The sequence below is a fragment of the Streptococcus salivarius genome, from assembly GCF_002094975.1.
GTDB classification, from domain to species: Bacteria; Bacillota; Bacilli; order Lactobacillales; family Streptococcaceae; genus Streptococcus; species Streptococcus salivarius_D.
Genome location: NZ_CP015283.1, coordinates 403,700 through 634,385 on the forward strand (window position 1 = coordinate 403,700; position 230,686 = coordinate 634,385).

General features: G+C 39.5%; 211 protein-coding genes, 37 tRNA genes, 6 rRNA genes, 1 other RNA gene, 4 pseudogenes and 1 other annotated feature (2 of these 260 cut by a window edge). Of the genes and pseudogenes, 141 read left to right on the plus strand and 118 right to left on the minus strand.

Going from position 1 to position 230,686, the window contains the following annotated elements; translation table 11 throughout:
* Together rpoB and pbp1b are read right to left on the minus strand one after the other, a co-directional pair.
* Positions 1-1,867 carry the 5' portion of a DNA-directed RNA polymerase subunit beta gene (gene rpoB, locus V471_RS02020; protein ID WP_084871059.1) on the minus strand. It extends 1,715 nt beyond the left edge of the window, so 1,867 of the gene's 3,582 nt are visible here — the first part of the coding sequence; it begins with the start codon at positions 1,865-1,867; its stop codon lies off the left edge, out of view.
* Between the two features lie 358 nt (positions 1,868-2,225).
* Positions 2,226-4,649: a penicillin-binding protein PBP1B gene (pbp1b, locus tag V471_RS02025; RefSeq protein ID WP_049527762.1), complete on the minus strand. Its 2,424-nt coding sequence runs from the start codon at positions 4,647-4,649 to the stop codon at positions 2,226-2,228.
* A 101-nt stretch (positions 4,650-4,750) separates the two neighbouring features.
* Here pbp1b and tyrS point away from each other — a divergent pair, with 101 nt between their 5' ends.
* Entirely contained in the window at positions 4,751-6,007 is a 1,257-nt protein-coding gene (tyrS, locus tag V471_RS02030; protein WP_049527761.1) for a tyrosine--tRNA ligase, read from the plus strand.
* 123 nt (positions 6,008-6,130) lie between these two features.
* Here tyrS and ilvC read toward each other — a convergent pair whose 3' ends face one another.
* The 14 genes from ilvC to treP form a co-directional block, all read right to left on the minus strand.
* On the minus strand, positions 6,131-7,153 hold the full coding sequence (gene ilvC, locus V471_RS02035; RefSeq protein WP_002887024.1) for a ketol-acid reductoisomerase: 1,023 nt from the start codon (positions 7,151-7,153) through the stop codon (positions 6,131-6,133).
* Positions 7,154-7,228: 75 nt separating this feature from the next.
* On the minus strand, positions 7,229-7,705 hold the full coding sequence (gene ilvN / locus V471_RS02040; RefSeq protein ID WP_002887025.1) for an acetolactate synthase small subunit: 477 nt from the start codon (positions 7,703-7,705) through the stop codon (positions 7,229-7,231).
* Positions 7,698-9,398, minus strand: a complete 1,701-nt coding sequence (locus V471_RS02045) for an acetolactate synthase large subunit (protein WP_049527758.1) — start codon at positions 9,396-9,398, stop codon at positions 7,698-7,700. The genes ilvN and V471_RS02045 overlap by 8 nt, the downstream gene beginning before the upstream one ends.
* Before the next feature lie 133 nt (positions 9,399-9,531).
* Positions 9,532-11,253 (minus strand): dihydroxy-acid dehydratase, encoded by a 1,722-nt coding sequence (gene ilvD, locus V471_RS02050; protein WP_002887027.1) that lies wholly within the window; start codon positions 11,251-11,253, stop codon positions 9,532-9,534.
* Positions 11,254-11,422: 169 nt separating this feature from the next.
* Entirely contained in the window at positions 11,423-13,090 is a 1,668-nt protein-coding gene (locus V471_RS02055; RefSeq protein ID WP_084871060.1) for a DAK2 domain-containing protein, read from the minus strand.
* Positions 13,090-13,455, minus strand: coding sequence for an Asp23/Gls24 family envelope stress response protein (locus tag V471_RS02060; protein WP_002885694.1), 366 nt, complete (start codon positions 13,453-13,455; stop codon positions 13,090-13,092). The genes V471_RS02055 and V471_RS02060 overlap by 1 nt, the downstream gene beginning before the upstream one ends.
* Before the next feature lie 111 nt (positions 13,456-13,566).
* Positions 13,567-14,853, minus strand: coding sequence for an MATE family efflux transporter (locus V471_RS02065; protein WP_014632535.1), 1,287 nt, complete (start codon positions 14,851-14,853; stop codon positions 13,567-13,569).
* Between the two features lie 60 nt (positions 14,854-14,913).
* Entirely contained in the window at positions 14,914-16,398 is a 1,485-nt protein-coding gene (thrC, locus tag V471_RS02070; protein ID WP_061652412.1) for a threonine synthase, read from the minus strand.
* 159 nt (positions 16,399-16,557) lie between these two features.
* Positions 16,558-17,535, minus strand: a complete 978-nt coding sequence (locus V471_RS02075; RefSeq protein ID WP_014632533.1) for a hypothetical protein — start codon at positions 17,533-17,535, stop codon at positions 16,558-16,560.
* Positions 17,536-17,560: 25 nt separating this feature from the next.
* Entirely contained in the window at positions 17,561-18,406 is an 846-nt protein-coding gene (locus V471_RS02080; RefSeq protein ID WP_061652414.1) for a hypothetical protein, read from the minus strand.
* 160 nt (positions 18,407-18,566) lie between these two features.
* On the minus strand, positions 18,567-21,164 hold the full coding sequence (gene adhE, locus V471_RS02085; protein ID WP_002887036.1) for a bifunctional acetaldehyde-CoA/alcohol dehydrogenase: 2,598 nt from the start codon (positions 21,162-21,164) through the stop codon (positions 18,567-18,569).
* Between the two features lie 140 nt (positions 21,165-21,304).
* The gene (locus V471_RS02090; protein ID WP_084871061.1) at positions 21,305-23,200 is read right to left on the minus strand and encodes a M13 family metallopeptidase; all 1,896 of its coding nucleotides are present in this window, start codon (positions 23,198-23,200) and stop codon (positions 21,305-21,307) included.
* Positions 23,201-23,281: 81 nt separating this feature from the next.
* The gene (gene treC, locus V471_RS02095) at positions 23,282-24,907 is read right to left on the minus strand and encodes an alpha,alpha-phosphotrehalase (RefSeq protein ID WP_084871062.1); all 1,626 of its coding nucleotides are present in this window, start codon (positions 24,905-24,907) and stop codon (positions 23,282-23,284) included.
* Between the two features lie 63 nt (positions 24,908-24,970).
* On the minus strand, positions 24,971-26,950 hold the full coding sequence (gene treP, locus V471_RS02100; protein WP_084871063.1) for a PTS system trehalose-specific EIIBC component: 1,980 nt from the start codon (positions 26,948-26,950) through the stop codon (positions 24,971-24,973).
* Between the two features lie 156 nt (positions 26,951-27,106).
* On the opposite strand from treP, the gene treR reads away from it, so the two are divergent.
* Entirely contained in the window at positions 27,107-27,817 is a 711-nt protein-coding gene (gene treR, locus V471_RS02105; RefSeq protein ID WP_084871064.1) for a trehalose operon repressor, read from the plus strand.
* A 53-nt stretch (positions 27,818-27,870) separates the two neighbouring features.
* Here the strand turns inward: treR and V471_RS02110 are convergent, their stop codons facing one another.
* The 37 genes from V471_RS02110 to ruvB form a co-directional block, all read right to left on the minus strand.
* A complete protein-coding gene (locus V471_RS02110; RefSeq protein WP_021144703.1) occupies positions 27,871-28,431 on the minus strand; it encodes a TIGR01440 family protein in 561 nt (186 codons plus the stop codon).
* Between the two features lie 15 nt (positions 28,432-28,446).
* Complete coding sequence (locus V471_RS02115) at positions 28,447-28,785, minus strand: hypothetical protein (RefSeq protein ID WP_073687829.1); 339 nt, start codon at positions 28,783-28,785, stop codon at positions 28,447-28,449.
* 32 nt (positions 28,786-28,817) lie between these two features.
* Positions 28,818-29,174, minus strand: a complete 357-nt coding sequence (locus tag V471_RS02120) for a hypothetical protein (RefSeq protein ID WP_002892073.1) — start codon at positions 29,172-29,174, stop codon at positions 28,818-28,820.
* 289 nt (positions 29,175-29,463) lie between these two features.
* A complete protein-coding gene (locus V471_RS02125) occupies positions 29,464-30,345 on the minus strand; it encodes a class II fructose-bisphosphate aldolase (protein WP_002887043.1) in 882 nt (293 codons plus the stop codon).
* Positions 30,346-30,470: 125 nt separating this feature from the next.
* Entirely contained in the window at positions 30,471-31,457 is a 987-nt protein-coding gene (locus V471_RS02130) for an IS30 family transposase (RefSeq protein WP_013990094.1), read from the minus strand.
* 120 nt (positions 31,458-31,577) lie between these two features.
* Positions 31,578-31,663 (minus strand) — tRNA-Leu (locus V471_RS02135).
* A gap of 191 nt (positions 31,664-31,854) precedes the next feature.
* The gene (locus tag V471_RS02140; protein WP_084871065.1) at positions 31,855-33,150 is read right to left on the minus strand and encodes a gamma-glutamylcysteine synthetase; all 1,296 of its coding nucleotides are present in this window, start codon (positions 33,148-33,150) and stop codon (positions 31,855-31,857) included.
* Positions 33,151-33,399: 249 nt separating this feature from the next.
* On the minus strand, positions 33,400-33,786 hold the full coding sequence (gene rplQ / locus V471_RS02145; protein ID WP_002885709.1) for a 50S ribosomal protein L17: 387 nt from the start codon (positions 33,784-33,786) through the stop codon (positions 33,400-33,402).
* Positions 33,787-33,803: 17 nt separating this feature from the next.
* Positions 33,804-34,742 carry a DNA-directed RNA polymerase subunit alpha gene (locus V471_RS02150; protein WP_002887046.1) on the minus strand — a complete coding sequence of 313 codons (939 nt, stop codon included), beginning with the start codon at positions 34,740-34,742 and terminating at the stop codon, positions 33,804-33,806.
* A gap of 48 nt (positions 34,743-34,790) precedes the next feature.
* Complete coding sequence (gene rpsK, locus V471_RS02155; RefSeq protein WP_002885718.1) at positions 34,791-35,174, minus strand: 30S ribosomal protein S11; 384 nt, start codon at positions 35,172-35,174, stop codon at positions 34,791-34,793.
* A 26-nt stretch (positions 35,175-35,200) separates the two neighbouring features.
* A complete protein-coding gene (gene rpsM, locus V471_RS02160) occupies positions 35,201-35,566 on the minus strand; it encodes a 30S ribosomal protein S13 (RefSeq protein ID WP_002885820.1) in 366 nt (121 codons plus the stop codon).
* A gap of 17 nt (positions 35,567-35,583) precedes the next feature.
* A complete protein-coding gene (gene rpmJ / locus V471_RS02165) occupies positions 35,584-35,700 on the minus strand; it encodes a 50S ribosomal protein L36 (RefSeq protein WP_000868345.1) in 117 nt (38 codons plus the stop codon).
* Positions 35,701-35,725: 25 nt separating this feature from the next.
* Positions 35,726-35,944 carry a translation initiation factor IF-1 gene (infA, locus tag V471_RS02170; protein ID WP_001040189.1) on the minus strand — a complete coding sequence of 73 codons (219 nt, stop codon included), beginning with the start codon at positions 35,942-35,944 and terminating at the stop codon, positions 35,726-35,728.
* A 117-nt stretch (positions 35,945-36,061) separates the two neighbouring features.
* The gene (locus tag V471_RS02175) at positions 36,062-36,718 is read right to left on the minus strand and encodes an adenylate kinase (RefSeq protein ID WP_084871066.1); all 657 of its coding nucleotides are present in this window, start codon (positions 36,716-36,718) and stop codon (positions 36,062-36,064) included.
* Between the two features lie 131 nt (positions 36,719-36,849).
* A complete protein-coding gene (gene secY, locus V471_RS02180) occupies positions 36,850-38,145 on the minus strand; it encodes a preprotein translocase subunit SecY (protein ID WP_064523557.1) in 1,296 nt (431 codons plus the stop codon).
* A gap of 16 nt (positions 38,146-38,161) precedes the next feature.
* A complete protein-coding gene (gene rplO, locus V471_RS02185; RefSeq protein WP_002885849.1) occupies positions 38,162-38,602 on the minus strand; it encodes a 50S ribosomal protein L15 in 441 nt (146 codons plus the stop codon).
* Between the two features lie 127 nt (positions 38,603-38,729).
* Positions 38,730-38,912 (minus strand): 50S ribosomal protein L30, encoded by a 183-nt coding sequence (gene rpmD / locus V471_RS02190; protein WP_002885773.1) that lies wholly within the window; start codon positions 38,910-38,912, stop codon positions 38,730-38,732.
* A gap of 14 nt (positions 38,913-38,926) precedes the next feature.
* On the minus strand, positions 38,927-39,421 hold the full coding sequence (gene rpsE, locus V471_RS02195) for a 30S ribosomal protein S5 (RefSeq protein ID WP_002885626.1): 495 nt from the start codon (positions 39,419-39,421) through the stop codon (positions 38,927-38,929).
* An 18-nt stretch (positions 39,422-39,439) separates the two neighbouring features.
* A complete protein-coding gene (rplR, locus tag V471_RS02200) occupies positions 39,440-39,796 on the minus strand; it encodes a 50S ribosomal protein L18 (protein ID WP_002885810.1) in 357 nt (118 codons plus the stop codon).
* An 89-nt stretch (positions 39,797-39,885) separates the two neighbouring features.
* Positions 39,886-40,422 carry a 50S ribosomal protein L6 gene (gene rplF, locus V471_RS02205; protein WP_084869117.1) on the minus strand — a complete coding sequence of 179 codons (537 nt, stop codon included), beginning with the start codon at positions 40,420-40,422 and terminating at the stop codon, positions 39,886-39,888.
* 126 nt (positions 40,423-40,548) lie between these two features.
* A complete protein-coding gene (gene rpsH / locus V471_RS02210; protein ID WP_002885642.1) occupies positions 40,549-40,947 on the minus strand; it encodes a 30S ribosomal protein S8 in 399 nt (132 codons plus the stop codon).
* A 121-nt stretch (positions 40,948-41,068) separates the two neighbouring features.
* Positions 41,069-41,254: a type Z 30S ribosomal protein S14 gene (locus V471_RS02215; RefSeq protein WP_001085699.1), complete on the minus strand. Its 186-nt coding sequence runs from the start codon at positions 41,252-41,254 to the stop codon at positions 41,069-41,071.
* Between the two features lie 17 nt (positions 41,255-41,271).
* On the minus strand, positions 41,272-41,814 hold the full coding sequence (gene rplE / locus V471_RS02220) for a 50S ribosomal protein L5 (RefSeq protein ID WP_002887058.1): 543 nt from the start codon (positions 41,812-41,814) through the stop codon (positions 41,272-41,274).
* A gap of 26 nt (positions 41,815-41,840) precedes the next feature.
* On the minus strand, positions 41,841-42,146 hold the full coding sequence (gene rplX / locus V471_RS02225; protein ID WP_002885874.1) for a 50S ribosomal protein L24: 306 nt from the start codon (positions 42,144-42,146) through the stop codon (positions 41,841-41,843).
* Positions 42,147-42,226: 80 nt separating this feature from the next.
* Positions 42,227-42,595, minus strand: a complete 369-nt coding sequence (gene rplN, locus V471_RS02230; RefSeq protein ID WP_002885711.1) for a 50S ribosomal protein L14 — start codon at positions 42,593-42,595, stop codon at positions 42,227-42,229.
* Positions 42,596-42,619: 24 nt separating this feature from the next.
* Entirely contained in the window at positions 42,620-42,880 is a 261-nt protein-coding gene (gene rpsQ, locus V471_RS02235; protein WP_002885836.1) for a 30S ribosomal protein S17, read from the minus strand.
* Between the two features lie 27 nt (positions 42,881-42,907).
* Positions 42,908-43,114 (minus strand): 50S ribosomal protein L29, encoded by a 207-nt coding sequence (gene rpmC, locus V471_RS02240; RefSeq protein WP_002885754.1) that lies wholly within the window; start codon positions 43,112-43,114, stop codon positions 42,908-42,910.
* A 9-nt stretch (positions 43,115-43,123) separates the two neighbouring features.
* On the minus strand, positions 43,124-43,537 hold the full coding sequence (rplP, locus tag V471_RS02245) for a 50S ribosomal protein L16 (protein ID WP_000960950.1): 414 nt from the start codon (positions 43,535-43,537) through the stop codon (positions 43,124-43,126).
* A 3-nt stretch (positions 43,538-43,540) separates the two neighbouring features.
* Positions 43,541-44,194, minus strand: a complete 654-nt coding sequence (gene rpsC / locus V471_RS02250; RefSeq protein ID WP_002885727.1) for a 30S ribosomal protein S3 — start codon at positions 44,192-44,194, stop codon at positions 43,541-43,543.
* 12 nt (positions 44,195-44,206) lie between these two features.
* The gene (gene rplV, locus V471_RS02255; RefSeq protein ID WP_002887063.1) at positions 44,207-44,551 is read right to left on the minus strand and encodes a 50S ribosomal protein L22; all 345 of its coding nucleotides are present in this window, start codon (positions 44,549-44,551) and stop codon (positions 44,207-44,209) included.
* Positions 44,552-44,566: 15 nt separating this feature from the next.
* Entirely contained in the window at positions 44,567-44,845 is a 279-nt protein-coding gene (gene rpsS / locus V471_RS02260) for a 30S ribosomal protein S19 (RefSeq protein ID WP_000533765.1), read from the minus strand.
* A gap of 93 nt (positions 44,846-44,938) precedes the next feature.
* Complete coding sequence (gene rplB / locus V471_RS02265; protein ID WP_002887065.1) at positions 44,939-45,772, minus strand: 50S ribosomal protein L2; 834 nt, start codon at positions 45,770-45,772, stop codon at positions 44,939-44,941.
* Between the two features lie 17 nt (positions 45,773-45,789).
* On the minus strand, positions 45,790-46,086 hold the full coding sequence (locus V471_RS02270; RefSeq protein WP_002887066.1) for a 50S ribosomal protein L23: 297 nt from the start codon (positions 46,084-46,086) through the stop codon (positions 45,790-45,792).
* A complete protein-coding gene (rplD, locus tag V471_RS02275) occupies positions 46,086-46,709 on the minus strand; it encodes a 50S ribosomal protein L4 (RefSeq protein ID WP_002885795.1) in 624 nt (207 codons plus the stop codon). The genes V471_RS02270 and rplD overlap by 1 nt, the downstream gene beginning before the upstream one ends.
* 24 nt (positions 46,710-46,733) lie before the next feature.
* Positions 46,734-47,360 carry a 50S ribosomal protein L3 gene (gene rplC / locus V471_RS02280; RefSeq protein ID WP_002885755.1) on the minus strand — a complete coding sequence of 209 codons (627 nt, stop codon included), beginning with the start codon at positions 47,358-47,360 and terminating at the stop codon, positions 46,734-46,736.
* 114 nt (positions 47,361-47,474) lie between these two features.
* Entirely contained in the window at positions 47,475-47,783 is a 309-nt protein-coding gene (gene rpsJ, locus V471_RS02285) for a 30S ribosomal protein S10 (RefSeq protein ID WP_002885653.1), read from the minus strand.
* A gap of 242 nt (positions 47,784-48,025) precedes the next feature.
* The gene (ruvB, locus tag V471_RS02290; protein WP_002887068.1) at positions 48,026-49,027 is read right to left on the minus strand and encodes a Holliday junction branch migration DNA helicase RuvB; all 1,002 of its coding nucleotides are present in this window, start codon (positions 49,025-49,027) and stop codon (positions 48,026-48,028) included.
* 134 nt (positions 49,028-49,161) lie between these two features.
* Here ruvB and V471_RS02295 point away from each other — a divergent pair, with 134 nt between their 5' ends.
* Positions 49,162-50,148 (plus strand): IS30 family transposase, encoded by a 987-nt coding sequence (locus tag V471_RS02295; RefSeq protein ID WP_084871067.1) that lies wholly within the window; start codon positions 49,162-49,164, stop codon positions 50,146-50,148.
* 46 nt (positions 50,149-50,194) lie between these two features.
* Here the strand turns inward: V471_RS02295 and V471_RS02300 are convergent, their stop codons facing one another.
* The 7 genes from V471_RS02300 to V471_RS02330 form a co-directional block, all read right to left on the minus strand.
* Positions 50,195-52,018 (minus strand): acyltransferase family protein, encoded by a 1,824-nt coding sequence (locus V471_RS02300; RefSeq protein WP_084871068.1) that lies wholly within the window; start codon positions 52,016-52,018, stop codon positions 50,195-50,197.
* Positions 52,015-52,425 (minus strand): MORN repeat-containing protein, encoded by a 411-nt coding sequence (locus V471_RS02305; RefSeq protein WP_002885750.1) that lies wholly within the window; start codon positions 52,423-52,425, stop codon positions 52,015-52,017. Before V471_RS02305 ends, V471_RS02300 begins: the two co-directional genes overlap by 4 nt.
* Positions 52,422-52,856, minus strand: a complete 435-nt coding sequence (locus V471_RS02310; protein ID WP_045769362.1) for a low molecular weight protein-tyrosine-phosphatase — start codon at positions 52,854-52,856, stop codon at positions 52,422-52,424. The genes V471_RS02305 and V471_RS02310 overlap by 4 nt, the downstream gene beginning before the upstream one ends.
* Positions 52,857-53,132: 276 nt before the next feature.
* The gene (locus V471_RS02315; protein WP_002887072.1) at positions 53,133-54,425 is read right to left on the minus strand and encodes an adenylosuccinate synthase; all 1,293 of its coding nucleotides are present in this window, start codon (positions 54,423-54,425) and stop codon (positions 53,133-53,135) included.
* A 264-nt stretch (positions 54,426-54,689) separates the two neighbouring features.
* Entirely contained in the window at positions 54,690-55,196 is a 507-nt protein-coding gene (locus V471_RS02320; RefSeq protein WP_045769360.1) for a DNA topology modulation protein, read from the minus strand.
* A 623-nt stretch (positions 55,197-55,819) separates the two neighbouring features.
* Positions 55,820-56,830, minus strand: a complete 1,011-nt coding sequence (locus V471_RS02325; protein WP_003009857.1) for a YeiH family protein — start codon at positions 56,828-56,830, stop codon at positions 55,820-55,822.
* A gap of 315 nt (positions 56,831-57,145) precedes the next feature.
* A complete protein-coding gene (locus V471_RS02330; protein WP_014712806.1) occupies positions 57,146-57,655 on the minus strand; it encodes a helix-turn-helix domain-containing protein in 510 nt (169 codons plus the stop codon).
* Positions 57,656-57,862: 207 nt separating this feature from the next.
* On the opposite strand from V471_RS02330, the gene V471_RS11360 reads away from it, so the two are divergent.
* From V471_RS11360 to V471_RS02350, 4 genes are read left to right on the plus strand one after another with little or no spacing between them, the layout of a single operon-like run.
* Complete coding sequence (locus V471_RS11360) at positions 57,863-58,057, plus strand: hypothetical protein (RefSeq protein WP_072903616.1); 195 nt, start codon at positions 57,863-57,865, stop codon at positions 58,055-58,057.
* 33 nt (positions 58,058-58,090) lie between these two features.
* Complete coding sequence (locus V471_RS02340) at positions 58,091-59,068, plus strand: replication initiation protein (RefSeq protein WP_070576067.1); 978 nt, start codon at positions 58,091-58,093, stop codon at positions 59,066-59,068.
* An 11-nt stretch (positions 59,069-59,079) separates the two neighbouring features.
* Positions 59,080-59,268 (plus strand): DUF3173 domain-containing protein, encoded by a 189-nt coding sequence (locus V471_RS02345; protein ID WP_000369785.1) that lies wholly within the window; start codon positions 59,080-59,082, stop codon positions 59,266-59,268.
* Between the two features lies 1 nt (position 59,269).
* Complete coding sequence (locus V471_RS02350) at positions 59,270-60,409, plus strand: site-specific integrase (RefSeq protein ID WP_084871069.1); 1,140 nt, start codon at positions 59,270-59,272, stop codon at positions 60,407-60,409.
* A gap of 85 nt (positions 60,410-60,494) precedes the next feature.
* Here the strand turns inward: V471_RS02350 and V471_RS02355 are convergent.
* From V471_RS02355 to V471_RS02365, 3 genes are all read right to left on the minus strand, one after another.
* A tRNA-Lys gene (locus V471_RS02355) sits at positions 60,495-60,567 on the minus strand.
* Positions 60,568-60,763, minus strand: a non-coding RNA gene (gene ssrS / locus V471_RS02360) — 6S RNA. It abuts the tRNA gene before it with no gap.
* A gap of 85 nt (positions 60,764-60,848) precedes the next feature.
* Entirely contained in the window at positions 60,849-62,117 is a 1,269-nt protein-coding gene (locus V471_RS02365; protein ID WP_002885641.1) for a replication-associated recombination protein A, read from the minus strand.
* A gap of 169 nt (positions 62,118-62,286) precedes the next feature.
* On the opposite strand from V471_RS02365, the gene rpmB reads away from it, so the two are divergent.
* The 9 genes from rpmB to nrdG all read left to right on the plus strand — a co-directional run bounded on the left by rpmB (position 62,287) and on the right by nrdG (position 69,193).
* A complete protein-coding gene (gene rpmB / locus V471_RS02370) occupies positions 62,287-62,475 on the plus strand; it encodes a 50S ribosomal protein L28 (protein WP_002885786.1) in 189 nt (62 codons plus the stop codon).
* 126 nt (positions 62,476-62,601) lie between these two features.
* The gene (locus V471_RS02375) at positions 62,602-62,868 is read left to right on the plus strand and encodes an IreB family regulatory phosphoprotein (protein WP_002885737.1); all 267 of its coding nucleotides are present in this window, start codon (positions 62,602-62,604) and stop codon (positions 62,866-62,868) included.
* A complete protein-coding gene (gene ruvX / locus V471_RS02380) occupies positions 62,868-63,287 on the plus strand; it encodes a Holliday junction resolvase RuvX (protein WP_002887078.1) in 420 nt (139 codons plus the stop codon). Before V471_RS02375 ends, ruvX begins: the two co-directional genes overlap by 1 nt.
* A gap of 106 nt (positions 63,288-63,393) precedes the next feature.
* The gene (locus V471_RS02385; RefSeq protein WP_002887079.1) at positions 63,394-63,699 is read left to right on the plus strand and encodes a DUF1292 domain-containing protein; all 306 of its coding nucleotides are present in this window, start codon (positions 63,394-63,396) and stop codon (positions 63,697-63,699) included.
* 211 nt (positions 63,700-63,910) lie between these two features.
* Complete coding sequence (locus V471_RS02390) at positions 63,911-65,557, plus strand: membrane protein (RefSeq protein WP_013991296.1); 1,647 nt, start codon at positions 63,911-63,913, stop codon at positions 65,555-65,557.
* Positions 65,558-65,655: 98 nt separating this feature from the next.
* Complete coding sequence (gene nrdD / locus V471_RS02395; protein WP_013991297.1) at positions 65,656-67,860, plus strand: anaerobic ribonucleoside-triphosphate reductase; 2,205 nt, start codon at positions 65,656-65,658, stop codon at positions 67,858-67,860.
* Positions 67,861-67,949: 89 nt separating this feature from the next.
* Positions 67,950-68,081, plus strand: a complete 132-nt coding sequence (locus tag V471_RS11290; RefSeq protein ID WP_002885877.1) for a hypothetical protein — start codon at positions 67,950-67,952, stop codon at positions 68,079-68,081.
* 1 nt (position 68,082) lies between these two features.
* Positions 68,083-68,583 (plus strand): GNAT family N-acetyltransferase, encoded by a 501-nt coding sequence (locus V471_RS02400; RefSeq protein ID WP_045769359.1) that lies wholly within the window; start codon positions 68,083-68,085, stop codon positions 68,581-68,583.
* 4 nt (positions 68,584-68,587) lie between these two features.
* A complete protein-coding gene (gene nrdG, locus V471_RS02405) occupies positions 68,588-69,193 on the plus strand; it encodes an anaerobic ribonucleoside-triphosphate reductase activating protein (RefSeq protein WP_013991299.1) in 606 nt (201 codons plus the stop codon).
* A 29-nt stretch (positions 69,194-69,222) separates the two neighbouring features.
* Here nrdG and yaaA (V471_RS02410) read toward each other — a convergent pair whose 3' ends face one another.
* The 9 genes and pseudogenes from yaaA (V471_RS02410) to V471_RS02455 all read right to left on the minus strand — a co-directional run.
* A complete protein-coding gene (gene yaaA / locus V471_RS02410) occupies positions 69,223-69,954 on the minus strand; it encodes a peroxide stress protein YaaA (RefSeq protein WP_045769358.1) in 732 nt (243 codons plus the stop codon).
* Positions 69,955-70,039: 85 nt separating this feature from the next.
* Positions 70,040-70,981 (minus strand): YitT family protein, encoded by a 942-nt coding sequence (locus tag V471_RS02415; RefSeq protein ID WP_045769357.1) that lies wholly within the window; start codon positions 70,979-70,981, stop codon positions 70,040-70,042.
* Entirely contained in the window at positions 70,974-72,725 is a 1,752-nt protein-coding gene (gene aspS, locus V471_RS02420; RefSeq protein WP_045769356.1) for an aspartate--tRNA ligase, read from the minus strand. Before aspS ends, V471_RS02415 begins: the two co-directional genes overlap by 8 nt.
* Before the next feature lie 108 nt (positions 72,726-72,833).
* The gene (locus V471_RS02430; protein WP_045769355.1) at positions 72,834-73,256 is read right to left on the minus strand and encodes a hypothetical protein; all 423 of its coding nucleotides are present in this window, start codon (positions 73,254-73,256) and stop codon (positions 72,834-72,836) included.
* Between the two features lie 7 nt (positions 73,257-73,263).
* Entirely contained in the window at positions 73,264-74,544 is a 1,281-nt protein-coding gene (gene hisS / locus V471_RS02435) for a histidine--tRNA ligase (RefSeq protein ID WP_045769354.1), read from the minus strand.
* A gap of 152 nt (positions 74,545-74,696) precedes the next feature.
* Complete coding sequence (locus V471_RS02440; RefSeq protein WP_084871070.1) at positions 74,697-76,058, minus strand: PTS transporter subunit EIIC; 1,362 nt, start codon at positions 76,056-76,058, stop codon at positions 74,697-74,699.
* A 65-nt stretch (positions 76,059-76,123) separates the two neighbouring features.
* A pseudogene (locus V471_RS02445) lies at positions 76,124-76,750 on the minus strand (uroporphyrinogen decarboxylase/cobalamine-independent methonine synthase family protein); the annotation flags it as partial.
* Between the two features lie 63 nt (positions 76,751-76,813).
* Positions 76,814-77,833, minus strand: a complete 1,020-nt coding sequence (locus V471_RS02450) for an IS30-like element IS1139 family transposase (protein WP_171021848.1) — start codon at positions 77,831-77,833, stop codon at positions 76,814-76,816.
* An 86-nt stretch (positions 77,834-77,919) separates the two neighbouring features.
* Positions 77,920-78,411, minus strand: a pseudogene (locus tag V471_RS02455) (uroporphyrinogen decarboxylase/cobalamine-independent methonine synthase family protein); the annotation flags it as partial.
* 230 nt (positions 78,412-78,641) lie between these two features.
* Between V471_RS02455 and rpmF the strand changes: the two are divergent.
* The 4 genes from rpmF to V471_RS02475 all read left to right on the plus strand — a co-directional run bounded on the left by rpmF (position 78,642) and on the right by V471_RS02475 (position 81,227).
* Positions 78,642-78,824, plus strand: a complete 183-nt coding sequence (rpmF, locus tag V471_RS02460) for a 50S ribosomal protein L32 (protein ID WP_002885630.1) — start codon at positions 78,642-78,644, stop codon at positions 78,822-78,824.
* Positions 78,825-78,839: 15 nt separating this feature from the next.
* Positions 78,840-78,989, plus strand: a complete 150-nt coding sequence (gene rpmG, locus V471_RS02465; protein ID WP_002262412.1) for a 50S ribosomal protein L33 — start codon at positions 78,840-78,842, stop codon at positions 78,987-78,989.
* Between the two features lie 186 nt (positions 78,990-79,175).
* Positions 79,176-79,916, plus strand: coding sequence for an ABC transporter ATP-binding protein (locus V471_RS02470; RefSeq protein ID WP_002887480.1), 741 nt, complete (start codon positions 79,176-79,178; stop codon positions 79,914-79,916).
* 3 nt (positions 79,917-79,919) lie between these two features.
* Positions 79,920-81,227, plus strand: a complete 1,308-nt coding sequence (locus V471_RS02475) for an FtsX-like permease family protein (RefSeq protein WP_021152667.1) — start codon at positions 79,920-79,922, stop codon at positions 81,225-81,227.
* A gap of 94 nt (positions 81,228-81,321) precedes the next feature.
* Here the strand turns inward: V471_RS02475 and V471_RS02480 are convergent, their stop codons facing one another.
* From V471_RS02480 to V471_RS02505, 5 genes are all read right to left on the minus strand, one after another.
* Positions 81,322-82,806: a tyrosine-type recombinase/integrase gene (locus V471_RS02480; RefSeq protein WP_002887476.1), complete on the minus strand. Its 1,485-nt coding sequence runs from the start codon at positions 82,804-82,806 to the stop codon at positions 81,322-81,324.
* Positions 82,807-82,815: 9 nt separating this feature from the next.
* Positions 82,816-83,064 carry a hypothetical protein gene (locus tag V471_RS02485; protein WP_014632502.1) on the minus strand — a complete coding sequence of 83 codons (249 nt, stop codon included), beginning with the start codon at positions 83,062-83,064 and terminating at the stop codon, positions 82,816-82,818.
* 65 nt (positions 83,065-83,129) lie between these two features.
* Complete coding sequence (locus V471_RS02490) at positions 83,130-84,158, minus strand: replication initiation factor domain-containing protein (RefSeq protein ID WP_084871071.1); 1,029 nt, start codon at positions 84,156-84,158, stop codon at positions 83,130-83,132.
* A gap of 2 nt (positions 84,159-84,160) precedes the next feature.
* Positions 84,161-84,592, minus strand: a complete 432-nt coding sequence (locus V471_RS02495) for a hypothetical protein (RefSeq protein ID WP_049553537.1) — start codon at positions 84,590-84,592, stop codon at positions 84,161-84,163.
* 274 nt (positions 84,593-84,866) lie between these two features.
* Complete coding sequence (locus tag V471_RS02505; protein WP_070849550.1) at positions 84,867-85,322, minus strand: hypothetical protein; 456 nt, start codon at positions 85,320-85,322, stop codon at positions 84,867-84,869.
* Between the two features lie 534 nt (positions 85,323-85,856).
* Here V471_RS02505 and V471_RS02515 point away from each other — a divergent pair.
* Positions 85,857-86,777: a helix-turn-helix domain-containing protein gene (locus V471_RS02515; protein WP_084871073.1), complete on the plus strand. Its 921-nt coding sequence runs from the start codon at positions 85,857-85,859 to the stop codon at positions 86,775-86,777.
* A gap of 104 nt (positions 86,778-86,881) precedes the next feature.
* Positions 86,882-88,339: an ATP-binding protein gene (locus V471_RS02520; protein ID WP_002887466.1), complete on the plus strand. Its 1,458-nt coding sequence runs from the start codon at positions 86,882-86,884 to the stop codon at positions 88,337-88,339.
* A 232-nt stretch (positions 88,340-88,571) separates the two neighbouring features.
* Here V471_RS02520 and V471_RS11160 read toward each other — a convergent pair.
* Positions 88,572-88,757, minus strand: a pseudogene (locus V471_RS11160) (FanG protein).
* A gap of 28 nt (positions 88,758-88,785) precedes the next feature.
* Between V471_RS11160 and V471_RS02530 the strand changes: the two are divergent.
* The 13 genes from V471_RS02530 (at position 88,786) to V471_RS02590 (ending at position 98,995) form a co-directional block, all read left to right on the plus strand.
* A complete protein-coding gene (locus tag V471_RS02530; protein WP_002911684.1) occupies positions 88,786-89,400 on the plus strand; it encodes a CadD family cadmium resistance transporter in 615 nt (204 codons plus the stop codon).
* 11 nt (positions 89,401-89,411) lie between these two features.
* Positions 89,412-89,750, plus strand: coding sequence for a Cd(II)/Zn(II)-sensing metalloregulatory transcriptional regulator CadX (cadX, locus tag V471_RS02535; protein ID WP_000711078.1), 339 nt, complete (start codon positions 89,412-89,414; stop codon positions 89,748-89,750).
* A 43-nt stretch (positions 89,751-89,793) separates the two neighbouring features.
* Positions 89,794-91,209 carry a helix-turn-helix domain-containing protein gene (locus V471_RS02540; protein WP_084871074.1) on the plus strand — a complete coding sequence of 472 codons (1,416 nt, stop codon included), beginning with the start codon at positions 89,794-89,796 and terminating at the stop codon, positions 91,207-91,209.
* A 322-nt stretch (positions 91,210-91,531) separates the two neighbouring features.
* Positions 91,532-91,981 carry an RNA polymerase sigma factor gene (locus V471_RS02545; RefSeq protein ID WP_084871075.1) on the plus strand — a complete coding sequence of 150 codons (450 nt, stop codon included), beginning with the start codon at positions 91,532-91,534 and terminating at the stop codon, positions 91,979-91,981.
* 200 nt (positions 91,982-92,181) lie between these two features.
* Complete coding sequence (locus V471_RS02550; protein WP_037608226.1) at positions 92,182-92,502, plus strand: hypothetical protein; 321 nt, start codon at positions 92,182-92,184, stop codon at positions 92,500-92,502.
* The gene (locus V471_RS02555; protein ID WP_084871076.1) at positions 92,502-93,602 is read left to right on the plus strand and encodes a type IV secretion system DNA-binding domain-containing protein; all 1,101 of its coding nucleotides are present in this window, start codon (positions 92,502-92,504) and stop codon (positions 93,600-93,602) included. Before V471_RS02550 ends, V471_RS02555 begins: the two co-directional genes overlap by 1 nt.
* Positions 93,599-94,204 (plus strand): hypothetical protein, encoded by a 606-nt coding sequence (locus tag V471_RS02560; RefSeq protein ID WP_084871077.1) that lies wholly within the window; start codon positions 93,599-93,601, stop codon positions 94,202-94,204. Before V471_RS02555 ends, V471_RS02560 begins: the two co-directional genes overlap by 4 nt.
* Before the next feature lie 205 nt (positions 94,205-94,409).
* Positions 94,410-95,015, plus strand: coding sequence for a replication protein (locus tag V471_RS02565; RefSeq protein ID WP_084871078.1), 606 nt, complete (start codon positions 94,410-94,412; stop codon positions 95,013-95,015).
* Positions 95,008-95,256: a MerR family transcriptional regulator gene (locus V471_RS02570; RefSeq protein WP_084871079.1), complete on the plus strand. Its 249-nt coding sequence runs from the start codon at positions 95,008-95,010 to the stop codon at positions 95,254-95,256. Before V471_RS02565 ends, V471_RS02570 begins: the two co-directional genes overlap by 8 nt.
* An 89-nt stretch (positions 95,257-95,345) precedes the next feature.
* On the plus strand, positions 95,346-96,611 hold the full coding sequence (locus V471_RS02575) for a tyrosine-type recombinase/integrase (protein WP_084871080.1): 1,266 nt from the start codon (positions 95,346-95,348) through the stop codon (positions 96,609-96,611).
* Between the two features lie 175 nt (positions 96,612-96,786).
* Complete coding sequence (locus V471_RS02580; RefSeq protein ID WP_084871081.1) at positions 96,787-97,719, plus strand: hypothetical protein; 933 nt, start codon at positions 96,787-96,789, stop codon at positions 97,717-97,719.
* A 1-nt stretch (position 97,720) separates the two neighbouring features.
* Positions 97,721-98,068 carry a hypothetical protein gene (locus V471_RS11165; protein ID WP_013991322.1) on the plus strand — a complete coding sequence of 116 codons (348 nt, stop codon included), beginning with the start codon at positions 97,721-97,723 and terminating at the stop codon, positions 98,066-98,068.
* A gap of 426 nt (positions 98,069-98,494) precedes the next feature.
* Complete coding sequence (locus tag V471_RS02590; protein ID WP_045769320.1) at positions 98,495-98,995, plus strand: hypothetical protein; 501 nt, start codon at positions 98,495-98,497, stop codon at positions 98,993-98,995.
* Between the two features lie 236 nt (positions 98,996-99,231).
* Here V471_RS02590 and V471_RS02595 read toward each other — a convergent pair whose 3' ends face one another.
* Positions 99,232-99,840 carry an NUDIX hydrolase gene (locus tag V471_RS02595; protein WP_014632495.1) on the minus strand — a complete coding sequence of 203 codons (609 nt, stop codon included), beginning with the start codon at positions 99,838-99,840 and terminating at the stop codon, positions 99,232-99,234.
* A gap of 162 nt (positions 99,841-100,002) precedes the next feature.
* On the opposite strand from V471_RS02595, the gene V471_RS02600 reads away from it, so the two are divergent.
* The 3 genes from V471_RS02600 to V471_RS02610 are packed head-to-tail and all read left to right on the plus strand — an operon-like array spanning position 100,003 to position 101,742.
* A complete protein-coding gene (locus V471_RS02600) occupies positions 100,003-100,329 on the plus strand; it encodes a PadR family transcriptional regulator (protein WP_014632494.1) in 327 nt (108 codons plus the stop codon).
* Entirely contained in the window at positions 100,316-100,900 is a 585-nt protein-coding gene (locus tag V471_RS02605) for a DUF1700 domain-containing protein (protein WP_045001322.1), read from the plus strand. Before V471_RS02600 ends, V471_RS02605 begins: the two co-directional genes overlap by 14 nt.
* A complete protein-coding gene (locus V471_RS02610; RefSeq protein ID WP_079119911.1) occupies positions 100,897-101,742 on the plus strand; it encodes a DUF4097 family beta strand repeat-containing protein in 846 nt (281 codons plus the stop codon). The genes V471_RS02605 and V471_RS02610 overlap by 4 nt, the downstream gene beginning before the upstream one ends.
* 37 nt (positions 101,743-101,779) lie before the next feature.
* Here V471_RS02610 and V471_RS02615 read toward each other — a convergent pair whose 3' ends face one another.
* Positions 101,780-104,149 carry a YhgE/Pip domain-containing protein gene (locus V471_RS02615; protein WP_045001319.1) on the minus strand — a complete coding sequence of 790 codons (2,370 nt, stop codon included), beginning with the start codon at positions 104,147-104,149 and terminating at the stop codon, positions 101,780-101,782.
* Positions 104,150-104,277: 128 nt separating this feature from the next.
* On the opposite strand from V471_RS02615, the gene V471_RS02620 reads away from it, so the two are divergent.
* A complete protein-coding gene (locus V471_RS02620) occupies positions 104,278-104,817 on the plus strand; it encodes a TetR/AcrR family transcriptional regulator (RefSeq protein WP_002885702.1) in 540 nt (179 codons plus the stop codon).
* Between the two features lie 76 nt (positions 104,818-104,893).
* Here the strand turns inward: V471_RS02620 and V471_RS02625 are convergent, their stop codons facing one another.
* Entirely contained in the window at positions 104,894-105,256 is a 363-nt protein-coding gene (locus tag V471_RS02625) for a DUF1304 domain-containing protein (RefSeq protein WP_013991329.1), read from the minus strand.
* 115 nt (positions 105,257-105,371) lie between these two features.
* Here V471_RS02625 and V471_RS02630 point away from each other — a divergent pair, with 115 nt between their 5' ends.
* Entirely contained in the window at positions 105,372-105,560 is a 189-nt protein-coding gene (locus V471_RS02630; protein WP_002885644.1) for a hypothetical protein, read from the plus strand.
* 184 nt (positions 105,561-105,744) lie between these two features.
* On the opposite strand, the gene rpsD is transcribed toward V471_RS02630, so the two are convergent.
* The 19 genes from rpsD to yfmF form a co-directional block, all read right to left on the minus strand.
* The gene (rpsD, locus tag V471_RS02635; protein ID WP_002885833.1) at positions 105,745-106,356 is read right to left on the minus strand and encodes a 30S ribosomal protein S4; all 612 of its coding nucleotides are present in this window, start codon (positions 106,354-106,356) and stop codon (positions 105,745-105,747) included.
* 197 nt (positions 106,357-106,553) lie between these two features.
* Positions 106,554-106,856, minus strand: coding sequence for a Veg family protein (locus V471_RS02640; protein WP_002885699.1), 303 nt, complete (start codon positions 106,854-106,856; stop codon positions 106,554-106,556).
* A gap of 29 nt (positions 106,857-106,885) precedes the next feature.
* Positions 106,886-108,247, minus strand: coding sequence for a replicative DNA helicase (dnaB, locus tag V471_RS02645; RefSeq protein ID WP_002885809.1), 1,362 nt, complete (start codon positions 108,245-108,247; stop codon positions 106,886-106,888).
* A 43-nt stretch (positions 108,248-108,290) separates the two neighbouring features.
* Positions 108,291-108,749 (minus strand): 50S ribosomal protein L9, encoded by a 459-nt coding sequence (rplI, locus tag V471_RS02650; protein ID WP_002885729.1) that lies wholly within the window; start codon positions 108,747-108,749, stop codon positions 108,291-108,293.
* A 1-nt stretch (position 108,750) separates the two neighbouring features.
* The gene (locus tag V471_RS02655) at positions 108,751-110,715 is read right to left on the minus strand and encodes a DHH family phosphoesterase (protein ID WP_013991330.1); all 1,965 of its coding nucleotides are present in this window, start codon (positions 110,713-110,715) and stop codon (positions 108,751-108,753) included.
* A 73-nt stretch (positions 110,716-110,788) separates the two neighbouring features.
* Positions 110,789-112,690: a tRNA uridine-5-carboxymethylaminomethyl(34) synthesis enzyme MnmG gene (gene mnmG, locus V471_RS02660; RefSeq protein ID WP_049528204.1), complete on the minus strand. Its 1,902-nt coding sequence runs from the start codon at positions 112,688-112,690 to the stop codon at positions 110,789-110,791.
* Positions 112,691-112,700: 10 nt separating this feature from the next.
* Positions 112,701-113,156 carry an NUDIX hydrolase gene (locus V471_RS02665; protein ID WP_049528201.1) on the minus strand — a complete coding sequence of 152 codons (456 nt, stop codon included), beginning with the start codon at positions 113,154-113,156 and terminating at the stop codon, positions 112,701-112,703.
* Between the two features lie 141 nt (positions 113,157-113,297).
* The gene (locus V471_RS02670) at positions 113,298-113,912 is read right to left on the minus strand and encodes a MarC family protein (RefSeq protein WP_045001316.1); all 615 of its coding nucleotides are present in this window, start codon (positions 113,910-113,912) and stop codon (positions 113,298-113,300) included.
* Positions 113,913-113,931: 19 nt separating this feature from the next.
* On the minus strand, positions 113,932-115,053 hold the full coding sequence (gene mnmA, locus V471_RS02675; RefSeq protein ID WP_014632486.1) for a tRNA 2-thiouridine(34) synthase MnmA: 1,122 nt from the start codon (positions 115,051-115,053) through the stop codon (positions 113,932-113,934).
* Between the two features lie 144 nt (positions 115,054-115,197).
* Positions 115,198-116,907 (minus strand): hypothetical protein, encoded by a 1,710-nt coding sequence (locus V471_RS02680; protein ID WP_014632485.1) that lies wholly within the window; start codon positions 116,905-116,907, stop codon positions 115,198-115,200.
* Positions 116,908-117,036: 129 nt separating this feature from the next.
* Positions 117,037-117,735 carry a transglycosylase SLT domain-containing protein gene (locus V471_RS02685; protein WP_014632484.1) on the minus strand — a complete coding sequence of 233 codons (699 nt, stop codon included), beginning with the start codon at positions 117,733-117,735 and terminating at the stop codon, positions 117,037-117,039.
* A gap of 183 nt (positions 117,736-117,918) precedes the next feature.
* Positions 117,919-118,500, minus strand: a complete 582-nt coding sequence (gene apf / locus V471_RS02690) for an aggregation-promoting factor (RefSeq protein WP_014632483.1) — start codon at positions 118,498-118,500, stop codon at positions 117,919-117,921.
* 300 nt (positions 118,501-118,800) lie between these two features.
* Positions 118,801-119,595, minus strand: a complete 795-nt coding sequence (locus tag V471_RS02695; protein WP_045001313.1) for an energy-coupling factor transporter transmembrane component T family protein — start codon at positions 119,593-119,595, stop codon at positions 118,801-118,803.
* Positions 119,588-120,430, minus strand: a complete 843-nt coding sequence (locus V471_RS02700; protein WP_045772057.1) for an energy-coupling factor transporter ATPase — start codon at positions 120,428-120,430, stop codon at positions 119,588-119,590. Before V471_RS02700 ends, V471_RS02695 begins: the two co-directional genes overlap by 8 nt.
* A complete protein-coding gene (locus V471_RS02705; protein WP_002885731.1) occupies positions 120,406-121,236 on the minus strand; it encodes an energy-coupling factor ABC transporter ATP-binding protein in 831 nt (276 codons plus the stop codon). Before V471_RS02705 ends, V471_RS02700 begins: the two co-directional genes overlap by 25 nt.
* Before the next feature lie 12 nt (positions 121,237-121,248).
* Positions 121,249-121,791 (minus strand): CDP-diacylglycerol--glycerol-3-phosphate 3-phosphatidyltransferase, encoded by a 543-nt coding sequence (pgsA, locus tag V471_RS02710; protein ID WP_002885640.1) that lies wholly within the window; start codon positions 121,789-121,791, stop codon positions 121,249-121,251.
* Positions 121,792-121,803: 12 nt separating this feature from the next.
* Positions 121,804-122,661, minus strand: a complete 858-nt coding sequence (locus V471_RS02715) for a helix-turn-helix domain-containing protein (RefSeq protein ID WP_013991336.1) — start codon at positions 122,659-122,661, stop codon at positions 121,804-121,806.
* 58 nt (positions 122,662-122,719) lie between these two features.
* A complete protein-coding gene (yfmH, locus tag V471_RS02720) occupies positions 122,720-123,997 on the minus strand; it encodes an EF-P 5-aminopentanol modification-associated protein YfmH (RefSeq protein ID WP_014632479.1) in 1,278 nt (425 codons plus the stop codon).
* 1 nt (position 123,998) lies between these two features.
* Positions 123,999-125,249, minus strand: a complete 1,251-nt coding sequence (gene yfmF / locus V471_RS02725; RefSeq protein ID WP_013991338.1) for an EF-P 5-aminopentanol modification-associated protein YfmF — start codon at positions 125,247-125,249, stop codon at positions 123,999-124,001.
* A 77-nt stretch (positions 125,250-125,326) separates the two neighbouring features.
* On the opposite strand from yfmF, the gene yaaA (V471_RS02730) reads away from it, so the two are divergent.
* Both yaaA (V471_RS02730) and recF read left to right on the plus strand, forming a co-directional pair.
* On the plus strand, positions 125,327-125,704 hold the full coding sequence (gene yaaA, locus V471_RS02730) for a S4 domain-containing protein YaaA (RefSeq protein ID WP_013991339.1): 378 nt from the start codon (positions 125,327-125,329) through the stop codon (positions 125,702-125,704).
* Between the two features lie 2 nt (positions 125,705-125,706).
* Complete coding sequence (recF, locus tag V471_RS02735) at positions 125,707-126,807, plus strand: DNA replication/repair protein RecF (protein ID WP_013991340.1); 1,101 nt, start codon at positions 125,707-125,709, stop codon at positions 126,805-126,807.
* 181 nt (positions 126,808-126,988) lie between these two features.
* Here the strand turns inward: recF and guaB are convergent, their stop codons facing one another.
* Together guaB and trpS are read right to left on the minus strand one after the other, a co-directional pair.
* Positions 126,989-128,470, minus strand: coding sequence for an IMP dehydrogenase (guaB, locus tag V471_RS02740; RefSeq protein WP_013991341.1), 1,482 nt, complete (start codon positions 128,468-128,470; stop codon positions 126,989-126,991).
* A 178-nt stretch (positions 128,471-128,648) separates the two neighbouring features.
* A complete protein-coding gene (gene trpS, locus V471_RS02745; RefSeq protein ID WP_084871082.1) occupies positions 128,649-129,671 on the minus strand; it encodes a tryptophan--tRNA ligase in 1,023 nt (340 codons plus the stop codon).
* Between the two features lie 44 nt (positions 129,672-129,715).
* Positions 129,716-129,955, minus strand: a binding site (T-box leader).
* Positions 129,956-130,099: 144 nt separating this feature from the next.
* Between trpS and V471_RS02750 the strand changes: the two genes are divergently transcribed.
* The 3 genes from V471_RS02750 to V471_RS02760 all read left to right on the plus strand — a co-directional run bounded on the left by V471_RS02750 (position 130,100) and on the right by V471_RS02760 (position 135,305).
* Entirely contained in the window at positions 130,100-130,972 is an 873-nt protein-coding gene (locus V471_RS02750) for a YitT family protein (RefSeq protein WP_014632477.1), read from the plus strand.
* A gap of 66 nt (positions 130,973-131,038) precedes the next feature.
* Positions 131,039-132,652, plus strand: a complete 1,614-nt coding sequence (locus V471_RS02755; protein WP_084871083.1) for an ABC-F family ATP-binding cassette domain-containing protein — start codon at positions 131,039-131,041, stop codon at positions 132,650-132,652.
* 58 nt (positions 132,653-132,710) lie between these two features.
* The gene (locus tag V471_RS02760; RefSeq protein ID WP_049528176.1) at positions 132,711-135,305 is read left to right on the plus strand and encodes a YfhO family protein; all 2,595 of its coding nucleotides are present in this window, start codon (positions 132,711-132,713) and stop codon (positions 135,303-135,305) included.
* A 101-nt stretch (positions 135,306-135,406) separates the two neighbouring features.
* Here V471_RS02760 and V471_RS02765 read toward each other — a convergent pair.
* Both V471_RS02765 and V471_RS02770 read right to left on the minus strand, forming a co-directional pair.
* A tRNA-Asn gene (locus V471_RS02765) sits at positions 135,407-135,480 on the minus strand.
* 22 nt (positions 135,481-135,502) lie between these two features.
* Positions 135,503-135,574: transfer RNA gene (locus tag V471_RS02770), tRNA-Glu, on the minus strand.
* Between the two features lie 186 nt (positions 135,575-135,760).
* Between V471_RS02770 and V471_RS02775 the strand changes: the two genes are divergently transcribed.
* Positions 135,761-135,834 (plus strand) — tRNA-Arg (locus V471_RS02775).
* Between the two features lie 25 nt (positions 135,835-135,859).
* On the opposite strand, the pseudogene V471_RS11365 reads toward V471_RS02775, so the two are convergent.
* Positions 135,860-136,542, minus strand: a pseudogene (locus tag V471_RS11365) (YoaK family protein).
* Between the two features lie 15 nt (positions 136,543-136,557).
* Positions 136,558-137,037: a 23S rRNA (pseudouridine(1915)-N(3))-methyltransferase RlmH gene (rlmH, locus tag V471_RS02790; protein WP_014632473.1), complete on the minus strand. Its 480-nt coding sequence runs from the start codon at positions 137,035-137,037 to the stop codon at positions 136,558-136,560.
* A gap of 205 nt (positions 137,038-137,242) precedes the next feature.
* Here rlmH and V471_RS02795 point away from each other — a divergent pair, with 205 nt between their 5' ends.
* From V471_RS02795 to V471_RS02990, 40 genes are all read left to right on the plus strand, one after another.
* On the plus strand, positions 137,243-138,478 hold the full coding sequence (locus V471_RS02795; RefSeq protein WP_013991347.1) for a S1C family serine protease: 1,236 nt from the start codon (positions 137,243-137,245) through the stop codon (positions 138,476-138,478).
* Between the two features lie 66 nt (positions 138,479-138,544).
* On the plus strand, positions 138,545-139,312 hold the full coding sequence (locus V471_RS02800; protein WP_014635206.1) for a ParB/RepB/Spo0J family partition protein: 768 nt from the start codon (positions 138,545-138,547) through the stop codon (positions 139,310-139,312).
* A 239-nt stretch (positions 139,313-139,551) separates the two neighbouring features.
* On the plus strand, positions 139,552-140,916 hold the full coding sequence (gene dnaA, locus V471_RS02805; protein ID WP_049553505.1) for a chromosomal replication initiator protein DnaA: 1,365 nt from the start codon (positions 139,552-139,554) through the stop codon (positions 140,914-140,916).
* A 154-nt stretch (positions 140,917-141,070) separates the two neighbouring features.
* Positions 141,071-142,207 carry a DNA polymerase III subunit beta gene (gene dnaN / locus V471_RS02810; RefSeq protein ID WP_002886270.1) on the plus strand — a complete coding sequence of 379 codons (1,137 nt, stop codon included), beginning with the start codon at positions 141,071-141,073 and terminating at the stop codon, positions 142,205-142,207.
* Positions 142,208-142,258: 51 nt separating this feature from the next.
* Positions 142,259-142,450, plus strand: coding sequence for a DUF951 domain-containing protein (locus tag V471_RS02815; protein ID WP_002886272.1), 192 nt, complete (start codon positions 142,259-142,261; stop codon positions 142,448-142,450).
* Positions 142,451-142,659: 209 nt separating this feature from the next.
* Positions 142,660-143,775 (plus strand): redox-regulated ATPase YchF, encoded by a 1,116-nt coding sequence (gene ychF / locus V471_RS02820; RefSeq protein WP_002883967.1) that lies wholly within the window; start codon positions 142,660-142,662, stop codon positions 143,773-143,775.
* 72 nt (positions 143,776-143,847) lie between these two features.
* Positions 143,848-144,417 (plus strand): aminoacyl-tRNA hydrolase, encoded by a 570-nt coding sequence (gene pth / locus V471_RS02825; RefSeq protein ID WP_084871085.1) that lies wholly within the window; start codon positions 143,848-143,850, stop codon positions 144,415-144,417.
* A complete protein-coding gene (mfd, locus tag V471_RS02830) occupies positions 144,410-147,916 on the plus strand; it encodes a transcription-repair coupling factor (RefSeq protein ID WP_084871086.1) in 3,507 nt (1,168 codons plus the stop codon). Before pth ends, mfd begins: the two co-directional genes overlap by 8 nt.
* Positions 147,917-148,101: 185 nt before the next feature.
* Positions 148,102-148,377, plus strand: a complete 276-nt coding sequence (locus V471_RS02835) for an RNA-binding S4 domain-containing protein (protein ID WP_002883975.1) — start codon at positions 148,102-148,104, stop codon at positions 148,375-148,377.
* Positions 148,361-148,732, plus strand: coding sequence for an FtsB family cell division protein (locus V471_RS02840; RefSeq protein ID WP_002886276.1), 372 nt, complete (start codon positions 148,361-148,363; stop codon positions 148,730-148,732). Before V471_RS02835 ends, V471_RS02840 begins: the two co-directional genes overlap by 17 nt.
* On the plus strand, positions 148,732-148,863 hold the full coding sequence (locus tag V471_RS02845) for an SP_0009 family protein (RefSeq protein WP_002883955.1): 132 nt from the start codon (positions 148,732-148,734) through the stop codon (positions 148,861-148,863). Before V471_RS02840 ends, V471_RS02845 begins: the two co-directional genes overlap by 1 nt.
* Positions 148,860-150,152, plus strand: a complete 1,293-nt coding sequence (locus V471_RS02850) for a serine hydrolase (RefSeq protein WP_084871087.1) — start codon at positions 148,860-148,862, stop codon at positions 150,150-150,152. The genes V471_RS02845 and V471_RS02850 overlap by 4 nt, the downstream gene beginning before the upstream one ends.
* Positions 150,152-151,417, plus strand: coding sequence for a tRNA lysidine(34) synthetase TilS (gene tilS, locus V471_RS02855; protein ID WP_084871088.1), 1,266 nt, complete (start codon positions 150,152-150,154; stop codon positions 151,415-151,417). Before V471_RS02850 ends, tilS begins: the two co-directional genes overlap by 1 nt.
* 81 nt (positions 151,418-151,498) lie before the next feature.
* A complete protein-coding gene (gene hpt / locus V471_RS02860) occupies positions 151,499-152,041 on the plus strand; it encodes a hypoxanthine phosphoribosyltransferase (RefSeq protein ID WP_084871089.1) in 543 nt (180 codons plus the stop codon).
* A gap of 19 nt (positions 152,042-152,060) precedes the next feature.
* On the plus strand, positions 152,061-154,040 hold the full coding sequence (gene ftsH, locus V471_RS02865; protein WP_049553502.1) for an ATP-dependent zinc metalloprotease FtsH: 1,980 nt from the start codon (positions 152,061-152,063) through the stop codon (positions 154,038-154,040).
* Positions 154,041-154,398: 358 nt separating this feature from the next.
* Positions 154,399-155,946: ribosomal RNA gene (locus V471_RS02870) — 16S ribosomal RNA — on the plus strand.
* 54 nt (positions 155,947-156,000) lie between these two features.
* Positions 156,001-156,073: transfer RNA gene (locus V471_RS02875), tRNA-Ala, on the plus strand.
* A 146-nt stretch (positions 156,074-156,219) separates the two neighbouring features.
* A 23S ribosomal RNA gene (locus V471_RS02880) occupies positions 156,220-159,119 on the plus strand.
* An 83-nt stretch (positions 159,120-159,202) separates the two neighbouring features.
* Positions 159,203-159,318: ribosomal RNA gene (gene rrf / locus V471_RS02885) — 5S ribosomal RNA — on the plus strand.
* The 16S, 23S and 5S rRNA genes sit together here with 18 tRNA genes alongside, the layout of an rRNA operon.
* Before the next feature lie 5 nt (positions 159,319-159,323).
* A tRNA-Val gene (locus V471_RS02890) sits at positions 159,324-159,396 on the plus strand.
* 2 nt (positions 159,397-159,398) lie between these two features.
* Positions 159,399-159,471 (plus strand) — tRNA-Asp (locus tag V471_RS02895).
* An 18-nt stretch (positions 159,472-159,489) separates the two neighbouring features.
* Positions 159,490-159,562 (plus strand) — tRNA-Lys (locus V471_RS02900).
* 5 nt (positions 159,563-159,567) lie between these two features.
* Positions 159,568-159,649: transfer RNA gene (locus V471_RS02905), tRNA-Leu, on the plus strand.
* A gap of 14 nt (positions 159,650-159,663) precedes the next feature.
* A tRNA-Thr gene (locus tag V471_RS02910) sits at positions 159,664-159,736 on the plus strand.
* A 6-nt stretch (positions 159,737-159,742) separates the two neighbouring features.
* Positions 159,743-159,814 (plus strand) — tRNA-Gly (locus V471_RS02915).
* Positions 159,815-159,820: 6 nt separating this feature from the next.
* Positions 159,821-159,906 (plus strand) — tRNA-Leu (locus V471_RS02920).
* A gap of 14 nt (positions 159,907-159,920) precedes the next feature.
* A tRNA-Arg gene (locus V471_RS02925) sits at positions 159,921-159,994 on the plus strand.
* Between the two features lie 6 nt (positions 159,995-160,000).
* A tRNA-Pro gene (locus V471_RS02930) sits at positions 160,001-160,074 on the plus strand.
* 5 nt (positions 160,075-160,079) lie between these two features.
* Positions 160,080-160,153, plus strand: a tRNA-Met gene (locus V471_RS02935).
* 16 nt (positions 160,154-160,169) lie between these two features.
* Positions 160,170-160,243, plus strand: a tRNA-Ile gene (locus V471_RS02940).
* A gap of 19 nt (positions 160,244-160,262) precedes the next feature.
* Positions 160,263-160,352 (plus strand) — tRNA-Ser (locus tag V471_RS02945).
* Positions 160,353-160,361: 9 nt separating this feature from the next.
* Positions 160,362-160,435 (plus strand) — tRNA-Met (locus tag V471_RS02950).
* Positions 160,436-160,438: 3 nt separating this feature from the next.
* Positions 160,439-160,511: transfer RNA gene (locus tag V471_RS02955), tRNA-Phe, on the plus strand.
* A gap of 9 nt (positions 160,512-160,520) precedes the next feature.
* Positions 160,521-160,591, plus strand: a tRNA-Gly gene (locus V471_RS02960).
* 31 nt (positions 160,592-160,622) lie between these two features.
* Positions 160,623-160,696, plus strand: a tRNA-Ile gene (locus V471_RS02965).
* 4 nt (positions 160,697-160,700) lie between these two features.
* Positions 160,701-160,788 (plus strand) — tRNA-Ser (locus tag V471_RS02970).
* A 57-nt stretch (positions 160,789-160,845) separates the two neighbouring features.
* The gene (gene mreC / locus V471_RS02975) at positions 160,846-161,676 is read left to right on the plus strand and encodes a rod shape-determining protein MreC (protein WP_013989878.1); all 831 of its coding nucleotides are present in this window, start codon (positions 160,846-160,848) and stop codon (positions 161,674-161,676) included.
* Between the two features lies 1 nt (position 161,677).
* A complete protein-coding gene (gene mreD, locus V471_RS02980) occupies positions 161,678-162,202 on the plus strand; it encodes a rod shape-determining protein MreD (RefSeq protein WP_049553843.1) in 525 nt (174 codons plus the stop codon).
* Positions 162,203-162,286: 84 nt separating this feature from the next.
* Positions 162,287-163,684, plus strand: a complete 1,398-nt coding sequence (locus V471_RS02985) for a PcsB-like coiled-coil domain-containing protein (RefSeq protein ID WP_084871090.1) — start codon at positions 162,287-162,289, stop codon at positions 163,682-163,684.
* Between the two features lie 211 nt (positions 163,685-163,895).
* Positions 163,896-164,861, plus strand: a complete 966-nt coding sequence (locus V471_RS02990; protein ID WP_002886286.1) for a ribose-phosphate diphosphokinase — start codon at positions 163,896-163,898, stop codon at positions 164,859-164,861.
* A gap of 107 nt (positions 164,862-164,968) precedes the next feature.
* Here the strand turns inward: V471_RS02990 and V471_RS02995 are convergent, their stop codons facing one another.
* A complete protein-coding gene (locus V471_RS02995) occupies positions 164,969-165,355 on the minus strand; it encodes a transposase (RefSeq protein ID WP_084871091.1) in 387 nt (128 codons plus the stop codon).
* Positions 165,356-165,374: 19 nt separating this feature from the next.
* Positions 165,375-166,136 carry an IS110 family RNA-guided transposase gene (locus tag V471_RS03000; RefSeq protein ID WP_049529073.1) on the minus strand — a complete coding sequence of 254 codons (762 nt, stop codon included), beginning with the start codon at positions 166,134-166,136 and terminating at the stop codon, positions 165,375-165,377.
* 292 nt (positions 166,137-166,428) lie between these two features.
* Between V471_RS03000 and V471_RS03005 the strand changes: the two genes are divergently transcribed.
* The 17 genes from V471_RS03005 to purB all read left to right on the plus strand — a co-directional run bounded on the left by V471_RS03005 (position 166,429) and on the right by purB (position 187,319).
* Positions 166,429-167,604, plus strand: coding sequence for a pyridoxal phosphate-dependent aminotransferase (locus V471_RS03005; protein WP_002886287.1), 1,176 nt, complete (start codon positions 166,429-166,431; stop codon positions 167,602-167,604).
* Positions 167,591-168,364, plus strand: coding sequence for a DNA repair protein RecO (gene recO, locus V471_RS03010; RefSeq protein ID WP_002886288.1), 774 nt, complete (start codon positions 167,591-167,593; stop codon positions 168,362-168,364). The genes V471_RS03005 and recO overlap by 14 nt, the downstream gene beginning before the upstream one ends.
* A gap of 211 nt (positions 168,365-168,575) precedes the next feature.
* Positions 168,576-169,580: a phosphate acyltransferase PlsX gene (gene plsX, locus V471_RS03015; RefSeq protein WP_002886289.1), complete on the plus strand. Its 1,005-nt coding sequence runs from the start codon at positions 168,576-168,578 to the stop codon at positions 169,578-169,580.
* Positions 169,580-169,825, plus strand: coding sequence for a phosphopantetheine-binding protein (locus tag V471_RS03020; protein ID WP_002886291.1), 246 nt, complete (start codon positions 169,580-169,582; stop codon positions 169,823-169,825). The genes plsX and V471_RS03020 overlap by 1 nt, the downstream gene beginning before the upstream one ends.
* A gap of 258 nt (positions 169,826-170,083) precedes the next feature.
* Positions 170,084-170,791 (plus strand): phosphoribosylaminoimidazolesuccinocarboxamide synthase, encoded by a 708-nt coding sequence (gene purC, locus V471_RS03025; RefSeq protein ID WP_084871092.1) that lies wholly within the window; start codon positions 170,084-170,086, stop codon positions 170,789-170,791.
* A gap of 66 nt (positions 170,792-170,857) precedes the next feature.
* Positions 170,858-174,583 carry a phosphoribosylformylglycinamidine synthase gene (locus V471_RS03030; protein ID WP_002886295.1) on the plus strand — a complete coding sequence of 1,242 codons (3,726 nt, stop codon included), beginning with the start codon at positions 170,858-170,860 and terminating at the stop codon, positions 174,581-174,583.
* Positions 174,584-174,738: 155 nt separating this feature from the next.
* Positions 174,739-176,178 (plus strand): amidophosphoribosyltransferase, encoded by a 1,440-nt coding sequence (purF, locus tag V471_RS03035; protein ID WP_004181972.1) that lies wholly within the window; start codon positions 174,739-174,741, stop codon positions 176,176-176,178.
* A gap of 211 nt (positions 176,179-176,389) precedes the next feature.
* Positions 176,390-177,412, plus strand: a complete 1,023-nt coding sequence (gene purM, locus V471_RS03040) for a phosphoribosylformylglycinamidine cyclo-ligase (RefSeq protein ID WP_002886298.1) — start codon at positions 176,390-176,392, stop codon at positions 177,410-177,412.
* A gap of 184 nt (positions 177,413-177,596) precedes the next feature.
* Positions 177,597-178,145 (plus strand): phosphoribosylglycinamide formyltransferase, encoded by a 549-nt coding sequence (gene purN, locus V471_RS03045; protein WP_002886299.1) that lies wholly within the window; start codon positions 177,597-177,599, stop codon positions 178,143-178,145.
* A gap of 75 nt (positions 178,146-178,220) precedes the next feature.
* A complete protein-coding gene (gene purH, locus V471_RS03050) occupies positions 178,221-179,768 on the plus strand; it encodes a bifunctional phosphoribosylaminoimidazolecarboxamide formyltransferase/IMP cyclohydrolase (protein WP_002886300.1) in 1,548 nt (515 codons plus the stop codon).
* 291 nt (positions 179,769-180,059) lie between these two features.
* Positions 180,060-181,322, plus strand: coding sequence for a phosphoribosylamine--glycine ligase (gene purD / locus V471_RS03055; RefSeq protein ID WP_002886301.1), 1,263 nt, complete (start codon positions 180,060-180,062; stop codon positions 181,320-181,322).
* A 298-nt stretch (positions 181,323-181,620) separates the two neighbouring features.
* Complete coding sequence (gene purE, locus V471_RS03060) at positions 181,621-182,109, plus strand: 5-(carboxyamino)imidazole ribonucleotide mutase (RefSeq protein ID WP_014633767.1); 489 nt, start codon at positions 181,621-181,623, stop codon at positions 182,107-182,109.
* A complete protein-coding gene (gene purK, locus V471_RS03065) occupies positions 182,096-183,187 on the plus strand; it encodes a 5-(carboxyamino)imidazole ribonucleotide synthase (RefSeq protein ID WP_084871093.1) in 1,092 nt (363 codons plus the stop codon). The genes purE and purK overlap by 14 nt, the downstream gene beginning before the upstream one ends.
* Positions 183,188-184,138 carry a ketopantoate reductase family protein gene (locus tag V471_RS03070; protein ID WP_002886305.1) on the plus strand — a complete coding sequence of 317 codons (951 nt, stop codon included), beginning with the start codon at positions 183,188-183,190 and terminating at the stop codon, positions 184,136-184,138.
* An 8-nt stretch (positions 184,139-184,146) separates the two neighbouring features.
* Complete coding sequence (locus V471_RS03075) at positions 184,147-184,374, plus strand: hypothetical protein (RefSeq protein ID WP_002886306.1); 228 nt, start codon at positions 184,147-184,149, stop codon at positions 184,372-184,374.
* A gap of 9 nt (positions 184,375-184,383) precedes the next feature.
* A complete protein-coding gene (locus tag V471_RS03080) occupies positions 184,384-185,640 on the plus strand; it encodes an SNIPE associated domain-containing protein (RefSeq protein ID WP_002886307.1) in 1,257 nt (418 codons plus the stop codon).
* A gap of 380 nt (positions 185,641-186,020) precedes the next feature.
* Positions 186,021-187,319, plus strand: a complete 1,299-nt coding sequence (gene purB / locus V471_RS03090) for an adenylosuccinate lyase (protein WP_002886310.1) — start codon at positions 186,021-186,023, stop codon at positions 187,317-187,319.
* 876 nt (positions 187,320-188,195) lie between these two features.
* On the opposite strand, the gene argS is transcribed toward purB, so the two are convergent.
* Positions 188,196-189,887, minus strand: coding sequence for an arginine--tRNA ligase (argS, locus tag V471_RS03095; RefSeq protein WP_002886311.1), 1,692 nt, complete (start codon positions 189,885-189,887; stop codon positions 188,196-188,198).
* Between the two features lie 154 nt (positions 189,888-190,041).
* Here argS and argR point away from each other — a divergent pair, with 154 nt between their 5' ends.
* The 3 genes from argR to mutS are packed head-to-tail and all read left to right on the plus strand — an operon-like array spanning position 190,042 to position 193,380.
* Positions 190,042-190,470, plus strand: coding sequence for an arginine repressor (gene argR, locus V471_RS03100; protein WP_172453860.1), 429 nt, complete (start codon positions 190,042-190,044; stop codon positions 190,468-190,470).
* On the plus strand, positions 190,470-190,829 hold the full coding sequence (locus V471_RS03105; RefSeq protein ID WP_084871095.1) for a YlbF family regulator: 360 nt from the start codon (positions 190,470-190,472) through the stop codon (positions 190,827-190,829). The genes argR and V471_RS03105 overlap by 1 nt, the downstream gene beginning before the upstream one ends.
* A complete protein-coding gene (gene mutS, locus V471_RS03110; protein ID WP_084871096.1) occupies positions 190,822-193,380 on the plus strand; it encodes a DNA mismatch repair protein MutS in 2,559 nt (852 codons plus the stop codon). The genes V471_RS03105 and mutS overlap by 8 nt, the downstream gene beginning before the upstream one ends.
* A 33-nt stretch (positions 193,381-193,413) precedes the next feature.
* Here mutS and V471_RS03115 read toward each other — a convergent pair whose 3' ends face one another.
* Positions 193,414-193,869: a DUF3021 domain-containing protein gene (locus V471_RS03115; RefSeq protein ID WP_084871097.1), complete on the minus strand. Its 456-nt coding sequence runs from the start codon at positions 193,867-193,869 to the stop codon at positions 193,414-193,416.
* Positions 193,866-194,303 (minus strand): LytTR family DNA-binding domain-containing protein, encoded by a 438-nt coding sequence (locus V471_RS03120; RefSeq protein WP_014633775.1) that lies wholly within the window; start codon positions 194,301-194,303, stop codon positions 193,866-193,868. Before V471_RS03120 ends, V471_RS03115 begins: the two co-directional genes overlap by 4 nt.
* 178 nt (positions 194,304-194,481) lie before the next feature.
* On the opposite strand from V471_RS03120, the gene V471_RS03125 reads away from it, so the two are divergent.
* The 30 genes from V471_RS03125 to V471_RS03270 all read left to right on the plus strand — a co-directional run bounded on the left by V471_RS03125 (position 194,482) and on the right by V471_RS03270 (position 216,298).
* Positions 194,482-194,787, plus strand: a complete 306-nt coding sequence (locus V471_RS03125; protein ID WP_002886319.1) for a hypothetical protein — start codon at positions 194,482-194,484, stop codon at positions 194,785-194,787.
* A gap of 49 nt (positions 194,788-194,836) precedes the next feature.
* Positions 194,837-196,780, plus strand: coding sequence for a DNA mismatch repair endonuclease MutL (gene mutL, locus V471_RS03130; protein ID WP_084869677.1), 1,944 nt, complete (start codon positions 194,837-194,839; stop codon positions 196,778-196,780).
* 130 nt (positions 196,781-196,910) lie between these two features.
* Positions 196,911-197,132 (plus strand): hypothetical protein, encoded by a 222-nt coding sequence (locus tag V471_RS03135; RefSeq protein ID WP_002886321.1) that lies wholly within the window; start codon positions 196,911-196,913, stop codon positions 197,130-197,132.
* Between the two features lie 157 nt (positions 197,133-197,289).
* Positions 197,290-197,880, plus strand: coding sequence for a Holliday junction branch migration protein RuvA (gene ruvA, locus V471_RS03140; protein WP_004181981.1), 591 nt, complete (start codon positions 197,290-197,292; stop codon positions 197,878-197,880).
* An 8-nt stretch (positions 197,881-197,888) separates the two neighbouring features.
* The gene (locus tag V471_RS03145) at positions 197,889-198,443 is read left to right on the plus strand and encodes a DNA-3-methyladenine glycosylase I (protein ID WP_084871098.1); all 555 of its coding nucleotides are present in this window, start codon (positions 197,889-197,891) and stop codon (positions 198,441-198,443) included.
* 96 nt (positions 198,444-198,539) lie between these two features.
* Positions 198,540-199,811 carry a competence/damage-inducible protein A gene (locus V471_RS03150; RefSeq protein ID WP_084871099.1) on the plus strand — a complete coding sequence of 424 codons (1,272 nt, stop codon included), beginning with the start codon at positions 198,540-198,542 and terminating at the stop codon, positions 199,809-199,811.
* Between the two features lie 35 nt (positions 199,812-199,846).
* Positions 199,847-200,986, plus strand: a complete 1,140-nt coding sequence (gene recA / locus V471_RS03155; protein ID WP_014633715.1) for a recombinase RecA — start codon at positions 199,847-199,849, stop codon at positions 200,984-200,986.
* Between the two features lie 130 nt (positions 200,987-201,116).
* The gene (locus V471_RS03160) at positions 201,117-202,103 is read left to right on the plus strand and encodes an IS30 family transposase (protein ID WP_084871100.1); all 987 of its coding nucleotides are present in this window, start codon (positions 201,117-201,119) and stop codon (positions 202,101-202,103) included.
* Between the two features lie 137 nt (positions 202,104-202,240).
* Positions 202,241-202,639, plus strand: a complete 399-nt coding sequence (gene spx, locus V471_RS03165; RefSeq protein ID WP_002886328.1) for a transcriptional regulator Spx — start codon at positions 202,241-202,243, stop codon at positions 202,637-202,639.
* 421 nt (positions 202,640-203,060) lie between these two features.
* Positions 203,061-204,608, plus strand: a 16S ribosomal RNA gene (locus V471_RS03170).
* 54 nt (positions 204,609-204,662) lie between these two features.
* A tRNA-Ala gene (locus V471_RS03175) sits at positions 204,663-204,735 on the plus strand.
* A gap of 146 nt (positions 204,736-204,881) precedes the next feature.
* Positions 204,882-207,781: ribosomal RNA gene (locus V471_RS03180) — 23S ribosomal RNA — on the plus strand.
* Positions 207,782-207,864: 83 nt separating this feature from the next.
* A 5S ribosomal RNA gene (rrf, locus tag V471_RS03185) occupies positions 207,865-207,980 on the plus strand.
* A 5-nt stretch (positions 207,981-207,985) separates the two neighbouring features.
* A tRNA-Val gene (locus V471_RS03190) sits at positions 207,986-208,058 on the plus strand.
* A gap of 4 nt (positions 208,059-208,062) precedes the next feature.
* Positions 208,063-208,133: transfer RNA gene (locus tag V471_RS03195), tRNA-Gly, on the plus strand.
* 33 nt (positions 208,134-208,166) lie between these two features.
* Positions 208,167-208,240: transfer RNA gene (locus tag V471_RS03200), tRNA-Ile, on the plus strand.
* 6 nt (positions 208,241-208,246) lie between these two features.
* Positions 208,247-208,318: transfer RNA gene (locus tag V471_RS03205), tRNA-Glu, on the plus strand.
* Positions 208,319-208,326: 8 nt separating this feature from the next.
* Positions 208,327-208,416, plus strand: a tRNA-Ser gene (locus V471_RS03210).
* 9 nt (positions 208,417-208,425) lie between these two features.
* A tRNA-Met gene (locus tag V471_RS03215) sits at positions 208,426-208,499 on the plus strand.
* A gap of 3 nt (positions 208,500-208,502) precedes the next feature.
* A tRNA-Phe gene (locus V471_RS03220) sits at positions 208,503-208,575 on the plus strand.
* Between the two features lie 14 nt (positions 208,576-208,589).
* A tRNA-Tyr gene (locus V471_RS03225) sits at positions 208,590-208,670 on the plus strand.
* A gap of 5 nt (positions 208,671-208,675) precedes the next feature.
* A tRNA-Trp gene (locus V471_RS03230) sits at positions 208,676-208,746 on the plus strand.
* Between the two features lie 11 nt (positions 208,747-208,757).
* Positions 208,758-208,830 (plus strand) — tRNA-His (locus tag V471_RS03235).
* An 8-nt stretch (positions 208,831-208,838) separates the two neighbouring features.
* Positions 208,839-208,910 (plus strand) — tRNA-Gln (locus tag V471_RS03240).
* A gap of 9 nt (positions 208,911-208,919) precedes the next feature.
* Positions 208,920-209,003: transfer RNA gene (locus tag V471_RS03245), tRNA-Leu, on the plus strand.
* 51 nt (positions 209,004-209,054) lie between these two features.
* Complete coding sequence (locus V471_RS03250) at positions 209,055-213,449, plus strand: PolC-type DNA polymerase III (protein ID WP_049529005.1); 4,395 nt, start codon at positions 209,055-209,057, stop codon at positions 213,447-213,449.
* Positions 213,450-213,612: 163 nt separating this feature from the next.
* The gene (locus V471_RS03255) at positions 213,613-214,854 is read left to right on the plus strand and encodes an aminopeptidase (protein ID WP_013989920.1); all 1,242 of its coding nucleotides are present in this window, start codon (positions 213,613-213,615) and stop codon (positions 214,852-214,854) included.
* Positions 214,855-214,873: 19 nt separating this feature from the next.
* Entirely contained in the window at positions 214,874-215,104 is a 231-nt protein-coding gene (locus V471_RS03260) for a GlsB/YeaQ/YmgE family stress response membrane protein (protein ID WP_002886331.1), read from the plus strand.
* 132 nt (positions 215,105-215,236) lie between these two features.
* The gene (locus V471_RS03265) at positions 215,237-215,665 is read left to right on the plus strand and encodes a MarR family winged helix-turn-helix transcriptional regulator (RefSeq protein ID WP_002886332.1); all 429 of its coding nucleotides are present in this window, start codon (positions 215,237-215,239) and stop codon (positions 215,663-215,665) included.
* An 87-nt stretch (positions 215,666-215,752) separates the two neighbouring features.
* Positions 215,753-216,298, plus strand: coding sequence for an NAD(P)H-dependent oxidoreductase (locus V471_RS03270; RefSeq protein WP_084871101.1), 546 nt, complete (start codon positions 215,753-215,755; stop codon positions 216,296-216,298).
* Positions 216,299-216,351: 53 nt separating this feature from the next.
* Here V471_RS03270 and V471_RS03275 read toward each other — a convergent pair whose 3' ends face one another.
* The 4 genes from V471_RS03275 to ahpC form a co-directional block, all read right to left on the minus strand.
* Positions 216,352-217,338, minus strand: a complete 987-nt coding sequence (locus V471_RS03275) for an IS30 family transposase (RefSeq protein ID WP_084871102.1) — start codon at positions 217,336-217,338, stop codon at positions 216,352-216,354.
* Between the two features lie 135 nt (positions 217,339-217,473).
* Positions 217,474-217,544, minus strand: a tRNA-Cys gene (locus V471_RS03280).
* 175 nt (positions 217,545-217,719) lie between these two features.
* Complete coding sequence (gene ahpF, locus V471_RS03285; protein WP_004182171.1) at positions 217,720-219,252, minus strand: alkyl hydroperoxide reductase subunit F; 1,533 nt, start codon at positions 219,250-219,252, stop codon at positions 217,720-217,722.
* Between the two features lie 16 nt (positions 219,253-219,268).
* Entirely contained in the window at positions 219,269-219,829 is a 561-nt protein-coding gene (gene ahpC, locus V471_RS03290; protein ID WP_084871103.1) for an alkyl hydroperoxide reductase subunit C, read from the minus strand.
* A gap of 272 nt (positions 219,830-220,101) precedes the next feature.
* Here ahpC and rpsB point away from each other — a divergent pair, with 272 nt between their 5' ends.
* The gene (rpsB, locus tag V471_RS03295; protein WP_002886342.1) at positions 220,102-220,869 is read left to right on the plus strand and encodes a 30S ribosomal protein S2; all 768 of its coding nucleotides are present in this window, start codon (positions 220,102-220,104) and stop codon (positions 220,867-220,869) included.
* A gap of 110 nt (positions 220,870-220,979) precedes the next feature.
* Positions 220,980-222,020 carry a translation elongation factor Ts gene (tsf, locus tag V471_RS03300; RefSeq protein ID WP_002886343.1) on the plus strand — a complete coding sequence of 347 codons (1,041 nt, stop codon included), beginning with the start codon at positions 220,980-220,982 and terminating at the stop codon, positions 222,018-222,020.
* 106 nt (positions 222,021-222,126) lie between these two features.
* Here tsf and V471_RS03305 read toward each other — a convergent pair whose 3' ends face one another.
* Positions 222,127-222,597 (minus strand): COG2426 family protein, encoded by a 471-nt coding sequence (locus V471_RS03305; protein WP_002886344.1) that lies wholly within the window; start codon positions 222,595-222,597, stop codon positions 222,127-222,129.
* A 317-nt stretch (positions 222,598-222,914) separates the two neighbouring features.
* Between V471_RS03305 and V471_RS03310 the strand changes: the two genes are divergently transcribed.
* Entirely contained in the window at positions 222,915-223,370 is a 456-nt protein-coding gene (locus tag V471_RS03310) for a CtsR family transcriptional regulator (RefSeq protein WP_014633783.1), read from the plus strand.
* Positions 223,371-225,821, plus strand: a complete 2,451-nt coding sequence (locus tag V471_RS03315; RefSeq protein WP_070849930.1) for an ATP-dependent Clp protease ATP-binding subunit — start codon at positions 223,371-223,373, stop codon at positions 225,819-225,821.
* Between the two features lie 128 nt (positions 225,822-225,949).
* Here the strand turns inward: V471_RS03315 and pbp3 (V471_RS03320) are convergent, their stop codons facing one another.
* Together pbp3 (V471_RS03320) and pbp3 (V471_RS03325) are read right to left on the minus strand one after the other, a co-directional pair.
* On the minus strand, positions 225,950-227,206 hold the full coding sequence (gene pbp3, locus V471_RS03320; RefSeq protein WP_045768740.1) for a D-alanyl-D-alanine carboxypeptidase PBP3: 1,257 nt from the start codon (positions 227,204-227,206) through the stop codon (positions 225,950-225,952).
* 144 nt (positions 227,207-227,350) lie between these two features.
* On the minus strand, positions 227,351-228,598 hold the full coding sequence (pbp3, locus tag V471_RS03325; protein WP_002886348.1) for a D-alanyl-D-alanine carboxypeptidase PBP3: 1,248 nt from the start codon (positions 228,596-228,598) through the stop codon (positions 227,351-227,353).
* 209 nt (positions 228,599-228,807) lie between these two features.
* Between pbp3 (V471_RS03325) and pnp the strand changes: the two genes are divergently transcribed.
* A protein-coding gene (gene pnp, locus V471_RS03330) for a polyribonucleotide nucleotidyltransferase (RefSeq protein WP_084871104.1) crosses the window boundary here: on the plus strand, positions 228,808-230,686 show its 5' portion. It continues 359 nt past the right edge of the window; the window shows 1,879 of its 2,238 coding nt (coding positions 1-1,879); it begins with the start codon at positions 228,808-228,810; its stop codon lies beyond the right edge, outside the window.

Sequence of the window (230,686 nt, forward strand, 5' to 3'; positions counted from 1 at the left end):
CTACCTGTTTAGGAGAAACATCCACGAAATCTACAAGGTGTGATGGGTACTCTTGGTTATTACCTTGATGACGACCCATAACGATTTCTTCTGCAAATGTTCCATCTTCGTTCAATTTAGAGTTAGCCTGAGCAACTGTGTACTCATCTTCTTCGTCGGCAGTCAACCAAACTACTTCGTTGGTTACTTTACCAGTTGCACGGTCAACCTTACGATATGGTGTTTGAATGAAACCATACTTGTTAAGGTGTCCGTACGAAGACAAGTTATTGATCAAACCGATGTTAGGTCCTTCAGGTGTTTCAATTGGACACATACGACCGTAGTGCGTATAGTGCACGTCACGAACTTCATATCCGGCACGGTCACGTGTCAAACCACCAGGTCCCAAGGCTGACAAACGACGTTTGTGTGACAACTCTGACAATGGGTTGTGTTGGTCCATGAACTGTGACAACTGTGAAGAACCAAAGAATTCTTTAACAGCTGCAGTTACAGGGCGAATATTGATGATTTGTTGTGGTGTCAAGACTTCGTTATCTTGAACTGACATACGCTCACGTACGTTACGTTCCATACGAGCCAAACCAATACGGAATTGGTTAGCAAGCAATTCACCAACGGCACGGATACGACGGTTACCAAGGTGGTCGATATCGTCTACTTTACCGATACCTTCAGCAAGGTTGAGGAAGTAGCTCATTTCAGCTAAGATATCCGCTGTTGTCAAAGCACGAACTTTGTCATCTGGGTTGGCATTACCAACAATTGTAACCACACGATCTGGATCATTTGGTGCAACAACCTTGAATTTTTGAAGAACAACAGGTTCTGTAACCACCGCATAATCGTTTGGTGTGTATACAAATTTGTTCAAATCACCATCCAAGTATTCTGCGATTGAATCAATCACATCACGTGTCATTTCAGTACCAGCTTCAACAAGGATTTCACCTGTTTCAGGATCTACCAAGTTTTCAGCAATTGTTTGTCCCAAAAGACGTGTCTTGATGTTAAGTTTTTTGTTGACTTTGTAACGACCAACAGCAGCCAAGTCATAACGACGTGGATCAAAGAAACGAGCTACAAGCAAGCTACGTGAGCTGTCGGCAGTTTTTGGTTCACCTGGACGAAGACGTTCATAAATTTCTTTAAGTGCTTCATCAGTACGTGAATCTGCTGGGTTTTTGTGGATATCTTTTTCAATGGTGTTACGAACCAACTCGCTATCACCAAAGATATCAACAATTTCGTCATCACCTGAGAATCCAAGCGCACGCACAAGCGTTGTGAATGGAATCTTACGTGTACGGTCGATACGAGTGTAGGCGATGTCTTTTGAATCTGTTTCGAGCTCAAGCCATGCCCCACGGTTAGGGATAACTGTTGATCCATAACCCACTTTGCCGTTTTTATCAACCTTATCGTTAAAGTAAACACCAGGTGAGCGCACCAACTGAGAAACAATAATACGTTCACCACCATTGATGATGAAAGTACCCATCTCAGTCATAATAGGGAAATCTCCGAAGAAGACTTCCTGAGTTTTGATTTCACCAGTTTCTTTGTTAATAAGACGGAAAGTCACAAAGATAGGTGCTGAGTATGATGCATCGTGGATACGAGCTTCTTCAAGTGTATACTTAGGCTCTTTCAATTCGTAACCAACGAATTCCAATTCCATAGTGTCTGTGAAGTTTGAGATAGGAAGTACATCCTCAAAAACCTCTTTAAGACCAGTATCCAAGAATTCTTTGAATGAATCCGTTTGGATTTCAATCAAGTTTGGTAAATCAAGAACTTCTTTGATTCTTGAAAAACTACGACGGGTACGATGTTTCCCGTATTGAACGTCATGTCCTGCCAAGTCTTCTACTCCTTTTCTACATTCGAGACCTGCTTTGCAAGTCGTGCACTTTAAATATTTGTCTTCTGCCTTTTTCAGTTGCTTGTCCCATTGACAAGTGATTAAACACTAAGATCCACTTAACTGATTAATGATAAGCGATAACTTAATCTGTGAATTTTTAGAACCTTTAAATATGCGTTACAACACTTGGAAATCCTAAAAATAAGCACAAAAATAGCAGCTAAATCTGACCGAAAAAACGTTGATTTAACTGCTGTATCTCTTGATTGGACAATATTTCAACCAAGTAAGACGACAAATAGTTGTCTACATTATACCTAATTTTTTACTTTTTTGCAAGTTTTCTTGGCAATTCCTAATGCCCTCCAAGAATGCTAGACCAGGCTTTTTGATAGTCACTGTCGGTTCCACCAATAGCAAACTTGTAAGTCGTATCTCCAGGTCCATTTTTAGCCCAGTAAGTATCAACCATTTCACCACTTACAGAAACATTACGACCATTGACAGACACTGTTGCTGGTTTAAGACCTGTTGATTTAAGCACACTTGCCTTAATGGCACTTGAATCGATATTAAACTTATCTCCCGTTTTAAAAATACCTGGATTAGCATTATAGATAGCGGAAGTCAAACGAGCCATATATTGGGAATTATATATGTAACCCGTTTTAGAATTGGTTGGTGTATTATTATCATATCCGGCCCAACCACCAAGAGTAATACCAGGCGTTGACACAATCAGCCAAGCATCCGCAAAGTTATCTGTCGTTCCTGTTTTACCCATCCAGTCCGCTGAGGCTGCTGCACCATTGACATTTTTCAATTCAGAATGAAATTGAGTTGTTGCTCCTTTAACTACCACTTCTTTGAGTAAGTTATCCATGATACTAGCCGTAGCCCTTGAAAAAACTTGAACTCCTTCAGATTTATGCTGATAGATAACTTCGCCAGTCCGGTCAGTAATACTATCAATCATATGGCCCTTCTCATAGACGCCACCATTGGAAAGCATTTGATAGGCATTTACTTGCTGGGCAACCGTAGTTTCAATTCCCCCGCCAAGAGGTAAACTTTCGATATTGTAGTTAGCAATCTTATAACCCATCTTGGTCATGTAACCCTCAACATCAACATCATGACGTTGAAGCATTTGATAAGTCCAAAAGGCTGGAATGTTCCATGAGGTATTGAGTGCCTCTTGTAGGTTCATCATAGCTGTACCCTTATCACCATCATGGAGAATAGGCGTTCCACCCGTAAAATTAGTTGGGTAGTTAGAAAGGATACTTGAGCTACCCATCAAACCTTGATCAATAGCAATTCCATAAGCGATAATAGGCTTAATAGAGGAACCTGGGGAGCGTGCCGTATCAAAGGCATGGTTATTTTGGTTATTTTCGTAACTACGACCACCAACAAATCCTAGAATTGCTCCGGTCGCATTATCCATGAGCACATTTCCGACTTCAACTCCACTATTACCTCCTTGGTCAAGGAGGCCACCATATTGACTCGCAGCATCTTGCATCGCATTATAAACTGCATTGTCAATAGTTGTCTTAACGCTGTAGCCACCGGTTTGGAGCTCTTGAAGAGCCCTCTCACGATAGCTTTCCTTTGTCTTATCATTTTTCAACTCTTGACTCGATACCTTGTCATGTTTAACGAGGTAATCATACATGACACCCTGAGCCTCAGACATGACAGAATAGTACAAATAGTCATGACTTACGGCATCAGACTTCTCACCAGCCTTGAAATCTTTAGTGATATCATAATTCTTATAGCTTTCGTACTGCGACTTATCTAGATAGCCACCGCGATAAAGATTGTAGAGTACATCTTGTTGACGTGCCAAGCCATAAGAAAGATCCTCTGCGTTTTTTAATTGTCCATCAGCTGTATAAGGGGAGTAGACAATCGGGCTCTGTGGCAAACCTGCCAGATAGGCTGCCTGAGGAACTGTCAAATCTGCCGCAGATACCCCAAAGATACCTTGAGCAGCCTCCTCAATACCAGCAATATTTTTCCCCTTGTTATTACGTCCAAAAGGAGAAACATTCAGATAATCGGTTAAAATTTCATTTTTAGAAACACGACGCTCCAATTGTAAGGCATAGATAATCTCTGCCGCCTTACGTTTAAAGGTTGGCGCATCCCCTGTTACCTGTTGCTTTATTAACTGCTGTGTTAGCGTCGAACCTCCACTTGAAGAGCCAACTCCCAAAACTGATGACACCAAAGCCCTAAATACTGCCTTTGGCACAACACCCTTATGCTTCTTAAAATTTTCATCCTCAGTCGCAATGATGGCATTCTTGACATTGTTAGAAATCGCATCACTCTCAATAGGTGTTCTCAGCAAGTCAGTGTCAATATCCGCAATCTTCTTGGAATCGGAATAGCTCATCGAAGATACCAAACTAACCTCACTAATCTGATTCAACAAGGTTTTGTCCTTAATCGACGGAACAGACTCAATTTGACTCCCCAAATAACCCAAACCAATTCCTGCACCGAACAAGGTAAGGACGATAATAACCACATAAAAGAAATCAGACAAAAGCTTTAAGGTTTTTAAGAAAACATCACCCATGTCTAAGAGTGTCATCCGGTCCTCAGGCGACTTTCTAACTTGCTTACGATTCCACTTAGAATCAGTTGTAGCTTTCCTTTCATTAAAAGATTTATCCCCTCTTTTAGACCTAGAACCAGCAAACTTTGTGCGAATAGCCTGCCCTAATCGTCTAAAATAATTTATTATTTTTTCAAAATTCATAGAAATACCTCAAAGCCTATTATAACAAACTTTGACAAAGCTTGCATAGGCCTACTTTCTTTTGGTATAATGGTGCAGAATATACTTTATTGGAGAATATCATGACAATTTTTGAAGAACTAAAAGCACGTGGCTTGATTTTTCAAACCACAGATGAAGAAGCCCTTGTAAAAGCCTTTGAAGAGGGACCAGTCTCATACTACACTGGTTATGACCCAACAGCAGACAGTCTCCACCTTGGACACCTTGTAGCTATCCTTACAAGTCGCCGACTTCAATTGGCTGGACACAAACCTTACGCCCTCGTTGGTGGTGCAACAGGTTTGATTGGTGACCCATCATTTAAAGATGCTGAACGTAGCCTCCAAACCAAAGAAACCGTTGAAGGTTGGGTTGAAAAAATCCAAGGTCAGCTCTCTCGTTTCCTTGATTTTGAAAATGGTGACAACAAAGCCGTTATGGTTAACAACTATGATTGGTTTGGTTCAGTCAGCTTCATCGATTTCTTGCGTGACGTGGGTAAATACTTCACAGTTAACTACATGATGAGTAAGGAATCTGTTAAGAAACGTATTGAAACAGGTATCTCTTACACTGAGTTTGCCTACCAAATCATGCAAGGTTACGATTTCTATGAACTCAACGATAAGTACGGCGTAACCCTCCAAATTGGTGGTTCTGACCAATGGGGTAATATGACAGCAGGTACTGAGCTCTTGCGTCGTAAAGCAGATAAATCTGGACACGTCATTACAGTGCCACTTATCACAGATTCAACTGGTAAAAAATTCGGTAAATCTGAAGGTAACGCTGTCTGGCTTGATGCTACTAAAACAACACCTTACGAAATGTACCAATTCTGGCTCAACGTTATGGATGATGATGCTGTTCGCTTCTTGAAGATTTTCACTTTCTTGTCACTTGAAGAAATCGAAGAAATCGGTAAAGAATTTGACCAAGCTCGTCACCAACGTTTAGCACAAAAGGTTTTGGCTCGCGAAGTTGTTACTTTGGTTCACGGTAAAGAAGCCTACGAACAAGCTGTTCACATCACTGAACAACTCTTCGCTGGTAACCTTAAAGCTCTCTCAGCACGTGACCTTAAAGTTGCCCTTAACGGTGTCCCAACTTATGAGATCTCAGCAGATGAAAATCTGAACATCGTTGAACTTCTCGTCAATGCTAAGATTTCACCTTCTAAACGCCAAGCACGTGAAGATGTCCAAAACGGTGCTATCTACATCAATGGTGAACGTGTACAAGACTTGAATTACACCCTCTCAGATGCAGATAAAATTGATAATGAAATTACTGTTATCCGTCGTGGTAAGAAGAAAAACTTTGTCTTGACTTACTAATTTATAGCTATTCTCACTCCTTAATGGAGTGAGTTTTTTTACCCAAAAAGAGCAGTCGGATTCCCAACTACTCTCTTCAGAACACAAAAAACCAGTACTAGACTGGTTTTTGAGACTATCACATTAGTTATAGATTTTGAATGCGTCATCGTCGTTTTGACCAACGAATGGCATTGCTTTACGCAATTCAGCACCAATCTTTTCAATTTCAAGCTCTTCAGCTTCTTTACGGTAAGCTTTCAAACGTGGGAAGCCAGCATCATGGTCTTCAACGAATTCACGTGCAAATTTACCTGATTGGATATCAGCAAGGGCAGCTTTCATGTTTTCTTTGACTTCTGGACCGATGACACGTGGACCAGTTACAAAGTCACCAAATTCTGCAGTATTTGAACATGATTGACGCATTTTCTTGAATCCACCTTCGTAGATCAAGTCAACAATCAATTTCATTTCGTGAAGCACTTCAAAGTAAGCTAATTGTGGTGCATAGCCTGCTTCAGTCAAGACTTCAAAACCAGCTTCAATAAGGTGTGTCAACCCACCCATAAGAACCGCTTGTTCACCAAACAAATCTTCTTCAGTTTCTTCTTTAAATGTTGTTACAAGTAATCCAACACGTGCAGAACCAATACCCTTAGCCCAGTCCATAGCGATATCTTTAGCATTACCTGTAGCATCTTGGTATACTGCGTAAAGTGCAGGAACACCAAAGCCTTCTGTATATGTACGGCGTACCAAGTGACCTGGTCCTTTAGGAGCAACCATAAAGACATCAACATCTTTAGGAACCTTGATGAATTCGAAGTGGATGTTAAATCCGTGTGCAAAACCAAGAGCTTTGCCTGCACTCAAGTTTGGCTCAATTTCATCTTTATAGATATCTTTTTGAATTTCATCTGGTGCCAAAACCATAATGATATCAGCCAATTTAGTTGCTTCTGCTACTGTGTAAGTATCAAAACCATCTTCTTTAGCTTTATCAAATGATTTACCTGGACGAACACCGATGATCACATCGTGACCTGAATCACGCAAGTTTTGTGCATGCGCATGACCTTGTGAACCATAACCGATAACGGCGATTTTTTTACCGTCAAGTGCTGCTACTTTTACGTCTTTTTCATATTCCATTTGAACTGCCATAGTAATATGTCTCTTTTCTAAAAAAATATTTTATTGCCTTTTTAAGGCTGGGTTAACAAATTTAGGTTGGATTTTTTAATCACGGGTAAATCCAGTAGCACCCGTACGAGCGATATTCTTTATTCCGTAAGGACGAATAACTCGTAGAAGCGCCTCGCTCTTTTCAGCATCACCAGTCATCTGGATAGTGATAGAGCTTGGTGCCACATCAACCACCGATGCACGGAAAGGTTGAATAATCGCCAAGATTTCAGCACGCTTAGAGGTTGGTGCTGACACCTTAACTAGGATAACTTCACGTTCCAAGTGTGGCTGATCCGTGATATCACGGATACGAATCACATCAATCTGACGATTAAGCTGTTTGATGATTTGTTCCACTTCATTTTGAGAATTCACATCAATAATAATCGTAATACGTGAAACGTTAGGATCCTCAGAAGCCCCTACAGAGATACTTTCAATATTAACTTGACGTCGTGAAAGAACACCTGTGAAGCGGTTAAGGACACCCGAACGGTTCTGAAGTTTAGCTGTTAACATTCTACGCATTGAACTTCACCCCCAACATTTCGTGATTACTCTTACCAGCCGGAACGATTGGCAAGACATGCTCTTTACGAGAGATATCCACCTCGATGAACATTGGTACGTCTTCCTTGATAACTTCCAAATCCTGATCAATTGTCTCTGGATTATCAAACTTGTAGGACTTAATGCCGTAAGCTTGAGCCATCAATTGGAAATCTGGGAGGGTATCAAAGACTGACTCTGATGTACGCCCTTCGTAGAAGGACTCTTGCCATTGACGTACCATACCAAGTGAGTGGTTGTTCAACATAACAACCTTGATTGGCACCTTGTAAATATTTAAGATAGCCAATTCTTGGTTCGTCATTTGGAAACCACCATCACCAACAAAGAGGATAACTTCTTTATCAGGATTAGCAATTTTGGCACCAATTGCTGCTGGGACACCAAATCCCATTGTTCCAAGACCACCTGAGGTCACCAGTTGACGCTCATTTTGGTATGGATAATACTGAGCTGTCCACATTTGATGTTGACCAACGTCAGTAACAACAACAGCATCACCCTTAGTCAATTCACCGATACGCTCGATAACTGCCTGAGGCTGTACCATACGTTCTTTCTTATCGTAAGAACGTACACGCTCTTTGTCTTTTGTGACTTTTTCAATCCATTTTTCAGTGTTATTCTGAACCACTGGTTCTGCTAAGAGCATTTCAAGAGCTTGCTTGGCATCACCAACAACTGGAAGGTCCACTGCAATAATTTTACCAATCTCAGCTGGATCTATATCAATATGGACAACCTTAGCATTCTTAGCAAATGTTTTAGGATTACCTGTCAAACGGTCATCAAAACGACAACCAATAGCAATCATAAAGTCAGCATCCGTCATAGCAATGTTAGCCGCATATGAACCGTGCATACCACCCATACCCAAGAAAAGGGGATGACTAGTAGCAATTGTCCCTTGTCCTAGAAGACTTGTGACAACTGGGATTTGGTAGCGTTCTGCAAAAGCAACTAGCTCCTTAGCAGATTCAGAATAAGACACCCCACCTCCAGCTACAATAACCGGTTTCTTAGCTTTCCCCAACTGCTTCAAGATTTTCTTGATTTGCATTTCGTTTGGTCTTAGCGTCGGTTGGTAACTTGGAAGATTAATTTCAGGATCGTTGATGAAGGCTGTTTCCTTAGCTACGACATCTTTAGGGAGGTCGATAACAACCGGACCAGGACGACCAGTTGTTGCAATATGAACCGCTTCCCTAATAATACGAGGAATATCAGCTGTATCGCGAATCTGATAATTGTATTTTGTAATCGGCATGGTAATTCCGACAATGTCAGCCTCTTGGAAGGCATCCTTACCAATACCTGATGTTGCTACCTGACCAGTAAAGACTAGGAGAGGTACGCTATCACTCATAGCATCTGCAATCCCTGTAATAGCATTAGTGGCACCAGGACCACTCGTTACAAGAGCAACACCGAGTTTACCAGTTGATTTGGCATAACCTTCAGCTTCGTGCAGACTTCCTTGCTCATGACGAGATAAGATATGATTAATCTTGTCATTTTTGTAAATAGCATCATACAAAGGAAGAACCGCTCCGCCAGGATATCCAAAGATAGTTGAAATCCCAAGTTCAAGAAGTGTATCAAGAATCAAATCAGCACCAGAGCGTGCTTCTTCAAGTTCAATTTTCTTCACATGGACCTCCTTTAGTAGTTGTTTTTTTCGAATTGTCTAAAAATTCAAAACCTTGTATACTATGATAACATTTTTAACCAAATTTGCAAGGGTTTCAGAGAAAAATATCACAAACTCTTCGGAAAGAATGTTCTTAGTTTTTTTCTTGTGCTTGACGTTCTGCTTTACGTTCTTCGAATTCTTCGTCACTCATCAAAGTTCCGCCGACATTGGCTGATTTAGCAAAGGCTGTATAGCGACGCAACCAACCACTTGAAATTTTTGATTTGAAAGGTTTCAAATGTTTGCGACGTTCTTCAAGGGTTACATCATCGACAAGCAGATCAAGAGTACGGTTTGGAAGATCAATCACGATTTCATCGCCATCTTCGATTAGGGCGATATTACCACCTTCTGCTGCTTCTGGAGAAACGTGACCAATAGCAATACCACGAGTAGCTCCTGAGAAACGGCCATCCGTAATCAGTGCCACATCCTTACCAAGACCGCGTCCGACAATCTTAGAAGTTGGTGCCAACATTTCTGGCATACCAGGACCACCCTGAGGACCTTCGTATCGAATGACAACGACATGTCCCTTCTTAACTGTTCCATTGTCAATCAACTCAAGGGCTTGATCTTGTGAATCACAACAAATAGCTTTACCGCGGAAAGTTTTAACAGATGGATCTACACCACCAACCTTGATAACAGCTCCATCCTGAGCAATATTTCCGTAAAGAATAGACAAACCACCAACTGGTGAAATAGGATGCTCAATCGGATGGATAATTTCTTCATTTTTGATTTCAGCACCAGCTACATTTTCTTTCAAGGTTTTACCAGTAACTGTAATACGATCACCCTTAATGGCTCCCTTTTTAATCAACTGATTGATAATGGCTGGAACACCACCAGCTTCATGCACATCATGCATGGTGTAAACACTTGAAGGGGCAATTTTAGAGAGATAAGGTGTCTTCTTGGCAATTTCATTAATGTCCTTAAGGTCATAATCAATACCAGCCTCACGCGCAATAGCAAGGGTATGGAGAACAGTATTGGTTGAACCACCCATAGCCATATCAAGAGCAAACGCATCATCGATAGCTTCTTTGGTCACAATATCACGTGGGCGAACATTATTTTTGATGTTATCCATCAATTTTGTGGCTGCTTGACGAACCAATTCACGACGTTCATCTGAGACAGCTAGGATAGTACCGTTACCTGGAAGGGCAAGACCCAAAACTTCCATCAAACAGTTCATTGAGTTAGCGGTAAACATTCCTGAACATGAACCACAAGTTGGACAAGCATTTTTCTCCAAATAATCGAGCTCTTCCTTGCTCATATCTCCAGCCTGATAGGTACCTACAGCTTCAAACAAACTTGATAGCGTCGCTTGATGACCAGTCATGTCAACGCCACCCTTCATAGGGCCACCAGAACAAAATACTGCTGGCACATTAGTACGCATGGCTGCCAAAATCATCCCTGGCGTAATCTTATCACAGTTAGGAATATAGAAAACCCCGTCAAACCAGTGGGCATTAATAACTGTTTCTGCAGAATCGGCAATCAATTCACGAGATGGAAGACTGTAACGCATCCCAATATGCCCCATGGCAATCCCATCATCCACACCAATGGTATTAAACTCAAAAGGAATACCGCCAGCCTCGCGGATAGCTTCCTTGGCAATATCTGCTAATTCACGCAAGTGAACATGCCCTGGAACAATATCAATATAAGAGTTACAAATAGCAATGAAAGGCTTTTGCATATCCTTGGCAGATTTAACTTGCCCAGTCGCATACAAAAGTCCGCGTGCTGGTGCCTTATCAACACCAACTTTAATCATATCACTTCTCATGATGTTACCTTCAATCTATAAAATTTCTTACAACATATGTTACCACTTTGGAAAGTAATGTCAAGGAATTTTCAGAATATTTCTGTAATTTCGAAAAGATGTCCCAGCCGTATCAAAACCGACAAAACAAAAAGGAAGCTCTAAGACTTCCTAAATGATTATTTCAATATTATTCAACACTAAAGAGGTATGGATAAACTGGTTGGTCTCCTTGGAAGATTTCAACTTCGATACCTTCGTGAGCCTCTTCCAATTTTTCCGCAAGTGCTTGAGCTTGTTCTTGATTACCTTCTTCGCCGACATAAATCATAACAATTTCACTGTCTTCGTCAATCATCTTGTCAAAAGTGTCAAGAAGGGCTTGATCCATATCTGGTGTAGACACAAGGATCTTACCATCAACCATACCAAGGATATCATTTTCATGAATCTCAAGTCCGTCAATAGTTGTGTCACGTACCGCCAAGGTCACGCTACCACTTGTTACATCTGAAAGACTAGCTGTCATAGCTTCAACATTCGCTTCGATACTTTGGCTAGGATCAAAAGCAAGCAAGCTTGTAAAGCCTTGTGGTACTGTACGCGTTTCAACAACTGCCGCATTGACATCTACTACCTCAGCAGCTGATTGTGCTGCCATAAAGATGTTTTTATTGTTTGGCAAGATGATAACATTCTTAGCATTAACCTGCTCAATAGCCTTAACAATATCTTCTGTTGATGGGTTCATTGTTTGACCACCTGAAATCACATAGTCAACACCTTGTGATTTGAAGATATCTGCAAGCCCATCTCCAGCAACAACTGCAATAAGAGCAAAGTCTTTAGGAACAGAAGGTGCAGCTTGGATAGCTTCTTCTTTTTGAACTTGTGCATCGTGTTGGTTACGCATGTTGTCAACCTTAACTTTGACAAGAGCCCCATATTTAAGACCTTCTTGCATGACAAGACCTGGATCCTCAGTGTGGACGTGAACTTTGACAATTTCATCGTCATTAACAACAAGGAGAGAATCCCCAAGGTTGCTCAAGTAATTTTGGAACTCTTCATAGTCAAAGTCCTTCACATAAGTTGGACCTTGTTTGAGACCAATCATGATTTCCGTACAGTAACCAAAAGTAATGTCTTCTGTTGCAACATGACCAGCAACTGACTTATGATGTTCTGCATTGATCATCTCTGTCATCGTAGCAGGTGTCGCTTGGAAGTCCTCTGAAGCGATATACTCACCTGTGAGGGCTGACAAGAAACCCTCATAAATGAAGACCAAACCTTGACCACCTGAGTCTACCACACCAACTTCTTTCAAAACTGGAAGCATCTCTGGTGTCTTAGCCAAAGCAGCTTTAGCTCCGTCAAGAGCTGCGCGCATAACCTCAACAGCATCATTTGTAGATTCAGCTTTCTTAATCGCTGCTGAAGCTGCACCACGTGATACTGTAAGGATTGTTCCTTCAACAGGTTTCATAACAGCTTTATAAGCAACTTCAACCCCTGCTTGGAAGGCATGAGCTAGATCTTGGCCGTCAAGTTCCGTTTTGTCCTTGATACTTTGACCAAATCCACGGAACAATTGTGACGTGATAACACCTGAGTTACCACGGGCACCCATCAAAAGACCCTTAGACAAAATCTGACCAACTTCACCAACTGTTGAAGCTGATTGATCTGCGACAGCTTTGGCTCCGTTATCCATAGTCATTCCCATGTTTGTTCCAGTATCTCCATCTGGTACTGGGAAGACATTGAGTGAATTCACATATTCTGCTTGCTTACCTAGACGTGTTGCTGCCGCTTGGACCATCTCCTGAAGCAAGCTTGTTGTAATTTTAGACACTAGTTTTCTCCTACGACTTTAATATTTTGAACGTAAACATTTACTGTTTCAGCCTTGATACCGAGTTGATTCTCAAGATTAAATTTCACACGTTCTTGAATATTTTTTGAAACCTCACTAATCTTAACACCGTAACTCATAACAGTGTAGACATCAACAGTGATACCTGCATCAGTAGATTTCACGACAACTCCTTTTGCGTAGTTTTCTTTTCCAAGAAGTGCTTGAAAATTATCTCGGATAGCACTCTTACTTGCCATACCGACAACGCCAAAAATTTCTGTTGCTGAACCGCCAACTACTGTTGCGATGACATCATCTGACAATTCGATTTGACCATCTTTTGTATTGATTTTTACAGTCATAATTACTACCTCAAAAAGTTTTTATCAGCTTATTTTACCATATTCGAGCCTACTTGTAAAAAATAAGAAGAAGATACCCTTTGAATAAGAGTATCTCCTCAGTATTTATCCTTAAAACTTTCTCTTTACGAGATAACGACGGTACATCACGTAGAGGAAGATCGCACGCCATACATTATCAACAACGGTTGCAATCCAGACTCCGGCAAGACCCAGTCCTAGACTCACCCCAAGGAAGTATCCTGAGAAAATTCGGATAATCCACATCCCAATAGTCGTCGCATAGAAAGGCATCTTAGCCTTACCCAGACCTTGCCAAACTGCTGTGTAGACTAGAGTCCCCGAAGTCACAGGATTCCCAAGGAAAGAATAAAGAATAACTACCTGACTAGCCGCAATAGCTGCTTTATTATCTGTAAAGAGACCCGATAATCCTTGGCCAAAGAGCAAGATACTCCCTGAAACCAGAACCATCAAGAAGGTGGAAATCCAATAAGACTCTCGTATAATACGCTTCATCTGCGTCTTATCCCCTCGACCCAGACTATTGGCAACCAAGATAACCGTAGCCGTTGCGACTCCCATACCAGGCATATAGTTAAACTGGGTGAGGTTTTCACCAATGGCGTTACCACCGACAACGGCTGTACCAAAGGTAACAATAATAGCCACGATGACCACATCTCCAGCACGCATCATCAGTCGTTCACCTGCTGCTGGCAGGGCAATCCCCAACAACTCTCTATTAAAAGGTTTGGTAATTTCAAGCTGCTTCACATCCAGTTTCATCGCTTGCCAGAGTATCACTGTCCCAACCAGACGAGAGAAAACCGTAGCTGTTGCGACCCCAATAATCCCCCAATGTCCCACAAAGATGGCTAAAGAAGATAAAATAGCATTAAGAACATTGGTCAAAAGACTGACAACCATGGAAATACGAGGTCGTCCCTTGGCTCGTAGGATGTTACCAAAAGTAGTCATCAAGGCTAAGAAGACCACTCCTCCACCGACAAGAGCAAGGTAAAGACTACCAGCCTGAGTCACAGATTGCTCAGTACCTAAAAGATTAAGAATAGCCCCACCACCAAAAATGGAAAGTAGACCAAGGATGAGACTAAGAGCAAGGGTAATAATAATAGCATCCCAAGTGTCTCGGTTAGTCGCTTTAACATCACCTTTTCCTAAACTTCTGGCAATGACACTGGCACTTGAGGCTCCTAGAGCAATAAAGATAGCTTGGTAAATCGTAATGATATTATTGGCTACGGAAACCCCCGATATAGCGACAATACCAACCTGGGCCACTAGGTAAGAATCGACAACCCCCATCAACATTTGTAGAAGGTTTTCGGCCATAGCAGGCAAGGCTATGTTTAGAATTTTCTTTGTTTCTGTCATAATATTCTTTTCTATATTGATAAAAATAGGGCTGATTTCTCAGCTCCTATTTTTTTATTCTTATACACCAAGATAGCTTTCAACTGCTTTTTGCATATCAGCTGCCGCAACAACTGTTTTATGGCGAACTTCTGCATGTTCAAGTCCATCTACAGCCGCTGGGATAGCTACACCTGAAAGTTGGTGCAAATCTTCTACTGCTTTGAAATCATCCCCACTGTCTTTACCAGTGACAGCTGAAACAGCCACACGTGGGAATTTGTATGGGCTAGCTGTTGAAGCGATAACTGTTGGTGTGTGGTCATCTGTCTTTTGAACATATGCTTCGTAAACAGCTGAGGCAACTGCTGTATGAGGATCTTCGATATACTTGTCTTCATCATAGACACGCTTGATTTCAGCAGCTGTTTCATCCTCAGTTGCAAAACCTGCTGCAAACAAATCAAGAATATCTTTATCTGCATCAGCCAAAGTATACTCACCCTTAGTCACAAGTGCATCCATAAGCTCTTTAGTCTTAGTAGAATCATTACCAAGAAGGTGGAAAATCAAGCGTTCCAAGTTAGAAGATACCAAGATATCCATAGAAGGGCTTGTTGTTACCTTGAAGTCACGTTTCTTGTCATAAGTACCCGTTGCGAAGAAGTCTGTAAGGACGTTATTTTCATTAGAAGCACAGATTAATTTGCCAACTGGAACACCAATCTGACGTGCATAATAAGCCGCCAAGATATTACCAAAGTTTCCTGTTGGTACTGTGAAGTTCACCTTATCTCCGTTTTGGATATGACCTGCCTTAACCAACTGTGCATAGGCATATACATAGTAAACCACTTGCGGTACCAAACGACCAACGTTCATTGAGTTAGCTGATGAGAATTGCGTATGATGAGCCAACAATTTCTCACGCAAATCAACATCATTAAACATACGTTTCACATCTGTTTGAGCATCATCAAAGTTACCATCAATGGCAATAACGTGCGTATTAGCTCCTGTTTGAGTGGTCATTTGCAATTCTTGGATTTTTGAAACACCGTCTTTTGGATAAAAGACAATGATTTCAGTTCCAGGAACATCTGCAAAACCAGCCATGGCAGCTTTACCAGTGTCACCTGATGTCGCTGTCAAGATGACAATCTTATTATCAACACCTTGCTTTTTAGCTGATGTTGTTAGCAAATAAGGCAAGATTGAAAGGGCCATGTCTTTGAAAGCAATAGTAGAACCATGGAAAAGCTCAAGATTGTAGTGGTTCTTAAGTTTAACTACTGGTGCAATGGCAGCTGTATCAAACTTGTCATCATAAGCATTTGTGATACAGTAATCCAATTCCTCTTCAGTAAAATCATCCAAGAAAGCTGACAAGACCAATTTAGCAACTTCTTGATAAGAAGCGTCTTTCAATTGATCAAAGTCCAAAGCAACCTCAGGCGTTGACAACGGTGTGAACAAGCCACCATCTGTTGCCAAACCTTGAAGAATAGCTTGACTAGCTGTTACTTTATTATTTTCGTCACGTGTTGATTGGTATACAAGTGTCATGGTAAATCCTCTTTTTAGATAGTCTGTGGCTCTATTGTAGCATAATTGTCAGAATATTTCTACACGTATTGTGACTTGTGAGAAAATCATTCGGATATCACCCTATTTTCTCCTCTCAAAGACATGAAAAAATCCGGAATAGCTATTCCGGATGTCATCTTAAAATTTATCTTTGGTGTCATTCTTAGTTGAGAAAGTAATATCTTTTGATTTGCCATCACCACTAAGCGTTACTTTCTTATCTTTTTTAGTCACTTTTAGCTCTTGGCCTTTTTTCACATTGAGACCATCAATATCAACGTCTTTGTTGACAGAAGTAACAGTCATCTTATGTCCCAAGCGACTAACCTTCCCTTTGAAAAGGGTTGTCGTTGTTTCGCCTGTCTTCGAATCATACTTTTGACCGCTGTCTTTTGCAGCTTTTTCAAGAGCTTCATCAAGTTCTTTTTCTATAGTTTCCTCACTATAATAGTTTTCAAAGGAATCTCCATAGAAGGCTTTAAATAAATCTCCAAAGGCTGAGAAGGACTTCTGAACCCTCTCACGATAATCCTTGATGTAAGTTTTCTTGTCAAAAGTATAGCCAGCAGTCACCTTCGCATTGCTACCTTTTACCTTCATGGTTACAGCAGTATCTGTAAAGTACTTTTCAAGCTCCTTACTATCCAAGTCTGTCAAACTTTCAGACATGCTTGAACTATACTCTCTACCTAGAGAACTACTGTACCATTTGCCATCAATATTACCTGTCACATAACGGTAAGTCATAAAGCCACCGATACATAAGAAGACGAGGACTACCGCTGACAAAACTGAGACTAGGATGCGTTTTTTCTTTTTGGGATCCATTGGTTTTTTAGGAGCCAAATTTGCCATAGCTGCTTGTCCTTCTGGAAAAGCAACCATAGAAGGTGCTGTTGTTGTTACCGCTGGTGCCGTTTCTGTTGGTAGAGGACTAGTGCTTGTCTCGACGATTTCTGCCTCAACCTTAATAGGTTCAGTAGTAGCTGTATCTTCAGCTTTAGCTGGTGCTTCATTAACAAACTCTCCAGCTTTCAAAGCATCCGCCATTTCCTGAACACTCGGCTTACGTCCGTTTACCGTCTCAAAATAGTCCAACCATTCTGCTCTTGTCATTTATATTCCCCTTTAATTTCCTTTTTTATTTATTTTTTGTAAAACTAATGTCACCGAATTCACTGTGTGCCTTGATAGTAAAGCCTTCATTGTTAGGCGTATAATCTAAGACATCACCTTTTTTAAAAGCATCTGAATCTCCAGCCTTATCCACAGTGATTGTTTGCTCCCAACGGTTAATATCTCCCGTAAAAGCAGTTGTTGTGACACGACCGGTTTTGGCATCGTAGGTATAGCTCTTTGGAAGTTCTTTCTTCACTGTCTCATCAAACTGTTTATAGTAGTCTTTTTCTGACAATGAATAACTATCAAAAACCTCCGAGAACTCCTCACCGTACTGACCTTTCAATTCAGTAACTCTACTCTGGTAAGCCTGATAAAGACCTTTACGATTGTAAACAAAGCTCACTTTTAAGTGAGCCTTATTGTCAGTAATACTCATTGCTGTATTGATATCGGTGATAAGATTTTGACCTTGTGGTAAAGCATTACTAACTTTATTCTTAGTAGTAGCAGTGTCTTTCAGAGTGGCTAACATTTTCTCACTAAAGGTTGGGCTTGTCCAATCGCCCTCAATGCTTGCAGCTCGATAACGGTATCCCATCACGAGACAAACAATCAAAAGTATGGTGAGTATCGCTGCAATCACACCTGATACCATCCCCACAATATTCTTTGAGGTTACTGGCTCCTTTGATTCTTTTACTTGTTGACTAGGATTGAATTGAACACTCACCATCCTATCAGCATTAAACTCTTTAAACTTATTAGTCGCTCTATTCCCTTCCATGAGAGCCCCCGATGGTCCCATTTTATGAAGCTTAAGAGGGTGTGCTGTTTCACCCAAGCTAAGCCCTTCTTCTTTTGTCATAGGAATCTCCTTATCTTGCTGTAAGGTTATTATAACAATTCTTAAAGCGTTTTTCTATCTTATTCAAGAAAGTCCTTTATTTTTAATTTGGATAAACACTCTAATATAGAAGATTCCTGGCAAAAAAAGTAGCCCTTATAGAGCTACTTTAGTCTATCACTTACCCTTTATAATCAAAGGCAATTTCGATAATTTCTTTCAATTCTGAAATAAGCGGTTCTTTCGGATTAGCTGTTGTACATTGGTCTTCATAAGCATGTTCGGCCAAAGTATAGGCAGTGTCTTGAAGAAGTTTCTTAGTGACACCTTGTCCCTTCCAGTTCATGTCAATACCAACGGCAATACCTAATTCGTATACTTTTTGTGCCAAAAGTTCAACCAATTCAGCATCTGATTGTTTGTCAGTACCCCATCCCATGAAACGAGCAATATCAGCATAATCCTTGTCTGCACGGAAGTAGTCATATTTAGGGAACATGGCGTGTTTTTGAGGATCACGACCATTGTAGCGGATAACGTGAGGTAGAAGAATTGCATTGGTACGTCCGTGTGGAATATTGTACATTGGACCAATCTTATGTGCTAATGAGTGACTAATACCAAGGAAGGCATTGGCAAAGGCCATACCAGCCATTGTTGACGCATTATGCATTTTTTCACGTGATTCTTCATCACCAAAACGGTAAGAATGTTCAAGATTTTCAAAAACAAGTTTAATCGCTTGAAGTGAAAGTCCGCGTGTATAGTCGCTAGCCATGACTGATACATAAGATTCAATAGCGTGAGTCAAAACGTCCATACCTGTATCTGCCGTAACGCTGGCAGGTACACTCATAACCAAAGCAGGGTCGACGATAGCAATATCCGGAGTCAAAGCGTAATCTGCCAATGGATACTTGATATGAGTTTCACTATCAGTGATAACCGCAAATGACGTTACTTCTGAACCCGTACCTGAAGTTGTAGGGATACAGATAAATGTGGTCTTTTCAGCATATGGAATCTTATAGGTACGTTTACGAATATCTAAGAATTTTTGTTTAGCACCGAAAAAGCTTACATCTGGGTGTTCAAAGAACATCCACATAGCCTTAGCCGCATCCATTGCAGAACCACCACCAAGGGCAATAATGACATCTGGTTGGAAGTCTACAAAGCGTTCCAAGCCTTTATAAACCGTATTCGTAGATGGGTTAGGCTCAACATCTGAGAAAACTTCAATCATTGGATCGTGACGGTTGAGTTCCAGTTGGCGTTTAACCAAGGCAGCGTAGCCAAACTGAACCATACCTGGATCACAGACCAACATTACACGTTTAGCTTTGATATGACGCAGATATGTTATTGAGTCTTTTTCAAAGAAGATTTTTGGTGGGACGCGAAACCATTGCATATTATTGCGACGCTTTGACAATGTTTTTACGTTAAGAAGGTCAAATGAACTAACATTGTGAGAGATTGAGTTGTGTCCGTATGAGCCACAACCAAGAGTCAATGATGGGATCATGTTATTGTAGATATTACCGATACCACCTTCAGCTGATGGGCTATTTACCAAGACACGGCAGGCTTTCATGCGAATACCATATTGGAGTTGGAGCTCTTCATTTTCAGTGTGGATAACAGCTGTGTGTCCGAGACCACCCAAATTGAGCATACCTTCTGCTTTTTTGAATCCATCTTCAACGCCATCAGATTTGATAAGGGCAAGTACTGGAGACAATTTTTCCAAGGCAAGTGGGTGTTCCATTGTTGCATCTGGAATTTCTGCCAAAAGCAATTTTGTACCTGCAGGAACTTTAAGACCAGCTTTTTCAGCGATTTCAATAGCTGAGTGACCTACAATGGCACCATTTACAGCTGTACGCGCTTCATTAAGAACGACTTTTTCCAATTTAGCAATGTCGGCTTTTTTAGAAATGATGACACATTGATGTGCTTCAAATTCAGCCTTAACTTCGTCATAAATAGCTGCATCAACGATAGCTGCTTGTTCAGAAGCACAAATCATACCATTGTCAAAACTCTTTGAAAGAATGATATCGTTGACAGCACGTTTAACTTTAGCATCTGCCGCAATATAGGCAGGTACATTCCCAGCTCCTACACCAAGTGCTGGTTTACCAGTTGAGTAAGCTGCTTTAACCATACCAGGTCCACCAGTCGCAAGTACTGTGGCAATCTTAGGATGGTTCATCAAGAGACCAGTCGCTTCGATAGATGGCTCTTCAATCCACTGAATACAGTTCTTAGGTGCACCAGCTTCAATAGCAGCATCACGAACAATGCGCGCAGCTTCTGCTGATGATTTTTGAGCTGATGGGTGGAAGGCAAATACAATTGAGTTACGTGTTTTCAACGCAATCAAAGCTTTGAAAATAGTAGTAGATGTTGGATTTGTTGTTGGAGTTACCCCACAGATAACACCTACCGGCTCAGCGATAGAGACCAAACCTTGCTCTTTATCTTCAGCAATAACACCGACTGTCTTGTCATTTTTGATGCTATTCCAAATGTATTCAGAAGCATACATATTTTTTATAGCTTTGTCTTCATAAATACCACGACCTGTTTCGTCAACAGCCAATTTTGCAAGATACATGTGTTTATCAAGCGCTGCGATTGCTGCATGGTGAACAATGTGGTCCACTTGCTCCTGTGTAAAGTCAGCCATTTCATTGAGGGCTTCAACCCCCTTTATTGCCAATTCATCAATTACTGTTTGAATATCTTTAGTTTGTTTAATTTCTTTAGTCATATAAAACTCCTTTTAAGCACTTGTTAAAAAAATCACAAGCTTTTGAACAATATTATTATAGCTCTTTATTCAATTTTTGTAAACCCTTACAACGACAAAAATAAAGAAATCCATCCATTTTAGGACAGATTTCATCATTATTACCAAATAATCACACGATCTTCTGGGGCACGCCACATGCCGTCGCCTTCTTTAACGTCAAATTCCTTGTGGAATTCGTCGAAGTTTGGTAGTTGAACATTAGTACGGAGTTTTCCTGGTGCGTGGACATCGACACTTGCAAGGAGTTGCATATATTCTGTCCGAGCTTTCATGCGCCAGATGCGAGCAAAGTTGGTGAAGAATTCTTCTGCTGAGAAATCCTCCTCTTTCTTAGCGGCCTCAAGGGCTGCAGCGATGCCTCCAAGATCCGCTACGTTTTCAGAGACGGTCAATTTCCCGTTAATCTTAGCACCGTAAGAGTCTTGGCCTTCAAACTGATCGATGACTTTTTGCGTGCGAGCGGTAAAGGCTTCGTAATCTTCTGGTTTCCACCAGTCCTTCAAGCTACCATTCTCATCAAAGGAAGCTCCATTGGTGTCAAAGGCGTGTGAAATTTCATGGGCAATGACTGCACCGATTCCGCCGTAGTTAGCTGATGACGATTGGTGAAGATCATAGAAAGGTGCCTGCAAAATTGCTGCTGGGAAGACGATTTGGTTTTGTTGCGGATCATAGTAGGCATTGACCATATTTGCTGGCATATGCCACTCACTTCGATCAACTGGTTGGTTCCACTTACTCCAGCTATGAGCAATTGAAATTTCGTAGAGAGCTTGAGCATTTTCAACCAAGGTTTTGCTCTCGTCGATAATCTTCTTGGCATAAGTTTCTGGTAACTTTTCAGGGTAACCGATATGAGGTGTGATGACATTGAGTTTGACAATGGCTTTTTCACGAGTCTCAGGGGCGAGCCAATCTGCTTTTTCTAGACGAGCCTTGTAAACCTCAATCATAGTTGCAACTTTATGCTCTACGTCTGCTTTTGCTTCTGGTGAGAATTTTTCTCCCGCATACCATAGTCCAAGCGCTTGGCTATATGGTACTTCTGCTAATGACAAGGCTGCTTTTTCTTTGGAACGAGGTTCTGGAACACCTGCAATCGTACGACTATATTCACCAGCCAAGACACGGATTTCTTCAGTCAAAAATAGAGTCCAAGAAAGAGCTGCGCCGAGTTTCAATGCAGCATGAAAGGTCTCCCAGTTGGCTGCTGAGTAGAATGTTGGTGCGAATTCCTTCCAGTAACGCTCTTCTGGCACGATGATTTTATCTGGAGTTTGTCCGATCACTTCTGTAAAGAAGGCATCGAGTGGCAATTCTGGGACCAAGGCCTTGAAATCCGCCCACTCATAGGGATGGTAGAGTTTGTTATACTCTGATTTTTCTTCGTTCGACAAGACATATTTGGCCAATTCTGCATCCCCTGCAATGACCTTATCCAGGATATCTTTGATTTCTTCCTCTGAGAAATCAAATTTTGCCAAGAGTTTTTCCATCATTTGGCGCCAGATAGCTAGTAATTCTGGACCTTTTTCGTTACCTTCTTCATAGTAGGTCGTATCTGGCAAGATGAGAGCCGGTGCTTCTCCCCACAAGACATTCATTTGAGCATTCATAAAGTCTGGTGACACGCTAAATGGCAAGAGATTTGGTTTGCCAGCTAGTTCATAGGTGCCTAACTTGCTGGTATAGTCTTCAAAAGAAGACAAGGCCTTGATTTCATTGATCAAGGGCATGACTGGCGCTACACCAGCTGCTTCTCTTGCATCAAAATCTGCCACCATCTTATGGTATTTGACAAAGTTTTGGAGAATACTGTCTTCGGGCAATTCTTCACCTCGTTGCCATTTTCCAGTGATATCCAACATCAAGTTTTCGATATCTTGGTCCAAATCCATAAAACCACCGGTTGAAGGCTTATCATCAGGAATTACAGCGGTCTCCGCCCATTTTCCATTGACGTAATCATAAAAATCATCTTGTAAGCGTGTCATTACACTTCCTCCATCAACATTAAAAGTGCTTTCATTATAACAAAATTCCCCAGTAAAAGCATTTACTGAGGAAAGTTTGGCTTATTTTACTAAGATTGCTAGGGTTTGATAAGGCTTAAGACTTACCTTTTCAGCAAGCTCTGCATCGTCATAGTTTGACAAGAGCACGCGCCCTGACTGGTATTCTGCTGGAATCGCCACTTCTGCTTCACTTCCATAAAAATTATTGAGTACCAAGAGTTTTTGACCATCTAAATGACGTTCAAAGGCGTAGACTTGTTGACTATCTTCAAGTGCCGGCTGATAGCTACCTTCTGAAATAATAGGCATTTCTTTGCGCAAGCGAATCAATTCTTTATAGAATTTAAAGATTGGTCCATCGATTTCATTTTCAACGTTGATGTCTTTGTAAGATTTACCGGCTTTCAACCATGGAGTGCCTGTTGAAAAACCTGCATTTTCAGAAGCATCCCATTGCATTGGCGTACGAGAATTATCTCGTGACTTAGCTTGGATAATCTTAAAGGCTTGCTCTGGAGAATGACCTTGATCCAAAAGCATCTGGTAGGCATTGATGGATTCGACATCCACATAATCTGCCATCGAATCATAGTCTGGATCAATCATTCCAATCTCTTCGCCCATGTAGATATAAGGCGTTCCACGTGACAAGTGAATGCTGGCTGCGAGCATGGTCGCTCCTTCATTGCGGAAGTTCTTGATATCCACAAAGCGATTAAGAGCACGAGGTTGGTCATGGTTATTCCAGAAGAGGGCACTCCAACCTCCTCGTTCACTCATTTCCTTGCCCCAGGTATGATAGAGACGTTTGAGCTCTTCAAAATCAAATGGAGTAATGGTCCATTTTTGACCATCTTCATAGTCGACTTTCAGATGATGGAAGTTAAAGGCCATAGACAACTCGTGGCGCTCCGGTGCTGAATACAAAACACAGTTGTCAATGGTTGTCGATGACATCTCTCCAACTGTCATAAAGCTATCATCAGAACCAAAGGTCGCTTCATTCATCATACGAAGATAGTCATGGACAATTGGTTTATCCGTATAAGCTGGCTTCCCTTCATTTTCAGGGCAATCCACCAAGACTTCGTCTTTTCCAATCAAATTGATCACATCAAAACGGAAGCCTTTGACACCCTTGTCCCGCCAGAAGTTGACCACCTTGAACAATTCCTTGCGGACATTGGGATTGCGCCAATTGAGGTCTGCCTGTGTCACGTCAAAGAGGTGAAGATAGTATTTTCCTGTATCTCCAAAAGGAGCCCAGGCAGAACCACCAAATTTAGACAACCAATCAGTTGGTTGGTCCTGAATGAAGAAGAAATCTTGGTAGTACTTATCTCCAGCAAGAGCCTTTTGGAACCACTCATGCTCCGTTGAGCAATGGTTAAGCACCATGTCTAGCATGAAGTCAATCTTGTGCTCTTTAGCTACACGGACCATTTCTTCAAAGTCAGCCATATCCCCAAAGACAGGATTAACGGCTGTATAGTCTGAAATATCGTAACCATTGTCACGTTGTGGGCTTGGATAGAAAGGATTGAGCCAAACCATATCCACGCCCAACTCTGCTAGATAAGGAATCTTTTCAATGATTCCTCTGAAATCACCAATTCCATTTCCTGTAGTGTCCTTATATGATTTTGGATAAATTTGGTATACAACCTTTGTTTTATCTAATGCCATGTGATTTTTCCTCTTTTGTTCTTTATATGAAGAGGTGGAACCGTAACGTCTCCACCCCTTAGCTTATTTTGTTCGATGAGCAATCATGAGAACATCACCACGTTTAATATCACGTGGAAGATCTCCTTCAACATCTGCTTGGAAATCATCTTGATTTGTAATGATAACTGGAGTCTCAGTGACCAAACCAGCCTTTTTGATAACATCCATATCAAAGCTAATCAATTGTTGACCAACAACAACTTTATCACCTTGTTCAACATGAGCCTCAAAACCTTTTCCGTCAAGGCTAACCGTATCCATACCAATGTGCATTAGCATTTCAACACCTTCTTCAGAAACGATACCTACTGCGTGCTTAGTTGGGAAGAGTACTGTCACTGTACCATTCACTGGTGAAACCAATTCCCCTTGACTTGGTTCGATGACGACACCTTGTCCCATTACACCTGATGAAAAGACAGGATCTGTGGCTTGGCTAAGTGGTTTAACTTGGCCAGCAAGTGGGCTAACAACCTCTGCTGATTCAGCAAGAGCCGTTGGAGTAGCAGTATGTGATGCAAATTCAGCTTCTTCTTGAGCTGCGAATTCTTCCTTAAGTTCTGTATCATCTTCTGTCTTAGTAAAGAGACCCACTTTGCGGAAGAAGAAAGTCAAGACCATAGGTACAATGATAGCAACAAGCATAATTCCTGCAAATGGAATCATATACTTAGGTTGAATTGATAGAATACCAGGCAACCCACCAATACCAATAGAGGCCGCTGTAACGTTAAAGGTTACTGATAGAAGACCTGCAATAGATGAACCAATCATACCCGCAACAAATGGGTAAATATATTTGACGTTAACCCCGAAGAGGGCTGGTTCTGTAACACCAAGATAAGCTGAAATAGTAGCTGGAAGTGAAATTTGAGCCTCACGTTCATCATGACGATGCATAATATAGTAAGCAAAGACTGCTGAACCTTGAGCAATGTTTGATAGAGCAATCATAGGCCAAAGAGCTGTTCCACCAGCATCTGCAATCAACTGAGTATCAATTGCATTGGTCATGTGGTGAAGACCAGTGATAACGAACGGCGCATAAAGGGCACCAAAAACAGCACCGAAAAGCCATTTTACAGGACCTGTCAAACCAGCAAGAACCACTGTTGAAAGAGCTTGGCCAATAGTCCAACCAATAGGACCTAAAACAGTATGAGCCAAAATAAGGGCTGGAATCAATGACAAGAACGGTACAAAAATCATTGATACTACTTCTGGTACATGTTTACGCCAGAAAATTTCAAGATAAGAAAGTGACAAACCAGCAAGAAGGGCAGGAATAACTTGCGCTTGATAACCTATACGATTAACAGTAAAGAATCCGAAATCCCAAACCCAATCCTTAGCAATTTCAGACGCTGGTGTCAATGCTACTGAATAAGCATTAAGCAATTGTGGTGACACCAGACAAATACCCAAAACAATTCCAAGAATTTGGCTAGTTCCCATTTTACGAGAAACAGACCAAGTAATACCTACAGGCAAGAATTGGAAGATAGCTTCACCAGGTAACCACAAGAAGTGATTCACTCCTGACCAGAACTGAGAAACCTCGGTAATTGTCTTGCCGTCAAGCATAGACCAATGCACACCTTCAAGAACATTACGGAAACCAAGGATTAATCCCCCAACGATAAGGGCTGGAATAATAGGTGTAAAGATCTCCGCCAAGGTTGTCATAACACGCTGAACTGGGTTTTGGTTGCTCTTGGCAGCTGATTTAGCAGCTTCTTTAGAAACACCTTCAATCCCTGATACAGCAGTGAAATCGTTATAAAAGATTGGTACATCATTACCAATGATAACTTGGAATTGACCTGCATTGGTGAAAGTCCCCTTAACAGCAGGAATGGCTTCGATTGTTTTCACATCTGCCTTCTTGTCATCACCAAGAACGAAACGCATACGCGTCGCACAGTGAGTAACAGCAGTCACATTTTCTTTACCGCCGATTGCAGCAAGCAGATCTTTGGCTTCTTGTTCAAATTTACCCATTTGAATCTCCTTTTCTTTTTTGACAATATCTGATTGACTTGATAAACTAATTGTAAGCGATTGCAAATTTGTCTGCAAGTGTTCCGGGATTTTTTTAACGTATTTTTGTAAAAAAACATCGGTTGTATGTTTTTTTACCTACAAATGAGGAGAAAGATGAAAAAATATCAGATTATTTATAAGGATTTAGAAAAAGCTATCCATGAGCAAAAGTATCAAGTGGGAGACTTTCTCCCCACCGAACAAGAACTGGTTCAATCTTACCAGGTTAGTCGAGACACTATACGAAAAGCATTAACCTTACTCGTTGAAGAAGGCTTGGTCAAAAAAATTCATGGCTCTGGCTCTCAGGTTATTAACCAGGAACAAATCAACTTTCCTGTGTCTGACCTTACTAGTTACCAAGAACTAATAGAACAACAAGGCCTTAATTCGCAAACCAATGTTATTTCTCTGGATAAAATCATCGTTGATTCCAAACTCTCAGAAAGAACTGGTTTTTCTAACAGCCGACAGGTTTGGCGTGTTGTTCGCCAAAGAGTCGTTGATAGCTGTGCCTCTGTTATAGATATTGATTACCTAGATGCAAGCCTTGTTCCTCAACTAAACCGTAGCATTGCTGAATACTCTATTTACGACTACATTGAGAATCAGATCAACCTTAGCATTTCCCACGCCTTTAAAGAAATCACTATCGATAATGCTACCGATCAGGATAAGATTCTTATCGACCTAGGTAAGGACCAGCACGTCGTCTGTGTCCGTTCAAAAGTTTATTTAAACAATGGAAAACAGTTTCAATTTACGGAAAGTCGCCATAAACTTGAAAAATTCAAATTTGTTGATTATGCCAAGCGCCATCATTAAAACGAAAAGCCTAGCTAATAGAAAAAGTATCGGACATTCTTGTCCGATACTTTTTAGTTTTTACGAATAGGATCTGCTAGATACTCCGCACGAGCACCACCAATTAACTTAGGACGACTAGCCAAAGCAGTCACATGGGCACCACCTAATTCTGGAATAATAGGGCGAAGAGGAACTTGGACCCTCTTCACATGCATACCAATAGAGGTATCCCCAATATCAATACCAGCCTGAGCGACAATTTCCTCCACCTCAACAGGATCCTTCATATAGTCGAAAGCAGCCAGCTGACCACTTCCCCCAGCGTGCAAGGTAGGAAGAACATTCACAATTTCCAAATCTTTAGCCATGGCAAGCTCACGCTCGACAACCAAAGCACGATTCAAATGTTCACAGCCCTGAACAGCCAAGTAAATCCCTTTAGGTTCCAAAACCTCAAGAATAGTTTTCACAATTCGTTGACCAATTTCGCGGCTAGAGGCTTTGCCGATAGTCCCACCAGCAACCTCACTGGAAGACAGGCCCAAGACAAAGATAGCTCCTCTCCCAATAGCTGAACGTTCAACAATATCTTCTACAAGCACACGTGTCTTCTCTTCTAAATCTAGCAACATCACAACAGCCCTCCTTTAGACAACAGCTGTATTCAGGATTCGCACAATAAGATAGTACAGAATCACAAAAAAGACAAGGAAAAATGCCCCTAATAATAATAACTGCCTACGACGTTTCTTACTTAGATCCCAGGAGAAACCAAATCCCATCAAAAAAGGACCAACACTATAACTTAGCATAAACCATAAATCTACGCGTGCTATATGCCAAAAAGAAGAAATAAAGGCCACCAAACCAATTAAGGATAAAATCCAAGAAAAATCCCAACGATCTGGTTTAGCAAAAGCCAAGCCTATTAAGAAGCAGCCCAAGGCAGGCATGATAATAAATGATAGGGTCATAAAATAAAACATGCCATTATTATAGCATGTTTTACAGATTCATGTTAGTGGCGGTTAATAACACCATAAGCAATAGTGAATGCAATAGCAGCAATACCTACAACGATTGCCATGACAGCCCAGAAAATAGTCATCGCACGGCGTCCCTTGCGATTGTTGAAAGGAAGTCCCCAACCAATCATGATAACACCTAGCAATCCAAGCCAAATTTTATAAGTGATAACAATCGCCGCATCAAAATAGGCAAAAGCAACCAAACCTAAACCTAGCAAAGAAATCAAATAAGACCACTTACCCTTCAAAAATGAAGGCAAGGCCCAACCAAATAACACTAAACCTAGTAGAGCAAGAGCTCCACCACCAAAAAATACAGGTACAATATAATTATCAAACATATTCATATTATAGCATATCTTAAAAAGTTAGGAAATAGAATCTATCAACCAAAGCCATATCCACTCTTTAAAATTTGTTCACTTCCAATCACAGATTAATTGGTAGATACTAACTATTTATTTGGGTACAAAAAAACAAGACCCAGAAAGGACCTTGTTTTAATAAGCTAATTAAGCTACATCTATAATCAAAACGGACTGAAATTTAGAAAGTGTGGCAAATCTGTGGCAAAACATAAGAAAAAGGCTTGTCCATATTGGACAAACCCTTTATTTTCAAGCTTATATAAGCTAATTAAGCTTTGTTTGCTGAACCGAATACGTCGATACGTTCTTCAACAGCTTCTGTAATAGCTTCGAAACCTGGTTTCAAGAATTTACGTGGGTCGAAGAGTTTCTTCTTGTCGTATTCTGCTTCATTTGCTTCGTATTCAGCAACAAATTTACGTGTTGCGTTAGCAAATGCGATTTGACATTCAGTGTTAACGTTAACTTTAGCAACACCAAGTTTGATAGCTGCTTGGATTTGATCGTCAGGAATACCTGATCCACCGTGCAATACGATTGGGAAGTTAGGAACAGCTTCTGTCAATTTTTGCAAGTGGTCAAGGTGAAGTCCGCTCCAGTTTTCTGGGTAAGGACCGTGGATGTTACCGATACCTGCTGCAAGGAAGTCGATACCAGTTGCAACCATAGCTTTAGCATCTTCGATTGGTGCCAATTCACCATCACCGATGATACCATCTTCTTCACCACCGATTGTACCAACTTCAGCTTCAACTGATACACCGTTAGCGTGTGCAAATTCAACAACTTTAGCTGCTTTTTCAAGGTTTTCTTCAACTGGAAGGTGTGAACCGTCAAACATAACTGAAGTGTAACCTACACGGATACATTCCAAAGCATCATTGTAGTGACCGTGGTCAAGGTGAATAGCAACTGGTACAGTGATACCCATTGATTCAACCAATTCTTCGATGAGAACTTTACACAATTTGTAACCACCCATGTACTTAGCTGCACCCATAGAAGTTTGGATAAGTACTGGAGCTTGTTTAGCTTCTGCTGCACGCAAGATAGCTTGAGTCCACTCAAGGTTGTTTGTGTTAAATCCACCAACTGCGTAACCATTATCACGAGCTGCTTGGACAAATTTTTCTGCTGAAACGATTGCCATTATAAAGGCCTCCTATATTTTTTTGGGTTTGAACCCGTTTACAAGTTTATTCTATCACAATTAGACTCAAAAAACTAGCTTTTCTACAATTTGTAAGCGTTTTGATTTTTTAATACCTTGAATTGTCAAATTAAGTGCATACTCTCCCCATAGAATACTTCATAAGGTGTTTTCCAGTTAAGACATTTTCGTGGCCTATTATTAAGTTTGTTCTCCCATAGCTGAATAGTCTGATCATCAACCAATGTTAGATCACTACCCTTTGGAAAATATTCTCTAAGTAATCCATTCGTGTTCTCATTGGTTCCTCGTTGCCATGGAGCATGAGGGTCAGGAAAATAGACTTCAATGTTCAATTGATCACTCAATTTCTGATGATAGGTGAATTCTTTCCCTCTATCAGGAGTTACTGTATACTTCGTCAAGGGTTCTAACAGTTTTACCATAGCTTCTATTACCAACTTGCTTTTCTTAACAGCTACCTTTTTGATTTTTAGAAAACGAGAATAACGGTCTGTTAGAGTAACTAAACAAGCTTTTCCAGTTTTACCTGCAACAGTATCGGCTTCCCAATCTCCTATTCTAGTTCGATTATTAGCCTCTTCTGGTCTTTCGTGAATTGTATGAGAAATGGATATTTTCCCTCTATTTTCAACATGACCTTTAGTATGACGTGTTTTCCCACGATGACGAAGTTTACGAATGACACCACGAGCACCATGAGATAATGAGTTATCCTCAAAATGTCCTCGGTAAATGGCTCTATAGATTGTTTGATAACTAATAACAGTTTTTCCGTACTCTAATTGCAACCGACCTTCTATTTCTTCAGGAGACCATTGGTAATCGAGAAATAGATGTTTGATGGTATTGCTTAAATTGTGATCTATTTCAAGCATACGCTTCCGCCCACAGTGTGATTTAGCCCTATGGTAAGACTCCTGTGCATGACTTGGAGAATAGCTTCCTTCTTTTAGATGCCGCTTCCACTCACGACTAATACTAGACGGATGACGATGAAGTAACTTAGCAATTTGAGAAAAATTTAGGCCTTGCGTACGGTAAATGAGAATACTTTCACGCTCGTCTATGGTAAAATGATGGTAGCTCATAAGATTTCCTTTCGTAACTAGTTCGTTCAATTCTATTTTACTAGAAAATCTTATGAGTTTTTATTGTGCACTTATATTGTATATTCAAGACAAAAAAACCAGTCATCTGACTGGTTACTCTGCGGAAAGAGGGACTTGAACCCTCACGACCTAAAGCGGTCACAGGATCCTTAGTCCTGCGCGTCTGCCAATTCCGCCATTTCCGCTAACAACATTAGTTATTATATCAAGATTGACAACTTGTGTCAATACCTTTTTGAAAGTTTTTTATAACTTTCTCTTGTCTCTTTCGAAACAACTACTATATAATACCATTTATTGTTTGCTGACGTCAATACTTTTTTGCCTTTTTTTAAATTTTTTAGCAAAAGTTATCTATTATATCTTATATCAAAGATTAAACCAAACTCTTATTCAGCCTATCTAATCTCTCTCTAAGGGGCACTAAGTAGACTTCTTCTCCAAAACCACGCGATTTTAAGCCATCCTCAGCACAAGACAATAGCGATTCTGTCAAAGGTAAAATCATTTTGAGGTCTGTATCAGAAATATCCTTTTTCGAATATAAACGACGAATTCTAGGATAATCATAGTCAAACGCTTCAAAAATAGGTGCGTCATTCAAAATATTTTCTAGATTTTCCAAATTGACTAAAAGACCAAGGTGAAAGGCTGCTGGTGCAAAGGTTGATGAGAAAGGTTGGGTACAAACACTGCGAAACTCAATCGTCCCTCGTGTCGTTAAATCTTGGAATTGATAAGAACGGTGAGTCTTAAAATCTTCCTCACTTGGCTCAATAGTGACTACTTCGCCATGAATAGAGTGTGCTTTGACAGATGACGTACTTAGATAGTCTTTAGCACGTATTGGTTCAAAATAGTAGGTTTCATCCCCACGCTTAGCAGTAAAAATGGCTGTCTCAGATAAGTAAGAAAAATAGTCATCTTCGCTCTTAAACACCTTGGGAAATACCCCTGCATTTTCCTCAAACACACCATGCATGGAATTCTCCCAGAAAACATCACGAGAAAGCGCTAAATCCCAATCAGAACCCCAAAATTCAGAGTTTGCCAATAATACTGCCTTGGGTCCCTCTATTTGATTAAAAGCATTTAAAACCCTTAAATAGGACGTTTTTGAAACATCTAACTGTACCTGACTCCCACAGATGAAAGAACCATATTCTGGATAATCATGAAAGAAAGGATCGTTCTTTGCTTTAGATAACTCGAGAAAATCCATAAGCATCTCATAACGAGGAGATTTAACAGGTCTGTTGTCATTTTTTACCCAGTTTGGATTCACTCCCCAACCTTGCAACTCATGATTATGATTCTGCAGATAAGGTTGGATTATACCAAGGTAAGTATCCAAACGTTCCTCAACCTCAGAGATTCTTTCAGCCTTTGCAAAAGCAAACTCAATCGTATTGTAGGAGACTTCAAAAAGAATCATATCTCCAGAAGCTTTATCGATAAGCTGAATGGGATTGTTATCAGAATCATACTTATCAGCTTGAAAATCAAAATTATCCAAGAGATAGACTAGTAACTGTTTTGTAAGAGAGACATCTGTAGCATTACCACTCAAATTAACAACTGGGTATTCCAACTCAATCCCCACAAATAATTCCGGTTGCTCCTTAATTGGCTCATAATACCTTTGCTTAAGCAGTTCCTTGGCTGTTGTCAAAATAATGTCCCCCTTTTTGAAATAAGCTTATTTCATTATATCAAAATATTCAGACGATTTATAGCCCAAAAAAACGCCTGCTTACGAAAAATAACAGTATTACCTTTCGTAAACAAGCGTTACATGCTTATTTATTCCCATTTTTATGATGAGTGTTCCCGCTAGGCGTTTGCCCAGCGGTAGACCAGAGCTAGACTAAGAAAAGCTAAGCTATTCCATCATCATAACACTCAACAAAATTGATAAAAATTAAACAAGTTCGATGATTGCCATTGGGGCAGCATCGCCACGACGTGGTTCTGTTTTAAGGATACGAGTGTATCCACCGTTACGTTCAGCATAACGAGGTGCGATTTCTGAGAAAAGTTTTTGAAGAGCAGTTGTTGATGTATATTTATCAGTTGCTTCATCATAGCTTTCAGATGCAATTTCGTTACGTACAAATGCAGCTGCTTGACGACGTGCGTGCAAATCACCACGTTTACCAAGAGTGATCATTTTTTCAACTGTTTTACGGATTTCTTTAGCACGTGCTTCAGTTGTAACGATTGCTTCGTTAATGATAAGATCTGTAGTCAAATCACGAAGAACCGCTTTACGTTGTGAGCTTGTGCGTCCAAGTTTACGGTAAGCCATGTTATCCTCCTATATTATTATTTATCGTTTTTGAGTCCAAGTCCAAGATCAGCCAACTTAACTTTGACTTCTTCAAGAGATTTACGACCTAGGTTACGGACTTTCATCATTTCAGGCTCAGTTTTTTCTGTCAAATCATGAACGGTATTAATACCGGCACGTTTCAAACAGTTATATGAGCGTACAGACAAATCAAGTTCTTCGATGGTACGGTCAAGCACCTTTTCATCGTTCACTTTTTCAGTTTCTTTCATTACATCAGTAGCTTTAGCAACGTCAGTAAGGTCAGTAAACAAGTTCAAGTGTTCAATCAAAACGCGAGCCGAGAGACCGAGGGCATCTTCAGGGATGATTGTTCCGTTTGTCATGATTTCGATTGTCAATTTATCAAAACCATCGTTGCTACCTACACGGGCAGGTTCAACTTGATAATTGACTTTTTTCACTGGTGTGTAGATTGAATCTACAGCCAATGTTCCCACTGGTGCATCATCCTTCTTGTTTTCATCTGCTGGAACATAACCACGGTTTGTAGCTACTGTCATAGTCGCTTTCAAAGAAGCTCCTTCAGCGATAGTGAAAAGATAATGATCAGGGTTAACAATTTCAATGTCGCTATCAGTCAAGATATCTCCAGCAGTAACTTCAGCTGGACCTTGAACATCAAGTTCAATTGTTTTTTCGTCTTCGACGTAAGATTTTACAGCAAGTCCTTTAATATTAAGGATGATTTGCATCACGTCTTCACGGACGCCTGGTACGGTATCAAATTCGTGGAGTACTCCATCAATCTTAATTGATGTTACGGCAGCACCTGGAAGTGATGACAAAAGTACACGACGAAGAGAGTTACCCAAAGTTGTACCATAACCACGTTCTAGTGGTTCGATAACAAATTTGCCGTAATCTTTATTTTCATCAATTTTTGTTATTATTGGTTTTTCAAACTCAATCATTTATTATACTCCCTCGAAACGAACCTTGTGTACTATTGTTATTAAAGATTACACACGACGACGTTTTGGAGGACGACAACCATTATGTGGTACAGGTGTTACATCACGGATTGCTGTTACTTCAAGACCTGCAGCAGCAAGAGCACGGATAGCAGACTCACGACCTGAACCAGGACCTTTAACAGTTACTTCAACTGTTTTAAGACCATGTTCTTGTGCAGATTTAGCAGCAGCTTCTGAAGCCATTTGTGCAGCAAATGGTGTAGATTTACGAGAACCTTTGAAACCAAGAGCACCAGCTGATGACCATGCTACAGCGTTACCATGCACATCTGTAATCATAACAATAGTGTTATTGAAAGTAGCGTGAATGTGAGCAATACCAGATTCGATATTCTTTTTCACACGACGTTTACGTGTTGGTTTAGCCAATGTTTTTACCTCCTATTTTATTTTAATTATTTTTTCTTACCTGCAATCGCAACAGCTTTACCTTTACGAGTGCGGGCATTGTTTTTAGTGTTTTGTCCACGGACAGGAAGTCCACGACGGTGACGGATACCACGGTATGAACCGATTTCCATCAAACGTTTGATGTTAAGGTTAACTTCACGACGAAGGTCACCTTCAACTTTGATTGCATCCACTTCGCGACGGATAGCGTCTTCTTGATCGTTTGTCAAATCTTTAACGCGGATGTCTTCAGAAACGCCTGCAGCAGCCAAGATTTTCTTAGATGTTGCAAGTCCGATACCGTATACGTAAGTAAGTGAAATTACTACACGTTTATCGTTTGGAATGTCAACTCCAGCAATACGAGCCATGATTTCTCCTTTCTATATTATCCTTGACGTTGTTTGTGTTTTGGATTTGTTGGACAAATTACCATAACACGACCGTTACGACGAATAACTTTACAGTATTCGCAAATTGGTTTAACCGATGGTCTTACCTTCATGTTTTAATCCCTCCAATTATTTCGATTATTTAAAGCGGTATGTGATGCGTCCACGTGTCAAATCATAAGGACTCATTTCAACAGTCACACGGTCACCGACCAAAATACGAATGTAGTTTTTACGGATTTTACCAGAAACTGTCGCCAAAATTTGGTGTCCATTTTCCAATTCAACAGTAAACATAGCATTAGGCATAGTTTCTACAACTTTACCTTCAATTTCAATCACGTCTTCTTTTGCCACGCAAAAGTACCCCCTAAAATTTCGATTTGATTTCCTCTGAGCACAGAGGTAACAATTATAAGTCAGACTAAAGTATTATAACATGCTTAAGTCTGATACGCAAGTAAGATTATATAATTATTTAATTTCTGCAATCGCTTTTTTAACATCAGCGAATACATCATCGATATCTTGGTTACCTTGAATATCTGATACAAGACCAAGCTCACGATAATGTGCAATAATTGGCTCACCTTGAGCAATGTTTACGTCAAGACGACGTTTAACAGTTTCAGGTTTGTCATCTTCACGTTGGAAGAATTCATGTTCGCCACAAACATCACATGTTCCTTCAACCTTAGTTGGATTGAATACTTTATGATATGTTGCACCACATGAGCGACAAATGAAACGACCTGAAAGACGTTCAACCAAACTCTCTGGATTAACTTCAATGTTGATTACACCGTCAAGTTTAATACCAAGTGCTTTCAATGTTTCATCCAATGCATGAGCTTGCTCAATAGTACGTGGATAACCATCTAGCAAGAAACCTTTTTCAGCAATATCAGATTCAGCCAAACGCTCTTTAACGATTCCGTTTGTCACTTCATCTGGTACCAATTCACCTTTATCGATGAATGATTTTGCCAAAGTTCCCATTTCTGTTTGGTTAGCCATAGCAGCACGGAACATATCACCAGTTGAGATGTGAGCTACACCAAATTCTTCAACAATTTTTGCAGCTTGAGTCCCTTTACCAGCACCTGGTAGACCCATAATTAAAAGATTCATCTTACGAACTCCTTATTTTTGTTTTCAAATAACTCTATCAAAATTTAAAAACATTGGTAGAGTTATCAAAAAACAAAAGAGAAGGGACAGAAAGTAACCTTTCTTTCCCTCTCAATTGTTCATGAGAAGACTTAGTCTTCAAGATTCATAAATCCAACGTACTGACGTTTCAATAGGTAACCTTCGAGTTGTTTCATACCTTCGATACCAGTTGAAATCAAGATCAAGAGAGATGTACCACCAAGCGCGATTGAGCTTGTAAGGTGCATAAACTGTTGAGCCGCAATTGGAGCCAATGAAATAAACGCGAGAAATACAGCCCCGATTGTTGCCAATCTCTTAAGCAATGAAGACATGTACTTTTCAGTCTCACGACCTGGACGAACGCTAGGAATGTAAGACCCATTCTTTTGAAGATTTTCAGCAGTTTTTTCAGGATTTACTTGGACAAATGTGTAGAAGAATGAGAATAAGATAATCAATATCGCGTAAGTAATCATTCCACTAGGTGTATTATACGAGAGTAGTCCTTGTAAGTGTGATAACCAAGTAACCTTCGAGAAGAATGGAAGAATAGTACTAGGAATTGTTGTAATCGAGCTAGCAAAGATAACGGGAATAACACCAGCTGGATTTACTTTCAATGGAAGATAAGAACTCGTTGGAGCCCCTTGAACCAATTTAGTATATTGAATTGGAATTTGATATTCTGCCTGTTGAACAAATGTCGTAAAGAAGACAATCGCCAAACCTACCACAATTAGCAAAGCAACTATGATATATGAACGAGTTAATTCGTCAGCACGAACATTGACAAAGAAATCCTCGTAAATTGTTGAGAACATTTTTGGAATAGAAGCAATGATCCCTGAAAAGATAATCATTGACACACCATTACCAAAACCTTTATCAGTGATTTGTTCACCAAGCCATGTCACAATTATGCTACCAGCAGTTAGAATTGTCCCAATCAATAGGTAGGTTGAAACATTTGGTGTTTTAACCAATGAAATTGATGAGAGAGTATTAAAACTTGCTGTAATACCAATCGATTGAACAAAGGCTAAAACAAGAGTAATATAGCGAGTCGCTTGGTTCAATTTACGACGACCAACTTCCCCTTGTTTGCCCCACTCCACAAATTTCGGATAGATATCCATCTGCAAAAGTTGGACAATGATTGATGCTGTAATGTAAGGACTAACCCCCATCGAGAAGATAGAGAAGTTATTCATGGCATTACCAGACACCAAGTTAAGCATGTTCAAGAAAGGTAAATCACTTAATTGTTTCAAACTTTCCGCATTGATACCAGGAACTGTTACATGAGTCCCTACACGAAAAACGAAAATAATGAAGATTGTAAATAAAATCTTATTACGAACGTTTTTGACTTTCAATGCGTCTTTTAATAGTTTAAAGAACATAATGAGTTACCCCTCATTAGATGACTTCGATTGAACCACCTTTAGCAGTGATAGCTGCTTCAGCAGATTTTGAGAATTTAGCTGCTTTAACAGTCAATTTCTTAGTCAATTCACCGTTACCAAGAACTTTAACGCCTGATTTTTCAGCACGAACGATTCCAGCTTCTTTAAGAACTGCTGGAGTTACTTCTGTACCATCTTCAAAGACGTTCAATTGATCAAGGTTTACAAGTGCGTATTCTTTAGCGTTGATGTTAGTGAATCCACGTTTTGGAAGACGACGGAACAATGGAGTTTGTCCACCTTCAAATCCCGGACGTACGCCACCACCGCTACGAGCTTTTTGACCTTTTTGACCACGGCCTGAAGTTTTACCGTTACCAGATGAAGTACCACGACCTACACGGTTACGGACTTTACGAGAACCTTCAGCAGGTTTCAATTCATGAAGTTTCATTATTATTTTCTCCTCTTTTTGTAAAATGCTAGCGCCTCTAACCAAGTAAGGTAGCTTAATTAGAAACTCGCCTATACATGAAATTCAGTTTAAGTCGCAAGGGAACCCTCACGACTTAAATCAATTTTTATTTAACGTCTTCTACAGTTACCAAGTGAGATACTGCGTTGACCATACCACGGATAGCAGCGTTGTCTTCTTTAACAACTGAGCTATTCAATTTACCAAGTCCAAGAGCAACAACTGTTTTACGTTGTTCTGGTTTGCGTCCGATTGGAGACTTAGTCAAAGTAATTTTAATTTGAGCCATTGTTATCTCCTTTCTTATGCCAAGTCAGATACTGAGATGCCACGAAGAGCCGCAACTTCTTCAGCACGTTTAAGTTGTTTCAATCCTTCAACAGTCGCACGAACGATGTTGATTGGAGTGTTTGAACCGAGTGATTTAGATGTTACATCAGCAACACCCGCCAATTCGATGACGGCACGAACTGCACCACCAGCGGCAACCCCAGCCCCTTCAACAGCTGGTTTCAACAATACTTTCGCTCCACCAAATTCTGAACGAACTTCGTGAGGAATAGTTGTACCAACCATAGGAACTTCGATAAGGTTTTTCTTAGCTGCTTCAACTGCTTTACGGATAGCTTCTGGAACCTCTTGAGATTTACCAGTACCAAATCCTACGCGACCATTACGGTCACCAACAACAACAAGAGCAGCAAAACGCATGTTGCGTCCACCTTTTACAACTTTAGTAACACGGTTGATAGCAACTACGCGTTCTTCAAGTTCTACTGCATTATCTTTAAATGCCATTATTAAGTGTCCTCCCTATTAGAATTTCAATCCGTTTTCACGAGCTGAGTCAGCCAAAGCTTTAACACGTCCGTGATAGAGATATCCACCGCGGTCAAACACCACTTCAGAAATACCTTTAGCTACTGCGCGTTCAGCAACAAGTTTACCGACAACAACGGCTTGTTCTGTTTTAGTTCCTTTAGAAACTTCTTTATCAAGAGTTGATGCACTTGCGAGCGTTACACCCGCTACGTCATCAATAACTTGAGCGTAGATGCCTGTATTAGAACGGAAAATGTTCAAACGTGGGCGATCAGCAGTTCCAGAGAGTTTTCCGCGAACGCGACGGTGACGTTTTTGGCGGAGTTTGTTTTTATCTGGTTTCGAAATCACAATTTTCACCTCTTAATTATAATGCTTGCTCATGAGAGCTTTTGGTAAAGAGACAATCCAAAAAGAATTGCCAAAAGGATAAAATCCTATTATTTACCAGTTTTACCTTCTTTACGACGTACGTATTCACCAACGTAACGGATACCTTTACCTTTGTAAGGTTCTGGTGAACGAAGGCTACGGATGTAAGCAGCTGTTTGACCAACAACTTCTTTATTAATACCACTTACAACGATTGAAGTTGCAGATGGTACTTCAAAAGTAATACCTTCTGGAGCTTCAACTTCGTCTTGGTGAGATTTACCAACTGAAAGAACAAGTTTTTTTCCTTGGAGTTGCGCACGGTATCCGACACCGCGCATTTCAAGTTCTTTTTTGAAACCTTCAGAAACACCAACAACCATGTTGTTCAAGTTTGCACGTGAAGTACCGTGGATTGTTTTGTTTTCTTTTGAGTCGTTTGGACGGTGAAGTGTAACTTCGTTGCCTTCAACTTTGATTTCAATGTTTTTGTTAAACTCACGAGTGAGTTCGCCTTTAGGTCCTTTAACAGTAACAACGTTATCGTTGTTTGTTACTTCAACACCAGCAGGCAAAGTAATAACTTTATTACCAATACGTGACATAGTATTTAATTCTCCTGTTAGATTATCAAGCCACAAAGTGACTAGTTTTCACGGGGATGAGTCTCATCGAATATAATCAATGAAACTCGCACAAATCATTTGAGATAGGTGCTTAGTATCAGCTTCTTACCAAACGTAAGCGATAACTTCTCCACCAACGTTCTTTTGACGAGCTTCTTTGTCAGTCAAAAGACCTTCTGAAGTAGAGATGATCGCGATTCCAAGTCCGTTAAGAACTTTAGGAACATCTTCACGTTTAGAGTAAACACGAAGACCTGGTTTTGAGATACGTTTCAAGTTAGTGATAACACGTTCACCGTTTTGTCCGTATTTCAAGAATACGCGGATGATACCTTGTTTGTCATCTTCGATAACTTCAACGTTTTTTACGAAACCTTCACGTTTAAGGATTTCAGCGATACCTTTTTTAATGTTTGATGCAGGTACTTCAAGTACTTCGTGTTTAGCTTGGTTAGCGTTACGAATACGTGTCAAGAAATCTGCAATTGGGTCAGTCATAACCATTTTATATTTTCTCCTCTTACTAGTAGTTTGAATAATTCACTTGCTAGTTAATGATTGAGCTAGGCTCAGATTGTGTTTAATACATTCAAATTAGATAAACCAACTTGATTGTATCATGTTTTTACCAAGAAGCTTTGGTAACACCTGGAATTTGACCTTTGTAAGCCAATTCACGGAAGCAAACACGGCAAAGTTTAAATTTGCGATAAACTGAGTGTGGACGTCCACAACGTTCGCAACGAGTGTAAGCTTGCGTAGAGAACTTCGCAGGGCGTTTGTTCTTAGCAATCATTGATTTTTTAGCCAATTTATTTACCTCCTAGATTATTTTGCAAAAGGCATTCCAAGGCCTTTAAGCAATTCACGACCTTCTTCGTCAGTGTTAGCAGTAGTTACGATAACGATATCCATACCACGTACTTTATCAACATCGTCGAAGTTGATTTCTGGGAAGATAAGTTGTTCTTTAACACCAAGTGTGTAGTTACCACGTCCATCAAATGATTTAGTTGGAACACCATGGAAGTCACGAACACGTGGAAGTGATACTGATACCAATTTATCCAAGAATTCGTACATACGTTCACCACGAAGGGTAACTTTAGCACCGATCGCTACACCTTCACGAAGACGGAAGCCAGCGATTGATTTCTTAGCTTTAGTAATCAATGGTTTTTGACCTGAAATAAGTGCCAACTCAGCAGCAGCTTTTTCAAGAGTTTTAGCGTTGTTTACAGCTTCACCAACACCCATGTTGATAACGATTTTATCAACTTTTGGCACAGCCATAACTGAAGAATAGTTAAATTTTTCAGTCAAAGCTGGAATTACTTCGTTAGTGTATTTTTCTTTAAGACGGTTAGCCATTTAATACTTTCTCCTTTCCTTCGTGATTAGTCAAGCACTTCGCCTGATTTTTTGTTGTAACGAACTTTTTTGCCGTCAACAACTTTGTAACCTACACGTCCAGCTACACCGTTCTTGTCAAGAACTTGAACGTTTGAAGCGTGGATTGGTGCTTCTTTTTCCACGATAGCACCTTGAGGGTTTTCAGCTGATGGTTTTTGGTGTTTTTTGATGATTGCAACACCTTCAACAACAACTTTGTTTACTTTTGGAAGAGCTTTAAGAACTACTGCTTCAGTTCCTTTGTCTTTACCAGCAATAACGCGAACTTTATCGCCTTTTTTTACAAACATTTGAGTATTTCTCCTATTATTTCTTACGCCCTAATGGGCACCCTGACTATATCAGGGGACTAAGTTTGTGTTAATTCAGATTAAAGTACTTCTGGCGCCAAAGATACGATACGCATGTATCCACCTTCACGCAATTCACGTGCAACAGGGCCAAAGATACGAGTTCCACGAGGAGTTTTGTCATCGCGGATGATTACTGCAGCGTTGTCATCAAACTTGATGTATGAACCGTCTGGACGGCGAGCACCAGTTTTTGTACGAACGATAACAGCTTTAACAACATCACCTTTTTTAACAGCTCCACCTGGTGTAGCTTGTTTAACAGTTGCAACGATAACGTCGCCGATGTTAGCGAATTTACGTCCTGAACCACCAAGAACTTTGATAGTCAAGATTTCACGAGCACCGCTATTATCAGCAACTTTTAAGCGACTTTCTTGTTGAATCATTTCAATTGTCTCCTTTTAGTTTTATTAGATAATAACAGCTTCTTCCACAACTTCTACAAGACGGAAGCGTTTTGTAGCTGAAAGTGGGCGAGTTTCCATGATACGAACGATATCGCCTTCTTTAGCAACGTTGTTTTCATCATGTGCTTTGTATTTTTTAGAATAGTTGATACGTTTACCATAGACTGGGTGGTTACGTTTAGTTTCAACTACAACTGTGATTGTTTTATCCATCTTGTCAGATACTACGCGTCCAACAAGGGTTTTACGTTGATTACGTTCCATTATTAGAATTGCTCCTTTCCCAATCTATTATTTGATTTCAGATTGCACAGTTTTAACACGTGCAATTTGTTTTTTCACTTCGTTCAAACGGGCAGTTTGATCAAGTTGACCTGCTGCAGCTTGGAAACGAAGGTCGAAAAGTTCTTTCTTAAGTTCGTTTTCTTTTTTAGCAAGCTCTTCTTGAGACAAGCCACGAAGCTCAGCAACAAACTTTTTGATTTCTTCAAGTTTCATGTCTTCTCCTTATTCTGCTTCACGTTTCACGAATTTACATTTAACTGGCAATTTGTGGCTAGCAAGACGAAGCGCTTCACGTGCAACTTCTTCAGAAACACCTGCGATTTCGAACATTACTTTACCACGTTTAACTGGTGCTACCCAACCTTCAGGTGCCCCTTTACCAGAACCCATACGTACACCGATAGCTTTAGCAGTGTATGATTTGTGTGGGAAGATCTTGATCCAAACCTTACCACCACGTTTCATGTAACGAGTCATGGCAATACGAGCGGCCTCGATTTGACGGTTTGTGATCCAGTGGCTAGTTGTAGCTTGAAGACCGTATTCACCGAATGATACTTCTTTACCACCTTTAGCCTCACCGCGCATTTTTCCACGGAATTCACGACGGTGTTTAACACGTTTAGGTACTAACATTTGTTATTTGCCTCCTTTAGTGTTTTTACGAGCTGGAAGAACTTCTCCACGGTAGATCCAAACTTTAACACCAAGTTTACCGTAAGTTGTGTCAGCTTCTTCCCAAGCGTAATCGATATCAGCGCGAAGTGTGTGAAGTGGAACTGTACCTTCAGAGTATCCTTCTGCACGGGCGATATCTGCACCGTTCAAACGACCTGATACTTGAGTTTTGATTCCTTTAGCTCCAGCACGCATTGCACGTTGGATAGCTTGTTTTTGTGCACGACGGAAAGCAACACGTTGCTCAAGTTGGCGAGCAATTGTTTCACCAACAAGGTGAGCGTCCAAATCAGGTTTCTTGATTTCAACGATGTTGATGTGTACTTGTTTTCCAGTCAATTTGTTAAGTTGAGCGCGAAGTGCGTCAACGTTTGATCCACCTTTACCGATAACCATACCTGGTTTAGCAGTGTGAAGTGAAACAATAACTTTGTTTACAGCACGTTCAATTTCAATAGTTGAAACTGAAGCGTCTGCAAGTTCTTTTTGAATGAATTTGCGGATTGCCAAATCTTCGTGAAGGTAATCTGCGTATTCTTTTTCAGCATACCATTTCGCATCCCAGTCACGGATGATCCCGACACGCATACCAATTGGATGTACTTTTTGACCCACGAGTTTACCTCCTTATTTTTCTGACACAACTACTGTTACGTGAGTTGTGCGTTTGTTGATTGGTGAAGCTGAACCTTTCGCACGTGGACGGAAACGTTTCATTGTTGGTCCTTCGTTTGCGAATGTTTCAGATACTACCAAGTTAGCTTTTTCCAAACCAAAGTTGTTTTCTGCGTTAGCGATAGCAGAGTTAAGAGTTTTCTCAACAATGCGTGCTGCTTTGTTTGGAGTGAATTTCAAGATTGCGATTGCATCAGCAACGTTCTTACCACGGATAAGATCAAGAACAAGACGTGTTTTACGAGGTGAAACACGCACTGTACGAGCCATTGCTTTAGCTGAAGTAATTTCTGCCATTGTGTCCTCCTCCTATTAACGACGTGTTTTCTTATCGTCAGCTGCGTGACCTTTGTAAGTACGAGTTGGTGCAAATTCACCAAGTTTGTGACCTACCATGTCTTCTTGGATGTAAACAGGAACGTGTTTACGTCCATCATAAACTGCGATAGTGTATCCGATGAAACTTGGGAAAATCGTTGAACGACGTGACCAAGTTTTAATTACTTTTTTCTTTTCGTCATTTGCTTGAGCTTCAACTTTTTTCATCAAATGCTCATCGACGAAAGGTCCTTTTTTAAGACTACGTCCCATTTTGTAGTTTTCTCCTTTAAATTGAATGTACCACAGCGGCTTGCACTAAGAAGTGCTACCGAGTTGGCGGATGCTATGTGCTAAGCGACTAAATTATTTTTCGTTACGACGACGAACGATAAGTTTGTCAGATTTAGCTTTCTTGTTACGAGTTTTAAGACCAAGCGCAGGTTTACCCCATGGAGTAGATGGCGCTTTACGTCCAACTGGTGCTTTACCTTCACCACCACCGTGTGGGTGATCGTTAGGGTTCATTACAGAACCACGAACTGTTGGGCGAATACCTTTCCAGCGATTACGGCCGGCTTTACCAAGGTTGATAAGTGATTGTTGTTCGTTACCTACAGTACCGATAGTTGCACGACATGTACCAAGAACCATACGAACTTCGCCTGATTGAAGACGAACAAGTACGTATTTACCTTCTTGACCCAAAACTTGAGCAGAAGCACCAGCGGCACGGATAAGTTCAGCACCTTTACCTGGTTGAAGCTCAATGTTGTGGATAACTGTACCAACTGGGATGTTTGCAAGTGGAAGAGCGTTACCAATCTTGATATCCGCATCTGGACCTGAAACGATACGTTGACCTACTTCAAGACCTTTAGGTGCGATGATGTAAGCTTTAACACCGTCAGTGTAGTGTACAAGAGCGATGTTTGCAGTACGGTTTGGATCATACTCAATTGTTTTAACAACTGCTTCAACGCCATCTTTGTTACGTTTGAAGTCAATCAAACGGTAGTGACGTTTGTGTCCGCCACCTTGGTGACGTACAGTGATACGACCGTTGTTGTTACGACCAGCTTTGTTCTTAAGAGAAACAAGCAATGATTTTTCAGGAGTGCTTGTAGTGATTTCTGCGAAATCCAAAGAAGTCATGTTACGACGGCCATTTGTCGTTGGTTTATAAACTTTAATACCCACGTTAATTTCTCCTTTGATTATTCAGCTTCAGCTGCAAACAACTCGATTGCTTTAGAATCAGCTGTAAGAGTGATGATAGCTTTTTTAGTTTTTGAAGTGAAACCAGTGTAACGTCCAACACGTTTTTGTTTTGGTTTAACAGTTACAGTGTTCACGCTAGCAACTTTAACACCTTCAAATGCAGCTTCAACTGCTTGTTTGATCAAGAGTTTGTGTGCACGTGTATCAACTTCGAAAGTGTATTTTCCTGCTTCAAGAGCAATCATAGATTTCTCAGTGATAACAGGTTTTTTGATTACGTCATACAAATTCATTATGCAAGAACCTCCTCGATTGATGAGATAGCTTCTTTAGTAACAAGAAGTTTATCTGCGTTTACGATGTCAAGTACACTTGCAGTTGCAGGAGTTGCAACAGTTACGTTTGCAAGGTTACGTGCTGAAAGTTCAGCGAATTTGTTTCCTTCTTCAACGATAACAAGTACTTTAGAATCGATGCTAAGAGCTGAAAGAACGTTTGCGAATTCAGCAGTTTTTGGAGCTGCAAATGAAAGAGCTTCAACTGCTACAAATTTATCTTCTGCAACTTTAGCTGAGTAAACAGATTTCAATGCAAGGCGACGAACTTTTTGTGGAAGTTTGTATCCGTAAGAACGTGGAGTTGGTCCGAAGACAACACCACCACCACGCCATTGTGGTGAGCGGATAGAACCTTGACGAGCACGTCCAGTTCCTTTTTGACGCCATGGTTTACGTCCACCACCTGATACTGCTGAACGGTTTTTAACCGCGTGAGTACCTTGGCGAAGGCTAGCACGTTGGCTGATTACGACATCAAATACTACTGATTCGTTTGGTTCGATACCGAAGATAGCGTCGTTAAGCTCAACTGTGCTAACTTCTTTACCAGTTTGGTCAAATAGTTTTACGTTTGCCATTTTTAACTGATTTCTCCTTTCTTATTATTTAGCAGCTTTAACTGCTGATTTGATAGTGATAAGAGATTTCTTAGCACCTGGTACGTTACCTTTGATAAGGATAACGTTTTTCTCTGGGATAACTTGTACAACTTCAAGGTTTTGAATTGTCACACGGTTGCCACCCATACGTCCTGCCAAGTGTTTATTTTTGAAAACACGGTTAGGCGCAACAGGTCCCATTGAACCTGGACGACGGTGGTAACGAGAACCGTGAGCCATAGGTCCGCGTGATTGACCGTGGCGTTTGATAACACCTTGGAAACCTTTACCTTTTGAAGTACCAGTTACGTCAACAACATCTCCAGCTTCGAATGTGTCAACAGTGATTTCTGATCCAACTTCCAAGCCTTCAATGTTTTTGAATTCACGAATGAAGCGCTTAGGAGCTGTGTTAGCTTTCGCTACGTGGCCTTTGGCAGGTTTGTTGCTCAATACTTCGCGTTTGTCGTCAAAACCAACTTGAACTGCTTCGTAACCGTCTGTTTCAACAGTTTTAACTTGAAGCACAACGTTTGGAGTAGCTTCGATGACAGTAACAGGGATAAATTCACCTGCTTCAGTGAAGATTTGAGTCATTCCCACTTTTTTCCCTAAGATTCCTTTTGTCATGAGAAAATATTTCCTTTACTTTATTGTTTTTTCAAAAAGTTTTTTATGAGCGTTTTTTATGCTCAAAAAAGTTTTTAACGAGCGTTTTTTATGCTCAATGAATCAAGCTTTTAATTAAAGTTTGATTTCTACGTTCACACCACTTGGAAGATCAAGTTTCATCAAAGCGTCAACTGTTTTTTGAGTTGGGTTGATGATGTCGATAAGACGTTTGTGTGTACGCATTTCAAATTGTTCGCGAGAATCTTTATATTTGTGAGTCGCACGAATAATTGTGTAGAGACTACGTTCAGTTGGAAGTGGAACTGGCCCAGCAACTGTCGCACCTGTGCGAGTTGCAGTTTCTACGATTTTTTCAGCCGCTGTATCAAGCGTACGGTGTTCGTAAGCTTTCAAACGGATACGAATTTTTTTGTTTGCCATTTTTTCTCCTCTTTCGTCTATTTAAGATAATAGGCTAGCTCCTCAAGAAAACCAACACGGATTGCGTGGCAGTGCAACCAGGCGTGTCGCAACCTCTTGTATCATAGCTAAGCGCTGTATTTACAGCACCATAATATAATAACAAAAGAACCTACTCATTGCAAGGGATTTTTAAAGTTTTTTTCTTTTTCTTTATTTTCTTTTTTGACTAAACAAAAAATCCACCTTAGATGGATTTTTTATCAACTTTCTTGAGTGTAGTCGTACCCCATGTGTTCATAGGCTTTAACCGTTGCAACACGACCTGTTCGTGTTCGCATAATAAATCCCTTTTGAATTAGATAGGGTTCATACATATCTTCTACCGTTTCTCGCTCTTCAGCAATATTAACTGACAAGGTACCTAGACCAACTGGTCCCCCACCATACATTTCAATCATGGTGCGGAGAATTTTTTGATCGACATAATCTAGTCCTTCATGGTCCACATCCAACATAGTCAACGCCTTGTCTGCAATCTTATCATCAATGATGCCATCACCCATGATTTGTGCATAGTCTCTCACGCGCTTAAGTAGGCGGTTAGCAATACGAGGCGTCCCACGGCTACGACGTGCTAGCTCTAGAGCAGCTTCAGGTGTTATAGTCATGTCAAAGATTTCTGAAGTACGTTCTATGATTTCCTTCAAATCTGGTAACTCATAATATTCCATATGACCATTAATTCCAAAACGAGCCCTCAATGGATTTGACAACATACCTGCTCGTGTAGTTGCACCTACTAATGTGAACGGTGGTAACTCTAGGTGGACACTACGACTTGTTTCGCCCGCACCAATCATGATATCGATGTAGTAATCTTCCATAGCACTATAAAGAACTTCTTCAACTGCCATAGGCATCCGGTGAATCTCATCAATAAATAAGATATCACCCGGCTCCAAGTCATTGAGTATGGCAACTAAATCACCAGCCTTTTCAATTGCTGGCCCAGACGTCTGCTTTAAATTGACGCCCATCTCATTAGCTATCACAAAAGCCATAGTTGTTTTCCCCAAACCTGGAGGACCAAACAAAAGAGTATGATCTAGGGCTTCATCACGAAGTTTAGCTGCCTCTATAAAAATCTTTAATTGGTCTTTAACCTTATCTTGACCAATATATTCCTTAAAGTACTGAGGACGAAGGGTACGCTCAACATACTCTTCATCTCCTAGTAAATCATTATCTAATATTCTTGCCATAGGCTTATTTTATCACAAAACAAAAAATGCAGTCAAAATTTGTCCCTTGAATATACAATACAAGTGCACAATAAAAACTCATAAGATTTTCTAGTAAAATAGAATTGAACGAACTAGTTACGAAAGGAAATCTTATGAGCTACCATCATTTTACCATAGACGAGAGTGAAAGTATTCTCATTTACCGTACGCAAGGCCTAAATTTTTCTCAAATTGCTAAGTTACTTCATCGTCATCCATCTAGTATTAGTCGTGAGTGGAAGCGGCATCTAAAAGAAGGAAGCTATTCTCCAAGTCATGCACAGGAATCTTACCATATGGCTAAATCACACTGTGGACGAAAACGTATGCTTGAAATAGATCACAATTTAAGCAATACCGTCAAACATCTATTTCTCAATTACCAATGGTCTCCTGAAGAAATAGAAGGTCGGTTGCAATTAGAGTACGGAAAAACTGTTATTAGTTATCAAACAATCTATAGAGCCATTTACCGAGGACATTTTGAGGATAACTCATTATCTCATGGTGCTCGTGGTGTCATTCGTAAACTTCGTCATCGTGGGAAAACACGTCATACTAAAGGTCATGTTGAAAATAGAGGGAAAATATCCATTTCTCATACAATTCACGAAAGACCAGAAGAAGCTAATAATCGAACTAGAATAGGAGATTGGGAAGCCGATACTGTTGCAGGTAAAACTGGAAAAGCTTGTTTAGTTACTCTAACAGACCGTTATTCTCGTTTTCTAAAAATCAAAAAGGTAGCTGTTAAGAAAAGCAAGTTGGTAATAGAAGCTATGGTAAAACTGTTAGAACCCTTGACGAAGTATACAGTAACTCCTGATAGAGGGAAAGAATTCACGTATCATCAGAAATTGAGTGATCAATTGAACATTGAAGTCTATTTTCCTGACCCTCATGCTCCATGGCAACGAGGAACCAATGAGAACACGAATGGATTACTTAGAGAATATTTTCCAAAGGGTAGTGATCTAACATTGGTTGATGATCAGACTATTCAGCTATGGGAGAACAAACTTAATAATAGGCCACGAAAATGTCTTAACTGGAAAACACCTTATGAAGTATTCTATGGGGAAAGTATGCACTTAATTTGACAATTCAAGGCATAAAAAAGAAGACAAGTCTTGCCTTCTTTTTTAATTATTTCTTACCACCCTTAACTGGTGCCTTATCAGCTTTCTCTATAGCTTCTTTAATTGTCTTAGTATAGAGTTTAGCACCACGATTAATTGAGTCGCTATCGGATCCAAAATGAACCCCATCTGTACCATTCCAGATAGAAATATTTTCTTTAGCCACTTGATACCAGTCAGCAACCGTCACAAAGTCGTATTTCTTAGCCATCTCTAACTCATACTTACGTAACTGAATCAAAGATTGGGCCTCATTACCAGATTTACTACCATTATATGGTGTCACAAAGATAATATGGTGACCCTTAGGTAAATTCTTGATAATTTTATTAATAACGCCTTTATAGTCGTCAATCTCATTAACACCACCAGCAATGACAACATCCTTAGCAAGAGCATTACTATCCGCGTAATCTTTAAGCAAATCATTGATTGTTGATAGGTTACGACTGACTACTGCATCTATAGAGACATTATCAATACTTGATTCCAGCTGATCTTTTGATCTAAGAGCTACGGAGTCCCCTAAAACTGTCACTCCCTTATTCACACCAAATGAAGTAGCCTGACTGTTCTCCGCATTTGTACGCGTTAATTTCATCTTAGTCTGAGCTTGCGACAAACCATTAGCTTCTAAATCTTTCTCGAAGTTCCCTACAGCCGGCGCAAAGAGAGAAATAAGCACTGTAATTAAGGTGAGACCACTAAATACATAAAGCACAATATGTCGGTACGGCGTCAAGTCTAGGTCTATTCCAAAGAGACTGGCCTTTCTTCCTGCAATAAATGGCTCTATTATATAGTAGGAAAGTGTCGCAAAAACAATTGACAGAATCGTTGTCAGAATGACCGCAATAATATTATTGGTCAATTGACTAAAGATAATATATAGCGGCCAGTGAAAAAGATAGACACTATAGCTGATTTCTGCCAGATAACTAATAAGAGCAGGCTCTGATTTTCCAGGCAATTTCTCATGGAGGACACGGGCAGAGTAAATCATAACAGCCGTGAACAAACTAGCCAAAACAAAACCAAATAGATAGGTGATGCGTTCCTCAAAATGAAGGACTAAGCCCAACAATACGAGCAAGGCAAAACTTCCTGCCATATAAAGGACTGTCTTTTTCAGAGTCCAAAGACGTATATTTTTCTTGAACCTAGCGGTCGTTTCATACACACCTGAAAGTGTCGCAAAGAGCGAGCCTAGGAAGAATGGATAGGCATGCGTAATTGATGAGAAATATAAGCGAGAAAAACTATCAACAAAGAAAGCACTAATAAACATTGATAGGAAGCTCACCATAAAGCAAGCAAGAGATACCATAAAGACTAGGCCTCTAAATTGATTTTGGTGTTTGACACGCTTAGCTAGGAACCAAAGCAAGGCACCCCAAAGAATATAATAGTGAACCTCAATAGCCAGACTCCATGTATGGAGGTAAATGTGCTGGTTAAACTGGTTCTCGTAATTTCCTCCAGTCAGAATCTCATAATAGTTAGTTACAAAACCGATAACAGAGGTAATTTGACGTCCAATACCTGCAATAAAATCATTTCGAACCAAGAGTGCTAAAGGGGTACAAATAAGAACCATCAACACAAGTGGCGGTACTATCCGATAGAAGCGTCGTCGCATAAAACCAAGGTAATCAATGCGATGCGTCCGAGATACCTCATCAATCAAAAGTGCTGTAATCAAATACCCTGAGAAGGTAAAGAAGACATCAACACCGATGAAGCCCCCAGGAAGAATACTTGGGAAGAAATGATAAATCAGAACCAAAAAAAGTCCTGTCACACGAATATAAGAAAACCAGTTAATTCTCATCCTTTAAAAATCCCCTGCTTAAATTTTCCTTTGTAGGTAACCTTATTTTCAGTAGTCAATTTTCCTTGGCCATCGGCTTGCCCAGACTTGAACTCACCTTGATAAATCCAACCCTCATGAGATTTGAAGGTTCCTTGACCATTAAAGGAACCATTCTTAAATTCTCCTGTGTAGGTATCACCATTGTCATAGGTCAAAGTTCCTTGACCATTCAAACGGTGGTTCTGCATCTGACCTTTATAGGTAATCTTAGTCCCATCAATCTTGATAGAATGTTGCGTTTTTATAGTCACCAAAAACAAGGACAGGGCACATAAAATAATTACCCCTACTGTGATACGCTCAAATTGATTTCGGTCAATATCAATATTTTTAAAATCAAAATCCTTTAGTTGTTTAAAATTCATTGTCTATCCTTAATCCACTGTAACCAGTCTCGACAACCTGCAGTTACCAATTTATATGTTTCTTCAAAGTCACCTGTGTACCATGGGTCCGGCACTCCACCAGGTCTGAAAAGCTTGATTTTATCGTCATAATGCCCTGCAGATATCTGTAGAAGATCCTCAACATTTGACTCATCCATTCCCACAACTAGATCAAAGAACTCAAAATCAGCCTGACTAATCTGCTGTGAGCCCTTGGAAGAGTCAAAAGAAATAGCATATTTCCTTAAAATCTTTTGGGTACCTTGATGAACTGGATTTCCATGCTCCCATGAAGATGTCGCGCGACTTTCGATACGCAAAGACTTTTCTTGGTCCAGCTCTTTCATCACAAATTCTGCCATTGGGCTACGACAAATATTCCCCAGACAAACAAATACAATCTTCTTCATTATTCACCTCTTGCCCAAAAACTATTAAGAGATATGCTCACTTATTTTCTTTGTCAAAATTACGAACACACTTTTAAATCATGAAAGTAGGTTCTCATTAATTTTCATTTAATCAATCCATATTATACCGAAAAACTAATCAAATAGAAAGGTTTCTCTCCTAATCATATCGAAAAATTAGTAACCTTTTTTAATAGTTACAACATTCATATTAATCCATAAGTTTAAGGCGTGAGAAAAGAGAACCTAGTTTCCTAGATTCTCCTTTTGTTGGCTTTAGATATTTGACCAAACACTTTCAAGAATGTTTGTTTGTTCACGTCCTGGTCCTACAGAGAAAGTAGAGATACGTACACCTACCAATTCACCAACACGACGAACATAATTACGAGCATTTTCAGGAAGCTCATCTAAACTACGGCAACCTGTGATGTCTTCTTCCCAACCTGGCAATTCTTCATAGATTGGTTTACAGCGTTTCAACTGCTCAAGACTAGCTGGGTAGTAATCAATACGCTCACCGTCAAGGTCGTAAGCTACACAAATTTTTACAGTGTCAAGACCTGAGAGAACATCGATACAGTTCAAGCTGAGGTTTGTGATACCTGATACACGACGGCTATGGCGCATCACCACTGAGTCAAACCATCCTACACGACGTGGACGTCCAGTTGTTGTTCCATATTCATGACCAACTTCACGGATACGTTCACCCACTTCATCAAATAGCTCAGTTGGGAAAGGACCATCACCAACACGACTCGTATAGGCCTTACATACACCAACGACCTTGTTGATTTTAGATGGACCAACCCCTGAACCGATTGTAACACCACCCGCAACTGGGTTTGATGACGTTACAAATGGGTAAGTACCTTGGTCAATATCAAGCATAACCCCTTGAGCTCCTTCAAAGAGGACACGTTTACCTGCATCAAGAGCGTCGTTCAAGATTACAGATGTATCTGTAACGTATTGCTTAATTTGTTGTCCGTAAGCGTAGTATTCTTCAAAAATCTCATCGAATGATAATTCTTCAGCCTCATACATCTTACTGAAAAGACGGTTTTTCTCAGCTAAGTTTGTTTTCAAACGATCAGCAAAGATTTCTTTGTCCAAAAGGTCTGCAATACGGATACCTACACGCGCAGCCTTATCCATATAGGCAGGCCCAATACCCTTGTTAGTTGTACCAATCTTATTATCACCTTTAGCAGCTTCTTGCAGTTGATCAAGTTTAATATGGTACGGCAAGATAACGTGCGCACGGTCAGAAATACGAAGGCTCTCTGTTGACACACCTTCGGCATGAAGATATTCCAACTCTTTGACAAGTGATTTAGGATTGACCACTACACCGTTCCCGATAACAGAGATTTTCTCTGGGAAGAAAATACCTGATGGAATCAAGTGCAATTTAAATTTCTTACCATCGATAACAATCGTGTGACCTGCATTGTCTCCACCTTGATAACGTGCGATCACTTCGGCATCTTGACTTAGGAAATCTGTAATTTTCCCTTTACCTTCATCACCCCACTGGGTACCCACAACAACTACTGATGTCATATTATTTTGATAACGGACAGCTCCACCTTTACGAGGCTGTCCCCACCTTTCTTGAAAAACTTCACGGTGGGAATTTCACCCACAAGTTTCGCGTTACAGTTTATTATAGCAGAAAAAAGGCTATTTGTTCAACGTTGAAAGCGTTTCTTACAAAATATTCTGACAGTTATAGCTAAGATTGCAACTCGTTATTTACAATCTCTTTTTTATCCTTACATCTTATATAGAACTACCAGCTATTTTATGACCAAATAATTCTACTAGCTATTTAACCTGCTTCATATAATGATTTAACTGCCTTTGATTCTTTAAAATAATTGTCTTGTCAGAATAATTTTTAACAACTGTATGATATTGCTCGACATATTTTTTGGAACGTCCGTCTAATAAAATCCATTTCACAAATGCAAAATCAAATTTTTCATTACAGTCTTCTGCCATGCTAGGACGTGTCTTTCCCCTATATGTTAAATAGCGCCTAAATGCCCGATAGAGACAATTAACTCTGTTAAAGTTGAAAAAGACAATACAGTCAGCTTCCCTCATCCGTTCTTCATAAAGACAGGCCGAGTAATTCCCTTCAATAATCCAATCACGTTGTAGCATAAATGTTGATATATCGTCAGTCATTTCATCAACTGTTCGCTCTTGCCAATTTGATGTAAAATGAATTTTATCTAAATGAAGAACCTCACAATTGTAGTGTTGACCTAAAAAGTTTGCCAAAGTAGACTTTCCAGAGCCGCTATAGCCAATGATTGCAATTTTCAACACAGGTCTCCTTTTTCAATTCTGTTTCCTGACTAATATCATAACACAAAGCATATATCTTAGAAGGAATTATCATTTGGAACAACTCTCGTTTGGACAAACAAGCACGTAAAGTTCTGTTTAAAGTGAGTTCTTTCTTAGAAAAATAAAAAAAAAGACCTACAATCAAGTCTCTTTTCGATATTAAACTGCCCCCTACATGGATTTGGAAAGGATTTTCATATTGAGAGTAATTAAAAATATTGAAATATAAGTGATTTTAGGGAAGTACTTTTAGGTATTTCCAATGTCATGATTTAAAAATGGGGCAAAAGTGGGGCAAAAACGAATGACTCTCATTTGGTTTGAAAACCTATAATATCTAATGATTATGCTATACTAGAAATATAGTGTTGTTATCAATAAATATCAGTGCGAGACTAATCGGAGGATAAAATGGAAAAACAAATTAATGAAAAAATTATCGAAATGGATAGGGAATATCCCTTTTTATTTTGCTTTAAATCAGATTTTTGGATGGAATAGTAGATGATAAGACAAAATATCTTTGAAGATACAAAAAGACAAACGCCAAAAATGACGTTTGTCTACGTTCTGAGGTAGCCTTTAGGCTCCCTTTTTTCTTAGAAAATACCGATGAGTAATTGCATGCCAAGACTAGTCAGGATGATAGCAATCCAGCAAAGGGCTCCAAGAAGAATGGATTTTCCACTGGATTTGATCATAGCAACGAGGTTAGTTTTGAGACCAATAGCACTCATAGCCATGATGATGAGGAATTTGGAGAGCTGTTTGAGAGGTGAAAAGAAGCTATTGCTAACACCAAAAGAAGTAAGGACGGTAGTTAGCAGAGAAGCTAGGATGAAGTAGAGAATGAAAACGGGGAAGATTTTTTTAAGCTTTACTCCTTGGTTGTTGTCTTGTTGACGGCTTTGCCAATAGGAGAGGAAGAGAGTAATAGGGATAATAGCTAAGGTACGAGTCAGTTTGACAATGGTTGCAGATTCTAGAGTATTGGTATGATACAGACTATCCCAGGCGCTAGCTGTGGCTGTTACAGAGGAAGTATCGTTGACCGCAGTACCCGCAAAGAGAGCAAAACCTTCGTTGGAGAGATGGAGCCAAGAACCTAGAGTTGGAAAGATAAGAGCTGCCAAGACATTGAAGAAAAAGATAACAGAAATGGCTTGGGCTACTTCTTTTTCCTTGGCGTGAATAACAGGAGCAGTCGCTGCAATGGCAGAACCGCCACAGATAGAAGAGCCTACCCCAATCAAGGTAGCTAGCTTTGTATCCATGTTAAAAAATCGTTGGAAAAAGAAAGCAATAATTAAAGCGATAGAAATAGTCGAAAGGATGACAGGAAGGGAAGATTTTCCAACTGCGAAAACTTGAGAGATATTGAGTCCAAAACCAAGTAAGATAACAGCATACTGAAGCAATTTTTTGGAGCTATAAGTCAAACCAGCATCCAGTTGTTTATAGGGAGTGAGAAAGGGGTAGAGAATCATTCCGATAAAAATGGCGAAAACAGGTGCTCCCACAACAGGCAGAAAGCCTCCTAAAACCCAAGAGATGATAGAAATGATCAGACAGACTAACAGTCCTGCCCAATTTTTTGATAGAAATGACATAAAAACCTCCGAAAATAAATACTTCTTATTATAATCTTATCTGTCAGAAAAGTAAAATAGAAAGTAGGAATAAGGTTGTAAATTAACGGAATTTTGCGGTCAGAGAGCTTTTGTAGTTTAATAGATATATGTTCTTTGATCAATAAGGATGCAAATGTGGCATATGTTATTGAAAAAAATGAATTTGATGAGCCTGGATATGTGAAGTAATTATGTGAGATAAGAAAATAAATAAGAGAGTTGAAAATGTACTGCACCCCAAAAGTTAGACAGAAAAAATCTAACTTTTGGGATCAGTACATATCCTCGCTTTTTTTAATCTAATAGGTCCTTATTTTCAATTAAGAGTTCTAGTGGGGATTTATCTCTTGCTACAATAAAACCAGGTTCATATTGGTTATGAAATGTTCTTTTCTGAGAAGTTGGATCAATATACAACTCATCTCCATCTTCTGTGTATAGCTGGTTGCCTCTTGTTAGGTAAAGTAAATCCTCTAAGTACTGTCCATCAGTTTGTAGAAAATGTTCGATGTATTTGACAGCCTTTAAGATCTCACTTACTTTATCAGAGTATTCATTCGATTCAAGAACACTCTTTTCTAATTCAATCTCCTTACTCGTTCCAAAAAGTTGAGTTGGAGTTGCATTAAAATATTCTGCTATCTTATCTAAATTTGCAAAGGTAGGATAGCTTTTTTGTTTTTCATAATCAGAGATGGACTGTTTACCAATTCCTAAGTCTTCAGCTAGTTGAGTTTGACTTACTCCTTTTTCTATGCGTAGTCGTGCCAAATTGGGTCCAAAATTTTGAATAATAAAGGTCATGGGAAACTCCTGTTTTTATTTTTAACTTATTTTATCACCTGTAAACTTACAAATCAAGTTTTTAGTTGACTACCCCAAATATTTTTTGTAAAATATATTTATAACTTATAAATAAGTTATAAATGATACAAAATAGCTCATATGTTTAGGAATAGTGAGTGAGGAGGAAGTTGAAGACGAGACTATGACTTATGACTATTCGAAGCCTTGGAGCTAGAAATTGTGTGGACAAGGACAAGGGACGAGCCTGACGGGAAGTCAGGCGAAGTCCTGCGGACTGCCGTCCAGACAATTTCTAGCCAAGCAAAAGCTGGCTATTCTAACAGCCAGCAAAAAGGGACACTTAGGACAACGTCCAAAGAACGACGGAACGAGCAAACGTTGATTTTACGGTGTTTCTGAGGCCTAAAAAATCTAAAAGAAGGGGGGACAATTTTGTTGGTTTCTATACAAGATTTAAGAAGCATTCAAGAACGATGTGATGTAGGAGAATTAGTACAGAGGTTAGATGTCAGTATCGATAGACTAACGGTTATCTGGGATACTGATACTGGTTCTCTAAGACGGATTTTCAAAAATCTGAAACAGGCAATAAGTACAAGAGTTGACTCATTTGAAATACATGATAACGTGCGAGATGATGTCTTTACTTTAGCTAAAGATTTTAATGAGTATGATTCAATCAATATTATATTTTTTCAATTATCCACTTATGGAGGTGAACAATTGATTCGGATTGATTTCAATCCTAACACTTTAAAAGAATTTGATGGAATGAAAGTATGGAGGCAATTAATGTACTTTGCCAGATTGAATTCATTGACGGTACGATTGTCTCGTTTTGATTTGGCATTTGACATTCTCAACAGGCCTGAGATCGTTAATTTGCAACATATTAAAGGTGGTGTTACCCATAAGGTCTTCTATGGTCGAGGGGGCGAATTAGAGACGAAATATTGGGGTTCTAGCGGTAGTAATGTACAAGTTAGGTTATATGATAAGAATAAAGAAATCATTGCTCACAAGCGTGAAGAGAAGCTAGATTTGGCTGTAAATCCGTTTTGGTGGAGACTAGAGTTCCAACTCAGAACCAAAGCGATTGGGGAGGAGATGGTCCAAGATATTATGAATCGACTTGATAATTTCGGATTTTATAAGCTAGATCATATTCGAGTGGAGCAAAGAGCATTTACAATTATCTTTCTCAACAATCCTGAACTGTTGTCATTGGCTTTTCCAAATTTAAAATCAGACAGCATCAAAAAGAAAAAAACAAGAGTCCGCAAACTATTGAGAGAAGAAACGAACCAATTTGCGGAAGAATTAAAAGAAGTATTAATACAGAATCTCCCTAAATTAAATACAGAATTACAACTACTTGTAGGTGAGTTTCTGACTTTAGAAAATCAATAAGGAGGATAACTATGGATAATAATTTAATTAGCAACAAAGAATTAATTGAAATGGGCTATCGCCCTCATACAGCGAATGATATCATTCATCAGGCAAGAGAATTACTTGTCTCACGAGGCTATACATTTTATAATCGCAAACGTTTGATGGTTGTTCCAAAAAGTGTTGTAAATGAGATTCTAGGAACAGAGGTGGCGTAATATGGCAAGTGTTCGTTACCGAAAGCGAGGAGATAGTAATTTATGGACCTATGAAATTCGTAGCGAAGGAAAAACTATTGCTCATAATAGCGGTTTTAAAACAAAAAAACTTGCAGAATCAGAAGCTGAACCGATTCTGCAAGAACTTCGTTTAGGGAAAAGAATTTCTAGAGATATTTCTCTTGTAGATCTGTATCAAGAATGGCTTGAACTAAAAATTCTACCGAGTAGTAGGTCGGAAGAGACAAAGAAAAAATATCTTCTCCGTAAAAACACAATTGAAAGATTATTTGGAAATAAAAAAGTCACTCAAATTCGTGCGAGTGAATACCAAAGAATTATGAATAAGTATGGGCAGACAGTTGGTAGAAATTTTCTTGGTAGATTGAATACTGGGATTCATCAGAGCATCCAAATGGCAATTGCAGACAAAGTTTTAATAGATGATTTTACACAACATGTCGAGTTATTTTCATCCAAAGAACAACAGATGACAGAAGAGAAATATTTACATACAGAAAAGGACTATCTGGATTTACTTTTAGCAGTAAAGAGAAAATTTGATTACCAACGTTCAATTGTTCCTTATATCGTCTATTTTCTACTAAAAACAGGCATGAGGTTTGGAGAGTTAATAGCGTTAACTTGGAATGAAGTTGACTTTGACAGAGGACTGCTAAAAACATATAGGAGGTTTAATACCCTTTCTCATAAATTTGTCCCTCCAAAAAATAAAACGTCTATTCGGATGGTACCGATAGACGAAGAATGTATTAAGATATTACAAGTCCTAAAAATTGAACAGGAGAAGGCTAATAAAGAGCTAGGAATCAAGAATAGGTATAAAATGATTTTTCAGCATTATGGATATATTCACTTGGTACCAGACATTGCAAGTGTCAATAAAGCTTTGAGTGTTCTTTTAAATGAATTAGATATTTATCCAATTATCACGACAAAAGGAGCACGTCATACCTATGGAAGCTACCTCTGGCACAAAGGATTTGACCTTGGAGTTATTGCAAAAATTCTAGGGCATAAAGATATTTCAATGTTAGTAGAAGTGTATGGACACACTTTAGAAGAGAAAATTTTTGAAGAATTTAATCAAATTAGAGATGTCTGGAAAGATTGCTCATAAAAAATGTGGGGCAAATGATGGGGCAAATCAATTATAGACAAGCAAAAAAGCCTTATAAATCAAGGCTTTTTCCTATTGATTTAGATGCCCCCTACAGGGCTCGAACCTGTGACCCATGGATTAAGAGTCCACTGCTCTACCAACTGAGCTAAGGAGGCTGGATGCTGTATTGGTACCGATGATCCACGGTTTGTATTGAACCCGCGACGTAAAAAAGCAGGTGGGCGACTCGCTACTAACTTCAGTTGCTTCTGGGTGAGCCAGCCTGCACACTGTTAATAGACCTCTGTCTCCCGATAATACAAAAATTAGTCGGTCAACACTTATATGTGGATTCGTATACCACAGCAATTTCTATGTTTTTATAATACCACTTTTGAAAATTATTGCAAGAGGAAAAATCAATTTTTTGCAATCGTTTTCGTTGATTCCTCTCGTATTACCTAGATAACTTATCGATCCGTTCTTTATTAGCTCCAAGAGCTCTTTCATATTTCCCGGTTTCATTGGGTTGGAAATAATTCACACCTCTTAATTTATCAGGAAGATATTGTTGTTTGACCCACTTTTCAGGATAAGCATGGGGATACTTGTAATCTTGTGCATTGCCCAGTTCCTTGCTTCCAGCATAGTGTCCATCTCTCAAATGACGAGGAATAGGTAAATTCCCTGATTTTCTAAGGTCTGCCAAGGCAGCATCCATAGCCATATAAGCCGAATTCGACTTAGGAGATAAAGCTAAGTCAACAACTACATTAGCAATCAAAATACGCGCCTCTGGGAAACCTACTTTCTGTGCAGCTTCCAAAGCTGTAACCGTGTGAACTTGCGCATCAGGATTAGCTAAACCAATATCCTCGTACGCAATCACAGTCAAGCGCCGTGCTAGACTAGGGAGATCTCCTGCTTCAACCAAACGTGCTGCATAGTGAAGACTGGCATTAACATCAGAGCCTCGAATAGATTTTTGCAAAGCAGAAAGCACATCATAGTGTCCATCACCGTCTTTATCCATGGTGATATAGCTACGTTGTAAACTATTTTCCACTGTATCTAAAGTAATATGGCGAAGCCCATCTTCTGAAGCTGGCGTCGACATGACAGCTAAATCTAAGGAATTATAAGCCGAACGTAAATCACCATTAGTAGCCGTAGCAATAAAATCTAGAGCATCCTCATCTAACTGGACATCAAAGTCAAAGCCACGCTCCTTGTCCTCTAGAACACCTAGGATAGCTTCCTTAATATCCTCGTTAGAGAGTGGTTCCAACTCAAATATTTGTACACGACTACGGATGGCTGGTGTGACAGAAAAAAACGGATTCTCCGTTGTAGCCCCAATCATGATAATATTGCCATTCTCTAAGAGTGGCAATAAAAAGTCTTGTTTAGCTTTATCCAAACGATGAATCTCATCTAGAAGCAGAACTAAGCCACCTGAAAATTTAGCCTCTTCCGCAATTTCCTGCAGGCGTTTCTTGCTATCAACAGTAGCATTAAAGGTTCTAAAAGCAAATTTTGTTGTTCCTGCAATAGCACTAGCTATTGAGGTCTTCCCGATTCCTGGTGGCCCGTAGAGAATCATTGACGACAGCATATTCGCTTCTACCATACGGCGAATAATTTTACCTTCACCAACCAAATGCTTCTGACCAATCACCTCTGAAATTGTACGTGGACGCATGCGTAGAGCAAGATTATCTGGCATCTTCTCTCCTTTTTTAACTGATTTTTTCTTATTATAATAAGCATATACTATTTTGTTATAAAAAGAAATTATAAATAGTTCTTGTCAAACCTAAATTCTTATGATAGAATGTTTTGGTATGTGGTGCTAGCACATCCGTAATAAATTCTACCTAGGAGGAAAACACGAAATGGCTAAAGTATGTTACTTTACAGGACGTAAAACTGTTTCTGGAAACAACCGTTCACACGCTATGAACAAAACTAAACGTGCCGTTAAACCTAACCTTCAAAAAGTTACTATCCTTGTTGATGGTAAACCTAAAAAAGTTTGGGCTTCAGCTCGTGCGCTTAAATCTGGTAAAGTTGAACGCGTTTAATCTTATTGGATATTAAGAGAGATGACTTCAGTCGTCTCTTTTTTTGTTCATCGACTTTCCCTTTTGGCTATACTTATGTTATAATAAAGAACTAACAGATAATTCTTATAGAAAGAAGGTGTCAGTATGGGATTTACAGATGAAACTGTTCGTTTCAACCTAGACGACGGTAGCAAAGATGAAATCAGTAATACTTTGACAAATGTTTACCGTTCGTTGGCTGAGAAAGGTTACAATCCTATCAACCAAATCGTCGGTTATGTTCTGAGCGGTGACCCTGCTTATGTTCCGCGTTATAATGACGCCCGTAACCAGATTCGTAAATACGAACGTGATGAAATCGTTGAAGAACTCGTTCGCTATTATCTTAAAGGAAATGGAATTGACCTCTAATGCGAGTAATGGGACTTGATGTTGGCTCAAAAACAGTAGGAGTTGCGATTAGTGATCCCCTCGGTTTTACAGCCCAAGGCGTTGAAATTATCAAAATTGACGAGGAGGCTGAAGAGTTTGGTTTCGACCGACTAGGCGAGCTCGTTAAAGAATATAAGGTAGAAAAATTTGTTGTTGGTCTTCCTAAAAATATGAATAACACTGAAGGACCACGTGTTGAGGCAAGCAAAGCCTATGGTGACAAAATCAAGGAAATCTTTGGAATTCCTGTAGATTACCAAGACGAACGCTTGACAACTGTTCAAGCCGAGCGTATGTTGGTTGAACAAGCAGATGTCAGCCGTGGTAAACGTAAAAAAGTTATTGATAAATTAGCTGCCCAACTTATTCTACAAAACTACCTCGATCGAATGTTTTAAGAAAGTGTAATAGAGACCTAATAGTCAAATGACAATCTAGTAAACTGCCAAGCAAATATACTAGATTTCCTCACTATTCAGTGCTCTCTACAAAAAGGAGAACAATATGTCACACAATCACGACCACAACCATGATCATGAAGTCATCACTTTAGTAGACGAACAAGGAAATGAAACACTTTTTGAAATCTTGTTGACTATTGATGGACGCGAAGAATTTGGTAAAAACTATGTTCTTTTGGTACCAGCTGGTGCTGAAGAAGATGCTAACGGGGAAATTGAAATCCAAGCATACTCATTCACTGAAAATGAAGACGGTACTGAAGGCGACCTTCAACCAATTCCTGAAGATTCAGATGCTGAATGGGATATGATTGAAGAAGTTTTCAATAGCTTCATCGACGAAAACTAAAAATATTCAATGCCATAGGCAAAGAAATGACTTGTTAAAAAGAGATTGGGATATTGTATCTCAGTCTCTTTTTTAGATATTTTTTTCTTAAATGTAAGAAATTAGAGGAAAATTGACTAAATGGTATTATCTGATATACTTTAAATAAGACAATTAGGGGATAAGACCCTTTTATTTATAACTTTCCAAATGTCAACAAAGGAGTTTAATTGTGAGTCCATACAACGAAGACAATACTTTAGATTCAAGTGGCTACCAAGGTTATCATCGAAGCCACCATCGCTCTCATACACAAGAGAATCAATCCGAAAAGATTGAAGTGACAATTCAGGGACATACAGAAGAATCAAATTCGTCTCAAATAGAGAAAAAAACTAAGATTTCACTTCCATGGAAGCATAAAGGCCATATCCTGATTCTCAGTTTGATTTTGAGTATTTTTAGTATATCAGTTCCCTGCTTTACAGACTTTGCCAATAATATACAGTCTCAAAACCTTTACATTGCAAAAATGTTTGCCAATGGTAGCTTACCCTACTCTGACTTTTTTGCGACAGGCGGCTTCTTTTATTACTTACTAGTTTCTCTGGCTTTCCGTTTAGGATCAACTCTTTGGCTGATTCCTATTCAATTCCTTACCTACTATCTTTCTGGAAGTTACCTCTACAAGACTGTCATGCACATGACAAACAAGAAGGAAATTGCCACTCTAATTAGTATTATTTTCTATGTCACTAATGGAACACTTGGTTTTGGTGGGCTCTACCCTATCCAATTTGCTATGCCTTTTGTCCTAGGTGCCATCTTCTTCTTAACTCGTTACTTTGCGGGTCACAGTCGTGATGAAGCCTTTATTCTTTACGGCTTCGCTGGCACTGCGGGAGCTCTTTTTGAAGCTCGAACTCTTATTTTCTGGATATTGTCACTTGTGACAATCTTCGTTTACAACCTTGTCAACAAGCACTTTGCTCGTGGTTTTTATCAAGTTCTTTGTATTATTTTTGGTAACATTCTAGTATTGTATCTATGTCTTTACTTTATCCTAAATTTACAAATTACATCGGACTATATTAACCAAGTTTTGGTTTACAACTTTACACAACTTGCTGTAGAAAAAAATGACTTTCTACTTACGTTAGCTTACCAAAGTTTTGCTGTCATCGGCTCTGGATTACTTATTGGTGCACTGACTACAAGCAACCACCTTCTTGGCGATGCTAAAGATAAGAGTATCAAGTGGGTACTACTCCTTAGTTTTATCTTTACAGTAGTTTACAGCTTGTTCTCTCAAAGTTTTGGACTTTACAGTATTCTCAACATCGTACCTTATGGTCTAGTCTTGACAGCGCTTTCTTTAGATGATGCTATTAAAAAGAGAGCAGAGCGAACTTCTCACCGACGTCGTAATGGTAACCAGATTCACACACTTAAAGTTTTTGGTATCTTCCTTAGTCGTAATTACTTCTTACCTATTGCAGTCTTTGCATTTGCTTTCGCAATGCCAATCATTATGTTCCTATTTAATTTAGGAAATAATACTGAACGTAGTACTGTTGCAAATTACCTCGCTAAAAATACCAAAAAAGATGAAACTATCTACGTTTACGATTCATCAGCAAAAATTTATTTGGAAAGCGGTCGTAAAGCAGCCTCACAATTTGTTCTTCCAGAACTTAACACAGCTAAATCTAGTCATCAGAAAGCTCTCTCAGATACTATTATCCAAGATTCAGCACAATATATAGTTGTTCAACAAGATACACAACTACCTTCTGATGTTAAATCTACACTTTCAAAAAACTATAAAAAAGCCCCTGTAAAAGGCGTTGAACGATACACTGTTTACGTCTTAAAATAGGTCGAAAAATCAATATATAGTGGTTGAGATAAAAATATACCACAATATATTGATTTTTTTTTGCCTAGTGCTATAATTAGTAACGAGGTGATTTTTAGATGATTACATTAGAAAAAGAAAAGGTTACAATCAACCCTGATATCAAAGTCATCAAACGTGATGGTCGTATGGTTGTCTTTGATTCAAGTAAAATATATGAGGCTATCCTCAAAGCAAGTGAGGCTATTACACCTATCACACCATTAATTGAAGCAAAGTTGGAGGGAATTGCCAACCGTATTGTTGCTGAAATTAATGACCGCTTCACTCAAAATATCAAAATATATGAAATCCAAAGCATAGTAGAGCACGAGTTGCTAGAAGCAAACGAGTATGCTATCGCTCAAGAATATATTAACTATCGTACCAAGCGTGATTTTGAGCGCTCTCAAGCCACTGACATTAATTTCACCATTAATAAACTTGTCAATAAAGACCAGGCTGTTGTTCACGAAAATGCTAATAAGGACAGTGACCTTTACAATACACAACGTGATTTAACCGCAGGAATTGTCGGAAAATCTATTGGACTTAAAATGCTTCCTTCACATGTGGCGAATGCTCATCAAAAGGGGGATATCCACTTCCACGATTTAGACTACAGTCCTTACACACCTATGACTAACTGTTGCTTGATTGACTTCAAAGGCATGTTGGCAAATGGTTTTAAGATTGGTAATGCTGAAGTTGAAAGTCCTAAATCCATTCAAACTGCAACAGCACAAATTTCACAAATCATCGCAAATGTTGCCTCTAGTCAATACGGTGGCTGTACTGCAGACCGTATCGATGAGTTTTTAGCTCCTTACGCAGAACTTAACTACAAAAAACACTTAGCTGATGCTAAAGAGTGGGTAGCTGAAGAAAAACGTGAAGACTATGCACGCGCCAAAACGCGTAAAGATATCTACGATGCTATGCAATCTCTTGAATACGAGATTAATACGCTTTTCACTTCGAATGGACAAACTCCCTTTACCTCTCTCGGTTTCGGTTTAGGGACAAACTGGTTTGAGCGTGAAATCCAAAAGGCTATCCTACAAGTTCGTATTTTAGGACTTGGCTCCGAACACCGTACTGCCATTTTCCCTAAACTCATTTTTACCTTAAAACGTGGACTTAACTTAGAGCCTAGCTCACCTAACTACGATATTAAGCAACTAGCTCTTGAATGTGCAACAAAGCGTATGTATCCAGATGTCCTATCATATGACAAAATCGTTGAATTGACGGGTTCCTTTAAAGCTCCTATGGGATGCCGTTCCTTCCTACAAGGGTGGAAGGATGAAAATGGTGTCGAAGTTAATTCTGGACGAATGAATCTGGGTGTTGTAACCCTTAATCTTCCTCGAATTGCCCTAGAATCTAAGGGAGACCAAGATAAATTTTGGGAAATTTTTGAAGAAAGAATGGGAATTGCCAAAGATGCACTCGTCTACCGAGTTGAACGTGTCAAAGAAGCGACACCTGCTAATGCCCCCATCCTTTATCAGTATGGTGCCTTTGGTCAACGTCTAGGTAAATTCGACAATGTAGATCAACTATTCAAACATCGTCGTGCAACTGTATCACTTGGTTATATTGGGCTTTATGAAGTAGCATCCGTTTTTTATGGTAGTGACTGGGAGACTAATCCAGAAGCCAAAGCGTTCACGTTAGATATCGTTAAAGCTATGAAAAATGCTTGTGAAAGTTGGTCTGACGAATATGATTATCATTTCTCTGTTTATTCAACACCATCAGAGAGTTTGACGGATCGTTTCTGTCGTTTGGATACTGAAAAGTTCGGTGTCGTGACTGATATCACAGATAAAGAGTATTACACCAACTCTTTCCACTACGATGTTCGTAAAAATCCAACACCATTTGAAAAATTAGAATTCGAAAAAGCTTACCCAGAAGCTGGTGCAACTGGTGGATTCATCCATTACTGCGAATATCCAGTCCTCCAGCAAAATCCAAAGGCACTCGAAGCTGTCTGGGACTTTGCTTATGACCGTGTCGGTTACCTCGGAACGAATACTCCAATCGATAAATGCTACAAGTGTGACTTTGAAGGGGACTTCACCCCAACAGAACGTGGATTCATGTGCCCTAACTGTGGCAACACAGATCCTAAAACAGTTGATGTTGTTAAACGTACTTGCGGCTATCTAGGAAATCCACAGGCACGCCCAATGGTTAAAGGACGCCACAAAGAAATCTCTGCTCGAGTCAAACACATGAACGGTTCAACCATAAAATATGAAGGTAAACACCTTTAATAAGACCTAGAATACATTATAATAAACTAGAAGCAGCTGGATGATATCTTCCAACTGCTTTGCTTATTTCATTTTTAGAAAGGAATATAATGGGAAAATATCAATTAGATTATAAAGGTATGCAACAAGTGGAACGTTACCACGAAAAAAATGCAACCGTCAAAAACGATAAAAAAGCACGTGTCCAAGCCCTTTTGAAAAAAGCTGGAAAGAAGAAATAATATGATCTTACGCCGACCGAGCCAAACAGATAAAGAAGCTATCTTAGAGATGATGGCTGAATTTGAAAGGGAGCAATCTGCTCATGATGGTGGATTTTGGAATCCCGACAATTTTGTTTATGAAGAGTGGCTAGAAGAAAATCTTCAAGCGGAAGCGGGACTCAATATTCCTGAAAATTGGGTTCCTGCTATCCAGCTAGTTAGTTTTGACGAAGCAGGTTATGCTCTTGGCTTTCTCAACCTTCGTCTCCGATTAAATGACTACTTACTAGAAAAAGGGGGCCATATTGGCTACTCAATCCGTCCCTCTGAAAGGGGCAAAGGCTATGCAAAAGAAGCTCTTCATCAAGGTCTGCAAGTGGCTAAAGAAAAGAATATTCATCGTGCTCTGGTCACTTGTAGTATCAAGAATCCTGCTAGTCGAGCTGTTATATTAGCCAACGGTGGCCAGTTGGAGGACATTCGCCATGAAACTGAGCGCTATTGGATAGATTTGGAGTAGAATCATGACATGGAATACACCAAAACCACAGGAATGGAAGTCTGAAGAACTTAGCCAAGGACGTATTATTGACTACAAAGCTTTTAATTTCGTTGATGGTGAAGGCGTGCGTAACTCCCTTTACGTCTCTGGTTGCATGTTTCATTGCGAGGGATGCTATAACGCTGCCACCTGGTCCTTTAAGGCAGGAATTCCCTATACTAAAGAACTTGAAGAACAAATCATGAGGGATCTAGCTCAACCTTACGTACAAGGTCTCACGCTACTTGGTGGTGAACCCTTCCTAAACACAGGAATTCTCATTCCCCTAGTCAAACGCATTCGTAAGGAACTCCCGGAAAAAGATATCTGGTCTTGGACTGGTTATACTTGGGAGGAGTTGATGCTTGAAACTCCTGATAAACTAGAACTTCTTCAACTCGTTGACATTCTCGTTGACGGCCGCTTTGACATCACTAAAAAGAACCTTATGCTCCAGTTTCGAGGATCATCTAATCAACGTATTATTGATGTCAAAAAATCTCTTAATCAAGGAGAAGTCGTTATTTGGGACAAGCTAAATGACGGTCAAACTAACTATGAACAAGTCGATCGTAAAGATATGCTATAAAAAAGTCTGAGCTTATAACTCAGACTTTTTTATGCAATTTTAACAAAAACTAGCTCATTATTAGAGGATAAATCCTCACGATAGTTAAACTCATCAAAAGACAATTTTCGTAAATTATTAATCGTTTGACAATTCTCCTCCATAACAGCTGTCAAAAAAGCCCCTCTTGCCTTTTTGGAAATCGTAGAGTGAGTCTTAAGAACCCCATTGCGGTCTTCCATAAAACTAACCGTGAATAACTGCTTACGAAGAGTTGGACTAAAAACATCCTCGAATTCACTCGAAAGCAAAGAAATAACCGGAACTTGATTCTCCTCCAGAAATTGATCATATTCGGCACGCCAATAGTTTTTTAAGGACTGACCATCAACCTTAATCTTCGTATGAAAGTCATGACGATGTTCCTGAATCGGGTAAAAAGCAGGAATGATTCCATAAAAAGAAGATGTGATAAATACTCGTTGGCCTAAGAAATCTTTTTCACATGTGGATAAGTCACTACGTTTGATGTGACGATACATCAGACCATTAAAAAGCTCGACGGCCGGATAGTTCTTCGCTTCTCCCGACAAAATCGCACCCCAGCGCTGCTTTTCTTTCTCAGCCTGTTCAGGCTTTATTTTATAAGCTATGGATAATTCATCTGTGGACAATTTTGCCATTTCAGTTAGGATAGCTGCACTCTTTTCGGATAGTTTTTGAGACGGAACTTCCTTACTGGCCTTCATTTCTTTTGCGGTTGGAATTAAAAATCTAATCATACTGATATTGTAAAGTCAAGCAAGCATTTCGTCAAGAATTCTCTCCAACAAAAAAGAAGCTAACGTTCGTCAACTTCCTTTTTTGTTAGTCATCTAAATCAACAAAACGACCTAGAATATGTACATTTTCTGCGATAGAGACAAAAGCTTTAGGATCTGCTTTTCTCATATAATGCTTGAAGTCAGCATACTCTTCACGCGTAATAATCGCCAGTAATACTGCTTTCTTTTCGTGATTATAAGTCCCTTCCGCATCATTAATCATCGTTACTCCACGATGGAGTTTCTTCTGAATCATCCTTACAACTGGGTCGGGATTACTTGTGACAATCATAGCCTGCATTTTCTTTTGTTTTGTGAAAATCGCATCTGTTACTCGACTAGAAACAAAAATAGTCACCATTGAATAAAGAGCATATTTCCAACCAAAAAGAATGCCCGCAAAAACCATGATAATCCCATTGACAATCAAGGAGATATTACCAACATCACGGCCTGTTTTCTTACGAATAGTGAGGCTAACGATATCCGTCCCTCCACTAGAGATACGTGATTTTAAACCAAAACCAATCCCCGTTCCCATGACCAAACCACCAAAGATAGCATTGATCAAAGGATCCTCTGTCAAGATTACATGTGGCATCACCTGAATAAAAAGGGAGCTCATCGTTACTGTAATGAAGGTAAAGATAGTGAATTTATGGCCAATCTTATACCAAGCCATAATCAAGAGAGGTATATTAATCGCATAGAAAGTCAATGATACTGGTATCTCAAAGCCCAAAGTTCTAACACTCAATGCCGATAAAACCTGTGCCAAACCTGTTGCTCCACTGGAGTAAACATGTCCAGGTTGAAAAAAGAAATTAACGGCGATTGACGATAAGAGCCCGTAAAGTAAAGAGGCTGAAACTTTTTCAGTATATTTTTCACGGGAAATACTACGTACAGCCTGCAAAACGCCCATTTTCTTCGCAGACTTTTTCGCTACAAATTTAACATGTTTATGAAGAGGTGCTTTATTCATTTTCTAAATCTACATGAAGGGCAAGTTCTTCCAACTGTTTATCAGCCACAAGACTTGGAGCCTGAGTCATAGGATCTGATGCCTTATTATTTTTAGGGAAGGCAATCACTTCACGGATATTATCTTTACCTGCAAGAAGCATAACAAAACGGTCAAGACCGATAGCCAAACCACCATGTGGTGGGAAACCATAGTCCATAGCTTCAAGAAGGAATCCAAATTGCTCATAGGCTGATTCTTCAGAGAAACCAAGGGCTTTCAACATACGTTCCTGTAGGTCTTTATGATTGATACGTAGACTACCTCCACCAAGCTCATAACCATTCAAGACAATATCATAAGCTACAGCACGTACCTTGGAAAGATCTCCTTCAAGCTCTGCTGCAGAATCTTCTGTTGGCAAAGTAAATGGGTGGTGAGCAGACATATAGCGTCCTTCCTCTTCAGACCACTCAAACATTGGCCAATCAACAACCCAAAGGAAGTTGAACTTAGTGTTGTCAATCATGTCAAGTTCTTTAGCAATTTGATTACGCAAAGCACCAAGTGTGTTATTAACAATTTCAAGTGTATCTGCTACAAAAAGAACTAGATCATTCTCTTCAAGGTGTAAAGCATCTGTCAACTTATCTTCAATACTTGTCAAGAATTTAGCAACTGGACCTGCTAGAGCTCCGTCAGTCATCTTAACCCAAGCAAGACCTTTAGCGCCAAATTGTTTGGCAAACTCTGTCAACTTGTCAATACTTTTACGTGAGTATTTGTCTGCATTTCCTTTGACAACAATTGCCTTAACAGCTGGTGCCTCAGCAAACACTTTGAAGTCTACACCCTTGACAACCTCTGTCAAGTCTTGTAAAAGCATGTCAAAGCGTGTATCTGGCTTGTCAGAACCATAGTTATTCATGGCATCATCATAAGACATGCGTGGGAATGGTAGTGTAACGTCAATCCCTTTAGTTTCTTTCATAACCTTAGCAATCAATCCCTCTGTAATATCTTGGATTTCTTGCTCATTAAGGAAAGAGGTTTCCAAGTCAACTTGTGTAAACTCAGGTTGACGGTCTCCACGCAAATCTTCATCACGGAAACACTTAACAATTTGATAATAACGGTCAAAACCAGCATTCATCAATAATTGTTTAGTGATTTGAGGACTTTGCGGAAGAGCATAAAAGTGACCTTGGCTAACACGGCTTGGAACCAAGTAATCACGAGCACCTTCTGGTGTAGATTTTGTCAACATTGGTGTTTCAACATCGATAAATTCCAAGTCATCAAGATAATTACGGATGGCATGAGTTACCTTTGCACGGAGCTTAAAGTTTTCCAACATCTCTGGACGACGAAGATCCAAGTAGCGGTAACGCATACGTGTATCATCACTAGCCTCAACACCATCTTTAATTTCAAATGGTGTTGTTTTGGCAGTATTAAGGACTTTAAGGTCTTCAACTTTAAGCTCGACAGCACCTGTAGGCAAGTTATCATTAGCTTGTTCACGCGCTTCAACAGTTCCTGTTACTTCAATAACAAATTCGCTACGCAAACTTTCAGCTGTTTCAACAACATTAGCGTCCGCATTTTCAGGGTTAACAACCAACTGCATCAAACCTTCACGGTCACGAAGATCGATGAAAATCAAACCTCCGAGGTTACGACGGCGAGATACCCAACCTTTCAAAGTAATAGTAGTTCCGATGTGTTCACTACGAACACGTCCGGCATACATAGAACGTTCCATAAATACACTTCTTTCGTTAATTTTTTAGTCTTAACTATTATAGCAAAAAGCCCATCAAAACCCCACCCATTTCAGGTTAGAATTTAATAGACTTTCTTTTTTATAAAACTATTTGCCAAATTGTTTCAACAAATCACTAGTATCCACGTAATCCTCAGCAAACTCTTCAAAATCTTCAAAACGATAATCGGCTATTTCTAAGTCAAGTAAACTATTCCAACGGAATCCATAAACATCCTCAATGATAACACTAAGTTCATCAGTTTCCTCGTCTACCTGCCATCCCAAATAACGTTCCTGTGTTTCAAAACTCAAGACCACATCTTGACAATCTTGACGCCAAACTTGACCAAGTAATTGCTGACACATCGCATGATCACTTGCAGGCTCATCATTAAACCAAGTAATGTCATGTTTATCAAGAAAGTCAATCAACTGCCAAAACTGTTGTTGGAAACGAATGGGCATACTGCGATCAAAAGCCAAACTGAACTTTTCACTCCGTTTGAGCATATCAACTATACTAACCATATGCCCCCTACTTTTCTAACTGTTCGAGGACTGCTGCAAAGTTTTTAGTTAGCTCTTCGAAACTTACAGTAACTTCCTCACGAGTAGCATTATTTTTGACATTGACCTGACCTGACTCCACTTCACTCTCACCTAATGTGATAACCGTCTTGGCCTTGAAGGTATCTGCTGACTTAAATTGCGCCTTAATCTTACGTCCAAGGTAATCACGTTCAGCCTTAAATCCTTGATAGCGGATAGCTTGAACTAACTCAAGAGCTTTGCCATTGGCACCTGAACCAAGTACTGCAATGTAAACATCCAGACTTTCTTCCACCGGAAGCTCAATACCTTGTTTATCAAGAACCAAAAGCAAGCGTTCTAAACCAAGTCCAAAACCAAAACCAGCTGTTTCTGGACCACCGAAGTATTCAACCAAACTATCATAACGACCACCTGCACAGATTGTCAATTCAGACTTATCAATAGTGGTAATAAATTCAAAAATCGTGTGATTATAGTAATCAAGACCACGTACCATATTAGTATCAATCACGTAAGGAATGTTAAGACTATCGAGCATGGTACGTACTTCGTCAAAGTGCACTTGACTTTCTTCATCTAAATAATCAAGGATAGAGGGAGCATTTTTAACTGCAACCTTATCTTCTTTTTCTTTTGAATCGAGTACTCGCAAAGGATTTTCATCCAAACGGCGTTGACTATCTTTTGACAAACTTTCACGCATTGGTGTCAAGTAGTCAATCAAGGCCTGACGATAAGCCAGACGACTCTCAGTATTTCCAAGGCTATTCAAATGAAGGGTAACATCCTTAATGCCAAGCGTATTAAAGAGCTGGTAGGCCATAGCAATGGTTTCAACATCTGTTGCAGGATTTTTTGATCCAAAGCACTCTACACCCAGTTGGTGGAACTCGCGCAAGCGTCCTGCTTGAGGACGTTCATAACGGAACATTGATCCAATATAATAAACTTTAACAGGTTTTTGGACCTCTGGCGCAAAGAGTTTATTTTCTACATAAGAGCGTACAACCGGTGCTGTTCCTTCTGGACGAAGTGTAATATGACGGTCTCCCTTATCATGAAAATCATACATTTCCTTAGTAACGATGTCAGTTGTATCTCCTACTGAACGAGAAATAACCTCGTAATGTTCAAACATAGGTGTACGAATTTCACCATAATTGTATTTCTTAAATGTTTCACGTGCAACATTTTCTACGTACTGCCATTTGGCACTATCCGCAGGTAAAATATCCTGCGTTCCCTTAGGTTTTTGAAGTTTCATAATGATGATACAGGCCTCAGATAGACCTGCCCTCCTTTTCCGTTATTACAGATATAATCACTCTATTCTATCATAATTTATATAGCTTTTGGGAAATGGTGGAGGATTTTTCAACGTAAGAAAGAAACAGACCTCTCGGCCTGCCACAATCATTAATCTTCCTTATAAAGAATGAAGGTCACAATGAAAGATACCACAACAGAAATTACAAGACCTGCAATAGCTGTGTAAAAATATTTAAGTGTATCTTCACCAATATACGCAGCAATCGTCAAGATACCCGGGGAACCACCCGCAAAATTTCTCGCACCTAAAATACCAAGGAAGAAGCCACCTACTCCCCCTGCAACAATAGATCCTATAAGGGCTGCTTTATTTTGCAAAGTTACCCCATAAAGAGCCGGTTCCGTAATCCCACAAATCGCAGTAATCCCAGCAGATGAAGCTAGAGCTTTTTTATTGGTATCCTTAGTTTTTAAAGCAATAGCAAGAGCTGCTCCACCCTGAGCCACATTTGAAGCCAAAGCACCTGGCTGTGCAATCGTATCATAACCAATAGTCATACGGTTATTGATTCCAATGGATACTAAGCCATAGTGAGTTCCTGTTGTAACCATTAACGGGAAGGTTGCCCCTACAATTGTTGGAACAACCCATGGGCCAAAGTTTTCCAACCACTTAAAGAAATCCCCCAACCAGTTACCTATGACAGCACCAATTGGACCTAAAATCAAAAGTGTTACGATTGCAGTAATTAATGTCGTAATCATAGGAACCAAGAAAAACTTTACAGCCTTTGGTGAAATTTTAATCGCAAAGCGCTCCACGTAACTCATAAACCAAACTGCCAAAATAACAGGGATAACCGTTGATGAGTAAGAAGTTAATGTAAGAGGAATACTAAAGAAAGAGACGCCATGACCTGATTCCTTGGCAGTTGTCACAATCTGAGTAAAAGTTGGGTGTAATAAAATAGCACCAATCAACATCCCCAATTGAGCATTCGTCTTAAACTGTCGAGCTGCTGAGGCACCTAAAAATACAGGTAAGAAATAAAATCCAGCATCGCCAATAAAATTAAGAACTTGATAGTTAACATCATCTACAGCTACTACCTTAAAGACAACCAAAAGGGACAAAACGGCCTTGATCATCCCTGCTGCTGTAATTACTGGTAAGATTGGGGTGAAAATCCCAGAAATAAGAGCTAAAAAGCTTTGAAGAGGAGTTCTATCTTGTTTTTCCGATGATTCCTTAGATACTTCATCTAGATCCAATAAACCTTCTAAAGCGCGGTATACATTTGGTACATCACTCCCAACAACAACTTGATACTGGCCACCACTCTTAGCCAAACTCACCACACCATCGATAGCTTGAACAGCCTCATCATCAGCTTTAGAATCATCTGCTAAGGTAAAACGTAAACGTGTCGCACAATGGGTTAGATTCTGAACGTTCTCCTTTCCTCCTACAGCTTCTAAAATTTTCTGCCCTATTTCTTTATAATTCATAACACTTCCTTTCTATATTCATAAAAAGAGAGAACAAGCTGAGCCTGTTCTCTGTATTTTTTCTATTATGACCAAACTTTGTCAGTAATTGTTTTAATCAATTGCAATTTATTCCACTCGTCTTGCTCAGTCAAGATATTACCTTCTTCAGTTGAGGCAAAACCACATTGAGTTGAGATACCAAGGTTCTTAAGTGGTACAAGTTCAGCCGCTTCATGGATACGAGCAATGACAGCATCTACATCTTCCAAAGCTGGATCCTTAGAAGTAATCACACCAAGTACCAATTCAACATGATCACGGTTATTCCAAATCGTTGGAAGTGGTGCGAAGCTACCTGAACGCGCATCATCGTATTCCAAGAAGAAGATATCATAGTTCAATTGACCAAGATATTTAGCGACTGAATCATAGCCACCTTCAAAAAGATAAGTTGACTTAAAGTTCCCACGACAAATGTGAGTAGCCAAAGTCAAATCTTCTGGAAGACCTTCCAAAGCTTTATTGATAGTGTATACATCATCCTCAGCAATTTTTGCCAACTCAGCTGTTTTCTCAGGATTATTTTTTTCATTCTCAAACTGTTGAATCAAATAACCCCAAGTCGTATCATCCAATTGTACATAACGTGCACCCAAATCGTAGAAATGTTGGATGGTATCATGGTAAGCTTTAGCCAAATCATCAAGGAAATCTGTCCCCTAATTGTCAAGTCAAGTGCAACAAAGATGTTCCTCTGATTAAGTGAGTATCTTTCAAGCTGTTTGAGTTAGCTCAAACAGCTTTTTTGCGGACTGATAGCCATGAATTCGTCTAGGTCTTTCATTGATAGCCTTTGTATAGTCCTCTAAAAGATTCTGATTTAGTTCTTTTAACGAACACCCCTTCGGAATGAACTCTCTTAGTAGTCCATTGAAATTCTCATTTGTACCTCGTTCATAAGATGAATAGGCATGTGCAAAATAAACATCTAATCCCTCTATCTTACTCAATGATGAAAATTCGTTTCCATTATCTGCAGTTATGGACTTAATGGGATAAAGTTTCATACACTCTAAGACTGCTTGATTGACATACTCTGCTTTCTTTTCCACGAGTTTCTTTGTGACAGCATAGCGTGTTTGTCGTTCTACCAAGGTTAGAATAGAAGGTTCTCCTATTGTCTTTCCACCCAGAACAGAATCGATTTCCCAATCTCCAAAACGGGAACGATTATTGATTTCTTCTGGCCTTTCTTCAATTGACTTTCCTAGATGTTTCTTGGTAGAGGGGCGCTTGGTAAATTTCTTACGGATCCGCACTGCTCTTGGCAAATCAATGACCTTAATCTCTAACAATCCTTGATGGATATAGTTATAGAGCGTCTTGGTTGAAGGAACAACTGCATCTACATGTTGGAGTCTATAGGTATGAACAAAGGTATCCACGCTATGCACCCTTGGTTTCTCTCTCATTGCTTCTGTAAATGCTCTCAGAAAGTCATCCGATACGGAATCCAGTTTCAAATAATAGCTGGCTTCTCTAGCATGACGATAACGGTTATGAGCAGCATCTGCATAATAGTGTTGGTAATAGACCTTTTGCCCATTTACTTTTTTCACTTGTGTTATGGAACCACGATTAATTTCACGAGTAATAGTAGAGCGATTTCTCCCTAGTCTACGAGCAATCTCAGCAGGTTTGAGTCCTACGCTTAAATAAGCTTCAATTTCCCCTCGCTCAGCTTCAGATAAGTGCTTGTATGATTGATTTGTGGTAGAATAATTAGTGGACATGTTCATCTTCCTTTATACTGTTTTTCGCAACTCTAGTATATCAGATGAACATGTCTTTTGTGTTGCACTTCATTTTACAATAGGGCAAGGAAATCTGTCCATGAATCATAGTAATCAGCATAAAGATCACTACGGTGGTCACGGTTAATGATGAGTGATGGACTTGGAATAGTTACTTTTGGAGTAATTCCTTCAGGAGTCACTGATTTAAGATATTCAAAGTCACGATAGAAAGGATGATTAGGATTTTCAGCAATTTTACCATTGATACGAACGTTAGTTGTACGTGTCTTAGCTCCATGGAATTTATATGAATCCTCTTGTTGGTAAGCTTCAAAACCAGTTAGGTTCCATAGGAAGTCAAGGTGCCACCAAGAACGACCAAATTCACCATCAGAAACGACTTGAAGACCATTTTCTACCTCATGATGAACCAATTCCTTAACCAATTCATCTTGTACTTTCAACAATTCATCTTGCGAAATCTCACCATTGGCAAATTTTTCACGTGCTTCTTTTAAAGCTTGTGGACGAAGGTAAGAACCAACATGATCAAAATGATAATGAACTTTACTCATAGTTATTTACTCCTTTTTATTCTTTCATTTAATGTAATAATAAGCCTATTCTAGCACTTGCTGTTATAGCTGTGAAATATGTATTTACTATCACATTATATAGTTTTTAACTATATATTTTCTTGAGAAGTTTTTTGTCAAGTAACTTTACTTTACAAAAAAGATATGTTATTCTGTTATAGTTGATTTAAAATCAAGAACATAAATATTAATTCGGAGGAAATAAAGAAATGGCAGTACCTGCACGTCACACTTCAAAAGCGAAGAAAAACAAACGTCGTACACACTACAAATTGACTGCTCCATCAGTACAATTTGACGAAACAACTGGAGATTACTCACGTTCACACCGTGTATCACTTAAAGGATACTACAAAGGACGTAAAATCGCTAAAGCTAACGCAGCTAAATAATAGAAGGGAGATACCATGCGCGTAAATATTACACTTGAACACAAAGAATCTGGTGAACGCTTGTACCTTACTTCAAAAAACAAACGTAACACTCCAGACCGTCTTCAATTGAAAAAATACTCACCAAAATTGCGTAAACACGTAATCTTTACTGAGGTAAAATAATTAAGATAAGAAAAGCCTATGAAACTCATGTTTCTAGGCTTTTTTCGTGCTTAAATTGCGGTTTTGTCTGATTTTTGTCTGATTGAATTATTTCTAACTTTTATTTACCAAACTATTATTTATTCACTTACAACAGCTTATTAAAAATGATACAATAGAAAAAAGTCAACTTATAGGAGAATGACTATGAAAACACAGGCAATCGAAGTAACAAACCTTGCTAAGTCGTTTGAATTAAGCAAGGGTAAGACTGTTCAGATTTTAAACGGTCTCAGTTTATCAGCTAACTATGGTGAATTTATATCTATATTAGGTGTCAGTGGTTCTGGAAAATCAACACTATTAAAATGTATGTCAGGTCTATTGCAACCAAGTCAAGGAAAGGTTGAGATTCAAGGTTTAGATCCCTATCAAACTAGTCCTAATAAACTTGCTAAACTAAGACGTGAGTCCTTAGCGTTTATCTTCCAATCCTATAATTTGGTACCTGCACTACCTATTATTGAAAATATCGCCTTACCTTTAAGATTATCAGGCAAAAAGGTCAACAACCAAGAGATACTTGAATTACTGGAAAAATTGCAATTCAAGGCAGATAGCAAAGCCTTCCCTTCAACCTTATCTGGTGGTGAACAACAAAAAATAGCTATTGCACGAGCTATTTTAGCAGATAGTCAGATTATTTTTGCAGATGAGCCTACTGGTGCGCTTGATAGTACCTCTCGTCAAATTGTTTTTGATATTTTAAGAACACTAGCTAATCAGGGGAAATGTATCCTCATGGTTACTCACGATATTGAGCTAGCTTCAAAAACTGACCGAGCACTCATCCTTAAGGATGGTTTGATTTCCCAAGAAATTATAAAACCTAAGTCTGAAGAATTAACTAAGGCTTTAGGTATAGAGACTGATGTAAGGGAGAGATAAATCATGTTAAAACTCATTTATTACCAATGGAGATATAGTTGGAAAGAATGGACCGCAACTGTACCTGTCTTTTTTATGGCAAGTCTCATTTCAGGGATATCCCTTTCAGGCGACTTTAATATTATAGCAAACAAGGACGTACTACTCAGTGTTCAAACAGACCCAAGCCCAGTATTCCTTATGCCCATTTTCTTTGGCGGGCTAACTCTTTTTCTTATTATTTCCAGTCTCATTGCTAGTCTTTTAAATTATTTCAAATCGGATTATCAACTTTGGGAAATTTTAGGTGCTAACCGCTGGCAGTTGTCAATTTTAGTTGCTGGACAAATTAGTTTAATGGCATTTATTTCCAGTATACCTGGTGCTCTCATTGCAACACCGATAAGCCGTTACTACTATTATTATTTACAGAAGTATTTTGGCAAAGGTATGATGCCAGATTTAAACTTTGGTTCTCAACCGTTGGCACTGCTTGCTACCGTAGCTTTAATTTCAAGTCTCGCTTTTGTTAGTGGGTACTTCTATACCAGTAAACTCCTTAAACAGAAAGTCGAACGAAAAACTTTTAAATTTTGGATAATTGTTAAGAAAGCAGTCCCATGGGCTATTTTAGTTGCCCTATATGCTTCCCTTTTATTTATGTTTTATCATTCAGAACCACTATTGGGTACTGGTTCCTTGCTTTATCTCATGCTAGTCAATGTTTTTGCTATCTATGCTCTATCTCCCTATCTTCAAATTGGTATTATCAAACTTTTATCACCCGTACTACTTAGCCACAGGTATGCCCCAATCCTTGCAAAATGGCAAATTCTAAGTCAAAAATCTTACCTTAAAGCCATTAATGCTTCGGTTGTTGCTGGAATTACATTGGTTGGGAGTTTTCAACTACTCTCGCAAAATATCTTTTCTTTCTTTCAAGAAGACGGTGAATTAGAATTATTAGTTTCCTTTATTGCCTTTTTCCTAGCTCCTGTACTATTAATATTAGCAAACGTAGTCTCCATGACATTATTGTCTGTCCGCCAGGAGGCCAAAGAGCAGGAACAGTTAGCCACATTAGGAGTTTCCCCTGCTCAACTGTTGCATACAAAACTTTGGGAAAGTCTTATTATAACGGGACTAGCGTTCTTTATTTCCCTAGTGATTAACCTTGCAATGATTGGTCTGATGAACCATTCACTCAGATTGTTGAAAATGGGAATGACTAATTGGACAGGTCTTTTCCTTCCAGCTATCATCCTATCTACACTACTCTTTCTTTTGACTTTCATCACTAAAGTAAGCCATATTAAGAAACAAACATTTTAAGAAAGAAGCCTATGAAACGCATGTTTCTAGGCTTTTTTCTAATGTTCAAAATTCTATTTCATCTAGTTTTTATCTGATTAAAGTTTAACTTTTGTTACTCAATCAACTTCTCTAGCTTTTCAACCGCTCCTCTCATGGTGTCTTTTTGTTTCTTAATCACGTGGAGATAGACACGTTCAATCTCCTTAGAATCCTCCGAGTGTCCGACAAATTCTCGAATGGTTGGGAGATCAATGCCTTCACTTGCCATAATGGAAATAAAGCTATGACGAAACATATGAGGAATGACATGAATCGGTCTCCCAAAGTCTAGGAAATTATCAATATCCTTATAGGACTTACCTGCCTTCTTATTATACTTTACTGACTGACTAGAACCACCTCTCAGGAATTGTGATAGCTCGTTGTGATAAAGCGGAGAACCTTGCCTATTACCTGCCCTGATATAGGTTCTAGTAAAGAGATAGCCCAAGTCTTGGTAAGTCGGATTGAATTGAGCTTGAAACTTATTTCTGTCAATGTAGTGTCGCAAGATTTTCTCTACCTCAGAACTCATTGGAATCGTACGGACACTTTCCTTAGTCTTAAGGTCTGCTCGGTAACGTTCCTTTTCATCAAGATTAAGAGCTTCCATAACCTCATCTGATTTATTTTTACTTGCCCTCTGCCAATGAACCTTTATCCACTTTCCCTCAAAATCAAGCATATCTTCATTCAAACCCAAAACCTCACTTGGTCTCATGCCTGTTAGGAAAATCATTCTCAACACGTCTGCAATAAGTTGATTATCAGACCTATCTGTCCAGCTTTCTATCAGGCGGAGAACATAGTTAACTTCGCTTGCTTCTAAGTATTTTTCCGCAATGTCTTCACGTTTCTTATTCTGCTCCTCACTCTTTGTCAGAACTCGCCTTTTAACCTTGTTATTAGTAATCGGGTCTTGTGTAAGAGTAATTTGTCCATTTTCCACTGACCAGTCAAAAATCATCTTAAGGTAGATATGCAGGTTTCTTGCCATGTGCATAGAAGAAACATTGATAAGATTTTGAATTTCATCTGTCATAGAGGCAAATTTTGTGATAGATATTCTTGTATCAAAGTTAGGCTCAATATAACGGTTGTAGATAGTAACTCTTGTTTTAAGGGTATTATTGGCTGGCTTGACCCTCTCATGCCATGCTCTAAAGGCTTTACCATAAAGATTTCCATCTTCATCAAAGGGCTTGGCGATTTCTTCTAGGGTTAAAATCCTCTTTGCTTTCTTGGGTGTTACGCCTGTTACCTCAGCAATATAGTCATCAACTAACTTATTTAGTTCTTGCGTGACCTGTGTAATCAGTTGCGAGTTTTTTATATCACTGACCAAGAGACGCTCTTTCCCAGATGATGTTTTCTTACTTGGTCTTGCCTTAGTAGTAAACCACCCTTTACTAGCACCTGTAGAAAGGTATTTCTTGTGAGATTTTTTAGTAATAGGGTGGGTAAATCGCATAGCGAATTTCACTAAGACGTTACCCGCCTTATTAGGGTCTGGTCGCCAAGAACTGATGATGAGTACTCTTGAACCATTATCTCTCATAGGTACCCCCTACACTATCTTTGCAACATACTGGTTAGTAATTTTGTAGTCAAACCATACTACAAAGACTTCCGAGTGGATAAAGACGTTGCCATGCGTTCCTTTGATGCCGAAGGCGTATGGACTGTCTTTCATCTGACGAATATAGCTATTAAGTGTTGCAACTGTCATGCCATGCCAGAGTTCATCTAAAAAGACGGATTTTCGGTACCAGTTACGGGTCAAGTCAAAATCATGTTCTGTTTTTAATATTGCCATTGAATTCTCCTTCTATTCTAGTTATAGTCAAGATAGGTATTTTTAGAAAGGCGGATTGTAGCGTTTCACAAGTCGTCTTTTCTTATGCCCCAATAGGCTGAGCTTAATTGCTCTTGTTTGTATTGCTGAATGTCTGTTTCGTCTACTTTCGTTAGCTTAGATATACCAAGCTCAAGTAGGTGCTGAATATAATTATCTGCCTTTTCTTGTCCATGTGATTCTGCTTTTGCCACATAGAGTTTCCCGAGTGTTCGTGAGACTTGTTTTTCTGTCCATAGCTCAGACTGTTTTAGAGTTGGCTTCGTTCGCTTAACACTCAAGACAGTCTTTTCTTTTGTCTCTAGGTAGTCATTCCACCACTTTACATTTTTTCTTCGCCAACGGTTAGAATCCTTGTCTCTCGGACTGACAAAACGATAATGTCCGTTAATTGCCTCAAAGTAAATCTCTTTGAGCGGTCGCCCATCTTTTATCTGTTTAGCTAATAAATTTGCCTTTTCTTGCCAACATCTAAGCTCTGCTCTTGTCCATGATGATGGCGTTTCTGGTAAATCTTTGTCTAGTTTTTTCTCTAACAGCTTGTTATAGATACACCATTGCTGAGTACCTCTAACACCAATCGTTACCATCTCACCAACCTTTTCACCATTTTCAAGAATACTCTTTTCATGGTAATCAAAGGTTTTAGCAGTTGATATGCAGAGTTGCCTTTTACAGTAACTGTAAATAAGTGGGACGGATAGGCTGTCGTCAAAGATATCATTGGCGATATCTAGCCTTGTGACGTTACTATGATATTCAAAAATACGCTTCATTAATGCTACCCAATTATTGACATTGCTTTCCAAGTATTCTTCATATTGACGGCACCCCTGCCCTCTCAGTTCGATAAAGACCCCCATTTTCGATTCCCAATCCTTATTGAAATAAACCTTTATCTCTGAGAAAGCATAATGCCGTTGGTACTTGTTTATACCCCATTCATTGAGGACAAACTTGTCTTTAGGAAGAATGAGGATTTTCTCAATGACATCATCTGGGGCTAAACCTTTAATCGTTACAGCTAAATAGTCTAACATCACTGAGTTATCCATGTTTAGGCTCCAATAAATTTAATATCGGTTGCCACTAGCTTTAAGCCACCCCAATTTCCACCACCATTACTGTTAGCTCGCCAACCAAGGTGGACTTCTGGATTTACAAGTTCTACTACGAGAGAGTTCAGCTCATCCTTTTCAACGGATTTAGCTAACTTGTCAAGATTATCTACAATCTCCAAACGAATGCTCTTAAGGTCATCAGGGGAATAACCCAAGTCTTTCAGGGCCTGAATTTTGTCTGTATCTTGTACAGAACAAGTAATTTTAGCCACTTCATCTGTCGCAATGCTTTCGCCATTGATATTTTTATAGACTGGAGCAACCCGTGAAGAAAGGATAGTCACTTTCTTTGGAATGTCAAATTGTGATTTATCCAATTTCAAATCGCCTACTTTTACAGTTTCGTCTGTTAAGTTAAATTTTGTCATGTATTTTTCTCCTGTTCATAAAAACTACGCCTACATGAAATCCTTCGTAAACCATTGATACCATGGGCTTTATAAAGGTTCTTTCGTGAATTTTGCTTCAAATCGCCGAATTCCTTGCGTATCAAAGGATTTGACCACATTTCATGTATGTGTGCACCCCCTAATAGGGGCTGGGGTGCAAATGTCAAATCGAGTTCAGCCGTTTGCCACCTTCCCCACCTGCTCTGGGCTACCGTGTTGACCACTCGCCCAGCGGTGGGGTGGCGAACCGTCTTCATCGATGAAAGAATCCAAGTCTCTTAGATGATTTCTCTTCAGTCTCTTTCTCCAAGGTCTGGATTCTAGCCAGAAGCACTTCTAACTCCTGTTTCAACTTTACTAGGTTCCTTCGATAATCTTCTTGGATTTCCTTAAAGGAGACCTCTAGCTCATCAACAAGTTCTCTAATAGGCTTTTGAGAATCATTTTCTTTAGAAAACCCATAAGCGCTTAGAATTGCACTTTCTAGCCCCAACGAAGACTTCTTATCAGCAATCGCTTGAAAATGGTTTAGGTCATCTTCTGTAAAAAGATAAACTTTAGAATATGAGTTTCGACCCGTTCTCACCCTACTTTCTTTAAATTGAGTATCGGTCAGGCTTTCAATTTTTAATCGCCACTTTTTCAGTGTTGAAACTGAGTTAAGACCGTCAACCCTGTCCACAACTTCTTGATAATCGTATTCATTCATTAGCTTACCTGTGTTTTCTGATTGAGAAAGTCAGTCACAATCTGCAAAGCTCTAGATTCAATTAATCGCTCAGATCCCATACCCTTGATAAGGTGATAGAGTTATCTGGCATCCAAATCATTACAATACTCTGGTTTGATTAAGACTATCTCTTTTGCCTCTTATAAGTAGACTACCCGCTCTATTATTTGTAGTCCCATACCTGTTAAATTCATAATTACCCTCTTTTCTGATTTTGGATAACTAGCATTTATCCGAAATAGATGGTATAATTACAACAATTAGATTTACTGTCCTTGAACGATGTACTAGGTTGTTCAAGGATTTTTTGTACCTTCCTTTCTTTTTTTGATTGTTAGGTTAGCTCCTTTCTATCGAATATATACGTTTTTATGCACGCATGGTGTAAAATTTTTTGAGCAATCCTAATGCTCACCAATAATTATATACGATATCATACACGCCGTCAAGTGTTATCTCCAAAAAATGTACGATTTTATAAACTCCTGTGTTATAATGGTCTAGAGGTAACTTATGTTTGAAATACTTAAACCTGATAAAAAGTCTGTGGGACGAAGACTTAGACAAGTCAAGGATGAATTGAATTTATCCTTTACAGATTTTGGAAATCGTCTAGGACTCAAAAAATCAACCATTAATGCATATGTTAGAGGAGATAACTTAGCTCCTCTTGAAGTTTTAGAGAAAGTGTCAAAAATCTATGGGAAACCTGTAGGTTGGTTTTACTATGGAGAATTAGAAGAATACATTGAACTTTATCTTAGAAAACTCGGTTATGGTAAATTTCTAGACGAATATCCTGAAACCCCATTAAAGATAAAAAATGAGCTTTTTAGGATTAAAACAGATCCAATACAATTAGTCACAACTAACGGAGGGGTAAGCATTGGAACATTTGAAAATCCTGACTGGGAAAATGATTTTGGTTACCCAAGTGAAGGCTACTTAGACGACATCTTCTTTGAAATGCTCTATGACACGCTAAAAAATTCAATTAGACAGGAAGCTCAGAACTATCTAAGTCAGCAAAGGGGACTTGATGATACTAAAGTCAAAGAACTTTCTGATTACTTTGCCAATCAAATCTATACTTCATATGATTTTATCGGAAATCTAGAAAATCTTACCAAAGATAAAATCAAACAAGAAGTTAAAAAAGGCTATGAACGCCTACTTAAAGATTCACCTCAAGTAGGCGTAGAAGTTAGCTATGATTCCAATTACTTACTTGGTTTTCTGATAAATACACTTGCGGATAGCCAAACAACAAGACAGCTACTTTCAGATATATCCCAAGCAACAGTTGGTATGCCTTTTTCACAATTTTATGAAGGTCATGAATTAGTCGATATTATCCAATCTATCAGACCTCGACTGATAGAACTTTACCATAATACAACCGTTGATGATTGGACTGACTGGGCGGAGAAATAGATAACATCAGCTATTGGATTTAATTTGGAAAATAAGCAAAGAGTTGATTTGACAGTGTTTAGAGAAGTCAAATCTTCTAAAAAGAAGAAAGACGGAAAATAAAGATGGACGAGTTAAAATTACAAGAATTAATGAGACTTGATGAATCTGAATTGCTAGAATTTAAAAGTAATAAGATTGAACCTGAAAAGTTAGGTAAATATATATCAGCTTTGGCTAATTCATCTGCAATGCTCAACAAACAATTTTCTTATCTTATTTGGGGTATTTCTGATGAAAAAAAAATAATAGGTACTAACTTTTTCCCATATGAAGAAAAAATAAATGGAGGTGAGCCTCTAATATCTTGGTTAGAGAGAAACTTAGACCCTAGAATTTCAATTCAATTTCAAGAATTTGAGGTCGAAAGTTTAAAAGTTGTTGCCTTGATTATTCATATGACTGTTGGAAGACCCGTTGCTTTTAAGGGGACTAGATATATTCGTAGTGGCTCATCATTAAAAAATCTGGCTGAATTTCCAGAGAAGGAACGATTATTGTGGAAATCTTTTGAAGCACGTACTTTTGAAAAAGAATTTGCACTAACCAACTGCTCTACCGATGATTTAATTTCACTTCTAGACTGCGAAACATACAGAAAAATGTTAAATTATCCTCCTGAATCTAGCTACGATGAATTATTGCAACACATGATTGACGATAACATTATTGAACAATCAGGTAGTGGCTTCAATATAACCAACATGGGAGCCTATACATTTGCTAAGAATCTCTCTAATTTTGAAAAACTAAAGTCACATGCCATAAGAGTTATCCGCTACGACGGAAATAATAAGTTCTATGCCAAAGAAGATATCACCGCAGGAAAAGGTGTTGCTGTCGGTTTTGAGGGATTACTTAATTATATTAGAATGAGACTCCCTTTAACTACTGAAATTTATGATAAAAATGGCCAAAGAATTGAGAGAACAGACTATCCTGATATCGTAATTAGAGAGATTGTTGCTAATCAAATAGTACACCAAGACTTTTCTATATCTGGGACGAATCCGATGATTGAAATTTACGATAATCGTATAGAGTTTACAAATCCTGGTGTTCCTATCAATGAACCCGATAGATTACTTGACCTCCCGCCTATTTCTCGTAATGAAGATTTAGCAAATCTTTTTCGAAAAATGCACCTTGTTGAATCTCGTGGCAGTGGAATTGATAAAATCATCATTACTCTAGAAAGTGAGAATCTTCCTGCACCCGACATTTCAGCCAAGGGGGATAATACTTCCGTTACTATTTTCAAGAGAAAAAATATTAGCGAGATGAACGATAAAGAAAGAGTTAATGCAATATTCTATCATGCATCTATTCTGTATGTAGAAAATGACTACATGACGAATAAAACAGTTCGTGACCGCTTTGGGTTGACTTCAAAGCAATCAGCATTAGCTACAAAAATTATCTCTTCAGCAGTCAAAAGCGGAAAAGTTAAACCATATGATGAAAATGCAGGGAACAAATTCATGCAGTATATTCCTTACTATGCTCAGGGATATAATGAGTAGGATTTTATCTGATTTTTATCTGATTAAAACTAAAGCAAGGTCAAAATCACCCAAGTTCATCAACAATTGAAAAGTTAAAAAGCCCATAAAATCAACGTTTCTGTCAATCATGAATATTACTAAACCATACATTACGCTCACTGAGGTTAAGTAAGGGTTTCAGTACACGTCAATAGACGTCAAAATATTGATTTTAAGCGATTTTTGATTTTTTGAAACTCATTATATCGCACTACAAATCAATAAAAACTCTACCTTTTACTCTACCTTTTTTAGATAAATATATCATCTGGATATTGAAGTTAAGCCCTGCTATCATTTCGATGGCAGGGCTTTTTAATATTTAGTACACTAACTTCTTATCTATATTTTGGTGGATTTTAAGTTGACATCTACAAAGTTTAATGTTAGAATACATTCAAAAATATATTTGAATGAGGTGTTTTATGATTCAAAATATTGTTACTTCAATAATCCTGTATTCTGGGACAGCCGTAGACTTACTTATTATCCTAATGTTATTTTTTGCCAAAAGAAAAAGCAGAAAGGACATCATTAACATCTATTTAGGACAATTTCTAGGCTCTGTTAGTCTAATATTCCTAAGTTTGCTTTTTGCATTTGTCTTAAATTATATTCCTAGTAAAGAGATTTTAGGTTTACTCGGTTTGATTCCAATTTTCCTAGGCCTCAAAGTTTTGCTTTTAGGAGATTCTGATGGAGAAGCTATTGCAAAAGATGGTTTGCGAAAAGACAACAAAAACCTGATTTTTCTAGTCGCTATGATTACTTTTGCAAGTTGTGGCGCTGACAATATTGGTGTCTTTGTCCCATATTTTACCACCTTAAATTTAGCGAATTTGATAGTGACTTTACTTACTTTTCTAGTCATGATTTATCTCTTGGTTTTTTCTGCCCAAAAATTGGCACAAGTCCCTTCTGTTGGAGAAACTTTGGAAAAATATAGCAGATGGTTTATTGCCGTTGTCTATTTAGGATTGGGGATGTATATCCTGATTGAAAACAACAGCTTTGACATGCTATGGGCTGTGTTAGGCTAGGAGAAAAAATTATGAAAAAAGATAGTATCTGTCAAGTGGATGTTATAAATCAACAAAATGTTACAACCGCAACGAACTACCTTGAAAAGGAAAAAGTCCAAAAATCACTTCGCATTTTATCAAAATTTACCGATAATAAACAGATAAATATCATCTTTTATCTCCTTGCCGTCGAAGAACTCTGTGTCTGCGATATAGCCTGTTTATTAAATCTCAGTATGGCATCTGCCTCCCACCATCTTCGTAAACTAGCCAATCAAAACATCTTGGACACTAGAAGAGAGGGGAAAATTATATATTATTTTATAAAAGATGAGGAAATCAGAGATTTTTTTAATCAACTAGGATAATAACTATTTTTATTACTTTTCCATGATTATAGGGAGATTATATATGAAATTTTTTGATGAAAATTACTCACAAGAAATACCTGCTCGTATCAAATGTTTAAGAAAAAAGTATAATTTAAAGCAAAGCGACCTAGGTAATGCAGGTCAAGTTAGCCAAGTTGAAAGTGGTAAGCGACCAATTACGAGTACGATGTTAGTTTATTTAAATACTCAAACCGCTTCGAGCTATACGTATATCGTTTTTGGAGAGTTAGATGAGTTTATTGAGAATCTGTTTCATTATTTTTTCGGTTCTATTTTATATAGAGATTTAGAGTCTGTAGATGAAAACCTATATTCTTTCATGAGTGATGATTTAATTTCAATCCAATCAAGTTGTCTAAGTATTGCCAAGACATTTGCAAATTTCAATATTCAGAGAAAAAGATTTATGATTTCTACTGAAACTGAAATGGATACTTTTCACAAGAAAGATGACATTGACATTACTGTTGGTGAAAAAAGTTATAACCTCGCTAGAAGTTTTAGAACCAGTACCATCAATGAATTGACTGTCATTGATTTTGAAGAAATGTTTGATATTCTTTGGTTGATGTTAGGGGATAATTTAATTAAATCATTTGAAGTTAATGTATGTGGTATCCTATTTGAATTAGACGGAAATGACATGCCCTCAACATTTAGGCAAGAAAACATTGATCCTCTCATCAATAAATGGTGGTATGATAATGTTTCGACAGAAATTATCCCTAATCTAATAAAAAAACTCAAAGAAAATCCACTATTCAATATCGGATTTCTGGTTGATGATATTCTAGAACGAATGTATAAAGAAAATATCCCAAAATCTTACCTTACGTCCGTTCCGTTAGTTAGTTCCAAAAAAGCAAGGTCAACTTTATCAATTAAGTCAAACGGAAGTCAAAAAATAGATAAATCAAAATTTGAACAGATAAATTATGACTTTATGAAGTTAGTAAGTCAAGGTAAAGATATCACAGACTTGTACCAAAAATATTCTGAAAAGGAGCTAACAAATATGGGTATTCGTATTCATAAATCCACTGATATAGAAAGGATTGAGGAAAAAACTTTTGATGAAATAATCAGCTGGGTTTCCAATCCTTATGCAACAAGACCAATTCAGGAAATATCCAGTATTCAAATAGAGCCCACAAGATTTTCACTAGAGGATAAGAAAAGAATTGAAGAAGCTGCAGCTCAAGGACTAAGCGAAATCGACCTTATTGATTTAGTTGACCTATATGATATTAATTTAGACAATACAAGCGTCAATCGCCATATTGTGGGGTTATTGACTAATAACACCCAAGTAACATACTATTTCCAAGAACAATTAAATAAGGAGTTGCTGTCAATGGCTCACGCTTTAGATAACGTACAACAGGCCTTTATTAAATTATTAAGTGAAGAGGAGATACGAAAATTTGCTCTTTAAAGACTAGGTGAATCGCCTAGTCTTTTTTTTTTGCGCTTCGTTTTACAAATTAGTCTATTGAAGTAAAAAAAGAAGTAAAAAATAAAAGAACATTACGCCTTATACTGAATATATCAAGAAAAACTCTTGATATAAATTTTAATAGTCCAAATTGATGGCCATCAAAGGACAGATTGAAACAAATATGATGACATGACGATAAAGGTCATGTCTTGCATAGAATTGTTTCGCTGTTTCTTTGTTGTGCCTTTTAGCATACTCAGCGTTCAATATTTGCTCATTTTGTTTCCTTCTGTCCAAGGACGGAAAGGAGCTCATCATTATGAGCAATAAAGTCAAAGAACGCCGTGAGCGTAAAATCGCAAAAGCTGTTGAAGCTAAAGACTGGAAAACCGTTGTTCATCTTCTACAACAAGAACAAAGTAACTCAGAACGGCGTGACCGATACCACCAAAAACGAAGTATGGAAGAAAGCATATCTCGTAATGATGGTAAACGACGTGAACGCTATGAAGTAGTTGCAAGCTCTGATTTGAATCCCGAAGAGGCTTTAATCCTAGAAGAGTTAAGACAAGCTATTCGTGAAGCTAAAGCATCCTTATCAGCAATTGACAGTAAAATTGTTGAAATGATAGCGGAACAAGGTTCAAGCTATAAAGAAACGGCTCGCTATATCACTGAACATTATAAGAAAATGAGTGATGTAACTGTTAAATCCCATTATTGTAAAGCGCTAAAAAAATTAGCTCCTTTATTAAAAGCTTACCGCTAATCCCTCAAATCCAGTGTCTCTGTCACTGGATTTTTTGTAAAAAAAATTAAAAATTCAATAAATAACTTTGCGTTTAGCTGTCTCATTCTCCTTAGTAATGAGGAGGTGGTCAGATAACCTAAAAAACAAAGTCCAGCTCATGACCCAAACCGAGCCTGTCGCATTCACACTATCTCTTATTCATAAGGAGGATTTGCCCTATGGCGTTTAAAATGAAAACCACAAAAGGTGGTTATACAACTACGTTGGCTGATAAAATTATCAGTCAAAAACAACCGATTTACTCACTTAGTACCGAACTTGAACCACAACAACGGTTTGAAGAAGGAAAACCAACCGGAGAAATCGTAGCCTATAAAGCATGGTTTGTACAGGAAGGGCAAGACCCTTTCCAAGTAAAATTTGAAGATACGATTGAGCTTCCAGCTTTTCAATCCATGATTCAATTTGACACTCTACAAGCCTGCGAAGTAAAATATAACATTTACTTCCGAGCAAATGGTATCAAGGAGGTTCGGTAATGAGTTCACAATCTCGTGATGTGCTGAACCAATCTTACCTGCAATCTTACCTGCTCCAGAGCCTAAACATGGCTCTGGGGGCTTTAATGCAGGGAGAAACCAGCTACACCAATTCTTTTAATATTGTTATTCAAGAAGACGGGTTTATCTTTGTCCCTCGTCTGCCATGTGCCTATATCCTTGATGATGACTTGTACAAAAAAATCTATCTGATTGCCAATGCTTCACTTTATCCACAATACACACTCCTAAAACAAAACGCTACCTATTTTGTCCCTCTAGAAACGGATGACTTACACATTAAACGTGGTTTATTCTTCCCTTGGAAAAGAGGAATTTCAGAACGTTTAGCCATTCCTGATTTGGATAAGTTTTCAGCCAGATTACCACATGGGAAAATTCCTATCATGAAGCACTTTGAACTCAATTTAGACAAGGTCAATCACTGGGCTATTGCTGGAAATTCAGGTTCTGGGAAATCGTACGCTCTCACTTACTTTTTGAGTGTACTGAAGCATATGTCTGACTTAATTATCATTGATCCTAAATTCGATACACCAAGTCGTTGGGCAAGAGAAAATCAAATTGCAGTTATCCACCCTGTCGAAAATCGTTCAAAATCTGATTTTGTTTCACAGGTCAATGAACAATTAAGTCAGTGCGCAAACCTCATTCAGAAACGACAAGCTATTTTGTATGATAACCCCAATCATCAATTTACCCATCTAACCATTGTCATTGATGAAGTCCTAGCTCTATCAGAGGGAGTCAATAAGAATATCAAAGAAGCCTTTTTCTCCTTACTCTCACAGATTGCCTTGTTAGGGCGTGCTACCAAAATCCATTTGTTCTTAGTAAGCCAGCGTTTTGACCACAATACTATCCCAATTTCAGTGAGGGAACAGCTAAACGTATTGTTACAAATTGGAAATATCAATCAGAAAACTACTCAATTTTTATTTCCAGACTTAGACCCAGAGGGTATTGTCATTCCAACAGGACATGGGACAGGTCTCATTCAAGTTATTGACAATGAACATCCCTACCAAGTTCTCCCCTTACTCTGCCCAACCTACTACACTAAACGAGGTATCCTATGACCAATAAAACCTACTTTATGAGAATTTTTAATCTCATACTATACTTATTTCTATTTGCTCCTATCTGTTCTGCATTTGGCTGGTTATTCAACTTTCTTTCAGTTCAATTAACCAACATCACATTTGTCAATCTAGATACGGTCAAAAGTACTACGGATATCATTGGTTCCGTTTGCCATAGAATTGCTCTTGTTTCTCTACTACTTGCTTTATTATTGGCTGGATCAGAGATAATACAACGGTTGAAAACAGATAGTTTTTGGAACTATATCCAATCTGTCTATCACACTTTCCTGTTGCGACACTTCCTGTTTCAGCGTGAACGAGTACAGAAGATAAGCAACCTTGAACACCAGACCGTTACCACTATCAATCCAATCCATAACGGATTTAACCGAGCTGTTCGCAAGTGTATTGTAGATATACGAAAAGATGCCATCACTATTTTTCTAAAAGTCCCTAGAGACCAACAGGGGCAAAAAATCCTAAAAGAGATGGAAGCACAATTAAAAGAAGAAATCGTCAGCCAACACGCAGACTATTATTTCTCCTCTCCTATTCGAGTTCGTAACCAATTGTGGTTCACTGGACAAAAACGTTAATACCTTGGGGCTGTGGCTTGCGTTAAGCAAAAGCCAGACAGCCCCTTTTTATATTCTTATCTATCATGACCTATTGGGGTTACTACGACCCCCAATAGGTCAATAATCAATAATCACAAAAAATTCAATTTTTTTCAAAAAACTTTGCATCTGACCTGCCATTTCTCCTTAGTAATAGAGCCCAAAAGAAATGAGGTAACTGCCTATGGCAAAAGAACAGCGCTCAACCAAATGGACGTTTCTCTTCTACGAGGAAAGCGCACCAGAGGACTACTTGACTATCTTAGAGGAACTTCATATCCCCTTTATTCTTAGTCCTTGGCATGATAAAGATGTTAATAAACAAACAGGAGAGTTCAAAAAGTCGCACAAACACGGTGCTTTCTTCTTTGATTCACTGAAAAGCTATTCTCAAGTATCAAATATCATCAGTGACAAACTGAACGGTCCAGCACATGTGGAGGTAGTTATGTCTCCCACTGGTTTATTTGACTACTTTACTCATGCGGAGAATCCAGATAAGACCCCCTATAACATTGAGGATATTGAAGTCGGTTGTGGCTTTAATTTGGAAAAATTCTTGATGGAGATGAACTCCTCGGATTTTATCCATGAAGTAGTCGATATTATCGAAGAGAACGACTTTAGCGAATTTGAAGAATTGGTCTGGTATGCCCGAGCAAACAATACCAATTTACTATCTCTAATCATTGAACGTACGTATTTCTTCGCCAAGTACCTAGATTCACGACGATATAATCCTAATCGACTCCATAATTCAAACACAGAGGAGAAAGAAAATAATGAATAACGAAAAATTAGAACAAATTGAACAATCATTGCAAACACTTATCAAACTCATTCAAATCAAAGAACAGAACATACCACCAAAGATAGTACAACAGCGAGAATTGCTAAAACAGCTAAATATCTCTCCAAACACACTAAAAACATGGGAACGAAAAGGATTAAAAAGATTAGAACCTCCAATTGAGGGAACACGAACTGTCTTCTATTTACTAGATGATGTTATTAACTTCTTACAATCCTAATATTGAAAATTTGTGCTAAAATAGTTTTATCTAAAAGAAAGAGTGGTAACTATTTTAGCCTACTTCAATATCCCTGAAGAAAGGCAAACATGGAAACTGAAACAATTATCCATAATGGCAAAAAGGTCATTAAAAAAATCAAAAAAGATAAATCCATTTCGTATACGCTCAAAGGAGCATTTCTCGGTAAAGATGTTAAAACTGGCAAACAAGTCACAACAACTATTACTGCAAAAACACTTAAGCAGCTTGATAGAGAAGTTATTCAAGCTCGCTTAGACTTTGAAAGAAATGGATTTACTCGAAAAGAGAATGTGTCTATTAATACGCTGGAATATTTAGCCGAAGCTTGGTTTCAAGCTTATCAAACTTGGGTTAGTTCACATAATACATTAAATAGGGTAAGGGGCTACCTAGATAATTATATTATCCCTAAATTCGGAGATTACAAACCAGATAAAATTGAATCTGCTGATATTCAGTTATGGTTAAATGACCTAGCAAAGAAATCAAAAAAATCAGTTGAATCAGGTGTAAAGCGTGCAAATAAAGGATGTGCAAAAGATTTCGGTGCTGTTATTCATAAGTTGAAAGATATTTTTGACTATGGCATTACTAACTATGGTCTGACTGCTAATCCTGTAAATGCTATCAAGATTCCACCAAAGCCAAAGTCTAGTGAGAAACGTATCATGGTTTTACATGATGATAGTCTTGCTAGGTGGCTTAACTATCTTGAAAGCTTAGATAACAGTAGAGCCAATCGACGGTTTAAGCTGATTTGTAATACACTCTTAGCTTCAGCCTTGCGCATAAATGAGTTATTAGCATTGACAATTGATGATTTGAACTTTGAAGAATACTCTATTAGTGTCAATAAAACATTACTTTGGAAAACAGCTAACAAAAAGACCGGAACAAAAGGGAAAGTTATCTGTAAAGCAACACCCAAAACTGATGCAGGCAATCGCTCTATTCCAGTTCCTTTGTCTATACTTGAGGCACTTCGAGATTTTCACAATGAAATGAACGAGTATCTCGAATTGCACAACAGACATAGAACAAAACTGATTTTCCCTACAATCTATGGGAACTATATGTGTGATAGAAACGAGAGAACAATTCTTAAGAAAAGGTTAGTAGGTCTTGGATTACCAAACTATGGTTTCCATTTATTCCGACATACTCATGCTTCAATGCTACTTAATGCTGGAACAAATTGGAAAGAACTCCAAGTCAGAATGGGACATAAATCCATTTCAACTACAATGGATACTTACGCTGAATTAGCACCACAACGAAAGTTAGAAGCTGTGGGGATTTATCTTGAAAAGATTGCTGAACTAACGCAATAACTACTCTACCATTCACTCTACCTTTTATTATGTAGCATTCTAAAAACATTGATGTACCAACGTTTCTAACAGCTAAAATAGAAATTATTTAACTCTTACTGAGGTAAAATAATAGAATTAAAAACCATGAAAATAAGATTTTCATGGTTTTTCTATTACTCAAAGAGGATTTCCTATGACAAAAATAGAAACATTTAGATGGCGTATGTGGCATGTTTATCTCCTTATTTTTATAACCATTCTACTTACAGGTACATTCGTTCGCTATGGTTATAGACTTCAAGCCGCTTATTCCTTAGACGATAGACTTTACGACTTTACTAACAAAAAAGTTACTGTAACATCCTTTCAAAACGTCAAAATTGGAAACTTTAACGTTTTAGGTGTTAAGTTTGGAAATGAAAAAGCACTGGAGAGAAGTCAATTAGCCGTCGGTCGCACCTATCTAGCCTTCCAAGAATCTAGGTATAAAGCATCTAAACACAAGAAGGACCCTAAAAATTATGATATTATCCACTATTATCAGCTTGGTAAAGATACTGGAAAAGGACACACTATTGATGTACTAGACCTTGCTAAAAAACTAGGATACGATGATCCCGGTTCCATGGATAATACCATGTACTCCGATGGTAGGGATGAGTTTGTGAAATTTTCATCCTATGACAACGAAAAAGTATTCTATGTCAATTTACGCACCCATAAGGCAACTAAAACCAAACCAGCAAAAGTCAGTCAATACTACGGATTTGATAAACCTTATCGCTATCTCCTTTCAAAGGATAATTTTTCTGTAGGTCATAAAGATGATCCCCTCACTATCAACTCCATGCCCCTTATCTGGACCAAAGAAAGAAATTTTGCTGATTACAAAGATCAAGACGATAACGAATACAGTGACCAATCGCTCAAAAAAAGATTTAGCCTAATTATCGTAACAACTGATTCACTTAATTTGGATGATGCCATTAAACTCCAAAAAGAGTTAACACCAGATAAGGAGGATATCTATTGGTATTTTACAAGTACTGATACAACGACTGGACACCTCGAGGAAGTTAAAAGTCAAAAAGATTACAACCTACTAGTTAAGGAGAGTCATAACTAATATGGTAAAAAATAGCTCCAAATACCTTAAAATTACTATGCCCTTGATTTTATTATTGACCATGATTGCTATCTTTTTCTATTACAATGCTCAAGAAAATATTAAAGGGTTTTATAAAACTCGTGGATTTCAAGGAAAGGTACAAATAACTGGTATCGGATGGGCAGATAAAATTACTTATCGTATGAATAAAGAAGATGAGGTTAAACATTACCTGATTTTCCATATTGATTATCAAGAGACCATTAATAACAAAAAAAGAACATGTAAAGACTCAACTTCCTCTCCATATTCAAGATTTACTCTATCCTTACATTGCCAGCCCAACAGAAAGCGACTCAGATTTTAATCGCCAAAATAGTGAATATAAGATTTTACCTGATGAAAGAGAATATGGGGACGACTTTGTTAAAAAGTCTATTAAAATCAACCCTAGAAATCAAAAATTTATCAATGATATCTCTAAAGCTTTAAGTACCGAGAAAGATTTAAAAAATATTATTGTTCAGATAGAACCTGTACCATACACCATACACGACGCTCTATACTTATGAGAGGGGACATTCTAAAGCGCTAGGTGGCTATTATGATTTTTCACTTAAAGATGCTCTACGAAACAATCAACTTACTGTTCAATTGAGTTTTCCTTCTGGTTCCACGACTAAAGAAATTGACTTACATTCTCAATTAGAACAGGTACTTAAAAACTCTGAACTACCAGATGGATGGTATATCTTAAATCAAAATAACGACTTTCCAAAAGAGGTACATATTGATGACAATCAAATTAGAATTAACTGAAGAAAGAACTCAGAGAGAATTATCTGAGGAAGAATGGGCTTTCCCTATTTGGAGATGGGCAGCTTTCTCACTATTTGACACCCTAATCCTAGTTAGTCCCTTGACAAGAGAATTTATTTATCCAGGGGGGAGTGATTCTCGTTTTTACCTAGGTAAATCATTGGGTAACTTGATGCTAGATGATACACAACGCTTCATCTTTATTATTATCATTCTAACTCTGTTGCTACCTGCTTTTGCCTTAATCATAGAAAGCCTATTATTTTCAAAAGGATATCCTCTACTTTCAATAATATGTAGCTGTCTAATTTTTGTTAGTGCAACAGTCCTATTTGTCTATAGTCTCAGTATTGTCCCAGATTTTTGGAGCTTTACAATTTATTGTTATATGCTTTACCTTCTCTTCAACATAGGTAACTCCCTCAGAAAAATCAATAGAATCATCAATCTTAGGCAGAATAACACCAAAGCATAACAGCCTCTATCTACATAATACTCCCCTTTTAGTATAGGAATGACACAAATGAAACAAAAAAATCTTGTCTACTCTAAAGTTGACCACCTAGCTAAAAGCTTAGATATTAATTTTAAAAATCATTTTAGGAATACTCTAGACTCCTGTCCCAGAAATAAATTTCACTCCTTTGGTAGCAAATAAACAATGTAATTCATAGTAAAAAAGATCAACAATAATATGTTGATCTTTTATTTTTACTCTAAATCTTTCAGAATGTCTGTAAACCTATGCGTAAACATAGCTGTCATTCCCCATATATTTTCTGTCAAGTTTCTGTAAAAAGGAATATGACGTTCACTATACCCAAAATTGTATTTTTCTCTGTTTTTTACCAGGAAAAATGGGAAATCTTTCGCATCACTCAAGGTAGAAGTCACTTTATAATAAATCGGATTCTCTGTCAACAACGTGTCAACATAAACTGTAAATAATCGTTTCACCTCTTCATTTGGATGAATATCCTCCCAATTTTCTATATTTATCTTTCCAACAAAGCAATGGATGGTTCTCCCCTGATGAATCAGATAATCAATCTCTCCCCAAATGTCAATTCGATCAGGAGTTAAGTTTAGTTCCTCACAAGTTTCTCGTATAGCAGCTTCTTGAAAAGTCTCACCGTCTTCAACACGACCACCAGGAAAAGAGACCTCACCTGGTTGAGAAATATGCTCACTTCGTACTTGGTAAAGGATTTGATACTTATCAGTTTTTACATCATATATCAAGGGTAAAAGCACTGCATAGCGTCCTTTCTCCCCTAGTGGCTTCGGCTCGTAATGAGCTAGTTTATCTTTAATAGTCATAAGAACTCCTTGACTTCATATTATCATAAAAAAGAAGTTATCCCTATTATATAAAATTTTTATATATAAAATATTGACATATCCTTCTAAAAGAGATACACTCAATGTGTAAAATAATTATATATAATTTTTATACATATCCTAAAAGCAAAGGAGCACACTATGTATTTTCCAACATCGTCAATCCTGATAGAGTTCCTAATACTAGCTATTATCGATAGAGAAGACTCTTATGGCTATGAAATTAGTCAAACCATTAAGCTTGTGGCTAATATCAAGGAGTCAACACTTTATCCTATTCTAAAAAAGCTTGAAAAAGCAGGTTATATGACCACCTATAGCCAAGCATATCAAGGGCGTAAACGTAAATATTACAGTATTACCCAAGAGGGAAAAAATCATCTTCAATTTCTTAATGAAGAATGGTTAACCTATAAAGAAACCCTCGATGGTATTGTAGAAGGGAGATTAAGACATGACAAGGACTGAATATATAGCCAAATTAACAAAATATCTACGAAAATTACCACAAAAGGACTATGAAGAGGCCCTCGAATATTTCATGGAATATTTTGAAGAGGCTGGACCTGAAAATGAAGCTCAGGTTATTGCAGAATTGGGTACACCTAAGGAAGCAGCACATGAAGTCATTAGTCGTCTTCTAGACGAAAAGATTATTGAGGATAAGAGTAGCTTACGTAATAAAACAACTATCCTCTGGATTGCGATTCTAGCTGTTTTAGCTAGCCCAGTCGCCTTACCAATTCTACTATTCTTTCTAGCTATGCTATTGACACTTCTTTTGATTATTTTTGCAGTTATAGTGACTGCCTTAGCTCTTACTTTTGCCTTACTCATTAGTGGTGTTTACACTTTCTTTACAAGCTTCTCTCTCTTAAATATTTCACTAGCTTCAACACTATTTGGAGGAGGCCTAGGTCTATTGATGTTTGGAGGAGCACTCTTACTGCTTTTGATTTCATTTGAAATCTGTAAACTTATTGTAAAGCTAATTACCCTATTGATTAAATGGCTCATCAAGAAAGGAAGAAAATCATGAAAACTTGGAAAAAGATTGTCCTCGGAGTGTCTCTTATCTCTCTATTTTTAGGAGGAGGATTAGTAGCTTGGGGTTATAGCCAAGGTGGCTTAACAGATTTACAAAATAAAACTATAAGTGAGCAAGATTATGTCAAGAAAGAAGTTGAGGACTTCAATAAAATTGATATTAAAAGTAGTAGCTACAATGTGCTTATAAAAAATGGTGACGTTGACAAAGCAACGCTTTCTTACTACCAAAAAACAAAAAATCCAATTGACACATCTGTAAAGGATGGTCAATTGACTATCAATGATAACAACTCTGAATTAGATTCAACTTCTAACAAACATATTAACTTTTTTGGATTAAAAGATTTAGTAAGGCTTTCTACTCTCAACGAGGAAGTCAGAAATAAAACCATTGTCATTACACTCCCTAAAAAACAAACGATTGATTTTTTAAAGGTTGATTTAGCAACTGGAAATCTAGATTTAAGTAATAGCACTATCAAACAAGCAGACATCAATCTAAATGTCGGGGACCTAACTTTTACTAAAATGATTGTCAGCAACCTAAAAGCTAATCTTGATGTTGGTAGTGTTGATAGTGATCATACACTTTTTACTAACTCAGATTTATCTATTGCAATGGGAGATTACTCTGGAGATAACCTGATTTTCAATGGTCACAATAAACTTGATGTTACATCCGGTGATATTGAAATAGCTCTTAAAGATTACACGCTCAATGTTCAAGCCGATAGTCATTCAGGAGAGGTGGACATCACAAATAACCTTAAGATCTCAAAGGATAACACACTAACCATTACCTCAGACCTCGGTGATATAACTGTTGAATAACATAAAAAGCCAGCTCACATTAGAGCTGGCCTTTAGTTTATTCATTTTCAGACTTTGGTCTATAAATAATAATACCTACAACTACAAAAATAAGTAAGAAAATGAATAACATACGTACTTGATTTGAGATTTGTCCTGTCATTGAAATAGTTTGACGAAGACCTGATACTGAGTAGGACATTGGTAAGAATGGTTGGACGACCTTAAAGAACTTAGGACTAAGTTCAATTGGATAAGTCCCTGCACTAGAACCTAGCTGCAAAAGGAGCATAATCATAGAAGCAAATGCACCATATCTATCATCCCAACCCACAAGGGCTGTAACGAGCGCCATTAAAGTCCATGCTGCAAGGAGAATCATACCAAATGTAGCTAATGGATGATTTGGTTCAACTCCCACAAATCGAATGGCAATATAAAGGGCAATTGCAGCCATAGTCGTAATGATACCATTGATAAAGAACTTATTCTTAGCCCAATCAAAACGGCTCGTAAAGTTTCTTCCTGTCAAGCTCTTAGCAAAGATAACATTAGTTGAAAGAGCGACAACCATAAGAGAAACAGAAATCATATATGGAGCCATCCCCACACCATTAGTGTCAACCTTATCCTTATCAGTTTTCTTCTCTTTAAGCGGAGCACTAACTATTTTGGCATTGTCTGAGTTTACAGAAACAAGAGATAATTGCTGATTAGCCTTGTTTAATGAATCAGATAATGTAGAAAGGTTGGTTGACAGACTTGTCAATCCACTTGTTAAGGTATTTCCGCCCGTTGCTAATTGTTGAGCTCCTGTATTGAGAGCACTTGTACCACTCTGAAGAGTAGCAAAACCAGTCATTAAACTACTACTGTTAGCATCTAGAGTTTGAGCACCACTGGCAATCGTTGACACTGCACCAGTATAAGTTGACAAACCAGTTGAAAGTGCACTTGCACCTGTTGCTAGAGTATTTTGAGCGGTTGATACACCTGAAGCCACTTGAGTTGCTCCTGGTGATAATTGATTGACAAGTACTGAATTGACATTAGCAATATTAGCTTGCATTGATGATACCGTTGATGAAGCTACAGGGAGAAGAGCATTCGCCGAACTTGCAATGCCTGAAATAGACGTTTGTAGAGAAGCCAAACTACTTGAATCTCCGCTACTAGTTGTTGTCGTACCTGTCAAGCTAGATAAAGCAGTTGACATACTTGACACATCAGATGCAATAGTTGAAGCATAACTACTAGCTGTAGAGCCTGCATTACTAATTGCCGATGTAATCTCTGCTTGTTGATCTGCGGTCAAGCTTTGATAAGCAGCTGTTCCTTGTACCGCAGCCAAATCATTTGCTTTATCAGTTGCACTAGCTGTAGCTATAGAGCTAGCTGCAGAAGAAATATTTGAAAGATAAGTCGCTATTGAACTTGTATCTACTGATGTTGTTGATGTTCCACTTGGTAATGATGTGTTACTTATCGCTGTATTAAGATTTTGAATTGCTGTATTTAAATCAGTTAAATTAGTTGATAGGGTTGACAACTGTGCTTGCTGTTCTTCAGATAAACTTGTTGCTGTAGCCATTTGACTGAGCGCTGTTGACAACGAATCTGCACCTGTAACTAAGGTATTCATGGCCTCTGCTCCTGATACAAATTGACCTGCAGCAGAATTAACAGCCTCAGAGTTCGCATTTAACTGTGACAAAGCGCCTGACAAAGTTGACACACCTGAAGTATAGGCAGACGCGCCTGAACTCAAGGTATCAACACCTGTAGCCAATGTTTGTGTAGATCCAGCAAGAGTTCCTAAGCCATTTGATAAGGTCTGACTCCCTGACTGAAGTGCGCCTGCACCTGCATATAATTGCCTAGCCCCATTCGCTGCAGTTCCCATACCACCCTGAAGTTGAGACATACTCCTAAAGACAGCTCCAACATAAGTTGATGTAATATTTTTAGAAACAGTATCCTTCAACTTAGACATGGCAGAATCGCTCATTTTTGAAGAAACGAAGCTATGTCCTGCTGTTGTTTGATAAGAAATTTCCAGTTTCTTAGGATCATTTGTCAAAAGACTTGCTGCATTACTTGAGAGGTTTTCTGGAAAAGTGATTACCATATAGTAATCACCATCCTCAATTCCTTTTTGGGCTTCATTTTCAGTCACAAAGTGATAGTCTAGATTTTTGTTTTTAGACATATTGTCTACCATATCATGACCAATATTCAGAATCTTATTCTGGAAACTAGCACTCTTATCTTTGTTCACTACTGCCACTGGTAAGTGTTTGACATTACCATAAGGATTCCACATAGAAGACAAAAAGATTAGATTATATAAAGCAGGTATCAATGAGACACCAATAATTGTTATCCAGAGCTTTGGACTTTTAAGAAGAGCCTTTAATTCTGCTAACATATTTCTCCTTTTTAGACATTGTGTTTATTTTTATGATATAATCAATTATAAACTCATTTACCTGAAAATCAATGTTAAACAATCGATTTTTGGACACATAGTCTAAAAGTGTATAAAAGGAGATTTGTATGTCAAAAGATCAAAGACGCGCGCAAACAAAAAAAGCTCTTTTAGATGCTTTAGTAATATGTCTTGAAGACCAAGATTTCAATGATATTACTACCATTCGTCTGGTTCAAACAGCTGGGATTAGCCGTTCGAGTTTTTATACCCACTACAAAGATAAGTATGAAATGATTGATAGTTATCAGAAAGAGCTTTTCCACAAGCTAGAGTATATCTTCGATAAATATGAAGGAAAGAAAGAGGGAGCCTTTCTCGAAATCTTTGAATTTCTCACTCGTGAAAAGCTCCTATCAGCTCTATTGTCTACCAATGGATCAAAAGAAATTCAAGATTTTCTGATACATAAACTTCAGCGTATGATAGCTGAGGACTTCATTGATCCCACTGCTGAAGAAAGAGCTCTTAAAGGATTCGAGAAAGACTATGCCAGTATTTATTTTGCACATGCTATTTTTGGTGCTTGTCAAGCCTGGATAAATAAAGGTAAAAAAGAATCACCTCAAGAAATGACAGACTTTCTTCTACGATTTATTCCACAATAAAATCACTTCAAAAGCATAAAAAAGCTGCAAACCATTTCAATAGTTAAAGCAGCTTTTTTCTTTTACAATAAAATCCTTAAAATAAGGAAATGATAAGTGAAAGCAAGGTCAAAATTGCGGGTCCGCCTTGCGTTAAAATAATTTTCTTATTGGCAGTTATAGCACCATAAATAGCAGCAAAGAAAACATTGAGTACAAAAACAGTTACAAGTAACTGACTATTTGTAAAAATCCCATATAAGAGGAATATAGCAATCAAACCATTGTAAATCCCTTGATTTTTAAATAAGTTTGTAATAGAATCACGTTGAAGTTCTTCTTTGCTCATATTGAAAACACGACTAGTCGTGTCTGAATGTGTCGCAAAAGTTTCCAAATACATGATATAGAGATGCTCCAAAGCAACAATCCCAGCTAAAATTAGTGTAATAATAGACATAGTAGCCTCCTTCTTAAATAACTTTGACAGTATATCAAAAGTGAACCTTTAAAACAACATGCATGCTTCATACAATTTGAAATATGGTAAAATAAAGAATGAAAGAGAGGTTCTTATGACAAAGACAGAAGTAATCCAACGTCTCCAAAAAGATCTGGGAATTCCTAGATTTCAGGCTTATATAGAGGATAAAGATTACTCCGAAGAGGAGTACGACCAACTAAAAAAAGATTTTGAAGCCTATTTCACCAACTACGTTTCAAATGTTTCAGCAGATTTTGAAGGCGGATTGGATAATAAATAATTTATACCTCAAAATCATCTATTATCATATTACGCCCCCTAGTCACTTGTATTAGACTAGGGACTTTTTTTATTAGAAAACAAACTTGTAACTAAACAAATAACTGAACAAACTCAAAAATCAATGATTTAAGATAAACAAAAAAGCCCATAACAACGGGCTTTTTGCAAAATGAATTTTAAAATTAAAGCATTTTGTTGTAGAATTCAACGACAAGTGCTTCGTTGATTTCTGGGTTGATTTCATCACGTTCTGGAAGACGTGTCAATGAACCTTCAAGTTTTTCAGCATCGAATGATACAAATGCTGGACGTCCGATAGTAGCTTCTACTGCTTCAAGGATAGCAGGAACTTTAGCTGATTTTTCACGAACTGAGATTACTTGACCAACTTCAACGCGGTATGATGGGATATCAACACGTTTACCGTCAACAAGGATGTGACCGTGGTTTACGAATTGACGTGCTTGACGACGAGTAGTTGCAAGACCGAGACGGTAAACAACGTTGTCAAGACGACGTTCCAAAAGAACCATAAAGTTGAAACCAAGTGTTCCACCTTTAACTTTAGTAGCTTGTACGAACAAGTTACGGAATTGTTTTTCACCCAAACCGTATGAGAAACGAAGTTTTTGTTTCTCAGCCAATTGCAAACCGTACTCTGAAAGTTTTGAACGGTTGTTTGGACCGTGTTGACCTGGTACGTAGTTACGACGTGCCAATTCTTTACCTGTGCCTGTAAGTGAGAAACCAAGGCGACGTGATTGTTTCCATGATGGACCTGTATAACGTGACATTAATAATGTCCTCCTATAAAAAATATTTTTAGGAAATAACGTTTTAGATAAACCTGATTCGTTCAGAAAGACTTCGCCCAAACAGCAAAGGTTACTTTTCTAGCCGACTTCCTGTTGACGAGCTTCATTTTATCCTGCTATTATTTCACATACTTTAACATTTTACCACGAAAAAAAGCCCAAGTAAAGGCTTTTTCTTATTTATTTTCGATTTCAGCTTGTTCCTCAGGACTCAAATAACGAATGAGAGTCTTCTCAGTCAAAATATCTGAATAAGTGTAAGATTCAACATAACTATTATTAATAGCTCCTGCTTGAGAACTGAAGTCTTGATATTCAACAATAAACAATGATGGATAAACTTCTGTCAATCGACCAATTTTATTCTTTTCACGTTTACGTCCATTCTCTAGGGTTAATTCTACTAGCTGACCTTCATGTGACTTAATAGCTTCCTTGATGTTTTTCATCTTCGCAACATCTGCAAATGCATCACTCATATGTATATATATCTCCTTAAATCTGAAAATTATGATTCCTCAAACTGAGCAATCGATGAAAATTTATTGTATTCTTTTTGGAATAGTAACTTGACTGTTCCACGCGCACCAGCACGGTTTTTTTCTAGGATAACTTCGATTGTATTATCTTCAATCGCATTCTCTGGTTCTTCACCTTCTTTTCGGTAGTAATCATCACGATATAAGAAGGCTACAATATCGGCATCCTGCTCGATAGATCCTGACTCACGAATATCAGACAAGACTGGACGTTTATCCTGACGTTGTTCAACCCCACGAGATAACTGACTCAAGGCAATTACAGGAACTTTAAGCTCCTTGGCCAGAATTTTTAACTGTCTTGAAATATCTGAAACCTCTTGTTGGCGATTTTCTGGTCGCGTCCCTGTAATCAACTGCAAATAGTCGATCACAATAAGACCGAGACCACCCTCTACTTCTTGTGACAATTTACGAGACCGTGCACGAATCTCAGTAATCTTTATACCAGGGGTATCATCTATATAAATAGGTGCCTCAGCCAATGCCCCTTGAGCAATCATCACATTATTCCAATCTTGCTCTGTCAATTGACCTGTACGTAAAGCATGGGAATCAATCATCCCTTCAGCTGCCAACATACGATCAACCAAGCTTTCTGCACCCATCTCTAGAGAAAAGACTGCAACAGCTTTATTTTGCTTGGTACCAACATTCTGAGCAATATTCAGTACAAAGGCTGTTTTACCAACTGCGGGACGAGCTGCTAAAATAATTAATTGATCAGGGTGTAAACCTGTTGTAATCTTGTCAAGGTCACGGAAACCTGTCGGCAACCCAGTAACATCTGATGTTTGCTGTGAACGCATCTCCAAAGTATTAAAATTGACATCAAGAACTTCAGATATTTTGCGGAAACCACTACGATTGCTATGCTCTGAAACATCAACTAGGGCCTTCTCAGCATTCGCAATAATTTCATCAGATTCAGTAGCGCCCTCATATGCTTGGTTGACAGTCTCTGTCAATCTATTTATAATACGGCGAAGCATGGCTTTCTCAGCCACAATCTTAGCATAATACTCAGCATTTGCGGATGTTGGGACACTATTGACCAAATCTACAAGATAAGAAATACCCCCTATATTTTGGAGGTCATCTTGGTCATCTAGAATGGTGCGTACTGTCGTGGCATCAATGGCATCATTTCGATCCGACAGCGTTACCATTGCTTTAAAAATGACACGATGGGAATACTTGTAAAAGTCGTCTGCTTCGATAAATTCTCGAACTGTAATCAACTTTTCCGGGTTAATGAAAATAGCCCCTAGAACAGACTGTTCCGCTACTAAATCATGAGGTTGCACTCGTAATTCTTGAGCTTCTGCCACAATTATTCCCTCCTTTACAAGATTTACTTATAGTGTCAACGAATTACTCAGCACTATTTTTGATGTTAAGTTTAATTTGTGCACTCACTTCTTTATGAAGCTTTACAGGAACCTCAATTAGACCAATCGCACGAATAGGATGTTCAAGTTCAATATGGCGTTTATCAACTTTGATACCAAATTGTTTTTGAAGTCCTTCTGCAATCTTTTTGGCTGTAATTGAACCAAAAGTACGTCCGTCTGGTCCGACCTTCTCAGTAAATTGAAGACGATTTTCTTCTTTTTCAAGTTGCTCTTTAACTTGCTTCGCTTCAGCCAACAACTCTGCTGCATGTTTTTCTTCAGATTTTTGCTTACCTTTCAACTCACCGATAGCTTGGTTTGTCGCTTCCTTGGCAAGATTCTTTTTAATCAAGAAGTTTTGAGCGTAACCTGATGGTACTTCTTTAATTTCGCCTTTTTTACCTTTACCTTTAACGTCTTGTAAGAAAATAACTTTCATTTTAGTCCTCCTTGGGAGCCAATTCTCCCATAATAGTTTCAATCAATTTATTTTTTGCTTGAGCAACACTACAGTCTCGCAATTGGCAGGCCGCTAAGTTGAAATGGCCTCCACCACCCATTTTCTCCATAATACGTTGTACATTAATCGTTTTATGGCTTCGAGCAGATATATTCACAGTAGAATCACTGGTCCTAGCGACAACAAAAGTTGCTTCGATACCTGCCATGGCAAGCATCGTATCTGCTGCCTTAGAAATCACAACATTATTATAACATTTAGGATTATCACCTGAGGCAACAATGATATCATCTGTAATACGTTCACCTGCTAGAATTAGCTCATTGATACGTCGATACTCTTCAAAATCAGTAGCAGAGATCGTTTGGATTTCTCCACTATCACTTCCTAAACTACGCAGATAAGAGGCGACATCAAAGGTTCGACTAGTCACACGAGTTGAGAAATTTTTAGTATCCAACATGATACCTGCCATAAGGATAGAGGCTTGGATTTTACTCAAACGTTCTGGGGCACCTTGGAATTGCAACAACTCCGTAACCAATTCACAGGCTGAGCTCGCCCCACTTTCAATAAAGGTCAAAACAGCATTTTCAGGAAAATCATCATCTCGACGGTGATGGTCTACAACAATAACTTCATTAAATCGATCATAAAAATCCTTAGATAAGGTTAAATTGATTTTAGAATGGTCAACCATAATTAACAACGAATGTTGGTTGACTAACTCTTCGGCCTCTGAAAGTGTAATAAGAGGTGACTGACCATCTTCTTTTAGCCGTTCGACTGCACGCTCAATATCTGCATTCATAGCCGTATCATCGTAAACAGCATAGCTTTTTCGAACAATTTGACTGGCAAAATGAGCCATACCGACAGTTGCCCCTAGAGCATCCATATCGAGATTCTTATGTCCGACAACAAACACTTTTTCGACTGTTTTCAACTTATCAGAGATTGCAGTCATCATGGCCCTTGTTCTTGTACGAGAACGTTTTACTGTTGAAACAGAACCTCCTCCAAAATAAAGAAGTTCCTTGTGATCATCGTTTTCCTTGACAACAGCTTGATCTCCACCGCGAACTAGTGCGATATTTAAATTCTGCAAGGCAACCTGACCGATTTGATCATGCTTAAGCGTACCAAATGAAATTCCCATGCTCAAAGTCAGTGGTAAACCACGCTCCTGAGCCTGCTGACGGAAGTCATCCAAGACAGAAAACTTTTGATCCATGAATTCTGTCAAAACACTGTAGTTGGTGAAGAAGTAAAAACGATCACCTTCAATACGTCGATAATGAATATGCTTGGCCTTAGCAAACTCAGAAATAAACCCTGCCACAAATGTGTTGATTTTTGAAACATCGGCATCAGGTAAACTTCCTGTCACATCGTCGTAGTTATCAACTGAAATAATCCCGATAACAGGACGAGTCATATTTGGATCAGCATTTTCATCTTGATCATAAACATTGTCAATAAAATATGTCAACTTATTGTCAAAATCCACAAAAGCGGCATATTTATTATCACCAACGGTTATCACATTCGAAGGTGACCCCTTTCGTTTCTGGGAAATAAAATCCGCAATCAACTGCTTATTGAAATTTCCATTTTCATCCGAAAGTACTAGCTTCGCATAGGGGTTGAACCATTCAATATGATCGTTCTCATCAAAAGTAATAACCCCAACAGGCATCTTTCCGAGAAGGGTCTTCAAAGAATCTTCAACATCCTGATTCAGTTCATCTAATTGCTCTATTTCTAAGGACTCATATGTTGTCTTTTGGTAATGCAATAAGGCAACAACTACTACCATAATAATAAAAAGCGCAAAAATGAGTGCAGACTCCGATTTTAGTACGCGAACAAAAATAGTAGCAATTCCAAAAAGAATTAGCCCAATCATTACAAGATGAATCGTTGCAAAGTGAAATCTTTTCATATAAAACCTCTTAATCTAACAATTATAACATAAAAAAGCCTTAATTAAAAGGCTTTTAAACGTGTTAGCACCGTTAGTCTACTTTCCTGCGGGCCTTATTATTACCTTCAAGATAAACCATCAAAATTGAGATATCTGCTGGGTTGACCCCTGAAATACGACTCGCTTGACCAATGGTCTCAGGATTGATTTTCTTAAATTTTTGACGAGCTTCGGTAGCAATGGAATCAATAGCATCCCAATCAATATTTTTTGGAATCCTCTTTTCTTCCATACGTTTCATCTTAGCTACTTGATCCAAAGCTTTATTAATATAACCTTCATACTTGATTTCGGTCTCAAGCAACTCTACTATCTTCGCGTCCAAATCTTCTGCAGCTGGACCTACAAACTGAGTAGCTGTGGCGTAATCAATCTCTGGTCTACGCATAAACTCTTTAGCTGTCATGGCATCTGTCAATGGCTTAAAGCCTAGAGCTTGAATTTTTTCATTCGTCTCTTTAATAGGTTTTAATTTTTCTTTTGACAGACGTGTCAACTCGCTGTCAAACTGATTTTTCTTAATTTCAAAGATACGCCAACGTTCATCGTCAACCAAACCAACTTCTCGACCAATAGGTGTCAAGCGCATGTCAGCATTATCATGACGTAATATGAGACGATACTCTGCGCGTGATGTCAATAAACGATATGGCTCCAAGGTTCCTTTTGTGACAAGATCGTCAATCATTACACCAATATAGGCATCACTACGTTTGAGAATAAGTTCTGGTTTACCTTGAACTTTAAGAGCCGCATTGATACCAGCAACTAGACCTTGACCTGCTGCCTCCTCGTATCCAGAAGTTCCGTTGGTCTGTCCTGCTGTAAAGAGACCTGAAATCAACTTCGTTTCAAGTGTTGCACGTAGTTGATGAGGGAGCACGATATCATATTCAATCGCATAACCAGTTCGCATCATCTCTGCCTTTTCGAGACCTTTAATTGAGTGAATCAACTCTTTTTGAACATCTTCTGGCAGACTAGTTGACAGGCCTTGCACATAGACTTCCTCAGTCTCTCTTCCTTCAGGTTCAAGGAAAAGTTGATGGCGATTCTTATCGGCAAATCGGACAATTTTATCTTCGATTGATGGACAATAACGAGGTCCTACACCCTTGACAATACCTGAAAACATTGGGGCACGGTGTAAATTGTTATTGATAATATCGTGGCTCTCTTGATTCGTATAAGTTAGCCAACAAGGAATTTGATCCTGAAGATAATCTTCATCCTTCGACAAGAATGAAAAATGATTCGGCTTTTCGTCACCTGGTTGAATTTCAGTTTCTTCATAATTAATTGATGATGCCTTGACACGAGGAGGGGTACCTGTTTTAAATCTTCCTATTTCAAGGCCAAGATCCCTCAAGTTATCTGCCAATGTAACAGATGCAAGACTGTTATTAGGACCTGAAGAATATTTGAGCTCACCTAGGATAATTTCACCACGCAAAGCTGTTCCTGTTGTGACAACAACCGCTTTAGCTCCATATTTTTGATTTGTGGCTGTTCTTACACCAACTACCTTACCATCTTCAACAAGAATTTCATCAACCATGGACTGACGGAGAGTCAGGTTTTCCTGACGCTCAACTGTATGCTTCATTGTCATAGCATACAAGGCTTTATCGGCTTGTGCACGTAAAGCTCTGACAGCAGGTCCCTTACCGGTATTCAACATTTTCATCTGAATATAAGTTTTATCAATATTTTTACCCATCTCTCCACCAAGGGCATCAATCTCACGGACAACAATCCCCTTGGCAGATCCCCCAATAGAAGGATTACATGGCATAAAAGCCAACATCTCTAGGTTAATAGTCGCTAATAAAACCTTACATCCCATGCGGGCTGCAGCTAAGCTAGCTTCCACACCAGCGTGACCAGCACCGATTACAATGATATCGTATTCTTCTATAAAGTTATAATTCATTCTATTTCTCCTATTTCTCAAGATGGATGTGTCGTAATTTTCCGTCCCAGTCTGGTAGGGCTGATTTTAAAAAGGCCGGTTTCAGGTCAACAGTATGTAAATCATCTAAAGCAATCCAACGACAAGGTAATTGCTTTGTATCTTCCTGCATGACCAAAGGTGCCTCCTCAAGTAAGTCTACTAAGTAGTGGAACTCGATGTTGTGATAGTGAACACCAGTTTGTTCGAAACGATTTTCAACCACGAAAGCTAGCGGACCTGCTTTAGATGTAACACCAAGTTCCTCTTTGACTTCCCGAACTACAGCATCTCCTGTAGTTTCATTGACCTGAATAGCACCTCCGATTGTGTAACAGCCGTCCTCATCTTCAATGACAAACAAGCGATTATCTTTTACAATCAAAGCAGTCGCTCTCACACCAAAAACAGTAGAATCTATTTTCGTCCGAAAATCCTTTTGCCTCATTTTACTTCCTTTCGAAACCACACAAAAATAGTCAAAACTCTGAGAAGTGCAGAACAAAAAGCCTGCAACATCCATGAGCTTTGACCATCATGACTATTGTTAAAGTTATTTTATCAAATCAAATCGTTTTGTCAATGCAAATCACTGTTTGAGCAAGGTCTGCACACTGACAATAATCATCTGTATACCTATGGAGAATAGTAAAAGTCCCATCATTTTCGTTATAATTTTCATCAAATTTTCTCCCAAGAAGCCTGCAATTTGTTTTGCACTTCTTAACAGGAGATAAGTGATGACACATAGTAGAGCAAAAGCAACTACGGTTATCAGTTGATTCTGCAAACCTCCATTAGCCAGACTTAAAGCAGTTGTAATTGTACCTGGTCCCGCAAAAAGTGGCATTGCAAGAGGAGAAATAGCAATAGACATTGGATCTGAATTTACTGCTTGCTGCTCCATTCCTTTATAGCTGGGTGAATGATTACCATTAATCATATGATAACCGATAACAGCCACTAATATTCCGCCAGCAATTCTGAAAGAAATAATTGTAATTCCAAATACTTTAAAAATGAAATCTCCTGAAAAGATAAAAACAGTTACAATAACAAAGGCAATCAAAAGACTCCTAAAAGCAATTTTTCGTGAAATTTTTTGACTATCATCTGCTACTAAAGCCATGTAAGCAGGAAGATTTGAAATTGGGTTCATTATAGCGAAAAATGCCATAAATGCATAAAAAAATTGAGAACTCATCGTTTTTACTTAACTCCAGTTAGATATACTGACAAACTTTTCCGTCTTTATACGCTTGGTCAATAATACCGCCGCCCAAGCATTCCTGACCATCATAGAAAACAACGGCTTGACCTGGTGTAATAGCACGCTGAGGTTCAGCAAAAACAACCTCTGCTTTATCACCCTTAACCTTTACAGTAACTTTACTATCAGGTTGACGATAACGGAATTTTGCTGTGCATTCCATTTCAAATTCTTCTGGCATATCTCGAGTAAAGTGAATCATTGAAGCGTCAAGAGAAGTTGACATCAAGGACTCATGGTGGAAACCTTGACCCACGTAAAGAATATTTTTAGAAAGATCTTTTCCTACTACAAACCAAGGAGCATTATCGCCACCTTTTTGGCCACCAATACCCATACCACCACGTTGACCAATAGTGTAATACATGAGTCCGTTGTGTTCACCCATATCACGACCATCGACAGTCATCATACGACCTTTTTGAGCTGGCAAGTATTGACTAAGAAACTCTTTAAAGTTTTTCTCACCAATAAAACATATTCCTGTTGAATCTTTTTTCTTGGCTGTTGCAAGACCTGCACGTTCAGCAATCTCACGAACATCTGGCTTTTGTAGATGTCCTAAAGGAAACATCGTTTTCTGCAACTGCTCTTGCGAAAGTTGACTAAGGAAGTAGGTTTGATCTTTATTGTTATCTGCACCACGCAACATATGGACAATGCCGTCTTCATCGCGAACAACTTGAGCGTAATGTCCTGTAGCCACATAATCCGCTCCCAATGTCATCGCATAATCTAAGAAAGCCTTAAACTTGATTTCCTTATTACACATAACGTCTGGATTAGGGGTACGGCCTGCACGGTACTCTGCTAAGAAATACTCAAATACACGATCCCAGTACTCTTTTTCAAAGTTGACAGAGTAATAGGGGATACCAATCTGATCAGCTACTGCTGCTACATCTTTATAATCTTCGGTTGCGGTACACACACCAAATTCATCTGTGTCATCCCAGTTTTTCATGAAAACACCGATTACATCATAACCTTGCTCTTTTAAAAGTAAGGCTGTTACTGATGAATCAACGCCACCACTCATACCGACAACAACACGTGTTTTTGAATTATCAGTCATAGATAACTCCTCCCATCAAATAAAAATTAACATAGACTTGAAGGGTCTAGTTATTCAAATATCGATTTGAAGGTCGATTTTGAAGCGTAAAAGCACGCAAGCTTAATTATATCATGATTAAAGAATAATGCAAAAAGGTTACCACTAGGCAACCTTTTTGATACTTGTTTTCGTGTAAAGCCACTGTAAACCTATTACTCCTAAGACTATTATTGGAATCAATAACGCTACAAATAGCCATCCTGGCTCCTTATAACTTAACACAAGTTTATTCTGTCCTTCTTGTGATGAAACGGTCGGTGTACCAATCGTTGACAAGTTATAGGCATCCTTGTCTAATTCTTTACCATTTAGTGTCAAGATGGAATCTTTATAGACAACTATCGGTAGATTCAGTTCCTCCCCTTCAGCAGCTTGCCAAGTTAATACAAGATTACCATCTTCTAGTAGCTTTTCTGCCTTCTGATTCGTAACGATATTTTCGTAATAAAGATCATAAGTGTTCTGCTTACCTATTGTCCCATAAATAGGTACGTAATCTGGTGTGGGTTTGACAACTAAATTTAAAAACTGTGACAAGTCACTGTCATTCATGGTAAGACTTATCGTCTGGTAATCTCCTTCAACGTAAGTATGTTTAACAATGGAAATAAGTTCACCATCTTGTGCCGCAGTTTTTACACGATCGGTAGTATCCATCATATTCTGAATGAGACCAACACCCGCAAAGGCAAAGAGTAAAACAGCAATACTTTTTCGCCAGTTTACAAATCGCGTGACCGTTAACCCCGTAATTGCTAAAAGTAAAATGGTGGCAGGAACAAAGAATCTAAATGGAAATTGAATCAGTTCAGCAAATGTGTTTCCATTTTCTACTAGATGCTGCCACGGAAAAAGACCTGTCGACAAGAAGAAAAAGACAAAATAAATAAAATGCAGTATTTTTTTCCATCTAGCAAATTTCTTCCAATTCAAAACAGCGTAAAGAAACTGTAAAATGAGTAACACCATTAAGGAAATTGGGGTATATAGCCAATATCTTGCTGTCCCATCTATCCCATTCTTACCTATTTCTCTATTTATAAATGGATCTAAGAGATGATTAGTCCCTCTCAAATATAGGAGTACTAACCAGACATTGACAGTCAGTAAGAGGAATAGAATGACTGCTATAAGGACTTGAACGAAGGTTTCCTTTTTCTTAGCGATAGGAGACTTTACAAAAGTGTAAAGATAAAAAGGAAGATACATCATCACTAATATCAAAGCACTGAGTACGTGAACCTGAAAAATCAATGCCATAGACAAGGCAAGTCTAATTGGTTCTACTTTTTGATAAAAGACATAGTGAATTGCTGGAATAAAACAAAAAGGTAGTAAAGCTGCTCCCCAACTAGAGAAACCCTGACGCATCGTCCAGTATTGGATAGAGAATGTTGTCGCATAGAGTAAACCTAGTGACAAGGCAATGTTTGTCTTAACTTTACACTGCTTGAGCAAGGCATACATTGAGGACTCTGCTAGTATATGTAGTAATACCCTTGACACAATCTGATAACGAAACCAAGTGCCACTTATTAAAATAAGCCCTCCTTGTAAATAGGCAAAAAAAGGACCGTAAAGAGCATTGACAATGCGGCCTGACTGTTGGAATCCATATAAAGATAAAAAGTAAGAAAGGTTACCATTTTTTAGTTGCATAGCAGCTTCATAGAACCTGTTATAGTGAAAGATGGAATCTGAACCTAAAATGACTTTTCTTGTAAGTAGTTGTGGTGTAACCAATAACACAGCAAAAGCTATAATAATAAGAGAAACCCACAACTTTTCTCTTGATTTAAAAATTTGTTTCATTGCTATACCTTTCATTCCTATTATAACAAAAAGGCCATACCCTACCTAGTAATAACAAGTAGCTCTATAAAACAGATTACCTACATCCAAATTAAAAAGCTGAGAGCATGCTCCCAACTTCTATTAATATTAGTAATTCCAAGCTGACAAACCTTGTGCGTTATAGGCATTCAAGGCTGATTGAATTTGATCCTCAACTGTTGCAGTAGAGCCCCATCCAGGCATTGTTTGAAAAAGACCTGATGCACCTGAACCATTTGCTGCAGTATGATCACCATTTGACTCACGCGCAATAATTGACTCCCAAGTTGACTGAGGAACACCAGTAGCTGCTGCCATCTGTGCCGCCGCATAAGAACCAACTTCTCCTGCAGTGTTCCCATTTGAGAGAACAACTGACCCACTACCAGTTGCAGCAACCGAAGGAGCTGTTCCAAGTATTTGAGTCGACGTAGTATCAGTATTCGTTGAAGCAGCGCTTATAGTGGCAGTATCTGACTGAGACTTTTCAGCTGATTCTACCGATTCTCCTGTTGTTTCTGACTGAGGCTTACTTTCTTCAACCTTTTCTTTGTTAGCTTTATTCTCTTTGCTTGAGCTAATTTCTGTTGATTTAACTAAATCTGCTGTCGATTCTGACGTTGTTGATGCTGTTGAAGGTGCTGGGGTAACAGAATCTGAAAATGCATTAACCAACCCTTTATTAATTAGTGTAGACAGTGATACTGCCAAAATGACAATAAAACTTGTTACAATTGCCACTAGTACCGCCAATGATTTCTTCGCTGCTAATTTGATACGGCGTCCCTTATAACTTTTTTTAAACATAAATCCCTCCTAGTTAATTCTAGTTACATTCATCATAACTTAGTAATATTACTGCCGATTATTTGTATTATGTCTAATGTTACAATGATTTATCATTTTAATAAAAAAATGCCAAGATTCTGGCATTTTCCCCTTATTTGTATGAGGTTTTACAAGTTTTCCTCATAAGTCAGTAATAATGATTTAGTACCAACCATTAGCATTCCAGAAAGCAAGAGCTGCTGTCCATGAACCATAACGGCTTGCTACATAATTATCTGCTACCTTCTCTTGATTTTCAGGAGACAAGTCTCCGTTCAAATATGATGATGCTAATTGGTAACGTCCATAATATTGCCCATTTTGAGCTGTATAGCTACCGCTTGACTCACGTTGAGCGATTTCTTCTTTGGCAGCTACCTCTGAAGAAGAAAGATTTGTATTGGTCGCTTGAGTATCTTCACTTTGTGTAGACTCTGTTGATTGTGTTGATTCAACAGCTGCTTCCGCTGTAGCTGTTGTAGCTGAAGGTTCTGTAGTCTCTTCAGTTGTTTCATTAATTGTTAAGCTTTGACCAATAGAAATCTTATTGGCATCTTGAATACCGTTTTTTGAAACGATTTCATCTACGGTCGTACCATTTTTCTTAGCAATAGCTGAAAGTGTATCACCTTTTTGAACTGTGTAAGTTTCTGCATTAGCTAAAGCTGTTGCCCCAAGTGTTGCTACTGTAACAAGTCCAAAAAGACCTAATTTTTTAGTGTTAGATGTATTCTTTTTTTGCATGATGATGCTCCTTTATCTATTTATAGTCCAATCCATATTAGTCAAAGATTTTAAGTTATTTTATTGTTTATGACTAATGGGTAAATCAACTTGCTTTCTCTATATAGGGATTTCTCAATCCAGATTAAGCTGAAGAACTATAACCATGTATCTATGATACCTTGGAAATATAACATCCCCTTGTTAGGGATATTAAAAATATTACAAGTAGGTTGGGATTAGACGAAAAAAGAACGCCTACGTGGGCGTCCATCTAAAACTTCTAGGTCTTAAGATCTAGTTTTTATTTATCTCAACGAATTAACTCTTAAGATAAAAAAGCATTAATCCTAAAGCTAAAATAGCAATAATTGATAAGGTATCTCGACCATTCCATGAAAGTCGACGATATTTTATTCGTCCTTCACCACCTTGATAGCCTCGTGCTTCCATAGCAATCGCCAAAGCATCTGCTCGTTTAAAGCTTGATGCAAACAAAGGAATTAAAATAGGTATTATTGACCGTACCTTTTGAATAATATTTCCTTCACCAAAGTCAACACCACGCGCCTTTTGAGCATTCATAATACGAGTCGTATCATCCATCAAAGTTGGTACAAAACGTAGACTCAAAGATAGCATTAAACCAATTTCATGTGCTGGCACTTTGAAAACAGTAAGAGGTTTTAAAAGTGATTCAACTGCATCAGATAAACTTAAAGGTGTTGTCGTTAGAGTAAGTAGGGTGGAAAAACTAATAATGAGGATAAATCTAAGGAATATCATCCAACCTTGATTTAAACCGACTTCCGTAATCTTTAAAAAGCCGATAGACCAAAGCACACTCCCTTTTGTATTGAAGAAAACTTGAAATAGGGTAGAAAATAAAATAATCCAAATCATTGGTTTGATTCCACCTAAAAAGAAACCAAGTTTTATTTTAGACAAGAAAACCAAGAAAAGTGTAAATAAAGTTATTACAGCATAAGTTAAGGGATTATTAGCCCAAAAGATAATAACAATATAAATCAGCATGGCTAATAATTTACTTCTAGGGTCTAATCGGTGTATAAAAGAGTCCCCAACAATATAACGTCCAATAATTAACTTATCCATGCGACACCACCTCTACGAATTCCTCGATTGTAATAGGGAGACTTTCAAATTGATAACCTTTTTCTTGTAGCTGTAGCGCAAACTCTGTGATTTTAGGAACACCTAACTGCTTTTCTTTAAGAAAAGTAACCTTTTGAAAAACATCTTTAGGAGCTCCCGACAACACTAGTTGCCCTTTTTCCATAACATTCACAGCTGTCGCATAATCGGCAACATCATCCATCAAGTGAGTAACTAAAACAATCGTCATTCCAGAAAGATGTAACTCCTTAAAGAGAGACATCAATTCCTTCCGGCCCTGTGGATCTAGACCGGCAGTCGGTTCATCCAGCACTAGAATATCTGGTTGCATAGCTAGAATCCCTGCGATGGCAACACGTCGCATTTGTCCCCCTGATAAATCAAAAGGATTCTGTCCATGAAACTCTTCCGGGAGTCCAACTAATTTTAGACTTTCAATAGCACGTTGTTCTGCTTCTTCCTTAGAAACTCCGAAATTTTGAGGTCCAAAGGCAACATCTTCTAAAACAGTTTCTGCAAATAACTGACTTTCTGGAAATTGAAAAACTAAACCTACCTTCTTACGAATTGGTTTTATGTCCTTATTCTTTGATTGACTGGTTATGATCGTATCATCAACGTGAACCTGACCACTAGTGGGTAAATTAAGGCCATTCAAGAGCTGCATAATAGTAGATTTACCACTTCCTGTATGTCCAATAAAGGCCGTATATGAACCATCTTTTATCGTCGTCGTCATATCAAAAAGGGCACGCCCCTCAAAAGGAGTACCCGCTTGATAGATATAACTTACATTTTTGAGAGAGATTCCCATAGTTGTTCTACCAATTCCTTTTCTGTCAGATAGTCTTCACAATCTATCAGACCTTTATTTCTTAGCTTTTGAGTTAATAATGCACTAAAAGGGATATCTAAACCTAAGTCAACTAACTCTGAGCCTCTACTAAATAGTTCACGAGGACTTGAAACAGACTCCACTTTACCTTTTTTCAAAACCAAAACACGGTCACTCAAAGCGACCTCATCGAGATCATGAGTAATTGATAAAACAGTCATTCCGTATTCTTTACGAATAGCTTTAATAGATTGAATCAATTCCTGGCGACCTTCTGGGTCAAGCATGCTAGTTGCCTCATCCAAAATCAAAATAGATGGTCTCATAGCTACAATACCTGCGATAGCCACACGTTGTTTTTGGCCTCCAGATAATCTAGCTGGCTCTCTATCCTTAAATTCTGACATTCCTACAAATTCCAGAGCCTCTTGAACTCTTGAAGCCATTTCTTCATAGGGAACACCTTTATTTTCAAGACCAAAAGCAACATCATCTTCAACAGTTGCCCCAACAAATTGATTATCTGGATTTTGAAAGACCATACCAATCTTATCACGGATATCCCAGACATTGTCTTCTGTTAATTCTTGACCATCAACAATAATCTGCCCAGACTCTGCCACTAATAGTCCGTCAATAAGACGTGCTGTCGTGGATTTTCCAGAACCATTATGCCCTACAATGGATAACCATTCCCCACGTTTCACGTGAAACGATACATCATCAAGAATATAGGATGGTTGATCTTGATGATATTTAAACTTTAAATTTTTTATTTCAATCATTGATTTATCGTACTATTTGAAAGTATCCTTAAATAAGAAACCTGCACCTTTGAAATAATCATAGCCTGAGTAAATTGTAAAGAACAAAGCAATATAAAGCATAATTGTTCCTACAAAATGCAGATGACACAATAATAGAATAATAGATAACATCTGAGTCACTGTCTTAATCTTACCAGGCATAGCTGCAGCGAGAACTGTACCACCATTCTCCACTAATAAAAGACGAAGACCTGTGACTGCAAGCTCACGACAGATAATAACTGAAACCACCCAGGCTGGTGCTTGATTAATACCGACTAACATAATAAATGCTGACATCACTAGCATCTTATCTGCCAATGGGTCTGCAAATTTCCCGAAATTAGTAACAACATGCCATTTTCGTGCCAAATAGCCATCTAAATAATCTGTAATACTGGCAATAGCGAAGACAACCGCCGCAGCAATATGCATGACATTACTTGACGCAAGTGATGTCATCAGTAAAAAGATAGGAATCAAAACAATTCTAGCAAGTGTCAATAAATTAGGTAAATTTTCTTTTTTAAACATTTCTTCTCGATTCTATTGGATTCTTAATGTGAGGTAGCTAGGTGTATTTTTATCTAATTGAGATAAATCAAGTGACTCCCCATTTACCTTTAGAGTTACTTTTGAAGATTGAGCAATAATAATTTGAGTTGGTTTAGTTTTACCAGAAAAATCTAAAGAGTATTTTGAATTTTTCGTTTTTGAAAGGAGGTAACTCTCTGAAGTATCTGAGTTATCTACTGAAAACCATGTGTCATCACTATCTTTTGATAACTCCACATCTAAAACTACTGAAGAATTTACATTGGAGAAATCAACCATTAGTTGATTACCTTGAGTTGTCGTTGTAACATTTGCCCCCGAAACGGTAACCTCAGAAATGCTTCGTGACGATTTAGCCTTACTAGCCGTCGACAGATGATTAACTGTAGAGATAGTATTTGGTTTTATCACTTGAGGTTGATTAGAAAGATGTCTAACAATAATATAACCTACTGAGCAGATGATAAGTAACGAAACCGCACTAAGCACTAGTAAAGGTAGATAGTTAGACTTTCTTTTTTCTTCACGTTTATGCTTTAAAAAGCGTGACATGGGAGCTTTAGCAGCTAAGGTATCTTCCTTACGTTCAACTGGTTTCTTCTCTTTTTTTAGTTTTTGCTCATTCTGTCTCTGCTCCTCAAACAGACGTTTTCCATCTAAACCAACCGAAGTGGCATACTTTTCAAGCGCCTCTTGCTGAATGTCCTCTGGCAAAGCCTTAAGTTGATCCATTTCCATAGCCAGAAGAAACTGGGCTTCGACTCCAGAAAATTTTTCTACATCATACAAACTTAACTCTTTCTTTATACGCGCTGCACGTAATTGCTCACCTAGAGAGTGTAACTTCATTTTTCCCCTTTCTAATATTCTTCTTTGTTTTCGTGTCTCTATTATAGCAAATAATCACTTATTTAGGGAAGACAACAAAATCGGTAATCTCCATATTTGAGAGATAGTGATTCAAAAAATCCTTCAACTCCTTGGAAGTAATGCTCATCAGTTCCTGACCAAAATCAAAGTATGTTTTATCATTCTCAAAATACGCTAAATATTGGCTCCCTAAATTCTGGATATTGTCTAGACTACGTAAAAATTCACCATACAAGGCTTTCTTTTGTAAATCCAATGCTTCTTCCGTCAACAATCGTTTTTTATCTGCCGATGTCATCACTTGACGAATTAAACTTGACATACGGATAGGCTCTGCAGTGTCCATAGTCATAACGACAAATGAATATCGATTAGATACCTCGTATTCAATTGACACAGACTCGTCTATTTTTCCTTCAGCATACCAATTTTGATAATAAGGAGACGTCCAGCCAAACAGTAAATTGAACAATAACTGTACCAGTATATTTTCTCTCATACGATTATCAGTAAAAGGAACACTCTTAAAACCAATGGCTAGTTTTGAGATGAATATCTCCATTTGAAGACTATCTAATTTTTGGATATCTGACTCAATAGGGTGCTTTTCTTTCTCGACTATTCTCTCAGGTGGTGTAAACTTACTTTGTTTTTCATTGACAAGAGTGTAAATGTTTCCAACATCAAAATCGCCCACTAAGACGAGATGACAGTTTGCTGGCCTGTAAAAGCAATCAAAATTATCTTTTAAGTCCTTTACAGTAATTTCTTCAATGCTATCAACACTTCCAGCAATATCTTGTCCTAATATAGTATTAGGATACAAACTTTGTAAACAACCTAGATAAACTCTGTAGTCAGGATCATCCTGATACATATTTATCTCTTGTTCAATAATTCTTTTTTCATGATTGACAGCATCTTCAGAACTTGTAAAGCTCGATGTAAACTTTAATAAAAGCTCTAAAGACTCCTCAAAGTGGTCAAGGGTAGAAAAATAATATGTTGTCTTCTCCAATGTTGTAAAAGCATTGACATCAGCTCCAAGCTTGACAAAATCCAATGTCACATCCCTTCCCTGCTCATCCTCAAATAGCTTGTGTTCAAGAAAATGAGCAATACCTGCAGGGTAAGATTGTGACTCACCATCAATATAAAAGTGATTATCTAGCGCCCCAAAATTTGTTGACAAAAAGGCGACTTTTTCTACAAATCCTTTTTTCTTAATGATTGATAAAGACATACCATTATCTAAAATTGCTGAATAAACTTCTTCATCAATTTTTTGATAATAACGTTTCTTCAAAGCAGCCATTTTAAGACACTCCTTCTAAAAAGAACAAACTCTGTAGCTTAACTTGACGTGCTACACGGCAAACATCTTTTTTAGTAACCTTCTCAATCTCATCTAACCAATTCTCCAATGAAAGACTTTTATCGCCAAAAATCACCTTATTAAAACGTTGTTCCACTAATGTTAAGGCATGATCTTCAGAGAGTAGAGCATTCATTCGTATGATTTTTTTGGTTTGATTCAGGAGAGAGCTTGAAAAACGTCCTAATTTAATGTAATTCAATTCTCTACTAATTCCTCGCATAGCCTGATCTCTATTAGATTTTTCAATTCCAGCGTAAACTTCTAGTAAACCTGTAAAGATATCAAATTGGCTACTAATTGAATAAGCTAAGCCTTCCTTTTCTCGAAGTGTTGTAAACAAGGCTGAATGGGCAAATTCACCGAACATTGCATTGAATACAATTAAAGCAAAGTAATCTTTATCTCCATATTGACACGGAAATTGGTACCCTAGCTGTAAAATAGATTGACTACTCTGTCTAGGTTCTATCTTTTCTTTCACAACATTGACATAAGGTTGACTATAGCTAAACTGTAAATCAACTTGACGTCCTTCCAAAGGAAAACGATGTAAAGCTTGGAGTACTTGATAATCATCAAATTCTCCAACCATAAAGATATCAATACGATCTCTTGTCAACATACTTTGAAATTCTTGATAAGCTGTAAACGAGGTCTCTGCTTCAACAAGTTCTGCTTGACCATATTTTGGAACTTTCAAGCCCTCATTTACAAAATAAAGCTCTCTTCCTTTAACTTCACTGTAATAGTAATTATTCTCCGTGTCAACATCCAGGTATGTCATTAAATTTTGTTTTTCTATGTCAAATACTTTATTTTGGTATTGAGCTACTCTTGACAGTGGCTTGTAAAGACACTCTTTCAAAAATCCTAGCACTTCCCAAAACAATCCATCATTCGTAGGGATAAAGGTATCTTTCAGATATGTCAACTCGATGTCAACGCTATGTGTCAATCCTTTAGTTGACACTCTAGTTGACAACTGTGTTCCATAAAGAAAAGCTAGTCTCTCTTTAAAAGACTGTACTGTTGGATACGTCTGATTGGCTGTAGCCAACATTTGTGAAACTAGGGCTCGTTTAGCAATTGTTTGTTTATTCAAAGATCCTGTCATTCGAAAAACAATACGATTAGTTTTATATTTTTGTGTTGGAATGAAGTGTACATAGACACCATCAGCAATTTTCATTGATAACCTCTAAAAAGTTTATGCTTCCAATTATACCATTTTTATGCTATCTTATCTCAAGAGAAAGTTGAGGTACTATGGAATATAAATTATTTGGTGAATACATCACACTGCAGGCACTTTTAAAAGAATTAAGTATCATTCATAGTGGAGGTGCTATAAAAGGTTTCTTGGCTAAGAATACCGTTTTATTCAACGGTGAGGATGAAAAACGTCGTGGAAAAAAACTTCGTTATGGAGATGTTATTACCATTCCGTCTGAGGAACTTGAAATAACGATTGTAGCTCCTACGACAAATGAAATTGAAGAACATCAAAAAGCAGTCGCTGAAAAAGCACGTGTTGCTGCCATTGTTAAAAAAATGAATCAGGATAATAAAAAGAAACAAAAAGCACATCCGTCAAAAGAAAGCAATAAAACTAAACGAAAACCCGTTCGTTTCCCAGGAACCTAACTATGTGGCTCGAAAAAATTGATATTCAACACTTTAGAAATTATACTGAAGCCTCTGTGAGCTTCTCACCTCATCTCAATATTTTTCTTGGTCGCAATGCCCAAGGAAAAACAAATATTCTTGAGGCCATCTATTTTCTAGCATTGACACGTAGTCATCGGACCCGTTCAGATAAAGAACTGATTCAATTTCAACAAAATACTCTCAAACTGAACGGCATCGTGCATCGTCATAGTGGGAAGCTACCTCTGGAAATCAGTTTATCTAATAAAGGACGCATAACAAAGGTTAACCACCTCAAACAAGCTAAATTATCCGATTATATCGGTCACATGACTGTGGTGCTATTTGCTCCTGAGGATTTACAACTTGTAAAAGGATCTCCAAGCCTGAGACGTAAATTTATAGATATTGATTTAGGACAGATTAAGCCTGTTTATCTCTCAGACTTATCAAGTTATAATCATGTACTCAAACAACGTAATGCTTATCTCAAATCTACTGACAATGTAGACATTAATTTCCTCTCAGTGTTAGATGAACAGCTTTCCGATTTTGGAACACGAGTTATCGAACATAGACTAGAATTTATCAAGCAATTAGAGGAGGAGGCAGATAGACATCATAGTAACCTCTCAAATCAGATAGAGCGCCTTAAAATCTCCTACGAATCTAATATCCCACTGGAAAATAACAAAGTTATTCGCGAATCATTTTTAACCACGTTAAAGCAAAATCACAAAAGAGATATCTTCAAAAAGAACACTGGTGTTGGTCCGCATAGGGATGATTTAACATTTTACATTAATGACATGAACGCATCTTTCGGTAGTCAGGGGCAGCAACGTAGTCTCATACTTTCTTTAAAAATGGCTGAGATTGCTCTGATAAAAAAAGTAACAGGTGAATTTCCTATTCTTCTCCTCGATGATGTCATGAGTGAGCTTGACAATCACCGTCAACTTAAACTGTTAGAAAGTATTGACGAAGAGGTTCAAACCTTCATGACGACAACTTCACTTGATCATCTGAGTAACCTACCACCTGATTTAAAGACCTTCTTAGTTAAGAATGGTGATATTTATGAAAAACAAGTCGATTAAATGACTTGTTTTTCTATTTTTCGTGATTGACACATGTGACAAGCGTTACCCAATAAGCTGTAAATCATTTTCGCCTAAACCCTTTTATCAACAACCATAATCACGTAAATACGTTGTAAACTTATTGTAAATATCTCTGTAAACAAAAAGTACTTATCTGAGATAAGTACTTTTATGTTTATTAATGAGCTGAGTAGTTAGGCGCCTCGTTGGTAATTTGAACATCGTGAGGGTGACTTTCAATAAGTCCTGCACCTGACATTTCAACAAACTGAGCTTTGTCATGTAAAGCCTGAATATCTTCTGCACCTGTATAACCCATACCTGCACGGATACCGCCAATCAATTGGAATACAATATCAGCAGCAGAACCTTTATAAGCTACACGGCCTTCAATTCCTTCTGGAACAAGTTTATTCGCTTCATTAACTGCACCTTGGAAGTAACGATCGCTTGATCCCTTCTTCATCGCTGCAATTGATCCCATACCACGGTATGATTTATATTTACGACCTTGGAAAATCTCAGTTTCACCTGGTGCTTCATCAGTACCAGCAAACATAGAACCAAGCATTACAGCATTACCACCTGCTGCAAGAGCTTTTACAATATCACCTGAGTATTTGATACCACCATCAGCAATAATTGTTTTTCCGTATTCACGCGCAACACTTGCAGCATCGTAAATAGCAGTGACTTGAGGAACACCTACACCCGCAACCACACGTGTTGTACAAATAGAACCTGGTCCGATACCTACTTTAACGACATCGACACCTGCTTCATAAAGTGCACGCGCACCTTCAGCTGTTGCAATATTTCCTGCAATCAAAGTACGATCTGGGAAGTGGGCACGAATTTCAGCAATTTTACGAAGAACACCTGCTGAATGACCATGTGCAGTATCAATGACAATAGCATCTGCGCCTGCTTCAAAGAGAGCTTCTGCACGTTCAAAGGTATCAGAAGTAACCCCTACAGCACCTGCGACCAAAAGACGACCGAATTCATCCTTAGCTGCATTAGGAAACTCGATAACTTTTTCGATGTCCTTAATAGTAATGAGTCCTGACAAACGACCTTCTTCATCAACTAGAGGTAGCTTTTCAATACGATGCTCATGAAGAATACTTTCAGCTGTTTCAAGATCTGTTCCAACTGGAGCAGTGACCAATTTTTCAGAAGTCATGTGTTCTGAAATTGGAGTATCGTAATTAGAGATAAAACGCATATCACGGTTTGTGATAATACCAACCAATTTACGATTTTCAAGTGTCTCAACAATTGGAACCCCTGAAATACGGTAACGTTGCATCAACTCTTCAGCTTCAGCAACTTTATTTTCAGGCGTTAAGAAGAATGGATCAATGATGACACCATTTTCAGAGCGCTTTACTTTTCGAACTTCTTCAGCTTGTTCCGCAATAGACATGTTTTTGTGAATGACACCCAAACCACCTGCACGAGCAATTGAGATAGCCATCTTACTATCTGTGACCGTATCCATGGCTGCAGTGATAATTGGGATATTTAATGTCAAATTTTTAGCCAATTTCGTCTTCAAGTTGACGTTGTTTGGTAGAACATGACTTTCCGCAGGAATAAGCAATACGTCATCAAAAGTGTAACCTTTTTTCAAGAATTTAGTGTCCCAATTTGACATTATAATCGTCCTCTTTTCTCAAAGTTTTGAGGTACAGAAACCCCAGTCTATTTTTTAATTGATAATATCATATCATGCTAAAATGATTTGTCAACAGATTTCGCATAAGATTCTAAGAAAACCTTTTTCCAAATAAAAATAGGACTCTAGATTATCTTGAGTCCCTACTTTTTATTTCTTAGAAATAATTAATTCCCATTGCTTCTTTTACTTCTGCCAATGTTTGTCCAGCAACTTCACGCGCTGCTTGACTACCTTTTTCAAGCATACGGAAAACTTCTCCCATATCCTTGGCATATTCTAAACGGCGTTCACGAATTGGAGCTAACTCACGTTCTAAGATTTCTAGAAGATAACGTTTTGTCTTCACATCTCCTAAACCACCTCGTTGATAATGTTCTTTCATTTCAGCAATTGTAGTAGCATCCTCTTTGCGACCAAAGATATCAAGATAATGGAAAACCATGTTACCTTCAATTTGACCTGGATCTTCCACACGAATATGATTTGGATCCGTATACATGCTCATGACTTTTTTACGAACAGTATCTTCATCATCTGAAAGGAAGATTCCATTCCCCAAGGATTTAGACATTTTAGCATTACCATCTAGACCTGGAAGGCGCCCTGCAGCTTCATTTTCAGGGTAGATTCCCTCTGGCTCAACCAAAATATCACAATTATAAGTATGATTGAAGCTACGTGCAATTTCACGTGTCTGCTCAATCATTGGCTTTTGGTCATTACCTACAGGAACATAATTTGCTTTAAAGGCCGTGATATCAGCTGCCTGAGAAATTGGATAAACTAGAAATCCTGTTGGAATAGATTCTCCGAAGCCTTTTTGAGCAATTTCCGTCTTAACCGTTGGGTTACGCTCTAAACGTGCCAATGAAACTAGGTTCATGTAATACATAGTCAACTCAGCCAACTCAGGAATCTGACTTTGAATGAAAATAGTTGACTTAGCTGGATCCAAACCTACAGAGAGATAATCTAAAGCAACATTCCCAATCGATTCTTTAATGATTTCTGACTCTTTTGCGTGATCCGTAAGAGCTTGCTGATCAGCCAAGAAGACAAACATGTTATATTTATCTTCGTCTTGTAAAAGGACACGATTTTTTAAACTACCAACATAGTGTCCTAGATGAAGTTTCCCTGTTGGACGGTCTCCCGTCAAAATAATAGGTTTCGTCATATAATTACCTCTCTAATACAAAAAAATCCCCACGCAAAAACATGCGTGAGGGCGTTAATCACTTTTGATACGCGGTACCACCTCAGTTGATAACTCTTTCTGCAGCTATCATCTTAAACCTTCTCAACAAAGAAGTTGCACGATAAGGGGTGCCAAACCTAACGTTTATGTGTTCACGTTAATCGTCAATTCTCTTCAGCCCATTCATTCCACCTTCATACTGATTTTCAGCAACCACCAGCTCTCTATAAAAAAGGATAGAATTACTCTTCTGATGACTATTATTCTACATTGTTTTATCTATTTTTGTCAAGATTATGTTTCTAGTTTCACGTGAAACACAACCTCAGATACAACCAAAATAGTCATTACTTGACGGAAACTTAAAAAGACTTGATAATAAGAATATCATTTCTAGGAGATATTATATGAAACGTCGAATAATAGACATACTTTTAGTTACACTCGGTTCTTTTATTGCTGCGGTTGGCTATAACTCACTTTTAGTTAAGAATAATATTGCTTCAGGTGGTGTCGGAGGGCTAGCCATTAGTTTAAACGCCCTTTTTGGTTGGAATAATGCTAACTTCGTCTTAGCAACAACCATCCCTTTGTTAATTTTATGTTGGTGCTTTCTTGGCCGCGAAGTTCTCCTAAAAACCTTCTATGGGTCTCTTGTCTTCCCAACTTTTATTAAATTAACTGAGGGATTACCTACACTCACCAAACAACCTTTGTTGGCTGCTATTTTTGGGGGAATTGTATTAGGGTTAGGACTAGGAATAGTTTTTTATGGAAATTCCTCAACTGGAGGAACTGGAATTATCACACAAATTCTCAACAAATATACGCCACTCCCACTAGGAATGGTACTACTTATTGTCGATGGAATCATTGTCGCAATCAGTGCTATTGCCTTTCCTCCTGATACTGTTATGTATTCCATTCTCTCACTTGGAGTTGTTTCTCTTACAATTGATAAAATGATGGTCGGACTCAATTCATCACGAAATCTTCTAATCATTTCGCAAAATAGTGAACAAATCCTAAACTACATCACTAGAGTGGCTGATCGAGGAGCAACAAAAATCCCAGTTCTTGGTGGACATACCGGACATGCACAAAATATGATTATGACTACCTTGTCAACTCATGAGGTTCCAAAAGTCCAAGAAGAAATCCAAAAAATAGATGAAACTGCCTTTATCGTCATTGTTCCTGCTTCTACAGTTATGGGACGTGGATTTAGCCTCCAAAAAGATTACCAAAGAGTTCCAAATGACTTTATTAATCCCTTGTAAAATCGATTGAAATAAAGTCTAATTTCTCGTAAAATAGTAGTTAAGAATAAAAATAAAGGATATTATATGCTTACTGTATCAGATGTATCGCTTCGTTTTAGCGATCGTAAACTTTTTGATGATGTTAACATTGCCTTCACGCCAGGTAATACTTATGGTCTTATCGGTGCTAATGGTGCTGGTAAATCTACTTTTTTGAAAATTTTAGCTGGTGATATCGAACCAACAACAGGACACATCTCTCTTGGTCCTGATGAACGTCTTTCTGTCCTTCGTCAGAACCACTTTGACTATGAAGAAGAACGCGTTATCGATGTTGTTATCATGGGTAATGAACGTCTCTACGATATCATGAAAGAAAAAGATGCCATCTACATGAAAGAAGATTTTTCAGATGAAGATGGTGTCCGTGCTGCTGAACTAGAAGGACTCTTTGCTGAATTAGGTGGTTGGGAAGCTGAAAGCGAAGCCTCACAATTGCTTCAGAATCTAAATATCTCAGAAGACCTTCACTATCAAAACATGAGTGAATTGGCTAATGGTGACAAGGTCAAGGTTCTCCTTGCAAAAGCACTCTTTGGTAAACCTGATGTACTTCTTCTTGACGAACCTACCAATGGTCTTGATATCCAGTCAATCTCTTGGCTTGAAGATTTCTTGATTGATTTTGAAAATACGGTCATTGTCGTATCCCATGACCGTCACTTCTTGAATAAGGTGTGTACGCATATGGCCGACCTTGACTTTGGTAAAATCAAACTCTATGTCGGTAACTATGACTTCTGGAAACAATCTTCAGAATTGGCTGCACGCTTGCAGGCTGACCGTAATGCCAAAGCAGAAGAAAAAATTAAGGAACTTCAAGAATTCGTTGCTCGTTTCTCTGCCAACGCTTCAAAATCTAAACAAGCGACTTCTCGTAAGAAAATGCTTGATAAAATTGAGCTAGAAGAAATCGTCCCATCAAGTCGTAAATACCCATTCATCAATTTCAAAGCAGAGCGTGAAATCGGTAATGACCTTCTAACAGTTGAAAATCTCACTGTTAAGATGGATGGTGAGACTATTCTTGACAATATTAGTTTCATCTTACGACCAGGAGATAAGACTGCCATCATCGGTCAAAACGATATTCAAACAACTGCATTGATTCGTGCTCTTGCCGGTGATATTGACTACGAAGGTACAATCAAATGGGGTGTTACTACTAGCCGTTCTTACCTTCCAAAAGACAATTCTAAAGACTTTGCATCCGGTGAATCAATTCTCGAATGGCTCCGTCAATTTGCCGAAAAAGGTGAAGATGACGATACCTTCTTGCGTGGATTCCTTGGGCGTATGCTCTTCTCAGGGGATGAGGTTAATAAATCTGTTAGTGTTCTCTCAGGGGGAGAAAAGGTACGTGTCATGCTTTCTAAACTCATGCTTTTGAAATCTAACGTCCTTCTTCTAGATGATCCTACTAATCACTTGGATTTGGAATCAATCTCAAGTCTGAATGATGGCGTCCGTGACTTCAAAGAGTCTGTTATCTTTGCCAGTCATGACCATGAATTTATCCAAACAATAGCGAACCACATCGTAGTTGTTTCTAAAAATGGGGTTATTGACCGTATTGATGAAACTTATGATGAGTTCCTTGAAAATGAAGAAGTGCAAGCTAAAGTCAAAGCACTATGAGCTGATTAAACTATAAAAAGATGCAGGTTGGGATATCCCAACCTGTCTTAGTATCATTATGACAAATAAAAAATACCATACGACTTTATTATTTTATCTGGCTGCTTTTTTCTTGCCAGTACTAATCATGATAGGGGTGCTGTATAGCCAAAAAATCTATCCTGGTAGTGAGCGGACTATTTTAACAAGTGATGGATTTCATCAGTATGTGATTTTTGCAACTGGACTTCGGAATATACTTCATGGAGATGGGAGCCTCTTTTACACCTTTACAAGTGGTCTAGGGCTTAATTTCTATGCTTTAACAAGCTATTACCTAGGTTCCTTCTTGTCTCCACTTTACTATTTCTTTACTGTCAACCAAATGGCCGATGCTTTTTATTATATAACACTACTTAAATTCGGGCTTATTGGGTTATCAGGAGCTTTTAGTTTTAAGCGGCTCTTTACAAAAGTGTCAAGAAGTTTCATCCTATGTCTTTCTACAGGATTTGCTTTGATGAGCTTCGCTACCAGTCAGTTAGAAATTAATACCTGGCTAGATGCCTTTATTCTAGCACCTCTAATCATATTAGGTTTACATCTCTTACTAAGATTCAATAAACGGGGCTTATACTTTTTTAGCCTAACCTGTCTTTTTATCCAAAATTACTATTTTGGTTATATGATGGCTATTTTCCTAACCCTTTACACCATAGTACAATTGGTAACTATCAAGGGATGGAAGAGTAAGATTCTTCATTTCATAGACTTTGGAATTGTCTCTATACTCGCTGGTTTAAGTAGTGCTGTCATGTTACTACCTACACTACTTGACTTGACCACACATGGTGAAAAGTTTACAGGTGCGTCAAGTTTGTTGACAGAGTCCACCTATTATTTTGACTTCTTTGCGAAAAATCTCGTTGGAGTTTACGATACTACTAAATTTGGATCAATCCCTATGATCTATGTTGGAATCTTACCTTTGATTCTTTTTCTACTTTTCTTTATTAGTAGGGAAGTCAAGCTATCATTACGTATAGGTTATCTCCTATTAGTAGCTTTCTTTATCGCTAGCTTCTACTTACAGCCTCTTGATTTGTTTTGGCAAGGCATGCATGCACCCAACATGTTTCTCCATCGCTATTCTTGGCTCCTATCTCTCCTAATTGTTCTTTTGGCAGGAGAAACACTCAACCGAATTAAAAACTTTTCTTTTAAAAGACTCCTCCTATCTTTCTTAGGATTGAGTACCGCTTACTTACTAACTTGGATTTTCCAATCTCACTATAGCTTTATTGAATCTGTCTCCTGGCTATTAAGCTTAGCATTTCTTCTAGCCTATGCCATTCTATTTATTAGCTATTTTAGACAGCAAATTCCTGGGAGTGTTTTTCGCTGTTTCACCTTCTTATTCTGCATTTTTGAGCTTGCATTAAGTACTTACTATGTTGTTGGAGCTCTGGGAAATGAGTGGGTATTCCCAACTCGTGAAGGCTATCTACGAAATATGTCTGCCATTACAAAACTAGTTTCAGATACTAAGCAAGCGAATAAGACTTTTTACCGTACTGAAAGGTTAGAGGCTCAAACCGGTAACGACAGTATGAAATTCAACTATAATGGTATCTCTCAGTTTTCATCCATTCGAAATACTGCTTCAAGCTCAACACTCGATAGGTTAGGCTTCAAATCTGAAGGGACTAATTTAAACCTACGTTACCAAAATAACACCATTATCGCTGATAGTCTCTTCGGAATAAAATATAATTTATCGAACTTTGACCTTAATAAGTATGGTTTTAATCACGTAACTTCTGAAAAAACAATAGGGCTTTATCAAAATAATAATGCAAGCCAGCTTGCTATCTTAACTGATGGTATTTACAAGAATATTGACTTCACTGTCAATACGCTTGACAATCAAACTAGCTTGCTAAATGCTCTATCTGGACTTAACTTAACATATTTTAAACGAGCTCCATCTCAACTATTTGATCAAGATGCTAAGTCTTTGAATCAGCGCGTGGCTAAAAACGTTAGCAACTCGAATAAAGATTTTGTAACAATCACCTATCGAGTTATCGCTCCACCACATAGTCAACTCTATGTTAGTATTCCTAACATTTCTTGGTCCGATGACAATAACCACTCTCTGTCAATTACTGTAAATGGTGTGACAAGGAATCAAGTTACTGACAATACCTTTGATTTCTTCGATCTTGGCTACTTTGAAACAGAATCAATGGTTACCATCAAACTTAGTTTTCCTGGCAATAAAGCAATATCCTTTGATAATCCTAGTTTTTATGCCCTTGATACTCAAAACTATCAGATAGCTATGGATACTATTAATGAACGTGATAGCAAGGTTACGACGTCAAATAATAAAGTGTTCGTTGATTATAGTAGTAAAACGAATGCCTCACTATTCTTCACCATTCCATACGATAAGGGGTGGACAGCGACCATAAATCATAAAAAAGTTAAGATTCATAGAGCTCAAAAGGGGTTCATGAAAGTCGATGTCCCTAGTGGGAAAGGTAAAGTTGTTCTAACCTTCATTCCCTATGGTCTTAAGACAGGTTTATTGATTAGTCTATTGGCAAGTATCATATTTTGTTGCTACGCTTATTTCATCAGAAAAATAACCGTTATTCAAAACAGCTGATTATCTTAAATAAAATTAAATAGGTTTGGAACAATTGTTCCAGACCTATTTATCTTTGGGTACAAAAAAACTCAAGCTATACAACTTGAGGTGTCTTATCACTCCGCCAGTAGGACTCGAACCTACGACATCATGATTAACAGTCATGCGCTACTACCAACTGAGCTATGGCGGATAAAACTGCTAAGTAGCAAAAATAGTCCGTACGGGATTCGAACCCGTGTTACCGCCGTGAAAAGGCGGTGTCTTAACCCCTTGACCAACGGACCAAGTTCTGAGATTTTTATCTCGTTAACACTCTTATTATTATATCAGAGTATTCGATTTTGTCTATACTTTTTTTCAAAAAAAATATTAAATTTTGCTAAATTTATTCGAATTTTACGTTAGTTTTTATCTTGCTTTTACAAAGTATTGACATGTTGCTATATATTTTGTAAACTAATAGAGTTATTGGTCCCATAGCTCAGCTGGATAGAGCATTCGCCTTCTAAGCGAACGGTCGCAGGTTCGAATCCTGCTGGGATCAGATAAAAAAACGCAATCTAGAACCTCTAGTTGCGTTTTTCTTTTGCCTCGATAAATAGGAAATAATTTAAAACAAATAAGGGAAGCAAAGTCGTATATAGGCTGTATTCATGTAAATATTGAGCAAACCAAGTTGAGGCTGCAACTCCTACCATAAATGTAAAGATGATAATAGTAGTGTAAGAAGCTTGTTTAAGCACTTTGGGATCCCCCTCGTCAATAGCCCTGGCAACGGTTAAAGAGGTATTCGTAATATTACCAGTCATCATGAAGGAAGCATAATTTACCCCTCTGACGCGTTTAAAAATCCCTACCTGAAGAGAGGCAAAAAATGCCAAGCCCGCAATCGTAATAGTAGAATCAACGTAAGGTGTAATGATGGCGAGAATAGTCATCAAGAGAAAGGCAAGTCTAATCGCTTGCAAATGCCATCCCCATTTATGGTTAATGAGCCACTTCTTAACAAAAAAACAAAAAACTGACCTAAAACAAAGAAAAAAATAGGTATCACATAGCTGAAAGCTCTTGCAATATGCCCCTCAACAAGATGAATAACCAAATAAAGGAGATTACCTGTCTGAATACTTGCAAATCGTCCGTCTTGAGTATTGTAAGTATAGGCATCAATGAAACCCCCTATATAACTTACTAGAGTTGCTACCCGTAATCCTTCAAAAACACGATAGGAGCGTTTTTTCATTCTGAACATGTCTGTTTCCTTCTTCTACTTATGGTAAGGACTTCCCTGCTGAATCATGAATGCGCGATAAATTTGTTCTACTAATACAAGGCGCATAAGCTGATGAGGGAACGTTAAGAGACCAAAACTCATTAATTGATTAGCCCTCTTTTTCACTGTAGGAGAGAGTCCCAAACTTCCCCCTATAATAAAAGTAATATCTGAATAGCCTCTAAGAGTCGCTTGCTCTAACTCTTTAGCAAATTGCTCTGAGGGAAATTGTTTTCCTTCAATAGCTAAGGCAATGACATAATCACGATCACCTACTTTAGCCAAGATACGCTGTCCCTCTTTGTCTAAGATAGCTTTATTTTCAGCTTCGCTTGCATTATCTGGCGTCTTTTCATCCGTTAATTCTATAGACTCAAATTTTGTAAAGCGTCCTAGTCGTTTGACATACTCCGCAATGCCATCTTTCAAATATTTTTCTTTCAATTTTCCAACGGTAATCAATTTAACTTTCATAGGCTTATTATAGCACATATCCACAATCTTTTAACACCTTATCCACACCTTTTTAGTGTCAAGCATCTATAGTTATCCCTATAAAATCGCTTTTTATCTACACTTTTTGAAACTTATCCACAGACTGTTGATAACTGTTCTTTAAAATCACTTTATGATATAATTAAGCTTACTTTGATATGCTTATCAAAAAGGAGGACTAAACGTGAAAAAATTTAACTGGAAAAAAATAGTAGCGCCAATTGCAATGCTTGTTATTGGCTTGCTCGGTGGTTTGCTAGGTGCCTTTATCCTACTAACAGCAGCAGGGGTATCTTTTACCAATTCAACAGATACAGGTGTTAAAACAGCTAAGACCGTATACAATAATACAACAGATACAACTAAAGCTGTTAAGAAAGTACAAAATGCTGTTGTTTCTGTCATCAATTACCAAGAAGGGTCATCTTCAGATTCTCTAAATGAACTTTATGGCCGTATCTTTGGTGGAGATGATAGTTCTGACTCTAGCCAAGACAAATCAAAAGATTCTGATGGGTTACAAGTCGCTGGTGAAGGTTCCGGTGTTATCTATAAAAAGGATGGTAAAGAGGCTTATATCGTAACCAACAACCACGTTGTCGATGGCGCTAAAAAACTTGAAATCATGCTTTCAGATGGATCAAAAATTACTGGTGAACTCGTTGGTAAAGATACTTACTCTGACCTAGCAGTTGTCAAAGTTTCTTCAGATAAAATTAAAACCGTAGCGGAATTTGCAGACTCAAACTCTCTCACAGTCGGTGAGAAGGCAATTGCTATCGGTAGCCCACTTGGTACCGAATACGCCAACTCAGTAACAGAGGGAATCGTTTCTAGCCTTAGCCGTACCGTAACTATGCAAAACGACAATGGTGAAACTGTTTCAACAAATGCTATTCAAACAGATGCTGCCATTAACCCTGGTAACTCAGGTGGTGCCTTAGTCAATATCGAAGGACAAGTTATCGGTATTAACTCAAGTAAAATTTCATCAACGTCAGCAGTCGCTGGTAGCGCCGTTGAAGGTATGGGATTTGCCATTCCATCAAACGATGTTGTCGAAATCATCAATCAATTGGAAAAAGACGGTAAAGTTACACGACCAGCCCTAGGAATCTCAATGGCCGATCTTAATAGCCTTTCTAGCAGTGCAACTTCTAAATTAGATTTACCAGATGATGTGAAAGCTGGAGTTGTAGTCGGCAGCGTTCAAAAAGGTATGCCAGCTGACGGTAAACTTCAAGAAAATGATGTTATCACTGAAATTGACGGTAAGGAAATCAGCTCAAAAACTGATATTCAAACCAATCTTTACAGCCATAGTATTGGAGATACAATCAAGGTAACCTTCTATCGTGGTAAAGAGAAGAAAACTGAAGAACTTAAATTAACAAAATCTACAGAAGACTTGTCTGACTAAGTCATTGACAAATCTGTCAAAAGACCTTTACAATAATGTAAAGGTCCTTTTTTGGAAAGGAATAACATGCAAGAACAACTCAAAGCTTTACCTATTAGTGACATCTATCCCAATCCTTTTCAACCTCGTATAGAGTTCTCTGATGAAGAATTAGCGGAGCTAAGCCAATCGATTGCAGAAAATGGACTAATACAGCCAATCATTGTCCGAAAATCGGATATTATTGGTTATGAACTAATTGCTGGGGAAAGACGTTTACGTGCCTGTAAACGTCTAGGAATGACAGAAATCCCTGCAGTTGTAAAGGAAGTTACAGATCAAGAGAGTCGTAAACAAGCTATTATTGAAAATTTACAACGATCGAATCTCAATCCCATTGAAGAAGCAAAGGCCTATCGTAGTTTAATTAATGAGCTAGCTTATAGTCACGAGGAACTGGCGAAAGCTATGGGGAAATCCAGACCCTATATCAGTAACGCTCTTAGACTCCTCCAACTTCCCCAAGAGATACAGACAAGTATCGAAAATGGCAAACTGAGTCAAGGACATGCTAGAGCACTTTTAGCTGTTGAGGATACAAAAAAGCAACTAACTATCTATCATCAGGTCCTTACTGAAAAATGGTCTGTTCGTACCCTGGAAAAAAGACTTCAAGAACTTCCAAAAAAACAAAAATCAAAAAAAGATATTCATATAAAAGATAAAGAAAAAGAACTTGAAAAATCACTTGGTCTCCCCGTTACTCTTCGTTATCACAAAAATCACTCTGGAACTATTCAGATCCACTTTTCGACAGAAGAAGATTTTAACAGAATTATCAACAAGCTTATTTGACCTGTGAATTGAGGAGAAAAAAGAAACAAACTTATCCACATCATAAAATGGTTGCCCTCCCTTTATTTGAGAGGGTTTCTTTTTTTATTCACAACTTGTGGATAACTCTTGTGCACAATGTGAATTGCCTTTTTTTAGCTTGTGGATAACTTAAGGAACTTTTATCTCCGGACCTGTGGAAAACTTTTTTGTTTTATGATAGAATCAGAGAACAAGAATAAAGAAGGAGAATTGATGGAATGACCGAAAAAGAGCATTTTTTTTGGAATAAGCTCTTAGAGCTGGCCAAAGAGGAACTAACACAAGCCACTTTTGATTATTATGTCCTAGATACCAAGCTCATCAAAGTTCAAGATAACGTTGCTACAATTCTGCTTGAGGAAGTCAAAAAGCTATTCTGGGAAAAGAATATGCAATCTTTCATTTTGATGGCTGGTTTTGAAGCCTATAATAGTGAAATCAAAGTTGAGTACGTCTTTGACGAAGCACTCTTAAACGAGGCAAATTCAACTGTAACAAACAATGACTTTGGCAATAAAAAGGAACAGCAAACACCTGCTCTTCCTACATTGGACTCTGACTTAAATAGTAAGTACACCTTTGATAATTTTATTCAGGGAGATGAAAACCGTTGGTCAGTTGCTGCATCTTTAGCTGTAGCTGATTCACCAGGAGCTACGTATAACCCTCTATTTATTTATGGAGGACCTGGTCTCGGAAAAACTCACTTACTCAATGCCATTGGTAACAAGGTCTTACATGATAATCCTCAAGCACGTATCAAATACATTACTGCAGAGAATTTCATTAATGAATTTGTTGTCCATATCCGTTTAGATAAAATGGATGAACTAAAACTTAAATACCGTCATCTGGACGTTCTCTTAATTGATGATATTCAATCATTGGCTAAAAAATCAACGCAAGCCACTCAAGAGGAATTTTTCAATACTTTCAATGTCCTTCATAATAATAATAAACAAATTGTCCTGACTAGCGACCGTAATCCAGATCAATTGAACGAGATGGAAGAGCGTCTTGTCACGCGCTTTAAATGGGGGTTAACCGTCAACATCACACCACCTGACTTTGAAACGCGAGTGGCCATTCTTACTAATAAGATTATGGACTATGATTATCATTTTCCTCCTGAAACAATTGAGTATTTAGCTGGCCAATTTGATTCAAATGTCCGTGACTTAGAAGGAGCCTTAAAAGATATTAGCTTAGTTGCCAATGTTCGCCAATTAGATACTATCACAGTTGAAGTAGCTGCTGAAGCCATTCGCGCACGTAAAATGGATGGTCCTAAGTTAACTCTTATTCCGATTGAGGATATCCAAACTGAGGTAGGAAAATTTTATAATGTCACTGTAAAAGAGATCAAGGCAACTAAACGAACACAAAATATTGTCTTGGCACGTCAGGTAGCCATGTATCTTGCGCGTGAAATGACTGATAACTCCCTTCCAAAAATTGGAAAAGAATTTGGCGGAAGAGACCACTCAACTGTCCTACATGCATACAATAAAATCAAAAATATGATTGCTCAAGATGACAGTTTACGCATTGAAATTGATACCATCAAAAACAAGATAAAATGACACTTGTGGATAACTATTAAAAATTATCCAAACTTTTCCACAGGCTGTGCACAAGTTTAAAGCCTTGATAAAACTATGTTTTGTAGACTTATGCACAGTGTCCACAAGACCTACTACTACTACTAAAATAATACTAATAAAATAAAGGAGCATCATGATTCAATTTGCGATTAATAAAGCTTATTTCTTACAAGCACTTCATACAACTCGCCGTGCTATTTCTTCTAAAAATGCTATCCCAATTCTATCAACGATTAAAATCGAAGTTACCAGTGATGGTATCTATTTGACAGGATCAAATGGGCAAATCTCAATTGAAAATAGTATCTCAGTTTCAGAAGAAAATGCAGGCCTATTAATTACACAACCAGGTAGTATCCTTTTGGAAGCCAACTTTTTCATTAATGTTGTCTCAAGCTTGCCTGATGTTACCCTTACTTTTGAAGAAATCGAACAATACCAAGTTTTACTGAAGAGTGGTAAATCAGAAATTACCTTGAAAGGGAAAGATGTCGAACAATATCCCCGTATTCAGGAAGTTGATAGCTTGACGCCATTACTCATGGACACAAAAGTGTTAAAATCTATCATTGCTGAAACTTCATTCGCAGCAAGCACACAAGAAAGTCGTCCAATTTTAACCGGTGTTCACTTCGTTCTTTCAAATCATAAAGATCTCAAAGCTGTAGCAACTGACTCTCACCGTATGAGCCAACGCCAACTTGTTTTGGAGCATTCTGCAGATAACTTTGATGTTGTAATCCCAAGTCGCTCACTTAAAGAATTATCGGCAGTCTTTAGCGATGATATTGAAAACATAGAGGTTTTCTTCTCAGCAAATCAAATTCTATTCCGTAGTGAAACAATTTCTTTCTATACACGTCTACTTGAAGGAAATTATCCAGACACGAATCGTCTCTTGTCTGATTCATTTGAAACAGAAGTTGTTTTCGAGACAGCTAGCCTTCGTTCTGCTATGGAACGTTCATATTTGATTTCTAATGCTAGTCAAAGTGGTACCGTCAAACTCGAAATCATCAATGGCAGTGTCAGTGCCCATGTTAATTCACCAGAAGTCGGAAAGGTGAATGAGGATATTGATGTGCAAGATGTTTCTGGTAGTGATCTGGTCATTAGTTTCAACCCAACCTACCTAATAGATGCTTTGAAAGCTCTTAAGAGTGAGACTGTCCGTGTACGTTTCATTTCACCAGTGCGTCCATTTACTTTGACGCCAGCAGATGACAGTGAGAATTTTATTCAATTGATTACACCTGTAAGAACAAACTAAAATCGAAAAAGTTATCCACTGTGGATAACTTTTTTACTAGAAAGGGAGTTTATGTACCAAATTGGAAGTTTAGTTGAAATGAAAAAACCACATGCTTGTACCATCAAAGCAACAGGAAAAAAAGCTAATGAATGGGAAGTGACCCGTCTTGGGGCTGACATTAAGATCCGTTGTACGAATTGTGATCATGTGGTTATGATGAGTCGTCATGATTTCGAAAAGAAACTTAAGAAGGTTTTATAACAGACATTGGGGAGTCCGTATAAGGCGGTTCTTGTCTTTAGAAAATTAGTTTACTAGCAATATAAAAACTTTCTAGAGTCCCCAATCATCTTCTTTATAGCATTTTTTGCCTTGCTTTCCTTTTTATGATTCTCAAAGGGAAGTTGCCTATTTTTAACAATTTTTGTGTTATAATTAACTGAATTACTTTTTTATGGAGAAATAAATTAATGGCTTTAACAGCAGGTATCGTTGGTTTGCCAAACGTTGGTAAATCAACTCTTTTCAATGCAATTACAAAAGCGGGTGCGGAAGCTGCTAACTATCCTTTCGCGACAATTGATCCAAACGTCGGAATGGTTGAGGTACCAGATGAGCGTTTGACGAAACTGACTGAACTTATTACCCCTAAAAAGACTGTTCCAACCACATTTGAGTTCACAGATATTGCGGGTATCGTAAAAGGAGCATCAAAGGGTGAAGGTCTTGGAAATAAGTTCTTGGCGAACATTCGTGAAGTAGATGCGATTGTCCATGTGGTTCGTGCTTTCGATGATGAAAATGTTATGCGTGAACAAGGGCGTGAGGATGCCTTTGTAGATCCTATGGCTGATATCGATACAATCAACCTAGAATTGATTTTGGCTGACCTTGAATCAATTAACAAACGTTATGCGCGTGTCGAAAAAATTGCGCGTACACAAAAAGATAAAGATTCTGTGGCAGAGTTTAATATTCTTCAAAAGATTAAACCTGTTCTAGAAGATGGTAAGTCTGCACGTACGATTGATTTTACTGAGGAAGAGCAAAAAATTGTTAAGGGACTCTTCCTCTTGACAACAAAACCAGTACTTTATGTGGCTAACGTTGATGAAGACCAAGTCGCAAATCCTGATGATATTGACTATGTCAAACAAATTCGTGAGTTTGCAGCGACTGAAAATGCAGAAGTAGTTGTTATCTCGGCACGTGTTGAGGAAGAAATTTCTGAATTGGATGATGAAGACAAAGAAATGTTCTTGGAAGACCTTGGTTTGACAGAATCAGGAGTTGATAAACTGACACGCGCAGCCTATCATTTGCTTGGTCTAGGAACTTACTTTACTGCTGGTGAGAAAGAAGTGCGTGCTTGGACCTTTAAACGAGGCATCAAGGCTCCACAAGCAGCAGGAATTATCCACTCTGACTTCGAGAAAGGATTTATCCGTGCTGTAACCATGTCTTACGATGATCTCATTAAATATGGTTCTGAGAAAGCTGTTAAGGAAGCTGGTCGCCTTCGTGAAGAAGGAAAAGAATACGTTGTTCAAGATGGCGACATCATGGAATTCCGTTTCAATGTTTAGAAAATAAAAAATAGTGCACAAGACTGAAAAGTATTTTTCAGTCCTTTTGCTGTTTATCAAAGAGGAGAAATAATGACAAAATTAGTAGTTGGCTTGGGAAATCCTGGTTCAAGATACCATGAGACACGTCACAATGTTGGTTTTATGGCCATTGACCTGATGGCTAAGGAACTAGGATTAACTTTTTCTGAAGAAAAGACCTTTAAGGCTGAAGTGACTTCGACCTTTTTAAATGGTGAGAAGGTTTATTTTGTGAAACCAACAACCTTTATGAATCTATCAGGTCTAGCTGTTAGAGCATTACTAGCTTATTACAATATTCCTATAGAGGATTTTATCGTCATTTACGATGACTTAGATATGGAAGTTGGAAAATTGCGCTTTCGTCAAAAAGGTTCAGCAGGTGGTCATAATGGGATTAAATCTATCATTGCTGAAACTGGCACTCAAGAATTTGACCGTATAAAAATTGGTATTGGTCGCCCACAGAAAGGAATGACGGTCGTTAATCATGTCCTTGGAAAATTTAGTGAAGATGATTATGCCACAATTTTACTGACTTTAGACAAGGTAGAGACGGCCCTAAATCATTACCTTAAAACAAATGATTTCGAAGACACTATGAGGCGTTATAATGGCTAATACCCTATTAGATCTTTTTGAGAAGAATCATCAATTGCTTGAGTGGCGTGATAAAGTAACCTTATTGAGTAGGCAGTTGGTCATGGGATTTTCTGGTTCCAGCAAGGCAGTTGTCATGGCATCTTCCCTTTCTGAGCAGGTTCCCAAGATCCTAATCGTTACTTCAACACAAAATGAAGCTGAGCAACTAACAGGAGATTTGTCAGCTATCTTAGGAGAGGATAAGGTTTATTCTTTTTTTGCAGATGATGTAGTAGCTGCAGAGTTTATCTTCGCTTCTCCAGAAAAGACCCATTCTCGTCTCGAAAGTCTTAACTTTTTAATAGATAAAGAGGCAAGTGGAATCTTGGTTACGAGTTTAGTTGGTACTAAGTTACATTTGCCGAATCCTGAGGTTTATAAAGACTCTCGCATTGACTTAACACTAGGGGAGGAACATGATTTAGAGGCTCTCAGTAAGCATCTGACTCATATTGGATACCAAAGGGTAGAGCAAGTTCTCTCACCTGGTGAGTTCAGTCGTAGAGGCGATATTTTAGATATTTATGAACTGACTGCAGAACTCCCCTACCGTTTAGAATTTTTTGGAGACGAGATTGATGGTATTCGTCAGTTTGATAGCGATAGTCAGAAATCTTTAGACAATTTAGAGCATGTTATCGTATCACCGGCAGATGATATTATCTTAACAAGAGAAGACTACCAACGTGCTGAGAAGGCCCTAGAAAGTGCGGTCTCAAAGGCAGAAGGTTCTCATAAGGCTTACCTTGAGGAGGTTCTGTCGGTTACGATTGATGGTTACCGTCATAAAGATTTGCGTAAGTTTTTATCTCTCTTTTATGATAAAGCTTACACCTTATTTGACTACCTTCCAAAGGAAGCTCCTGTATTCATTGATGATTTTCAAAAGATAGTGGACCGCAATGGACGTCTTGAGTTGGAGGTGGCTAATCTTTTAACTGAGGATCTTCACCAGGGCAAGTCTCTGAGTCATCTAAATTACTTAGTGGATTCATTTAAGACTTTACGTAACTATCAGCCAGCTAGTTTCTTTTCGAATTTTCATAAGGGATTGGGAAATCTTAAATTTGATAAGTTGTATCAATTCACGCAATACCCTATGCAGGAGTTCTTTAACCAGTTCCCACTTCTAGTTGATGAAATACATCGCTATACCAAGAATAAGGCAACAGTTATTTTACAAGTGGGGTCTGAGAAGCAGCTCAAATCTTTGAAGGAAACCTTGGAAGAATATGATTTAGATTTACCCCTTAGTAGTTTTGGAGATTTGATACCTCATAAGCCTCAGTTAGTCTTAGGTAACTTATCCAATGGTTTTTACTTTGCGGATGAAAAGCTTGTTCTTGTCACTGAACGTGAGATTTTTCATAAAAAAGTAAAACGTCGTGCGCGTGCCAGTCACGTTTCCAATGCTGAGCGTCTCAAAGATTACAATGAACTTGAAAAAGGTGATTATGTTGTACACCAGACTCATGGTATCGGTCAATTTAAAGGTATTGAGACTATTGAGATTAAAGGGGTGCATCGTGACTACTTGACCATCCAATATCAGGATGCGGCAACAATTTCTCTACCTGTTGAGCAGATTGAGAGTCTCTCTAAGTATGTGTCAGCGGACGGAAAAGAGCCTAAAATTAATAAACTCAATGATGGGCGTTTCCAAAAGACTAAACAAAAAGTAAGCAAGCAAGTAGAGGATATTGCCGATGATCTCTTAAAACTTTATGCTGAGCGTAGTCAACTTAAAGGTTTTGCTTTTTCACCAGATGATGATAACCAAAGGGATTTCGAAGATGATTTTGCCTATGCTGAGACAGAGGATCAATTGCGTTCTATCAAGGAAATTAAGGTAGACATGGAGTCAGACAAACCCATGGATCGTCTCTTGGTGGGGGATGTTGGTTTTGGTAAGACAGAGGTAGCTATGCGTGCTGCCTTCAAGGTGGCCAATGATGGAAAGCAAGTTGCTATCCTAGTTCCTACAACAGTTCTTGCCCATCAGCACTATTTGAATTTTAAAGAACGTTTTGAAAATCATGCTGTTGAGGTAGATGAACTCAGTCGTTTTAGAAGTAAAAAAGAGCAAAATGAGACTATTGAAAATCTAGCTAAAGGGCGTATTGATATTATTATTGGTACTCACCGCCTGCTGTCCAAAGATGTTAAGTTTTCTGATTTAGGATTGCTAGTAATTGATGAAGAACAACGTTTTGGCGTGAAGCATAAAGAGAAACTTAAGGAGTTGAAAGCTAAGGTTGATGTCCTTACTCTAACTGCGACACCTATTCCTCGTACGCTTCATATGTCTATGTTAGGTATTCGTGATTTGTCGATTATTGAGACAGCACCTACCAACCGTTATCCAGTTCAAACTTATGTTATGGAAACCAATCCTAGTCTTATTCGAGAAGCGATATTAAGAGAGATGGACCGAGGCGGCCAGATTTTTTATGTTTATAATCGTGTTGAAACCATTGATCAAAAAGTTTCTGAACTACATGAGCTGGTCCCTGAAGCACGTATCGGATTTGTTCATGGTCAGATGAGTGAGGTTATGTTGGAGAATACCCTCTTGGATTTCTTGAATGGTGATTACGATGTTTTGGTAGCAACGACTATTATCGAGACAGGGATTGATATCTCCAATGTTAATACTCTCTTTATTGAGAATGCAGATCATATGGGCTTATCTACTCTTTATCAGTTGAGAGGTCGTGTGGGGCGTAGTAATCGAATTGCTTATGCCTATCTCATGTATCGTCCTGATAAAGTGTTGACGGAAGTCTCTGAGAAGAGATTGGATGCTATTAAGGGCTTTACAGAACTGGGATCAGGTTTCAAAATTGCCATGCGTGATTTATCAATTCGTGGTGCCGGGAACATTCTTGGTGCTTCTCAAAGTGGATTCATCGACTCAGTCGGGTTTGAAATGTACTCACAACTCTTGGAAGAGGCTATCAATAAACGTCAAGGTAAAACTCAAGTTCGACGTAAAGGAAATGCAGAGTTCAATCTTCAGATTGATGCTTACCTCCCTTCTGACTATATTTCTGACGAGCGCCAAAAAATTGAAATTTATAAGCGTATTCGAGAAATTGAGAATCAGAAAGACTATCAAGACCTTCAAGATGAGCTTATTGACCGCTTTGGAGAATATCCAGACCAAGTTGCCTATCTCATTGAGATTGGTCTGGTTAAGGCCTATTTGGATGCTGCCTTTGCAGAATTAGTCGAGCGTAAGAACGATACTATTATTGTTCGTTTCGAAAAAGCCTCTCTTAAATTCTTCTTGACTCAAGACTATTTCGAAGCTATCTCTAAAACGCATTTAAAAGCAAAAATCAGTGATAATCAGGGGAAAGTAGAGATTACTTTTGATGTTCGTAACAAGAAAGACTATGAGATTCTTGAAGAATTAAAGATTTTTGGACAGACATTTATGGAAATCAAAGAACGTAAAGAAAAAAAAGAAGCTTAAGGAAAGTTTAAGTAAGTTTCTCTATACTATAAAACATCCTAAAACTTTTCTTTTTCATAAATCTCCTGAGAGGGTCGACTAGTGTCGATCCTCTTATTTTTGTACTTGAAAAGGCTTTAGTCCCCTATTTTCTCAAAAAAATGCTATCATAGAGGAGATATCCTAACGAAAAGGAAACAGTAACATTGAGATTAGACAAATATTTAAAAGTATCACGAATTATCAAACGCCGTCCAGTTGCTAAAGAAGTAGCTGATAAAGGACGTATAAAAGTAAATGGAGTACTCGCTAAGTCATCTACAGATTTAAAAATTGGTGACCAAGTGGAAGTTCGTTTTGGAAATAAACTTCTAACTGTCCGTGTTTTAGAAATGAAAGACAGTACTAAAAAAGAAGATGCGGCAAAAATGTACGAGATTATAAGTGAAACAAGGATTGAAGCAGATGAGCAAGAAGCCTAATATTGTACAGCTTACGAACGATTACATTGATAATGCCAATCAAGAGCAACGATTAGAGCGTGCCGAACACGAACAAAGGAATCGCTTTATGGGGTGGATTCTCTTTGTGGTTGTCTTACTCTTTATCTTGCCAACCTATAATTTGGTTGAGACCTATATGAATATCAAACAGCAAGAGAAGGAAGTCTTGTCGCTTCAGAAAGACTATGATAAATTGTCGGATCAGACAAAGGAACGAAAGGATTTGGCTAAGAAACTTAAGGATGATGCTTTCGCCGAGAAATATGCGCGTGCTAAGTACTATTATTCACGTGAAGGAGAGTCAATCTATCCTGTACCAAGCTTATTACCCTAATGAAAGATTTACTAAAAACTGTAGAAACTTTTTTAACCTATTCAGAAGCCAAGTTAGAGGAACTATCAGAAAAAAATCAGCAACTTAAAACGGAATTACCGAGGAAAGAGGAGGTGAAGAAGCAAGCATGAAAAAGCTCTTAATAGCTGCAACTGTTGTGCTTGTATCTTCTAGCCCCCTGGTCCTACTTCCTATGGAGAAGGAGCTAACTCTGACCCCAAAACAGGTCCAAAAATTGACTCAAAATACTACAGCTAGCTTGACTCAATTTAAACAGGTTCCTAAAAACCCAAGAACGATAACAACTATCCTAACTTATAAGAACAAGGATTTAACAGAATTTAAAACCAGTATCCAAGCGGATACCAAACTATCGATTTCTGCTATTTTTTGGAATGCTAAAGGTGAGCCTGTTTTCCAACTTCAAGATGGTGATTATGTAGCGGCTAGTCAGAAATCAATTGTAGACGACAGTATCTATAATCAAAAAACAGTAGATATGACCTTCTGGACTAAAGATGGTTTAACGGTATACAAAGAACCTTACGTTTTAGGAACTGAAAAAGCTGACTCCAAACTCGCTAGTTTTAAACCCATTAAGGTTAGCCAAGCAGCTCAGACGCATGCAGGGACCTACTATTTGGTAGACGGAGAGGGTTGGATTAATGCTTCTGATTTGTCAAGGATTGACAATCGCATCGAGGCTGTTCAAAAAGTCCTTAATGAGAAGTATAACAATCAAGAGCGCATCTCAGTTTATGTTAAACAGCTTGATACGGACCGAGTAGCTGCTATCAATGACGAAAAAAGCATGTATGCAGCTAGCGTAGCCAAGCTTGGAGTACTTTATTATGCACAGGAACGTCTGTCTCAAAAAAAATTATCATTATCAGATGAGTATCAATATACCTCTGCTGTAAATGGTTTTCCAGGTGCCTATGATCCAGATGGTTCTGGAAAGATTAGTAAGATGCCTGATGATAAGAATTACAGCTTGGAAAATCTGTTAAAGGCTGTAGCCCAAAACTCAGATAATGTAGCGACAAATATATTAGGTTATTATGTAACTAATCAGTATGACAAGGCCTTCCAAAAATCAGTAGATAAAGCCGCAGCGACTTCGTGGAATATGGATAAAAAGGAGTTGACTGCTAGAGCCGCGGGTACTTTGATGGAGGCTGTTTATAGACAAAATGGAGATATTATCAATTATCTTTCAAGTACGGACTATGATGGCGAACGTATTTCCAAAAACATTGATGTTCCCGTCGCTCATAAAATTGGTGATGCCTACGACTTTAAACATGACGCCGCTATTGTTTATGCAGATTCTCCCTTTATTCTATCGATTTTTACGGATAAAGAGGGCTATGACAAAATCACCTCAATTGCAGATGATGTTTATGGAATTTTAAAATAATGACACAAAAATTGTTGCAAATGATGCAAGCCAAGGGTTATTTTAACCAGCACAAGAAAATTTTAGTAGCAGTATCAGGTGGAGCAGACTCTATGAGTTTGCTGCACTTTTTGTATAACCATCAAAAAGATTTGGATATTCAGTTGGGGATTGCTCACGTTAACCATAAACAACGACAAGAGTCGGAGCATGAAGAAGCGTATTTACGTCATTGGGCAGAGGAACATAAGGTCCCTTTTCACTATAGTGCCTTCTCAGGAAAGTTTTCAGAAAATGCTGCCCGTACCTTTCGCTATGAGTTTTTTAAGCGGGTCATGAAAGATTATGATTACTCTGCTCTTGTAACAGCCCATCATGCAGATGATCAAGCAGAGACGATTTTTATGAGACTGTTGAGAGGAAGTCGTTTAAGACACCTGACAGGAATTTCAGCTATCAGACCATTTGGCACTGGTCAGATTATTCGTCCCTTTTTGCATCTTACGAAAGATCAGCTTCCCGTAACTTTCCATTTTGAAGATAGGAGTAATACGTCACTAGCCTATTTTCGGAATCGCATCAGATTGACCTATCTTCCTACCTTATCTCAGGAAAATCCTAAATTTAAGGAGCACCTTTGTCTTTTAGCCGAGGAGATTGGTCTTATGAAGCAAGCTTTAGGGGAGTTAACAAAGGATATTACTATTACTGATTTATCTGTTTTTCAGCAACAGTCAGATGCTGTCCAGCTCTTTCTTCTTCAGAACTATTTAGATACCTTTCCTGATTTACAGCTTTCTAAAGGCCAATTTAATCAATTGATAAGTTATCTAAGGAAAAATGTTTCAGGAAAGATCCCCCTAAAAAATGGTTACGAACTAGTAAAAACACAGACTTCTTTCCTAATAAGGAAAGAAGAGGCTATCTCTTTATCCCCTCCTTGTCTCTTAGAATTTGGAAAATCTGTTGAGTTTGAGGATTATACCTTGAGTTTTTCAGAATTCAATGACGTTTCTAACGCAGATACTATTAGTATTTGGTCAGATTCCCCAATAGTGATTCGTCATAGAAAAGAAGGCGATAAGATTGACCTTGGTAGTCACCATAAAAAATTAAGACGACTATTTATAGACAATAAGATTTTAGAGAAGGATCGTCAAAAAGCCATTATAGGAGAACAAGATGGTCAGATTATTTTTCTTTATGTTGCTGGGCGTCTCTATTTGAAAAAAAGGCCTGAAAATGCTATACTTTATGGCACTGTAGTCATTTATAAGAATTTCTAATCAAATACCATGTTCAAATAACGATGATTGAAGTAAAAGTGGTATAATAACAGAATATTGACTTCGAGAAAGGGAACCCAAATGTTAGAAAAAGACATTAAAAAACTCCTCTTTTCCCAAGAGGATATCGTAGCTAAAACTAAAGAACTAGGACAACAATTGACAGAGGATTATGCGGGGAAAAATCCTCTACTAGTCTGTGTTTTGAAAGGTGCTGTTCCATTTATGGCAGAACTTATCAAACATATCGATACCCATATTGAGATGGACTTTATGGTCGTTTCAAGTTATGGTGGTGGAACTGTCAGCAGTGGTGAAGTAAAGATTCTTAAAGATGTTGACACTAATGTTGAAGGACGAGATATCATCTTTATTGAAGATATCATTGATACAGGTCGTACGCTCCTTTATCTTCGAGATATGTTCAAGTACCGTAAAGCCAATTCAGTCAAAATCGCAACTCTTTTTGATAAACCAGAAGGTCGTGTTGTTGATATTGAGGCAGATTACGTATGTTACGATGTTCCTAATGAATTTATCGTTGGTTTCGGACTAGACTATGATGAAAAATACCGTAACCTCCCTTATGTCGGTGTCCTAAAAGAAGAAATTTATACAAAATAAGTAAAGGTCTAATTAATTTATGAATAATAAAAATAATAATGGCTTCTTACGGAACGCTTTTCTCTACATCATAGTTATTATTGCGGTTGTAACCGGAGTACAATACTTTGCAGGAGGAAGCCAAAGCCCAAGTCAACAATTGTCTTACACACAGTTGGTTAAGAAAATTGAAGATGGTAAGGTAAAATCTATCACTTATCAGCCAGACGGTAGTATCATTGAAGTTAAAGGTAGCTACAAAAAGGCCGAAAAGGTTGATACTGATCTTAGTCTACCATTTTTAGGTAGTGCATCATCAGAGACACGTAGCTTTACATCGACTGTGCTGCAGAATGAAACAACCATGCAGAAATTGCAGTCAGCATCAGAAGCAGCTGATGTTAATGTTAAAATGATACGTGAAAGTTCAAGTGGTGCTTGGATTTCATATCTTTTTAGTTACCTACCTTTGATTGGGATTGCTATTTTCTTCCTTTTCATGATGAATCAAGGTGGTAACCGCGGTGCAATGAATTTTGGCCGCAACCGTGCTAAGACTCAATCAAAAGAGAATATTAAAGTTCGTTTCACAGATGTGGCTGGTGCGGAAGAAGAAAAAGAAGAACTTGTAGAAGTCGTAGATTTCCTCAAAAATCCACGTAAATATAAAGCACTTGGTGCACGTATCCCTAAGGGTGTTCTCCTTGAAGGCCCTCCAGGGACAGGTAAAACTCTGCTTGCTAAAGCTGTTGCTGGTGAAGCAGATGTTCCTTTCTTTAGTATCTCAGGTTCTGATTTCGTAGAGATGTTTGTCGGTGTCGGAGCAAGTCGTGTTCGTAGTCTTTTTGAAGACGCTAAGAAGGCCGAACGTGCTATTATCTTTATTGATGAAATCGATGCGGTTGGCCGTCGTCGTGGTACTGGAATGGGCGGCGGTAACGACGAACGTGAACAAACCCTTAACCAACTGTTGATAGAAATGGATGGTTTTGATGGAAATGAGAATATCATTGTCATTGCTGCAACCAACCGCAGTGATGTTCTTGATCCAGCCCTCCTACGTCCAGGACGTTTTGACCGTAAAGTTCTTGTTGGTCGCCCAGATGTAAAAGGCCGAGAAGCTATCTTGAAAGTCCATGCCAAGAATAAACCATTGGCTGAAGATGTTGACCTTAAAGTTGTTGCTCAACAAACTCCAGGTTTTGTTGGAGCTGACTTAGAGAATGTCTTGAATGAAGCAGCCCTAGTTGCTGCACGACGTAGTAAGACTAAAATTGATGCTAGTGATATCGACGAAGCAGAGGATCGTGTTATTGCTGGACCATCTAAGAAAGACCGCCAAGTTTCAGAACACGAACGTAAAGTTGTGGCTTACCATGAAGCCGGTCATACAATTGTTGGTTTAACACTTTCTAGCGCTCGTGATGTTCACAAGGTTACTATTGTTCCACGAGGTCGCGCAGGTGGTTATATGATTTCTCTACCAAAAGAGGATCAGATGTTGTCATCTAAAGATGAGCTAAAAGAACAATTGGCAGGTCTTATGGGTGGACGTGTTGCAGAAGAAATTATTTTCAACGTTCAAACATCAGGTGCTTCAAATGACTTTGAGCAAGCAACACAGTTAGCACGTGCAATGGTTACTGAATATGGTATGAGCGAAAAACTTGGACCAGTCCAATATGAGGGTAATCATGCGATGAATCCAGGACAATTTACGACAGATAAGTCTTACTCAGCTCATACAGCTCAACTTATTGACGAAGAAATTCGATCACTTTTAGTTGAGGCACATGACAAAGCAGCTGAAATTATCAATGCAAACCGAGAAACACATGCTCTCATTGCAGAAGCTTTGCTTAAGTATGAAACACTTGATGCTGCACAAATCAAGTCAATTTATGAGACTGGTAAGATGCCGGAGGATTCTCTTGGAGATTCAGAAGAAGATAATCATGCCCTATCTTACGATGAAGTCAAAGAAAGAATTGAAAATAAAAATAAAGATGAAGAAGAGTAAGGAGTTTTACTCTTCTTTTTTTAGATAAATCGAGAGAAGAAATACTATTAAAAATATTATAAAAAAAGAAAATTAAAATCAATACAAGTTATTGACAAGACAGGTCAGAGATGATATTATAAATAAGCTGTTTCGCGAGAGACAGCAGACACGAGAAGTAAAAAAACTTCAAAAAAAGTGTTGACAAGGCATTCTAGATTTGCTAGAATATAGAAGTTGTCTTAAGAGAGACAAAGACCTTTGAGAACTGAATAAGAAACCAAGTGCAGGGTTATAGAAGAAATTATAACCTGTCAATTTACAAGAATAAATCGTCAGACGACGGTAATGAGTTAACGCTCGAACAATTATTAAATTTTTTAATGAGAGTTTGATCCTGGCTCAGGACGAACGCTGGCGGCGTGCCTAATACATGCAAGTAGAACGCTGAAGAGAGGAGCTTGCTCTTCTTGGATGAGTTGCGAACGGGTGAGTAACGCGTAGGTAACCTGCCTTGTAGCGGGGGATAACTATTGGAAACGATAGCTAATACCGCATAACAATGGATGACCCATGTCATTTATTTGAAAGGGGCAAATGCTCCACTACAAGATGGACCTGCGTTGTATTAGCTAGTAGGTGAGGTAACGGCTCACCTAGGCGACGATACATAGCCGACCTGAGAGGGTGATCGGCCACACTGGGACTGAGACACGGCCCAGACTCCTACGGGAGGCAGCAGTAGGGAATCTTCGGCAATGGGGGCAACCCTGACCGAGCAACGCCGCGTGAGTGAAGAAGGTTTTCGGATCGTAAAGCTCTGTTGTAAGTCAAGAACGAGTGTGAGAGTGGAAAGTTCACACTGTGACGGTAGCTTACCAGAAAGGGACGGCTAACTACGTGCCAGCAGCCGCGGTAATACGTAGGTCCCGAGCGTTGTCCGGATTTATTGGGCGTAAAGCGAGCGCAGGCGGTTTGATAAGTCTGAAGTTAAAGGCTGTGGCTCAACCATAGTTCGCTTTGGAAACTGTCAAACTTGAGTGCAGAAGGGGAGAGTGGAATTCCATGTGTAGCGGTGAAATGCGTAGATATATGGAGGAACACCGGTGGCGAAAGCGGCTCTCTGGTCTGTAACTGACGCTGAGGCTCGAAAGCGTGGGGAGCGAACAGGATTAGATACCCTGGTAGTCCACGCCGTAAACGATGAGTGCTAGGTGTTGGATCCTTTCCGGGATTCAGTGCCGCAGCTAACGCATTAAGCACTCCGCCTGGGGAGTACGACCGCAAGGTTGAAACTCAAAGGAATTGACGGGGGCCCGCACAAGCGGTGGAGCATGTGGTTTAATTCGAAGCAACGCGAAGAACCTTACCAGGTCTTGACATCCCGATGCTATTTCTAGAGATAGAAAGTTACTTCGGTACATCGGTGACAGGTGGTGCATGGTTGTCGTCAGCTCGTGTCGTGAGATGTTGGGTTAAGTCCCGCAACGAGCGCAACCCCTATTGTTAGTTGCCATCATTCAGTTGGGCACTCTAGCGAGACTGCCGGTAATAAACCGGAGGAAGGTGGGGATGACGTCAAATCATCATGCCCCTTATGACCTGGGCTACACACGTGCTACAATGGTTGGTACAACGAGTTGCGAGTCGGTGACGGCAAGCTAATCTCTTAAAGCCAATCTCAGTTCGGATTGTAGGCTGCAACTCGCCTACATGAAGTCGGAATCGCTAGTAATCGCGGATCAGCACGCCGCGGTGAATACGTTCCCGGGCCTTGTACACACCGCCCGTCACACCACGAGAGTTTGTAACACCCGAAGTCGGTGAGATAACCTTTTGGAGCCAGCCGCCTAAGGTGGGATAGATGATTGGGGTGAAGTCGTAACAAGGTAGCCGTATCGGAAGGTGCGGCTGGATCACCTCCTTTCTAAGGAAAAACGGAATGTACTTGAGTTTCTTATTTAGTTTTGAGAGGTCTTGTGGGGCCTTAGCTCAGCTGGGAGAGCGCCTGCTTTGCACGCAGGAGGTCAGCGGTTCGATCCCGCTAGGCTCCATTGAATCGCAAGATTCAAGTATTGTCCATTGAAAATTGAATATCTATATCAAATTCCATATGTAATTAATTACATATAGATAGTAACAAGAAAATAAACCGAAACGCTGTGAATATTTAATGAGTTAGGTCGAAAGACCAAAATAAGGTTAAGTTAATAAGGGCGCACGGTGGATGCCTTGGCACTAGAAGCCGATGAAGGACGTGACTAACGACGAAATGCTTTGGGGAGCTGTAAGTGAGCAATGATCCAGAGATGTCCGAATGGGGGAACCCGGCAGGTAATGCCTGTCACTCATTACTGTTAAGGTAATGTAGAGGAAGACGCAGTGAACTGAAACATCTAAGTAGCTGCAGGAAGAGAAAGCAAAAGCGATTGCCTTAGTAGCGGCGAGCGAAACGGCAAGAGGGCAAACCGAAGAGTTTACTCTTCGGGGTTGTAGGACTGCAACGTGGACTTAAAGATTATAGAAGAACTACCTGGGAAGGTAGGCCAAAGAGAGTAATAGCCTCGTATTCGAAATAGTCTTTATACCTAGCAGTATCCTGAGTACGGCGAGACACGAGAAATCTCGTCGGAATCTGGGAGGACCATCTCCCAACCCTAAATACTCTCTAGTGACCGATAGTGAACCAGTACCGTGAGGGAAAGGTGAAAAGCACCCCGGGAGGGGAGTGAAATAGAACCTGAAACCGTGTGCCTACAACAAGTTCGAGCCCGTTAATGGGTGAGAGCGTGCCTTTTGTAGAATGAACCGGCGAGTTACGATATGATGCGAGGTTAAGTTGAAGAGACGGAGCCGTAGGGAAACCGAGTCTTAATAGGGCGTATTAGTATCATGTCGTAGACCCGAAACCATGTGACCTACCCATGAGCAGGTTGAAGGTGAGGTAAAACTCACTGGAGGACCGAACCAGGGCACGTTGAAAAGTGCTTGGATGACTTGTGGGTAGCGGAGAAATTCCAAACGAACTTGGAGATAGCTGGTTCTCTCCGAAATAGCTTTAGGGCTAGCGTCGATGTTAAGTCTCTTGGAGGTAGAGCACTGTTTGGGTGAGGGGTCCATCCCGGATTACCAATCTCAGATAAACTCCGAATGCCAACGAGATATAATCGGCAGTCAGACTGCGAGTGCTAAGATCCGTAGTCGAAAGGGAAACAGCCCAGACCACCAGCTAAGGTCCCAAAATATATGTTAAGTGGAAAAGGATGTGGGGTTGCACAGACAACTAGGATGTTAGCTTAGAAGCAGCTATTCATTCAAAGAGTGCGTAATAGCTCACTAGTCGAGTGACCCTGCGCCGAAAATGTACCGGGGCTAAAACATATTACCGAAGCTGTGGATACCTTTATAGGTATGGTAGGAGAGCGTTCTATGTGCGAAGAAGGTGTACCGTGAGGAGTGCTGGAGCGCATAGAAGTGAGAATGCCGGTATGAGTAGCGAAAGACAGGTGAGAATCCTGTCCACCGTAAGACTAAGGTTTCCAGGGGAAGGCTCGTCCGCCCTGGGTTAGTCGGGACCTAAGGAGAGACCGAAAGGTGTATCCGATGGACAACAGGTTGATATTCCTGTACTAGAGTATATAGTGATGGAGGGACGCAGTAGGCTAACTAAACCAGACGATTGGAAGTGTCTGGCCAAGCAGTGAGGTGTGATATGAGTCAAATGCTTATATCTATAACATTGAGCTGTGATGGGGAGCGAAGTTTAGTAGCGAAGTTAGTGATGTCACACTGCCGAGAAAAGCTTCTAGCGTTAATTATACTCTACCCGTACCGCAAACCGACACAGGTAGTCGAGGCGAGTAGCCTCAGGTGAGCGAGAGAACTCTCGTTAAGGAACTCGGCAAAATGGCCCCGTAACTTCGGGAGAAGGGGCGCTGACTTATGGTCAGCCGCAGTGAATAGGCCCAAGCAACTGTTTATCAAAAACACAGCTCTCTGCTAAATCGTAAGATGATGTATAGGGGGTGACGCCTGCCCGGTGCTGGAAGGTTAAGAGGAGTGCTTAGCAATAGCGAAGGTATGAATTGAAGCCCCAGTAAACGGCGGCCGTAACTATAACGGTCCTAAGGTAGCGAAATTCCTTGTCGGGTAAGTTCCGACCCGCACGAAAGGCGTAATGATTTGGGCACTGTCTCAACGAGAGACTCGGTGAAATTTTAGTACCTGTGAAGATGCAGGTTACCCGCGACAGGACGGAAAGACCCCATGGAGCTTTACTGCAGTTTGATATTGAGTATCTGTACCACATGTACAGGATAGGTAGGAGCCTATGACCTCGGGACGCCAGTTTCGAGTGAGGCGTTGTTGGGATACTACCCTTGTGTTATGGCTACTCTAACCCAGATAGGTTATCCCTATCGGAGACAGTGTCTGACGGGCAGTTTGACTGGGGCGGTCGCCTCCTAAAAGGTAACGGAGGCGCCCAAAGGTTCCCTCAGAATGGTTGGAAATCATTCGCAGAGTGTAAAGGTATAAGGGAGCTTGACTGCGAGAGTTACAACTCGAGCAGGGACGAAAGTCGGGCTTAGTGATCCGGTGGTTCCGCATGGAAGGGCCATCGCTCAACGGATAAAAGCTACCCTGGGGATAACAGGCTTATCTCCCCCAAGAGTTCACATCGACGGGGAGGTTTGGCACCTCGATGTCGGCTCGTCGCATCCTGGGGCTGTAGTCGGTCCCAAGGGTTGGGCTGTTCGCCCATTAAAGCGGCACGCGAGCTGGGTTCAGAACGTCGTGAGACAGTTCGGTCCCTATCCGTCGCGGGCGTAGGAAATTTGAGAGGATCTGCTCCTAGTACGAGAGGACCAGAGTGGACTTACCGCTGGTGTACCAGTTGTTCTGCCAAGAGCATCGCTGGGTAGCTATGTAGGGAAGGGATAAACGCTGAAAGCATCTAAGTGTGAAGCCCACCTCAAGATGAGATTTCCCATGATTTTATATCAGTAAGAGCCCTGAGAGATGATCAGGTTGATAGGTTAGAAGTGGAAGTGTGGTGACACATGTAGCGGACTAATACTAATAGCTCGAGGACTTATCCAAAGAAAGTAACTGAGACATATTGACAACGATTTGGTTTCTTGATACAGTATAGATATTCAATTTTGAGTTGAGAATACTCAGAGTTAAGTGACGATAGCCTAGGAGATACACCTGTTCCCATGCCGAACACAGAAGTTAAGCCCTAGTACGCCTGATGTAGTTGGGGGTTGCCCCCTGTTAGATACGGTAGTCGCTTAGCGCAAAGGGAGTTTAGCTCAGCTGGGAGAGCATCTGCCTTACAAGCAGAGGGTCAGCGGTTCGATCCCGTTAACTCCCATAGGTCCCGTGGTGTAGCGGTTATCACGTCGCCCTGTCACGGCGAAGATCGCGGGTTCGATTCCCGTCGGGACCGTCAAGTAGAAATATTTGAGACTCGTTAGCTCAGTTGGTAGAGCAATTGACTTTTAATCAATGGGTCACTGGTTCGAGCCCAGTACGGGTCATATATGCGGGTGTGGCGGAATTGGCAGACGCACTAGATTTAGGATCTGGCGCTTAACGGCGTGGGGGTTCAAGTCCCTTCACCCGCATTATAGAAAAGTTAGCCGGCTTAGCTCAGTTGGTAGAGCATCTGATTTGTAATCAGAGGGTCGCGTGTTCAAGTCATGTAGCCGGCATAAAATGCGAACGTAGTTCAGTGGTAGAACACCACCTTGCCAAGGTGGGGGTCGCGGGTTCGAATCCCGTCGTTCGCTTGAGGAGCCGGGGTGGCGGAACTGGCAGACGCACAGGACTTAAAATCCTGCGAAAGGAAACTTTCGTACCGGTTCGATCCCGGTCCTCGGCATAATATAATAATGAGCACCCTTAGCTCAACTGGATAGAGTACCTGACTACGAATCAGGCGGTTAGAGGTTCGACTCCTCTAGGGTGCATTTTATCGGGAAGTAGCTCAGCTTGGTAGAGCACTTGGTTTGGGACCAAGGGGTCGCAGGTTCGAATCCTGTCTTCCCGATTTATGGCGGTGTAGCTCAGCTGGCTAGAGCGTCCGGTTCATACCCGGGAGGTCGGGGGTTCGATCCCCTTCGCCGCTATATATATGGATTTCTTGGACCTTTAGCTCAACTGGTTAGAGCACTCGGCTCATAACCGAGCGGTCGTAGGTTCGAGTCCTACAAGGTCCATATATTAATTATAATATTTGGAGGATTACCCAAGTCCGGCTGAAGGGAACGGTCTTGAAAACCGTCAGGCGTGTAAAAGCGTGCGTGGGTTCGAATCCCACATCCTCCTTATAATTAACGCGGGATGGAGCAGCTAGGTAGCTCGTCGGGCTCATAACCCGAAGGTCGTAGGTTCAAATCCTGCTCCCGCAATATGGCTCGGTAGCTCAGTTGGTAGAGCAATGGATTGAAGCTCCATGTGTCGGCGGTTCGATTCCGTCTCGCGCCATTTTGTTAAGCGGGTGTAGTTTAGTGGTAAAACTACAGCCTTCCAAGCTGTTGTCGCGAGTTCGATTCTCGTCACCCGCTTTATTTGGATATTATAGCCAAGCATTTGCTTGGGCGCGTAGCTCAGATGGTTAGAGCGCACGCCTGATAAGCGTGAGGTCGGTGGTTCGATTCCACTCGTGCCCATATTGGAGAATTACTCAAGAGGCTGAAGAGGACGGTTTGCTAAATCGTTAGGTCGGGTAACTGGCGCGGGGGTTCGAATCCCCCATTCTCCGTACTATTAAGACGAATTATCTTTTAGATAATTCGTTTTCTTTTTTTGAGGTGACAAAATGAAAAATAGTTTTTATCGATTTCTTCTTTATGGGTTTATTATTGTTCTATTTTTTGTAATGCTTTTTTCTTTTGTCTTTACTAATAAAAAATTAACGAAGGATATCTCGTCTAATGTTTCGGGTTTCGTTACCAAAGTAGACTCAGTGGTTTCAGTTCCATTTACTGCTTTATCAAAATCTCATAATGTTATTTCTGATCTCTTATCAACCTATAATGAGAATCGAGATTTAAAAAAATCTTTATCAAATTTAGAAAATCAATCATCTATTATTTCTAACTTGCAAGAAGAGAACGATTCTTTAAGAGCTTCGCTTAATCTTTCGGACAAACTAAGTCGTGATAATGTTCTCACTGCTGAAGTTTCTATGCGACCTTCTGTGACTTGGTTAAAAGAGTTAACAATTAATGTCGGTAAGTCTAAGAATGTTAGTAAATCTATGTTAGCAACTTCTAATGGTGGAGTAATTGGTTTGGTAACTAAGGTATATGATGATACTACTACTATTTCTTTACTTTCTAGTAGTTCTAGTGATAGTTACCTTGCTTCTAGCGTCAAATCAGAGGATGATAACCATATTTTCGGGATTATATCTCGTTATGATAATAAAAAGAAGCTGTTAGAGATGACACAACTCAATTCATCTTCTAACGTTAAGGTTGGCACTGAAGTAGTTACAAGTGGTCTTGATGATGTATCAGTAAAGGATGTTCCAATTGGTACTGTAGACTCTGTGAGTGATTATGAAGGAAATCGTACGATTTTGGTGAAACCTTATGCTGATTTTGATAAAATTTCTTATGTTACTCTAGTTGGAGATGGTAAATAATATGAAATTATCCAAGTATTCTATTATTCCTTTCTTACTGAGTATTGTTCCTTTTCTATGGGATGGTCATATTTCGATGATATTTAATCATTATTTATCTCCTGAATTTTTTCTATCATCTCATCTTTTTATTATTTATATTTTCATCTTAACTCTTGATTTTCCAAATAAGTATTCCTTTCTTTACCTTGTTTATTTTGGATTTCTTTATGATACCTATTATTTCAAAACAGTTGGTATAGTAATTCTAACTTTGCCACTGTTATGCTATCTGTTAACTCAGCTAGGTCGAATTATTAAGAGAAATACCTATGTTGATTTTTTGTTAATGTTTTTATTCCTCTTTCTATTTGATACTATAAATTTTGGCTTTGCCTCATTTTATGGTTTCTCCAATGAGTCTGTGACGAATTTTATTATTTATCAACTAAGTCCTAGTATAGTGTTTAATCTTTTGATCTTTATCTTTATTAAACCTATTCTTGAAAAATTATTTTTGTATCTGTCAGTTGATAGATTTAAATAGAACTGTAATATTGGCGTAACAAAATTTGCGCCATTTTTTGATACAATTAAAAGGTCTTATCGAAAAGGAGTAGTATTTTATATTATGAAAAAACGTATTCTTTCAGCAGTGTTGGTAAGTGGTGTAACCTTATCAGCAGCTGCATCAGTACATGCAGAGGATTATGATTCGCAAATCGCTGCTGCAGATAACGCAATTAGTAACCTTGCTTCTCAACAAGAGACTGCACAAGCGCAAGTTGCTACAATCCAATCTCAAGTATCTACACTTAGAACACAAAAATCAGAATTGGAAACTAAAAATGCTGAACTTGAAAAAGTATCAGCAGATTTGGAATCTGAAATTCAAGAATTATCAAGTAAAATTGTAGCTCGTCAAGATTCTTTGGCGAAACAAGCTCGTAGTGCTCAACAAAATAATACTGCGACTAGCTACATCAACTCTATCTTGAACTCTAAGTCAATCTCTGAAGCTATTACTCGTATCACAGCTATTTCAAAAGTTGTTACAGCTAATAATGACATGTTGACAAAACAAGAGTCTGATCAAAAAGAGCTTGCTGCAAAACAAGAACAAAACCAAGCTGCTATTAATGAGATTGCAACTAATAAAGCAGAACTTGAAACTACAGAAGCTGGTTTGACAACTCAACAAGCAGAACTAGAAGCAGCACAAGTTGCTTTGGCTGCAGAATTGGCTACAGCTCAAGATGAAAAAACATCACTTGTTTCTGCTAAATCAACTGCAGAATCAGTGGCAGCTTCAACTGCAGCATCAGTTGCTCAATCTCAAGCAATTGCAGAATCAGAGGCAGCAGCACAAGCAGTAGCTTCTTCAGAAGCGGCAGCATTTGTAGCTCAATCAGAAGCGGCAGCAACTTCAGAAGCTACTGTTTCAGAAACAGCAACATCTGAAGTAGTACAAGAACCTGTTTCATCAGAAACTTCAGAAACTACTCAAGCGCCTGCTGCTCCAGCAACATCTGAAGCACAGCCAGAATCAGCTGCTCCAGCAGCTTCAGAAGCACCAGCTCCTGCTAGCGAAGCACCTGCAGCAACTTCAGAAGCACCAGCAAGTCAAGCACCTGCAGCTTCAGAAGCACCAGCTCCAGCAGCTGAAACACCTAAAGTATCAGCTGCCTCAACTCCTAATACATATCCTGTTGGTCAATGTACTTGGGGTGCTAAATCATTAGCTTCATGGGTTGGTAATTACTGGGGTAATGCTAAAAACTGGATTGCTAGCGCACAAGCAGCTGGCCACTCAGTTGGTACAACTCCTGTAGCCGGAGCAATTGCGGTTTGGCCAAATGATGGTGGTGGTTATGGTCACGTAGCTTACGTAACATCAGCATCAGGTGCAAATTCAATTCAAGTTATGGAATCAAACTATGCTGGTAACATGTCAATCGGTAACTACCGTGGTACATTTGATCCAACATCTTCAGCTCATGGTGGTTCTGTATACTATATTTACCCATAATGACTACAAGAAGGCGATTCGAATTTTCTCGAATCGTTTTTATTTTATAGCAAAATGTCTTTACTTTCTGGAATTACTTTTAGCCGGGAAAATGTCGAGGTTAAGGTTAAATCTTTTTAGTCTTGTTAAGTTACTGTGACACCATTTATTTTGCATTGAAAATCAATCTAAAAAAAGGTAGAATGGTTTAGTAGATATTTTGGAGGAAATCATGTCTTATACGAATTTGAAGTTGTTTGCTTTATCGTCTAACCAGGAATTAGCAGCAAAAGTTGCTGATAAAATGGGTATTGAACTCGGAAAATCAAGTGTTCGTGAATTTTCAGATGGTGAGATTCAAGTTAATATTGAAGAATCTATCCGTGGTCATCACGTTTTTATTCTTCAATCTACAAGCTCTCCTGTAAATGATAACTTGATGGAAATTTTGATTATGGTTGATGCGCTAAAACGTGCAAGTGCAGAAACGATCAGTGTTGTTATGCCTTATTATGGTTATGCACGTCAAGACCGTAAGGCACGTTCACGTGAGCCAATCACATCTAAATTGGTTGCTAATATGCTTGAGGTTGCAGGTGTTGATCGACTTTTGACAGTTGACCTCCATGCTTCTCAAATTCAAGGATTCTTTGATATTCCTGTAGACCATTTGATGGGTGCTCCACTTATCGCAGATTACTTTGATCGTGCTGGTCTTACTGGAGATGATGTTGTTGTTGTTTCTCCAGACCATGGTGGTGTGACTCGTGCACGAAAACTTGCTCAATGTTTGAAAACACCAATCGCAATCATTGATAAACGTCGTAGTGTTGATAAAATGAACACTTCTGAGGTTATGAATATCATTGGTAACGTTGAAGGTAAAACATGTATCTTGATTGATGATATGATTGATACTGCGGGTACCATCTGTCATGCGGCGGATGCGCTTGCTGAAGCTGGTGCAACTCATGTCTATGCCTCATGTACTCACCCTGTATTGTCAGGTCCAGCACTTGATAATATTCAAAAGTCTGCTATTGAGAAGCTTGTCGTATTGGACACGATTTATCTTCCAGAAGAACGTTTGATTGATAAGATTGAACAAATTTCAATTGCTGATTTGATTTCAGAGGCAATTATTCGTATTCATGAAAAACGTCCATTGTCACCTTTGTTTGAAATGGGCCATAAATAGACTAAAGCTAGCTTGGGCTAGCTTTTTTATTTGAAAAAAACATTAAAAATAGCGCAAAAAACTCTTCTTGTGCTATACTGTAATTGAGATTTTTTAAATTTTTGGTGTTAGAACTGTTGCCTCAGTCCTAGCACTTTTTCTTTGTCGTATTCTTGGTGTGTTGCGAGAATTTTGTAAATGATACGAAGTAGCTTATGTGCGCAAGCAATGACGGCTTTCATCTTACTTCCTCTTTGGGAAATTTTGCTATAAAAAGATGAAAACGCATTGTCTTTAGAGTGAGCCGCAATCAATCCCGACATGGTCAAAGCCTGCTTGATATATCGATTTCCTTGCGTGATATGTGAGGATTTTTTAATGCCAGCACTTTCATAAGATCCTGGGCAGAGCCCAGCCCAAGAAGCTAAGTGTGCGTCTGATTGAAAAGCCTTCACATCTGGTCCAGTCTCAGCTAAAATTGTGGCTGCACAAGTTTCACTCACACCAGGAATCATTTGAAGTAATCTATTTTCTTCAGGGAAACTCCTTTTCGATATAAGCTATTATTTCACTCCTTAATTTGTTCATGAGTTTTTGATACAATTGATATTCTTCTAGGCTTTGGTCCAAGAGAAATCGATCCTCCAGTGACAACTTCCCATTCATGGCCTCCATTAATTCTTCGGGACTTGCTTTGACATGCTTGTGAATACAAGCTGTCACATTGTCATAATCAATGAGTTCCCCATTGATAAAGAGCGTTAAAAGAGACTGTCCTGTCTTAGAGAAGATATCAGAAAGATAGCTGGTTAGTTTGATATTAGCACGTTGTAAGAGGTTATGAATTTCATTCTTTATTTGAGTTTGACGTTGTTTGTAAGAACGTAACCTACGAGTGAGTAAACGTAACTGCATCACTTCAGGGCTTGGAATGTAAGATGGCTCAATAAGTCCACAACGTCCGAGCTGTGCAATCCATTCGGCATCTTTCATGTCTGTTTTTCGACCAGGCACATTCTTAATATGTTGGGGGTTAGCTAATATCAAATTGAGTTCTGAGTCTGAGAATATATTAAAGAGTGGTACCCAATATTGGCCAGTGCTTTCAAAAAAGACATGTGTGACGTGATTTTCCAATAACCAATCTAAGGCGTTTTGGAGAGCTATAGTTGTTGTACCAAATTTTTTCTGAATCTTTTTAGGTTTATTGCTTTCTAGTGGACCATCTAGAATACAACAAACGATAGACTTTTGGTGGACATCAATTCCACAACAAGTTTCAATCATAACTTCCATTACAAAAACCTCCTGTTAACTATTGAACAATAGAACAAGAGGCTATTAGTAATTTTATTTTCATGCTCAAGGCATATTCGAGTTATCTCATGACTCTTGTTCATCCAGTTTTTGATACAGGCTAGGCAAAGCCCTATTAAAGACAACGGATTGGTATTGTTCACCTTCATTATAAGCCGAACTTTCTTTTCTGTCATGAGTTAGCAGGCTAAGCCTGCTTAGAGTTTTTGGTGTTTAAATGCGTTTGAGTTTTTGATATAATGTAAGGCATAATTGCAAAGAGGTGACAGTGATGGATTTAACACAACGTTTTAATAAAAATTTAGATAAGATTGAAGTTTCGATGATTCGTCAGTTTGACCAATCAATTTCAGATGTACCAGGTATCAAAAAGTTGACACTTGGTGAACCTGATTTTACGACTCCAGATCATGTGAAAGAAGCAGCTAAAGCTGCTATCGATGCTAACCAGTCTCACTATACAGGTATGTCAGGACTTCCTGCTTTGCGTCAAGCTGCGGCAGATTTTGTTAAGGAAAAATATAATCTTACTTATAACCCAGATAATGAAATATTGGTGACTATTGGAGCTACAGAAGCCCTTTCTGCAACATTGACTGCTATTTTGGAGCCAGGAGATACGATTCTTTTACCTGCACCAGCCTATCCTGGATATGAACCGATTGCAAATCTAGTTGGTGCTGAAATTGTTGAAATTGATACAACAGCTAATGATTTTGTTTTGACTCCGGAGATGTTAGAAAAGGCAATTTTGGAGCAGGGAGATAAACTTAAAGCAGTTTTGCTTAACTACCCAACTAATCCAACAGGTGTGACTTACTCACGTCAACAGATTAAAGATTTGGCTGAAGTTCTGAAAAAATACGATATTTTTGTTGTTAGCGATGAAGTTTACTCTGAGCTAACTTATGTAGACCAACATGTATCTATTGCTGAGTATTTGCCAGAACAAACGATTTTGATTAATGGTTTGTCTAAATCTCATGCGATGACGGGCTGGCGTATTGGTTTGATTTTTGCACCTGCAGTCTTAACGGCTCAGTTGATTAAGAGTCACCAGTATTTGGTAACAGCTGCAGCTACTATGGCACAATTTGCAGCTATTGAAGCCTTATCTGCTGGTAAGGATGATGCCCAGCCAATGAAAGTTGAGTATTTGAAGCGTCGTGATTATATTCTTGAAAAAATGACTGAACTTGGTTTCAAAATTATTAAACCTGATGGTGCTTTCTACATCTTTGCTAAGATTCCAGAAGGCTATACTCAAGATTCCTTTAAGTTCTGTCAAGACTTTGCTCGTGAAAAAGCTATTGCGATTATCCCAGGGGTTGCTTTTGGGAAGTATGGCGAAGGCTATGTTCGTTTGTCGTATGCAGCTAGCATGGATACTATTGAAACAGCTATGGCTCGTTTGAAAGAGTTTATGGAAGAACATGCAGAAGCTTGAGAGTAGAGGGCTTGTCCTCTTCAATCGTAATTATCGTGAGAATGATAAGCTAGTTAAGATTTTTACCGAGCAAGCTGGGAAACGGATGTTTTTTGTTAGAGGTGGTGGGTCAGGTAAATTAAGTGCTGTGATTCAACCTTTAACCATCGCTGAGTTCATGATGACTGTAAATGATGAGGGCTTATCTTTCATAGAGGATTATAGCCATGCAGAGTCCTTCAAGGAAATTACAAGCGATATTTTCAAGCTGTCTTATGCGACTTATTTAGCTGCTCTGACGGATGCTGCTATTGCTGACGGTGTGGCAGATGCACAATTATTTGCATTCTTGGAGAAGACGCTTGAATTAATGGAAGAAGGCTTGGATTATGAAATCTTGACTAATATCTTTGAGATTCAGGTTTTAGACCGTTTCGGTGTACGATTGAATTTTCACGAGTGTGTCTTTTGCCATCGTGTGGGGCTTCCTTTTGATTTTTCGTATAAGTTCTCGGGGCTACTTTGTCCAAATCACTATGCAGAGGATGAAAGGCGTAGTCACTTGGATCCTAATGTACCTTATCTTTTAGATCGTTTTCAGGGGCTTTCTTTTGAGGAATTGAGAAGCATATCTGTTAAGGATGACATGAAACGAAAGCTACGACATTTTATTGATGACCTATATGATAATTATGTTGGAATACATCTTAAAAGTAAGAAGTTTATTGATAATCTAAATTCTTGGGGTCATATTATGAATAAAGAAGATAGTGCTGACTAGACATTATCTTCTTTTTGTTTCACGTGAAACAGGAAAGTAATGGTTTTCAGTCTCAGGGGTTAAAATGCAAGTCAGTTCGTGCTATAATAAGAAGATAATAAGCTGAAAGACTCTGCTAGAAACAGTGAACTAGTCTATTTTAGTTACATAATATTTTATTGATAGAAATCTGAGTTTATGTTTGATGGCAGAGGACAAGAGGGAGAATGCTATGCATGTAATTGCAGTAGATGCTATGGGTGGCGATAATGCGCCACAAGCAATTGTAGAGGGAGTCAACCAAGCTATAGCAGATTTCAAAGATATTGAAATCCAGCTTTATGGTGATGAATCTAAAATTAAGACCTATTTGACAGCGAATGAACGTGTGAGCATTGTGCATACTGATGAAAAGATAAATTCGGATGATGAGCCAGCTAAAGCCATTCGCAAGAAGAAAAAAGCTTCAATGGTCTTAGGTGCACAGGCTGTTAAGGAGAAAAAAGCAAGTGCCGTGATTTCTGCGGGAAATACAGGTGCCCTTCTGGCTGCAGGTCTCTTCGTGGTTGGACGTATTAAGGGAGTTGAGCGTCCAGGTCTTATGTCAACAATGCCAAGTTTTACTGGTCAACCCTTTGATATGCTTGATTTGGGTGCTAATGCGGAAAATACAGCTAGTCATTTGCATCAATATGCTATTTTAGGATCTTTTTATGCTAAAAATGTGCGTGGAATTGCCAATCCTCGTGTAGGTCTCCTTAATAATGGGACTGAGGAAACAAAGGGGGATAGTCTTCGTAAGGAGGCTTTTGAGCTCTTATCTAAGGAGCCAAGTATTAACTTTGTTGGTAATGTTGAGGCGCGTGAAATCATGTCAGGAGCTGCTGACGTGGTAGTTGCTGATGGTTTCACAGGAAATGCAGTTCTTAAGGCAATTGAGGGAACGGGACTTGGTGCCATGAAGACTCTTAAGTCAGCTATCATGAATGGTGGTCTTAAAGCTAAGTTAGGTGCCTTCCTATTGAAAGACAGCCTAAAAGGGATGAAAGAGACTATGGATTACTCTAGCGCTGGAGGTGCGGTTCTCTTTGGTCTTAAAGCTCCCGTAGTAAAATGTCATGGATCTAGTGATGCTAAGGCGGTTTACTACACTATTAAGCAGGTTCGTACGATGCTTGATACTAAGGTTGTTGAGCAGCTAGTTGAAGCCTTTAGTCCGAAAGAGGAGGCTAACTGATGAGTAGAGTAGAAATTCTTCAGAAAATGCAGCTCGTAATTCAAGAGCAGATGGGTAAAGAGGACATTGTTTTAACCGAAGCTACCAAATTAGATGACTTGGGTGTGGATTCAATAGAGCTTATGGAATTCATTATTAATTTGGAGGATGAGTTCGATCTTGAGATTTCCGATGATACTATTGACCATATGGTTAAGGTAGCTGATTTGTTGGACTATTTGTCTGAGAAATTGAATAAAGAATAAGAAAGCTAGACGTAATAATATAATAGTTGTGTACTATACGATTGTTATTTTGTTGGAGTGAGGCAAGAAACTAAATGTTATATGGATTTAGTTCTGTCACACTCTTTTTTTCTATACATTATTTATTAAGAAACTCTAAAAAAGGACTAAAACACGAACGTTATTTTTTTGCTCAAGTAATAAAGTTTGCTATATGTTGGTTTTTGGATTCTGGTGTGGTATAATTAAGACGAATAAACTTGAAAGGCGAACAATTCCATGTCAAACCAACTGATTTATACTGGGAAAGCTAAAGATATTTATAGTACAGAAGACGAAAATGTGATTAAGTCGGTCTATAAGGACCAGGCAACCATGCTTAATGGTGCTCGTAAGGAGACTATTAAAGGAAAAGGTGTGCTAAATAATCAGATTTCGTCTCTTATTTTTGAAAAATTGAATGCTGCGGGTGTAGCTACTCACTTTATCGAACGTATTTCTGATACCGAACAACTTAACAAGAAAGTTACTATCATTCCTTTGGAGGTTGTTCTTCGTAATGTGACTGCGGGTTCTTTCTCTAAACGTTTTGGCGTTGAAGAAGGTTTGGACTTAAAAACTCCAATCGTTGAATTTTACTACAAGAACGATGATTTGGATGACCCATTCATCAATGATGAGCATGTGAAGTTCTTGGATATTGCCAATGATGAACAAATTGCTTATATCAAGGAAGAAACGCGTTGTATCAATGAATTACTAAAAGATTGGTTTGCACAAATTGGTCTTCGCTTGATTGACTTCAAATTGGAATTTGGTTTTGATAAGGATGGCAAGATTATCTTGGCAGATGAATTCTCACCAGATAACTGCCGCCTCTGGGATGCTGAAGGGCACCATATGGACAAGGATGTCTTCCGTCGCGATCTTGGTAGCTTGACAGATGTTTATGAAGTTGTATTGGAAAAATTGCAAGGATTGAAGTAGCCTTTTACAAATAGAATACTTGGTCTTCACTACAATCTTTAAGTAGAAATAGATAAAGGAAATAAAATGGATAAACGTATTTTCGTTGAGAAAAAAGCTGATTTTCGTGTGAAATCTCAGTCTTTAGTAAAAGAATTAAAGCATAATCTTCAGTTGAAAACTTTGAATGATCTTCGTATTGTTCAGGTTTACGATGTCTTTAATTTGGCAGAGGACTTGTTTGCGCGTGCGGAAAAACACATCTTCTCTGAGCAAGTGACTGATACTGTTTTGGACGAGGCTGCGGTTAAGGCTGATCTTGAGAAGTATGCTTTCTTTGCTATCGAAAGTTTGCCTGGTCAATTTGACCAACGTGCAGCATCTTCGCAAGAAGCTTTGCTTTTGCTTGGTAGTTCAAATGATGTCACAGTGAACACAGCGCAACTTTACTTGGTTAACAAGGATATTGATGCGAATGAGTTGGAAGCTGTCAAAAACTACCTTTTGAACCCAGTGGATTCTCGTTTCAAAGATATCACTGTTGGCATTGCTAAACAGGATTTCTCTGAGTCTGACAAGACCATTCCAAGTTTGGATTTCTTTGAAACTTATACGGCAGAAGATTTTTCTAAGTATAAAGCTGAGCAAGGATTGGCAATGGAAGTGGATGACCTTCTCTTCATTCAAGATTACTTCAAGTCTATTGGACGTGTGCCAACTGAGACTGAGTTGAAGGTTTTGGATACCTACTGGTCTGACCACTGCCGTCATACAACTTTCGAGACTGAGTTGAAAAACATCGACTTCTCAGCTTCTAAATTTGAAAAACAATTGCAAGCGACTTACGACAAGTATATTGCCATGCGTGATGAGTTGGGACGTACAGAAAAACCTCAAACCTTGATGGATATGGCGACTATTTTTGGACGTTATGAGCGTGCCAATGGTCGTTTGGATGACATGGAAGTATCTGATGAAATCAATGCCTGCTCAGTTGAAATTGAAGTGGATGTCAATGGTGTGAAAGAACCATGGCTTCTCATGTTCAAGAACGAAACTCACAACCACCCAACTGAAATCGAACCATTTGGTGGAGCGGCTACTTGTATCGGTGGTGCCATTCGTGACCCATTGTCAGGTCGTTCATACGTTTACCAAGCTATGCGTATCTCAGGTGCTGGTGATATTACAACACCAATTGCTGAAACTCGTGCTGGTAAATTGCCACAACAAGTGATTTCTAAAACAGCGGCACACGGTTATTCTTCATACGGTAACCAAATTGGTTTGGCAACAACTTATGTTCGTGAATACTTCCACCCAGGTTTCGTTGCTAAGCGTATGGAGCTAGGTGCAGTTGTCGGTGCGGCTCCTAAGGAAAATGTTGTCCGTGAGAAACCTGAAGCAGGTGATGTGATTATCTTGCTCGGTGGTAAGACTGGACGTGATGGTGTCGGTGGTGCGACAGGTTCTTCTAAAGTTCAAACGGTTGAATCTGTTGAAACAGCTGGTGCTGAGGTTCAAAAAGGGAATGCCATCGAAGAACGTAAGATTCAACGTCTTTTCCGTAATGGGGATGTGACACGTCTGATCAAGAAATCAAATGACTTTGGTGCTGGTGGTGTCTGTGTGGCTATCGGTGAATTGGCAGATGGTCTTGAAATTGATCTAGACAAAGTGCCATTGAAATACCAAGGTTTGAACGGTACAGAAATTGCCATCTCTGAATCTCAAGAACGTATGGCCGTAGTGGTTCGTCCAGAAGATGTAGATGCCTTCGTTGCTGAATGTAACAAAGAAAATATTGATGCTGTTGTTGTTGCGACAGTGACTGAAAAACCAAATCTTGTCATGCACTGGAATGGTGAAACCATCGTTGATTTGGAACGTCGTTTCCTTGATACAAACGGTGTACGTGTGGTTGTAGATGCTAAGGTGGTTGACAAGGATGTCAAGCTTCCAGAAGAACGTCAAACATCTGCTGAAACCCTTGAAGCTGATACTCTTGAAGTCTTGGCTGACCTTAACCATGCCAGTCAAAAAGGTTTACAAACCATCTTTGATAGTTCAGTTGGTCGTTCAACAGTCAATCATCCACTCGGTGGTCGCTACCAAATCACACCAACGGAAGCTTCTGTACAGAAATTGCCAGTCCAACATGGCGTGACAACAACTGCTTCTGTTATGGCGCAAGGATTCAACCCTTATGTAGCAGAATGGTCTCCATATCATGGCGCTGCCTATGCAGTAATCGAAGCAACAGCTCGTTTGGTTGCTGCTGGTGCAAACTGGTCTAAGGCTCGCTTCTCTTATCAGGAATACTTCGAGCGTATGGATAAACAAGCGGAGCGCTTTGGTCAACCAGTATCAGCTCTCCTTGGATCAATCGAAGCTCAGATTCAACTTGGTTTGCCATCTATCGGTGGTAAAGACTCTATGTCTGGTACCTTTGAAGAATTGACAGTACCACCAACCTTGGTTGCTTTTGGGGTAACAACTGCGGATAGCCGTAAGGTTCTTTCTCCAGAATTCAAAGCTGCGGGTGAAAATATTTACTACATTCCTGGTCAAGCTTTGGCACAAGAAATTGACTTTGATCTCATCAAGTCTAACTTTGCTAAGTTTGAAGCCATCCAAGCTGACCATAAAGTCACATCTGCATCAGCTGTCAAATATGGTGGTGTCGTTGAAGCACTTGCCCTTGCAACATTTGGTAACCATATTGGTGCCACTGTAACCCTTGAAAATATTGAGACTGCCTTGACAGCTCAATTGGGTGGATTCGTCTTCACATCTCCGGAAGAGATTTCAGGTGTTGCCAAGATTGGACAAACAGCAGCTGACTTTACACTTACTGTCAATGGTGTAACGCTTGATGGACACAAACTTGACAGTGCCTTCCAAGGTAAATTGGAAGAGGTTTACCCAACGGAATTTGCACAAGCAACTGAGTTGGAAGAAGTACCAGCTGTGGCATCAGATGCTGTGATCAAAGCTAAAGAAACAGTTGAGACACCAGTGGTTTACATTCCAGTATTCCCAGGTACTAACTCTGAGTACGATTCAGCTAAGGCCTTTGAAAAAGAAGGTGCAAAAGTTAACTTGGTACCATTTGTAACACTTAATGAAGAAGCTATTGTCAAGTCTGTTGACATCATGGTTGACAATATCGAAAAAGCTAACATTATCTTCTTTGCAGGTGGCTTCTCAGCAGCGGATGAACCAGATGGATCAGCTAAATTTATCGTTAACATCTTGCTTAATGAAAAAGTACGTGCAGCTATTGATAGCTTCATCGAACGTGGTGGTTTGATTATTGGTATCTGTAACGGATTCCAAGCCCTTGTTAAATCAGGTCTTCTTCCATACGGTAACTTTGAAGATGCAAGCAGCACGAGTCCAACACTCTTCTACAATGATGCCAACCAACACGTGGCTAAGATGGTTGAAACACGTATTGCCAACACGAACTCACCATGGCTTGCTGGAGTAGAAGTTGGTGACATCCATGCCATCCCAGTATCACACGGTGAAGGTAAATTTGTCGTGACAGCTGAGGAATTTGCAGAGCTTCGTGACAATGGTCAAATCTTTACCCAATATGTTGACTTCGAAGGTAAACCAAGCATGGATTCTAAATACAATCCTAACGGATCTGTGAATGCTATTGAAGGTATCACAAGTAAGAACGGTCAAATTATTGGTAAGATGGGTCACTCAGAACGTTTCGAAGACGGTCTCTTCCAAAATATTCCAGGAAATAAAGACCAACACCTCTTTGCGTCAGCGGTTAAATACTTTACTGGAAAATAATAGAGTGCCAAGTGCACTCAGTAATGATATTTTTCAATGTAGCAGTAGTTTTAAAGAGCTTGAAAACTTGAGTTCACATTAGTGAAATGAGCGGCTAGGAACAGTTTTTCGTTTGCATAACATTAGGAAAATATCAAAAATAAAAGGTATAAAAAATGACATACGAAGTTAAATCTCTTAATGAAGAATGTGGTGTTTTTGGTATCTGGGGTCACCCGGATGCTGCCAAATTAACTTATTTCGGACTTCACAGTCTCCAACACCGTGGTCAAGAGGGAGCAGGAATTCTCTCAAATGATGCGGGTCAATTGAAGCGTCATCGTGATATGGGGCTTCTCTCAGAAGTTTTCCGTGATCCAGCCAACTTGGATAAGCTAACTGGAACGGCTGCTATCGGTCATGTTCGTTATGCGACTGCTGGTGAAGCTTCTGTAGACAATATTCAACCATTCATGTTTAAGTTTCACGATGGACAGCTTGGTCTTGCTCATAATGGGAATTTGACTAATGCAGAGTCACTAAGACATGAGTTGGAGAAAAATGGAGCTATCTTAAACTCAACTTCTGACTCAGAAATCTTAGCTCACTTGATTCGCCGTAGCCACAACCCATCATTCATGGGTAAAGTAAAAGAAGCTCTGAGCACTGTTAAAGGTGGATTTGCTTATCTTCTTATGATTGAGGACAAGCTTATTGCAGCTTTGGATCCAAATGGCTTCCGTCCCCTTTCTCTTGGTAAGATGAGCAATGGTGCTATCGTGGTTTCATCTGAAACATGTGCCTTTGAGGGTGTTGGTGCAGAATGGATTCGGGATGTAAATCCAGGTGAGGTTGTTATCATCGATGATAATGGCATCACTTACGATACCTATACAACGGATACGCAATTGGCTGTTTGTTCGATGGAGTATATCTACTTTGCCCGTCCTGATTCAAATATCCAAGGGGTCAATGTCCATACAGCTCGTAAACGTATGGGTGCTCAATTGGCACGTGAGTTCAAACATGAAGCAGATATTGTCGTTGGTGTGCCTAATTCATCACTTAGCGCAGCCATGGGATTTGCGGAAGAATCAGGCTTGCCAAATGAAATGGGCTTGATTAAAAACCAATACACCCAACGTACCTTTATCCAACCAACACAAGAATTGCGTGAGCAAGGGGTTCGTATGAAGCTCTCTGCCGTATCAGGTGTTGTTAAAGGAAAACGTGTGGTTATGATTGACGACTCTATTGTACGTGGGACAACATCACGTCGTATCGTTAATTTGCTAAAAGAAGCAGGAGCAACAGAGGTCCACGTAGCAATCGGTAGCCCAGCCCTTGCCTACCCATGTTTCTACGGTATCGATATTCAAACACGTAAGGAATTGATTGCGGCCAATCATACAGTTGAGGAAACACGCGAAATCATTGGAGCGGATAGCTTGACTTACTTGTCTATTGATGGCTTGATTGATTCTATTGGAATTGACACAGATGCACCAAACGGTGGCCTTTGTGTGGCTTACTTTGATGGTAAATATCCAACACCATTGTATGACTACGAAGAACGCTATTTGGAAAGTTTGAAAGAACATACCTCTTTCTATTAAGAGCAGTGCAGAAGAAAAAAGAGGAAAAAATTATGTCTAAAAATGCTTACGCTCCACGTCTCACTACTGACTAAAAGCTAAAGCATTTGTCAGTAGACACTTTGCCCTATGGGGTCAAAGATAGAGACCTGACTAGTATTTTTAGATAAAAAGATGGTTCATCTAAAAATACGTCGCACTCTTTCTCGAAAAAAGAAAAGGAATAAATAAAATGACAAATAAAAATGCTTACGCTCAATCGGGTGTGGATGTTGAAGCAGGTTATGAAGTTGTTGAACGTATCAAAAAACACGTTGCCCGTACAGAGCGTGCAGGTGTCATGGGAGCTCTCGGTGGCTTCGGTGGTATGTTCGACCTTTCAAAAACAGGTGTCAAAGAGCCTGTTTTGATCTCAGGTACAGATGGTGTCGGTACTAAACTCATGCTTGCTATTAAGTACGACAAACACGATACTATCGGTCAAGACTGTGTCGCTATGTGTGTTAACGATATCATCGCTGCAGGTGCTGAGCCCCTTTACTTCCTTGACTACGTAGCAACTGGTAAAAATGAACCAGCTAAATTGGAGCAGGTTGTTGCTGGTGTTGCTGAAGGTTGTGTGCAAGCTGGTGCAGCCCTTATTGGTGGTGAAACTGCTGAAATGCCTGGTATGTATGGTGAAGACGACTATGATTTGGCAGGTTTCGCGGTAGGTATCGCAGAAAAATCTCAAATCATCGACGGCTCAAAAGTAGCTGAAGGTGATGTGCTTCTTGGACTTGCTTCAAGCGGTATCCACTCCAACGGTTACTCACTCGTGCGTCGTGTATTTGCTAATTACACAGGGGAAGAAGTTCTCCCAGAGCTTGAAGGCAAAAAACTTAAAGACGTTCTTCTTGAACCAACTCGTATCTACGTCAAAGCAGCTTTGCCACTCATCAAAGAAGAATTGGTTAACGGTATTGCCCACATCACAGGTGGTGGTTTCATCGAAAATGTACCACGTATGTTCTCAGATGACTTGGCTGCTGAAATTGATGAAAGCAAAGTGCCAGTTCTTCCAATTTTTAAAGCCCTTGAAAAATATGGTGAAATCAAACATGAAGAAATGTTTGAAATCTTCAACATGGGTATTGGTCTCATGCTTGCGGTTAAACCAGAAAATGTTGAACGTGTCAAAGAACTTCTTGACGAACCTGTTTATGAAATTGGTCGTATTGTGAAGAAAGATGGCGCAAGTGTGGTGATAAAATAATGGTGAAATCACCATTTTATACGGAGAAATTGTAGAAAGGAGTGTTTAGTTAGCAAGCCTAACTGAACACGGGACTCATTTTCTAGGAAAAAAGAGAAATCATTGCTGGGTGCTTGCACACAAAATGATTTCCTATTTTTCTACGAAACTGTTCGGCTAGCCGAAACGTCCCTTTGTATCGAATATGAAGATTGCTGTTTTTGCCTCTGGCAACGGCTCAAACTTTCAGGTGATTGCGGAACAATTTCCAGTAGAATTTGTTTTTTCAGATCACCGTGATGCCTATGTCTTAGAACGTGCCAAGAATCTTGGTGTGACTAGCCATGCCTTTGAGCTCAAGGAATTTGACAATAAAACGGCTTATGAAGAAGCTATCGTCAAACTCTTGGATGAACACCAGATTGATTTGGTTTGCTTGGCGGGTTATATGAAAATCGTTGGCCCAACCTTGCTGGCAGCTTATGAAGGTCGTATCATAAATATCCACCCGGCTTATCTTCCTGAATTTCCAGGTGCTCATGGCATTGAGGATGCTTGGAATGCAGGTGTTGACCAGTCTGGTGTGACTATTCACTGGGTGGATTCTGGTGTTGATACCGGTAAGGTTATCAAACAAGTCCGTGTGCCACGCCTTGAAGGTGATACCCTTGATACTTTCGAAACTCGTATCCACGAAACAGAGTACAAGCTCTATCCAGAAGTCTTGGATAGTTTGGGAGTTGCACGAAAATAAGAAAGCCCTAGAGCTGAAAGATAATTTTTGACTGTAGCAGCTAAAGAACTTTTTTAAAAAAGGAAAAGAAAGAAAATGACTAAACGAGCACTTATTTCAGTCTCAGACAAAGCGGGCATTGTTGAATTTGCCCAAGAACTCAAGAAACTTGGTTGGGATATCATCTCAACAGGTGGGACCAAAGTTGCCCTTGATAATGCTGGGGTAGACACCATTGCCATCGATGATGTGACTGGTTTCCCAGAAATGATGGACGGTCGTGTGAAGACTCTCCACCCAAATATCCATGGTGGTCTCCTCGCTCGTCGTGACCTCGATAGCCACCTCCAAGCGGCTAAGGATAATAATATCGAACTTATCGACCTTGTTGTGGTAAACCTTTACCCATTCAAGGAAACCATCCTCAAACCAGACGTAACTTATGCTGATGCGGTTGAAAACATCGATATCGGTGGGCCATCTATGCTTCGTTCAGCAGCTAAAAACCACGCTAGCGTAACAGTTGTGGTAGACCCTGCTGACTATGCTGTTGTTCTTGACGAATTGTCAGCAAACGGCGAAACAAGTTACGAAACTCGTCAACGTTTGGCAGCAAAAGTATACCGTCACACAGCTTCATACGACGCTTTGATTGCGGAATACTTCACAGCTCAAGTGGGTGAAACAAAACCTGAAAAACTCACTTTGACTTATGACCTCAAACAACCAATGCGTTACGGTGAAAACCCTCAACAAGACGCAGACTTCTACCAAAAAGGTTTGCCAACGGCTTACTCAATTGCTTCAGCTAAGCAGCTTAACGGTAAAGAATTGTCATTCAACAATATCCGTGACGCTGATGCCGCTATCCGTATCATCCGTGATTTCAAAGACCGTCCAACAGTTGTGGCTCTCAAACACATGAACCCATGTGGTATCGGTCAAGCTGCTGACATTGAAACAGCTTGGGACTATGCTTATGAAGCAGACCCAGTATCAATCTTTGGTGGTATTGTAGTCCTCAACCGTGAAGTTGATGCTGCGACAGCTAAGAAAATGCACGGTGTCTTCCTTGAAATCATCATTGCACCAAGCTACACAGACGAAGCTCTTGAAATCTTGACAACTAAGAAGAAAAACTTGCGTATCCTTGAGTTGCCATTTGATGCTCAAGACGCCAGCGAAGTAGAAGCAGAATACACTGGTGTTGTTGGTGGTCTCCTCGTTCAAAACCAAGACGTCGTCAAAGAAAGTCCAGCTGACTGGCAAGTGGTTACTAAACGCCAACCAACTGAGACAGAAGCGACAGCTCTTGAGTTTGCTTGGAAAGCTATCAAGTATGTCAAATCAAATGGTATCATCGTGACTAACGACCACATGACACTTGGTGTTGGCCCAGGTCAGACTAACCGTGTGGCTTCAGTCCGTATCGCCATTGAGCAGGCTAAAGACCGTCTTGATGGTGCTGTTCTTGCTTCAGATGCCTTCTTCCCATTTGCAGATAACGTGGAAGAAATCGCTAAAGCAGGTATTAAAGCAATCATCCAACCGGGTGGATCAGTACGTGACCAAGAGTCAATCGAAGCTGCGGATAAACATGGTTTGACAATGATCTTTACAGGCGTTCGTCACTTCCGTCATTAAGAATTTGCAAAACATCCAAGAAATTGGATGTTTTTTAGACCTCTTAAGCTTCCTTTAAGCTCTCCAAGTTATACTAATACCATCCTAAAAAACTTTTCTTTTTCATAAATCTCCTAAGAGGTGGTCCAAGTGGCCGCCTTTTTTATGTCCAAATTTGGATACACACCCATATCTCCGAACAAATATGTTATAATGGTTATGTATAATTCGTGAAAATTGCTAATTTTTCCGAATGATTGTCGTTAACGGGCATTTGCCCCTAGTCTTATTTGATATTGAGGTATCTTTCAAATGAAACTTTTGGTTGTTGGTTCTGGTGGTCGTGAACATGCGATTGCCAAGAAATTATTGGAGTCTAAGGACGTTGAGCAAGTTTTCGTGGCTCCTGGTAATGACGGGATGACATTGGACGGTCTTGATTTGATCAATATCGGAATTTCCGAACATTCTAATCTGATTGACTTCGCAAAAGCGAACGATATTGCTTGGACCTTTATCGGTCCAGATGATGCGCTTGCGGCTGGTATCGTAGATGATTTCAATGCGGCAGGACTCAAAGCTTTTGGTCCGACCAAGGCTGCGGCTGAGCTTGAGTGGTCTAAGGATTTTGCTAAGGAAATCATGGTCAAATACGACGTTCCGACAGCAGCCTATAGCACATTTTCAGATTTCGAGGAAGCCAAGGCCTACATCGAGGAAAAAGGCGCTCCAATCGTCGTCAAGGCAGACGGTTTGGCCCTTGGAAAAGGTGTTGTCGTTGCTGAAACGGTTGAGCAAGCCGTCGAAGCTGCTCACGAGATGCTTTTGGACAATAAATTCGGTGATTCAGGTGCGCGTGTGGTCATCGAGGAATTCCTTGACGGGGAAGAGTTCTCTCTCTTTGCCTTTGTCAATGGGGACAAGTTCTACATCATGCCAACGGCTCAGGACCACAAACGTGCTTATGATGGCGACAAGGGTCCTAACACTGGTGGGATGGGGGCTTATGCGCCAGTTCCTCACTTGCCACAGAGCGTGGTTGACACAGCAGTTGACACTATTGTCAAGCCAGTTCTTGAAGGCATGATCAAAGAAGGTCGTCCTTACACTGGTGTCCTTTACGCGGGACTTATCTTGACAGCTGACGGTCCTAAAGTCATCGAGTTCAACTCTCGTTTTGGTGATCCTGAAACGCAAATCATCTTGCCTCGTTTGACATCTGACTTTGCACAAAACATCACTGACATTTTGGAAGGCAAAGAGCCAGCCATCACTTGGACGGACAAGGGAGTGACACTTGGTGTGGTTGTAGCCTCAAACGGCTACCCACTCGCTTATGAGAAGGGTGTCAAGCTCCCAGCCAAGACAGAGGGTGACATCATCACTTACTATGCTGGTGCTAAATTCGCTGAAAATGGCCAAGACCTCCTCTCAAATGGAGGACGTGTCTACATGCTTGTCACAACAGCAGACACCGTCAAAGACGGCCAAAACATTATCTACAACGAACTCAACAAACAAAACACAGAAGGCCTCTTCTACCGAAACGATATCGGTAGCAAGGCTAACAAATAAAACTCTTTGAAAATCTTCGATTGACTGTGTTAAAGCTCCTTGATGAACGTTAGTTCTATCTTCGTCGCTTTGCCTTGTCACTCTGTGATTTTCTTTGAGTTTTCGAATATCAATGCTATTTTAGGCGACGAAGTCGCCAATCCGATAATGGTCGCCGTGGTGAAAAGACCAGAACAGGATCTGTTCTGGTCGGGGGAAACTTTGAGACTTTAGGCTCAAAGTTTAGGAATGAAACCGAAGGTTTGCTTCCGTCCCCACCACCTAAGACCATTATCAAAAAAGAAAAAGGATATTAACTATGAAACCAGTAATTTCCATTATCATGGGCTCAAAATCTGACTGGGCAACCATGCAAAAAGCCGCTGAAGTCCTCGACAACTTTGGTGTCGCTTACGAAAAGAAAGTTGTTTCCGCACACCGTACACCGGACCTCATGTTCAAGCATGCCGAAGAAGCACGTAGTCGTGGCATCAAGGTCATCATCGCAGGTGCTGGTGGCGCTGCTCACTTGCCAGGTATGGTTGCTGCTAAAACAACCCTTCCAGTCATTGGTGTTCCAGTCAAATCACGTGCCCTCAGTGGCGTGGATTCGCTCTATTCTATCGTTCAGATGCCAGGTGGTGTTCCAGTCGCAACCATGGCTATCGGTGAAGCTGGTGCGACTAATGCAGCCCTCTTTGCCCTTCGTCTCCTCTCAGTAGAAGACAAGGCCATTGCGGATGCGCTTGCTAACTTTGCTGAAGAACAAGGAAAAATCGCAGAGGAGTCTACAAATGAGCTCAACTAAAACCATTGGAATCATCGGTGGTGGCCAGCTCGGTCAGATGATGGCTATCTCAGCTATTTACATGGGCCACAAGGTTATCACCCTTGATCCTGCGGCAGATTGTCCATCTTCTCGTGTGTCTGAGGTTATCGTGGCACCTTATGACGATGTGGACGCCCTTCGTCAGTTGGCGGACAGCTGTGATGTTCTCACTTATGAGTTTGAAAATGTCGATGCTGACGGCCTTGATGCTGTTATCAAAGACGGTCTGCTCCCACAAGGAACAGACCTGCTTCGCATTTCACAAAACCGTATCTTTGAGAAGGACTTCCTCTCAAACAAGGCTAAAGTGACGGTTGCGCCTTACAAGGTTGTGACATCTAGCCTTGATTTGGAAGATATTGACCTTTCTAAAAAATACGTTCTCAAGACAGCGACAGGCGGTTACGATGGCCACGGTCAAAAAGTTATCACGTCAACCGACGATTTGGAAGAGGCCAATGCACTTGCTAACTCAGCTGAGTGTGTCTTGGAAGAGTTCGTTAACTTCGACCTTGAAATTTCAGTCATCGTGTCTGGTAACGGCAAGGATGTGACAGTTTTCCCAGTTCAGGAAAATATCCACCGTAACAACATCCTCTCTAAAACTATCGTTCCTGCTCGCATCTCTGACAGTTTAGCTGAGAAAGCTAAAGCTATGGCTGTGAAGATTGCTGAGCAACTTAACCTCTCTGGTACCCTCTGTGTGGAAATGTTTGCGACTGCTGATGACATCATCGTCAACGAAATCGCCCCACGCCCACACAATTCAGGACACTACTCAATCGAAGCTTGCGACTTTTCACAGTTTGACACGCATATCTTGGGCGTTCTCGGAGCGCCACTCCCAACAATCCACCTCCATGCGCCAGCTGTCATGCTCAATGTCCTCGGGCAGCACGTCGAAGCAGCTGAGCGTTATGTCACAGAAAATCCAAGCGACCACCTCCACATGTATGGTAAACTAGAAGCGAAGCATAACCGCAAAATGGGTCATGTGACTTTGTTTAGTGATGAACCAGATAATGTGGTTGAGTTTGGGAAAGGAATTGATTTTTAGGTGAAAATAGCAATCCTAGGACTCGGAGTCATTGGAACGACTTATGCCTATGCTTTTCAAAAAGCAGGTCATCAAGTAGAACATGTCCTTAGAGACAGTAAGCGGAACAATGCTCCCAAATCCCTATCGGTTGATTTGCTAGATGGTCGCTATCATTCCAAAGGTGAGAACAAGCATGATACCTATGAGGTTCATGTGGCAGAAGCTGATTCGGAATATGATTTTATTTTTCTCAGTGTTCGTCATGGTTTTGTCAAAGAAGCCGTGGAAACCTTGCGAAAAAATAATATCAAAGGCACCCTTGTTTTCTTCTGTAATTTCTGGGATACTCGAAAAGAGGTCCAAGAGTGGGCAGGAGATTACGACTATATTCTGGCCTTTCCGACAGCGGGTGGTCATATGCAGGAAGACCATTTGGATGGTGTCTTGTTTGACCATTTAATGCTCGAAGGTGAGCAAAAAGCGCACATTTCTAACTATTCTGATTTGACGACTTTGCTGAGTTCTGCAGATTTGAAGTGGGAAGTGCCTCATGATATGGTCGAGTGGATTTGGATTCACATGGCGATTAATGCGGGTGTTACTTCGACAGCTGCACGTTCAGGAAATTTGGAAAATCCAGAAGAATTGGCTTTGAACTTGATGAATAGTTCTTCGGAATTATCATTGGCCATTAAGGCCATTCGAGAAGCTTTGAAAGTCGTAGAAGCGCGTGGTGTGAATTTGAAGCTTTACAAAGCCGAACTCTTGCCATACAAAATTCCCGCTTGGATAGCAGGAAAAGCCATGAAAGTCATGTTTGCGAAAAATGAGCTGACCCGAAAAATTATGACCTTGCACAATGATAAACAGGACATCTTCTATTGTTGTCAAAGTGTTTATCAGACTGGTCAGGAGTTAGGTATTGAGATGCCCATTCTGGAAGCAAATATGAAGGGAATTTCGATTTAGGAGATTTTATGATTCAACTCATCGTCAACGCATTTGTTGAAAAAGATAAGACTGGAGCAGTCGTCGAAGTCTTGTATGCTAGTAGCAATCACGAAAAAGTGAGAGCTAAGTATGAAGAGTTGGTTGCTCAATATCCTGAAAACTATTTAGCTATCTATGATTTGCCGATGGATACTGATTTGAATACACTAGATCACTATCCATCAGTGTGGATTGGGAAAGAGGAGTTTGAGTAGGAGACCTTAATGGCGATATTTAATTTTGGAAAACCCAAAGATGAAGCTTTAGAAAATAAAATTCAGAGATTAAATCAAGAGATTGCTATTCAAAAAGCAAAACTGGCAGATTTAAAAGCTCAAATAAAGATAGCAGACGATATAGTCTCGTTAAATACTGAGTTATCTCAGAAACGGTCAGAATTATTTGCTATTCAGAACGAGATTTCCTTAGCTAATGACACACTTGGATTACAAGAGTTTGGATTTTTTGAAAGACAGTATAAGTTTTCTGATAGCACAAAATATAAGGAAGCTTTAGATAATTTGAGAAAACAGCAGAAAGACTTAGTTAAATCTGGTCAGGCTGGTAGAATTATAGTACCTATGCTTTTAGATAATAATCAAAGCAAGGGAAGGGCAATGCAGAATCAGCTTATTAAAGCAGCTATTCGTGGCTTTAATGGTGAAGCGGATGCCTTGTTAGTAAAAGTTTCTGTTTCGAATGTTGAAAAGAAAATTCAGGCATTGAAGAAAGCATTCCAACAACTAAATAGAATGTATTCACGTAATCAAATTGAAATTACTATACCCTATCTAAATTTGAAAATTGAAGAATTACGTCTAGCTGCTGAGTTTGAGCTACAGAAGCAAGAAGAAAAAGAATTACTTCGAGAGCAAAGAGCAAAAGAGCGTGAGGACAAAAAACTTCAGGCTGAAATTAAAGCACGTCGAAAGCAATTGGAAAAAGATAGAACTCACTTTAAAAATATGGTTTCTAAGGTTGAGGAACTTTTGAAAAATGCTACTGGTGAAGAGTTTGAAGAACTTCAGAGACAGTTATCTGAGTACCAAGATAAATTATCTGAATTAGATGAAATCGAAGAAGATATTGATTATCGTGAAGGTCATGCAACTGCCGGCTACGTATATGTAATCTCTAACATTGGTTCTTTTGGTGAAGATGTTTATAAAATTGGAGTTACTCGTCGTTTAGAACCTCTTGAACGCATCAGGGAATTAAGTAGTGCGTCTGTACCTTTTCAATTTGATGTTCATGCTTTGATTTTTAGTGAGGAAGCCTTTGCATTAGAGACTGAATTACATAATCAACTAAGTGAGTATAAGGTTAATAAAGTAAATAACCGTAAAGAATACTTCAAGGTTCCATTTGAAAAAATTAAGGCACTTTTGGATAAACACGAAGAGTTAACTATAGAATTAAATGAGAACGCTGAAGCATTCGAATATAGACAGAGTAAATTAGTGGGTGGTCAATTTAAATGAAGTTTTGGCTTATTCTATCGTTAATAATATGTTTTATAGGTTGTGTAATGGGAGTTCTAGGTATGGGAGAACCAAGTGATTGGAAGTCTCAGACAACAAACAGTATTACTACTGATAGAGAAAAAAACAATTATTCTTTAAAACAAAGGTTTTATTTTGCTATAGGAACAATTGTTTGTGTACTACTAATAATGGCTATATTAGTTATATAATTTAAACAAAATATAAATAAAAAGAAAGGAACAAGGGTACTCGTATTCACAAAAACTGAATACGGGCTACGGACTTGGTCAAAAAGATAGTTTTTCCTAGAAGCTGACGCTTCTTCGTCTAAACTCCTATTTTGACTGTGTCCGCTTAACGCCCTTAATATCTTAATTATGATCGAACGTTATTCACGCCCTGAGATGGCGAACATTTGGACTGAAGAAAATAAATACCGTGCTTGGCTTGAGGTGGAAATCTTGGCTGACGAAGCATGGGCTGAATTGGGAGAAATCCCTAAGGAAGATGTGGCTTTGATTCGCGAAAAAGCGGACTTTGACATCGACCGTATTCTTGAAATCGAGCAGCAAACACGTCACGATGTGGTTGCCTTCACACGTGCGGTTTCTGAGACTCTTGGTGAAGAGCGTAAGTGGGTTCACTATGGTTTGACTTCTACTGACGTGGTAGATACTGCCTATGGTTACCTCTACAAACAAGCCAACGACATCATCCGCAAGGACCTTGAAAACTTCCTTAACATCATCGCTGACAAAGCGAAAGAACACAAGTTCACGATCATGATGGGTCGTACGCACGGTGTGCACGCTGAACCTACAACTTTTGGTCTTAAATTGGCCACTTGGTACAGCGAAATGAAACGTAACATCGAGCGTTTCGAGCATGCGGCTGCTGGCGTGGAAGCTGGTAAGATTTCTGGTGCGGTAGGTAACTTTGCCAACATTCCACCATTCGTTGAAAAATACGTCTGCGATAAATTGGGTATCCGTGCTCAAGAAATCTCTACACAGGTGCTTCCTCGTGACCTTCACGCTGAGTACTTTGCAGTTCTTGCTAGCATTGCAACTTCTATCGAGCGTATGGCAACTGAAATCCGTGGTCTTCAAAAATCTGAACAACGTGAAGTGGAAGAATTCTTTGCCAAAGGTCAAAAAGGGTCTTCAGCAATGCCTCACAAACGTAACCCAATCGGTTCTGAAAACATGACAGGTCTTGCGCGTGTCATCCGTGGTCACATGGTGACAGCTTATGAAAACGTAGCCCTTTGGCACGAACGTGATATCTCTCACTCATCAGCTGAGCGTATTATCGCACCAGACACAACAATCTTGATTGACTACATGCTCAACCGTTTCGGAAACATCGTTAAGAACTTGACAGTCTTCCCAGAAAACATGATCCGCAATATGAACTCTACATTTGGTCTTATCTTCAGCCAACGTGCTATGCTTACTTTGATTGAAAAAGGCATGACACGTGAGCAAGCTTACGATCTTGTTCAACCAAAGACTGCCCAATCATGGGATAACCAAGTAGACTTCAAGCCACTTCTTGAATCAGATCCAGAGGTAACATCTCGTCTCACTCAAGAAGAAATCGACGAAATCTTCAACCCAGTTTACTACACTAAACGTGTTGATGAAATCTTCGAACGCATCGGTTTGGGTGACTAATCTAAACAAAATAACAGAAAGCAGGTTTGCCCTGCTTTTTTTGATAGTGACATTTATGTCACTAGTTTTGTTTCCTTTTCAGCCTTATAATAGGGTCATCACAAGAAAACGATCAGAAAGGAGAAGTTAGTAATCTTAAAAGGACGACTTAACTATTTACTGGAACTTAGCCTCTTAATAGTAAGCATTGCTTATAATATCATCCGCATCATGAATGATCTTGGAAGTATCAAAGCCCCCTCTTGGTTTTTAGAGATGGATATTCCTAGTGGTTCCTTACTATTACTTATTTTGCTTATTATTTTAAAAAGCGATAAAAAATAATAATCTCTTAAGCTACTTTTAAGTTTATTAAGATATATTATAACCATCCTAGTAAGGCAGCTAGCTTTTGTGAGCTAGAGGTAACATAATTTTTTCATAACAAATCTCCCCGAAGAAAGTCTAGAAATCTAGGCTTTTTCTTCTTTTTTGAGGTTTTATATAGGATATTTTAAGAAAATGCTTGAAAACCCTTCCAAAACAAGGTAATATAGTTATATAAAGATTCTATTGGACAAGCGGTCACCTTGGAGGATTAGGAAGAAGAGGTTGGGAAGCCTGTACAATCGTATCTTTTCAGCGGTCTTTGGACTGTTGTGAAAATCCCTTAGGGGATTTTTTTCTGCGATTTAAGGTTTCTTTAAGGAAGTCAGGTTATACTTTAAGTCTCCTAAATAACTTTTACTGAACGCAGTTCAGTAAGTCTCGTTGGCTTACACTTTTTGTAGAACAACGAACTTTTCTTTTTCATAATCTCCAAAAGAGCTCAACACGCTGTGTTGGGTTCTTTTTTTGGCAATTAAAAAAAACGCCCGTAGGCGTTTTGAATATGGCTTACATCTCGTCTGGAGCTTCAACACCAAGAAGGCGAAGGGCTTCTTTGAGGACTGTTGCTGTTGCGTAGCAAAGAGCTAAACGGCTGTCACGTTCTGGGCTTTCGTCCAAGATACGTGTGTGCGCATAGTATTTGTTAAAGGCTTGGGCCAAGCTGATAGCAAATTTCGCAACGATAGATGGCTCAAAGTTGTCTGATGCACGGTTGATGATACGTGGGAAGTCTTGGATGAGTTTGATGATTTCCCAGCTTTCAACGTCGTTTAGGCTGTATGTAGCATCTGCAGATGGCGTGAAGTTAGCCTTGCGCAAGATAGATTGGATACGAGCGTGTGCATATTGAACGTAAGGTCCAGTTTCTCCCTCGAAGGATACCATGGCATCAAGGTCGAAGTCGTAACCATTCATACGATCTGTTTTAAGGTCGTAGAACTTGATAGCTCCGACACCTACAGCATGAGCAACAGCTTCCTTGTTAGGCAAGTTTGGATTCTTAGCTTCGATTTGAGCTTGGGCACGGTTAACAGCTTCAGCAATAGTTGGCTCAAGCAAAATAACGTTACCCTTACGAGTTGACAATTTCTTACCGTTCTTAGTTACAAGACCAAAGGCAACGTGAGTCATGTCGTCAGACCAGTCGTAGCCCATTTCTTTAAGAACAGCTTTCAACTGTTTGAAGTGAGCAGATTGTTCATTACCAACCACATAGATGGCTTTGGCAAAGTCGTAAGTACGTTTACGGTAGAGGGCAGCAGCCAAGTCACGTGTGATGTAAAGTGTCGCACCATCTGATTTTTTGATGAGGGCTGGGTGTTCGATACCGTATTTTTCAAGGTTAACCACTTGGGCACCTTGAGATTCTTGGAGAAGTCCTTTTTCTGTCAAGATGTCAACGACTTCATCCATCTTATCATTGTAGAAGGCTTCACCGTTGTAGCTATCAAAAGAAACACCGAGTTCATCATAAAGACGGTTGAATTCCACCAAGCTTTCGTCACGGAACCATTGCCAAAGGGCAGTTGCCTCCTCGTCACCAGCTTCCAATTTGCGGAACCATTCACGAGCTTCTTCGTCTACAGATGGGTCTTCTTCAGCTTCGGCATTGATGCGCACATAAAGTTGAAGGAGTTCATTGATAGGGTTGGCTTTGACAGCTTCCTCGCTACCCCATTTCTTATAGGCAACAATCAGCATACCAAACTGTTTACCCCAGTCACCCAAGTGGTTGATGCGGACTGGTTTGTAGCCTTGTTTAGCTACGATGTTGGCAAGAGCATCAGCGATAACTGTTGAACGCAAGTGACCGATAGAGAAAGGTTTAGCGATGTTAGGACTAGACATATCAAAGGCGATGTTACGTCCGTGACCGATGTTTTGGTCAGCGTAGTGGCTGCCTTGAGCGATGACTTGTCCAAGAACGTCCGCTGAGATTTTTGATTTATCAAGGAAGAAGTTGATGTAAGGACCAACAGCTTCAACTTTTTCAAAGTTTGAGGCATCGATTTTTTCAGCGATGTCTGCTGCAATTATTTGAGGAGCCTTGCGCAAGACTTTAGCCAATGAGAAGGCAGGAAAGGCGAGGTCCCCCATGTCAGCATTTTTAGGGGTTTCAAGCAGATTTTGAATGTTTTCTTGTTCCAATTCGGGAACAACTTTGGCAATTTCTGCTGCAATGAGTTCTTTAGTATTCATAGGTACTCCATTTCAAATCTTGTCGTTCATACCTATTTTACCATTATTTTAGTTAATAGGGTAGGGACAAGAAAGCATCTATTAGGAAGAATTCCATGAAAAAATACAAAAATTCTGTTATAATATGCAAAGAATATACATAAAAAGAGGAAAGATAATGAAGAGAGATCGTCAAGCTGTTATCAAACAGATGATTTCAAGAGATAAGATTGGGACACAAGAGGAAATTAAGCAACGCCTAGAGGCGGAAGGTATCACAGTTACTCAGGCTACCTTGTCACGTGACTTGCGTGAGATTGGCCTCTTGAAGCTTCGTGATGAAGAAGGCAGACTCTACTATAGTTTGTCTGAGCATGTGCTTCCAAGTTTGGATCCTACGGTTAAGGACTATGTTAAATCAGTTTCCCGTGCCCAGTTTATGCTGGTCCTCCACACAGAGTTGGGTGAAGCTGATGTTTTGGCAAACTTAATTGACAGTGATTGCAATCCTGAAATTTTAGGAACTGTTGCTGGCGCAGATACCCTCTTGGTAATCTGTAAGGATGCTGTGGTTGCTGAAAAACTGGAAAGCGAGTTTCACTGATGAACACTCCTCATCAGGATCTCCAAAAAGCCAAAGAAGAGTTAATTGACCTCCTCAAACACCATGAGGCGGTTCTTGCTTTTCAAGAGGCTGAGAAAGCTATTGGACAGGTCCCTCAAATCAGTCATCTAGCTGGACAGATGAAGGCTTATCAACAAGAAGCAGTGCTTTTTCAAAAAATCGAGAAACAACGTGCCTATGAGGAGGCAGGTGAGCAGGCAGATTTGATTCAGCATGAGTTGGAAAATTTGCCTATTGTTCAAGACTACCGTCAAAAAATGCAGGATGCCAGTGACTTGGTCCAATATGTGACCAAGTCTATCGAAGAAAGGATTAACGAGGAGTTAAGACATGGCTAAGGAAAAAATATCTCCAGGAATGCAGCAGTATTTGGATATCAAGGAAAATTATCCAGATGCTTTTTTGCTCTTCCGTATGGGTGATTTTTACGAATTATTTTATGATGATGCCGTTAAGGCTGCCCAGATTTTGGAAATTAGCCTAACCAGTCGTAATAAGAACGCCGATAATCCCATTCCTATGGCTGGTGTTCCTTATCATTCAGCTCAATCTTATATTGATGTCTTGGTTGAGATGGGCTACAAGGTAGCCATTGCTGAGCAGATGGAGGACCCTAAACAGGCTGTTGGTGTGGTTAAGCGTGAGGTGGTTCAGGTTATCACGCCAGGTACAGTGGTTGACAGTTCTAAACCTGATAATGCCAATAATTTCTTGGTAGCTATTGACAAGGCTGGAAGTCGATTCGGCCTGGCCTATATGGATGTGTCAACGGGTGAATTTTTTGCGACAGAGTTGGACGATTTCAGTTCAGTTTGTAGTGAAATTCAGAACCTTAAGGCACGTGAAGTAGTGGTTGGTTATGATTTATCCGAAGCTGATGAACAAATTTTGGTGAAGCAACTCAACCTTCTACTTTCCAAGGAAACAGAGGTTTACGATGATGTCCACTTGATTGACACTAGCTTGACAGATTTGGAAAGCAGTGTAGCGGGTAAACTTCTCCAGTATGTGCACCGTACTCAGATGCGTGAGCTCAGCCATTTACAAAAAGCTCAGCACTATGAGATTAAGGATTACTTGCAGATGTCCTATGCGACCAAGTCGAGTTTGGATTTACTGGAAAATGCTAGAACAGGTAAGAAACATGGTTCTCTTTTCTGGCTCTTGGATGAAACCAAGACAGCTATGGGAATGCGTCTCTTACGTACTTGGATTGATAGACCTTTAGTAAATCAGGCTGCAATCGTGGAGCGTCAGAATATTATCCAAGTTTTCTTGGACAATTTCTTCGAGCGTAGTGATCTGACTGAGAGTCTTAAAGGGGTTTACGATATTGAGCGCCTGGCCAGCCGTGTTTCCTTTGGAAAGGCTAATCCTAAAGATTTGATTCAGCTAGGTCATACCCTAGCTCAGGTTCCAGTTATTAAGGCGATTTTGGAGTCTTTTGATGACGAGGCCTTGTCACGTCTTTTACAAGAGCTAGATGCTCTGCCAGAATTAGAGAGTCTGATTCGGTCGGCTATTGATCCCGATGCTCCTGCAACCATTACAGAAGGTGGCATTATCCGTGCTGGTTTTGATGAGACCTTGGACAAGTATCGCAAGGTGATGAGTGAGGGGACATCATGGATTGCGGATATCGAAGCCAAGGAACGTGAAGCGTCTGGTATTACAACACTAAAAATTGATTATAACCGTAAAGATGGTTACTACTTCCATGTGACCAACTCTAACCTTAGCTTGGTTCCTGACCATTTCTTCCGCAAGGCAACCCTGAAAAATTCAGAGCGTTTTGGAACTGCTGAGTTGGCTAAGATTGAAGGTGAAATGCTTGAGGCACGTGAAAAATCATCAACGCTAGAGTATGATATTTTCATGCGTGTCCGTGAGCAGGTGGAACGCTATATTGACCGTTTGCAATCTTTGGCTAAGGCCATTGCGACAGTCGATGTGCTTCAGAGTTTAGCAGTTACAGCAGAGACGAATCATTATGTTCGTCCTGCGTTCAATGATGAGCATCGTATCGTTATTGATCAAGGCCGTCATGCGGTGGTTGAGAAGGTTATGGGTGTTCAGGAATACATTCCAAACACGATTACCTTTGACAGTCAGACCAATGTTCAGCTCATCACAGGGCCAAATATGAGTGGTAAATCTACCTATATGCGTCAGTTGGCTTTGTCAGTCGTTATGGCTCAGATGGGCTCTTACGTACCAGCAGATAGTATTGATTTGCCAGTTTTTGATGCCATCTATACACGTATTGGTGCTGCAGATGACCTGATTTCAGGTCAGTCAACCTTCATGGTTGAGATGATGGAAGCTAATCAGGCTATTAAGCGGGCGACACCTAATTCCTTGATTATTTTTGATGAGTTGGGACGTGGGACAGCCACCTATGATGGTATGGCTCTAGCTCAGTCTATCATTGAGTTTATTCATGACAAGGTAGGAGCTAAAACCATGTTTGCTACCCATTATCATGAGTTGACAGCCCTGTCAAATACTTTGACACACCTTGTCAACGTTCATGTGGCGACACTTGAAAAGGACGGAGAGGTGACTTTCCTTCACAAGATTGTCGATGGCCCAGCTGACAAATCTTATGGTATTCATGTAGCTAAGATTGCAGGTTTACCAGCAGATTTACTGGAACGTGCTGACACCATCTTGACACAATTAGAGGGCGAGACAGTTACCATCCGACCTCAGGAAAAGGTATCGCCTCAAGAGAAGCCAGCCACTGAAACACATGTCAACGAGCAAATCTCTCTCTTTGATGATTTTACTGAAAATCCGGTTCTTCAAGAGTTACGTGATTTGGACATTTACAATATGACACCGATGCAGGTCATGATGGCTGTAGCGGATTTAAAACAGAAACTATAAAAGAAGCTTGTCGATTGACAGGCTTCTTGTCTTTTATAGGTGTTTCAATTCTTTGTTGAGTTGTTCAATATCCTTTTTCATTTTCCAATAAGAGAAGACCCAAACGAGGAGATAGATAAGGCTGAATTCAATGACTAGCTCCAAGTAGAAAGTTAAACGTAGAGGGAACCATCCGCTGAGGGTAGCTAGTGGAATGAAACCTAGACAGGTCAAGGCGTAGTGAGTGAGGGTTGCACGAAGTAAACTCCACTCAGCCTTACGGAAAATATAACTAGCGACTTCAAAGAGGATACCGATAGCAAACCAAGTGATGAGGCAGTAGGCCAATACCAAAGATCCGTGAACCTGATGTGACGTCATCCATTGTCCAATGGCTGAGTGAGGATTTAGTGGCATGTAGCTTGGTGCCCAGATAAGAGACATAATCATGGATACGACAAGTCCGATAAGGATGCCCTTTGTGCCTGATTTAAAAAGTTGCTTTTTCATTGTAATTTCTCCTTTATTGCTTTGAGGTAACGGCGTGATGAGTAGGTGGTTTCCTTGTTTTTAAGGTGAATTTCAACGAGGCCGTTAGGGGTAATGTTGAAGCGTTCAATTTCTTTGAGGTTGACAATCTCTGATTGTGAGATTTTGATAAAGTAAGATGGCAGTTTTTCTAAAACTTGATAGAGACGTAAGCCTAAGTGGTACTCTCCTTGAATAGTTTCAGCTAGAACTTGACGATTTTCGATGTAGATTCTGGAAATAGCATTAGACTCGATGAAATAAGTTTCGCCATCTTTTTTTCCTTTGAGTCGTTGGTTATCATCCAAAGATTCGACAAACTCGACCACTTGCTGAATCTTGGGCGTCCGACTAGGTGCCTGAATCTGCAACATTTCTTCTTGAAATACCGAGTCAATCTGAACTTTTATTTTCATAACTATCCTTTCTTATTGGTAATTGAGGAGGCCTCCTCCCTTTCACACCTTTATTAAACACTATTTACTAGTCCACAGCAATAGCGTTTGTCTATGTGGTCCTATGTGGTGTCTAAGTGGTTGAAAATATTTTCGAAAACCCCTATACTTAATGAAAACGTACTGACGAGGTAATCACATGAAATCTATAATGAAATGGCTAGCAGGAATTTTTCTTGCCTGCAGTCTGATTTTGAGCTTTTTTACACCTTTTGAAAAGGCGCTAACACTGAACTTGCTTTTGCTTTATTTCTTTGTGAAGCAGTTTATGGATTCGACAAGTTCACCCAAAACCTACCAATGGATTTTCCAAGTCATCTACCTCTTGATTTTTTCTGGGCTCATTTGGTTCAACCTTCGTCATGGGGATATGATTGTTATAGCCACAGCCTTATCTTGGCTAACAGTTGTGTGTGAGTTATGGCTTTATAGGAAGCATCAGTAACAGTTAGAAACATTGTTCTCTCAACCTTTTAGAAGGGAAAATAATAATTATGCCAAAAATCATCGAATTGCCTGAGGTGTTAGCCAACCAGATTGCTGCTGGTGAGGTCGTAGAGCGTCCAGCTAGTGTTGTCAAAGAGTTGGTGGAAAATGCTATTGATGCAGGTAGCACCCAGATTACCATTGAAGTTGAAGAATCAGGTCTCTCAAAAATTCAAATCACAGACAATGGTGAAGGAATGGCTCAAGCTGATGTGGCCATGAGTTTGCGCCGTCATGCAACAAGTAAAATCAAAAATCAAGGAGATCTCTTTCGTATTCGAACCCTTGGTTTTCGAGGTGAGGCCCTACCATCAATAGCTTCTATCAGCCACCTAACTATTGTGACAGCAGCGGATGGAGAAGCCTATGGGACTAAACTGGTTGCTAAAGGTGGAGAAATTGAGAGTCAGGACCCTATTTCAACACCAGTTGGAACAAAGATTACCGTTGAAAACTTATTTTATAATACCCCAGCTCGTCTCAAGTATATGAAGAGTTTACAGGCTGAGTTGGCTCATATTGTCGATGTTGTCAATCGTCTGAGTCTAGCTCATCCCGAGGTTGCCTTTACCCTGCTTAATGATGGTCGTCAGTTGACACAGACATCAGGTACTGGAGACCTCCGTCAAGCCATTGCTGGTATTTATGGTTTGACAACGGCTAAAAAAATGGTGGAGATTTCAAATTCTGACCTTGATTTTGAAGTTTCTGGATATGTTAGTCTCCCTGAGTTGACCCGTGCGAATCGTAACTACATTACGATTCTCATTAACGGACGTTATATTAAAAACTTCCTGCTTAACCGTGCTATTTTTGATGGTTATGGTTCTAAACTCATGGTAGGACGCTTCCCTATTGCGGTTATTGATATTCAGATTGATCCTTATTTGGCTGATGTCAATGTTCACCCAACCAAGCAGGAAGTACGTATTTCTAAAGAAAAAGAGCTCATGGCCCTTATCAGCTCAGCCATTGCTCAAAGCCTTAGAGAGCAGGATTTGATTCCTGATGCCCTTGAAAATCTAGCCAAGTCTAGTACCAGAGGTGCAGCTAAGCCAGTTCAAACCAGTCTTCCACTCAAACAAACCAATCTTTACTATGATAGCAGTCGTAATGATTTCTTTGTCAAACCAGAGACAGTCCAAGAAGATATCAAACCTCTTGTATCAGAGTCAGAGTCTCCAGTTTCATCGGTAGAAAATAAACCGCAACCTTCTGTTAAACAGGCACAACGTTCAGTAGATGAAGGTGATAGCGAACACGAAAAACTTGATTATAAAAACAAGTCGAAAATGAAGCGCATGCTTGAAAATCTGGATAATGAGGAAACATCAACCTTCCCTGAATTAGAGTTTTTTGGTCAAATGCATGGAACCTATCTCTTTGCGCAAGGACAAGGTGGACTTTACATCATTGACCAACATGCTGCTCAAGAACGTGTCAAGTATGAGTACTATCGTGAAAAGATCGGTGAGGTTGACAGCAGTTTACAACAGCTCTTGGTTCCTTATCTCTTTGAATTTTCAGGTTCAGACTACATTAGTTTACAAGAAAAAATGCCCCTTCTGAATCAGGTTGGTATCTATTTAGAGCCTTATGGGAATAATACCTTCATTCTTCGTGAACATCCTATCTGGATGAAGGAAGAAGAGATTGAATCAGCAGTCTATGAAATGTGTGACATGCTTCTTTTGACGAATGAAGTGTCTGTCAAGACCTACCGTGCTGAGTTAGCCATCATGATGAGTTGTAAACGTTCAATCAAGGCCAATCATGCACTTGATGATTACTCTGCGCGTGACCTCCTAGTACAGCTTGCACAGTGTAAAAATCCCTACAATTGCCCTCACGGACGTCCAGTACTTGTCAACTTTACCAAGTCTGATATGGAAAAAATGTTCCGTCGTATCCAAGAAAATCATACCAGTCTACGTGACCTAGGGAAGTATTAAAACTTTTTTTGGTCTTGCTTTACGAATAGGAATGTTAGATTTATAATAGTGGTGAAGATGAGGAATCTTCTAATGTTTTAGCGGATCATTGTAGGATGATTGCCTGATTTTTAAGTTAGGAGGTATAGTGATGAGACACCTAACAAAAACTAATAAACACTTTTTACTTGTTGGCTTAACATTTTTAGCGACTAGCTTGATTTTCTATATTTTGGCCTGGTTAGGTCAACCAAGTTTGGAGAATACTCTCGTAAATGTTTCTAGCATTGCCTTTACTTTAGGCGTTGTAACATATATTCTATTAGGTCTAAAGATGATTACAGATACTTTAAAGACGAGTAGTCATCCTTAAAATAGAGCAAACAGAATCCACTTTCGAGTGGATTTTTTGTTACAATAGTACAGCAGTGCTTGAGATGACAAAATAAACACTCAAGACAATTATCTTACGAGTATAAAATGATAAAGCAACCCATTGAAGAAACGAACGAGAAAGGAAATCACACGCTATGTATGATTACATCAAGGGAACTCTAGTGAAAATTACCGCCAAGTATATTGTTATAGAAGCAAACGGCTTAGGTTATATTGTCACTGTAGCGAATCCATATAGTTTTTCTGACCAAATGAATCAGACTATCCAAGTCTATCTTCATCAGGTTATTAGAGATGATGCCCACCTTCTTTTTGGTTTTCATACTGAAGATGAAAAAGAGGTCTTCCTTAAGCTTATTTCAGTTTCTGGAATAGGTCCGACGACTGCCCTAGCCATTGTTGCTGTAGATGATAATCAAGGCTTGGTTGCTGCTGTTGATAATAGTGACATCAAGTACTTGATGAAGTTTCCAAAGATTGGTAAAAAGACAGCTCAACAAATGGTTCTGGATTTGGCAGGGAAATTTGCAGAGTTACCAACAGAAACAACCAAGACGACACCAAGTCAACCTGAAGGGAATCATCAATTGGATGAGGCTATGGAAGCCTTGCTTGCTCTTGGTTATAAAGCCGCAGAACTTAAGAAAATCAAAGCCTTCTTCGAAGGTACTAATGAAACGGCAGAGCAATACATTAAATCAGCTCTTAAGATGTTGATGAAATGAGGTAAGCAATGGTCAATCGTTGTCGTTGGGTTCCAACAAACAATAAATTATATTGTGATTATCATGATAAGGAGTGGGGAAAGCCTATTGGTGACGACCAAAAACTTTTTGAGCTGCTTTGCTTAGAAAGTTATCAGTCAGGGCTTTCTTGGTTAACCGTTTTAAATAAAAGACAGGCCTTTAATCATGTTTTTCATGATTATGATATTGAGCGTGTTGCCCGGTTTAGTCTAAGTGAACTTGAAGATGCGCTTCAAAATCCAGACATCATTAGGCACAAACTTAAGCTAGAAGCAACCGTAAATAATGCCAAACAAGTACTAAAACTCCAAGATGAATTTGGCTCTCTGTCCCATTATTTTTGGCATTACTTTGATGGAAAGCCCTTGATAAATAATGTACCCACATATAAGGATGTCCCATCATCAACTGACTTATCCCAACAGATTGCCAAAAATCTAAAAAAGAGAGGGTTCAAATTTTTAGGACCGACTACTATATATTCATTTTTACAAGCCGCAGGATTTGTGAATGATCATGAAAACAACTGTGACTTCAAATAAATGAGTAGATTTGATTGACAAGACGAGAAAAACGTGTTAGTTTATAAACGAACATGTTTTTGAGATTATTTTACGAATAATAATATAGGTGAACCAATGAAAGCTGAATTGATTGCAGTAGGAACTGAAATCCTAACCGGGCAAATCACCAATACCAATGCCCAATTTTTATCTGAGAAACTAGCTGAACTAGGAATTGACGTGTACTTTCACACAGCAGTAGGAGACAATGAAAGTCGCCTACTTTCAGTTCTTGATCAAGCCAGTCAGCGTAGTGATTTAGTCATTCTTTGTGGTGGACTTGGCCCTACTGAGGACGACCTAACCAAGCAAACACTGGCTAAATTTTTAGGAAAAGAACTCGTTTTTGATGAGGAGGCTAGTAAAAAACTGGATAGTTTCTTTGCTACTCGTCCTAAACACACACGAACGCCTAATAATGAACGTCAAGCACAAATTGTTGAGGGAGCTATTCCCTTGCAAAACCCGACAGGTCTTGCAGTTGGAGGGATTATTACTGCTCAAGGGGTGACCTATGTAGTCTTACCTGGTCCACCAAGTGAACTCAAACCTATGGTGAATCAAGAACTTATTCCAGCTCTTACTGAGAATCACTCAAGTCTTTATTCGAGAGTCCTAAGATTCTTCGGCGTTGGAGAAAGTCAATTAGTGACTGTTCTTAAGGATTTTATTGTTAACCAAACAGATCCAACCATAGCTCCATACGCTAAAGTGGGGGAAGTAACACTTCGCTTGTCAACGAAGGCTTCTTCGCAAGAAGAAGCAGATCAAAAACTAGATGTTTTAGAAAAACAAATTCGTTCGACTAAAACTCTAGATGGCAAATCCTTATCTGATTTCATTTATGGATATGGAGAGTCTAATAGTTTAGCCTTTGAAGCTTTTCGTTTGCTTAAGCACCATGGCAAGACCATCACTGCAGCTGAAAGCCTAACAGCAGGTTTATTTCAGGCTAGTATTGCTGATTTTTCAGGGGCCTCACAAGTATTTAAAGGTGGATTTGTTACTTATAGCATTGAAGAAAAAGCTAAAATGTTGGATATTCCCTTGTCGCAACTAGAAGAACATGGTGTTGTCAGTCATTTTACTGCAGAAAAAATGGCTGAAGGTGCTCGAGCTAAAACAGATAGCGATTATGGAGTTGCACTTACCGGTGTAGCTGGACCAGATTCATTAGAAGGACACCCAGCAGGTACGGTATTTATTGGTATTGCTGATAGGAATCAAGTAAGGTCAATCAAGGTTGTTATAGGTGGAAGAAGTCGTTCTGATGTTAGATATATTAGTACCCTCTATGCCTTTAACCTAGTTCGCCAAGCTTTATTACAAGAAGACAACTTGATTTAAGTTTGTCTTTAACTATAGAAAGAAGAGGAAAATAAGTGGCTAAGAAAACAAAGAAAACAGAAGAAATTACAAAGAAATTTGGAGATGAGCGTCGTAAAGCACTTGATGATGCTTTGAAGAATATTGAAAAAGATTTTGGTAAAGGTGCAGTGATGCGTCTTGGTGAGCGTGCAGAGCAGAAAGTTCAAGTTATGAGTTCAGGCTCGCTAGCTTTGGATATTGCTCTTGGTGCAGGTGGTTATCCTAAAGGTCGTATTATTGAAATTTACGGACCAGAATCATCAGGTAAGACAACTGTAGCCCTCCATGCTGTTGCTCAAACACAAAAAGAAGGCGGAATTGCTGCCTTTATCGATGCAGAGCATGCCCTTGACCCTGCTTATGCGGCAGCCCTAGGTGTTAATATTGATGAGCTTCTTTTGTCACAACCTGATTCAGGTGAACAAGGTCTCGAAATTGCCGGTAAGCTGATTGACTCTGGTGCAGTTGATTTGGTTGTTGTTGACTCAGTTGCAGCTTTGGTACCTCGTGCAGAAATTGATGGAGATATTGGTGACAGCCATGTCGGACTTCAAGCGCGTATGATGAGTCAAGCCATGCGTAAGCTTTCTGCTTCTATCAACAAAACAAAAACAATTGCTATCTTCATTAACCAATTGCGTGAAAAAGTTGGTATTATGTTTGGTAATCCAGAAACAACCCCTGGTGGACGTGCTCTAAAATTCTATGCATCAGTACGTCTTGATGTACGTGGAAATACGCAAATCAAAGGGACTGGTGATAAAAAAGACCAAAATGTTGGTAAGGAAACTAAAATTAAGGTTGTTAAAAACAAGGTTGCTCCACCATTTAAAGAAGCCTTTGTTGAAATTATGTATGGTGAAGGGATTTCACAAACAGGTGAGCTTGTAAAAATCGCTAGTGACTTAGGCATTATTCAAAAAGCTGGAGCGTGGTTCTCATACAATGGAGAGAAGATTGGTCAAGGATCTGAAAATGCTAAAAAATATTTGGCAGATCATCCAGAAATTTTTGAAGAAATTGATCATAAAGTACGTGTACACTATGGTTTGATTGAACCAGATGAAGAGGATATTGTTGAAGAAGCACAAGTTGAAGAAACATCTGATGAACTTGTTTTAGACCTAGATTCAACCATTGAAATTGAAGAATAAGTGTAAAAGAGCCGACGAGCTCTTTTTTTCTGTTTTAATCTCTTGAATATACAATATAAGTGCACAATAAAAACTCATAAGATTTTCTAGTAAAATAGAATTGAACGAACTAGTTACGAAAGGAAATCTTATGAGCTACCATCATTTTACCATAGACGAGAGTGAAAGTATTCTCATTTACCGTACGCAAGGCCTAAATTTTTCTCAAATTGCTAAGTTACTTCATCGTCATCCATCTAGTATTAGTCGTGAGTGGAAGCGGCATCTAAAAGAAGGAAGCTATTCTCCAAGTCATGCACAGGAATCTTACCATATGGCTAAATCACACTGTGGACGAAAACGTATGCTTGAAATAGATCACAATTTAAGCAATACCGTCAAACATCTATTTCTCAATTACCAATGGTCTCCTGAAGAAATAGAAGGTCGGTTGCGAATAGAGTATGGAAAAACTGTTATTAGTTATCAAACAATCTATAGAGCCATTTACAGAGGTCATTTTGATGATAACTCACTATCTCATGGTGCTCGTGGTGTCATTCGTAAACTTCGTCATCGTGGGAAAACACGTCATACTAAAGGTCATGTTGAAAATAGAGGGAAAATATCCATTTCTCATACAATTCACGAAAGACCAGAAGAAGCTAATAATCGAACTAGAATAGGAGATTGGGAAGCCGATACTGTTGCAGGTAAAACTGGAAAAGCTTGTTTAGTGACTCTAACAGACCGTTATTCTCGTTTTCTAAAAATCAAAAAGGTAGCTGTTAAGAAAAGCAAGTTGGTAATAGAAGCTATGGTAAAAATGTTAGAACCCTTGACGAAGTATACAGTAACTCCTGATAGAGGGAAAGAATTCACGTATCATCAGAAATTGAGTGATCAATTGAACATTGAAGTCTATTTTCCTGACCCTCATGCTCCATGGCAACGAGGAACCAATGAGAACACGAATGGATTACTTAGAGAATATTTTCCAAAGGGTAGTGATCTAACATTGGTTGATGATCAGACTATTCAGCTATGGGAGAACAAACTTAATAATAGGCCACGAAAATGTCTTAACTGGAAAACACCTTATGAAGTATTCTATGGGGAAAGTATGCACTTAATTTGACAATTCAAGCTAAATAAAAAACGGTCTATGGTAATTGAAAAAAGTCACCAAGATTCAAAATAGGTCGCTAGACCGATTTCTTAAATCAAGGACAGTGATAAGATAATAGTATCATGTGACAGAAAGAGAGAATTAACATGATTAAGATTTATACAATCTCAAGTTGTACAAGTTGTAAAAAAGCAAAAACATGGTTGAACAACCATCAACTTCCTTATAAAGAACAAAACCTTGGTAAAGAACCACTTACAAAAGAAGAAATCTTAAACATCCTATCAAAAACAGAGAATGGTGTTGAGAGTATTGTTTCATCAAAAAATCGCTATGCTAAAGCTCTAAATTGTGATATCGACGAGCTCAGTGTCAGTGAAGTGATTGATTTGATTCAAGAAAACCCAAGAATCTTGAAGAGTCCAATCTTAATTGATGATAAGAGATTGCAAGTGGGTTATAAGGAAGATGATATCCGTGCTTTCTTACCACGTTCAATACGAAATGTCGAAAATTCACAAGCACGCATGCGCGCAGCTCTATAAAAAAGTAAAAAAGGAGATACTTGCGATCTTCTTTTTACGTTTACTCTGGTATAGAAAATAAGTATTGACATTAGTTCGCAAACTTGATAGACTAATAAAGTCTTAAGGAAATTGTCCAGTAACAAAAAGTTTGAAAAACTTTAAAAAAGTTATTGACAAGACAGGTCAGAGATGATATTATAAATAAGCTGTTTCGCGAGAGACAGCGGACACGAGAAGTGAAAAAAAACTTCAAAAAAAGTGTTGACAAGGCATTCTAAATTTGCTAGAATATAGAAGTTGTCTTAAGAGAGACAAAGACCTTTGAGAACTGAATAAGAAACCAAGTGCAGGGTTATAGAAGAAATTATAACCTGTCAATTTACAAGAATAAATCGTCAGACGACGGTAATGAGTTAACGCTCGAACAATTATTAAATTTTTTAATGAGAGTTTGATCCTGGCTCAGGACGAACGCTGGCGGCGTGCCTAATACATGCAAGTAGAACGCTGAAGAGAGGAGCTTGCTCTTCTTGGATGAGTTGCGAACGGGTGAGTAACGCGTAGGTAACCTGCCTTGTAGCGGGGGATAACTATTGGAAACGATAGCTAATACCGCATAACAATGGATGACCCATGTCATTTATTTGAAAGGGGCAAATGCTCCACTACAAGATGGACCTGCGTTGTATTAGCTAGTAGGTGAGGTAACGGCTCACCTAGGCGACGATACATAGCCGACCTGAGAGGGTGATCGGCCACACTGGGACTGAGACACGGCCCAGACTCCTACGGGAGGCAGCAGTAGGGAATCTTCGGCAATGGGGGCAACCCTGACCGAGCAACGCCGCGTGAGTGAAGAAGGTTTTCGGATCGTAAAGCTCTGTTGTAAGTCAAGAACGAGTGTGAGAGTGGAAAGTTCACACTGTGACGGTAGCTTACCAGAAAGGGACGGCTAACTACGTGCCAGCAGCCGCGGTAATACGTAGGTCCCGAGCGTTGTCCGGATTTATTGGGCGTAAAGCGAGCGCAGGCGGTTTGATAAGTCTGAAGTTAAAGGCTGTGGCTCAACCATAGTTCGCTTTGGAAACTGTCAAACTTGAGTGCAGAAGGGGAGAGTGGAATTCCATGTGTAGCGGTGAAATGCGTAGATATATGGAGGAACACCGGTGGCGAAAGCGGCTCTCTGGTCTGTAACTGACGCTGAGGCTCGAAAGCGTGGGGAGCGAACAGGATTAGATACCCTGGTAGTCCACGCCGTAAACGATGAGTGCTAGGTGTTGGATCCTTTCCGGGATTCAGTGCCGCAGCTAACGCATTAAGCACTCCGCCTGGGGAGTACGACCGCAAGGTTGAAACTCAAAGGAATTGACGGGGGCCCGCACAAGCGGTGGAGCATGTGGTTTAATTCGAAGCAACGCGAAGAACCTTACCAGGTCTTGACATCCCGATGCTATTTCTAGAGATAGAAAGTTACTTCGGTACATCGGTGACAGGTGGTGCATGGTTGTCGTCAGCTCGTGTCGTGAGATGTTGGGTTAAGTCCCGCAACGAGCGCAACCCCTATTGTTAGTTGCCATCATTCAGTTGGGCACTCTAGCGAGACTGCCGGTAATAAACCGGAGGAAGGTGGGGATGACGTCAAATCATCATGCCCCTTATGACCTGGGCTACACACGTGCTACAATGGTTGGTACAACGAGTTGCGAGTCGGTGACGGCAAGCTAATCTCTTAAAGCCAATCTCAGTTCGGATTGTAGGCTGCAACTCGCCTACATGAAGTCGGAATCGCTAGTAATCGCGGATCAGCACGCCGCGGTGAATACGTTCCCGGGCCTTGTACACACCGCCCGTCACACCACGAGAGTTTGTAACACCCGAAGTCGGTGAGGTAACCTTTTGGAGCCAGCCGCCTAAGGTGGGATAGATGATTGGGGTGAAGTCGTAACAAGGTAGCCGTATCGGAAGGTGCGGCTGGATCACCTCCTTTCTAAGGAAAAACGGAATGTACTTGAGTTTCTTATTTAGTTTTGAGAGGTCTTGTGGGGCCTTAGCTCAGCTGGGAGAGCGCCTGCTTTGCACGCAGGAGGTCAGCGGTTCGATCCCGCTAGGCTCCATTGAATCGCAAGATTCAAGTATTGTCCATTGAAAATTGAATATCTATATCAAATTCCATATGTAATTAATTACATATAGATAGTAACAAGAAAATAAACCGAAACGCTGTGAATATTTAATGAGTTAGGTCGAAAGACCAAAATAAGGTTAAGTTAATAAGGGCGCACGGTGGATGCCTTGGCACTAGAAGCCGATGAAGGACGTGACTAACGACGAAATGCTTTGGGGAGCTGTAAGTGAGCAATGATCCAGAGATGTCCGAATGGGGGAACCCGGCAGGTAATGCCTGTCACTCATTACTGTTAAGGTAATGTAGAGGAAGACGCAGTGAACTGAAACATCTAAGTAGCTGCAGGAAGAGAAAGCAAAAGCGATTGCCTTAGTAGCGGCGAGCGAAACGGCAAGAGGGCAAACCGAAGAGTTTACTCTTCGGGGTTGTAGGACTGCAACGTGGACTTAAAGATTATAGAAGAACTACCTGGGAAGGTAGGCCAAAGAGAGTAATAGCCTCGTATTCGAAATAGTCTTTATACCTAGCAGTATCCTGAGTACGGCGAGACACGAGAAATCTCGTCGGAATCTGGGAGGACCATCTCCCAACCCTAAATACTCTCTAGTGACCGATAGTGAACCAGTACCGTGAGGGAAAGGTGAAAAGCACCCCGGGAGGGGAGTGAAATAGAACCTGAAACCGTGTGCCTACAACAAGTTCGAGCCCGTTAATGGGTGAGAGCGTGCCTTTTGTAGAATGAACCGGCGAGTTACGATATGATGCGAGGTTAAGTTGAAGAGACGGAGCCGTAGGGAAACCGAGTCTTAATAGGGCGTATTAGTATCATGTCGTAGACCCGAAACCATGTGACCTACCCATGAGCAGGTTGAAGGTGAGGTAAAACTCACTGGAGGACCGAACCAGGGCACGTTGAAAAGTGCTTGGATGACTTGTGGGTAGCGGAGAAATTCCAAACGAACTTGGAGATAGCTGGTTCTCTCCGAAATAGCTTTAGGGCTAGCGTCGATGTTAAGTCTCTTGGAGGTAGAGCACTGTTTGGGTGAGGGGTCCATCCCGGATTACCAATCTCAGATAAACTCCGAATGCCAACGAGATATAATCGGCAGTCAGACTGCGAGTGCTAAGATCCGTAGTCGAAAGGGAAACAGCCCAGACCACCAGCTAAGGTCCCAAAATATATGTTAAGTGGAAAAGGATGTGGGGTTGCACAGACAACTAGGATGTTAGCTTAGAAGCAGCTATTCATTCAAAGAGTGCGTAATAGCTCACTAGTCGAGTGACCCTGCGCCGAAAATGTACCGGGGCTAAAACATATTACCGAAGCTGTGGATACCTTTATAGGTATGGTAGGAGAGCGTTCTATGTGCGAAGAAGGTGTACCGTGAGGAGTGCTGGAGCGCATAGAAGTGAGAATGCCGGTATGAGTAGCGAAAGACAGGTGAGAATCCTGTCCACCGTAAGACTAAGGTTTCCAGGGGAAGGCTCGTCCGCCCTGGGTTAGTCGGGACCTAAGGAGAGACCGAAAGGTGTATCCGATGGACAACAGGTTGATATTCCTGTACTAGAGTATATAGTGATGGAGGGACGCAGTAGGCTAACTAAACCAGACGATTGGAAGTGTCTGGCCAAGCAGTGAGGTGTGATATGAGTCAAATGCTTATATCTATAACATTGAGCTGTGATGGGGAGCGAAGTTTAGTAGCGAAGTTAGTGATGTCACACTGCCGAGAAAAGCTTCTAGCGTTAATTATACTCTACCCGTACCGCAAACCGACACAGGTAGTCGAGGCGAGTAGCCTCAGGTGAGCGAGAGAACTCTCGTTAAGGAACTCGGCAAAATGGCCCCGTAACTTCGGGAGAAGGGGCGCTGACTTATGGTCAGCCGCAGTGAATAGGCCCAAGCAACTGTTTATCAAAAACACAGCTCTCTGCTAAATCGTAAGATGATGTATAGGGGGTGACGCCTGCCCGGTGCTGGAAGGTTAAGAGGAGTGCTTAGCAATAGCGAAGGTATGAATTGAAGCCCCAGTAAACGGCGGCCGTAACTATAACGGTCCTAAGGTAGCGAAATTCCTTGTCGGGTAAGTTCCGACCCGCACGAAAGGCGTAATGATTTGGGCACTGTCTCAACGAGAGACTCGGTGAAATTTTAGTACCTGTGAAGATGCAGGTTACCCGCGACAGGACGGAAAGACCCCATGGAGCTTTACTGCAGTTTGATATTGAGTATCTGTACCACATGTACAGGATAGGTAGGAGCCTATGACCTCGGGACGCCAGTTTCGAGTGAGGCGTTGTTGGGATACTACCCTTGTGTTATGGCTACTCTAACCCAGATAGGTTATCCCTATCGGAGACAGTGTCTGACGGGCAGTTTGACTGGGGCGGTCGCCTCCTAAAAGGTAACGGAGGCGCCCAAAGGTTCCCTCAGAATGGTTGGAAATCATTCGCAGAGTGTAAAGGTATAAGGGAGCTTGACTGCGAGAGTTACAACTCGAGCAGGGACGAAAGTCGGGCTTAGTGATCCGGTGGTTCCGCATGGAAGGGCCATCGCTCAACGGATAAAAGCTACCCTGGGGATAACAGGCTTATCTCCCCCAAGAGTTCACATCGACGGGGAGGTTTGGCACCTCGATGTCGGCTCGTCGCATCCTGGGGCTGTAGTCGGTCCCAAGGGTTGGGCTGTTCGCCCATTAAAGCGGCACGCGAGCTGGGTTCAGAACGTCGTGAGACAGTTCGGTCCCTATCCGTCGCGGGCGTAGGAAATTTGAGAGGATCTGCTCCTAGTACGAGAGGACCAGAGTGGACTTACCGCTGGTGTACCAGTTGTTCTGCCAAGAGCATCGCTGGGTAGCTATGTAGGGAAGGGATAAACGCTGAAAGCATCTAAGTGTGAAGCCCACCTCAAGATGAGATTTCCCATGATTTTATATCAGTAAGAGCCCTGAGAGATGATCAGGTTGATAGGTTAGAAGTGGAAGTGTGGTGACACATGTAGCGGACTAATACTAATAGCTCGAGGACTTATCCAAAGAAAGTAACTGAGACATATTGACAACGATTTGGTTTCTTGATACAGTATAGATATTCAATTTTGAGTTGAGAATACTCAGAGTTAAGTGACGATAGCCTAGGAGATACACCTGTTCCCATGCCGAACACAGAAGTTAAGCCCTAGTACGCCTGATGTAGTTGGGGGTTGCCCCCTGTTAGATACGGTAGTCGCTTAGCGCAAAGGGAGTTTAGCTCAGCTGGGAGAGCATCTGCCTTACAAGCAGAGGGTCAGCGGTTCGATCCCGTTAACTCCCATTAAGCGGGTGTAGTTTAGTGGTAAAACTACAGCCTTCCAAGCTGTTGTCGCGAGTTCGATTCTCGTCACCCGCTTTATTTGGAAACAAATAACCAAGCATTTAGCTTGGGCGCGTAGCTCAGATGGTTAGAGCGCACGCCTGATAAGCGTGAGGTCGGTGGTTCGATTCCACTCGTGCCCATTATATGGTCCGTTGGTCAAGGGGTTAAGACACCGCCTTTTCACGGCGGTAACACGGGTTCGAATCCCGTACGGACTATATTTTATGGAGGATTACCCAAGTCCGGCTGAAGGGAACGGTCTTGAAAACCGTCAGGCGTGTAAAAGCGTGCGTGGGTTCGAATCCCACATCCTCCTTATAATTAACGCGGGATGGAGCAGCTAGGTAGCTCGTCGGGCTCATAACCCGAAGGTCGTAGGTTCAAATCCTGCTCCCGCAATATGGCTCGGTAGCTCAGTTGGTAGAGCAATGGATTGAAGCTCCATGTGTCGGCGGTTCGATTCCGTCTCGCGCCATTTGTTTATATTTTGGAAGGGTAGCGAAGAGGCTAAACGCGGCGGACTGTAAATCCGCTCCTTCGGGTTCGGGGGTTCGAATCCCTCCCCTTCCATAGTTACGGGCATAGTTTAAAGGTAGAACTAAGGTCTCCAAAACCTTCAGTGTGGGTTCAATTCCTACTGCCCGTGTTAGTAAAGTGGCGAATGTGGTGAAGTGGTTAACACATCAGATTGTGGCTCTGACATTCGGGGGTTCGATTCCCCTCATTCGCCTATATTTTTGGGGTATAGCCAAGCGGTAAGGCAAGGGACTTTGACTCCCTCATGCGTTGGTTCGAATCCAGCTACCCCAGTTATACTTTGCCGGCGTGGCGGAATTGGCAGACGCGCTGGACTCAAAATCCAGTGTCCGCAAGGACGTGCCGGTTCGACCCCGGCCGCCGGTATAAGTTACACTCCTTAAGGAGTGTTTTTTTGTCTATAGGAGTTTATTTTTTATGTCTGATAAATTTCAGCTTCTCTTAAAACAAATTCGTTTTCCTGAGGATCACGATGCTTTTAAAGAAATTAAAGATGGTTCTATTGAAACAGTAAAGCTATTTAAATCAAAACGCCAATGGTTCTTTGTTTTTTCTTTTCCTAGTGTTCTGTCTTATGAGTCTTTTGCTCTTTTTGATAGTTTACTTCACTCTTCTTTTAATTCTTTAGGTGCTAAAGCTTCTTTTGAGATTCGTTTAGTTTCTACTGCTTGCGATGATTCTTTACTTGGAGATTACTTTTCATATGCTTTAGATAGTTTAAAAGTGTCACACTTTTCTACTTATTCTTTATTCTCAAATCTAAAGGTTGAGATTTCGAATAATAGTATTTTTGTTAAGGCTCCAGAGCATATTATAAAGGAAAATTTACAAGATAGATTTATTTCTTTGATATCTAAATCTCTTTCTCAAGTTGGTTTATCTGATGTATCCATTTCTGTTGTCGAAGATAAGGAAGCTTCATCTTCTTTAGAAGAGGCTTACCAAACAAATAAGGTTTCTTTACAAGAACAAGCTGAGTCTCAAGCAAGACAAGCGCTTCAATCTATTCTTGAAAGTGCCCCAGCACCGAAACCTGTGACCGAACCATCACAAAATTTTGCTGAGAAACAAAGTCAACGTCAAGCTAGTTTTGATAAGGCTGAAATAACGCCAATGGTTGATATTAATTCTGAAGAGAATCGTGTTGTTTTTGAAGGATATATTTTTGATGTAGAGCAACGTGAAACTAAGACGGGTCGAATTATTATTAATTTCAAGGTAACTGATTATACCTCTAGTTTTGCTATGCAACGATGGGTCAAAGATAGTGATGAGCTTGCTAAGTTCGATATGATAAAAAAGGGGAACTGGGTAAGGGTTCGTGGCCGTATCGAGAATAATCCTTTCACTCATAGTCTGACTATGAATGTGCAAGATATTAAAGAAATTTCACATACTCCTCGTAAGGATTTGATGCCTGAGGGACAAAAGCGTGTAGAATTTCATGCGCATACCAACATGTCTACTATGGATGCAATGCCAACTGTTGAAGATCTTATTGATACTGCTGCCTCTTGGGGACACCCAGCAGTTGCTATAACAGATCATGCTAATGTTCAGAGCTTTCCTCATGGCTACCATAGGGCTAAGAAAGCTGGGATTAAGGCTATTTTTGGTCTTGAAGCCAATCTTGTTGAGGATAAAGTTCCTATTGTTTATAATTCTGAGGATTTGGAATTAAAAGAAGCAACTTATGTTGTATTTGACGTTGAGACAACGGGCTTGTCTGCTGTTCATAATGATTTGATTCAGATTGCGGCATCAAAAATGCATAAAGGTAATATTATTGAGCAATTTGATGAATTCATAGATCCAGGACATCCTCTTTCTGCATTTACTACTGAGTTGACCGGTATTACTGATAATCATGTTAAGGGTGCTAAACCTTTAGTGCAAGTTTTACAGGAGTTTCAAGAATTCTGTCAAGGAACTGTTCTAGTGGCCCATAATGCGACCTTTGACGTTGGTTTTATGAATGCCAATTACGAAAGACATCAGTTACCAACAATTTCACAACCGGTTATTGATACTTTAGAATTTGCACGAAATCTTTATCCTGAGTATAAGCGTCATGGTTTGGGTCCTTTGACGAAGCGGTTTGGTGTGGCTTTGGATCATCACCATATGGCCAATTATGATGCGGAAGCTACGGGTCGTTTGTTGTTTATCTTCATAAAAGATGTGTTTGATAAGCACGGTTTGACTAATCTGGAACAGTTGAACACGGAGTTGGTTTCTGAAGATTCGTATAAAAAATCTCGTGTCAAACATGCAACTCTATATGTTCAGAATCAAACTGGCTTGAAGAATATCTTTAAGTTGGTAAGTCTATCAAATGTCTCATACTTTGAGGGAGTAGCACGTATTCCTCGTACGGTCTTAGATGAGTATCGTGAGGGAATTATTGTAGGTTCTGCTTGTGCTGATGGTGAGGTTTTTGATACGCTTCTGTCTCACGGTATTGACAAGGCGGTTGAAGTTGCCAAATATTATGACTTTATTGAAGTTATGCCACCGGCAATTTATGCTCCCTTGATTGCAAAGGATTTAATCAAGGATGAGGCGGCTATAGAACAACTGATTAGAGATTTGATTGAAGTCGCTAATCGTCTGGACAAGTCTGTGCTGGCTACAGGAAATGTACACTATATCAACCCTGAGGATGCCATTTATCGTGAAATCATTGTTCGCGCTTTGGGACAAGGAGCCATGATTAATAGGCCAATTGGTAAGGGAGAAAATGCGAAACCTGCTCCTTTACCTGAAGCTCATTTTAGGACAACTAACGAGATGCTAGACGACTTTGCCTTTTTAGGAAAAGACTTAGCCTATGAAATTGTTGTAACTAATACGCAGGCTATGGCAGATCAAATTGAAGAGGTTGAGGTTGTCAAAAAAGACTTGTACACACCTTTCATTGATCGAGCGGAAGAACAGGTTGCGGAGATGACATATGCTAGAGCGTTTGAGCTCTATGGTAATCCTTTACCTGATATTATTGACCTGCGAATTGAGAAAGAGTTGTCTTCAATTCTTGGTAATGGTTTTGCCGTAATCTACCTGGCTTCGCAGATGCTAGTTAACCGTTCAAATGAACGTGGCTACCTAGTTGGTTCGCGTGGATCTGTCGGATCTAGTTTTGTTGCGACGATGATTGGAATTACTGAGGTCAATCCGATGCCACCTCATTATCTATGTCCTAATTGTCAACACTCAGAGTTTATTACAGATGGTTCCTATGGATCTGGCTTCGATTTGCCTGATAAGGAATGTTCAGAATGTGGAACGGAGTATAAAAAAGATGGTCAGGATATTCCTTTCGAGACCTTCCTAGGTTTTGATGGGGATAAGGTACCTGATATCGATTTGAACTTTTCCGGAGATGATCAGCCATCAGCCCACTTGGACGTTCGTGATATTTTTGGAGAACAATATGCTTTTCGTGCCGGAACAGTAGGAACTGTTGCAGATCGGACTGCTTATGGTTTTGTTAAAGGTTACGAACGTGATTACAATAAGTTTTACCGTGATGCCGAGGTCGATCGTTTAGCCATGGGGGCTGCGGGTGTTAAGCGAAACACTGGTCAGCACCCGGGTGGTATTGTTGTTATTCCAAATTATATGGATGTCTATGATTTCACACCTGTTCAATATCCGGCTGATGATGTAACGGCTGCCTGGCAGACGACTCACTTTAACTTCCACGATATTGATGAGAACGTGTTGAAGCTTGATATTCTGGGACATGATGATCCGACTATGATTCGTAAGTTGCAGGATTTATCAGGAATTGATCCAAAAGATATTCGAGCAGATGATCCAGATGTAATGAAACTTTTTTCAGGGACTGATATTTTAGGAGTAACACCTGAACAGATTGGGACACCAACGGGAATGTTGGGAATCCCTGAGTTTGGGACTAACTTTGTTCGTGGTATGGTCGACGAGACGCATCCGACGACCTTTGCGGAACTCTTACAGTTATCTGGTTTGTCCCACGGAACAGACGTTTGGTTAGGTAATGCACAAGATTTGATTAAGGAAGGTATCGCCACTCTGAAAACAGTTATCGGTTGTCGTGATGATATCATGGTATACTTAATGCATGCGGGATTAGATCCTAAGATGGCCTTCACAATCATGGAACGTGTGCGTAAGGGGATGTGGTTGAAGATTTCCGAAGAAGAGCGTAATGGCTATATTCAAGCTATGCGTGAAAATAATGTTCCAGACTGGTATATTGAATCTTGTGGTAAAATCAAGTACATGTTCCCTAAAGCCCATGCGGCAGCCTACGTTATGATGGCCCTACGTGTAGCTTATTTCAAAGTGCACCATCCTATTTATTACTATTGTGCCTATTTCTCAATTCGAGCTAAAGCATTTGAGCTTAAGACGATGTCTGCGGGTCTTGATGCTGTTAAAGCTCGAATGGAAGATATTAAGGAGAAACGCCAACGAAATGAAGCGACTAATGTTGAAAATGACTTATTTACGACGCTTGAAATTGTCAATGAAATGTTAGAACGTGGCTTTACCTTTGGTCAGTTGGATCTTTATAAGAGTCAGGCAACTGAATTTCTGATTGAAGGAGATACTTTGATTCCACCGTTTATTGCACTTGAAGGTTTGGGTGAGAACGTTGCTAAGCAAGTGGTTGCTGCGCGTGAGGAAGGTGAATTCCTTTCCAAGACAGAATTGCGTAAACGAGGAGGTCTATCATCTACCTTGGTTGAAAAATTGGATGAAATGGGAATCCTAGGAAATATGCCAGAAGATAATCAATTAAGTCTTTTTGATGATTTCTTTTAATAGCTAAAGAGAATCGTCATCAACTTTGAGAGAATGGAGTCAGTCTCTGTTCTCTTTTTGTTTAGGGGGCTGCATGAGATGCTAAAAAGCCAAAGCTGAGAGGAAACCTTTTTCTTCGTCTTATGGTATACTGATAGAAAATTATAGTTTCAAGGAGTTAATTATGGTTTTACCAAATTTTAAAGAAAATCTTGAGAAATATGCTAGATTACTGGTTGCTAATGGGATTAATGTACAACCTGGTCACACAGTGGCCTTGAGCATTGATGTAGAACAAGCAGAGCTAGCTCATCTCTTAGTTAAAGAAGCCTATGCTCTAGGAGCAGCTGAGGTAATCGTTCAATGGTCAGATGATATTATTAATCGCGAGCGCTTCTTGCATGCTGATATGGACCGCATCGAAGAGGTTCCTGCTTATAAAAAAGCTGAGATGGAATATTTGTTGGCCAAGAAGGCAAGTCGCTTAGGCGTTCGTTCATCAGATCCAGGTGCCCTTAATGGTGTAGCTCCGGAACGTTTATCTGCTCATGCTAAAGCTACTGGAGTGGCCTTTAAACCTATGCAGGTGGCAACTCAGTCTAATAAGGTTAGTTGGACTGTAGCTGCTGCAGCTGGTAAGGAATGGGCTAAGAAGGTCTTTCCTGATGCTTCGAGTGATGAGGAAGCTGTAGATTTACTTTGGGATCAAATTTTCAAGACCTGTCGTGTTTATGAAGAGGATCCTGTACGTGCCTGGAAGGAACATGCTGACCGTTTGGATGCTAAAGCACGCCTACTCAATGAGGCACAATTCTCAGCCTTACACTACCAAGCACCTGGAACAGATTTGACTCTAGGATTGCCTAAAAACCATGTTTGGGAGTCTGCAGGTGCCATTAATGCGCAAGGTGAAGGTTTCCTTCCTAATATGCCAACAGAAGAGGTCTTTACGGCACCAGATTTTCATCGTGCAGATGGTTATGTCTCAAGCACAAAGCCTCTAAGCTACAATGGTAATATTATTGAGGGAATCAAGGTAACCTTCAAAGATGGTGAAATTGTAGATATCACAGCGGATCAAGGTGATGAAGTGATGAAGAATCTCGTCTTCAACAATAATGGAGCGCGTGCTCTAGGTGAATGTGCTTTGGTTCCAGATCCAAGTCCGATTTCACAGTCAGGCATCACTTTCTTTAACACTCTTTTTGATGAGAATGCATCCAACCACCTAGCTATTGGAGCAGCCTATGCTACTAGTGTTAAGGGAGGGGCAGACATGACAGAAGAGGAGCTTAAGGAAGCTGGACTTAATCGTTCTGATGTACACGTAGACTTTATGATTGGTTCAAATCAAATGGATATTGATGGTATCCGCCAAGATGGTAGTCGTGTACCGATCTTCCGAAATGGGGATTGGGTAATCTAAGTATGATGGAGAATTTATCATGATTGGAAGTATGATAGTTGGTTTTCTAATTGGCCTTATTGCCTCTGCTATATCAAATAGGGGTGAACATATGGGCTGTATTGGTAAGACCTTTGTTGGATGGCTAGGTGCTTTTGTTGGTCAGCTTCTTTTTGGAAATTGGGGACCGATGCTAGCAGATACTGCTATCGTTCCTTCAGTACTAGGTGCTGTTATCTTATTAGCCCTTTTTTGGAATCGTAATAGTTAGAAATGAAAGAGTTCTGAGGTATTGGTTAGATATCTAAGGACTCTTTTTTCTTATTTTTTCATTTTCATATACCACTTTTAGAAAAACTGTGGTAGAGTAATAAAAACAGCATCTATTTGGAAAGGACTAGAAATGAGTGACTTAGATAAAAACATGGCTGTAAAAAGTATGGTAGTTATGCGTAAGGCTTTTCGTACCATCGATGCCAAGGTTTCTGAGACCTTTAAAGAATTTAATTTGACACCAACTCAATTTGGTGTCATGGACGTGCTTAATGCCAAAGGACGTATGAAGATTGGCGAATTAATTGACCGCATGCTTGCCACCTCCGGGAATATGACTGTTGTCATTAAAAATATGGAGAAAAAAGGTTGGTTGACGCGAGAAGCCTGCCAAACAGATAAGCGTGCTTTCGAGGTTGATTTGACGGATGAGGGCCGTCGTATTATTCAAGCAGCAATCCCGCCACATCAGCGAGCTATTGAGGAGACTTTTTCCGTTCTGACACCTGAAGAGCAGGCACAGTTGGTAGAGCTCCTGAAAAAATTTAAGAATGTCTGAGCATATTTCTTTATATTTCTAATGGAATTATATATATTACTATGTAGTAGTAAATATTAATTATTAGAAATACAAAGGAAACGCATCATGAAAAACATTCTATTTATCGTTGGATCTCTTCGCAAGGGATCATTTAACCACCAATTAGCAGAAGAAGCTGAGAAAATGCTAGCTGGTAAAGCTAATGTTTCTTATCTTGACTATAGTCAAGTACCTGTTTTTAATCAGGATTTAGAAAGTCCGGTTCTTCCAGTTTTGGCAGAAGTTCGAGAACAGGTCTTGGCAGCAGACGCAATTTGGATTTTTTCACCGGTTTATAATTTCTCAATTCCTGGGCCAGTGAAAAATTTGCTTGACTGGTTGAGCCGTGCCCTTGACCTATCAGATCCTTCAGGGCCATCAGCTCTTCAAGATAAGATTGTAACCGTGTCATCAGTTGCTAATGGTGGTCACAATCAACTTTTTGATGCCTACAAAGACTTGTTACCATTTATCCGTACCCAAGTGGTCGGTGATTTTACAGCGACACGTGTAAATGATACAGCCTGGGCGGATGGGAAATTCCTAGCGACTGAAGAAGTTCTTGAAAGCCTTCAGAATCAAGCGGAATCTTTGATTGAAGCGATTAAATAAGAATAATGAATACCCGAGGTTTCTAGCTTCGGGTATTTTTATACCTTGAATTGTCAAATTAAGTGCATACTTTCCCCATAGAATACTTCATAAGGTGTTTTCCAGTTAAGACATTTTCGTGGCCTATTATTAAGTTTGTTCTCCCATAGCTGAATAGTCTGATCATCAACCAATGTTAGATCACTACCCTTTGGAAAATATTCTCTAAGTAATCCATTCGTGTTCTCATTGGTTCCTCGTTGCCATGGAGCATGAGGGTCAGGAAAATAGACTTCAATGTTCAATTGATCACTCAATTTCTGATGATACGTGAATTCTTTCCCTCTATCAGGAGTTACTGTATACTTCGTCAAGGGTTCTAACATTTTTACCATAGCTTCTATTACCAACTTGCTTTTCTTAACAGCTACCTTTTTGATTTTTAGAAAACGAGAATAACGGTCTGTTAGAGTAACTAAACAAGCTTTTCCAGTTTTACCTGCAACAGTATCGGCTTCCCAATCTCCTATTCTAGTTCGATTATTAGCTTCTTCTGGTCTTTCGTGAATTGTATGAGAAATGGATATTTTCCCTCTATTTTCAACATGACCTTTAGTATGACGTGTTTTCCCACGATGACGAAGTTTACGAATGACACCACGAGCACCATGAGATAATGAGTTATCCTCAAAATGTCCTCGGTAAATGGCTCTATAGATTGTTTGATAACTAATAACAGTTTTTCCGTACTCTAATTGCAACCGACCTTCTATTTCTTCAGGAGACCATTGGTAATCGAGAAATAGATGTTTGACGGTATTGCTTAAATTGTGATCTATTTCAAGCATACGTTTTCGTCCACAGTGTGATTTAGCCATATGGTAAGATTCCTGTGCATGATTTGGAGAATAAGCTCCTGATTTTGTATGGCGCTTCCACTCACGACTAATACTAGATGGATGACGATGAAGTAACTTAGCAATTTGAGAAAAATTTAGGCCTTGCGTACGGTAAATGAGAATACTTTCACGCTCGTCTATGGTAAAATGATGGTAGCTCATAAGATTTCCTTTCGTAACTAGTTCGTTCAATTCTATTTTACTAGAAAATCTTATGAGTTTTTATTGTGCACTTATATTGTATATTCAAGATGCAATAATGAAAAAAAGACACCCTAAGGTGTCTTCGTATTATAAAGGCGGTAGACGGATTTGAACCGACGATCAAGCTTTTGCAGAGCCGTGCCTTACCACTTGGCTATACCGCCATAACAAATACCATTCTATCGAAAAAAAAAAGATTCGTCAAGTCTCTTTCATCAAATTGACTGGTTGATTATTCAAACTGCCTATTTACAAGAAACATAAAGAGGTTGAAAGACATTCAACCTCTTCATATTAATTATAACTGTTGTAGATTGATTACTAACATGTTAGTGTTGATTATTGTCTAATCAAGTAATCAAAGGCTCCAATAGCAGCTGTAGCACCAGACCCCATGGAGATAATGATTTGCTTGTAGGCGCTATCTGTACAGTCACCTGCAGCAAAAATACCAGGGATATTTGTTGAACCAAATTTATCAACGATAATTTCTTGGCGCTCATTGAGTTCAATGCCACTATCTTTGAGCCAAGCAGTACTTGGTACAAGACCAATTTGAACAAAGACACCTTCAAGATCAAGATGTTTTTCTGCGTTTGTATCACGCTCAACGTAATTCAAACCAGTTACATGATCTTGACCAACAATTTCTTTGGTTGCAACGTTCTTAAGAATGGTTAGATTATCAGTTTTAGCAGCTCGTTCTTGTAAGACTTGATCTGCCTTTAATTCAGGTAAGAACTCTAAGACCGTAACATGTTTAGTAATGCCTGCTAAATCTAAAGCCGCTTCCAAACCTGAGTTACCACCACCGATAACTGCAACATTCTTTCCTTCAAATAGAGGACCATCACAGTGTGGGCAGTAAGTAACCCCTTTATTGCGGAATTCTTCCTCGCCAGGAACGTTGATATTACGCCATTTGGCTCCGAGAGCTAGGATAGCAGTTTTGGATTTTAAAACGGCACCGTTAGCCAGTGTCACTTCAATGAGTTCTTTTTTCTCAATGCCAGTAGCTAATTGACTTTTGATGATATCAACATCATAAGATTTCGTATGCTCTTCAACTTGGGCCATTAACTTAGGACCTTCTGTATATAGCGTACCAATCATGTTCTCAATGCCGACTGTCTCGATAACTTGTCCACCAAAGGTTTCTGCTAAAAGACCAGTTTTTAAACCTTTACGGGCAGCATAGATGGCCGCACTGTTTCCAGCAGGACCACCACCAATAACCAAAACATCATAGACACCTTTATCAGCGAAGGCATCAGCATCAAGTGGTCCGTCCAATTTTTCTACAAGCTGTTCAATGGTTGCGCGACCAGATGTAAATTCTTCTTGGTCTTTGTAAACCGTAGGAACAGACATGATACCTTTAGCTTTGACCTCATCCTGATACATCCCACCTTCAATCATGGTGTGAGTGATATTTGGGTTCAAAACAGCCATTATATTAAAGGCTTGAACAACGTCTGGACAATTGTGACATGTTAATGAAACATAAGTCTCTAAATCGATGGGTTTATCAATCTTCTTGATACGTTCGATAGTGTCCTCATCAACTTTAGGTGGACGACCAGAAACTTGCAAGAGAGCTAAAATGAAAGATGTGAATTCGTGGCCCATTGGTAAGCCTGAGAAAATAACACGACTTTTTTGCCCTTTTTGTGCAATACCAAAACTAGGTTGACGTTTTAAATGTGTTGATTCAAGACTAATACGGTCAGACATAGCGGCAATCTCGTCTAGAAATTCTTTTACTTTTCGAGAATTATCGTCATCCCCTAAGTCTGTTTGTAATACAATATCAGATTCTAGTAAATTTAAATATTGTGCTAATTGCGTCTTGATTTCTTTATCTAAGACCATGGATACCCCCTGGTTGTTAAATTTTACCTACAAGATCTAAGCTAGGAGTAAGTGTTTCAGCTCCTTCTTTCCATTTGGCTGGACAAACTTCACCTGGATGTTGGCGAATATATTGAGCAGCACGGACTTTATCAATAAGAGTGCTTGCATCACGTCCAATACCATCAGCGTTAATTTCCATCATTTGGATAACGCCATCTGGATCAATGATGAATGTACCACGTTGTGCGAGACCATCTTCCCCAAGAACATCAAAGCCTTGTGAGATGTGGTGTGAAGGATCTCCAATCATAGGGTAAGTAATAGTTCCAACAACATCTGAGTCATCATGCCAAGCTTTGTGAACAAAGTGAGTGTCAGTAGAGACAGAGTAAACCTCTACACCAAGAGATTTAAGAGCTTCATATTGTTCTTGAAGGTCACCGAGTTCAGTTGGGCAGACAAATGAGAAATCTGCAGGGTAGAAGCAGAAAACAGCCCATTTTCCCTTAACATCTTCATCTGTAACAGTCATGAATTCCCCGTTGTGGTAAGCTTGTGCTGAAAATTCAATAATTTCTTTTCCGACTAATGACAAAATAATGTCCTCCTCTATTTTTGATAGCCTAATTATAAACAAAATACTTATCAACCTCAAAGAAAACGATTGCAATTTTAATACGGGTGAATTTTTTCTAATGGTCAGACTGATTTTAGAGCTTGTCAAATGTCACTTTTTTTGATAAACTACTATAGTTGCGTAAAGTGACAAATACTCATTCTAAGCCGATTGTGGTCTTGTTGCCGCAGGGTGGGACTGCAAGTCTAAAGCTTAGAAGAGGAAAAAACAATTTTTAAGGAGAAATACTCATGGCAGTAATTTCAATGAAACAACTTCTTGAGGCTGGTGTTCACTTCGGTCACCAAACTCGTCGCTGGAATCCTAAGATGGCTAAGTACATCTTCACAGAACGTAACGGAATCCACGTTATCGACTTGCAACAAACTGTAAAAATGGCTGATACAGCTTACGAATTCGTTCGTGAAGCAGCAGCTAACGATGCAGTAATCTTGTTCGTTGGTACTAAAAAACAAGCAGCTGAAGCAGTAGCTGAAGAAGCAACTCGTGCTGGTCAATACTACATCAACCACCGTTGGTTGGGTGGTACTCTTACAAACTGGGATACTATCCAAAAACGTATCGCTCGTTTGAAAGAAATCAAACAAATGGAAGCTGATGGAACTTTCGAAGTTCTTCCTAAGAAAGAAGTTGCACTTCTTAACAAACAACGTGCACGTCTTGAAAAATTCTTGGGTGGTATCGAAGATATGCCTCGCATTCCAGATGTAATCTACATCGTTGACCCACACAAAGAACAAATCGCTGTTAAAGAAGCTAAAAAACTTGGTATCCCAGTTGTAGCGATGGTTGATACAAACGCTGATCCAGATGAGATTGATGTAATCATCCCAGCTAACGATGACGCTATCCGTGCCGTTAAATTGATCACTTCAAAAATGGCTGATGCTATCATCGAAGGTAACCAAGGTGAAGATGCTTCTGCAGATTTCCAAGAAGCAGCTGCAGCTGATTCAATCGAAGAAATCGTTGAAGTTGTCGAAGGTGACAACAACTAATCTTTAAGATTGGTTTGGGCTCGATGCCCACTAAAGATACGACAAACACCTAAGGGGCGGGGCTCAGCCCTGCCCCTTAGTTTGATAAAATAAATTTGGAGAAAAACAAAATGGCAGAAATTACAGCTAAACTTGTTAAAGAATTGCGTGAAAAATCTGGTGCTGGTGTCATGGACGCTAAAAAAGCATTGGTTGAAGTTGAAGGTGATATCGAAAAAGCGATTGAATTGCTTCGCGAAAAAGGTATGGCTAAAGCAGCTAAGAAAGCTGACCGTGTTGCAGCTGAAGGTTTGACTGGTGTTTACGTTAACGGTAACGTTGCAGCAGTTGTTGAAGTTAATGCTGAAACTGACTTCGTTGCGAAGAACGCTCAATTCGTTGAGTTGGTAAACGAAACAGCTAAAGTAATTGCTGAAGGTAAACCAGCTAACAACGAAGAAGCACTTGCATTGACTATGCCTTCAGGTGAAACTCTTGAAGCTGCATACGTAACTGCTACAGCTACTATCGGTGAAAAGATTTCATTCCGTCGTTTTGCAGTTGTTGAGAAAACTGATGCACAACACTTCGGAGCTTACCAACACAACGGTGGACGTATCGGTGTTGTTTCAGTTATCGAAGGTGGAGATGATGCTCTTGCAAAACAAATCTCAATGCACATCGCAGCGATGAAACCAACTGTTCTTTCATACACTGAATTGGACGAACAATTTGTCAAAGATGAATTGGCACAACTTAACCACGCTATCGATCAAGATAACGAAAGCCGTGCTATGGTTAACAAACCAGCTCTTCCACACCTTAAATATGGTTCTAAAGCTCAATTGACTGATGCTGTTCTTGCTCAAGCTGAAGAAGATATCAAAGCTGAGTTGGCTGCTGAAGGTAAACCAGAAAAAATCTGGGATAAAATTATCCCAGGTAAAATGGACCGCTTCTTGCTTGACAACACTAAAGTTGACCAAGCATACACACTTCTTGCTCAAGTTTACATCATGGACGACAGCAAAACAGTTGAAGCTTACCTTGAATCAGTAAACGCTTCAGTAGTAGAATTCGTTCGCTTTGAAGTTGGTGAAGGTATCGAAAAAGCATCTAACGACTTTGAATCAGAAGTTGCAGCTACAATGGCAGCAGCGCTTAACAACTAATTCTAGTTGCTAGATAAAAAGAAAAGAAGTTACGTGAATGAATCGTAACTTCTTTTTTGTTGCTATTAAAAAACGTCTGAGCATGCCCCAGACGTTGAAAAAGTAATTAATGAGCGAAGGTATTTACACCAAGTAGAAGAGAGAGTGTTCCCATGATGATACCTGCAAGGATAACCCCAAGCATAACAGCAATAACACTACGTTTAAAGTCCCAATCTAGGATAGATGCTGCTAGGGTACCAGTCCAAGCTCCTGTTCCTGGAAGCGGAATTCCCACAAAAAGTAGAAGGGCCCAGAAGATTCCCTTATCTCCGGCAGCTTTTTCAAGTTTTTGGCCCCCACTGTGACCTTTTTTAAGACACCAGGTAAAGAAGCCACCAATTAGAGGTTTGTCTGCCCCCCATTCGAGAACACGGCGGGCGAAGAAAAAGATAATTGGAACTGGAATCATGTTCCCAATGACACAAAGAATTAGGGCTTGCCACCAAGGAATACCTGAGGCGATAGCGACAGGTACGGCTCCACGGAGCTCAACTAAAGGAATCATAGAGATTAAGAGTGCAATGATGTATTTCATGAGTAACCTTTCATAGGGAAATAAAATAAGAGATAAGACTCAAAGTGAGATGAGCTTTATCAAGAGTGATAAGACTAGTACTACTGCGAAAGTGCTAAAAAGTACTTGTTGGATTAGGTGGGTTTCAGCCTGTTAAAGTGGATAGAAAATTTGAATCAAACACCTTAAGTTACCTAATATTCCAGTCTTATTTATTGTATCTTATATGGTCTCTAATGACAACTTTAAAAAGCTTTTTGAAGGTATAGTTTCCCATGAGCTGACATTTTTGGTATAATAATAGTCAGTTATAGTCAAATTAGACTGGAGGAATTAAGATGGCAAGAAATACATCAGATAGTATAGAAGAATATATTAAAGAATTGCTGGGCCAGTCTGGAATTGCTGAGATTCAACGCTCGAACTTAGCAGATACTTTTCAAGTTGTACCGAGTCAGATTAACTATGTTATTAAGACTCGTTTTACAGAAAGTCGTGGTTATATTGTTGAGAGTAAACGTGGAGGTGGCGGTTATATTCGTATCGTCAAGGTCAGATTCTCCGACAAGCACCACATGATTAATGATTTGCTTCAGAACTTGGCAGATCAGCTCAGCGAGCAGGTATTTACAGACTTGATTCAGTTGCTTTTTGATGAAAAAATCATCACTGAACGTGAGGGAAATTTGATTTTAGCAACTGCTAGTGATGATGTTTTAGGCGAAGATGCGGCTGCTATTCGTTCGCGTATTCTACGCTCGCTATTACTTAGATTGGATAGAAAAGGAAATTAGATGACGACATATTCAAGAAAAATGCAGGCCATTTTCCATCGTGCTCAGCTTGAGGCAGAGCGTTTTGGAAGTCCTTTCTTGGAGACTTGGCATGTGCTTCTGGCTATGGTTGAGGTTCCAGGATCTGTAGCCTACCTAACATTTACTGATTTTGAGGACCGTATTCGTGCGGAAGAGATTGAGACAGCCGCTGTACTAGCGATGGAGAAAAGTCCAAAAGACTTGTCTGAATCCGATATTATCGATTTACGTGCACAGTCACATGCTTTAGAGGTTATGTTGCAAGAGGCAGAGGGAATTGCTAGTGTGACTGGTGCTGTAGAGGTAGGGTCTGAACATGTATTGATGGCCTTCCTTCTTCATAAGGATTTGATGGTTTGTCGTCTCCTTGAAGTTGCTGGTTTTCAATATAAGGATGACAGCGATAAGCCTCGTATTATCGATTTACGACGTTCTTTGGAGCGTTACGCAGGTCTTAGTAAGCAAGATTTGAAGGCCATTCATGACCTTCGTAAGCCTAAAAAATCAAAGGCATCAGGAAATTTTGCTAATATGATGCAGCCTCCTCAATCTTCTACTGGGGAACTGTCAGATTATACCAAGGACTTAACGGCAGTAGCCGAGTCAGGTGCTCTTGATCCTGTTATTGGACGTGAGAAAGAAATTTCACGCATGATTCAGGTTTTGAGTCGTAAAACGAAGAATAACCCAGTTCTTGTGGGTGAAGCAGGTGTTGGTAAGACGGCACTTGCGCTTGGCTTAGCACAGCGTATTGCTTCAGGCGAAGTACCTTTTGAGTTGGCTGATATGCGTATCTTAGAGCTTGATATGATGAGTGTGGTTGCAGGAACACGTTTCCGTGGCGATTTCGAAGAACGTATGAATCAGATCATTGATGAGATTGAAGCTGATGGAAAAATCATTCTTTTTATTGACGAATTGCATACGATTATTGGTTCTGGTTCAGGTATTGATAGCACCTTAGATGCGGCGAATATTTTGAAACCCGCTCTAGCACGTGGAACTCTTCATATGGTTGGAGCAACTACTCAAGCTGAGTACCAGAAGCATATTGAGAAAGATGCAGCTCTTTCTCGCCGTTTTGCTAAGATTACAATTGAGGAGCCAAGTGTACCTGAGGCGATTGATATTCTAAAAGGCCTACGTTCGTCTTATGAAGACTATCATCGTGTAACGATTACTGATGAGGCGGTTGAGACAGCAGTCAAGGCAGCCCACCGTTATTTGACGAGTAAAAACTTGCCTGACTCTGCCATTGATCTTTTAGATGAAGCGAGTGCAACTGTTCAAGGTCGTATCAAAAAAGAAGCCAAACGTGAGATAACGCCTTTGGATGAAGCGCTTCTATCTGGTGATATGAAGGCTGCTGTTAAACAATATAAAGCTAGCCAAAAAGCAAAATTACCAGAACCTGCCTTGGTAGATGCAGATCAGATTATGCAAACCCTTAGTCGTCTATCAGGTATTCCTGTTGAGAAGATGACTCAGGCAGATAGCAAGCGTTACTTGAATCTGGAAGCAGAGCTTCATAAACGTGTTATTGGTCAAGACGAAGCAGTTTCAGCGATTAGTCGTGCTATTCGTCGTAACCAGTCAGGTATTCGTACTGGAAAACGTCCGATTGGTTCCTTCATGTTCCTTGGACCTACTGGTGTTGGTAAGACAGAGTTGGCCAAGGCTTTGGCGGAAGTTCTCTTTGATGATGAGTCAGCTTTGCTTCGCTTTGACATGTCAGAATACATGGAAAAATTTGCGGCTAGCCGCCTTAATGGTGCTCCTCCAGGTTATGTTGGATATGATGAGGGTGGTGAATTAACAGAGAAAGTTCGCAATAAGCCTTACTCAGTTCTCCTCTTTGACGAGGTGGAAAAGGCTCACCCAGATATTTTCAACATCCTCTTACAGGTTTTGGATGATGGTGTCTTGACGGATAGTCGAGGTCGTAAAGTCGATTTCTCAAATACCATTATCATTATGACTTCGAACTTGGGAGCGACTGCTCTTCGTGATGATAAGACTATTGGATTTGGTGCCCAAGACATTTCTCATAATCACCAAGCAATGCAGTCACGTATCATGGAAGAACTTAAGAAGGCCTACCGTCCAGAGTTTATCAACCGTATTGATGAGAAGGTTGTCTTCCATAGTCTAGAGGAAGAGCAACTTCGTGAGATTGTCAAGATTATGATGAAACCGTTGGTATCAGCTTTGGCTGAAAAAGGGATTGACTTGAAATTCCAACCAGCTGCTCTCAAGCATTTAGCTAAAGATGGCTATGATGTTGAGATGGGTGCTCGTCCATTACGTCGCACGATTCAAACTCAAGTGGAGGACAAGTTATCTGAGCTCTTACTAGGTGGTCAAGTAGTTAGTGGACAAACTCTTAAAATCGGCTGCTCGAAAGATAAATTAACCTTTACAGTAGTGTAAAAATCAAACAAAAAGACAGATTACAGGTGTAGTCTGTCTTTTTTTGTGTCAATAGGAGTCAAGATAGAGTCAATCTTTCTGTAAAGATGGGGTAAAAGAAAAAGCCGAGCAAAGCTCGACTGTAATAATTAGAGTTTTTCGTTGACAAAGTTGACAAAGTGATTCCACCAGACCTTGAGGAAGAAGCTTTTCTTAACTTCTTTACCAGCAACCAGTTCCATGCTAGGCATACCTTGGTTAGGCAAGTAACCTTCTCCTACAAGTGACTTATCTTCAAAGGTAGCAGTTCCAACCTTGTCACTTGAGTTGACAGGGGCTTGGACTTGATTTGTAGTAACTTTAATATGTTTACTATTGTTAGCATCTATTTTTTGGATGATATTAAAGTCAGACTTAGCAACAGCAGTGACTTGCTTAGATTTCCCATCAAGGACAGGGGCTTGGCTTTTACCGATGGCTTGTCCTTTTTTGGCAATGGTCTTGCTTTCCCAATGATAGACTACGTAATTAAGTAGGTCATTGGTTGCAGTGAAACGGGCGTAGTCATCAGTATCGGTATTATCAGCATTCAAAATGACTGTGATAATGCTCATGCCACTTTCATTTGAGTGGGCCACGAAGGAAGCACCGGCTAAATCAGTGGTCCCTGTTTTTAGGCCATCCACTCCTTTACGGTAACTAGGTTGTCCCTTGAGCATATAGTTGAAGGTTTTGAGTTTGTTGACACCATCAAAATCAGCTTCAGTTTTTTTAGTGATATCGAGAATTTCAGGATATTCTTTCACTACGTGTTGTGCAATGATAGCAACATCTTTAGCACTCATGGTATTTTCTTCGTCTGATTTAGAGCCTGGATAGATATTGTCACCTAAGTAAGAATTATTGAGACCAGAGGCATTGACAATCTTGGCATCAGTGATACCCCAATCTTTAAGTTGGGCTTTCATCATGTCGACAAACTTACTTTCGGTTCCTCCGATTTCCTCGGCTAGAGCAATAGATGCACTGTTGGCACTGGAAATAAGAGTTGCGTCAAGAAGTTGTTTGACAGTGTATTTGCGGGCGTCTAGTGGAATATTAGATACTCCGGTACTGACAGTTAGTTCAAAGGGGTAGTCAGAAATGTCAACTTTGCTGTTCCACTTGAGGTCTCCCTGATCTACCGCTTTATAAACCATATAGGCTGTTAGAAGCTTGGTAATAGAGCCAATCCCCGTAGAGGTGGTTGCATCTTTTTCGTATAAAATTTTGCCAGTATTAGCTTCGACAGCGATGGCATGTTTGGCTGCGGCATTATATCCTTTTTTCTTATCTGTTGCAAAAGCAGGGGCTACGCTACCCAGACAGAGTAAGAAGGTCATCATAAGCGTAATCAGTTTTTTCATGGTTTGTTCCTTCATGTGTTTTGGATATTTATTATACCACATTTTGAGAGGAACTTAAGGTGTTGAGAAGGAGCTTTTACTTACAAGAATAATTTTTAAAGCAAGATAAAACTACCTTTTGATATCTAAAAGGTAGTTTTGTGTTTACTTGTTTCCTGTAAAGAAATTAACGATATGGTTCCACCAAACTTTTAAGAAGAAACTTTTCTTGATAGATTGGTTAGCTGTTACAGAAATTTGAGGTGGATCAGAGATGTAACCTGTTCCAACGAGATCCTTATCATCAAAGGTCGCTGTTCCAATAGTGTCACCTTTTTTGATAGGGGCTGTTATAGTTTTTGCTTTGATTTTAACAGCATCATTTTTGCTGTTTATTTTTTGAACGACTGTAAGGTCTGACTCGAGTTTAGCAGAGATGGTTTGACTGTCTCCATCGGCTACCTTAATATCATTTTTCTTGACGATTTGTCCCTTGGTGTTGAGGGTTTTGATTTTCCAGTTTTGAGTCACATAATCTAGCAACTCATTTGTGGCCGTGAATCTGGCTGCTTCATCTTCTCCGCCATTGTCCGCATTCATAACAACGGTAATTAAACTCATGCCATTTTCATTGGCGTGGGCTACAAAGGATGCCCCTGCAAGTTCAGTTGTTCCAGTCTTGAGTCCATCAACGCCTTCACGGTAGTTGTCTTGCCCCTCCAACATGTAGTTGTGCGTCGTTAATTTGTTGTCACCTTCGAAATCAGTTTCGGTTTGCTTGGTGATTTCAAGTACCTGAGGATAGTCTTTGATGAGGTGGTCTGCAATAATGGCAACATCTAGAGCGCTCATAGTATTTTCGTCATCTGCTTTAGAGCCAGGATAGCGGTTATCCCCAAGGTATTTATTGTTTAGGCCAGAAGCGTTAAATAATTTAGCATCTGTAATGCCCCATTCTTTAAGTTGGGCTGTCATAGTGTCAACAAAGGCACTCTCTGATCCTGAGATTTTTTCAGCTAGAGCAATAGCAGCACTGTTAGCGCTGGAAATGAGGGTGGCATCCAGGAGCTGTTTAACAGTGTATTTTCGGGAATCTAGTGGGACATTTGAAACTTCTGAATCAACGGTTAAGTTGAAAGGATAGTCTGAAATATCTACTTCAGTGTCCCAGGTAATTTTTCCTTGGTCAACTGCTTTATAGACCATGTAGGCTGTTAGGATTTTAGTCATTGAAGCCACACCATCAGGAGTAGTGGCGTCCTTTTCATAGAGGACTTTCCCAGTAGTTGCTTCGATAGCAATCGCATGTTTAGCAGAAACATTGAAGTTATCTGTCTGTTCTTGTGCTAGAGCAGGTGTTACTAGGCCTAGTAAGATTAAGGCAATCATAATGATGTGTTGTAATTTTTTCATAGTCATTCCTTTGTCTCTCATAAGTGTTTATTATATCACAAAACGACTTAAATATCTGAGAGAAAGGGAGACTTGGGCGCTAACTTATGCCGGAGCTCTGCCATTTTTGACTATATTATGGTAAAATGAAAGTTATATCAAATGAATGACATAAAGTTGACCGGTTCGTTTTTTTAAGGGCTGGTCATGGATAAAAAGAGGGATCAAACATGGCTAAACAAACTTTTGAGATGACCTTTGCAGGACGCCCGCTTGTCGTTGAAGTTGGGCAGGTAGCCAAGCAGGCTAATGGTGCTGTCGTCGTGCGTTATGGAGATACAACTGTATTATCAACAGCTGTTATGTCTAAAAAGATGGCAACTGCAGATTTCTTTCCTTTACAGGTTAATTATGAGGAAAAAATGTATGCAGCTGGTAAGTTCCCGGGTGGCTTTAATAAGCGTGAGGGTCGTCCTTCAACAGATGCCACTTTGACTGCTCGCCTTATTGACCGTCCTATTCGTCCTATGTTTGCGGAGGGCTTTCGTAACGAAGTTCAAGTCATTAACACCGTCCTCTCTTATGATGAGAATGCTAGTGCTCCGATGGCGGCTATGTTTGGGAGTTCTTTAGCTCTTTCTATCTCTGATATTCCTTTCAATGGTCCGATTGCTGGGGTTCAAGTGGCCTATGCTGCAGAAGATTTCATCATCAACCCAAGTGCAGCGGATAAGGAAGTTTCACTTTTAGATTTGACAGTGGCAGGTACCAAGGAAGCTATCAATATGGTAGAGTCAGGTGCCCAGGAATTGTCTGAGGATATTATGTTGCAAGCACTCTTGAAGGGACATGAGGCTATTCAAGAGTTGGTTGATTTCCAAAATTATATCGTTGCAGCTGTTGGCAAGGAAAAGGCTGAGGTTGAACTTCTACAAGTTGATGCTGATTTGAAAGTCGAAATCGAAACAGCTTATTATGATCAATTAGCTAAGGCTGTTCAGGTGGAAGAAAAACTGGCGCGTGAAGCAGCAACCCAGGCTGTAAAAGAAGAGGTCCTCGCTTCTTATCAAGAACGCTTTGCGGAAGATGAGGATAAGGAAACTATTCTGCGTGATGTAGCAGAAATCCTTGAGCAGATGGAACATGCTGAAGTGCGTCGTTTGATTACAGAAGACAAGGTTCGTCCAGATGGTCGTCGTGTGGATGAAATCCGTCCTTTGGACGCAGAGATTGACTTTCTTCCTAAGGTTCATGGTTCAGGTCTCTTTACACGTGGTCAAACTCAAGCCTTGTCAGTTTTGACTTTGGCACCTATGAGTGATACACAACTTGTTGATGGTTTGGATCCAGAGTATAAGAAACGTTTCCTTCACCACTATAATTTTCCTCAGTATTCAGTGGGTGAGACAGGGCGTTATGGTGCACCAGGTCGACGTGAAATTGGTCACGGAGCCTTGGGTGAACGTGCCCTTGCTCAGGTTCTCCCAAGTGTTGAAGAGTTCCCTTATGCGATCCGTTTGGTAGCCGAAGTCTTGGAGTCAAATGGTTCTTCATCACAAGCTTCTATTTGTGCAGGAACCTTGGCGCTTATGGCTGGTGGTGTACCGATTAAGGCACCTGTTGCAGGTATTGCCATGGGACTTATCTCAGATGGTACTAACTACACTGTCCTAACTGATATTCAAGGTTTGGAAGATCATTTTGGAGGTATGGACTTTAAGGTAGCTGGTACACGTCAAGGAATTACAGCTCTTCAGATGGATATTAAGATTTCGGGTATTACACCGGCCATTCTCGAAGAGGCTTTGGTTCAGGCAAAGGTAGCTCGTTTTGAAATTCTTGATGTTATTGAGTCAGCAATCGCTGAGCCACGTCCAGAATTGGCACCAACAGCACCTAAGATTGACAGTATTCAGATTCCTGTTGACAAGATCAAGGTTGTCATCGGTAAAGGTGGCGAAACTATTGACAAGATTATCGCTGAGACTGGTGTCACTATTGATATTGATGAAGAAGGTCTTGTTCAGATTTTCTCTAGTGATCAGGATGCCATTAACCGTGCTAAAACTATCATCTCTGATCTTGTACGTGAAGCTAAGGTTGGAGAAG

Excerpts from the sequence above, each read along its gene's own strand:
- pbp1b (WP_049527762.1), bottom strand. The coding sequence starts at position 4,649 with ATGAATTTTGAAAAAATAATAAATTATTTTAGACGATTAGGGCAGGCT.
- tyrS (WP_049527761.1), top strand. The coding sequence starts at position 4,751 with ATGACAATTTTTGAAGAACTAAAAGCACGTGGCTTGATTTTTCAAACC.
- ilvC (WP_002887024.1), bottom strand. The coding sequence starts at position 7,153 with ATGGCAGTTCAAATGGAATATGAAAAAGACGTAAAAGTAGCAGCACTT.
- ilvN (WP_002887025.1), bottom strand. The coding sequence starts at position 7,705 with ATGCGTAGAATGTTAACAGCTAAACTTCAGAACCGTTCGGGTGTCCTT.
- ilvD (WP_002887027.1), bottom strand. The coding sequence starts at position 11,253 with ATGAGAAGTGATATGATTAAAGTTGGTGTTGATAAGGCACCAGCACGC.
- V471_RS02060 (WP_002885694.1), bottom strand. The coding sequence starts at position 13,455 with ATGACTGTAAAAATCAATACAAAAGATGGTCAAATCGAATTGTCAGAT.
- V471_RS02065 (WP_014632535.1), bottom strand. The coding sequence starts at position 14,853 with ATGACAGAAACAAAGAAAATTCTAAACATAGCCTTGCCTGCTATGGCC.
- thrC (WP_061652412.1), bottom strand. The coding sequence starts at position 16,398 with ATGACACTTGTATACCAATCAACACGTGACGAAAATAATAAAGTAACA.
- V471_RS02075 (WP_014632533.1), bottom strand. The coding sequence starts at position 17,535 with ATGACAAGAGCAGAATGGTTGGACTATTTTGAGACGGTAAACGGACGT.
- V471_RS02080 (WP_061652414.1), bottom strand. The coding sequence starts at position 18,406 with ATGACAAAAGAAGAAGGGCTTAGCTTGGGTGAAACAGCACACCCTCTT.
- adhE (WP_002887036.1), bottom strand. The coding sequence starts at position 21,164 with ATGACTAAAGAAATTAAACAAACTAAAGATATTCAAACAGTAATTGAT.
- V471_RS02090 (WP_084871061.1), bottom strand. The coding sequence starts at position 23,200 with ATGACACGCTTACAAGATGATTTTTATGATTACGTCAATGGAAAATGG.
- treC (WP_084871062.1), bottom strand. The coding sequence starts at position 24,907 with ATGGCATTAGATAAAACAAAGGTTGTATACCAAATTTATCCAAAATCA.
- treP (WP_084871063.1), bottom strand. The coding sequence starts at position 26,950 with ATGGGTAAATTTGAACAAGAAGCCAAAGATCTGCTTGCTGCAATCGGC.
- treR (WP_084871064.1), top strand. The coding sequence starts at position 27,107 with ATGAAAAAATATCAGATTATTTATAAGGATTTAGAAAAAGCTATCCAT.
- V471_RS02110 (WP_021144703.1), bottom strand. The coding sequence starts at position 28,431 with ATGTTGCTAGATTTAGAAGAGAAGACACGTGTGCTTGTAGAAGATATT.
- V471_RS02115 (WP_073687829.1), bottom strand. The coding sequence starts at position 28,785 with ATGTTTTATTTTATGACCCTATCATTTATTATCATGCCTGCCTTGGGC.
- V471_RS02120 (WP_002892073.1), bottom strand. The coding sequence starts at position 29,174 with ATGAATATGTTTGATAATTATATTGTACCTGTATTTTTTGGTGGTGGA.
- V471_RS02125 (WP_002887043.1), bottom strand. The coding sequence starts at position 30,345 with ATGGCAATCGTTTCAGCAGAAAAATTTGTCCAAGCAGCTCGTGATAAT.
- V471_RS02130 (WP_013990094.1), bottom strand. The coding sequence starts at position 31,457 with ATGAGCTACCATCATTTTACCATAGACGAGCGTGAAAGTATTCTCATT.
- rplQ (WP_002885709.1), bottom strand. The coding sequence starts at position 33,786 with ATGGCTTACCGTAAACTTGGACGCACAAGCTCACAACGTAAAGCGGTT.
- V471_RS02150 (WP_002887046.1), bottom strand. The coding sequence starts at position 34,742 with ATGATTGAGTTTGAAAAACCAATAATAACAAAAATTGATGAAAATAAA.
- rpsM (WP_002885820.1), bottom strand. The coding sequence starts at position 35,566 with ATGGCTCGTATTGCTGGAGTTGACATTCCAAACGATAAACGTGTAGTA.
- rpmJ (WP_000868345.1), bottom strand. The coding sequence starts at position 35,700 with ATGAAGGTAAGACCATCGGTTAAACCAATTTGCGAATACTGTAAAGTT.
- V471_RS02175 (WP_084871066.1), bottom strand. The coding sequence starts at position 36,718 with ATGAATCTTTTAATTATGGGTCTACCAGGTGCTGGTAAAGGGACTCAA.
- secY (WP_064523557.1), bottom strand. The coding sequence starts at position 38,145 with ATGTTCTTTAAACTATTAAAAGACGCATTGAAAGTCAAAAACGTTCGT.
- rplO (WP_002885849.1), bottom strand. The coding sequence starts at position 38,602 with ATGAAACTTCATGAATTGAAACCTGCTGAAGGTTCTCGTAAAGTCCGT.
- rpmD (WP_002885773.1), bottom strand. The coding sequence starts at position 38,912 with ATGGCTCAAATTAAAATTACTTTGACTAAGTCTCCAATCGGACGCAAA.
- rpsE (WP_002885626.1), bottom strand. The coding sequence starts at position 39,421 with ATGGCATTTAAAGATAATGCAGTAGAACTTGAAGAACGCGTAGTTGCT.
- rplF (WP_084869117.1), bottom strand. The coding sequence starts at position 40,422 with ATGTCACGTATTGGTAATAAAGTTATTACTTTGCCTGCTGGTGTTGAA.
- rpsH (WP_002885642.1), bottom strand. The coding sequence starts at position 40,947 with ATGGTTATGACTGACCCAATTGCAGATTTCTTGACACGTATTCGTAAC.
- rplE (WP_002887058.1), bottom strand. The coding sequence starts at position 41,814 with ATGGCTAACCGTCTTAAAGAAAAATACACTAACGAAGTAATTCCAGCT.
- rplX (WP_002885874.1), bottom strand. The coding sequence starts at position 42,146 with ATGTTTGTAAAAAAAGGCGATAAAGTTCGCGTTATTGCTGGTAAAGAC.
- rplN (WP_002885711.1), bottom strand. The coding sequence starts at position 42,595 with ATGATTCAACAAGAAAGTCGCTTAAAAGTTGCTGATAATAGCGGTGCT.
- rpsQ (WP_002885836.1), bottom strand. The coding sequence starts at position 42,880 with ATGGAACGTAATCAACGTAAAACCCTTGTTGGACGCGTAGTATCTGAC.
- rpmC (WP_002885754.1), bottom strand. The coding sequence starts at position 43,114 with ATGAAACTTGAAGAAATCAAAAAGTTTGTTGCTGAGCTTCGTGGCTTG.
- rplP (WP_000960950.1), bottom strand. The coding sequence starts at position 43,537 with ATGTTAGTACCTAAACGTGTTAAACACCGTCGTGAATTCCGTGGAAAA.
- rplV (WP_002887063.1), bottom strand. The coding sequence starts at position 44,551 with ATGGCAGAAATTACTTCAGCTAAAGCAATGGCTCGTACAGTGCGTGTT.
- rpsS (WP_000533765.1), bottom strand. The coding sequence starts at position 44,845 with ATGGGACGTAGTCTTAAAAAAGGACCTTTCGTCGATGAGCATTTGATG.
- V471_RS02270 (WP_002887066.1), bottom strand. The coding sequence starts at position 46,086 with ATGAATTTGTATGACGTAATCAAAAAACCTGTTATCACTGAGAAATCT.
- rplD (WP_002885795.1), bottom strand. The coding sequence starts at position 46,709 with ATGGCAAACGTAAAACTATTTGACCAAACTGGTAAAGAAGTTAGCACA.
- rplC (WP_002885755.1), bottom strand. The coding sequence starts at position 47,360 with ATGACAAAAGGAATCTTAGGGAAAAAAGTGGGAATGACTCAAATCTTC.
- rpsJ (WP_002885653.1), bottom strand. The coding sequence starts at position 47,783 with ATGGCAAACAAAAAAATTCGTATCCGTTTGAAAGCTTACGAACACCGT.
- ruvB (WP_002887068.1), bottom strand. The coding sequence starts at position 49,027 with ATGGCAAGAATATTAGATAATGATTTACTAGGAGATGAAGAGTATGTT.
- V471_RS02295 (WP_084871067.1), top strand. The coding sequence starts at position 49,162 with ATGAGCTACCATCATTTTACCATAGACGAGAGTGAAAGTATTCTCATT.
- V471_RS02300 (WP_084871068.1), bottom strand. The coding sequence starts at position 52,018 with ATGAGAATTAACTGGTTTTCTTATATTCGTGTGACAGGACTTTTTTTG.
- V471_RS02305 (WP_002885750.1), bottom strand. The coding sequence starts at position 52,425 with ATGAATTTTAAACAACTAAAGGATTTTGATTTTAAAAATATTGATATT.
- V471_RS02310 (WP_045769362.1), bottom strand. The coding sequence starts at position 52,856 with ATGAAGAAGATTGTATTTGTTTGTCTGGGGAATATTTGTCGTAGCCCA.
- V471_RS02315 (WP_002887072.1), bottom strand. The coding sequence starts at position 54,425 with ATGACATCAGTAGTTGTTGTGGGTACCCAGTGGGGTGATGAAGGTAAA.
- V471_RS02325 (WP_003009857.1), bottom strand. The coding sequence starts at position 56,830 with ATGTCATTTCTATCAAAAAATTGGGCAGGACTGTTAGTCTGTCTGATC.
- V471_RS02330 (WP_014712806.1), bottom strand. The coding sequence starts at position 57,655 with ATGACCTTTATTATTCAAAATTTTGGACCCAATTTGGCACGACTACGC.
- V471_RS02345 (WP_000369785.1), top strand. The coding sequence starts at position 59,080 with ATGGATAATAATTTAATTAGCAACAAAGAATTAATTGAAATGGGCTAT.
- V471_RS02350 (WP_084871069.1), top strand. The coding sequence starts at position 59,270 with ATGGCAAGTGTTCGTTACCGAAAGCGAGGAGATAGTAATTTATGGACC.
- V471_RS02365 (WP_002885641.1), bottom strand. The coding sequence starts at position 62,117 with ATGCCAGATAATCTTGCTCTACGCATGCGTCCACGTACAATTTCAGAG.
- rpmB (WP_002885786.1), top strand. The coding sequence starts at position 62,287 with ATGGCTAAAGTATGTTACTTTACAGGACGTAAAACTGTTTCTGGAAAC.
- V471_RS02375 (WP_002885737.1), top strand. The coding sequence starts at position 62,602 with ATGGGATTTACAGATGAAACTGTTCGTTTCAACCTAGACGACGGTAGC.
- ruvX (WP_002887078.1), top strand. The coding sequence starts at position 62,868 with ATGCGAGTAATGGGACTTGATGTTGGCTCAAAAACAGTAGGAGTTGCG.
- V471_RS02385 (WP_002887079.1), top strand. The coding sequence starts at position 63,394 with ATGTCACACAATCACGACCACAACCATGATCATGAAGTCATCACTTTA.
- nrdD (WP_013991297.1), top strand. The coding sequence starts at position 65,656 with ATGATTACATTAGAAAAAGAAAAGGTTACAATCAACCCTGATATCAAA.
- V471_RS11290 (WP_002885877.1), top strand. The coding sequence starts at position 67,950 with ATGGGAAAATATCAATTAGATTATAAAGGTATGCAACAAGTGGAACGT.
- V471_RS02400 (WP_045769359.1), top strand. The coding sequence starts at position 68,083 with ATGATCTTACGCCGACCGAGCCAAACAGATAAAGAAGCTATCTTAGAG.
- nrdG (WP_013991299.1), top strand. The coding sequence starts at position 68,588 with ATGACATGGAATACACCAAAACCACAGGAATGGAAGTCTGAAGAACTT.
- yaaA (WP_045769358.1), bottom strand. The coding sequence starts at position 69,954 with ATGATTAGATTTTTAATTCCAACCGCAAAAGAAATGAAGGCCAGTAAG.
- V471_RS02415 (WP_045769357.1), bottom strand. The coding sequence starts at position 70,981 with ATGAATAAAGCACCTCTTCATAAACATGTTAAATTTGTAGCGAAAAAG.
- aspS (WP_045769356.1), bottom strand. The coding sequence starts at position 72,725 with ATGGAACGTTCTATGTATGCCGGACGTGTTCGTAGTGAACACATCGGA.
- V471_RS02430 (WP_045769355.1), bottom strand. The coding sequence starts at position 73,256 with ATGGTTAGTATAGTTGATATGCTCAAACGGAGTGAAAAGTTCAGTTTG.
- hisS (WP_045769354.1), bottom strand. The coding sequence starts at position 74,544 with ATGAAACTTCAAAAACCTAAGGGAACGCAGGATATTTTACCTGCGGAT.
- V471_RS02440 (WP_084871070.1), bottom strand. The coding sequence starts at position 76,058 with ATGAATTATAAAGAAATAGGGCAGAAAATTTTAGAAGCTGTAGGAGGA.
- V471_RS02450 (WP_171021848.1), bottom strand. The coding sequence starts at position 77,833 with ATGTCCACTAATTATTCTACCACAAATCAATCATACAAGCACTTATCT.
- rpmF (WP_002885630.1), top strand. The coding sequence starts at position 78,642 with ATGGCAGTACCTGCACGTCACACTTCAAAAGCGAAGAAAAACAAACGT.
- rpmG (WP_002262412.1), top strand. The coding sequence starts at position 78,840 with ATGCGCGTAAATATTACACTTGAACACAAAGAATCTGGTGAACGCTTG.
- V471_RS02470 (WP_002887480.1), top strand. The coding sequence starts at position 79,176 with ATGAAAACACAGGCAATCGAAGTAACAAACCTTGCTAAGTCGTTTGAA.
- V471_RS02475 (WP_021152667.1), top strand. The coding sequence starts at position 79,920 with ATGTTAAAACTCATTTATTACCAATGGAGATATAGTTGGAAAGAATGG.
- V471_RS02480 (WP_002887476.1), bottom strand. The coding sequence starts at position 82,806 with ATGAGAGATAATGGTTCAAGAGTACTCATCATCAGTTCTTGGCGACCA.
- V471_RS02485 (WP_014632502.1), bottom strand. The coding sequence starts at position 83,064 with ATGGCAATATTAAAAACAGAACATGATTTTGACTTGACCCGTAACTGG.
- V471_RS02490 (WP_084871071.1), bottom strand. The coding sequence starts at position 84,158 with ATGGATAACTCAGTGATGTTAGACTATTTAGCTGTAACGATTAAAGGT.
- V471_RS02495 (WP_049553537.1), bottom strand. The coding sequence starts at position 84,592 with ATGACAAAATTTAACTTAACAGACGAAACTGTAAAAGTAGGCGATTTG.
- V471_RS02505 (WP_070849550.1), bottom strand. The coding sequence starts at position 85,322 with ATGAATGAATACGATTATCAAGAAGTTGTGGACAGGGTTGACGGTCTT.
- V471_RS02515 (WP_084871073.1), top strand. The coding sequence starts at position 85,857 with ATGTTTGAAATACTTAAACCTGATAAAAAGTCTGTGGGACGAAGACTT.
- V471_RS02520 (WP_002887466.1), top strand. The coding sequence starts at position 86,882 with ATGGACGAGTTAAAATTACAAGAATTAATGAGACTTGATGAATCTGAA.
- V471_RS02530 (WP_002911684.1), top strand. The coding sequence starts at position 88,786 with ATGATTCAAAATATTGTTACTTCAATAATCCTGTATTCTGGGACAGCC.
- cadX (WP_000711078.1), top strand. The coding sequence starts at position 89,412 with ATGAAAAAAGATAGTATCTGTCAAGTGGATGTTATAAATCAACAAAAT.
- V471_RS02540 (WP_084871074.1), top strand. The coding sequence starts at position 89,794 with ATGAAATTTTTTGATGAAAATTACTCACAAGAAATACCTGCTCGTATC.
- V471_RS02545 (WP_084871075.1), top strand. The coding sequence starts at position 91,532 with ATGAGCAATAAAGTCAAAGAACGCCGTGAGCGTAAAATCGCAAAAGCT.
- V471_RS02550 (WP_037608226.1), top strand. The coding sequence starts at position 92,182 with ATGGCGTTTAAAATGAAAACCACAAAAGGTGGTTATACAACTACGTTG.
- V471_RS02555 (WP_084871076.1), top strand. The coding sequence starts at position 92,502 with ATGAGTTCACAATCTCGTGATGTGCTGAACCAATCTTACCTGCAATCT.
- V471_RS02560 (WP_084871077.1), top strand. The coding sequence starts at position 93,599 with ATGACCAATAAAACCTACTTTATGAGAATTTTTAATCTCATACTATAC.
- V471_RS02565 (WP_084871078.1), top strand. The coding sequence starts at position 94,410 with ATGGCAAAAGAACAGCGCTCAACCAAATGGACGTTTCTCTTCTACGAG.
- V471_RS02570 (WP_084871079.1), top strand. The coding sequence starts at position 95,008 with ATGAATAACGAAAAATTAGAACAAATTGAACAATCATTGCAAACACTT.
- V471_RS02575 (WP_084871080.1), top strand. The coding sequence starts at position 95,346 with ATGGAAACTGAAACAATTATCCATAATGGCAAAAAGGTCATTAAAAAA.
- V471_RS02580 (WP_084871081.1), top strand. The coding sequence starts at position 96,787 with ATGACAAAAATAGAAACATTTAGATGGCGTATGTGGCATGTTTATCTC.
- V471_RS11165 (WP_013991322.1), top strand. The coding sequence starts at position 97,721 with ATGGTAAAAAATAGCTCCAAATACCTTAAAATTACTATGCCCTTGATT.
- V471_RS02590 (WP_045769320.1), top strand. The coding sequence starts at position 98,495 with ATGACAATCAAATTAGAATTAACTGAAGAAAGAACTCAGAGAGAATTA.
- V471_RS02595 (WP_014632495.1), bottom strand. The coding sequence starts at position 99,840 with ATGACTATTAAAGATAAACTAGCTCATTACGAGCCGAAGCCACTAGGG.
- V471_RS02600 (WP_014632494.1), top strand. The coding sequence starts at position 100,003 with ATGTATTTTCCAACATCGTCAATCCTGATAGAGTTCCTAATACTAGCT.
- V471_RS02605 (WP_045001322.1), top strand. The coding sequence starts at position 100,316 with ATGACAAGGACTGAATATATAGCCAAATTAACAAAATATCTACGAAAA.
- V471_RS02610 (WP_079119911.1), top strand. The coding sequence starts at position 100,897 with ATGAAAACTTGGAAAAAGATTGTCCTCGGAGTGTCTCTTATCTCTCTA.
- V471_RS02615 (WP_045001319.1), bottom strand. The coding sequence starts at position 104,149 with ATGTTAGCAGAATTAAAGGCTCTTCTTAAAAGTCCAAAGCTCTGGATA.
- V471_RS02620 (WP_002885702.1), top strand. The coding sequence starts at position 104,278 with ATGTCAAAAGATCAAAGACGCGCGCAAACAAAAAAAGCTCTTTTAGAT.
- V471_RS02625 (WP_013991329.1), bottom strand. The coding sequence starts at position 105,256 with ATGTCTATTATTACACTAATTTTAGCTGGGATTGTTGCTTTGGAGCAT.
- V471_RS02630 (WP_002885644.1), top strand. The coding sequence starts at position 105,372 with ATGACAAAGACAGAAGTAATCCAACGTCTCCAAAAAGATCTGGGAATT.
- rpsD (WP_002885833.1), bottom strand. The coding sequence starts at position 106,356 with ATGTCACGTTATACAGGTCCATCATGGAAACAATCACGTCGCCTTGGT.
- V471_RS02640 (WP_002885699.1), bottom strand. The coding sequence starts at position 106,856 with ATGAGTGATGCATTTGCAGATGTTGCGAAGATGAAAAACATCAAGGAA.
- rplI (WP_002885729.1), bottom strand. The coding sequence starts at position 108,749 with ATGAAAGTTATTTTCTTACAAGACGTTAAAGGTAAAGGTAAAAAAGGC.
- V471_RS02655 (WP_013991330.1), bottom strand. The coding sequence starts at position 110,715 with ATGAAAAGATTTCACTTTGCAACGATTCATCTTGTAATGATTGGGCTA.
- mnmG (WP_049528204.1), bottom strand. The coding sequence starts at position 112,690 with ATGAATTATAACTTTATAGAAGAATACGATATCATTGTAATCGGTGCT.
- V471_RS02665 (WP_049528201.1), bottom strand. The coding sequence starts at position 113,156 with ATGAGGCAAAAGGATTTTCGGACGAAAATAGATTCTACTGTTTTTGGT.
- V471_RS02670 (WP_045001316.1), bottom strand. The coding sequence starts at position 113,912 with ATGAGTTCTCAATTTTTTTATGCATTTATGGCATTTTTCGCTATAATG.
- mnmA (WP_014632486.1), bottom strand. The coding sequence starts at position 115,053 with ATGACTGATAATTCAAAAACACGTGTTGTTGTCGGTATGAGTGGTGGC.
- V471_RS02680 (WP_014632485.1), bottom strand. The coding sequence starts at position 116,907 with ATGAAACAAATTTTTAAATCAAGAGAAAAGTTGTGGGTTTCTCTTATT.
- V471_RS02685 (WP_014632484.1), bottom strand. The coding sequence starts at position 117,735 with ATGTTTAAAAAAAGTTATAAGGGACGCCGTATCAAATTAGCAGCGAAG.
- apf (WP_014632483.1), bottom strand. The coding sequence starts at position 118,500 with ATGCAAAAAAAGAATACATCTAACACTAAAAAATTAGGTCTTTTTGGA.
- V471_RS02695 (WP_045001313.1), bottom strand. The coding sequence starts at position 119,595 with ATGGATAAGTTAATTATTGGACGTTATATTGTTGGGGACTCTTTTATA.
- V471_RS02700 (WP_045772057.1), bottom strand. The coding sequence starts at position 120,430 with ATGGGAATCTCTCTCAAAAATGTAAGTTATATCTATCAAGCGGGTACT.
- V471_RS02705 (WP_002885731.1), bottom strand. The coding sequence starts at position 121,236 with ATGATTGAAATAAAAAATTTAAAGTTTAAATATCATCAAGATCAACCA.
- pgsA (WP_002885640.1), bottom strand. The coding sequence starts at position 121,791 with ATGTTTAAAAAAGAAAATTTACCTAATTTATTGACACTTGCTAGAATT.
- V471_RS02715 (WP_013991336.1), bottom strand. The coding sequence starts at position 122,661 with ATGAAGTTACACTCTCTAGGTGAGCAATTACGTGCAGCGCGTATAAAG.
- yfmH (WP_014632479.1), bottom strand. The coding sequence starts at position 123,997 with ATGGCTGCTTTGAAGAAACGTTATTATCAAAAAATTGATGAAGAAGTT.
- yfmF (WP_013991338.1), bottom strand. The coding sequence starts at position 125,249 with ATGAAAATTGCTGATGGTGTCTATGTACACTTCATTCCAACACAAAAA.
- yaaA (WP_013991339.1), top strand. The coding sequence starts at position 125,327 with ATGGAATATAAATTATTTGGTGAATACATCACACTGCAGGCACTTTTA.
- recF (WP_013991340.1), top strand. The coding sequence starts at position 125,707 with ATGTGGCTCGAAAAAATTGATATTCAACACTTTAGAAATTATACTGAA.
- guaB (WP_013991341.1), bottom strand. The coding sequence starts at position 128,470 with ATGTCAAATTGGGACACTAAATTCTTGAAAAAAGGTTACACTTTTGAT.
- trpS (WP_084871082.1), bottom strand. The coding sequence starts at position 129,671 with ATGACGAAACCTATTATTTTGACGGGAGACCGTCCAACAGGGAAACTT.
- V471_RS02750 (WP_014632477.1), top strand. The coding sequence starts at position 130,100 with ATGAAACGTCGAATAATAGACATACTTTTAGTTACACTCGGTTCTTTT.
- V471_RS02755 (WP_084871083.1), top strand. The coding sequence starts at position 131,039 with ATGCTTACTGTATCAGATGTATCGCTTCGTTTTAGCGATCGTAAACTT.
- V471_RS02760 (WP_049528176.1), top strand. The coding sequence starts at position 132,711 with ATGACAAATAAAAAATACCATACGACTTTATTATTTTATCTGGCTGCT.
- rlmH (WP_014632473.1), bottom strand. The coding sequence starts at position 137,037 with ATGAAAGTTAAATTGATTACCGTTGGAAAATTGAAAGAAAAATATTTG.
- V471_RS02800 (WP_014635206.1), top strand. The coding sequence starts at position 138,545 with ATGCAAGAACAACTCAAAGCTTTACCTATTAGTGACATCTATCCCAAT.
- dnaA (WP_049553505.1), top strand. The coding sequence starts at position 139,552 with ATGACCGAAAAAGAGCATTTTTTTTGGAATAAGCTCTTAGAGCTGGCC.
- dnaN (WP_002886270.1), top strand. The coding sequence starts at position 141,071 with ATGATTCAATTTGCGATTAATAAAGCTTATTTCTTACAAGCACTTCAT.
- V471_RS02815 (WP_002886272.1), top strand. The coding sequence starts at position 142,259 with ATGTACCAAATTGGAAGTTTAGTTGAAATGAAAAAACCACATGCTTGT.
- ychF (WP_002883967.1), top strand. The coding sequence starts at position 142,660 with ATGGCTTTAACAGCAGGTATCGTTGGTTTGCCAAACGTTGGTAAATCA.
- pth (WP_084871085.1), top strand. The coding sequence starts at position 143,848 with ATGACAAAATTAGTAGTTGGCTTGGGAAATCCTGGTTCAAGATACCAT.
- mfd (WP_084871086.1), top strand. The coding sequence starts at position 144,410 with ATGGCTAATACCCTATTAGATCTTTTTGAGAAGAATCATCAATTGCTT.
- V471_RS02840 (WP_002886276.1), top strand. The coding sequence starts at position 148,361 with ATGAGCAAGAAGCCTAATATTGTACAGCTTACGAACGATTACATTGAT.
- V471_RS02845 (WP_002883955.1), top strand. The coding sequence starts at position 148,732 with ATGAAAGATTTACTAAAAACTGTAGAAACTTTTTTAACCTATTCAGAA.
- V471_RS02850 (WP_084871087.1), top strand. The coding sequence starts at position 148,860 with ATGAAAAAGCTCTTAATAGCTGCAACTGTTGTGCTTGTATCTTCTAGC.
- tilS (WP_084871088.1), top strand. The coding sequence starts at position 150,152 with ATGACACAAAAATTGTTGCAAATGATGCAAGCCAAGGGTTATTTTAAC.
- hpt (WP_084871089.1), top strand. The coding sequence starts at position 151,499 with ATGTTAGAAAAAGACATTAAAAAACTCCTCTTTTCCCAAGAGGATATC.
- ftsH (WP_049553502.1), top strand. The coding sequence starts at position 152,061 with ATGAATAATAAAAATAATAATGGCTTCTTACGGAACGCTTTTCTCTAC.
- mreC (WP_013989878.1), top strand. The coding sequence starts at position 160,846 with ATGAAAAATAGTTTTTATCGATTTCTTCTTTATGGGTTTATTATTGTT.
- mreD (WP_049553843.1), top strand. The coding sequence starts at position 161,678 with ATGAAATTATCCAAGTATTCTATTATTCCTTTCTTACTGAGTATTGTT.
- V471_RS02985 (WP_084871090.1), top strand. The coding sequence starts at position 162,287 with ATGAAAAAACGTATTCTTTCAGCAGTGTTGGTAAGTGGTGTAACCTTA.
- V471_RS02990 (WP_002886286.1), top strand. The coding sequence starts at position 163,896 with ATGTCTTATACGAATTTGAAGTTGTTTGCTTTATCGTCTAACCAGGAA.
- V471_RS02995 (WP_084871091.1), bottom strand. The coding sequence starts at position 165,355 with ATGATTCCTGGTGTGAGTGAAACTTGTGCAGCCACAATTTTAGCTGAG.
- V471_RS03000 (WP_049529073.1), bottom strand. The coding sequence starts at position 166,136 with ATGGAAGTTATGATTGAAACTTGTTGTGGAATTGATGTCCACCAAAAG.
- V471_RS03005 (WP_002886287.1), top strand. The coding sequence starts at position 166,429 with ATGGATTTAACACAACGTTTTAATAAAAATTTAGATAAGATTGAAGTT.
- recO (WP_002886288.1), top strand. The coding sequence starts at position 167,591 with ATGCAGAAGCTTGAGAGTAGAGGGCTTGTCCTCTTCAATCGTAATTAT.
- plsX (WP_002886289.1), top strand. The coding sequence starts at position 168,576 with ATGCATGTAATTGCAGTAGATGCTATGGGTGGCGATAATGCGCCACAA.
- V471_RS03020 (WP_002886291.1), top strand. The coding sequence starts at position 169,580 with ATGAGTAGAGTAGAAATTCTTCAGAAAATGCAGCTCGTAATTCAAGAG.
- purC (WP_084871092.1), top strand. The coding sequence starts at position 170,084 with ATGTCAAACCAACTGATTTATACTGGGAAAGCTAAAGATATTTATAGT.
- V471_RS03030 (WP_002886295.1), top strand. The coding sequence starts at position 170,858 with ATGGATAAACGTATTTTCGTTGAGAAAAAAGCTGATTTTCGTGTGAAA.
- purF (WP_004181972.1), top strand. The coding sequence starts at position 174,739 with ATGACATACGAAGTTAAATCTCTTAATGAAGAATGTGGTGTTTTTGGT.
- purM (WP_002886298.1), top strand. The coding sequence starts at position 176,390 with ATGACAAATAAAAATGCTTACGCTCAATCGGGTGTGGATGTTGAAGCA.
- purN (WP_002886299.1), top strand. The coding sequence starts at position 177,597 with ATGAAGATTGCTGTTTTTGCCTCTGGCAACGGCTCAAACTTTCAGGTG.
- purH (WP_002886300.1), top strand. The coding sequence starts at position 178,221 with ATGACTAAACGAGCACTTATTTCAGTCTCAGACAAAGCGGGCATTGTT.
- purD (WP_002886301.1), top strand. The coding sequence starts at position 180,060 with ATGAAACTTTTGGTTGTTGGTTCTGGTGGTCGTGAACATGCGATTGCC.
- purE (WP_014633767.1), top strand. The coding sequence starts at position 181,621 with ATGAAACCAGTAATTTCCATTATCATGGGCTCAAAATCTGACTGGGCA.
- purK (WP_084871093.1), top strand. The coding sequence starts at position 182,096 with ATGAGCTCAACTAAAACCATTGGAATCATCGGTGGTGGCCAGCTCGGT.
- V471_RS03075 (WP_002886306.1), top strand. The coding sequence starts at position 184,147 with ATGATTCAACTCATCGTCAACGCATTTGTTGAAAAAGATAAGACTGGA.
- V471_RS03080 (WP_002886307.1), top strand. The coding sequence starts at position 184,384 with ATGGCGATATTTAATTTTGGAAAACCCAAAGATGAAGCTTTAGAAAAT.
- purB (WP_002886310.1), top strand. The coding sequence starts at position 186,021 with ATGATCGAACGTTATTCACGCCCTGAGATGGCGAACATTTGGACTGAA.
- argS (WP_002886311.1), bottom strand. The coding sequence starts at position 189,887 with ATGAATACTAAAGAACTCATTGCAGCAGAAATTGCCAAAGTTGTTCCC.
- V471_RS03105 (WP_084871095.1), top strand. The coding sequence starts at position 190,470 with ATGAACACTCCTCATCAGGATCTCCAAAAAGCCAAAGAAGAGTTAATT.
- mutS (WP_084871096.1), top strand. The coding sequence starts at position 190,822 with ATGGCTAAGGAAAAAATATCTCCAGGAATGCAGCAGTATTTGGATATC.
- V471_RS03115 (WP_084871097.1), bottom strand. The coding sequence starts at position 193,869 with ATGAAAAAGCAACTTTTTAAATCAGGCACAAAGGGCATCCTTATCGGA.
- V471_RS03120 (WP_014633775.1), bottom strand. The coding sequence starts at position 194,303 with ATGAAAATAAAAGTTCAGATTGACTCGGTATTTCAAGAAGAAATGTTG.
- V471_RS03125 (WP_002886319.1), top strand. The coding sequence starts at position 194,482 with ATGAAATCTATAATGAAATGGCTAGCAGGAATTTTTCTTGCCTGCAGT.
- mutL (WP_084869677.1), top strand. The coding sequence starts at position 194,837 with ATGCCAAAAATCATCGAATTGCCTGAGGTGTTAGCCAACCAGATTGCT.
- V471_RS03135 (WP_002886321.1), top strand. The coding sequence starts at position 196,911 with ATGAGACACCTAACAAAAACTAATAAACACTTTTTACTTGTTGGCTTA.
- ruvA (WP_004181981.1), top strand. The coding sequence starts at position 197,290 with ATGTATGATTACATCAAGGGAACTCTAGTGAAAATTACCGCCAAGTAT.
- V471_RS03145 (WP_084871098.1), top strand. The coding sequence starts at position 197,889 with ATGGTCAATCGTTGTCGTTGGGTTCCAACAAACAATAAATTATATTGT.
- V471_RS03150 (WP_084871099.1), top strand. The coding sequence starts at position 198,540 with ATGAAAGCTGAATTGATTGCAGTAGGAACTGAAATCCTAACCGGGCAA.
- V471_RS03160 (WP_084871100.1), top strand. The coding sequence starts at position 201,117 with ATGAGCTACCATCATTTTACCATAGACGAGAGTGAAAGTATTCTCATT.
- spx (WP_002886328.1), top strand. The coding sequence starts at position 202,241 with ATGATTAAGATTTATACAATCTCAAGTTGTACAAGTTGTAAAAAAGCA.
- V471_RS03250 (WP_049529005.1), top strand. The coding sequence starts at position 209,055 with ATGTCTGATAAATTTCAGCTTCTCTTAAAACAAATTCGTTTTCCTGAG.
- V471_RS03255 (WP_013989920.1), top strand. The coding sequence starts at position 213,613 with ATGGTTTTACCAAATTTTAAAGAAAATCTTGAGAAATATGCTAGATTA.
- V471_RS03260 (WP_002886331.1), top strand. The coding sequence starts at position 214,874 with ATGATTGGAAGTATGATAGTTGGTTTTCTAATTGGCCTTATTGCCTCT.
- V471_RS03265 (WP_002886332.1), top strand. The coding sequence starts at position 215,237 with ATGAGTGACTTAGATAAAAACATGGCTGTAAAAAGTATGGTAGTTATG.
- V471_RS03270 (WP_084871101.1), top strand. The coding sequence starts at position 215,753 with ATGAAAAACATTCTATTTATCGTTGGATCTCTTCGCAAGGGATCATTT.
- V471_RS03275 (WP_084871102.1), bottom strand. The coding sequence starts at position 217,338 with ATGAGCTACCATCATTTTACCATAGACGAGCGTGAAAGTATTCTCATT.
- ahpF (WP_004182171.1), bottom strand. The coding sequence starts at position 219,252 with ATGGTCTTAGATAAAGAAATCAAGACGCAATTAGCACAATATTTAAAT.
- rpsB (WP_002886342.1), top strand. The coding sequence starts at position 220,102 with ATGGCAGTAATTTCAATGAAACAACTTCTTGAGGCTGGTGTTCACTTC.
- tsf (WP_002886343.1), top strand. The coding sequence starts at position 220,980 with ATGGCAGAAATTACAGCTAAACTTGTTAAAGAATTGCGTGAAAAATCT.
- V471_RS03305 (WP_002886344.1), bottom strand. The coding sequence starts at position 222,597 with ATGAAATACATCATTGCACTCTTAATCTCTATGATTCCTTTAGTTGAG.
- V471_RS03310 (WP_014633783.1), top strand. The coding sequence starts at position 222,915 with ATGGCAAGAAATACATCAGATAGTATAGAAGAATATATTAAAGAATTG.
- V471_RS03315 (WP_070849930.1), top strand. The coding sequence starts at position 223,371 with ATGACGACATATTCAAGAAAAATGCAGGCCATTTTCCATCGTGCTCAG.
- pbp3 (WP_045768740.1), bottom strand. The coding sequence starts at position 227,206 with ATGAAAAAACTGATTACGCTTATGATGACCTTCTTACTCTGTCTGGGT.
- pbp3 (WP_002886348.1), bottom strand. The coding sequence starts at position 228,598 with ATGAAAAAATTACAACACATCATTATGATTGCCTTAATCTTACTAGGC.